The organism is Streptomyces sp. BE20 (assembly GCF_036322525.1).
Classification (GTDB): Bacteria; Actinomycetota; Actinomycetes; order Streptomycetales; family Streptomycetaceae; genus Kitasatospora.
On sequence record NZ_JAQYWW010000904.1, the window covers coordinates 1 to 230,686 of the forward strand.

Consider the following 230,686-nt stretch of genomic DNA (forward strand, 5'->3'; position numbering starts at 1 on the left):
AACAAGTCCGAGGCCGGGGATGTCAACATATCTGGCGTTGACTTTTGGCACGCTGTTGAGTTCTCAAGGAACGGACACTTCCTTCAGGCGGCTTTCACACCGGCCCTCCGGGCGCTTCGTTCTTTCGTGTTTCCAGCTTATCAGACGTTTTCCGCTCCGTTTTCCGGAGTTTCATTCATCGGATTTTGCTTTCCGCTTGCCCCCGCTCTCTCGCGGCGACTCCGGAACTGTACGGCGATCGGCACGCCACATGCAAATCGTCCCGTCCTGCGGCGGCAGGACGGGACGATCCGCGGTTCGGGCCGGCCTTCGACAGGCGCCGGACACGGGTCAGACGCGTGTCACGCGCGGCCCATCTCCTCGGCGATGGCCGTCGCGAAGGCGTCGATGTCGGCCTCCGTCGTGTCGAACGAGCACATCCAGCGGACCTCGCCGGTGTGCTCGTTCCAGAAGTAGAAGCGGTAACGCTTCTGCAGCCGCTCGCTCACCTCGCGGGGGAGGATCGCGAAAACAGCGTTCGCCCTGACCGGGCGGACGACCGTCACGCCCTCGATTCCACGGACGGCGGCCTCGAGGCGGCTGGCCATGGCGTTGGCGTGGCCGGCGTTACGGAGGTAGAGGTCACCCGCGAGCAGCGCCTCGAACTGGACCGAGACGAAGCGCATCTTCGAGGCGAGCTGCATCGAGGTCTTGCGGAGGAACTTGATGTTCCGGACCTTCTCCGGGTTGAGCACGACCACGCACTCACCGAACAGCAGGCCGTTCTTCGTCCCACCGAAGGAGAGGACGTCGACGCCCACGTCCGTGGTGAAGGCGCGCAGCGGGACGCCGAGCGAGGCCGCGGCGTTGGCCAGGCGGGAGCCGTCCACGTGGACCAGCATGCCGAGCTGGTGCGCGTGGTCGACGATCGCCCGGATCTCCTCCACGGTGTAGAGGGTGCCGAGCTCGGTGCTCTGGGTGATCGAGACCGCGAGCGGCTGCGCGCGGTGCTCGTCGCCGAAGCCCCAGGCCTGCTGGTCGATGAGCTCGGGGGTGAGCTTGCCGTCCGGCGTCGGGACGGTGAGCAGCTTGATGCCGCCCATCTTCTCCGGGGCGCCGCCCTCGTCCACGTTGATGTGGGCCGACTCGGCGGTGATCACCGCACCCCAGCGCGGGAGCAGTGCCTGCAGGGCGACGACGTTGGCGCCGGTGCCGTTGAAGACGGGGTGCGCCTCGGCCTTGTCGCCGAAGTGCCGGCGGAAGACGTCCTGGAGGTGGGCGGTGTAGTCGTCCTCGCCGTAGGCCACCTGGTGGCCGCCGTTCGCGAGGGCTATCGCGGCGAGGACCTCCGGATGCACACCGGCGTAGTTGTCGCTGGCGAAGCCGCGGACGGCGGGGTCGTGCCGCCGGACGGCGTCCGTCTGCGGGGTGGGGTCGGTCATCGGGCTGTCAGCCACAGGTGCTGTCCGTTCAGTTCTTCTGCGGGGCGGTCCCAGAGGCCCGCCAGGGTGGTGGCGAGGTCGGCGGTGTCGGTGAAGCCGGCGAACTTCGCCTCCGGCTTCTCGGCCCGCATCTCGGGACTGACCAGCGCCTTGATCACCAGGATGGCAGCCGCGGCGGTGGGCTTGCCGTCCTCGGCGGTGGTCTCCTTCGTGAAGGAGTCCGCCATGGCGAGCGTCCAGGCTTCGGTGGCGGCCTTCGCCGCGGCGTAGGCGGCGCCGCCCGCGGTGGGCTTGTGGGCGGCGGCGGCCGAGATCATGGCGTAGCGGCCACCGCTGCGGACCAGGGCGGGCTGGAACGCCAGCGAGGTGTGCTGGAGGGTCCGCACGACGGTGTCGTGCAGGAAGTCCCAGTCGTCGATCCGGGTGTCGAAGAAGGTCTTGCTGCCGCGCCAGCCGCCGACGAGGTGGAGGAGGCCGTCGACGTGGCCGTGCTCGGCCTCCAGGTGGTCGGCCCAGTCGTGGACCTCCTGCGGGTCGAGGAGGTCGATGACCTGGCCGCTGACCCTGGCTCCGCGCACGGCGACGCGCACGGTGTCGAGGGCGGCCTCCAGCCGCTGGGCGTCGATGTCGGCGCCGATGACGGTGGCGCCGTCCGCCGTGAGGCGGCGCAGCACGGCCTGGCCGGCCGGGCCGCTCGCGCCGGCGACGGCGATCACCTTGCCGCTGAGCGGTCCCTTGGGTGCGGTGGTCACGCGGCAACTCCCTGCAGGCCGGCACCGGTGATGCCGGTGGTCGAGGCGATGACGCCGCTGAGCTTCTTGGAGAGGGCCTCGTAGAACATGCTCAGCGGGAACTCGTCGGGGAGCACAGCGTCGCACAGGGCCTTGTTGAGGGCCTTGCCCTCGGTGATGTCGAACGGCAGCGCCGCGGAGCCCTTCGCCCAGGTGGAGGCGGGGTGCGGGGTGAGGTAGCGGGAGACCAGCTCGTAGGCGGCGATCCAGTGGGCCGGCTTGGGACGGTCGATGCCGTCGCGGTAGAGGGTCTCGATCTCGGCGCAGAGCGCGTTGGTGACCTGCGGGGCCCGCTCCCAGTCGATGCTGAGGCGGTTGTCGCGCCAGCGCAGCGCGTCGTGCTTGTGCAGGTACGCGAAGAGCAGCTGACCGCCGAGGCCGTCGTAGTTGCGGACGCGGTCGCCGCTGACCGGGAAGCGGAAGAGGCGGTCGAAGAGGATCGCGTACTGGACGTCGCGGGCGTGCTCGTTGCCCTCCGCCTCCAGCTTCACCGCCTCCTTGAAGGTGGTGAGGTCGCAGCGGAGCTCCTCCAGGCCGTACATCCAGAACGGGCTGCGCTGCTTGATCATGAAGGGGTCGAACGGCAGGTCGCCGTGGCTGTGGGTGCGGTCGTGGATGAGGTCCCACAGCACGAAGGTCTGCTGCGAGCGCTCCTGGTCCTGGAGCAGGCTCTCGGCGTCGGCCGGGATCTCCAGGCCGAGCAGCTCGACGGCGTTGGTGGAGACGACCCGGAATCGGGCGGCCTCACGGTCGCAGAAGATGCCGCCCCAGGTGAAACGTTCCGGCGCCTTGCGCACGGCCACGGTCTCGGGGAAGAGGACGGCGGAGTTGGTGTCGTAACCGGCAGTGAAGTCGGTGAAGGTGATCGGCACGAACATCGGGTTGTCGAAGCGGGTGCGCTCCAGCTCCGCCAGCCAGTCGGGCCAGACGACGTTCAGCAGGACCGCTTCGAGGTTGCGGTTCGGGTTGCCGTTCTGGGTGTACATCGGGAAGACGACCAGGTGCTCCAGGCCGTCCTCGCGCTGTTCGGCGGGCTGGAAGGCGAGCAGCGAGTCCAGGAAGTCCGGCTCCCGGTAGCCGGTGTCGGCCCACTTGGCCAGGTCCACGTCGACGGCGGCCAGGTAGGCGGCGTCGTGCGGGAAGAGCGGCGCAAGCTCCGCGACGGCCGTGCGGACGGTGGCGACCAGCGGGTCGACCGTCCGGCGCTCGACGACGGACAGGTCGATGGAGCCGTCCTTGGACTGCAGGGGGCGCAGGGCCTCGACAGCTTCCTTGAGCCGCAGCCAGGCCGGGTGGCCGGCGAGGGACTCGACCGGGGCGTCGGCCGCCACGGCGAGCCTTGGCGAAAGATTCTGCATCGGGGACTCACTTCGACAGGAGGGTTTTCAACGAGACCACCATAAGTACGAAAGGTTCTTCTGTTCAAGGGGGCACCCGACGGCGGATCTGCGGTAACCCGGGCCGGAGACCGTATGTCGTCCGTGTGAACAGCTGCCGGGATCTTCCGGGACAGAGCGGACGAAGCCCGGTAAGCCGACCATGCCGCGCGTGTTCCGGCGTCGCCACCGGGGGAGGTTCCCCACCCGACCGGTCCGTCCCCTTCCTCCCGGGAGCCCCGCCATGCCCCTCCCCCGAAAACCGCTCGCCGCCCTCCTGCTCGCCGGTGCCGTGCTGGCCGCCTGTGCCCCGCAGGACACCGCGTCCGACGAGAACCCCACGGCCGCGAGCACGGCGGGCGGCTGCGCGCCGGGCGCGTTGCCCACCCGGGCGGCGGGGACGCTGACCATCGGCACCGACAAGCCCGCGTACGAGCCGTGGTTCGCGGAGGACGCGCCGGCGAACGGCAAGGGCTTCGAGTCCGCGGTCGCCCACGCGGTGGCGGAGAAGCTCGGCTACCCCAAGGAGAAGGTGACGTGGGTGGTCGCTCCGTTCGGCACGGCGACCGCGCCCGGTCCGAAGAACTTCGACTTCGACATCAACCAGGTGTCGATCAGTGCCGAGCGCCGGCAGGCGGTGGACTTCTCCTCCGGCTACTACGACGTGCGCCAGGCCGTGATCGCGCTGAAGAGTTCCAAGGCCGCCTCGGCCCGGAGCCTCGCCGATCTCAGGGGCGCCAAGCTGGGCGCACAGGTCGGCACCACCAGCCTGGACGCGGTCACCGACACCATCAGGCCGACCACCCGGCCGGCCGTCTTCGACTCCAACGACCTGGCGAAGGCCGCGTTGAGGAACGGTCAGGTCGAGGCCCTGGTGGTCGACCTCCCGACGGCGTTCTACATCACCGGGGCCGAGGTGACGGACGCCCAGGTGGTCGGCCAGCTGGCGGGCTCCGCGAAGGGCGAGCAGTTCGGCCTGGTGCTGGACAAGGGCTCGAAGCTGACCGGCTGCGTCTCCGGCGCGGTGGACGCGCTGCGGGCCGACGGGACGCTGGCGAAGCTGGAGAAGCAGTGGCTCTCGGACGCCGTCTCGGCCCCCGTCCTCCAGTGAGCGACACCGTGAAGGGGCTCTCCGGGGGGTCCGCCGACCCGGGGACGCCGGCCGGCCCGGGTGGGCCGGCGGGCCCGGACGCGGCCGACGACGGCTACCGGCCGTCGGCGCGACGGCTCGCCCACGAGGCGTACCGGCGCCGGCGGGCCCACCGCTCGGCGCTGATCGCGGCCGGCTCGACGCTGGCGACGGCGGTGGCGCTGGTCCTGCTGGTGGTCGGCTCGCCCGGCTGGCCGGCCGTGCGGCGGTCCTTCCTCAGTGCCGAGTACGCCCGGCAGGCACTGCCCGAGGTGCTCAAGGGACTGCGGATCAACCTGGAACTGATGGCCGTCTGCGGGGTGCTGATCCTCTTCCTCGGCCTGCTGCTCGCGGTACTGCGGACCCTGAGCGGGCCGGTCTTCCTGCCGGTGCGGCTGCTCGCCACCGCCTACGTCGACTTCTTCCTCGGCCTGCCGATGATCATCTGCCTGCTGGTGATGATCACCGGGGTGCCGGCGCTGCGACTGACCGGTGTCACCACCGACCCGCTGTGGCTGGGCGGCGCCGCGCTGGTGCTCACGTACGCGGCGTACGTGTCCGAGGTGTTCCGGGCCGGCATCGAGTCGGTGCACCCGAGCCAGCGGGCCGCCGCCCGGTCGCTGGGCCTCTCCAACGCGCAGGCGATGCGGTACGTGGTGCTGCCGCAGGCGGTCCGCCGGGTGGTGCCGCCGCTCCTCAACAACCTGGTCAGCCTGCAGAAGGACACCGGACTGGTCTCGATCGGCGGGGTGATCGACGCGGTGTACGCGGCGAAGATCATCAACGGCCGGTCGTTCAACTCCACCCCGTACCTGGTGGCGGCACTCGTCTTCGTGGTGCTGACCATCCCGCTCACCCGGTTCACCGGCTGGCTCACCACCCGGATGAACCGCCGACGCCAGCAGGGAGGTGCGGTGTGACCGGCCGACCGGCCGACGACACGACAGGCCGCCCGCCGGGCACGTCCGCCGTACGACCGGGTGTGCCGGCGCCGTCGGGCGGGGCGGCGGCGCCGGGCGGGCCGGTGAAGCCCGTGCTGCGCCTGGAGTCGGTGCGCAAGAGCTTCAACGGCCAGGCGGTCCTGCGCGACGTGGACCTCGCCGTCCCCGAGCACTCGGTGACGGCGCTGATCGGTGCCTCCGGCTCCGGCAAGTCGACGCTCCTGCGGTGCGTCAACCTGCTGGAGCGGATCGACGACGGCGCCGTCTTCCTGGACGGCGCGGAGATCACCGACCCGCGTGCCGACGAGGACGCCGTGCGACGACGGATCGGCGTCGTGTTCCAGGCCTACAACCTCTTCCCGCACATGACCGTGCTGGAGAACGTGACGCTCGCCCCGCGCCGGGTGCACGGTCTGGCCCGGGCCGAGGCCGAGGCGCGGGCGCACGAGCTGCTCGACCGGCTGGGCCTGGCGGCGAAGGCGCGGGAGTACCCCGACCGGCTCTCCGGCGGCCAGCAGCAGCGGGTGGCCATCGTGCGGGCGCTCGCCACCGGGCCGCGGCTGCTGCTCCTCGACGAGATCACCGCGGCGCTCGACCCGGAGCTGGTCGGCGAGGTGCTCTCGGTGGTGCGCGACCTCAAGGAGCAGGGCATGACGATGCTGGTCGCGACGCACGAGATGGGGTTCGCCCGCGAGGTCGCCGACCAGGTCTGCTTCCTGGACGCCGGGGTGGTACTCGAACAGGGGCCGCCGGAGCGGGTGTTCGGGGCGCCGCAGCAGGAGCGGACCCGGCGGTTCCTGAGCCGGGTCATCGCCTCCGGGCGGCTCTCCGGGTAGCCGGACCTGTGCGGCAGTCCAGCGCCCGCCGGTGGGCCCACTCCGCCGGGCACCACCATGCGCCCCCGCACGCGCCCTGCTGCACGCGGCCCCGGGCCGTGATCGTGGACAGTACCCCCGCCCGTCACCGCCCGGGAGGCCGCCGTTGCACGGATCAGCCCTCGTCAGCTGGTTGTTGGCCGCCCTCGCCGCGGCCTCCGGCGGCTACTGCCTCACCCGCCTGCGCCGTACTCCCCCCGCGCCGCCCCCGGGAGCGGCCGAAGCCGGAACCGCACCGAGGACGCCCGGCCCGAGAAGGACCGGGGCGACCGGGGCGACCCGCGCACACCGGCTGCACGCGTACGAGTCGGATGCCTCCGAGGCCCTGATGGGCTTCGGCATGGCCGCCATGGCCGTGACCGGGACGGCCGTACCGGGCGTCGCCTGGGCCTGGCTGTTCGGCCCGCCCGCGGTCGCCCTGCTGCTGGCCGCCGCGTACCGCCCGGAGCGGCGGGCGCACCGGCTGCACCACGCGGTCGGCGCGCTGTCGATGACCTACATGGCACTCGTGATGGCCACCGCGCCCGCCGCCGGGCACGCGGGCCACCACCCGTCCGCGGCCGGATCGCCGGCACTGACCGGCGCCCTGCTGCTCTACTTCGGCGGGTACGCGCTCTGGTCGGGCAGCCGGCTGCTCAGCGGTGCCGGAGGCGGGCCCGGCGGGCTGCCGGCGGCCTCGGCGACGCTGCCCCGGGCCTGGCGGCTGTCGATGGGCATCGGCATGTTCGCCATGCTCCTGACCATGTGACACCGGCGCCCGCGCCCACCGTCGCGGCGCGGCACCGGACGACCGTCGCGGCGCCGCACCGTCCTCGCGGCGCGGCCGCCGGACAGCCGTGGCGTTGGTCACTGGGTGGCCGAAAGTCGTACCACGCCGCGCCGGCAGCGCTTAGGTTGGACGGGAAGCGCGTTGTCGCGCTCCGTGCGTCCCCGGGGAGCCCATGCCATGACGGCCCTGCTCGGCCTGCTGCTGCTCGGACTGCTGCTCGCCACCGCCGCTCCCCGGCGGCTGACCCGGGCCCGCTGGGTGGACCGCGAACCCGTACTGGCGCTGCTGGTCTGGCAGTGCCTGGTGGTGGCCGTACTGCTGTGCTGTGCGCTGAGCCTGCTGCTGGCCGCCTCGGCCGCGCTCCCCGACCTGCGGTCGCTGCTGTTCGCGGGCGCACCGCACGGCGTGGAGGCGGCGTACGGACTGCACAACGCCGAGGGCTGGGGCCGGCTCTGCGCGGCGGTGCTGGCCGCGGGCGGGTTGCAGACGCTGTTCGCGCTGACCCGTGAGGTCCGTTCGGCGAAGGCGCTGCGCGCTCACCGGCATGCCGAACTGGCCACGCTGTCACCTGAGTTGCCGGGCTCCATCGACGACGCACGGCAGCGCCGGGAGCGGCTGGTGGTGCTGGAGGACGTCCGGCCCGGGGCCTGGTCGCTGCCCGGGCACAACTCCCGGCTGGTGGTCACCACGGGGGCGCTCCGGCAGCTGACCGACCGGGAGTTGGAGGCGGTGCTGAGCCATGAGCGCGGGCACGTCCGGGCCCGGCACCACTGGCTGGCGCAGGGCGCGCAGGCGCTCGCCTCGGGCTTCCCCGGGGTCGGCGTCTTCAGCGCCTTCCGGAATCAGGTGGGCGAGTTGGTGGAGCTGGCGGCGGACGACCGGGCCGCGCGGCGGCACGGCCGGCACACCACCGCCCTGGCACTGGCCGAACTCAACCTGGGGCGCGGGGTGTTCGGCTCCTGCCCGCCCGGGATGGCCCAGTCGCCGAAACGGGTGGACCGGCTGCTGGCCGGGCGCCCCCGGCTCTCCGTGTCGCACCGCCTGCAGCTGACCCTGGCCGCGCTGGCCGCGCCGGTGGCGGTCGTACTGACGGCCGCCGCACCGGGCCTCGCGTCCCTGCTGTAGCGCCGGCCTCCGGCCCCGTCAGTCCAGGGTCGTCCCGCAGGCGCGCACCGGTTCGTCGGCGAGCGTGAGGGAGAGCACCTCGCGGTGCAGGGGACGGGCCTCCGTGTAGCGCCGACGGCCGGCCCCGGTGAGCGCGACCTGGATGCCGCGCCGGTCACTGGTGCACATCGCGCGGGTGACCAGCCCGGCCTTCTCCAGCCTGCCGATCAGCCGCGAGAGCGCGCTCTGGCTGAGGTGCACGGTGTCGGCCAGCTCCTGGATCCGCAGCCCGTGCCCGCCACTGCCGTCACACCCCTCGACGAGGCGTTCCAGCACCTCGAACTCGCTCATGCCCAGGCCGTGCTTCTCGCCGAGTTCACGGTCGAGGAGGCAGGCGGTCTGGGCCTGCCGGGCCAGCAGGTCGCGCCACTGGACGACCAGACCGGCCTCCGCCGGGGAGTCGTGGGAATCGTGGGGGTCGAGTTCAGCCACGCCGCCACGGTATCACATGCGGAAGCAACTTATGCGTTAACATCTTATTCACTTGCATTGAATGCACGTGCATGTACTCTCTTGCCCATGACCACCGCGACCGTCACGACGTCTGACGATTCATCACAGGGGGCTCCGCGCTGGAGTCCCCGCCTCTGGGGCACGCTGATCGTGCTCTGCGCCGCGCTGTTCCTGGACGCCCTGGACATCTCGATGGTGGGCATCGCGCTCCCCTCCATCGGCTCCGAACTCCACCTCTCCACCTCCACCCTCCAGTGGGTGGTCTCCGGCTACGTACTCGGCTACGGCGGGCTCCTGCTGCTCGGCGGCCGGACCGCCGACCTGCTCGGCCGCCGCCGGGTCTTCCTCGTCGCACTCGCCGTCTTCGCCGCCGCCTCCCTGCTCGGCGGCCTGGTCGACGACGGCGGCCTGCTGATCGCCGCCCGCTTCATCAAGGGCGTCGCCGCCGCCTTCACCGCGCCGGCCGGCCTGTCGATCATCACCACCACGTTCCCGGAGGGCCCGGCCCGCAACCGGGCACTGTCGATCTACACCACCTGCGGGGCCAGCGGCTTCTCGCTCGGCCTGGTCCTCAGCGGAGTGCTCACCTCGGTCGGCTGGCGCTGGACCTTCCTGATGCCCGTCCCGATCGCCCTGCTCGCCCTGGTCTTCGCCGTCCGGCTGCTCCCCCGCCCGGCCGCCGGGGAGAAGGCCACCGGCCGGTACGACGTGCTCGGCGCGATCACCGGCACCGCCACCGTGCTGCTGCTGGTCTTCACCGTGACCGAGGCGCAGGGCGCCGGCTGGCTCAGCCTGCGCACCCTGGGCTCGTTCGCCGTCGTGGCGCTGCTCGGCTCCGCCTTCCTGTTCGTCGAGAGCCGCACCGCGCACCCGCTGGTCCGGCTCGGGATCTTCCGCAACGGCTCGGTCGCCCGCGCCAACGTGATCGCGTTCGCGATGACCGGCGCGTACGGCGGCTTCCAGTTCGTGGTCACGCTCTACCTCCAGGAGCTGCTCGACTGGTCGGCTCTGGAGATGGCGCTCGGGCTGCTGCCCGCCGGCGCGATGATCGCCCTGTCGGCACCGTTCATGGGTCCCGTGGTGGACCGCTTCGGGACCGGCCGGCTGCTGCCGATCGGCCTGCTCGCCCTGGTCGGCGCGTTCGCGCTCTTCCTCCGGCTCGACGAGCACAGCTCGTACCCGGTGCTGGTGCTGCCGTCGATCATCCTGCTCGGCGTCGGCTTCGCGCTGGCCTTCCCCTCGGTGAACATCGCCGCCACCGACGGCGTCGCCGACGATGAGCAGGGACTGGCCTCCGGCCTGGTGAACACCGCGATCCAGGTCGGCACCGCGGTCGTCCTGGCCGGCGCCACGGCCATCATCACCGCCGGCAGCGGCGGCGGCACCGGCGCGCAGGCCCAGCTGGACGGCTACCGGCCCGCCCTGCTCTTCATCACCGGGATCGCGGTGGTCGGTTTCGTGATCGCCGTCGCGGGCGCCGTTCTCGACCGGCGGACGAAGGCAACTCGCTTCTCCGTACCGGACTATGATTATCCGTCAGTCGACCTGGTCGACCGGGGCGGCGAGGTTCTGACCAAGAGCTGACCAGCGGTACGAGTTCCACCAGGCCCGGGACGGAGTCCCCGGGCGGGCGCCGGCTCCACCAAACCCCCGTGTTGGTAGAGCCGGCGCCTCCGTACGAACCGAACGCCGCCGCCCGGCCCAATGCCCCGGGGGCCACGGTCCGGTCGCCGGCCGCGCCAGTATATTGGCCGACAGCCAACGAACGTACGGAGCAGAAACGATGGCACCTCGCGGGGATTCGGTCAATGAGGAGATGCGTCAGCGTTCCCGGCGACGCATCATGCGGGCCACCGTCGAACTGGTCGACCGGCACGGATACGCCGGGACCACGCTGACCGACATCGCCGAACGGGCCGGACTGGCCCGCGGACTGCTCTCGTACTACTTCGACGGCAAACGGCTGCTCATGCAGTCGGCGACCCACCGGATGATGCACCAGGAGCTCTCCACCGTGCTCGGCGAGCTCGCGCCCGACGCGACACCGGAGGCGCGGCTGGCCCGGGCGATCGACGCGGTGCTCGGCCTGGCCATGGACCACCCGCGGGTGATGCGCTCGCACCTGGCGCTGATCCTCGACCCGGACACCGGCGCCTTCGTCCAGGACCCCGAGCAGCAACGGCTCGGCTCGATCCTCCAGGATCTGCTGCGCGACTGGGGTGCGCCCGACCCCGTCGCGGAGCACGCGGTGCTGCGCAGCGCCCTGATGGGCGGCTGCATAGGCGTCCTGCTCCCGGGCGCGGAGGTGCCGCTGGCGCCGATCCGCGCCGACCTCTTCAGCCGCTACGACCTGCCCTGGCACCTCGGCCGTCCGCCGCAGCCGCTCCCGCCGGAACGCGAAAGGCCGCCGGCCCGCGGCTGAAACCGCGGGGCCGGCGGCCGTCCGGTGGAGCGGCGCGCGGCGGACGGGGACGTCCGGCGCTCAGCGCTCCTTCAGGATCGAGGCCAGCAGGTCGATGGTGCGCTCGGGCGTGAGGCTGTCCACGCAGAGCCGCTCCATCACCTGGATGTAGGCGTCGACGTCGTCGCGCTTGTCGAGGTACAGCGCACTGGTCAGCTGCTCCAGGTACACGACGTCCGCCAGGTCCTGCTCGGGGAAGCGCAGGATGGTGAACGCACCGGACTCACCGGCGTGCGCACCGAAGCGGAACGGCATGACCTGGATCACGACGTTGGCCTGCTCGGCCGCGTCGATCAGGTACTGGACCTGGCCGCGCATCACCTTCGGCCCACCGACCGGACGGCGCAGCGCCGCCTCGTCGATGACCGCCCAGAGGCGGGGGCTCTCGCCCTCGGTGAGCAGCTTCTGGCGGCGCATCCGCAGGCTGACCCTGCGCTCGACCTCCTCCTCGCTGATCACCGGCCGACTCTGGCCGAAAACCGCCCGTGCGTACTCCTCGGACTGGAGCAGGCCGGGGACGAACTGGACCTCGTAGGTGCGGATCAGTGCGGCGGCCTCCTCCAGACCGACGTAGGTCTGGAACCAACCCGGCAGGACGTCGTTGAAGCTGTGCCACCAGCCCGACTTGTTGGCCTCGCGGACCAGCCCGAGCAGCGCCTCGCGCTCCAGGCCGTCGTCCACTCCGTAGAGGCTGAGCAGGTCCGCGACATCGCGTTCCTTGAAGCTGACCCGGCCGAGTTCCATGCGGCTGATCTTGGACTCGGACGCACGGATCGCGTAGCCCGCGTCCTCGCGGGTGATGCCGCGCCCCTCCCGGAGGCGGCGCAGCTGGGAGCCGAGGAGGATCCGGCGGACCATCGAGCCGCCGCCCGGCTGAACTGTGGTCATGTGGTCCTAACCTCCACCTAGGGCAAACAGCGCACAGTCTGCCATCAGTTGAGCGCTCACGGTGCCGATACTGACGGATGTTCCTATCAGTTCTGTACTCCGCACACCAGGATGCACGTGCATCCGGCGCTTGCATATGCCATTTGAACGACTGCACGTGAATCGACTCTTGCATCTGCAGTGAGCGCAGAGGACGATGGTGCACGTGCACCTGCACATCCCTGGCAATCCCGCGGGCTCCGCGTCGACCCCACGCGCGACTCCGTGCACAGGCCCGGCAGCGCCCCCGCGCCTCCGGGCCCTTGTGCGCGCGCGCCTGGTCGAGTGGGCGGCCGTGCGGCCGAGCGAGTCGGAGGTGACCGGCATGACCCCGGCGGGTCCAGCCGTGTCCGCCCCCTTATGGGAGGAGCTCTTCATGAGCACCGGAACGGCTTTGGCAGTCGACCCCCATGTGGTCACCTGTACGCTCGCTCCTCGATATGAAGCCGTCAGAACCGCGCGCGACTTCGCCAGAACCGCCCTGCACCGCTGGGGCCTGGGCGAGCTCTTCGACGATGTCGCGCTGGTGGCCTCGGAGCTGGTGACCAACGCCCTGCGGCACGCGATCGGCGCGCGCCCCGGTGCGGCGGACGACTACGACTTTCCCATGCAGTGCGCAGCCGAGGGGAGGCTGCCGATCCGAATAAGCCTGGTGCACCGTTCCCCGCAGGTGGTCTGCGCGGTGAGCGACCCCAGCAACATCGGCCCGGTGGCGCGGGAGGCCGACTTCGTGGCGGAGTCGGGCCGCGGCCTCCACCTGGTCGACTCGTTCAGCCACTCCTGGGGCTGGCATCCGCTCGGCGGCGGCAAGGTCGTCTGGGCGCTGTTCGAGGCGGAACCGGAACAACGGTCGATCCCGGCCCCCGAGATGAGCGGACGGCACCGGCGCTCGGCCTAGCACGGCGCACGACCCGTGACAGGACCCCCGGGAGCACCACACCGCCCGGCGGGAGACCACACACCAGCGCGACACACCCCGGCAACGGCGATCGGTGACCCTCGGGCAGCGGGTACCGGCCACCCTTGCGGCGGTGCGCCCCTCCGATCCGCGTGCGGCGGCTCGGCACGGCGGCGACGGCGGGTGGCCGTGGCGGGCGGAACGGCGGCCGGCGGGCGAGGACCCGCGAACGGCGGCCGGGCCGGCGGAACGGCAGCTCGTGGCACGACGGCTCGCAGGGCGGCGGAGCCGGTAAGACAAAGGCCGTCGTGGTGTCAGCACCCACGACGGCCCCCCGATGGTGGAGCCGGCGGCCGGTCAGACCGCCAGGTGGTCGAACTCCCCGTCCTTGGCCCCCAGGAGCAGGGCCTCGATCTCGGCCCGGGTGTAGATGAGCGCCGGACCGTCCGGGAAGCGGGAGTTGCGCATCGCCACATCGCCCCCCGGGAGGGCGGCGAACTCGACGCAGTTGCCCTGAGAGTTGCTGTGCAGGCTCTTCTGCCAGACCACGCCCTTGAGGTCCGCAGCGGCCATCCCGTTGTACGTGTCGAACGTGTCGTGCATAGAAATCTCCCGAAGAGCTCCGGAGTGGGTCGTCCAGCTCGGCGCCCCGGCTCTCAGCCGAACGGCTCGGCCGGCCCCGTACCGGCCCGGTACAACGCCTCACTTGACGTGATGATAGCTCCAGTGCACGTGCATCAGCACGGGACGTTGCAGGTGCACGGGCTTTTCGACACCGAACCGGAACTCTTCACGAGCCGCGCACCTGACGGTACGTAAGTGGACATAGTCGACCGAATCGGCCGGATGTCGATGACGGCCCGTAGGCGACCACCCGCTGAATGTTGATCTTCGGGAGCCCGGAGTCGCACCGCTGTGACCCCACTGTGACCCTCCGTCAGACGATGCCCGCCCTGTGAGACATCTCACGCGCCCCTCCTGCAACGCGGAGCTCCTCCTCTCGCATCTGAGCGGATACCGGGAGAGAAACCGGGTTCGGGCCGGTTATGTCCGGTTTTCGGATGGGCCGCCCCTCCTCGTACGGCAGCCGACTGCGAGCACGGCGGGGGAATGTCCTACGATCTCCGCCATGAGCACCGCAGCCATCCCGGGCGCGCCACTGCCCGTCCGAACCCCAGGCTCCCGTGCGCGGGGGCGCCACCGCCGTCCCGAGCGCCCCGAAATCCCGACCGGTTCGCCGGTCCTGCTGCTCGCCGTGCCCGCGGCCGCCGGACCGGAATCCCGGTCCGTGGTCGAGGAGCTGCTGTCCATCGTCCGCAGCGAGCAGAACGGCGTGCAGACGGCAGCCGGCTACCTTCCGGCCCACGGCGCCGAGGTCGGCGCCGAGCGCACCGTCGCCGAACTGCTGGACGAGGCGGCCGAGGCCGGCCTGCCCACGCCGGTCATCGTGCCCCTCGTGCCCGGCCCGCACGACTTCCTGACCGACCTGTACGCCCTCGCCGCCGAGTACGGCGCCCCCGTCACCGACGTGCTGGGCCCGCATCCGCTGCTGGCCGAGGCCGTGCACGTGCGCCTCTCCGAGGCCGGTCTGGCCCGCGCCGACCGGGCCCGGCTCTTCGCCATCGCGACCGCCGCCGACGGCGTGGTGCTCACCACCGTCGGTGGGCAGGCCGCCGCCGACGCCGCCGGGATCACCGGCATGCTGCTGGCCGCCCGGCTGGCCGTGCCCGTCGTCCCCGCCGCGCTCGACCTGCCCGGCTCGGTGGCCGCGGCCGTCGCCCACCTCCGGGAGATGGGCTCGCAGAACCCGGCGCTGGCCCCGCTGGTGATCGGCCCGGAGGCGGACTCCGAGCTGCTCGCCACGGCAGCCGAGGAGTCCGGCTGCCCGTCGGCCGCCCCGCTGGGCGCGTACCCGACGGTGGGCCAGCTGATCGCCTCCACCTACCTGGCCACGCTGCCGGCCGTCGACTTCGAGGCGCAGGCCGCGGAGGCCGGGGACGGCGCCGCGGAGCCCTCCGGCGGACGGCACGCCGCCCAGTAGCGCGAGCCCGTCCGAAGGGGCCCGGAACGCATCCGTTCCGGGCCCCTTCGGCTGCTCGCACCGGCCGGAACGGTCCGGCCCCCCGCCCTCCGGCCGGACCGGTACCCCGCACCGCCGCCGCGGTCGCCGGGGCGGCCTCAGCGGCCGACCCGACTGGTGGGCGAGGCCGCGTCCTTCAGTTTCAGGGCGGGCAGCCGCACCGGCCGGGACTGCGCCGCGAAGGTGGCCACCGGCGCGGCGGCGGCGTTCCACTGCGGCTGCGCTGCGCCCTCCTCGTCCGGCTTGCGGACCTTGAGCACCTCGGTCTGCCCGGCCCGGCGCAGCAGGATGTTCTTCGGCCGCACGGCCTCCGGGTCCAGCCAGAGCTCGTTGCCGCCGAACTCGCAGTCCAGCAGCAGCACGTCGTCCGGCTGCCCGTCCGAGGTGGCCCGGAAGGCCACGCCGGCCCGCCGGTAGCCGGTGAACCGGCTCCGGCTGAAGGTGACGGCCTGTCCGGCGAGTTCGTGCCGGGCGGTGGAGACGGCGAAGTCGCTCTGCCCGGCCGCGTCGACGAGCAGTCCGTCGAACACGGTGCCCTTGTCCCGGCCGAGCGAGTGCAGCGCCACTCCCCCGCCCGCGTTGCCGTACAGCACGCTCGCGGTGTAGTCGAAGTCGTTGAGGTAGGCGCCGTGCTCGATGCCCCAGCCACCGTTGTGGTAGGCGGCGAACTCGGTGACCGCGTGGTGCTGACGGGCGTTGAGCCAGACGAAGATGCCGTCCTGCAGGTTGTTGTGGGCCAGGCAGCGCTCGAAGGTCCAGACGCCCTCGCTGTTCTCCGGCCACTCGAAGCCGGAGGCCCCGGTCGCGCCCTGGACGCCGACGGCCACGCAGTCCACCGCCTTGCCGCCGGTGCCCGCGCCGAGGTTGAAACCGGTCAGCCGGTAGGCGCGGGGGTTGGGTTCGAGCAGGGTGCGGGAGGCGACGCAGGACTCGTAGACGATGTCGTCGGAGGGGCGCTGCGGGGTGCGGGTGTCCGGCGGCCCGTCCCACCAGTACGCGTCCTCCCAGGTCTCGTGGCTGATGCAGCTGCGGAAGGTGATGCCGTGACTGGCGTGCGGCACGTACGCGTGGCTGCCGGCGTCGCGGACGACCACGCCCTCGACGACGGTCCCGCGGGTGGCGTCGCCGAGCTGGTGGAAGTGGAGCCCGTACCGGCCGAGGACGGCCGCGGTGACCGGGGCGGTGCCGTCCTGTCCTCTCCAGGTCTCCTTGGTGTCGGCGCGCGGGCCGACCCAGCGCAGCGCGGCGTGCCGGACGTCGGCGCGCCGGGAGCTGGTGAGGTGGACGTGGGCGCGGCCCTCGGCGGTGCCCTCGACCCGGACGGTGCGGGTCAGGTTGAGCACCTCGGCGCCGACGGTGACGCCCCCTCCGGCGGCGACCAGGGGGTGGGCGTGCTTCAGCGGCGACTCCAGGGTGACGGTGGCTCCGCTGACGGACCGCACGGTGACGAGGTCGTAGTGGGCGGCGAAGCCCTCCTGGTCGGGCGGGCCGGTCGGGGTGACGGCCAGTTCGTCGCCGGGGAGCCAGCCGGCGGGTGGGGCGGACAGGGCCAGCTCGGTGCCGCCGGCCTTCAACTCGCGGTCGGCGCGGACCCACGCGGTCTTGGCGGCGCCGTCGAGCCGCAGGTGGCCGGCGCCGGTGACCCAGAGGCCCACGTCGGTGTCGACGACCTTCATGCCGTCCCCCTGGAAGCGCCCCTCGTCGACGGCGGGGAAGCGCAGGGTGTGGGTGTGGGTGCCGTCGGGGGCGAGGGCGAGGGCGCCGCGGATCTCGACGTTCCCGGTGGCGGCGAGGGTGAGGGTGCGGTCGGCGGCGAAGGTGAGGGCGCCGGTCGGCTCCACCAGCAGCGTGCCGACGGCGGCGTCGGTGTCGAGCAGCACCCGGTCGGTGATCCGCACGGTGCTCCTCGGGCCGGGCACGGCACCGCCCCAGCCGGCCGGGTCGGACCAGCGGCGGCCGCTCTGGTCGACGGTGGGCGCGGGGTCCGGTTGTTCGGGCGCGGCGCCCACCGGAGCGGCCTCGGGGGACGCCCCACCGTGGCCTCCGGCTCCCGTCCGGTCCGCGCCGACGGCCGTGGACGATCCGGCGACGGCGGCGACCGGTTCGGTCGGGCCGCTCAGCGAGCGCCGCAGCACCTCCTCGCCGCTGACCGCCGCGAAGGCGGTGCCGACGGCGAGCCAGCGCAGTAAAGTACGGCGACTTAAGGGAGTTAGGGGCGGTTCGGGTGGGATGTCCGCTCTGCGATGCTTTGCCCTGCGATGCGCTCCGCGCACCCGGCCGGTCGGCCGGGCGGGGTCCGGGTCCTCGTCCATGGCCATCGGTGCGTAGCCCTCCCCACGGGCGGCTGCGGCGGCGCCGGCGTCCTACCGACGCTCTGAAGCATAGGCAGTTGCGTTGACCGCGACGGGCGTTGCATGAAATCGGTCATTTCTGATCATGAAGGACAGCCGTCCACCATGGATTTCGCAAACAGTGACGTGCCTCACACATGTTTGCGGTTTGAACGCGGCTCTGCTTAACGTGCTCCCCGTTCGTGGCCACACGGACCCAGCTCCCCTGCAACGCCGAGTCCTGCCGTCGGGTGCGCTGGAAGTACGAAGCACCACGGCAGGAGCGGGGGAACCACAGGTAGTTCGCCCAGGCCGGTCCCCGGACCGACCAGGGCTAGGGGTGAAGCCGCGTCCACAGCGCGGCCGGGCAACTCCAGCCCGAATCCGACAGCTCACCTCGCAGGCGTGGGAGAGGACCGCGTCTTCATGCTGCCCACCAACGGCACCCGTCTGTCCAGCCGCACCCGTCGCGCCATCGCCACCCTCGGCGTCGCGGGCATCGGCCTCACCATCCCCTGCCTCACCACCGGCACCGCCTCGGCCGCCTCCGTCGCCACCTGGGACAAGGTCGCCCAGTGCGAGAGCACCGGCAACTGGAGCATCAACACCGGCAACGGCTTCTACGGCGGACTCCAGTTCACCAGCTCCACCTGGGCCGAGTTCGGCGGCACCTCGTTCGCCGCGCGCGCCGACCTCGCCACCAAGGACCAGCAGATAGCGATCGCCGAGAAGGTGCTCGCCGTGCAGGGCCCCGGTGCCTGGCCGGTCTGCTCGGTCCAGGCCGGCCTGACCAAGGGCGGCACCCCGGCCGCCGTCGACACCTCCACGGCCGCCGCCAAGCCGGCCGTCCAGACCCCGGCCCCGGCCGCCAAGCCCGCCGCCCAGCCGAAGGCCACGCAGCCCGCCGCGCCCAAGGCCGCCCAGCCGCAGGCGCAGGCTCCCGCCGCCACCGACGCCGCCCGCCAGGGCGACGGCGGCCAGGACGGGCGCCAGTGGCGCCAGCAGACCGGCCAGCAGGGCGGTCAGCAGGGCGACCGGAAGCAGTCCGCCGACTACACCGTGGCCGTCGGCGACTGGCTCTCCTCCATCGCCGACAAGAACGACGTCCAGGGCGGCTGGGAGCGGCTCTACGAGCTCAACCGCGCCACCCTGACCGAGGGCCCGCACAGCATCTACCCGGGCCAGCACCTGACCTTCGGCGACCGGGCCAAGGGCAACCAGGCCGCGGAGGAGTCCGGCAAGGGCTTCGACTGGTTCAACCGGGCCAAGGACGCGGGGACCGGCACCGCCACCACCGAGCCGGCCGCCCCGGCCACCAAGCCGGCCGCCAAGCCCGCCGCCCAGGCCGAGACCCCGGCCCCGGCCCAGGCCGCCACCGGCAGCATGGCCGCCGCCGTCTCCTTCGCCCAGTCGAAGGTCGGCCAGGCCTACGTCTACGGCGGCACCGGCAACGGCGGCTGGGACTGCTCCGGTCTCACCCAGGCCGCGCTGCGCGCCGCGGGCATCACCGTCCCGCGCGTCGCCGCCGACCAGGCCGCCGCGTCCACGCACGTCTCGCTCGACGCCCTCAAGCCGGGCGACCTGCTGTTCTGGTCCAACAACGGCAAGGACTCCGGCGTCTACCACGTCGCGCTCTACATCGGTGACGGCAAGTACGTCGAGGCCGCCAACCCGAGCTCCGGCGTGCGGACCCAGACCGTGGCCAACTGGGCCCCGGACTTCGCCGGCCGGGTCTGACCCACGGCCGGATCTGACCCGCGAAAGCCCGGGGCCCCCGGGGAGGAGCCAGGTCGCTCCCTCCCCGGGGGCCCCGGTGCGTCCCGCGCCGGACCGCCCCCGGAACCCCGGGCGCCCCGCCCCGGAAGGTCATGGTCAAATCCGGTCGCACCAGGCATGCTGCTGCTCTGTCCCCGAGGAGGAGTCACCATGGCCCAGGTCACCGTCACGCTCGACGCCAACCTCGCGATCGACGCGATGATGCTGTCCGGCACGAAGAGCCCGCAGGACGCCGTCGAACTGATCCTCCGCGACTACCTGGACCGGGGGCGGCGCACCGAGACCCGGACCGGCGACGCCGCCGACGGCCACCGGGTCACCCCGGACCGCCCGGCCGTCCAGGAGGGCTGACCCGCACGACGAACGGCCGGGGTCCGGGAGCGGCCTGCTCCCGGACCCCGGCCGTTCGTCCGATCCGTCAGCGCGCGCCTGCGCCGGTCGAGCCGCGCATCACCAGCTCGGGCTGGAACATGAACTCCCCGCGCTGGGCGGCGTTTCCGCCGACCTCCTCCAGCAGGGCGTCCACCGCGGCGGTGGCCATCGCCTCCACCGGCTGGCGGATGGTGGTCAGCGGCGGCTCGGTGAACGCTATCAGCGGCGAATCGTCGAACCCGACCACCGAGACGTCCTGCGGCACCGTCAGACCCCGCTGCCGGACGGCCCGTATCGCGCCGAGAGCCATCATGTCGCTGCCGCAGACGATCGCCGTGCAGCCCTTGTCGAGCAGCGCGCCGGCCGCCGCGTGGCCGCCCTCCACACTGAACAGGGTGTGGTGGACGAGGCCCTCGGCCTCCTCCCGGGTGCGCCCGAGCACCTCGCACAGGGCGGCGGTGAACCCCTCGATCTTCCGCAGCACGGGCACGTACCGGCGCTGCCCGACGGCCAGCCCGATCCGCTCGTGGCCGAGTTCGGCCAGGTGCTGGACGGCCATCCACATCGCGGCCCGGTCGTCCGGCGAGATGAACGGCGCGTCGATCTTCTCGCTGTACCCGTTGATCAGCACGAACGGCACCCCGCGGCCGGCCAGCCGGGCGTACCGGTCGTGGTCGGCGGTGGTGTCCGCGTGCAGGCCGGAGACGAAGACGATGCCCGCCACGCCCCGGTCGACCAGCATCTCCACCAGTTCGTCCTCGGTGGAGCCGCCCGGCGTCTGGGTGCAGAGCACCGGCGTGTAGCCGTGCCGGCTCAGCACCTGCTCGATCACCTGGGCCAGCGCGGGGAAGATCGGGTTGCTCAGCTCCGGGGTGATCAGCCCGATCAGGCCCGCGCTGCGCTGGCGCAGCCGGGTGGGCCGCTCGTACCCGAGCACGTCGAGTGCCGCCAGCACGGTCTGCCTGGTGGCGGCCGAGACGTTCGCCTTGCCGTTGAGCACGCGGGAGACGGTGGCCTCGCTGACCCCCGCCTGCGCCGCGATGTCTGAGAGTCGCGCCGTAGTCACGGTCCCAGAGCCTATTGCAACCACGTCAGACCGCCCACCAGTCGGTGCTGTCCGGTGCGAGCACCGTCCCGCCGCCGTCGATCAGCGGGTCGGCGCCGGCGGAGCTCAGCAGGAGCCGGCCGGGCACCGGTATCCGGACCGGGCCGGCGGTCGTGTTCACCGTGCAGACGAACGCGCCGCGGCGGAACGCCAGGGTGCCCTCCGGGCTCTCCAGCCACTCGACCCCCGTGCCGGCGCCGAGCTCGGCCCGGGCCCGGCGGACGGCCAGTGCGGAGCGGTACAGCTCCAGGGTGGAGGTCGGGTCGCCGGTCTGCGCCTCGACGCTGAGCCCGGCCCACTCGGCGGGCTGCGGCAGCCAGCTGGGGCCGCCGGCGGTCGGGCCGAAGCCGTACGGGGCCTCGGTTCCGGACCACGGGATCGGGACGCGGCAGCCGTCGCGGTAGCCGTCCTGGCCGGCCTTGCGGAAGAACGACGGGTCCTGACGGACCTCGTCGGGCAGGTCGGTGACGTCCGGCAGGCCGAGCTCCTCGCCCTGGTAGACGTAGGCGGAGCCGGGGAGCGCGAGCATCAGCAGCGTGGCCGCGCGGGCCCGGCGCAGGCCGAGCGCGCGGTCGCCGGCGGTGCGGATCTGGGTGCCGAGGCCGGGCGGGTTGGCGAACCGGGTGGCGTGCCGGGTGACGTCGTGGTTGGAGAGCACCCAGGTGGTGGGGGCGTCGACCGGGCGCATCGAGTCGAGCGAGAGGTCGATCACCGCGCGCAGCTCGGCGGCGTCCCAGGAGGTGCCCAGGTACTGGAAGTTGAAGGCCTGGTGCAGTTCGTCGGGGCGGACGTAGTTGGCGGTGCGCTCGACGGTCGGGGTCCACGCCTCGGCGACGCCGATCCGCTGCCCCGGGTACTCGTCGAGGATCTTCCGCCAGCTGCGGTAGATCTCGTGCACGCCGTCCTGGTCGAAGAACGGCATGACGTCGTTGCCGAGCAGCCTGAGCTGGTCGGAGCCGCCGAGGTCGGGCAGGCCGGGGGCCTTCACCAGGCCGTGGGCGACGTCGATGCGGAAGCCGTCGACGCCCATGTCCAGCCAGAACCGGAGGATGGAGCGGAACTCGTCGGCGACGGCCCGGTTCTCCCAGTTGAAGTCGGGCTGCTCCGGGGCGAACAGGTGCAGGTACCAGTCGCCGGGGGTGCCGTCCGGGTTCTCGGTCCGGGTCCAGGCCGGGCCGCCGAAGATGGACTCCCAGTCGTTGGGCGGCAGTTCGCCGTTCGCGCCCTTGCCGGGGCGGAAGTGGTAGCGGTCGCGCAGCGGGGAGGCGGGACCCTCGCGCAGCGCGCGCTTGAACCACTCGTGCTGGTCGGAGGAGTGGTTGGGGACGAGGTCGACGATGATCCGCAGGCCCAGCCGGTGCGCGTCGCGGATCAGCGCGTCGGCGTCCATCAGGGTGCCGAACATCGGGTCCACCGCGCGGTAGTCGGCGACGTCGTAGCCGGCGTCGGCCTGCGGGGAGGCGTAGAACGGCGAGAGCCAGACGGCGTCCACGCCGAGGTCGCGCAGGTAGGGCAGGCGGCTGCGGATGCCGGGCAGGTCGCCCATGCCGTCTCCGTTGGAGTCGGCGAAGCTGCGCGGGTACACCTGGTAGATGACCGCGTCCCGCCACCAGCCTCTGTCCGCGCCGGCACCGGCCTCGTGAGCGGTGGCGTCGGCGGCGGGCCGGGAGGTGTCGGCCAGGTTCTGGGTCATGGACGGTATCCCTCGGGGATCAGAGGAGCGGGGATCGGAGGATCGGTCGGGCGCGGGGAGCGGCGGTCCGGGCGCGCTCAGGACTTGGAGGCGCCGGCGGTCAGACCGGTCACCAGGTGGCGCTGCACCAGGTAGAAGAGGACCGACGACGGGATCGCGATCAGCACCGCGGTGGCGGCCATCAGGTTCCACTGGGCGTCGTGCTCGCTGACGAAGGTCTGCAGGCCGACGGCCAGCGTGTACTTGTCGGAGCTGAGCATGAAGGTGGAGGCGAAGGCGACCTCGGCCCAGGCGGTCAGGAAGGAGTAGAACGCGGCCACCGCCAGGCCCGGGCGGGCGAGCGGCAGCACCAGCCGCCAGAAGGTCCCGAACGGGCTAAGCCCGTCGACCCGGCCGGCCTCGTCGATCTCCACCGGGATCGTGTCGAAGTAGCCCTTCAGCAGCCAGGCGCAGTACGGCACGGTGGTGGTGGAGTAGACCAGGATCAGGCCCAGGTAGCTGTCCAGCAGACCGAGCTGGGAGAGGATCGTGTACATCGGCACGATCAGCACCGCGATCGGGAACATCTGCGTGACCAGCAGCGACCACATCAGCGGCCGGTGGCCGGGGAAGCGCATCCGGGAGACGGCGTATCCGGTGGAGGCGGCGATCAGCACGCCCACCACGGTGGTCGCGCCGGAGACCAGGAAGGCGTTGCCGAACCAGTGGACGAAGTCGGTGTCGAACAGCACCGTGCGGTAGTTGGACAGCGTCAGCTTGTCCATGATCTCGCCGGGGTGGAGGTAGTCGGTCTTGTCCGGGCCGAGCGAGACGTAGAGGATCCACGCCACCGGGAAGAGTGCGACCAGGCTGGCCAGGATCAGCGTGCCGTGCGCGAGGGCCTTGCCGAGCGGGGAGGGTTCGCCGCGCCGGCGGACCCTGGCCGGCCGGGCGGCCGGGGCCGCGGGGCGTGCGGCGAGGGGGGTGGGGCGGTCGGTGGTGGTGCTGCTCATCGGGATGCCTGCCTTCGTGGTCGCTGGGTGGGCCGGGTCAGCCGTTCGCCTGCTCGTTGCGGGCGAGCCAGCGGCGGTAGAAGGCGGTGAAGACGATCAGGATCGAGAGCAGGATGACGCCGTAGGCGGCGGACTGCGCGTAGTCCCGGGGCTGCTGGCCGAAGCCGAGCCGGTACGCCCAGGTGACCAGCAGCTGGGCGTCGGGCGCGCCGTTGCCGAACAGCAGGAAGATGACGGCGAACTGGTTGAACGTCCAGATCACGCCGAGCAGCACCACGGTGGAGGAGACGGTGCGCAGTCCCGGCAGGGTGACGTGCCGGAACCGCTGCCAGGCGGTGGCGCCGTCCATCTCGGCCGCCTCGTACAGCTCGGCCGGGATCGACTGGAGGCCGCCGAGCAGCGAGATCATCATGAACGGCACGCCGACCCAGGTGTTGACCAGGACGGCCGCGGCCTTCTGGGCGGTCGGGTCGTCCAGCCAGCCGGGTTCGGGCAGGTGCAGGGCGGACAGCACGCCGTTGACGGCTCCGCCGTCGGCGAGCATCAGGCGCCAGGAGAACACGGTGACGAAGGTCGGCACGGCCCAGGGAAGGATGAGCAGCATCCGGTAGACGGCCCGGCCGCGCAGCTTCTGGTTGAGCAGCAGGGCGAGGCCGAGGCCGATGGTGTAGTGCAGGCCGACGCAGAGCGCCGTCCAGGCGATGGTCCAGACGAAGTGCGACCAGAAGCGGTCGTACGAGCCGGGGCCCCAGAGGATGTCGGCGTAGTTGTCGAAGCCGACGAACGTGTAGGAGGCCGGGATCTCGTTGGCGCCGATCTTGCGGGCGACGTTGAGACTGTTGGCGTCGGTGAGGGTGAGCCAGAGTCCCTCGGCGAGCGGGTAGAGCACCAGCACGCCGAGCACCAGCACGACCGGCGCGATCATCGCGTAGGCGTACCAGTGCTTGGCGTACGAGCGCTTCAGGCGCTCCATCAGGCCCGGACGCGGATCGCGCTCCCGGCTGCCCTTGCCGGTGGCGCCCTGCACGGCGACTGACATTGTTCGACACCTTCTCGGGGAGGTCCGCCGCCTCGCTTCGGCGACTGCTGCTACGGGTCCGGCCGTCCGGCCCGCGCGGGAGGGGTGGCGGCGGGCCGGACGGCTACGGGGAGGACTACTTGGCGAAGCCCGGGAGGAGCTTGGCGTAGTCGGTGGCGACGGTGTTCAGGCCGTCCTGGGTCGAGGTGCCCTGGACGATCTTGCCGAGGTTGGTGCCCAGCGAGGCGAACAGCGAGCTGTACTCGGGCAGTTCGGGACGCGGCTTGGCGCTGGAGAGGACCGCCTGGAAGCCGGCGATGCCGGGGTCGGCCTTGACCTCGGGGGTGAAGGCGTCGGTGCGGGTCGGCAGGGTGGAGTTCTTCTGCGCGACGAACGCCTGGCTCTCGGCCGAGGTCATGAAGGCCGCGAACTTCTCGGCGGCGTCCTTGTGGGCCTTGTCGGCGCCGGCGTAGACGGAGATGTTGTGGCCGCCGGTGGGGGCGCCGGCCTTGCCCGCGGAGCCGCCGGGGACGGGGGCGATGCCGAGGTTGGTCCTGTCGGCGAAGGCCGTGCCCTTGTAGATGTTGGTGATCTCCCACGGGCCCTGGATGATCGCCGCGACCTTGCCGCTGTTGAAGGCGTCCATCATGTGCGCGTAGGCGTCGGTGGTGACGTCGGCCTTGGCGGTGCCGGGCGAGGTGAACAGCGTCTTGTAGGTCTCGATGCCCTTGGCCGCCTCGGGCGAGGTGACGGTGATCTTCTTGCCCTTGGCGTCGACGGTGTCGGTGCCCTCGCCGAACAGGAACGGCATCGCGTAGTAGCCGTCGGCGGCCTTCAGCCAGAAGCCGTCGACGCCGGCCTTCTCCTTGACCGCGGCGGCGGCGGTCTTCAGCTCGTCCCAGGTGGCGGGGGCGGCGGTGATACCGGCCTTGGCGAAGAGCTCCTTGTTGTACAGCAGGCCGAGGGTGTCGGTGACCAGCGGGACGCCGTAGAGCTTGCCCTCGTACTTGGCCTGCTGGATCAGGCTGGGCTGGAAGCCGGCGACGTCCGCGGCGGCCGGGGTGCCGTCCAGCGGCTCCAGGAAGCCGGCCTTGGCGAAGGCGGCGGTCCAGCCGACCTCGGAGCGGAAGACGTCCGGAGCGCCCTTGGCCCCCATCGCGGTCTGGAGCTTGTTCTGTGCCTGGTCGAAGGGCACGTTGACGAAGTCGACCTTCACGCCCGGGTTGGCGGCCTCGAACTTCTTGACGAGCGCCTGGTAGTTCGGCGCCTCGTTGGTGGCGTTCGACGTGTCCCAGTAGGTGAGGGTGACCGGCCCGTCGGCCTTGCCGTCCGAGCTGGAGCCGCTGCTGCCACAGGCAGCCATCGAGACCGCGAGGGCCACAACGAGGGCAGAGGCCGCGATGCCACGCCGCATGAGAACTCCTTGGAGGGTGGGGGTGCCCGAGATGTAGGGAGGCAGGCGCATAATGGCTGCCTCGCGCCGACCGCACCGTTGCTGCCGTCGGGCTCGGAAGGAAGTTAACAGCGGGGCAATCACCGCGGAAAGCCCTTGCAGCAAGTTTCTGCAAGAAACGGCGATCGTTACGCCCACGTGTCCTTCACGTTGCCGCACGGTAGTTGACAGGTGTGGAATTTGTGGCGCTATGTCCGGTTCGCCCCGGCCGACCGAAGCCGCCGGGGCCACCCTCCGTACTGAAAACCGGTGAAATCCGCTTGCAGCAGCGGGGTCAGGAGACGCCCAGTCGCAGCACCGTGACCGAGTGGAACTCCTCCCCCGGGCGGAGCACGGTGCTCGGGAACTCCGGGTGGTGCGGGGAGTCCGGGAAGTGCTGGGTTTCCAGCGCGACCCCGGCGAACGGCCCGTACGGCACCCCGCTCGCGCCGGTCACCGCCCCCTGGAACGTGTTGGCCGTGTAGACCTGGAGACCCGGCTCGGTGGTCAGCACCTCCAGGGTGCGGCCGCTGACCGGGTCCTCCAGCAGGGCGGCACGGACCGGGTCGCCGTCGGCCGGACGCGGGCGGAGCACCCAGTTGTGGTCGTACCCGCCGGGACCGGTCAGCTGCGGGTGCTCGTCGTGCACGGACTTGCCGATCGGCCGGGCGGTGGTGAAGTCGAACGGCGTACCGGCCACCGGCTCGACCCTGCCGTACGGGATCTGCCGCTCGTCGGCGGGCGTGTAGCCGTCCGCGTCCAGGGTGAGCAGATGGCCGAGGACGTCCCCGGTGCCCTCCCCCGCCAGGTTGAAGTAGGCGTGGTTGGTGAGGTTGAGCACGGTCGGCGCGGTCGTGACGGCGCGGTACGCGACGGTCAGCTCCCCGGACGGGGCGAGCGTGTAGTCGACGGTGACGTCGAGCGCGCCCGGGAAGCCCTGGTCGCCGTCCGGGCTGTGCAGCCGCAGCCGCACGCCGCCGGGCAGCTCCTCGGCCGCCCACATCCGGTGCGCGAACCCGTCCGGGCCGCCGTGCAGGGTCACTCCGTTGCCGGTCGGGGCCAGCGGGAACTCCTCGCCCCCGACGGTGACCGCGCTGCGGTCGATCCGGTTGGCGTACCGGCCGACCACGGTGCCGTAGTGCCGGGCCGGGCCGAGGATCTCGGTGAGCCGGTCCGTGGAGAGCAGCAGCTGCGCCGGACGGCCCTGCCGGTCGGGCGCGACCAGGGTGTGCAGGGTGGCACCGAGGGAGAGCACGCTCGCCTCGTACGGGCCGGCCTGCAGGGTCCAGCGCTCGATGGCGGCGCCCGCACCCGCGGGCTCGAAAGGCTCGTGCCGCACGGTGGTCGCCTGCGGCCCGTTCGCCGGGGGCGTCGCCATGGCCTGCTCCTCACTTGCGGGGGCGGTGCACCGCCCCCGCGCTGGTTCCGGGTCCCGTCCGGGGGACTGCGCCTCGGCGGGCCCCCGTGGGCGAAAGCCTAACGAGGAGCACCGTGGCGGGGGCGCTCATGAAGCCTCCGCGCGCCGCCCGGCACCTGACCCGCCGACGGACGCGCCGACGCCGCACGCCCGCCGTCCGCCACGCGATCTCCCCGCCGACCGCCGCACCGCCGATGCCCGTGCCGGCGATGCCCGTGCCACCGGTGCCCGGTCCGGTCACGTCCCGCCGGGGAGGTCGCCGTCGAGCCGGAGTCCGTCCGGCCCGAGACCGTCCGCCCCGGCGGCGTCCCGCTGACCGGGCGGCAGGCCGAGCGCGGCGGCCAGGCCGTCCGGGCCGCTGCCGGCCTTCCGGTAGACCGCGGCCAGCCGGCGGTTGACCAGGCTGAGCGGGAGGTCCAGCGTCTCCGCGATCCGCTGCGGCGGCACGCCGCGGACGGCCTGCCGGGCGACGTCCCACTCGGGCTGGCTGAGCATCTCCCGGACGTCGCCCAGGCGGTTGGGCCGCAACCCGTAGTTGGCCAGCTCGCGCCGGGCCCGGTCGACCAGCCCGTCGGCCGCACAGTGCTGTGCCAGCTCGATCCCCTGGTACAGGTACTCCTGGGCGTCCTCCAGCCGTCCGACCCGGCGCAGCGCGGCCCCGAGGTCGACCAGCGCCACCGCGTGCTCGTAGCCGGCCGGCGACTGCCCGAGGTGCGCCACGGCCCGTTCCAGCAGCTCGACCGCCTGCTGGCCGTCCTCGATCTGGGCGTACAGCCGCAGCGCGGTGCCGATCGCCGAGGCGGTGCCGAACCGCTCGGCGTCCGCGACGGACCTGCGGGCGTACGCACGGGCGCGCTCCGGCTCGTCCCCGGCCAGGGCGATCGCCAGATGCCCGGCCCACGGCGCCCAGACCGTGTTGTGCCAGCCCCGCAGGTCCAGCTGGGCACCGGCCTCGGTGAGCGCGGCGGCCGCACCGGCGGGCCGGTCCACGGCGAGCAGCAGCTTGCCGTACAGCGAGGCCGCGTCCGGCAGCACCATCGCGGTGGCGTGGTACGGCGGGTGGAAACCGAAGCCGATGGCGAGGTCCCAGGCCTCCCGGGGCCGGCCGCGGGCGATCAGGGTGTCGACCAGTACACCCACCGCGTCCCAGGCCAGCGGCAGCTTGGGGCCGATCCGCTCGGAGAGCCGCAGCGCCCGGCGCAGGAAGTCCTCGGCCTCGGCGAGCAGGCCGCGCCGGAACCGGGCCAGGCCCATCAGGAAGTAGGCGAAGCCCCGGTGGGCACCGCTCCAGCCGGCCACCTCGAACTGGATGATGGCGTCCGAGAAGAGCCGCTCGGCCTGCGCGATCCGGTCGTTGTAGGTGTAGGAGAGGCCGAGTGTGGCGGGCAGCTCGAAGCCCCAGGTGTTGTCGGTCCAGCCCAGGCCCTTGGGCAGCCGGCCGTTGTCGAGGACGTCGTCGGCGTACCGCAGCGCCTCGGCGGACGGCTCGCCGCGCAGGGTGAGGTCCCAGGCGCGCATCGCGAGGACGGCCCGGTCGGCCGCGTCCCGCCCGGAGAGGCTGTCGCAGAGCGCACCCAGCCGGGCGGAGCGGGCCGGGCCGTCCTCCTCGGACTTGCGGTAGGCGTGCCACATGAACGAGGCGGCCTCCAGCCTGAGCCGTCCCGCCGGATCGGAGACGGTGCGCTCGGCCTCCTCCTGGCAGACCACGGCGGCCTGGCGCAGTTCGCCGCTGTGGGCGAGCACCTCCGAGAGCCGGAAGGTGGCGTCCACCCGCAGCGAGGCGCGCAGCGGACCCTCCTCCGGGTCGAGGGCGAGCTTCAGCTGGTTGACGGTGGCGATCGGGTCGGTGAGCAGCGCGGAGCAGCCGAGCTCGTACAGCACCTCGGCGCGGTCCAGGTCGTCCGGCGGCTCGGCCAGTGCGCGGTGGAGGCAGCGCTGGGCGGCCTCGGGTGCGCCGATCAGCAGGTGCTCGGCGGCGGCCCGGCGGAGCTTGCGGACGGTGCGGTCGTCGCCCTCGCCCGCGAAGGTCTCCACCAGGTGGCGGGAGGCGGCGAGCAGACCGAGCCCGGCGTTCTCGATCTCGGCGGCGGCCACGCCGTGCATGCCGGTCCGGGTGGCCTCCGGCATGGTGTTGTAGATCGAGCTGGCGATCAGCGGGTGGACGAACTCGAGGTTGCCGTTCGGGGTCTGGGTGAGCACCCGTTGCTTGCGCAGCGCCTTGATGGACTCGCGGGCGCCCTCGCCGCTCTGGGTGGAGATCCGGGCGGCGAGGTCCTGCCGGATGTCGGTGCCGAGCATGGCGGCGGCCCAGGCGAACCGCAGGGTGGTGGCGCCGAGCCGGTCCAGCCAGCTCTTGAGGGTCATCCCGGTGGCGTCGACGGCGAGTTCGCGCAGCTGATGGGAGTTCTCCTCGACCGGATCCAGCTCCTGGTCGCGGACCTGGTCGAGCAGGGCGACGACCTCGAACGGGTTGCCGTTGACGACGTTCCAGAACTCGTAGCAGAAGGCGTCCTCGGCCCGGTCGCCGAGTTCGGCACGGATCATGTCGGTCACGGCGACGAGCGAGAGACGGCTCAACTCGTGCTTGCGGGTCGCGAGTCCGGTGACGGCGCTGTGGTGGTCCTGGGACTCCGCCGGCCAGTCGGCGATGTCGTCCCGGTAGGCGAAGACGAGCAGGACCGGGAGCTCGCGGGCCCGGACGGCGAACTGGGAGAGCCAGGCGAGCGATTCGAGGTCGGCCCAGTGCAGGTCGTCGACGATCATCACGAGCGGGGCGCGGCGCGGGGCGAGCTGGGTGAGGACGTAGTCGAGGCCGTCACGGACGCCCTGCGGGTCGAGGCGGCGGGCGCCCTGCTTGGGCTGCTTGAGGCCCATCGCCGGGCCGACGACCTCCTCCCAGGTGCCCATCACCTGGCGGAACTCTCCGGGTTTCAGACTGCCGAGCACGGGCTGGAGCAGCTGCCGCAGGACGTGGTAGGGCTCGTTGAACTGGCGCTCGCCGCCGCGCGCGAAGAGCACGGTGGCGCCCGGGCGCAGCTTGGCGAGGCGTCGGACCTCGTGCAGCAGGGTGGTCTTGCCGATGCCGGGCCGGCCGGAGAAGGTGAGCAGTTCGCCGATCTCGGTGCCGCCGGCGGCGAACTCGCGGCAGAGCTTGTCCACGGCGGCCTCGGCCGAGCGGAGTTCGGCGTCGCGGTCACGCAACCTGACCCGGTTCGGGGCAGCCGCCGCCTCCGGTCCGCCGGACACCGCCTCCGCCCGGAATTCGTTGTCCCGCTCGGTCACCGTCGCGCCCTCCGCCTCGCCGATCCCTGCCCGTGGAGCCGAGGTTAGCGCCGCCGGAGGCGGGGTGGAATCCATTCACGCAGGCCGGGGCCGAGATCGAGGGTTCGAAGGCCTTGCCAAGGGCAATTGCCCTATATCCCTAACGTCCGATCATTGCATCAGATACTCTACGCCCCGCGTAGTGGGTTGATCATGGCACAGCCGCATTTCCCGCACGGCCGAAATTCCTCAACTCCCCCACCGTCACGCCCAGTACCGCCAGCACCCCCACCCCTCGCCGCCCCGGGAGTCCGATGTCTGACGACACCTCACTTCAGATTCCGTTCCCGCACCGTCGCAGCCCCCACGGGCCGTACGCCACCGAACTGCACCGCGCCTGGCTGACCCGTCACCCGCTGCTGCCGGACCCGACCCACCCGTCGTACGCGCACTGGGAGGTGGTCGACCTCGCCGCCCTCGGCTACCCCGACGCCGGTCCCGACGAACTCGCCCTGGCCGCAGACCTGATGGGCTTCTACTTCCTGTTCGACGATCAGTTCGACGGACCGCTCGGCCGCCGCCCCACCGAGGTCGCGCCGATCTGTGACCGGCTGATCTCCGTCCTGCACGGCGCCCGCCCCCACCCGGACTCCGCCGTCGAGACCGCCTTCGCCGACCTCTGGGAGCGCAGCGCCCAGGGCATGCCCGCGCGCTGGCAGGCGCGCGCCGCGTACAACTGGGAGTGGTACCTCGCCAGTCACCCCGCCGAGGCGGCCGGCCGGATCTCCCCACGGCCACCGGACCGCGACGGGTACCTGGTCCTGCGGCGCGGGACCGCCGCCATGGAGACCATCTTCGACATGGTCGAACGGCTCGGCCACTTCGAGGTCCCCCCGGCCGTCCTGCACCACCCGGTGCTGCGCCAGCTCCGCCAGCTCGCCGCCGACATCCCGTCGCTCACCAACGACGTGCGGTCGTACCCGCTGGAGGCCCCGCGCGGCGACGTCAACAACCTGGTGATGATCGTGCAGCGGGAACGGAACTGCTCGGCCGAGGAGGCCTGCTCCGTGGTGATGGGGGAGGCGCAGCTGATGGTGGAACGCTGCCGGGGACTCCACGACCGGCTGCCCGACGTCCACCGGGAGCTCGGCCTCGCCCGGGTCGAACGGAGCCTCGCCCAGCGGTACGCCGACGGCCTCCTCACCTGGCTGGCCGGATACCTGAGCTGGGAGCGCCGCACGGGGCGCTACCAGGCCGCCTAGCCGCCCCTGGCCGCCCCTCGCCGCCCGCCACCGGGCCGTCCCGATCCGGAGTCGACGGTCGGCGCCCCCACGGTGCGCGCCCCCGGCGCCCGACGGCGCCCGCTCTCCGCAGCCCCCTCGCTCCCCCTCCTCTCGCTACCGGCGCAGTCCTCGCGCCCGGCGCGCGGTGGCTGCGCCGGGCGCGAGGCGGGCTCCGGGGGCGCGTGCCGTTCGACCGGACGCGGGCGCACGGGGGCCGCAGGGGGCGGGGGCATGCCCCAGCACCCGTCGGCCCGGCGCGCGGGCACCCGGTTCCGGGGGCGACCGGAAACCGCCACCCTCCGTCGACCCCGGCCGTACGGACCGTAGCCGAACCGGCCGTCCCCGGCTAGGGTGCTGCCCGGCGGGTGTCCCGGTGAGGGGCGCCCGACCCGCGTGTGTGTCCGTACCCTCCGCCGGGCCGCCCCCTGCCGCAGCCCGGCGCGCCGCCCGGCCCGCGTGCCGTGACGGCGCCTGACAGCGCGAGGAGGCACCCAGAACATGCCGGTCTACCTGCCCCCGGGCCAGCCCGGATCCGTCGTCGGCTACCGCCCCCGCTACGAGCACTGGATCGGCGGCCGGTGGGCACCGCCCGTCCTGGGCCAGTACTTCGAGAACCCGAGTCCGGTCACCGGCGAGGTCTTCACCGAAGTGGCCCGCGGCACCGCCGAGGACATCGAGGCCGCGCTCGACGCGGCCCACGCCGCCGCCCCGGCCTGGGGCCGCACCCCGCCCGCCGAACGGGCCCAGGTCCTGCTCCGGGTCGCCGACCGCATCGAGCAGAACCTGGAGCGGCTCGCCGTCGCGGAGAGCTGGGAGAACGGCAAACCGGTCCGCGAGACCCTGGCCGCCGACCTGCCGCTCGCCGTCGACCACCTGCGCTACTTCGCCGGCGCACTGCGCGCCCAGGAGGGCGGCCTCTCCCAGCTGGACGAGGACACCGTGGCGTACCACTTCCACGAACCGCTGGGCGTGGTGGGCCAGATCATCCCGTGGAACTTCCCGATCCTGATGGCGGTGTGGAAGCTCGCCCCGGCCCTGGCCGCAGGCAACGCGGTGGTGCTCAAGCCCGCCGAGCAGACCCCCGCGTCCGTCCTGCTGCTGGCCGAGCTGACCGCCGACCTGCTGCCGCCCGGCGTACTCAACGTGGTCAACGGCTACGGACTGGAGGCCGGCCGGCCCCTGGCCTCCAGCGACCGGATCCGCAAGATCGCCTTCACCGGCGAGACCACGACCGGCCGGCTGATCTCCCAGTACGCCAGCGGCAACCTGATTCCGGTGTCGCTGGAACTCGGCGGCAAGAGCCCGAACCTGTTCTTCGCCGACGTCGCCGCCGAGCGGGACGCCTTCTACGACAAGACCGTCGAGGGCTTCGCGATGTTCGCCCTCAACCAGGGCGAGGTCTGCACCTGCCCGAGCCGGGCGCTGATCGAGTCCGCGGTGTACGACCGGCTGCTCGCCGACGGCCTGGAGCGGGTGCGCGCGCTGCGTCAGGGCAACCCGCTGGACACGGAGACGCAGGTCGGCGCCCAGGCGAGCGACGAGCAGCTCCGCAAGATCCTCTCCTACATCGAGATCGGCCAGGCCGAGGGGGCCAAGGTGCTGGCGGGCGGGGAGCCGGCCGACCTCGGCGGCTCCCTCGCCGGCGGCTACTACGTGACGCCCACGGTCTTCGAGGGCGTCAACGGGATGCGGATCTTCCAGGAGGAGATCTTCGGACCGGTGCTCGCCGTCACCCGGTTCGAGGACTTCGACGACGCGATCTCGCTCGCCAACGACACGCCGTACGGGCTCGGCGCCGGAGTCTGGACCCGCGACGGCGCGACCGCCTACAGGGCCGGACGCGCCATCCAGGCCGGCCGGGTGTGGACGAACTGCTACCACGCGTACCCCGCGCACGCGGCTTTCGGCGGGTACAAGAACTCGGGCATCGGCCGGGAGAACCACAAGGCCGTCCTGGAGCACTACCAGCAGACCAAGAACCTGCTGGTCAGCTACGCGCCGGACGCCCAGGGCCTCTTCTAGGGCGCCGGGCCCGGCAGATACGCGGAGTGGGAAGTCGGGCCGGCCGACTTCCCACTCCGTACGCCACTCCCCGTGGCTCAGCCGGGGACCCGAGGGCAAATCACCCGTATCGGGATCTAAGCACATGAATCCCTCCATATCCTCGACGCGCCGCCGACATGCCCGGCGAGTCCCGGCCGACGCCCTAAACAGGAGGTACCCGACCCTTCACCCCTGGGAGACCGGATGACCATCGCCACCGCCAAACTGTCCGACCCGACCGTGCGCGCCGCCGTCACCGCGATCAACGCCGGCGACCGCGCGGCCTTCGTCGCGCTGCTCGCCCCCGACGCGACCATGGCCGACGACGGCTCCGACCGCGACCTGCAGGACTGGATCGACCGCGAGATCTTCACCAGCCGCGGCCACATCGACGTCCAGTCCGAGTCCGACGGCGGCCGCGCGCTGGTCGCCAACTACAGCAACGAGACCTGGGGCGAGATGCGCACCGCCTGGCGGTTCACCGTCGACGGCGGCCGGATCAGCCGCTTCGAGACCGGTCAGGCCTGATGCCCGCTCAGGACAGGCCGAGACAGCCCCGCACCGCCCGGATCAGCGTGCGGGAGCGGATGTCCCCCGTGACGCCGGGCTGCATCCCGTTGGTCACGTAGCCGAACCCGATCCCGAGGTCCGGGTCGGCGAAGCCCAGCGAGCCGCCCCGGCCCGGGTGGCCGAACGCCGCCGGCGAGGACATCAGCGCGGTCGGGCCGTGGCGGAAGAAGCCGAGCCCGAAGGTGGAGTTGACGATCAGCACCCGGTCCGGTCCGCTGACCACCGGCCCGACCGCGCGGGCCAGCACCTCCGGGCCGAGCAGCGGCGGCAGCGTCCCGCCGCTGCCGCCGTGCCGGTCGGCCACGCCGGCCAGCGCCGCGTAGAACCGGGCCAGCGACCGGGCCGTGCCGATCCCGCCCGCGCCGGGGATCTCGGCGGCCTGCACCGCCGGATCGTTGAGGTCCACCCCGGGCCGGACCGAGGCGAACGCGCGGGCGGTCAGCGACGTCGGGTCCTGGTACGCGTCCCGGACCGCCTGCTTGGGCCGCAGCCGCAGCCCGCTCGGCCCCGTCCGGGCGGCTGCCGGCGCCGGCAGGTCGACCAGCCGGCCGACCCGCGGCGCGGCGCCGGACGGCAGCCCGATCCACAGGTCGAGGCCGAGCGGCCGGGCGATCTCCTCGGCGAAGTACTGGCCGACCGTCCGCCCGCTCACCCGCCGCACCACCTCGCCGACCAGCCAGCCGAAGGTGTACGGGTGGTAGCCGTGCGCGGTGCCGGGTTCCCAGGCGGGGGCCTGGGCGGCCACCGCGGCCACCGCCCGCTCCCAGGTGAGCACGTCCTCCAGGCGCAGCGGCACGTCCAGCGCCGGCACACCCGCCTGGTGCGAGAGCAGCCAGCGCACCGGCACCCGCTCCTTGCCGGCCACCGCGAACTCCGGCCAGTACGCGGCCACCGGCGCGTCCAGGTCGAGCTGCCCGCGCGCGGCCAGCAGCAGCGCGGTGGTGGCGGTGAGGCCCTTGGTCACCGAGCGCAGCACCTGCGCGGTGTCGGCGGTCCACGGCACGGCCGGCGCGGGCCGCCCGCCGACCTCGGGCCGGGCGTCGCCGCCCCACAGGTCGACCACCTTGCGACCGCGCACGTAGAGCGCGAAGGCCGCGCCGAGTTCGCCGTACTCGCGGAAGTTGCGCGCGAAGGCCTCCCGTACGGGCTCGAAGCCCTCGGCCGTCTCGCCCCAGATCTCCACCACCGCGTGTCGCCCTCTTCCGCACATGTGTCCGTCGATCGCCCGGAAACCCTAACCTGTCGGTCATGACCAACCCTGCCGAAGAGCTGCTGGACGTCGTCGACGAGCACGACCGGGTGATCGGGATCGCCCCGCGCGGGGAGGTGTACCGGCGGGGACTGCTCCACCGGTGCGTCTTCGTCCTCGTCCGGGACCCCGCCGGGCGGATCTTCGTCCACCGGCGCACGGCCACCAAGCTGTTCGCCCCCGGCGCGCACGACATGTTCGTCGGCGGGGTGGTGGGCTCCGGCGAGACGTACGAGGACGCAGCCGTCCGGGAGGCCGAGGAGGAACTGGGCGTCGAGGGGATCGCCCCGCGCCCGCTGTTCCGGTTCCTGTTCCGGGGTGACGGGCTGGGCTGGTGGTCCGACGTGTACGAGGCCGAGTGGGACGGCCCGGTGGCGCCGCAGGAGTCGGAGGTCGCCTGGCACACGTGGCTGACCCCCGCCGAGCTGACGGAGCGGCTGGCCCGGGACGAGTTCGTGCCGGACGGCCGGGAGGCGTACCGGCGCTACCTGGAGCGGTACGCGGGGTAGCGCCGGATAAGGTGGCGCGCATGGCATCCCGCACGCCGTCGGCCCCCTCCCCCGCGCGCTCGGAACGACCGGACGGCCCGGCGCGGCCCGAGGGCCCGGCGGTGCCGGAAGGAACGGCCCGGCCCGCGGGCGGCCCGCGCCCGGAACACGCAGCGCACCCGTCGCCCGCCGAGCGCCCTGAGCGCCCCGGGCGCGGGAGCGGCGAGCGCACGCGCCGGCGCCTCAGCGTGGACGAGCGGCGCGAGCAGCTGATCTCCGTCGCTCTGGAGCTGTTCAGCCTCCGCCCGCCGGAGGAGGTGTCGATCGACGACATCGCGGCCGCCGCCGGCGCCTCCCGGCCGCTGGTCTACCACTACTTCCCGGGCAAGCAGGCCCTGTACGAGGAGTCGCTGCGGCGGGCGGGCCGCGAGCTGGCGGCCCGCTTCGAGGAACCCGCCGAGGGCCCGCTCTCGGAGCGCCTCCACCGCGTCATGGGCCGCTACCTGGACTTCGTGCAGAGCCACGGCCCCGGCTTCGCGGCGCTGCTGCGCGGCGGCTCGGTGGCGGCCAGCACCAACACCTCGGCGGTGATCGACGAGGTCCGACGGGCCGCGCACGACCAGATCCTGGGCCACCTGGCACTGCCCGAGCCCGGTCCGGGCCTGCGGCTCACCGTCCGCGCGTGGATCGCCAACGCGGAGATCACCTCGCTGGAGTGGCTGGCCGACCGCTCGGTGCCGCTGGAGGAGCTGCAGCTGCACCTGGTGCAGGAGTTCGTCGCGGCGCTCACGCTGACCGCCGCCCGGGAGCCCGCGCTCGCCGCCGAGCTGACCGGCTTCTTCGCCGACGAGCGGCCGGACGGCCCGACCGGGCGGCTGGTCCGCGACCTGGCAGGGCTGTTCGCCGTCCCGGGCCTCGCCGAGGCGGTCACCGCCCTGGCCGTCGAGCCGCCCCCCGGTCCGGTGGCCGAGCCGGCCGTCGGGCCGGCCCCCGGACAGGCCGCCGCACCGGCACCACCCGCACGCCCCGAGCCCGCCGACGCCTGACGGGCCGGGCCGGGCCACCGACGGCAGGTTCTGCCACGTCGGCGGCCTCTGATAGGAATGGGCACGGATCTGACGGCCCGCCGGTCACCCCGGGCCCGGGTCCCCGGACCACCGAACGCACACCGAGCAGAGCGGGGGGCTCAACAGTTGACCCAGGACGGCCAGTTCAGCGCGGAGGCCAACCCCTTCGCGGCGGCGGAGCGGATCTCCGCGACGCTCGGCACGCTCACCGACGCCCTCTTCGACGCCCGGACCTCACGCCACCCGGCGTCCTCGCTGACCGCCCTGCGGGTGAGCGGCCCGGCCGCCGAGGCCCTGTTCGACCTGCCCCTCGCGCCCAACGGACCGGTGCACACCGCCGTCGACCGGCTCGGCACCGTGATCACCGCCGGAACGGCCCGCCCGGGCACCGGAGCCGAGGTCTCCGCGCTGGCGACCGGCGCACTGCTGAGCCGGTACGGCACCGCCGGCCCGGTCCGCGGCGCCTCGACCGACGCTCCTGGTGTCCTGACCGCCGCCCGGTTCGAGCTCCCCGTGACCGGCGAGCCCGCCGACCCGAAGCTCCGCCCGCCGTTCACCGCCCCCCTGGCGGCACTCGCTGCCGGGCAGCAGACCCGGCAGCCGGTCGAACTCGCCACCGGCGCCGGCTCGGAGGTCCGCCTGGTCGTCCCGCCGGGCTTCCACGCGCTGACCTCCCCGGGCGGACCTCCCGGGGTCTCCGCCCGTACGGTGCCCCTCGGCCCGGCCGGCGGCTCCCCGTCCGTCCGGGGCGTCGACCCGGCCGCCGGCGCCGCCGCCGCCGAGTTGGCCACGCACCTGGCGGAGACCGCCGAGGAGCTGTTCAGCGGCGCCGAGCCGGCCGGCCGCCGCGACTTCGCGGTGATCGCCGCCACGCTGGCCGACGCGGTCTGCGCCTCGGGCGCCGTCTACGCGGGCGTCGCCGCGCTCCGGGCGGACGGCCGGCCCGCCGACGCCACCCTGGTGGCCTCGCTCGCCCGGCACCCGCTGCCGATCACCGGGCTGGCCACCGAGCTGGCCACCGTCCGCCGGCACGCCGAGGTGTGGACGGTGCTGCTGCCGGCCGGACCGGCCGCCGTGCTGGTGGAGGGCCGCAGCGTCCCGGTGCCGGGCCCGCTGGCCGCGGACGGCGTGCGCCGCTGGGCGGTCACGTCGGTGGTGGAGGCGTTCGTCCCGCTGCCGGACGGCGTCTCGGTGCTCTGCGTCCAGCTCAGCACCGCCCAGCCGCAGGACTGGGAGCTGTACACGGACGTGTTCGCGGAGCTGCTGAAGAGCGTGCAGTTCGGCTGGGACGGCGTGCCCGGCGCGCCGGCCGCGCCCGCCCCGGCGCAGGCCGTCCCGGTTCCCGTCCCCTCGCCGCCGGCCGACCCCGCGCCCGCGCTGCACGCGGCGGCCCCGGCGGACGTGGCACCTGCCGACGCGGTGCCGGCCGACGCGGTGCCGGCCGACGCCGCCCCGCTCCCGGTCGACCTGCGGGGCACGCCCGTTCGCGTCCCGCCCGCCGATTTCAACCCCTTCGCGCAGGTCGCCGACCCGACCCCGGCCCGGCCGATCCTCGTCCCCGACGGCACCACCGGCACCGGGGGCACCGGTGACGCCGGTGACGCCGGTGACGCCGATCTGCCGCCCCGGCCCAAGGGCACCCCCGTGATGGTGCCGCCCCCGGACTTCGACCCCTTCGCCCCGCAGCCGGACGCGCAGCCCGCCCCGCCCGTCCCGGCCGGGCCGCCCCCGGCCGTCCCGGTCACCGACCCGTTCGGCACGGTGACGGCGGCCGACCGTCCGCAGGACCCGTTCGGCACCACCGTCCTGCTGCGGTCCGCCCCGGTCCCGCCGCCGCCCGCCGCCCCTCCCGCACCCGGGGGCGCCGCCGGGAACGCCGACGAGCCCGGGCCCCGGCCCAAGGGCACCCCCGTCATGGTCCCGCCCCCGGACTTCAACCCGTTCGCCCCGCAGCCGGAGGACCGCCCGGCCCCGCCACCGGCCGCCGCTCCGGAGCCCGGCCCGTTCGGCTGAGCCCCGCACCCGACCGCCGGACGGCCCACCGGCCCCACCGGCCCCTCCGACCGCCCGACCGCATCGAGGCCCGACCGCCCGGCCGTCGCTCCCGCCGGCCCGGGGCGCCGGCCGCCCCCGCGCCCCTGCCGGGAGCCGCACCCCCGCCGCTTTCGCCGCACTGCATTCGGCCGCAACATCACTCCGACGAGGCTCAGTTGACGAAGCCCCAGGTCAACTGAGGCCGTCCGGGCGGCCCGTCATGCCCACGACCGGCAACTGGTACAGACCTATTGCCAGTTGCCGATCTGCTCCCTACTCTCGGCACAGGATCCTCCGTGGCACCCCGACGGCCCGAGGTCTCCGGTTCCGCGCCGCCCCCATGGCCGGAGCTCGCTGCTCCACGCACCTGACACCTCCCCACGGGTTACGGGGCGTCCGGGCCTGCCCCGGGACCCCAGGACAGGAGCCATATCCATGCGCAGACGTCGGATCAGCCTGCCGCTGCTGGCAGCCGGGACGCTACTCGTCCCGCTGCTCGCCGCCGCTCTCCCCGCCGCCATCGCCAACGCCGACTCCGCCGTTGCCGGGTCGGCCACCGCGACCTTCACCAAGGGCAGCGACTGGGGAAGCGGCTACGACGCCAGTTACACCATCACCAACGGCTCCAGCGCCCCGATCAACGGCTGGACGCTGGAGTTCGACCTGCCCACCGGCAACACCGTGGCCGGCCTCTGGAACGCGACGTACACCACCTCGGCCTCGCACGTCACGGTCAAGAACCCCGGCTGGGCCTCGACCCTGCCGGTCGGCGGCACGTACAACGTCGGCTTCAACATCGCCTACTCCGGCGCTTACAAGGCCCTGCTGAACTGCAAGTTGAACGGGCAGCCGTGTGACGGCACCGGCGGGGACCAGACCGCGCCGACCGTCCCGGGCAACCTCCGGACGGGCACCGTCACCCAGACCACGGTCGACCTGTCCTGGGCCGCGAGCACCGACAACCTCGCCGTCACCGGCTACGACGTCTACCGCGACGGCACCAAGGTGGCCACCACCGACGGCGCCACCACGTCCGTCACCGTGCAGGGCCTGACCGCGGGCACCGCCTACCAGTTCACCGTCCAGGCCTTCGACGCGGCGGGCAACCGCTCGGCGGCGGCCGGACCGGTCAGCGCCACCACCCAGCCGCCGGTCGAGGACAGGCAGGCTCCGACCACCCCGGGCACCCCCACGGTGACCGGCTCGGACGCCAACTCGGTCTCGCTGACCTGGACCGCCAGCACCGACAACGTCGGCGTCACCGCCTACGACGTCTACACCGGCACCACCCTGGCCGCGACCGTCCCCTCGGCGTCCGCCACCGTCGGCAACCTGGCGCCGGACACCGAGTACACCTTCACGGTCAAGGCCCGCGACGCGGCCGGCAACGTCTCGCCCGCCTCCGGCCCGGTGACCGGCAAGACCAAGCCCGGGGGCAGCAACCCCGGCAACCTGAAGATCGGCTACTTCACCCAGTGGAGCATCTACGCCCGCGGGTACAGCGTGAAGAAGCTCGACACCTCCGGCTCGGCGGGGCGGCTCACCACGCTCAACTACGCCTTCGCCAACATCCACCCGACCACCAAGCAGTGCTTCATCACCAACAAGGCGGCCGGGCCGGACAACGACCCGAACGCGGGCGACGGTGCCGGTGACGCCTGGGCCGACTACGGCAAGGGCTGGGACGCGGGCAGCTCGGTGGCCGGGACCACCGACACCTGGGACCAGAAGCTGGCCGGCAACTTCAACCAGCTGAAGCAGCTCAAGGCCAAGTACCCCAACCTCAAGATCCAGATCTCGCTGGGTGGTTGGTCCTACAGCAAGTGGTTCTCCGACGCGGCCGCCACCGACGCTTCCCGCAAGGCGCTGGTCAGCTCCTGCATCGACATGTACATCAAGGGCAACCTGCCGGTGATCGACGGCCGCGGCGGCGCGGGCAGTGCGGCCGGCATCTTCGACGGCATCGACCTCGACTGGGAGTGGCCGAACTCCGACGGGCACACCGGGAACATCTTCCGGCCCGCCGACAAGGCCAACTACACCCTGGTGGCCCAGGAGTTCCGTCGCCAGCTGGACGCGCTCGGCGCCACCACCAACAAGCACTACACGCTGAGCGCCTTCCTCCCGGCCGACCCGGCGAAGATCACGGCCGGCATCGACATCCCCGGCCTGTTCGGCGCCTTCGACTTCGCCACCATCCAGGGCTACGACTACCACGGCGGCTGGGAGATGGTCACCAACCAGCAGTCCGGCATCAAGGTCGCGGCCGGCGACCCTAACCCGCCGGCCCGCCAGTTCAGCTCCGAGGTCGCGATCGGCGCGTACGTCAACGGCGGCGCCCCGAAGAGCAAGCTCACGCTGGGCATCCCGTTCTACGGTCGAGGCTGGACGGGCGTGCCGCGCGGCACCACCAACGGTCTCTTCCAGACCGCGACGGGCCCCGGCCCGGGCACCTACGAGGCCGGGTTCGAGGACTACCGGAAGCTCAAGGAGATGGCCACCAGCGGTGGTTACACCATCTACCGGGACCCGGTGGCCGGCCACTCGTACATCTACAACGGCTCGGTCTTCTACACCTACGACGACCCGACCGAGATCGCCCGGAAGACCGCCTGGATCAAGTCCCAGGGGTTGGCCGGAGCGATGATCTGGGCCTTCGACGGTGACACCGCGAGCGGCGAGCTGATGGCCGCGGTGGACAACGGTCTGAAGTAGCCGGACGACGGCCCGGGTCGACCGGGCCGGTCAGGACCCGCCTGGCCCGTCGTGCGCTCACCGCGCGCGGCGGGCCAGGTGCACGACGTCCGGCACGCCCCGGGCCACCGGGATCTCGTGCGTGGCCACGTCCAGGAAGCCCGCCGCGCGCAGCGCCTCCTCGAAGGCGGGGGACGGCTGCGCGCTCCAGACGGCCAGCACCCCGCCCGGCTCCAGCCGGTGCCGGAGCACGGCCAGTCCGTCCGCGCCGTACAGCCCGGCGTTGGAGTCGGTGACGGTCCAGTCCGGGCCGTTGTCGATGTCCAGGCAGAGCGCGTCGTAGCGGGCGCCGTCCGCCACCGCGAGGTACTCCAGCAGGTCGGTGTGGAGCACCTCGACCCGCTCGTCGCCCAGCGCACCGGCCGAGAAGGCGGCCAGCGGACCGTTCCGGTGCCAGTCGATGATCGCGCTCTCCCGTTCGACGACGGCGATCCGCCCCCACCGCCGTTCGGCGGCCGCGTAGGCCAGCGAGAAACCCACCCCGAGCCCGCCGATGAGCACGGCCGGCCGCTCCGGACCGCCGGGCCGGGCCTGGTCTCCGGTCCCGGCCTGGTCGCCGGTCCGGTCCAACTCGTCGAGCGCCGCCTGGATCAGCAGCCGCTCGGAGCGCCCGTCGGCGGTGTCCATCAGGAAGCAGCCGTTGGCGATGATCTCGTAGTGCCGCCCGCGCTGCCGCAGCACCACCTCTCCGAAGGGCCCCTCGCGCCGGTCGAGCGTGACGACGGCGTCCGAGCCGTCCCGTTCCGGCAGTGCGGTGGACATGCGCGAATCCCCTCCGGTTTTCGGGAGCTTCGGATGATCGGCCTACCCGCCCGACAATAGCCCAGCGCGGGCCGGGCCCCGGTCACCTCGTGACCAGCACCCCCGCGTACGAGACACCGGCCACCATCACCCAGGATCCGAGCCCGAGCAGGGCGATCCGCCCGCCGGTGCGGGCCATGGTCGGCAGGTGGACGGCGCTGCCGAGCCCGAACAACGCGGCTGCCAGCAGCAGCTCCTGGGCGTCGCCGGCGAGCCGGAGCACCGGCTCCGGCACCAGCCCGGTGGTGCGCAGCGCGATCATCGCGAGGAATCCTGCGACGAAGAGCGGCACGAGCGGCGGCCGCTTCCCGACCGGACCGCCCGCCGGACCGCCGGACGCACCGCCCGCCGCGACGCCGTCGGCGGCCGACCGGGTCCGCGCGCGGGCGCGCCGGGCGGTGAGCGCGACTCCGGCGACCAGCGGGGCCAGCAGCATCACCCGCATCAGTTTGACGAGCACCGCCTCGCGCAGGGCTCCCGCCCCGCCGCTCTGCGCGGTGGCGACCACCTGCCCGACGTCGTGCACGCCGGCCCCCACCCAGCGGCCGAACTCCGCCTCGTCCAGCCCGAGCGGATGCTGGAGCAGCGGCAGGACGGCGATGGCCAGGGTGCCGCAGAGGGTGACCAGGGCGACGGAGGCGGCGACGTCCTCCTCGTCGCTGCCGGCCGCCTGGCTGACCGCGCCGATCGCCGAGGCGCCGCAGATCGAGTACCCGGTGGCGACGAGCAGCGGCTGGTCGCCGGGCAGGCCGAGCCTGCGACCGAGCCAGCAGGTGCCGGCGAAGGTGGCGGCGACGACGGCGAACACCATGGCGACGGTGGCCCAGCCCAGACCGAGTACGTCGCCCAGGCCGAGCTTGAGGCCGAGCAGCACGATGCCGATCCGCATCAGCCGGCGTCCTGCGGTGGAGAGCCCGGGCCGGGCGACACCCCGGACCACCGGGCGCAGCCCGGGCAGGTGGGCGGCGGCGACGCCGAGCACGACGGCGGCGGTGAGCTTGGGTACGGCGGGGACGGCCTGGTGGACGGCGAGGGCCGCGGCCACGCCGAGCGCGGCGAGCAGCAGGCCGGGGGTGTCCCCGCCGAGCGGGGGCAGAGCGCGGGTGCGGACCCGCCGTTCCCGGACGATCAGTGCCATGCGGGGCTCACCGGGGGTCGCCGGCGGGCAGCCGGTAGACCCGCCGGATGCTGGTGCCGAGCCTGGCGACGTCGGCGCCGTAGACGTGGATGGAGATGGCGGTGGAGGTGCAGGCGTTGCGGACGAGGTGGATGTCGCCCGGCGGGGCGAAGGCCGCGACGGTGCCGGCGGGGCCGACCACGTGCTCGGTCTCGACCAGGTGGGCGGTCCGTCCGTCGGAGACCAGGCGGTAGCGGGTCTCGCTCTCCTGGCCCTGGTGGACGCCGGCCACGCACCAGGAGACGTGGTCGTGGATCGGGGTCTGCTGGCCGGGCAGCCAGACCAGAGCGACGACGGAGAAGGACCCGTCGGCCTCGGCGTGCAGGACGTGCTGGCGGTAGCGGTCCGGGTCGCCCTCGCGCTGGTCGGCGGTGAGCAGGTCGGCGTCGCCGAGGTGCGGGGCGAGTCGTTCGCCGACGAGGTAGGCGGTGAGTTCCGGAGGCAGGCCGCGGTCGACGACAGCGCGGATCTCGCCGACGAGGGCGGTCATGCGCTCGGTGAGCCGGCCGCTCCCGACCGTGGCTGAGGGTGTCATACGAGCAGGTTCGACCCGCCCGACCTATCACGTCCAACGAGGGATCGTTAGCTCTCCCCATAAGAACGCTTATGGATTGTCAGGAGCGGTCAGCACCCCACCCGGGCGGCGGCCGCGGACCGCAGGTGGTCCAGCACCAGCGCGGTCGCCGGGATCCGCCGGTGCTCGCGCAGCACGTACGCGCTGACCCGGCGGCGCAGGTGCGGCTCGACGGCCCGGCCGGTGACCTTGCGGTGGCACATGAAGGAGAGGACCAGGGCCGGCATCAGGGCTATCCCCACCCCTGCGGCGACCAGGCTCTGCACGGCGAGGTTGTCGTCGGTGGAGAAGACGATGTCGGGCGCGAACCCCTCCTCCGCGCAGACGTGCAGCAGGTTGGCCCGGCAGCGCGGACAGCCGGCGATCCACCGTTCGCCGTCCAGATCGGCCAGCCGGACGGCGTGCCGGCGCCCCAGCGGGTGGCCGACCGGCAGCAGCACGGTCAGCAGGTCCTCCATCAGGGGTATCTCGTCCAGACCTTCCGGCAGCTCGGCCGGGGCTCCCGGATAACGGAAGGCCAGGGCGATGTCGCACTCGCCGCGGAGCAGCCGCTGGACGGAGTCCGGCGGCTCGGCCTCCAGCAGTTCGACCCGGACGCCGGGGTGTTCGGCGAGCAGCCGGGCCATCGTCTCGGGGATCAGGGTGGCGTTGGCGCTGGGGAAGGCGCAGACCCGCACCCGTCCGGCACGCAGCCGGGCCAGCGCGGCGAGCTGCTGCTGGGCGGCGGCGAGGCTGCCGAGGATCTGTTCGGCGTGCCGGGCGAGCGCCTCGCCGGCCTCGGTGAGGCGCAGTCCGCGTCCGGCCCGGGTGAAGAGCGGCAGGCCGACGGTCCGTTCGAGGGCCTTCATCTGCTGGGTGATGGCGGGCTGGGTGTAGCCGAGTTCGCGGGCCGCCGCCGAGTAGGAGCCGGCCCGGACGACCTCGTGGAAGGTCCTGATATGCCGTGAGTCGAATACCGGCTCCATCGCCCCTCCGCCCGGCCGCCGTGCCACATCCCGGCAATCATAAGCAGAGTTTGGAGGAGTGGAGCCTAACCCCGGCGGCACCTATGGTTTACCGGCGAACCGCCCATCCCTCGCGCACCCCCGGCTACGGCTGGGCGGCCGGCGGCAGCCCCATCGACACCTCCGCGTCGGCCACCGGCGCCCCGCCGCGCACCCGTGGGCTGCGCCGGCTGCGCTGCTCGATCCATCGCGCGAACCAGGAGAGCAGCAGACACATCCCGATGTAGACCGGCGCGATCACCATCACCACCGGGATGAACGGCAGGTCGTAGTCCAGGTTGGTGGCGATCAGCTTGCCCGCGTGCAGGAACTCCTCGTACGTGATCAGGAAGCCCAGCGAGGTGTCCTTCAGTGCCACCACCAGCTGGCTGATGATCGCCGGCAGCATCGCCCGGTTGGCCTGCGGCACCAGCACGTAGGCCATCACCTGGGTCTTGCGCAGGCCGAGCGCGAAAGCGGCCTCCTTCTGCCCCTTGGGCACCGCCAGCACGCCGGCCCGGAACACCTCCGCGAGCACCGAACCGTTGTAGAGCACCAGACCGGCCACCAGGGCCCAGAGCGGCTCGACCTTGAGCGCGACGAAGATGAAGAAGATCATCACCAGCACCGGCATGGCCCGGAAGAACTCGACCACCAGGGTGGAGAACCAGCGCACCACCCGGTGGTCCGAGAGGCGTCCGGCCGCGAAGAGCGCACCGAACGGCAGGGCGAACAGCACTGTCCACCCGAACGCCTTGAGGGTGTTGCCGAGCCCGCGCAGCAGGAGTTCCTGGACCCCCTTGTACTCGAAGGCCGTCCACTTCTCGGCGGTGAACTGGTTCGTGTGGAACAGCATGTAGACGATCCAGCCGAGCAGTGCGGCGATCGCCAGCAGCGCGAGCGCACCGTACAACCGGTGCCGGGCGAGCGCCCTGGGCCCCGGGATGTCGTAGAGCGCCGAGGATTCCACCGTCATCGCGACACCGCCAGTCGTCGTTCCAGCAGGTTGAACACGGCACTGACGGCGAGCGTGATGACCAGGTAGCCGACCGCGATCCAGACGAAGGTCCAGACGATGCTGTAGCCCAGCTCGTTGATGGTCCGGTAGGTACCGAGGAGCTCGGTGACGCTGAACGAGCCGGCGATCGCCGTGTTCTTCGCCAGCGCGATCATCACACTGCCGATCGGGGCGATCACCGACCGGTACGCCTGCGGCAGCACGACCAGGCTCATCGTCTGGCCGAAGGTCATGCCCAGGCTGCGGGCCGCCTCGCCCTGACCGGTGGGCACCGTGTTGACGCCCGACCGCATCGCCTCGCAGACGAACGCCGAGGTGTAGCAGCCCAGCGCGAGCACCGCGAAGGTGAAGAACGGAAGCGTGATGTCGAACCGCGGCAGGCCCAGCACCACGATGAAGAAGAGCAGGGTCAAGGGGGTGTTCCGCAGCAGCGTCACCCAGGTGGTGCCGAACACCCGCAGCGGCTTCACCGGCGAGACCCGGAAGCTTGCCACCAGCACGCCGAGCACCAGCGACAGCACCGCGCTCACCAGGAACAGCGAGAGGGTGCCGAGGAAGCCCTCCCAGTAGGTCGACCAGTTGTCGGTCAGCGTCTTCACAGGCCGGCCCCTCCTCAGTACCGGTCGATCGGCGGCGGGGTGGGCGCGGGCACCCCGGAGAGGCCGAGGGTCGCGTCGTAGGCCTTGCGCCAGTCACCGTTCTCCTCGTGGTGCGCCAGCGCGTCGTTCAGCGCCCCGCGCAGCACGGTGTCGTTCCTGGGCGTGCCGATCCCGTACGGCTCCTGGGAGAACAGCGGCCCGACCACCTTGAGTTCGTCGGGCACCTTGGCCGCGTAGCCCATCAGGATGGTGTTGTCCGTGGTCACCGCGTCCACCTGGGAGGTGATCAGGTTGTCGACACAGGCCGAGTAGCTGTCGTACCCGATCAGCCGGGCCTTCGGGTAGTCCTTCTGGATCCGCTGGTACGGGGTGGAGCCGGCCGCCGAGCAGACCTTCTTGCCGTCCAGGTCCTCCGGCCCGTTGATGGTCGTGTCGTTCCGGCGCACCAGCAGCGACTGTCCGGCCAGGTAGTACGGCCCGGCGAAGCCGACCAGCTTCTTGCGGTTGTCGTTGATGGTGTAGGTGCCCACGTAGTAGTCGACCTGGCCGTTCTGCAGCGCGGTCTCGCGGTTGGCCGAGGCGATGGTCCTGAACTCGATCCGGTCCGGGGCGAACCCGAGGTCGGCGGCGACCATCTTGGCGATCTCGATGTCGAAGCCGGAGTACTGCCCGGTGGCCGGGTTCTTCTGCCCCAGGTAGGGCTGGTCCTCCTTGGCCCCGACCACCAGGTGACCCCGGCTGCGGGCCGCGTCCAGGGTGGACGAACCGGTGATGCCGGCGCCGCTCTCCACCTGGTAGCTGGGGAGCGCGCTGGGCTGCGGCCCCTTGGGGGGCGGGGTGCCCTCCTTGCCGCAGGCCGCCAGCAGCACGGCCGCGGCCACGACGGCGGCGGTCACGATCTTCTTCACGCGCGGCCTCAGTGCTTCAGGATCTTGGAGAGGAAGTCCCGGGCGCGCTCGCTCTCCGGAGCGCCGAAGAACGCCTCCGGAGAGCGGTCCTCGACGACCCGCCCGTCGGCCATGAAGACCACCCGGTTGGCGGAGGCCCGGGCGAACCCCATCTCGTGGGTCACGACGATCATGGTCATGCCCTCGTGCGCCAGCTGGCGCATCACGTCCAGCACCTCGTTGATCATCTCCGGGTCGAGCGCCGAGGTGGGCTCGTCGAAGAGCAGTGCCTTGGGGTCCATCGCCAGGGCACGCGCGATCGCGACGCGCTGCTGCTGGCCGCCGGAGAGCTGGGCCGGGTACTTGGCCGCCTGCGGAGCCAGCCCGACCCGCTCCAGCAGCGCCCTGGACCTCTCGTCCGCCTCCCCCTTCGACCGCCCGCGGACCTTGACCTGCGCCAGCGACACGTTCTGCAGCACGGTCTTGTGCGCGAACAGGTTGAAGGACTGGAACACCATCCCGACCTCGGCCCGCAGCCGGGCCAGGCCCTTGCCCTCCTCGGGCAGCGGCCGGCCGTCGATCACGATGGACCCGGACTCGACCGGCTCCAGACGGTTGATCGCCCGGCACAGAGTGGACTTGCCGGAGCCGGACGGACCGATCACCACCACGACCTCGCCCCGGCCGATGGTCAGCTCGATGTCCTGGAGGACGTGCAACTCGCCGAAGTGCTTGTTGACGCCGCGCATCTCGATCAAGGGCGTGAAGGCCGAGGGCCCCGGCCCGGACCCGGGCGGGGGCTCCGGTGCGTCGGTCACCGCCCGCTCCGGCCCTTCAGCAGCCAGCCGAGCGCGCCACCGGCGACCAGCGTGGCCAGCAGGGCGATCCAGAGCGGCGCGGTCACGGTGAACACCCAGAACTGGATCTTCACCTTGTCGAGGTTGGCGAACAGGAACCACACCGCGAGCACGACGATGACACCGATCCCGATGTACCGGGTGGGGATCCCGCCGATCTCGCTGCGCTTGGTGCCGGACGAACCGTCTGAAATCTTGGTCACACGCGAAGTCTGCGGTCGAATGGGCCGGTTTGCCCGGCTACGCGCCCGGGAGTAACCCGCACGGGGCAACCACGCCCCGCGCGGGTTTACCGCCCGTCACTCTCCGTCAGACGCCCCCGGGCCGGGTCTCCGACGGCTCGTCCCGCCAGGACCGCCAGAGCGCCGCATACGGACCACCGGCCGCCACCAGGTCCGGGTGGCTGCCGTACTCGCTGATCCGGCCGCCCTCGACCACCGCGATCACGTCCGCGTCGTGCGCCGTGTGCAGCCGGTGGGCGATGGCGATCACCGTCCGGCCCTCCAGCACCTTGGCGAGCGAGCGCTCCAGGTGCCGGGCGGCCCGCGGGTCCAGCAGTGAGGTGGCCTCGTCCAGCACCAGGGTGTGCGGATCGGCCAGCACCAGCCGGGCCAGCGCCAGCTGCTGCGCCTGCGGCGGGGTCAGCGCGGCGCCGCCCGAACCGACCTCGGTGTCCAGCCCCGCCGACAGCGCGTCCACCCAGTCACCGGCGTCCACCGCGTCCAGGGCCCCGCGCAACTCGGCGTCGTCCGCGTCCGGCGCGGCCAGCCGCAGGTTGTCCCGGAGTGTGCCGACGAAGACGTGGTGCTCCTGGTTGACCAGCGCGACCTCGGCCCGGACCCGCTCGGCCGGCATCCGCGACAGCGCCGCCCCGCCGAGCGTCACACTGCCCCGGCCGGGCGCGTAGATGCCGGCCAGCAGCCGCCCCAGGGTGGACTTCCCCGCCCCGGACGGCCCGACCAGGGCGACCCGGCTGCCCGGCGCGACGTCCAGACTGATGCCGTGCAGCACGTCGACGCCCTCGCGGTAGCCGAAGCGGACGTCCCGGGCCTCGACCCGCCGTCCGCTCGGCCGGGCCGCCTCGTCACTCTCCTGCTCGGGCACCTCGTGCACCCCGACCAACCGGGCCAGCGAGGCCTGCCCGATCTGCAGCTCGTCGTACCAGCGCAGGATCAGGTCGACCGGGGCGGTCAGCGCCTGGGCGTAGAGCACCCCGGTGGTCAGCTCGCCCACACCGATCCAGCCCCGGAGGGTGAACAGCCCGCCCAGCACCAGGGTGCCGAGCACCGCCAGGGTGTAGACGGCGTCGATGGTCGGGAACCAGGCCGTGCGCAGCCAGAGGGTGTACCGCTCCCAGGCGATCCACTCCGCCAGCTTGCGGTCGGTCAGCCGGACCCGCTGGTCACCGAGGCGCAGTGCCTCGACCGTCCGACCGGCGTCCACCGTCTCGGCCAGCACGGTGTTGACCGCCGCGTACCCGGCCGACTCGTTCCGGTACGACTGCGGGGCCCGCCGGAAGTACCAGCGGGAGGAGGCCAGCAGCAGCGGCAGGCCGATCAGCGAGGTGAGCGCGAGCAGCGGCGAGGTGGCGACCAGGGCGCCCAGCACCAGCAGCAGCGACACGATCGCCACGGCCAGCTCCGGCACCGCCTCGCGGACCGACTTGTCCAGCCGGTCGATGTCGGTGGTGCCGCGGGAGACGAGGTCCCCGGTGCCGGCCCGCTCCAGGACCCCGGTCGGCAGCGCCACCGAGCGGACCAGGAAGTCCTCGCGCAGATCGGCCAGGACCCGCTCGCCGAGGACGCTGCCGCGCAGCCGCGACCACCAGGTGAACGCCGACTGCACCGCCAGCGCCACCAGGTACCAGGCGACGGCGACCGTGACGGTGGCTCCGACGGTGCCGGTGGCCAGCGACTCGACCAGGGTGCCCAGCACCCAGGGCCCGACGAGCCCCGCCGTGGTGGCCACCGCGTGCAGACCCACCACGGCGGCGAACCCGCCCCGGTGGCGTCGGGCCAGCAGCCGCAGGTAGGACCGCACGGCGACCGGGGAGCCGACCGGAAGGGTGGTGGCGGGCCCCTGCTCCTGATGGACGGGGGGCTTCATGGGGTGCTCCTCAGCTGTTCTCGGACGTCGGCGCGGAGGCCACGGAGGCCACGAGGACCCCCGGCACCACGGAGGCCACGAGGACCACGGGCGCCACGGGCACCACGGGGGTGGCGGTGCGGCCGGGAGGACGGGCCGCGGGGGTCCGTCGGCCTCACACCGCCTCCCCCACGGTCGCGGGCTCCCCCGCCGGCGACGGCTCCTCCGCGCGGGTGACCACCGCCCGGTAGCCCGGCTCGGTCCGCATCAGGTCGCGGTGACGGCCGGCCGCCGCCACCCGTCCGTCGCGGACCAGGACCACCCGGTCCGCCCGGTCCAGCAGCAGCGGACTGGTCGCGAAGACCACGGTGGTGCGCCCTGCCCGGCTCCTGCGCAGCCCGGCCGCGATCCGGGACTCGGTGTGCGCGTCCACCGCGCTGGTCGGCTCGTCCAGGACGAGGACCGGCGGGTCGGCCAGCAGCGAGCGGGCCAGCGCCAGTCGCTGCCGCTGCCCTCCGGAGAGCGAGCGTCCGCGCTCGGTGATCTCCGCCCGCATGGCGTCGCCCCCGCAGGTGGGCGAGCCGTCGACCAGGGCGTCCAGGACGTCCTCGGCGCAGGCGGCGGCCAGTGCGTCGACGGGCTCGACCCGCCCGGAGGCGGGGATGTCGAACAGCCCCGCCAGGGTGCCGGAGAGCAGCACCGGCTCCTTGTCGTGGACCAGGACGGCGGCCCGCGCCTCGGCCAGCGGGACGGAGTCCAGCTCGGTGCCGCCGAGCCGCACCGACGGCTCCGGTCGCGCGCCCTCGGCCGTCGGGACGTGCCCGCCGAGCCGCTCGGCCAGCGCACCGGCGAAGTCCGGGTCGCCGCAGACCACGGCGGTCAGCCGGCCGGCCCGGGCGGTCAGCCCGGTGGCCGGGTCGAACAGGTCCGACTGCGCGGCACCGGACAGTCCCGCGTCGGCGGTCCCGTCGGTCCGGTCGAGCGCGAGCACCCGCGCGGCCCGCCCGGCCGAGACGCGGGCCACGCTCCAGGCGTGGGCCGCCTCGCCGAGGATCCGCAGCGGGGCGGCGAGGTAGGCCGTCGAGCCGTAGACGGCGACCAGGGTGCCGACCGAGATCCGGCCGGACGCGGCCAGATGGGCGCCGTACCAGGTGATGCCGACCACGAACAGGCCCGGCAGCAGGACCTGCTGGGCCTGCATCAGGGACCAGATCCGGGCCGAGCGGACGGCCGCGGCGCGGACCTGCTGGGACGCCGCACGGTACCGGGCGAGGAAGAGCTCCTCGCCGCCGATGCCGCGCAGCACCCGGAGCCCGGCCACCGTGTCGGCGGCCAGCTCGGTGGCCTTGCCCCCGAGCGCCCGCTGTTCCGTGTACCGGCGCTCGAAGGGGCCGAGCAGCGGCCACACCGAGGCCGCCAGCACGGGCACCCCGAGCAGCACGGCGAGTCCGAGGACCGGCTGGGTGACCAGCACCGCCGTGCTGACGGCCAGCCAGACGAGGACGGCACCGCGCAGCCTGGCGACCAGCTCGACGTACCAGCCGATCTTCTCGACGTCCCCGCTGCCGACCGCGACGATCTCGCCGGTGGCGATCCGCCGGGAGAGTCCGGCCCCGAGGTGGGAGGCCTGGCGGGCGACGAGCTGTCTGACCTGGGTCGCGGCGTGGATCCAGTTCCAGACCGCCTGGCGGTGCAGCAGGACGGTGCCCACCGAGGACACCGCGGCGAGCGCCAGGGCGACACCGCCGGCCCGCCAGAGGCCGGCGGCGTCGCCGTCGACGGCGGCCTGGATGCCCAGGCCGACCGGGACCGGCAGGGCCGCCTGGCCGCCCATCTCCAGCAGCGACCAGCAGGTGGCGAGCACCTGCCCGCGTCGCTGGCCGCGTTGGAGCCAGCGCAGGAAGGCGAGCGGGGAGGTGAGGTCGGGGCGGCCGGGGTCGGCCAGGGGGAGGGTTTCGAGCGGCATGACGCTCCGTTGCGGAGGCGGTGCGGGCGGAGGGCTCGGAGGGGCCGGTGCGGTCACGGCCCGGGGTCGGTCAGGAGGTCATGGCAGCGAGACTGCCAACCCGGATGTGACCTACGCAACAGGTTTTCCGGCGGTCCACCGCACCCCGACGGGCGCCGGTCCCGCCGCGCGGCCGGTCGGGCGGCCGGCCACGTGGCCGTCGCGCAGCCGCCGGACAGCCGATGCGCACGCCGGTACCAGGCGTCGGAAAATTCTTTGGCGGGCCGGGAACATTCCCGGCACCCCGCAGGTTGCCCCCATCGGAACCCCATGGACGACCAGGAGAGGGCACTCCTTCCCGTGAGCAACATCCCCACTGTCACCCTCAACGACGGCTCGCAGATCCCCCAGCTCGGCTTCGGGGTCTGGCAGGTGCCGGACGCGGAGGCCACCCCCGCCGTCCGCGCCGCGCTCGAGTCCGGCTACCGCTCGATCGACACCGCCGCGGTCTACGAGAACGAGACCGGCACCGGCCAGGCGGTCACCGAGGCGCTCGCCGGCGGTCTGGCCCGCGAGGACCTCTACATCACCACCAAGCTGTGGAACTCCGGCACCCGCGACTGGTCCGGCGAGCAGGGCCGGGACGCGGTGCTGCGCGAGTTCGACGCGTCGCTGGACCGGCTGGGCCTCGACTACGTCGACCTCTACCTGATCCACTGGCCCCGCCCGATGCACGGCAGCTACCTCAACGTCTGGAAGGCGCTGGAGCAGCTGCGCGCCGACGGCCGGGCGAAGTCGATCGGCGTCTCCAACTTCGGGGCCGAGCAGCTCACCCGCCTGCTCGACGAGGCCTCGGTGGTGCCGGCACTGAACCAGGTCGAGCTGCACCCGTACTTCCCGCAGGAGGAGCTGCGCGCCTTCCACGCGGAGCACGGCATCGCCACCGAGGCCTGGAGCCCGCTGGGTCAGGGCAAGGATCTGCTCGCCGAGCCGGCCCTGGCGCGGATCGCCGGCAAGCACGGGCGCACCGTCGCCCAGGTGGTGCTCCGCTGGCACCTGCAGAGCGGCATCATCGCGATCCCGAAGTCGGTCACCCCGTCGCGGATCAAGGAGAACCTCGACGTCGGCGGCTTCGAGCTGGACGCCGACGACCTCGCGGCCGTCGCGGGCATCGCCACCGGCAAGCGGATCGGTCCGGACCCGCAGGAGTTCGACTGGAACTGACCGTTCCCGGTCCGGCGCCCCGCAGGGTGCCGCCGACGGCGCAGGCCGCCTCCCCCTCTTCCGGGAAGGCGGCCTGCGCCGCGTCGACCTGCACGAACCACGAACCGTCGACGGCCTCCGATCCGTTGGCGAATCGTTTTGGCTGAAGCTCGAAGCGAAAGCTACAGCCTGGCCGCCTTGGCGATCAGCGCCAGCGCCGCCTCGTGCTCGTGCTCCTCCAGCGGAGACAGCAGCAGCAGCTGGACCTGCGCCACGCCCGCGGCCGAGCGGTGCAACAGGTCCTGCCCCGCCGGTGAGAGCGAGAGCAGGTTGCGCCGTCCGTCCGAGGGGTCGCGGCGACGCTGGACCAGGCCGCGCCGGACCAGCCGGCTGACCATCTCGGCCATCGTGGCCTTGTCCAGCGAGGCCAGTTCGCCGACCGTCCGCTGGTCGGCGCCCGGCTCCAGCTCCAGAGCGTCCAGCACCGCGTACTGCGGCGCCGTGAGCTCCGAACCGACGTGCTCCGTCCAGAGCTTGGTGTGCACCTGCTGGCTCACCCGGATGAGGTAGCCGATCGCCCGCTGGGCGTCCAGCATCGGTCGCGCGTCCGTGAGGACGGCGACCTGAGCCGGTTCCAGCCTGGCTATCTTGGCCATCACACGGACGATCTCCAGCTGCTCCTCCGGAGTCAGCGGCTCGAAGAGCGTGCGCTGCACGCGGACCACCCCGCCGGTGGCCTCCCGGACAGCCTGGGCGCCGCTCTGCGAGAGAGCGAGCAGCTTGCGCCGGCCGTCGGCCGGGTCTCGGCGCCGCAGTACGAGGCCGCGCCGGACCAACCGGGCGACCATCTCGGCCATCGTGGCCTTGTCGAGCGAAGCACGCTCTCCGACCGTTCGCTGGTCAGCGCCCGGTTCGAGGGCGAGAACCAGCAGGACCGCGAACTGCGGAGCCGTGAGATCGGCTCCGACGTGTTCGGACCACAGACGGGTGTGGACCTGCTGTGCAACGCGGATCAGGTGTCCGGGCGACTGCTGCAGTCGCGCGGACACACGGGTCGTCGGGATCTCCCCCAGCACCATGTATCCGTCCCGATGTCACACCCGGTGTGTGTGGGACACCCGGGTGGGGCAGTAACGGCGAGTGGGCGTCCCGCTATGAGGGAGGGCGCTCCAGCCGTGCAGCCGGTGGCTGCTGGCGGACACTATACAAACGGCGGGCCCTCGCTGGCAGGCAGGGGCGGATAGTAGACGCAGGTTCGGCAACATTGGCATATTTACGCGCCGCGCCGACCCGGCAGTAACCCGTTCGCAGGAGAAAGCCGACCGGTCGGTCCTTACCCTCGGTCACCTGCGCCTTCGGCCCTGGCCGCACCCCCTACTCACCGGTAGGGTGTGGCCACCTCGACGGCCCCCGTCCTCCCCGGGCGCTCCGCACGACCCCCGGAGGTCCCCGAGCGCCGCCTGGGAGATCCCTGGGAGATCCCTGGGAGATCGCGAGCGAGATCCGAGAGAGACGAGAGTGAGCATGACCGAGCAGACCACCGCACCCCGGGTCGCCGTCGTCACCGGCGCCGCGCGCGGCCTGGGGGCCGCCACCGCCCTCCGGCTGGCCGCCGACGGCTACGCCGTGGCCGTCCTCGACCTCGAGGAGGCCGCCGGCCGGGAGACCGTGGACCGGATCACCGCCGCGGGCGGTCGCGCCGTCGCCGTCGGCGCCGACGTCTCGGACGCCGGACAGGTCCAGGCCGCGGTCGACCGGATCGTCGCCGAACTCGGTCCCCCGGTCGTCCTGGTCAACAACGCGGGCGTACTCCGCGACAACCTGCTCTTCAAGATGACCGAGTCCGACTGGGACACGGTCATGAACGTGCACCTGCGCGGCGCCTTCCTGATGACCCGCGCGGTCCAGAAGCACATGGTCGATGCCGGCTTCGGCCGGATCGTCAACCTGTCCTCCTCCTCGGCCCAGGGCAACCGCGGCCAGGCCAACTACTCGGCCGCCAAGGCCGGTCTGCAGGGCTTCACCAAGACCCTCGCGATCGAACTGGGCAAGTTCGGCATCACCGCCAACGCGGTGGCCCCCGGATTCATCGCCACCGACATGACCGCGGCCACCGCCGCCCGGGTGGGCATGGACTTCGAGGACTTCAAGCGCGCCGCCGCCTCACAGATCCCGGTCCAGCGGGTCGGCGTGCCCGAGGACGTGGCGCACGCCGTCTCGTTCTTCGCCGGCGAGGCGGCCGGATTCGTCTCCGGCCAGGTCGTCTACGTCGCGGGCGGCCCGCTCGACTGAGCACCGGACCTACCCAGGGTTACCACGGAGTGGGAACCGGCTCGACCCGGTCTCCCGCTCCGTCCGTTTTCCCGGCACCAGGGAAATCCCGCGCGACGACCGGACGGGCATTCGAAACGAAATCGTCGGAAAACCGGCCCCGAACACTGCGGTTTTCGTCGCTTCACGGCTTTGTCGGAGAATTCCGAATTCCGCCGGGAATCACCCGGACGCGGTGGGTATGGTCACCGGCGTGCACGCGCCGAGTGAACTCCCGGAGTCCCCGACCACCACCCGCCGCCGGGGCCTGCGCACCACCCGCGGGCCCGCCTCCCGCCCGTCCCCGCAGCCGCCGCTCGGCCGTCGGCAGACCGTCCTGCTGAGCCTCACCGGCCTCGGCTACCTGCTCGTCGTCGCCGGGGTGCTGCTCGACACCGCCCTGGTCGACCTGGACTGGGCGGTCCGTCTGGCCCGGCCCCACGAACGCTGGCCAGGGCCGGAGCCACTGCTGGACAACTGGGTGGTGGCCGGCCAGCGCGGCCCGTCCGCCGTCGCCGTACTCGTCTGGATCGGCTGGCGCGCCCGCCGGCTCGGCCGGATCCGCCCGCTGCTGGTGACGGGCGCCGCGCTGCTGCTGCTCAACCTCACGGTCGGCACGGTCAAGATCGTCACGGGCCGGCTGGGCCCGCACTACGCCCACTACGTCGGTTCGCCCGAGCTCTTCTCCGGCGGCACCATATTCCCCTCCGGACACACCGCCAACGCCGTGGTCACCTGGGGCGTGCTCGCCTACCTCGCGGGCCGGTGGCGCCGCACCGGGGCGGTGCTCGCCGGCGCCACCGCCTGCTCGGTCGGGCTCACCACCGTCTACCTGGGGACCCACTGGGTGACGGACGTGCTGGCCGGCTGGGCGGCCGGCCTGCTCGTCCTGCTCTCGCTCCCCCTGCTGGAACCGCTGGTCCTCGCCGTCGAGCGACGCCTCGGCCGGCCGCCGGCGAGGACCGGGCCCGGCGGGGCCGGCCGGGACGTCCCGGCGAGCGTCCCGGCTACCCCTCCCAGCTGCGCACCACCACCCCGTCGCGCACCGCGAGGTTGAGCCGCCCCTCCCGGTAGTCCATGGTCATCGCCGCTCCCTGCACCATGACCCGCACCGAGGCCCATCCGTGCCTCCGGGCCAGTTCCTGGGCCCGTTCCACCCGCAGCCCCGCGTAACCTTCCGCGTCGGCGTCCGTCATCGCCCCTCCCCGGCTCGCATCCGGACGTACGCTGGAATCGTAGACCGCCGTACGAGGACCCGTACCGACGGCAGGCGTCGGTGGCCGGCACCGGCGGCCGACCCGGGAGGTGACCGCGGATGCCCACCACCGCCCCGCGCCGGTGGCGCAGCGGCACCGAGCCCGCCACCGCCCGCAGTGCCCTCCGGCTGCGCTACCTGCTCTCGTTGACCTTCACCCCGTTGTTCGCCCTGGCCACCGTGGGCTTCGCGGTCTGGGCCGCGAACGCCCCGGAGTTCGGCGCGCCGAGCCGGTCCACCCTGGCCGGGTTCGCCGTGGCCTGCGGAGTCCTCACGCTGTTCGCCGTCGTCGATCTCGTCGTCGTGATCCGGCGCCGCCGGACCGAGCTCTGACGCGGCGTCTCCCACGGAGTGGGAAGCCGGCACGCCCGGCCTCCCACTCCCCCCACACCCCGGCGCGCGGACCGGCCGGACCGCTCAGCGGTTGGAGACCGCCTGCTTCACCAGGGTCCGCCCGAAGTCCCACATCAGACCGCTCCCCCGGTGCGCGTCGTCCATCACCTCGGTGAACGCGTCCATGAAGCGGTCGACGTCCCGTTCGGTGATGATCAGCGGCGGGATCAGCTTGATCACCTCCAGGTGGTCGCCGGACACCTGGGTGAGGATCCGGTGCCGCTGCAGCAGCGGCACGACCACCATCTGGGCGAACAGCCCCTTGCGGGCCGCCTGCAGCGCCGTCCAGCCGGTCCGCAGCTTCAGCGACTTCGGTCGGCCGAACTCGATGCCGATCATCAGACCGCGCCCGCGCACCTCGGCGAGCAACTCGTACGTGTCGACGAGCGCCGTCAGCCGCTCCCGGAAGTACTCGCCCACCTTGGCGGCGTTCTCCACCACCTGCTCGTCCCGGACGACCTCCAGGGTCGCCAGCCCGGCCGCCATCGCCTGCGCGTTGGACCCGAAGCTGGCCGAGTGGACCAGCACCCGGTCCATCGAGGAGTACACCTTCTCGAAGATCCAGCTCTTGCCGAGCGTCGCGCCGACCGGCACATAGCCGCCGGAGAGCGCCTTGGCCGCGCAGACCAGGTCGGGCAGCACGCCCTCCTCGTACTGGTAGGCGAAGAAGTCGCCGGTGCGCCCGATGCCGGTCTGCACCTCGTCGCAGATCAGCAGCGCCTTGTGCTCGTGCAGCAGCTCCTGGGCCGCGCGGAGCCAGCCGGGCGGGGGCGCCTGCACGCCCTTTCCCTGGATCGGCTCGACGATCAGGGCCGCGACGTCGCCCCGCTTCAGCTCCTTGGCCAGCGCCCCCAGGTCCCCGAGCGGGACGGCGGTGTCCGGGAGCAGCGGGTCGAAGCCCTTGCGGAAGCCACCCTCGCCGTTGACCGAGAGTGAACCCGTGGTCAGCCCGTGGAAGGCGTGGTCGGCGAAGAGGACCCGTTTCCGGCCAGTGGCGTACCGGGCGAACTTGAGCGCCGTCTCCACCGCTTCGGTGCCGCTGTTGCCGAAGAAGACCCGGTCCAGTCCGGGCGTGTGGGACAACAGCCGCTCGGCCAGCAGACCGGGCAGCGGCGAGCAGTCGAAACGGACCAGGTCGGGCAGGTCGAGGTCCATCACCTGCTGGATCGCCGAGCGGACCACCGGGTGGTGCCGACCGAGCGCGAAGATGCCGAAGCCGGCGAGCATGTCGAGGTACTCGTTGCCCTCGGCGTCGTAGAAGTACTGTCCCTTGGCACGCTCGTAGAACTTGTCGAAGCCGATGGTGTGCAGCATCCGCGACAGCTGCGGATTGAGGTAGCGGCTCTGCAGCTCGTACCGCTCGCCGCCGCGCTCGGCGAGCAGGGCGGCGAGGTCGAAGCGCGCTTCGGTGCGGTCGTCGGGGTCAGCCGGCATGGTGCTGGTTCGCTCCTCGGTTCGGTAGTCCTCTGGCCCGTAGCAGGTTCTTGGCGAAGGCGGCGGTCTGGGCGGCGACCCCGGTACCGGTCAGGCCGGTCTCCTCCAGGATCTCGCCGCGGGCGGCGTGCCCGAGGAACTCCTGCGGCAGTCCGAGCACCCGGACCGGGACGTCCACGTCGGCGTCGCGCAGTGCCTGGGCGACGGCCGTGCCGACCCCTCCGGTGCGCCCGTTGTCCTCGACGGTGACGACCAGCCGGTGCCCGGCGGCGAGGGCCGGCAACGCCGGGTCGACCGGCTTGACCCAGCGCGGGTCGATCACGGTCGCGGTGAACCCCTCGGCGAGCAGCAGCCGGGCGGCGTCCAGTACGGAGGCGGCCGTGGTGCCGACTGCGACCAGCAGGATCTCCGGCTGCTCGGCGGTCCGCAGCAGGACGTCCACGCCGCCGATCCGCTCGACCGCCGGGACGGCCGGACCGACGGTCCCCTTCGGGAAGCGGACCACGGTCGGGGCGTCCGCGACCTCGACCGCCTCGCGCAGTTGGACGCGGAGTTCGTCGGCGTCGCGCGGCGCGGCGAGCCGCAGGCCGGGGACGACCTGGAGGATCGACATGTCCCACATGCCGTTGTGCGAGGCGCCGTCCGGCCCGGTCACCCCGGAGCGGTCCAGCACGAAGGTGACGCCCAGCCGGTGCAGGGCGACGTCCATCAGCACCTGGTCGAAGGCGCGGTTCAGGAAGGTCGCGTACACCGCCACCACCGGGTGGAGCCCGCCGGTGGCCAGGCCGGCGGCGCTGGTGACGGCGTGCTGCTCGGCGATGCCGACGTCGAAGGTCCGCTCCGGGTGGGCCTTGGCGAACTTGGCCAGCCCGACCGGCTGGAGCATGGCGGCGGTGATCGCCACCACGTCCGGACGCTCCGCGCCGATGGCGAGCATCTCCTCGCCGAAGACGGACGTCCAGGAGACCCCGCCGCTGGGCGAGATCGGCAGGCAGGTGTAGGGGTCGATCGGGTTGACCGCGTGGAAGCGGTCCGCCTCGTCCTGTTCGGCGGGCCGGTAGCCGCGGCCCTTGACCGTCAGGCAGTGCACGATCACGGGGCCGCCGAAGCCGCGGGCCTTGGTCAGCGCGGACTCCAGGGCCGCCAGGTCGTGGCCGTCGATCGGGCCGAGGTACTTGAGCCCGAGGTCCTCGAACATGCCCTGCGGCGCGAAGGCGTCCTTGAACCCCTTCTTGGCGCCGTGCAGCGCGTCGAAGATCGGCTGGCCCACGACCGGGGTGCGCTGCAGCGCGTCCTTGCCCCAGGAGAGGAACCGCTCGTAGCCCTGCGTGGTGCGCAGCGTGGCGAGGTGGTTGGCGAGGCCGCCGATGGTGCGCGCGTAGGAGCGCTCGTTGTCGTTGACGACGATGACCAGCGGCCGGTCCTTGGCGTCGGCGATGTTGTTGAGCGCCTCCCAGGCGAGGCCGCCGGTGAGGGCGCCGTCGCCGATGACCGCGACGGTGTTCCGGTCGTGCTCGCCGAGCAGCTGGGCGGCCTTGGCGAGGCCGTCGGCGTAGGAGAGGGCGGTCGAGGCGTGCGAGTTCTCGACCAGGTCGTGTTCGGATTCGGCCCGCGAGGGGTAACCGGAGAGTCCGCCCCTGGAGCGGAGTTTCGAGAAGTCCTGGCGACCGGTGAGCAGTTTGTGGACGTAGCTCTGGTGGCCGGTGTCCCAGACGATCCGATCGTACGGGGAGTCGAAGGCCCGGTGGAGGGCGATCGTCAGTTCGACCACCCCAAGGTTCGGGCCGAGGTGGCCGCCGGTCCTGGTGACGGCGTCGATCAGGAAGTCGCGGATCTCGTCGGCGAGCCGGGGCAGTTCGGCGGCCGGGAGTCTTCGCAGGTCCGCCGGGCAAGTGACGCTGGAGAGCAGTGACACGGGTTCACCTCACGACTCGGAGCGGTGCGGTGGTACCCCGCCTGGCGGGGTGGCCCGGCCCGGGCGCGGAGGCCCGGGCCGGGCGGGGCGGTACGGCGGTCGCGCCGCCCGCCGACGGTGTGCGCTCAGCGCCTCCGGCCGGAGCCGACGGTCTCGGTCATCGCCCGCAGCGACTCCTTGAGCGAGCCCATGGTGGCGAGGACGGCGGTCGGCTCGTAGCCGCAGTGCGCCATGCAGTTGGCGCAGCGGGCGTCCTTGCCGCGGCCGTACTTGTCCCAGTCGGTCTTCTCGATCAGTTCGCGGTAGGTCGGCACGTACCCGTCGGCCATCAGGTAGCAGGGCCGTTGCCAGCCGAACAGCGAGTAGTTCGGAATGCCCCAGGCGGTGCACTCGAAGTCGACCTTGCCCTCCAGGAAGTCCAGGAAGAGCGGGCTGTGGTTGAGGCGCCAGCGCCGCCGGTTCCCACCGGCGAAGGTCTTGCGGAACAGCTCCCGGGTCTGCTCGACGCCGAGGAAGTGCTCCTGGTCGGGCGCCTTCTCGTAGGCGAAGGCCGGGGAGATCATCATCTCGTCGACCTTGAGGTCGTCGTTGAGGTAGTCGAGCACGTCGATGATGGTCTGCGGGGTGTCGGTGTTGAAGAAGGTGCTGTTGGTGGTGACGCGGAAGCCGCGCCGCTTGGCCTCCTTGATCGCCTCCACCGCCTCGTCGAAGGTGCCCTCCTTGGCCACCGAGGCGTCGTGCCGTTCCCGCAGGCCGTCGATGTGCACGGTGAAGGTGAAGTACGGCGAGGGCGTGAACTTGTCGAGCTTCTTGCGCATCAGCAGCGCGTTGGTGCAGAGGAAGACGTACTTCCGGCGTTCGACCAGCTGCCGGACGATCTCGTCGATCTGCGGGTGCATCAGCGGCTCGCCGCCGGCGATCGAGACCATCGGGGCCCCCGACTCCAACACCGCGCCGACCGCCTGGGCGACCGGCATCCGCTGCTTCAGCACACCTGCCGGATGCTGGATCTTGCCGCACCCCTCGCAGGCCAGGTTGCAGGCGAAGAGCGGTTCCAGTTCGACGATCAGCGGGAATTTGTCGCGCCGCTTGAGCTTTTGTTGCATCAGGTAGGTGCCGACCCGCACGGTCTGGCGCAACGGCATGGCCATGGCTAGCTCGCCTCCTGAGGGAGCGTCGAGGGTGTGGGGTGGTTGAGGGTGCCGGGTGACGGTCGGTCCCGGTCCTGCCGGTTCCGGTGGTGCCAGTCGACCAGCGCGGGCACCGTCGCCCGCAGGGTCCGCCAGGCGCGGACGCCGGCCGGCAGGGTTCCCGGGCGCAGCAGCTCGCGCTCGGGGGTGTCGACCACGACCCGCAGCACGGCGGCGGGCAGGGCGGGGCGCAGCTCGCGGAGCGCGGCCAGTACCGCGACCGCCTCCATGTCGACGGCGAGTGCTCCCTGAAGGTGCAGGGCGCGCCGTTCGAGCCCGCGCACCACGTGGTCGGCGGTGTGGTGCACGCCGGTGTGGGCGGTCAGGCCCCGCTCCCTGAGGGCGCGGGTCAGTGTCGGGCCGGAGTCGACGGCGAAGTGGTTCCCCTCGGCGTCGCGCACCCCGTCCGCGACGATCACGTCCCCGGGCGTCACCCCGGGTGCGACGGCCGCTCCGAAGCCGGCCACCACGACGGCGCCGTAGCCGCCGGGCGCCGCGGTGAGCAGTCGCCGGACAGTGAGCGAGGCCCGGCGCCGGCCGACACCGGTGCGGACCAGGACCGGCGGGCCGCCGGCCGAGCCTCGCCAGTCCCCTCCGCGCAGGGCCCACACCTCGGGGCCGAGCGCGCAGAGGACCAGCAGCGGGGCGGGCTTCACCGGGACGCCCCGATCGTCGGGGTACCGGGGGCGAACCGGCCGGTGGCGGGGCTGCCGTGCAGGTAGCGGCCCAGCGCGGTGACCGGGAAGACCAGCCGGTACAGGTGGTAGTTGATGGAGAAGTCCCACGGGAAGCCGGTGCCGGTGAACTGCGGTTCGTCCCAGGTCCCCTCGGGCAACTGGGTGCGGACCAGCCAGTCGACCCCGCGTTCGACGGCCGGGTTGGCGTGGCCGTCCGGTCCCTCGCCGGCCGCGAGCAGCGCCATCAGCGCCCAGGCGGTCTGCGAGGCGGTGGAGTCGCCGCGCCCGGCCCAGCGCGCCGGGTCCTCGTAGGAGCGCATGTCCTCGCCCCAGCCGCCGTCGGTGTTCTGCCGGTCCTCCAGCCAGCGGACGGCCCGGCGGATCGCCGGGTGCTCGGCGGGCACACCGGCGGCGACCAGCGCGGGCAGCACCGAGCCGGTCCCGTAGATGTAGTTGGTGCCCCAGCGGCCGAACCAGGAGCCGTCGGCCTCCTGGTTGCGCAGCAGCCACTCGACGCCGCGCCGGGTGCGCGGGTCACGGGCCTTGCCGACCTCGGCGAGCATCTCCACCACGTGTGCGGTGACGTCCGCGGACGGCGGGTCGACCACCTCGCCGAAGTCGCAGAACGGCAGCTTGTTCGGCAGGGTGCTGGTGTTGTCGACGTCGAACGCGCCCCAGGCGCCGTTCTTGGACTGCATGCCGAGGTTCCACCGGACGCCCCGGTCGATCGAGCCGCCGACCTTGGCCGGGTCGGGGTGGGCGACCCGGCAGAGCGCGAGCACCACCTCCGCGGTGTCGTCGATGTCCGGGTAGGTGTCGTTCTCGAACTCGAAGGCCCAGCCGCCGGGGGCCAGCGAGGGCCGCTGGACCGACCAGTCGCCGCGCCTGGTGATCTCCTCGCCGATCATCCAGTCGACGGCGGAGACCAGCGCGGGGTGGTCGGGCGGCAGACCCGCGTCGGCCAGCGCGACGGTCGCCAGGCAGGTGTCCCAGACCGGTGACTGGCAGGCCTCCAGCCAGCGCCGGCCGTCCTCGGTGTGGACGGTGAACCGGTCGAAGGAGGAGAGGCCGGCCCGCATCACCGGGTGGTCCAGTTCGTAGCCCTCCAGGTGCAGGGCGATCAGCGAGTAGACGGCCGGCGGCTGGATGCCGCCCCAGCAGCCGTCGGCCTCCTGGCGCTCGACGATCCAGCGGCAGGCCTGGGCGACGGCGAGCTTGCGCAGTGGGCGCAGGGCCCGGCGATGGTAGGCGTGCAGCACCTTGTCCAGGCGTTCGAAGACGCCGTCCCAGGTGGTGGCCCGGGCGAGCGGCCTGACCGGGTACGGGTCGTCCGGGTCGGTGTGCAGCTCGGTGAGCGGGAAGGGGGCCGGACGCACCGGCCGGTGCGCGGAGACCACCGTCAGCGGGACGATGGTCTGCCGTGCCCAGCACCCGAAGGCGTAGATGTTCAGCGGGAGCCACTTCGGCAGGAAGATGATCTCCGGCGGCATCTCGGGCAGCCGCTCCCACGGCCACCAGCCGAAGAGCGCCAGCCAGATCCGGGTGAAGACCCGGGCCCCGGCGATGCCTCCGGCGGAGCGGATCCAGCGGGCGGCGGCCAGCATGTGCGGTGCGTTGGGGTCGTCGCCGGCCAGTTTGAGGGCGACGTAGGCCTCGACGGTGGTGGAGATCTCGGCGGGCCCGCCGTGGAAGGTGGACCAGGTGCCGTCCTCCCGTTGCTGGGAGCGGATCCACTCGGCGGTGGCCTTGGTCTGCTCCTCCGTCCGGATGCCGAGGAACTGCCGGAGCAGTAAGTCCTCCGCGTCCATGGTGACGTTGGTCTCCAGGTCGCCTTTCCACCACCCCTCGGAGCTCTGTAGGGAGAGCAGGTGAGTGGTGGCGCGGGCCAGGGCCTCCTCGGCGGAGGCGGGCTGTTCCTGTTGTTGTTCGGTCCGGCCGGCCTGGCGGGCCGGCGCGGACCCCTCGGGCTGCCGCCGCCCGGCGCTCAGCAGCGCCGGGGGGAGGCCCCCCACCGCGACCGGCTCGGAATCGTACTCAGGGTCGAGCCGGCCGTCCGCGGTTGCTGTCAACGTAACGTCACCTCTCTCGTACCACCACGAATTCGGCGAGTGCGACGAAGTGCTCGCGCACCCCGTCGGGCATGGGCACCTCGTCCAGGGCGGCGAGGGCAGTCGTGTGCTGGCGGCGGGCCTCCTCCCGGGTCCAGTCCCGCCCGCCGGCCTGCTCGATCAGCGCGGCACGGGCGGCCAGCTCGGCCTCGCTCTCCTCGCCGCGCCCCTTGGGGTCGGCGAGCTGCTCGGCCAGTTCGCGCGACGCGGCGCCGCCCTCGGCGAGCGCGGCGGCGACCGGCAGGGACTTCTTGCGCTGGCGCAGGTCGCCCCAGTGCGGCTTGCCGGTCACCTCGGTGGCACCCCAGATGCCGAGCACGTCGTCCACCGCCTGGAAGGCCAGGCCCAGGTGGTGGCCGTACCGCTGGAGGGCGCCCGAGACCCGGTCGTCGGCGCCGGCCAGGACGGCGCCGATCGCCGAGGCGGCGGCGAGCAGGGCGGCGGTCTTGCCGCCCTCCATCTCCAGGCACTCGGCGACGGTGACGCTGTCCCGCTGCTCGAAGGCGACGTCCATCGCCTGCCCGTCGATGAGCCGACGGGTCGCGGTGGTGAGCAGCCGGACGGCGCGCGCGGCATCGGCGGGGCTCGCGCCGCCCGCGGTCGCGGCGTCGAGCAGCACCTCCGTACCGAGCGTGGCCAGAGCGTCACCGACCAGGATCGCCTGGGCCGGACCGAAGACCGTCCAGGCGGTGGCCCGGTGGCGTCTGGTCTCGTCACCGTCCATCAGATCATCATGGAGCAGGGAGAAGTTGTGCACCAGTTCAACAGCGACACCGCCCGGCACACCGGTCTCCGCCGGAGCCCCCGTGGCCCGGGCGGAGAGCAGGGCCAGGGCGGGGCGGACAGCCTTGCCGCCGTCCCCCGCGGCCGGCGTGCCGTCCCGGTCGATCCAGCCGAAGTGGTACGCCGCGACGGTGTCCATCGGCGCCGCCAGACGGGCGACGGCGGCCCGCAGCGGCGGGGTACAGAGCGTGCGGCTGCGGTCGAGCAGCTCCGGCACCGAGACCGGTTCGGCGTGCGCCGTGCCTCCGACGGCAGTGCCGGTGCGTGACTCCACGTGCGTTCCCTCTCCCTGGTGGTGCCGGGCCGCGTGGGACGGCCGGGCGCTGGCGATGTCGATGCGGCCGGTCGGACCGGTGGGGCCGCCGGAACCTGGGGCGTGACCGCCGGGTCTGGCGGGGTCGCCGGGGTCGCCGCCGAGCGGGCCCCGGGTCACCTGGGCCACCTCCCGTCGCCGCGGTCCGCCGGAAGGCGGTGGCCGTCGGCGGCGAGCACGGCGTCGGCGGCGGCATGGCCGCTGCGCACGGCGCCCTCCATGGTCGCGGGCCAGCCGGTGGCCGTCCACGCGCCGGCCAGCAGCAGGCCGGGGACCCCGGTGCGCGGACCGGGGCGCAGCGCCGCCGTCCCGGGAGCCGGGTCGAAGGTGGCGGTGCGCTCGCGGGTGACGAAGAAGTCCAGCACCTCGGCCCCGCCCGCGGCGGGGAGCAGCCGGGCCAGCTCGGGGAGGTACCGGTCGCGCAGCTCCGCGACCGGCAGGTCGATCTCGTCCTGCACGGCGGACTGCGAGAGCGCCAGGTACTGGGCGCCGGGGTGGGCCCGGCCGAGTTCGGTGCCGGCCAGACCGGAGTGCGCGGTGCGGTCGAAGACCCACTGGACCGGCGAGCCGAGTGCGGCGAAGAACGGCTTGCGCAGCACCTTGCGGTCGTAGACCACGTGCACGTTGAGGATCGGCGCGGTGCCGAACTCCGCCAGCCGGGACTGTCCGGGGATCGCGTCGGGCGGCAGCAGGGCGGCGGCCGTGTCCTGGGCGCCGGCCAGCACCACGGTGTCGGCGGCGAGCGGCTCGCCGTCGCCCTCCAGCCGGACGGCGTGCTGCGGCGCGGCCGGCTTGAGCTCCGCCACGCGGGCGCGCAGCAGGACCTTCACCCCGGCCCGCTCCAGTTCGGCGAGCGCCCGGTCGTGGTGGATCGTGCCGAGCGGGACGGTGGCCGTGCCGATGTCGGAGGCACCCGGGTCGGACAGCAGCCCGGTCTTGAACACCATCGCGGCCAGGGCCAGCGACACCTGGTCGGCCCGCGCGTTCAGGGTGGCGACGCCGACCAGGTCCCAGAGGGCGGCCAGGGTCCGCTCGTTCTGCCCCCGGCTGCGCAGCCAGTCACCGAAGGAGACGGCGTCGAGCGCCGGGTCGGCGAGGTCCAGCCGCTGGAGCGCGAGCGCGCCGCGGACCACCCGGGCCCGGTCGAGCGGGCCCAGGTGGGGGTACCGGGCCAGGCTGCCGGCCAGGTGCAACGGGACGGGCAGGGCGGCGCGGCCGAGCCGGCCGAGCGTGCGGATCGGGGCGTCGGCGGGCCCGGAGACGCCCAGCACGGGGACGTCGAGCCGGTCCTGGAGGTGGACCAGCCGGCCGGCGCCGAGCCGGTCCAGCAGGCCCCGGTAGGCGGTGCAGCAGCGCAGGTAGACGTGCTGGCCGTTGTCGACGGTCAGCTCGCCGCGCTGGAAGGAGAAGGCCAGGCCGCCGAGCCGGGGGCGGCCCTCGGCCAGGGTGACCCGGTGGCCGGCCTCGGCCAGCCGCAGCGCCGCGGTGATGCCGGCCAGACCGCCGCCGACCACCACGGCGGCCGGGCGCGCGGCATCGGCTCGCCCGGTCATCGGCCCTCCCCCTCGTGTCCGACGCGCGGCCCGTTCGTGGCCGGTGCGCCCGTGATCAGTACGGTCGTGCCCAACACAGCGGTCAACACGGCTCTACCCATAAGTGATTCCCCGCTGACACAGCGTGACAGAACTGTGGCAAGAATCAAGAACGCCCCCCGGCGAGCCCGGAAAGCGCGACGTACGCCTTCTCCCAGCCCGGCAGCGAGACCCGGCCGCGCAGGACGGACTCCGGGTCCGCCGCGATCCGGCCGAGCAGCCGGTGGTAGATGCCCGCCATCGCGGCCGTGCACGCCCGGCTGCGGCGGTCGAGCATCGGCAGCAGCCGCAGGCCCTCCTCGAAGGCGGCCTGGGCCCTGGCGGCCTCGAACGCGATCAGGCCGGTGAAGTCGGCACCGACCGGCGGCCTGGACAGGGCGAAGCCCTCCTGGCAGCCGAACCGGACCAGGTCCTCGGCGGGCAGGTAGGTCCGGCCGTTCAGGGCGTCCTCGCGCAGGTCGCGGAGGATGTTGGTGAGCTGGAGCGCCAGGCCGAGGGTGTCCGCGTAGCGGGCCCCGCGCTCGGGGTCGTCGCAGCCGTAGACGCCGAGCGAGAGCCGGCCGATCGCCCCGGCCACGCACCGGCAGTAGACCTTGAGCTCCTCGTACGTCTGGTACTCGGCGCCCTTGAGGTCCATCTCGACCCCGTCGATCAGCTCGTCGAAGCCGCCGAGCGGGATCGGGAAGCGCCGCGCGGTGTCCGCCAGGGCCACCTTGATCGGGTCGGTGTCGTCCTCCGCCACCGAGCCGGCCCGGACCTCGTCCAGCAGCTCGCGGGTGCGCAGCAGGGCCTCGGCCTTGCGGTCGGCCGGGAGGTCGCCGTCGCCGATGTCGTCCACCCGGCGCGCCAGCGCGTAGAGGGCCGACATGGCCAGCCGTTTCGGCTCCGGCAGGAGCCGGATCCCGTAGCTGAAGTTGCGGGCCTGCAGCCCGGTCACTGCCTCGCAGTACCGGTACGCCGCCATGACCGGCGCCGACGCCAGTGGTGATGCCGCCACGCGGGCGTTCACCTTCCCTTCGCGAAGATGGCCGCCGCCTTCACTGCGAGGCGGCGCTTGTCAGGCTTCGCCTGCTGGGCGAGTACGTCGTACCCGGCGGCCTCGACGGCCGCCAGGGCCGCGTAGCCGCCGGCGGTGAATCCCGCCAGGAGCAGTCGAAGCCTCCCCCGAACCGTACCCACCAGGGGCGCGCCCCGGTCGAGCAGGGTCCGGGCCCGCTCCGCCTCGAAGGCGATCAGCTCGCGGACCGGGCCGCCGGCGGTCGGCGCAGCGAGGTCGGCCTCGGTCACGCCGAACCGGGCGAGGTCCTCGGCCGGCAGGTAGATCCGCCCGCGGGCGAGGTCCTCGGCGACGTCCTGGATGTGCTCGACGATCTGGAGGCCGCTGCAGACGGCGTCGGAGAGCGCGATCCGTTCGGGGGTGGCGACGTCGGCGAGGGCGAGCACCATGCGGCCCACCGGGTCGGCGGAGAGTGTGCAGTACTCGATCAGGTCCTCGTAGCGGGCGTACCGGGCGGTGGTCTGGTCGACCCGGTTGGCCTCGATCAGCCGGCGGAACGGCTCCGGGGTCAGCCCGTGCCGGTCCAGCAGCGGGACGAGGGAGCGCATCAGGGGGTGCCGCGGGGCCTCGGCGGTCCGGGGGTGCAGGGCGCTCTCGAACGCCCGGTCGAGGTCGTGTTCCAGCCCGTCCAGGAGGGCCAGCCGGAACGCGGTCTCGGCCGGCCCGGGCTGCGCCGAACGGGTCACGGCGGCGGGCGGTCCGGCCACCCCGAGCAGTGCGGCGGTGCCGGCCGGGTCGGCGAGGTCGCCGTCGCCGGCGTCGTCCACCAGCCGGGCGAATCCGTAGACGGCCATCAGGTCGTCGCGCCACGCGGCGGGCAGGAAGAACGGGGCGACCGGGAAGTTCTCCGCGCCCGCCTTGTCCAGGGTCGCCCCCACGGGGCTCTCCGCCGGGGCGCCACCGGGGCGGGACTCACTACTGGGCTGGGCCGAAGCCGACACTGCTGTCACTCCCCCGTTCTACACCGCTCCGCTGATCGGCCCGAGTCGGACACGCGTCCGACCACGGGAGTCACGTCCGGCACACCACCCCCGCGCCTACAGCCTGACACCGTCGGCCGCGCCGGAGAAGAGCGCCTCGCCCGGCGCACGGGGCGCTCACCCGGGCGGCGGCGGGCCACCCGGGGCACGACGGGCGGATCCGGGGCGCACGAACGGCAGGAGGGCCGGCCCCCGGATCACCTCCGGCGGCCGGCCCTCCCTCACGGTCGGGTGTGCGGTGCTACGGGCGCTCGCCGCGCTCGTAGCAGCCGACGACCAGCTCGGTCGGCCCGTCCATGACCAGCTCGCCGTGCTCGATCCAGATGGTCCGCTCGCAGGTCTCGCGGATCGAGGCGTTGTCGTGGCTGACCAGGAAGACCGTGCCCGCGGCGTCGCGCAGCTCCTTGATCCGCTTCTTGCTGCGCGCCTGGAAGGCCTGGTCACCGGTGGCCAGCGCCTCGTCGATCAGCAGCACGTCGTGGGTCTTGGCCGCGGCGATCGCGAACCGGAGCCGGGCGCCCATGCCGGAGGAGTAGGTGCGCATCGGCAGCGAGATGAAGTCGCCCTTCTCGTTGATGCCCGAGAAATCGACGATCTCCTGGTAGCGGCTCTTCACGTCGGCCGGCGACATCCCCATCGCCAGGCAGCCGAGGACGACGTTGCGCTCACCGGTGAGCTCGTTCATCAGGGCCGCGTTCACACCGAGCAGCGAGGGCTGGCCGTTGGTGTAGATGCCGCCGTGCTCGGTCGGCAGCAGGCCCGCGATGGCCGCCAGCATGGTGGACTTGCCGGAGCCGTTGGAGCCGATCAGGCCGATCGCCTCGCCCTTGTACGCGGTGAAGCTGATGCCGCGCACGGCGTGCACCTCGCGCACGCCGGCGGAGCGCTTGCGGCTGATGATCCGGCTCAGCGCGGACGTCGCGCTGCCCTTGCCGGAACCGGCGCCGTGCACCCGGTAGACGATGTGGACGTCGTCGACGACGACGGTGGGCTCGCGGGCCACGTCGGCGTCGAAGATCGGACGGGTCTTGGGCAGGTCGTTCTTGCCCAGCGCGCCCTTGCCCGGCGCGCTCTTGCGCAGGTCGGTGTCAGCCACGGCCGTACTCCTCCTCGGCCTTCCAGAAGAAGACATATCCGATGACCAGCATGCCGACACCCCAGGCGATGCCGTACTTCCACTGGTGCGGCGGGAACTCCAGGAACACCGCTTCGTGCTTGTTGTAGATGACCGGCGCCAGCGCGTGGCGGACCAGGTCGATGTAGACGGAGGCGGGGTTGATCTCCATCACCGTCTGCCAGAACGGCGGCCATTCCTTGATCTTGTCCTGGATGCTGTACATGACGCCGGACAGGAACAGCCAGGCGCGCATCGCGAACGGGATCAGCTGGGAGATGTCGCTGGTCCTGGCGCCGATCCGGGCGAAGATCAGGGCGACACCGGTGTTGAACATCGACTGCAGCAGCAGGGCGGGGATCACCAGCACCCAGGTGCGGCCGGGCGAGACGCCGCTCGCCAGCACCACGACGAACAGCACGACCATCGAGATCATCAGCTGCTGGAGCTGGATCAGGGTGAACGAGATGGGCATCGAGGCGCGCGGGAAGTGCAGCGCCCGGATCAGCCCGAGGTTGTCCGCGATCGCCCGGGTGCCGGACTGCACCGCGTTCTGCGTGAACTGGAAGATGAACACGCCGATGCAGAGCCACGGCACGTAGTACGGGTTGTCGTCCTTGTTGGCCAGGATCTCGCCGAACACCAGGTAGAACACCGCGCAGTTGAGCAGCGGCGTCACGACCTGCCAGACCTGCCCGAGCTTGGCGTCGGTGTACTGGGCCACCAGACGCGCGGTGGCGAAGGCCCAGATGAAGTGGCGCCGGGCCCAGAGCTGCTTGGAGTACGCGAACAGGCCGGGCCGTCTGCCGCTGACCGTCAGGCCGTACTTGTCCGCCAGCTGCTTGGGGGTCAGGCCCGTGTCCGCCCCCCTAGGGGCTGAGAGGCTGACGGGTTCACTCACTGTCGACACATTCGTCCTTCGCGCGGGATCGGGTCGGGGCGAGCCGGTCGGCGGGGGGTCCGCCGGCCTTCCGCCGAGGGGGATCCACTCGGATCTCGGGGGGAGTCCGGCCGGTGCGTGACACCGGCCGCGGCGATCGGCCTGCCGTACGGCTGTACGACCGTCCGATCCGTCTACCGTACGGTCATCGGACAGATCAGATGACCGGGGGTCGGCCCAGCCTGGTCAGTCGCCAAACGGTACGCCATCGCATGGGCCGCCGCGTACCGCAGGGTTCGCGCCAGCCCGCCCGGAACCCGCCGAGCCAGGCCTTCAGCGCCTCGGGGGAGGGGCGGCGGGCCACGGTCAGCAGGAACCAGGTTCCCAGATAGAGAGGCACCAACAGGCCCGGAAGGTTCCGTCTCGCGAGCCAAACCCTGTTCCGGGCCACGTTGTGGAAGTAGGAGGCGTGCCGCGCGGGCGAGGTGGTGGGGTGGTGCAGCACCACGTCGGCCCGGTAGTCGATGGCCCAGCCGGCGTCCACCGCACGCCAGGCGAGGTCGGTCTCCTCGTGGGCGTAGAAGAACTCGGCGGGCAGCTGGCCCGCCTTGTCGAAGACCGCGCAGCGCACCGCGCTGGCACCGCCCAGGAAGGTGGTCACCCGGGACGAGCGCAGCGGGTCGCTGGCGCGCAGCCGGGGCACGTGCCGGCGCTGGGTGACGCCGGTGTCCGGGTCGGCGATCCGGAAGCTCACGATGCCGAGCTCCGGGTCACCGGTGAAGGCCTCGCGCAGCAGGCGGGCCGAGTCGGTGCCGGGCAGCCGGCCGTCGTCGTCCAGGAACAGCACCGCGTCGACGTCCCGGCCGTTGCGGCCGAAGAGCTCGATGCCGACGTTGCGGCCGCCCGGGATGCCGAGGTTCTCCGGCAGCTCGACGGAGCGCACGCCCGCGGGGAGCGGGGGCAGCGGGGCGCCGTTGGCGACCACGGCCAGCTCGACGGCCGGGCCCTGCTGGGCGCGGACCGACTCGATCAGGGCGTTCAGTTCGGCCGGGCGGTTGCCCATGGTGATGATGACCGCGCCGAGCCGGAAGGCGTCCGCGGCGCCCGCGCCGGGGCCCTCCGGGGCGCCCTGGACGTCGCGGGTGTTCGGGGTGTCCCGGTCCACGTTCACGGCGCTCACCGGAGCCTGTTCGACAGGACGATGCTGAGCAGGTGCAGCACGGTCTGCAGCATGGCGATCGAGGCCAGCACGACGACCGCGAGCCGGGTGAAGAAGAGCCCGCCGTGGACGGCGTCCGCGACACCCGCGGCGAGGATGAACAGCGAGGCCTCGACCGCGCCCACCAGCCGGTGGAACTTCAGGAGGGAGGCGGCCCGGCGGGCCTTGGCGACACCGGACGAGCGCGGCACCGCGGCGCTGTCCTCGACCGCCGTCAGGCCGCTGCGGGCCCGGGCCACGTCGACCAGGTCGGTCTCCGACTTGATCAGGATCGCGCCGAGCGCCGCCAGCGTGCCGAGGAACGCCCACTCCCAGTGCGAGGCCGGGCCCTCCCGGTGCAGCAGGTCGGTGCCGCGCAGGCCGAGGCCCGTCAGCAGGGCGGCCTCGGACATGTAGTGGCCGACCCGGTCCAGGTAGACGCCGGTGAGCGAGGTCTGCCGGCGCCAGCGGGCCACCTCGCCGTCCACGCAGTCCAGCAGCAGGTAGACCTGGATGAGCACGGCGGCCAGCACCGCGCCGGCGAGCCCCGGGAGGACCAGCGCGGCACCGGCGAGGACGCCCGTGAGCATCATCAGGTAGGTCAGCCCGTTGGGCGTGATCGCCGTCACGGTGGAGAGCACGCGGGTGATCCGCAGCGAGATGCTCCGCATGTAGAGCCGGCCGGCCCAGTGCTCCGCGCTGCGGCGCTGGAGCATGCCCTCCGGGTGGATCACCGCGCGCAGCTCCTCGATCGAGGGGCGGCGGGTCAGGTCCACCGGCGGCGGCGTGGACCCGGCGGCGGAGCGGTCAGCTGTTGACGGCTTGGACATAGTCGGCGTACGCGTCCCTGATTGCGGAAGGGGAGAGGTCGAGGTGCTCAAGGATGGTGAAGCGGCCCGGGCGGGTGTTCGGAGCGTAGTGCACCGCTTCGGTGAACTCCGCCTCGGTGAAGCCGATCTGAGCGGCGGTCACCGGCAGCCCGTGGTGCGCCAGGCGCTCCACGATCAGACCGGTCAGCTCGCGCTCGCCCCGCAGGAAGCTGGCGAAGGCGGCGCCGAGGCCGACCTGCTCGCCGTGCTGGGCGGACCGCTTGGGATACAGCACGTCCAGGGCATGCGAGATCTCGTGGCAGGCGCCCGACGAGGGCCGGGTACTGCCGGCGATGTTCATCGCGATGCCGGACAGTACCAGTGCCTCGGCCAGCGCGGTGAGGAGGTCCTGATCCTGGAGGCTTCCTGGGTGCCGCAGCAGGTTCTCACCGGCCGAGCGGGCCATCGCGACGGCCAGTCCGTCGACCGGCTCACCGGTCTCGACGTGCGACAGCTCCCAGTCGGCGCAGGCCGAGATGTTGGAGACGACGTCGCCGATGCCGGCCGCGACGAACCGTGGCGGGGCGTCCCGGATCACGTCCAGGTCGATCACGATGCCGATCGGGCTGGGCACCCCGTAGGAGCCCCGCCCTGCGTCGTTGTCGAGGGTGGAGACGGGCGAGCAGATGCCGTCGTGGGCCAGGTTGGTGGGGACCGAGACCAGCGGCAGGCCGACCCGGGCCGCGGCGTACTTGGCGGCGTCGATGATCTTGCCGCCGCCCAGGGCCACCATGGTGTCGTAGTGACCGCCGCGCATCGCGTCCGCCAGCCGCACCGCACTGTCGATGCTGCCGTCGTCGACGTGGTACCAGTCGGCGCCGGGCAGCGCCGGCTCCAGCCGGGTGCGCAGCACCGTGCCCGAGCCGTTGCTGATCGCCACCGCGATCCGGCCCGAGGCGGAGAGGCGCTGGTCGGCGAGGATGCCGCCGAGCGCACCGAGCGCGCCCGGGCGGATCTCGACGAAGACCGGCGACGGCACCAGCCGGGTCAGTACTGGCACGCGATCTCCCGCGCCTTGGCCAGGTCGTCGTGGTTGTCGACCTCGACCCAGGACACCTCGCCGATCGGCTGGACGTCGATCCGCAGGCCGCGGTCGACCATCTCCTGGTAGCCGTCCTCGTAGTAGAGCTGCGGGTCGCGCTCGTAGGTGGCGCGCAGCGCGTCGGTGAGGTCGGCGGCGGCGGCCGGGTTGATGACGGTGACGCCGATGTACTCACCGGTGGCCTCGGCCGGGTCCATCAGCTTGGTGATCCGGCGCACGCCGGTGGCCGGGTCGACGACGACCTTCATCTCCTCGTCGGCGAGCTTCTTCACCGTGTCGAGGGCGAGCAGGATGCCCGGGGCGCGGCCCTCGGCGGTCAGCCGCTCGTTGCCCTCCAGCATGGTGCGCTGCACCGAGACCGGGTGGACGGTGTCGCCGTTGGCGAGCAGCAGGCCCTCGGCGAAGAGGTCGCGGGCGCACCAGAGCGAGTAGGCGTTGTTCCACTCCTCGGCCTTGTCGTTCTCGACCAGGGTGAGCCTGACGCCGTACTTCCGCTCCAGGGCCGCCTTGCGGTCGAGGACCGCCTCCTTGCGGTAGCCGACGACGATCGCGGCGTCGCGCAGGCCGATCTCGGCGAAGTTCCCGAGGGTGAGGTCCAGGACGGTCCGCTCCCCGTCGACCGGCACCAGTGCCTTCGGCAGGGTGTCGGTGTACGGGCGCAGCCGGCGGCCGGCGCCGGCTGCCAGAACGAGGCCGATCATGCGGTTCTCCTGATCCGTCGTGCTGTGCGCTACCGCGCCGGTTACCGGTCCGCGGGACGGCGGGGCCGGCCCCTTCGGGTGGCGCGCCCGGGGCCGCCGAGGTGCGGCCGCCGTGTCCTATGTGATGGTAGGCGACCGCGACGACCAGCCCGAACGCGGCCGGGGGGCTGTGCGGCACGGTGCGCGGGTGCCGCGCGGGGCGCGGTGAAGAAGGGGTGACGCCCAGGTGCGCGTTCCCGTACGGCCGGGCCACCTGATCGAACGAGAGTCGAACAGGTTCCGAACGACTCTGCTATTCCCATGCCCTCAGGCGGCCCGGAACGGGTCGGGGGCGGTCCTGATCCGGCCGGTTGTGCGTGGGACCCCCTTGGGAGTGCCACCCGTACGGCAGACTTGACCGCGACGCCACCGGTGCCGTGGTTGCTCCCATTGCTCCCGAAGCTTCCGAAAGAGGCCTCATGCCCCAGAGTCTGCCGACCGATCCGACGCGCTTCGCCTCGGACACCACGGAGATCGGGACCGGTCTCGACACCGGCCTCGACACCGGTCTCGATGTGGAGACCGACGTGGCGACCGGCGCGGAGGCCGTCGGTGCCCCCGCCGAGATCCTGCTGGAGCTGGTCGACGACGAAGGCGTGACCATCGGCACCGCCGAGAAGCTCTGGGCCCACCAGCAGCCGGGACGGCTGCACCGCGCGTTCTCGGTGTTCCTCTTCGACCGCCAGGGCCGGCTGCTGCTCCAGCGCCGGGCCCTCGGCAAGTACCACTCCCCCGGCGTCTGGTCGAACACCTGCTGCGGCCACCCGTACCCCGACGAGCCGCCGTTCGTGGCCGCTGCCCGGCGGACCGCGGAGGAGCTGGGAGTCGCCCCGGCACTGCTCTGCGAGGCGGGCACGGTCCGCTACGACCTGCCGGACGAGGCGTCCGGGCTGATCGAGCGCGAGTGGAACCACCTGTTCGTCGGCCTGGTCACCGAGCCGGTCCGGCCGAACCCCGACGAGGTGGACGACTACGCCTTCGTCACGGCCGCGGAGCTGCGCGAGCTGGAGGCGGACCGGCCGTTCTCGGTGTGGTTCCGGACCGTCTTCGAGGCCGCGCTGCCGGGGATCCGGGAGATCGCCGGGAACGACTGGTAGGACGGACGCCCGGCCCGCCTCAGCGCTCCGGGTCCCTCCGGGGGAGCGGCAGCGAGGCCCAGATCACCTTGCCGCCCTCCCCCGCCTGCTCGACGTCGCACACCCCGCCGGCCTGCAGCGTGATGCTCTTCACCAGCAGCAGGCCGCGCCCGCCGGTCCGGCCGGTGTCGGTCTCCAGCGCCTTCGGCCGGTACGGGTCGCCGTCCTCGACGGAGACCCGCACCCAGCCGTCCTGGACGGCCAGTTCGGTGGTGACCTCCGGTGACAGTTCTGCGGCGTGCGTCACCGCGTTGCCGACCAGCTCGGAGACGATCAGCAGGACGTCGTCCACCAGCTCCTGGTAGCGGATCTCCGCCATGCCCTGGGCCAGCAGCCGGTCCCGCACCGCGTGCCGGGTCCGCGGCACCGAGGCCTGCTCGGCCGGCACGGTGAACCGCCACACTCCCTCGGCGGGCCCGTCCTGGGCCCGGGCCTTCGCCGCCGCCCCGGCCCGCGCCACCGTGGCCGCTCCCGCCTGCGCCACGGCGGCGAGGACCGCTCCGGCCTCCAGGATCGCGGTGGCGAGCACCGCGCCGGTGTCCCGGACCGCCCCGTCCGCGCAGGCCGGCCCGCTCCCGGCATCGGCCGCCCCGGTCTCCACCTCCGGCCCGACCCCTGTCTCTTCCTCGCTGGTCTGCTCCACGTCCAGCCGCCCTTCGTCCGCGACCCCGGGAATCAGGCGTTCCGCTCATGGCGCCCTCGATCCACAGAGGCTAGGAGAGCCGCCCCCGGGACCGGGGCACCGTCGACAACTTGCCCGTGTCGGATCGCTCCAGCCCGCTTCCGACCGTTCGCCACCCCTGAACCGACCGTTTACCGCCCTCGAACCACCGCTTCGCGCACATCCGCGACCCGTCCCCGTCACCCCGCCCATCCCCACCGGGGAAACGCAGGTGAGAAGCACTCCGAGAGCCTGGTAATGTTCTCTCTGTCGCCGAGGGGGCGCCGAGAAAGCCCCCGAAGCACACACCCTGTCCGGGTGGCGGAATGGCAGACGCGCTAGCTTGAGGTGCTAGTGCCCTTTATCGGGCGTGGGGGTTCAAGTCCCCCCTCGGACACCGCGAATTCCCCCGGAGAACTCGAAAGAGTTCTCCGGGGGAATTTCTTTTTCCCGGGTGCGTTTACGGCCCGGACTTCCGGCCCACGTTTCCGGCCCGGATTTCCGGCTGCCCGTCCCGCCGGGACCCCCGCCGGAAGCCCGGTGCGACCCCCGCCGAATGTCCGACGACCGGACACGGGACGGCAACGATCGGACGATTTGCGGTAAATCTGAGGCCGATCTGAGGTTTGGTCCGATTTCGCCCCATAAGCTGCTGTCCGTTTGTGCGTATACCCGATGAGCAGATGAGACAGAGGACCGATACGTTGAGTGAGCGCGAGTCGACGACGGCATCCCATCAGAACTACCGCCGCTCGCTCGGCACCATCAGCCTCACAGCCGTCGGGCTGGGGTCGATCATCGGCTCGGGCTGGCTGTTCGGCGCCGAACGGGCCGCCCGGCTGGCCGGGCCGGCGTCGATCGTCGCGTGGGTGATCGGAGCCGCCGTCGCGCTGACCATCGCCCTCACCTACAGCGAGCTCGGGTCGATGTTCCCCAAGGCCGGCGGAATGGTGCGGTACGGGCAGTACTCGCACGGCTCGCTGGCCGGCTACCTGGCCGCCTGGGCGAACTGGATCGCCATCGTCTCGGTCATACCCGGCGAGGCGACCGCCTCGGTGCAGTACATGAGCTCCTGGGACTTCGGCTGGGCGAAGGACCTGTACGACGGGAAGGAGCTCTCCCTCAGCGGTGTGGCGCTCGCGAGCGTCCTGCTGGTCGGCTACTTCGCCCTGAACTGGTTCGCCATCACGCTGTTCGCCAAGACCAACACGGCGATCACCGTCTTCAAGGTCGTCGTCCCGACACTCACCGCCGGTGCGCTCCTGCTCGCCCACTTCGACACCGCGCACTTCACCGACCACGGCGGCTTCGCGCCGAACGGCTGGAGCGCCGTGTTCACGGCGGTGGCCGTCTCCGGCATCGTCTGGGCGTTCAACGGCTTCCAGTCCCCGCTCAACCTCGCCGGCGAGGCCCGCAACCCCGGCAAGTCGCTGCCCAAGGCCGTGATCGGCTCGATCCTGATCGCCCTGGTCATCTACGTCGCCCTGCAGATCGCCTTCCTCGGCGCCATCCCGTCGGCGGACCTGGCGAACGGCTGGAGCAACCTCGGCTACACCTCGCCGCTGGCCGACCTGGCCATCGCCTGGGGCCTCAACTGGCTCGCACTGCTGCTGTACGCGGACGCCTTCGTCTCCCCCAGCGGCACGGGCATGATCTACGCCGCCACCACCTCGCGGATGATCCACGGCGTCCAGGAGAACGGCCACCTGCCGTCCCTGTTCGGGCGGGTGGATCGCAGGACCGGCATCCCCCGCCCGGCGCTGGTGCTCAACCTCGTGGTCGCCTTCGCCTTCCTCGCGGTCTTCCGCGGCTGGGGCTCGCTCGCCGAGATCGTCTCGGTGGCCACCGTGATCTCCTACGTCACCGGCCCGGTCGCGGTGATGGCGCTGCGCCGCCTGGCCCCCGAGCTGCCCCGCCCCGTCCGGCTGCGCGCCATGCCCGTGATCGCCCCGGTCGCCATGGTCTTCGGCTCGCTGGTGCTCTACTGGGCCCGCTGGCCCCTGACCGGCAAGGTCATCCTGCTGATGGCCGCCGGCCTGCCGATCTGGGCCTGGTACGAGCTGCGCAAGCCGTTCTCCGAGCTGAAGCCGCACCTCAAGGCCGGCGCCTGGATGATCGCCTACCTGTTCGTGATGGCCGGCGTCTCGTGGGCCGGCTCCACCGAGTTCGGCGGCGAGGGCTACCTCCCCGGGGGCTGGGACCTCCTGGTCGTCGCCGCGATCGGCCTGACCTTCTACGCCTGGGGCGTCCGCAGCGCCTGGGCCAACCCCTCCCTCGACGCCGTGAAGCGCGAACTCGCCGCCGAGGCGGAGGCCGGCGGGACCGGGGGAACCGAAGCCGAACCGCCGCACCGAACGGCCCAGCCCTCCCGGGCCTGAGGCACCGGGCGCTGCGGGCCCCCGTGTGCCGCGCGAAAGCGCCGGCCGGGATTCTTTCCGGCCGGCGCTTTCGCGCTCTGCTGTGCGGGGCGCCGGGTTCGTCGGGGTGGTCCTGCGCCGGGGTGCGGCGGTCAGCCGCGGCGGGCGCGGCGGATGGCGGAGGTGACGACCGGCGGGAGGAGGTCGCCCGCGACGCGCTTGGCCACGTTGGCCGGGCGGCGGCGTTCGGCGGCGAGGGCCCGGCGTTCGGTCAGGTCCAGCACGGCCGCCCGGCGCTCCAGTTCCGCCTCGTGGAGGGCCTCGTGCGCGGCCCGTTCGGCCTCGCGGCGTTCGGCCTCGACGGTGAGTCGGGCGTGGTGACGCGAGACCGGGGACGGGGCGGCGCCCTCCGCGCTGCCGCCTATCCGCACCAGCCGGTGCCCGGCGAGCGCCTCGCTGGTGATGGCGCAGTGCGGGAGGGTGCCGCGCCGGGCGAGCAGGTCGAGCCGGGCGGGCTCCGGGTCGCCCCAGGTGCCGTAGAACTTGCTGTCGGTGAGCACGATCGGCTTGAGGCCGTGGTTGAACAGGGCCTCCCAGGTGGCGGCCGCGACGCCGGGGGTGTGCGCCGAGCGGTAGTCGTCGACGGCCACCACCCCTTGCGGGGCCAGCGCCGTACGGGCCACGTCGAGGTCGGAGGCCGCGTGCTCGTAGAGGTGCGAGGCGTCGATGTGGACGAAGCGGAAGGTGCCGGCCGGGAGGCGGCCGCCGGCCAGCACGGAGGTGGACGCCTGGACGATCTCCGGCAGCCTGTCGTGGAAGGACAGGTAGTTGGTCTCGAACGCGGTCCGGGTGAGCGACCGCCGGTAGGACATGTCCATCTCGGCGGCGTTCTCGACGTCCGGGGCGTCCGAATCGAAGAGGTCACAGACCGTGAACGTCTCGCCGGGTTGCAGGTGGGAGCCGATCACGATCGCGCTGCGCCCCAGGTAGGCGCCCATTTCCAGCAGGTCGCCGGTGAGACCTGCGGCTTCCTGCCGGCCGAGGAACCACTCGAAGAGATGACGGTCATGGTCCCAGAACCAGCCGGGGACGTCGTCGAGCACGGCGGGCTCGGTGAGCGGGTGCTGCTCGGTGCCGAGTGCGGTGTCGGTCACGAGGTGGCTCCTTACACGGTACGACCGACCGTCGGCCGCGCTCCCCGTCTCCGGGCGCGCTGCTGCCGGTCGGTGACGGGTCTCCGCCGGTTCACCGCCCGGGACGGACGGCGGACCGGGCGCGCGAACGCGGCTCAACCTGCCGCAAACGGTAGCCCCGGTACCCGAGCTCGCTGCAATCTACCGGTCACCGAACGGAGTTGGAGAGAGCCCGGAGCAAAGTATTTCGCCGCCCGGCGATTCTGTGGAAGGACCTGATCGGAGATGTTCGGGGGGCGGAGGAGCGTTCATCCATACTGCCGTCCAGGTGTCCGATTTGTCATCATCACGGAGATGATCTCCGCCCACGGCGCCAGGGGCGGGGTGCGGCGGCGGGGTGCGGGGGTCGCCCCCGCACCCCGGCGCGGGCGACTACGCCAGGTCGACGCCCGGGTAGAGCGGGAAGCCGGCGAGGAGGTCGGCGGCGCGCTTGGCGATGCCGTCGGCGACGGCGGGGTCCAGGACGTACTGGGCCTTGGAGGGGGCGCCCGCGGCGGTGGTGGCCGGGGTGGTCGACCGCAGCACGGTGTCGATCAGGGCGGCGATCTCGTCCATCTCGGCGACACCCAGGCCGCGCGTGGTGAGCGCGGGCGTGCCGATCCGGACGCCGGAGGTGTACCAGGCGCCGTTCGGGTCCTGCGGCACGGAGTTGCGGTTGGTGACGATGCCGGAGTCGAGGAGCGCCGCCTCGGCCTGGCGACCCGTCAGGCCGTGGCCGGAGACGTCGGCGAGGACGAGGTGGTTGTCGGTGCCACCGGTGACCAGCGTGCCGCCGCGCCGCAGCAGGCCCTCGGCGAGCGCCTGGGCGTTGTCGACGACCTGGCGGGCGTAGGTCCGGAACTCCGGGCGGCGGGCCTCGGCGAACGCGACCGCCTTGGCCGCCATGACGTGCGAGAGCGGGCCGCCGAGGACCAGCGGGCAGCCGCGGTCGACGTGCTCGGCCAGCTCGGCGGTGCAGAGCACCATGCCGCCGCGCGGGCCCCGCAGCGACTTGTGAGTGGTGGTGGTGACGATCTGGGCGTGCGGGACCGGGTCGTGGTCGCCGGTGAGCACCTTGCCCGCGACCAGGCCGGCGAAGTGCGCCATGTCGACCATCAGGGTCGCGCCGACCTCGTCCGCGATCTCGCGCATCACGCGGAAGTTGACCAGCCGCGGGTAGGCGGAGTAGCCCGCCACCAGGATCAGCGGGCGGAACTCACGGGCGGTGGCGCGCAGCGCGTCGTAGTCGATCAGGCCGGTGACCGGGTCGGTGCCGTAGCTGCGCTGGTCGAACATCTTGCCGGAGATGTTGGGACGGAAGCCGTGGGTGAGGTGACCGCCGGTGTCCAGGGACATGCCGAGCATCCGCTGGTTGCCGAGCTCCTGGCGCAGCAGGGCCCAGTCCTGCTCGGTGAGGTCGTTGACGTTGCGGACCTGGGCACGCCGGAGGGCGGGGCTCTCCACCCGCTGGGAGAGGACGGCCCAGAACGCGGTCAGGTTGGCGTCGATGCCCGAGTGCGGCTGGACGTAGGCGTGCTCGGCGCCGAACAGGGCGCGGGCGTGCTCGGCGGCGATGCTCTCGACGGTGTCGACGTTGCGGCAGCCCGCGTAGAAACGCCGGCCGACCGTGCCCTCGGCGTACTTGTCGCTGAGCCAGTTGCCCATCGCGAGCAGGACGGCCGGGGAGGCGTAGTTCTCGCTGGCGATGAGCTTGAGCGAGGCACGCTGGTCGTCGATCTCCTGGCCGATGGCGGCGGCGATCCGCGGTTCGACCTCGCGGACGACGTCGAGGGCCGATCGGAACGCCGTGTTGGCGGAGGGGGTGGCGGCCGTGTGGGGCTGCTGGGCCATGACGGTCTCCTGGGAGGAGGTTCGGGGGGCCCAGGCGCTCGGCGACTTGACGTGATTCGGCACGGGGCCGCTTCCCGATGGTCGATTCCATCCGTGCGCGCCAGTCGCGGCCCGCCGGAATCGTATCAACGCCGCCGCTCCTGTGTCGGAGATCTCAAAATGCGGGACGACAGCGGACATGACATGACTTTTGTCCGCTTATGTCCGTTCTACTGCTACGGCAGTATTGCGGCGGAATGAAGCCGCCGCCATTCCCGCAACAAAGCCGACGGCAGGCCCGGGGAATGATTTGCGGAACTCCCTCGGTATCCGATCTGATGGCGCTCGGCGGCCCACCGGGAAACCCCCGGACCGGCCGCCCGGAAATGCACGTCAGCGCACCCTCACCCACGGGGCGGCGGAGAATTCGGGGAGTACGCCTCTCATGGCAGTGGTCGAACCAGTCGCAGGACCCGCCGCGGAGCCGGCCCCCCGGACGCCGCCCACGGCGCCCACCCGGTCGGGCTCCCAGGATCCCGGCCCGGCGCCGGACCGGGCGCCCGCCCCCGCGAGCCTGCTGCGGCGCGTCTGCCGCGACCGCACGGGAGCCGTCTCCCTCGCCGTCGTCCTCCTCTTCCTCCTGCTCGCCGTCGCGGCCCCGCTGATCGCCGCGCTGTACGGCAAGAACCCGACCGAGCACTACGGCCAGAACACTCCCGGCCTGCTCAGCGACGGTGGCCTGCCGGTCGCGCCCAACGGCGGCATCTCCGGGGAGTTCTGGTTCGGCCTGGAGCCCGGGCTCGGCCGCGACGTGCTCACCCAGCTGCTCTACGGCATCCGAACCTCGCTGCTGATCGCCTTCGTCGCGGCCGCCGTCACCACCACCCTCGGGGTGCTGGCCGGGGTCGCGGTGGGCTACCTCGGCGGGATCACCGACCGGCTGTTCGGCTTCCTCTCCAACGTCCTGCTGGCATTCCCGACGCTGCTCCTGCTGCTCGCGATCAGCCCGGTGATCCAGTCCCGGCTGGTCGATCCCGGCACCGCGGAACCCGACTGGATGCAGTTCCTCGTCCTCATCCTGGTGTTCTCCGCGTTCGGCTGGATTCCGCTGGCGCTTTCCCTTCGCGCCACCGTCAGATCGCTCCGGGAAAGGGATTTTGTGCAGTCCGCACGGGCGATGGGAGCGAGCGGATTCCATATCGTCTTCCGTGAACTCCTGCCGAATGTCCGGGCGCAGCTGCTGGTGCACGCCACCATGGCGGTGCCGACGTTCGTCGCCTCCGAGGCGGTGCTGTCGTTCCTCGGTGTCGGGATCAACGAGCCGATCCCGGACTGGGGCCGGATGATCTCCCGCGGCTCCGAGGTCTTCCAGGCCGATCCGACGTACATGTTCTTCCCCGGCATCGCGCTGCTGCTGTTCGTCCTCGCCTTCAACCTGCTCGGCGACGCCGTCCGGGACGCGCTGGACCCGCGCAGCGCCCGCTGAGGCGGCCGGTCCCCGACCGCTCGCCGCCGGCCGTCCGCCCGGCCCTCCCCGACCTTCCTCCCTTTTTTCGCCGTTCACCTATCCGCCCCGGGCCCTCGGGGCAAGGAGAGATTCGCCATGCGCTGGATCAGACCGTCCCTCGCCGTCGTCGCGACCGCCCTGCTGGCGACCTCCTGCTCGGCCGGCGCGGGCTCCACCTCCACCGGCACCGCCGCCTCGCCGAAGGACACCTCGCCGCTGACCGCCGCGCTCGGCACCGAGAAGGAGAGCGCCGGACCGGCCCCCGCCGTGCCCGGTGCCCGCGCGGGCGGCACGGTGAACGTCTACAACGCGACCGACTTCCGCCACCTCGACCCGCAGAAGGTGTACGCGGGCGCCGCCTACAACACCTCGCTGCTCTGGGGCCGCCAGCTCACCCAGTACCAGGTGGTGGACGGCAAGGCGAAGCTGGTCGGCGACCTCGCCACCGACACCGGCACCCCCGCCGACGGCGGCCGCACCTGGACGTACAGGCTGAAGGAGGGAGTGGCCTGGGAGGACGGCCAGCCGATCACCTCCCAGCAGGTCAAGTACGGCATCCAGCGCAGCTTCGGCAAGGGCTACGAGGTCGGCCCGCCGTACTGGCCGCAGTGGCTCACCGGCGAGGCGAGCTACGACGACGCCCGCAAGAAGTACGGCGGCCCGCAGGACGGCGACCTCGCCGCGATCGAGACGCCGGACGACCGCACCATCGTCTTCCACTTCCCGCAGCCGCAGGCCGACGTGCCCTACATGGCCGCCCAGTCCTCCTCGTCCCCGGTGCGCAAGGACAAGGACACCGGCACGGACTACGACCGGCTGCCCTACTCCAGCGGCCCGTACCGGATCGTCGAGCACGTCCAGAACACCCGCCTGGTCCTGGAGCGCAACCCGCACTGGAAGCCGGAGAGCGACCCGATCCGCAACCAGTACCCGGAGAAGTTCGTCTTCACGTTCGGCAAGGAAGCGCTCAACATCAACCAGGAGATCCTCTCCGGGCGCGACGGCGGAGCGGACGCGACCACGGTCGCCACCCAGCTCTCCCCCGAGCTGTACCAGACCGTGGACACCGACCCGAAGGCCAAGGAACTGGTCGTCTCGGGCCGGCAGGGCGCCTTCGTCACCCAACTCGTGATCAACAACGAGCGGGTGGCCGACGTCGAGGTCCGCAGGGCCCTCCACCTCGCCTACCCGCGCCAGCAGGCCCGCCAGGTGCAGGGCGGCACCCGGGCCGGCGAACTCGCCACCACGCTCAGCTCCCCCGCGCTCGTCGACTGGCAGAAGTACGACCTGGACCCGGCCAAGCCGGAGGGCGACCCGGACGCCGCCAAGGCCACCCTCGCCAAGGCCAAGCAGGCCCCCGCCTCGCTCACCTACGCGTACGCCAACACGCCCAACGGGCAGCGGGTCGCCCAGGTCCTGGTCGACGGCTTCGCCAAGGCCGGCATCACCGTCGTGCCCAAGCCGATCGACCCCAAGGCGCTGCTGGACGAGACGCACCGCGCCGACTCCCCCTACGACCTGTGGGAGGAGACCAGCTCGGTCGACTGGCCGACGCCCTCCACGCTGATCCCGTTCTCCTTCGACGGCCGCGCCAACAGCGACCTCAACTCCGCCCGCTACCGCAACGCCGAGGTCGACAAGGAGATCGACCGGATCAACCAGATCGGCGAGCCGCGCCAGAAGGCCAAGGAGCTGTACGCGCTGGAGCAGACCGTGATGAAGGAGCTGCCGGTCCTGCCGTTCGCCTACCCGAACATGAACCAGCTGCGCGGCGCCAACGTCGGCGGGACGTTCATCCACCCGATCTACGGCTCGGTCAGCCTGGCCTGGGTCTACCTGAAGTCCTGACGCCCCGAAGTCCCCGGCGGCCCCGCCCGCCGCGCCGTGCACCGCACGCGCGGGCGGGGCCGCCCACCCCGACGCCCTCTGATTCGGACCGGCCACCATGCTCTCCTTCGCCCTGCGGCGGATCCTCCAGGCGATCGCCGTCCTGGCCGCGGTCTCCGCCGCCGCCTTCGTCCTCTTCTACGCCGCCCCCGCCGACCCGGCCCGCGCCGCCTGCGGTCCGCGCTGCGACACCGGCCAGGTCGCGGCGGTCCGTTCGAGCATGGGCCTGGACCAGCCGCTCCTCGCCCAGTACACCGACTACCTGGCCGGGGTCGTCGCCGGCCGGGACATCAAGGACGTCGACGGTTCGGTCATCCACTGCGACGCGCCCTGCCTCGGCTACTCCTACCGGCTGCACCAGCCGGTCACCGAGGCTCTGGTCGACCACCTGCCCGTCACCGTCTCGCTGGCCGTCGGCGCCTTCGCGTTCCTGCTGCTGTTCGGGCTCGGCACCGGCTTCGTCGCCGCCCTGCGCCACGGCACCCGGACGGACAAGCTCCTCTCCGGCTTCACCCTGGTCGGCGCCAGCGTGCAGATCTACTTCCTCGGGTACGTCGCACAGTGGGGGCTGGTCTACACCAGCGGACTGCTGCCGCTGCCCTCCTACACCCCGCCGGCCACCGACCCGGCGGCCTGGGCCGGCGGGATGCTGCTCCCCTGGCTCGTCCTCGGCTTCGTCAACTCGGCCGTGTTCGCCCGGCTCTCGCGCTCCCAGCTGCTGGAGACGATGAACGAGGAGTACGTCCGGACGGCGCGCGGCAAGGGCCTCGGCCGGCTCCGCGCCCACCTCAAGTACACCTCGCGCGGCGCCGCCGGACCGCTGGTGCAGCTGCTCGGCCTGGAGGCGGGCGCGCTGCTCGGCGGTGCGGTGATCACCGAGACGGTGTTCGGGCTGAACGGCATCGGCCGGTTCGCCATCGAGGCCGTCGAGGGGCAGGACCTGCCGGCCGTGGTCGGCGCGGTGCTGCTGGCCGCCTGCTTCGTCGTGCTCTTCGTCGCGCTGGCCGACCTCGTGGTGGCCTGGCTCGACCCGCGCATCCGCCTCAGCTGACCCCTCCCCGCCGTTCCTGGAGCCTGTCCTGATGACCGAGCCCGCCACCACCCCGGACCCCGCCGCCGCGGCCGCGTCCGCGTCGGCATCCGCCCCCGCCGAGGAGCCCGTGCTCCGCGTCCGCGACCTGTCCGTCTCCTTCGCCGACCCGCGCGGCGGCGCCCCCGTGGCCGCCGTACGCGGCCTCTCCTTCGACCTCGCCCGGGGCGAAGTGCTCGGTCTGGTGGGCGAGTCGGGCTCCGGCAAGTCTGTGACCGGACTCGCCGTGCTCGGCCTGCACGACCCGCGCACCACCACCGTCACCGGCTCGATCCGGCTGGGCGGGCAGGAGCTGGTGGGCGCCGAGGAGTCCGTGCTGCGCGAGGTGCGCGGCAGCCGGGTGGCGCTCGTCTTCCAGGACGCGCTCACCTCGCTCAGCCCGTTCCACGGGGTCGGCGCGCAGCTCGCCGAGATGTACCGGCTGCACCACCCCGGTGCCGGGCGCGCCGAGTCCGGGCGGCGGGCGGCCGAGATGCTGGACCGGGTCGGCATCCCGGGCACCCGGGTCCGCGACTACCCGCACCAGTTCTCGGGCGGCATGCGACAGCGCGTGATGATCGCGATGGCGCTGATGAACGACCCCGACGTGCTGATCGCCGACGAGCCGACCACCGCCCTCGACGCCCGCGTTCAGCGCCAGGTCCTCGACCTGCTCGGGGAGTTGCAGCGCGAACACGGCACGGCGGTGCTGCTGGTCAGCCACGACCTGGGTGTGGTCGCGGGCACGACGGACCGGACCCTGGTGCTGCGCGGGGGCGAGCAGGTGGAGACCGCGCCGACCGCGTCGCTGCTCGCCTCCCCCCGGCAGCCCTACACCCGGGCCCTGGTGGGCGCCGCGCTCACGCTGGACACGGTGCCGGGCACGCCGCTGCCGACGGTCGACGACCCGTCGCCCTCGTTCTCCTTCGCCGGGCGCGACGGCTCCGGCGCCGGTGGCGGTGCCGGAGCCGGTGCTCGCCAGGACGCTCCCGGCGGTTCACCCGGCGGGGCCGCGCGGGACGGTCGATGGCTGGTCGAGGTCGAGGACCTCGCCGTGCACTTCCCCGGCCGCCGCCGCTTCCCCGGCCGCCGGGCCGAACCCGTCCGGGCGGTCGAGGGGGTCAGCCTGCGGATAGCCCCCGGCGAGACCCTCGGCCTGGTCGGCGAGTCCGGCTCCGGCAAGTCCACCACCTCCCGCGTCCTGGCCGGCCTCCAGCCCGTCACCGGCGGGACCGTGCGGTACGACGGCGTGGACGCCACCGCCCCGGACCGGGCACTCCGGCGGCGCCTCAGCAAGGAGATCCAGCTGGTCTTCCAGGATCCGTACGCCTCGCTCAACCCGCGCCGTACGATCGCCCAGACCCTGGACACCCCGCTGAGCCTGCACACCGCGCTGACCCCGGCGGAACGCCGCGACCGGTCCGCCGAACTTCTCGAACAGGTCGGCCTGCCGTCCTCGCACCTGGACCGCTACCCGCACGAGTTCTCCGGCGGCCAGCGCCAGCGGATCGGCATCGCCCGCGCGCTCGCCCCCGAACCCCGGCTGATCATCGCCGACGAACCGGTCTCCGCACTGGACGTCTCGGTCCAGGCCCAGGTGCTCAACCTGCTGATGGAGCTGCGCGAACGGCTCGACGTCGCCTTCCTGTTCGTCTCCCACGACCTCGCGGTGGTCCGGCACTTCTGCGACCGGGTGGCCGTGATGCACCGGGGCCGGCTGGTCGAGTCCACCGACCGGGACCAGCTGTTCGCCGCCCCGCACACCGAGTACACCCGGGAGCTGCTGGCAGCCGCGCACTGAGGCCCGGCCGGCGCCCCTTCCCGCCGTGTCGGTTCCGGCACCCCGGTACCGCTCCGTCTACGATCGATCACCGGCAGTGACCCGCGCGTCCCCAAGAAGGGGTTCCGATGAGCCTAGTCCGCCAATCCGCCACCCTCCTCTACCTGTTGGGCCGCCTCCATCCGGAGGCGATCGACGGCATCGCCCCGCACCTGCCCGTCCTGGGCCCCACCCGGCACGTGCACCTCGCCAACAGCGGCGGCAGGCCCGTGACCCTCGACCCGCAACCGATCCCGCCGGGCGCCGCCGAGCTGCGGCTCGCCGTCTCCGGCACCGTCAACGCGGTGGCCAACGCCGCCATCACCGCCCGCCTCTCCGGTGGCAACGTGCGGAACATCCTCACCGAGGTCGGCGACGACTGGTGCGGCACCCCGCACGGCAGGATCCCGTGGCCGAAGCACTGGCCGCTGCCCTGGCCGCCCGGGGAGCCCTACCCGATCGACCCCGTGTACGCCACCCCGGCCGTCCAGGCCCAGGCCGCGCTGGCCTTCCAGGCCTACGCCGGGGGCGTCGCCGACGAGGAACTCGGCTCCGCCTTCGGCGACCTGGCGGAACGACTGGCGGACGCGGCGCTCCGGAGCGCGAGCTGAGGACGCTCTCCCGCCCGGGACGGTCGGCGGCGAGGAGCGTGCGGCACACTCGTGTCGCGCCGCTCGCCGCCGACGGCCGCCACCGGGCCGGCAGGGGCGGCGGGTCCGGCAGGGGCGGCCGGGACGGGGGGCGGGAGGCGGTTGCCGGCTTCGGCTGCGCGACGGCGCGGCGGCGGGTTAGCGTGCAGACTTCGGAGCGATCACCAACCGAGGGGGCACCGTGTCGGAGGAACTGCTGGTCGCCAAGATCAACCACGGCTTCGACCATCTGGACGCCGACGGGGACGGCCTGCTGACCGAGCGCGACCACGTCCTGATGGGGCATGCGGTGGCCCGCTCGCTCGGCCACGCCGAGGGGTCGGCGACGGAGGAACGGATCGTCGGCGCCTACCTGGCCATCTGGCGCGACCTGCACCTCGCCCACCTACCGGAGGGCACCACCGCGGTCACCCGGGAGCAGTTCACCGCCTCGACCCTCTCGGTCGCCGACGACCCGGCCGCCGCACGGGCCGTCTTCGGGACGCTGGCCGAGGCGTTCCTGGCCGTCGCCGACGTGGACGGCAGCGGGACCGTCGACGCCGGCGAGTTCTTCGTCTTCCAGCGGGGCCACTTCTCCGCGCTCTCCCGCGACGACGCGGACGAGGCGTTCCGCCGGCTCGACCTGGACGGTGACGGGCGGCTCTCCGCCGCCGAATTCGTCTCCGGCATCGTCGAGTTCTGGACCAGTCGCGACCCCGACGCGCCCGGCAACTGGTGGGCCGGCAAGCCGTCCGCACTGTTCTGACCGACCCGGGCGGGTCGGCCGGGGGCGCGGGCGTCCCGGCGTAGGCTGGCCGGCATGCTCCTGTGGATCAACGGCCCGTTCGGCGGCGGCAAGACCCAGGTGTCGCACGAACTGCGGCGACGGCTGCCCGGCAGCGTGGTCTGCGACCCCGAGGAGGTCGGCTTCGGGCTGCACCGGATGACCCCCCGGCCACTGCGGGGAGACTTCCAGGACCTGCCCGCCTGGCGCCAGGGCGTGTACGAGGTGCTCGACCGCACGCTCGGCCACCACCGGGGCACGGTGATCGCGCCGATGACGGTCACCGAGCCCGCGTACCTCGCCGAGACCGTGGGCCGGCTGCGCGAACGAGGCCACGACGTCCGGCACTTCGCCCTCCTGGCCGAACGGGAGGAGGTGCTGCGACGGCTGCGCGAACGCGGGGCCGGGCACGCCGTCCGGCTGGTCGCCGGGAAGGACGCGCCACTGCGCCGGGAGAGCTTCGCGGTGTCGAGGCTCGACCACTGCCTGGACCGCCTCAGCCGCGACGAGTTCGGCGAACACGTCCGGACCGACCGCCTCACCGTACCCCAGGTGGCCGAACACCTCGCCGCGGCAACCGGGTTGACACTCACGCCGAACACCGACGGCCCGCTGCGCGGGCGCCTTCGACGGGCCCTGGTCGGGGTCCGGCACATCCGGTTCGTCTGAGCGGACGGCGGCCCGGCAGCGGCGACCGGTCGACCGGCGGCACGAGCCCCACGGACGACACCGGCGGCACGGACGGAGCGGACAAGGGAAGAGAAGGAAAGACGGGGGAAGACGTGCGTCGCTACATCCTCACCGGTACACCGGGCGCCGGAAAGACCACCCTGCTGGCAGAGTTGGCCCGCCGCGGCTACTCCGTCACGGCGGAGGCCGCCACCGACGTGATCGCCCGCCGGCAGGCCGCCGGGGATCCGGAGCCGTGGACGCGGGCCGGTTTCGTCGACGAGGTCGTCACCCTGCAGCGCGAGCGGGCGGCGACGGCGACGGCGCCCGGGGAGGTCCGGTTCCACGACCGGTCCCCGGTCTGCACCGAGGCCTTGCGCACCTTCCTCGGCCGCCCCGCGTCCCCCGCGCTCACCGCCGAGCTGCGGCGCATCGGCGACGAACACGTCTACCGGAGCGAGGTGTTCTTCGTCCGCAACCTCGGCTTCGTCGAGCCGACGGACGCCCGGCGGATCTCCTTCGAGGACGCGCTGACCTTCGAGCGGCTGCACGAGCGGGCCTACCGGGCGCACGGCTACCGGCTGATCGACGTCCCGGCAGCCGGGGTGGCCGAGCGGGCGGACCTGATCGAGGCGGTCCTCGCGCGCACCGCGCCGCACCGGTGAGGGCGAGCCACGGGACGGCGGACGCGGTCCGGTCACGGATCGGAGATCAGCTCCTCCCGCCCCCCTTGCAACCACTACGATCGGAGTACTATAACTGTCGTGGTCAGGGCGCGAGGCCCTCACCGAAACCCAAGGACGTGCATGCGTAAGCTCACCTACTACGTCGGCGCCACCCTCGACGGCTTCATCGCCGCGCCGGACGGCGACTTCGAGGTCCTCATGCGGTACGTCTCCGGCGACTTCCTCTCCTTCATGGTCGGCGAGTTCCCCGAGACCCTGCCCACGCCGGGCCGCACCGCACTGGGCGCGGCGGACGCTCCCAACAGGCGCTTCGACACCGTGCTCATGGGTCGCGGCACGTACGAACCGGGGCTGCCCCTCGGGCTCGCCAACCCCTACGCCCACCTGCGACAGCTGGTCTTCTCCCGCTCCCTGACGCAGAGCCCCGACCCCGCGGTCGAGGTCACGGCCGCCGACCCGCTGACCCGGGTCCGCGCACTCAAGCAGGAGGACGGCCTCGGCATCTGGCTGTGCGGGGGCGCCGATTTGGCCGGACAACTCCTCCCCGAGATCGACGAGTTGATCGTCAAGCAGTACCCGGTCGTGACCGGCTCGGGCATTCCGATGTTCCGCGCGGGCTTCGCGCCGCACACCTTCCGACTCGAAGCGTCCCGCACCTTCGACAACGGGGTCGCCGTCCTCACTTACGCGAAGTCCGACTGACGCTCACCACCAGGCAGACACCCACGACCACGATCGCCCCACCCAGCAGGGTGGGGCCGGTCAGTGGCTCGGCCAGCACCAGCCAGCCGAGCAGCACCGCCACCACCGGGTTCACGTAGGCGTAGGTGGCGACCAGGGTCAGCGGCGCCGAGCGCAACAGCCACGCGTACGCGGTGTAGGCGACCAGCGAGCCGAACACGACCAGGAACCCGAGTGCCAGCCAGGACCGCCCGGAGACCTCGCCGAGGTCGAGCCCGTGCTGCTCACCGCGCACCAGTCCTATCAGCAGGTTGCCGAGCCCGCCGGCGAGCATCTGGTAGGCACTCGCGGCGAAGACGTTGCCGGGCATCCGGATCCGCTTCGCGGCGAACGACCCGAACGCCCAGGTGACCGTGCCGCAGACCACCGCGATCACGCCGCCGATCGCGATGTCGCCGCCGATCGCGGGCGCCGAGAGCACCCCCAGCCCGACCAGTCCGAACAGGACGCCGGCCAGTTCCACCGGCTTGGGCCGGTGGCCGTCCGCCGCCGTCAACAGGACCATCCACAGCGGCACCACGGCCACCACCAGCGCGGCCAGACCGGACGGGATCGAGTTCTCGCCGAGCACCACCAGGCCGTTCCCGCCGGTCAGCAGCAGCCCGCCGACCAGCGCGGAGGACCCCAGCTGCCGCAGGTCCACCCGGAGCCCCTCGCGCCCGTGGCGGAGCGCGACGAACCCGGCGAGCAGCAGGCCGGCGGTCAGGAACCGTGCCGCGGCGGAGAGGAAGGACGGCATCGTCTCCAGCGCGATCCGGATCGCCAGGTACGTCGACCCCCACACCACGTACACGATCCCGAGGGCCACCCACACCTGCCCTCCCAACCGCGCCGCCGCGGGACCGGCACCGGCGGGGCCCGCGTCGGCGGGGCCCGCGCCGGCGGGACGGGCATCGGCGGGTTCGGCGGCGGGTGCGGCGGCGGAGGCCGCGCCCGGTTTGCCTGCGACGGGTGCTGTCATGGGTGTCCCCCTAAGACGGTACTGGCGTTCACCCGCCATGACACCGCATCAGCCGACCTGGACGCCAGTGGGTATCACCGGACGATCGGCCACCGGGCACCGAAAGCAGCCCCATCCGGACAAACCCGGCACCGGACGGCAGCCGGCGGCGGGGTGACGGCAGAGCAGCGGACGAGGCAGCGGACGAGGCAGCGGACGGAGGCCGACGGGTGGCGCGCGGACTCCGGACCACGAACGACGACCGGGGGGTGGCGCCCGGCGGACGACGAGTGCTGGAATCTGTCACCCGCCGATGCCGTCCGTCGGCCGCCCGGTCCCGCAGGAGAGCCCCATGCCCACCGCCCCGCCCGCCCCCGACCTCCCCTTCTTCGTCTACGGCACGCTCCGCCCCGGCGGGCGCAACCACGCCGTGTACCTGGCGGGCCGGTGCGCCGAGGTCCGCGGCGCGGTCCTGGAAGGAGCGGCCCTGCACGAGGGACCGGGGTTCCCCTACGCGGTACCGGACGCCGCGCCCGGGCGGCGGATCGTCGGCGAACTCGTCACGGTCCGCCGGGGCGCGTACCCGGAGGCGCTCACCGCCCTGGACCGTCTGGAGGGCTGCCGGACGGACGGCACCGGGGAGTACGTCCGGGAGCGGCTGGCCGTCCGGACCGCCGACGGCGGCACGGCGGAGGCGTGGGTGTACCTGGCCGGCCCGGACGTCGCCGCCCGGCTGCGCGCGCACCCCGCGCTGATCGCGTCCGGGGACTGGCTGCGGGCACACTGAGGGCGCGGGCCCCGTCCTCGGCCCGCGCCCTCCCTCGCCGTCACGCGCTCAGGTCGTCACGCGCTCAGGTCGTCTCACCCTCGCACCTCGGGCGTCAGTCCTTGCCCACGCCCGAGGCGACCCGGTCGCCGAGCGCCTTGTCGACGTTGCGCCAGTACTGCACCGCCCGGTCCAGCACCGGATCGCTCACCCCGCCCTTGAGGTGCCCGACGATGTTGGAGACCAGCCGGTCGCGCTCCGCGTCGTCCAGCACCTTGCGGACCATCGTGCCCGCCTGACCCCAGTCGTCGTCCTCGGCGTGCAGCGAGTAGGCCTCGCGCACCATGTCGCCGGAGGTCTGCCAGCCGGCGGACGGATCGTCGTACACCTTCGGGTCCGCGGCCGGCCCGCCCTTGGAGTTGGGCGCGTACGGCGCCGCGGTACGGGCCGGGTCGAACCGCATCGGGCCGTCCTTGGCGTACGAGTGCACCGGGACGTGCGGCCGGTTCGGCGGCAGCTGCGCGTAGTTGGGACCGATCCGGTACCGGTGGGTGTCGGGGTAGGAGAAGATCCGGCCGAGCAGCATCTTGTCCGGCGAGACGCTGATCCCGGGCACCAGGTTGGCCGGTTCGAAGGCGGACTGCTCGATGTGGACGAAGTAGTCCTCGGGGTTGCGGTTCAGGGTCATCGTGCCGACCTTGATCAGGGGGTAGTCGCCGTGCGGCCAGACCTTGGTGAGGTCGAAGGGGTTGAACCGGTAACCGGGCGCCTCGTCGAACGGCATCACCTGCACGTACAGCGTCCAGGACGGCGGGTTGCCCCCGTCGATCGCCTGCCAGAGGTCCTCGCGGTGCAGGTCCGGGTCGGAGCCGGCCAGCCGGTCGGCATCGGCCTGGGTGAGGAACTCGACGCCCTGGTCGGTCTTGAAGTGGTACTTCACCCAGAACCGCTCGCCACCGGAGTTGATCCACATGTAGGTGTGCGAGCCGTACCCGTTCATGTGCCGGTACGACTTCGGAAGGCCGCGGTCCCCCATCAGCCAGGTGACCATGTGGGCGGACTCCGGCGAGAGCGTCCAGAAGTCCCACTGCATGTCGTGGTCGCGCAGGCCGTTGTCCGTGCGCCGCTTCTGCGAGCGGATGAAGTCCTGGAACTTGATCGTGTCGCGGACGAAGAAGACCGGTGTGTTGTTGCCGACCAGGTCGTAGTTGCCGTCCTCGGTGTAGAACTTCAGCGCGAAGCCGCGCGGGTCGCGCCAGGTGTCCGGGCTGCCCTGCTCACCGGCGACGGTCGAGAACCGGGCCAGCATCTCCGTCCGCTTGCCCGGCTGGAACAACGTCGCCTTCGTGTAGCGGCTGACGTCCTCCGTCGTCTCGAAGACGCCGTACGCCCCGGACCCCTTCGCGTGCACCACCCGCTCCGGCACCCGTTCGCGGTTGAACTGGGCCATCTTCTCGATCAGGTAGTGGTCGTGGAGCAGGATCGGGCCGTCCCTCCCCACCGTGAGCGAGTTGTCGTCGCTCGGCACCGGGATCCCGGCGTTGTTGGTGGTGTACGGGACCGCTGACTCGGACATGGTGCCCTCCGTTGCGTGCTGAGGTCCCCCCGGTCGACGCTAACCCCGCCCGGCAGGGCATGCACCCTGGCCACCCCCCGGACGGACAGCGCCAGGTAGGCTGCCCCGGGGCCGAAACCGCAAACCCGGCCGGCGGGCCCCGAGCCACCCCCGCAGATCCACAAGGAGCCCCCCGGTGCCCCAGCAGCCACCCCCGCTCACCGTCGTCGGGATCGGGGCGGACGGCTGGCCCGGCCTCGCCGGCACCGCGCGGGCCTCGCTGCGGACGGCCGAGGTGGTGATCGGCGGCCCCCGGCAGCTCGACCTCCTCCCCGCGGACGAGGTCTCCGCCGAACGGGTGCCGTGGCCGACCCCGCTGCGCCCGGCCGTCCCGGGGCTGCTCGCCCGGTACGCGGACCGCCGCGTCGCCGTCCTGGCCAGCGGCGACCCGATGTTCTACGGCATCGGCCGCACCCTCGCGGAGATCGCCGGCCCCGACCGGCTGCGCGTCCTGCCGCACCCCTCCTCCGTGACGTACGCCTGTGCCCGGCTCGGTTGGCCGCTGGAGTCCACCGAGGTCGTCAGCCTGGTCGGCCGCCCCCTGGACGCCCTGCGCCTCGCCCTCAACCCCGGGCGCCGCCTGCTCGTCCTCAGCGCCGACGCCGACGGGCCCGGTGCCGTCGCCGCGCTGCTCACCGCGAGCGGCTTCGGCGCCGCCCGGCTGCGGGTGCTGGAACAGCTCGGCGGCCCCGCCGAACGGCAGCTCGACGGCCCCGCCGACGGCTGGCCGCACCCGCCCGGCGACCGGCTCAACCTGATCGCGGTCGACCTCGGCGGCACCGGCCCCCGCACCCCGGTCGTCCCCGGCCTGCCCGACGGCTCGTACGAGAACGACGGCCAGCTGACCAAACGCCACGTCCGTGCCGCCACCCTGGCCACCCTCGCGCCCGTCCCCGGCGAACTGCTCTGGGACGTCGGCGGCGGCTCCGGGTCGATCGCGATCGAGTGGCTGCGCGCGCACCGCGACAACCGGGCCGTCACCGTCGAACGCGACCCCGTCCGGGCCGAGCGGATCGCCCGCAACGCCGCCGCGCTCGGTGTCCCCCGGCTGCGCGTCGTCACCGGCGCCGCACCCGCCGCGCTCGCCGGGCTCCCCGCCCCCGACGCGGTGTTCGTCGGCGGCGGGCTCACCGCGCCCGGCCTGCTGGACGCCTGCTGGACCGCGCTGGCGCCGGGCGGGCGGCTGGTCGCCAACACCGTGACCCTGGAGTCGGAGTCACTGCTCACCGAGTGGTACCGGCGGCACGGCGGCGAGCTGCTGCGGCTCGCCGTCGCCCACGCCGTCCCGGTCGGCGGCTTCACCGGCTGGCGCCAGGCCATGCCGGTCACCCAGTGGTCCGCCGCCAAGCCTGCCGCCCAGCCCCTCACCCCCCGGGAGAACGCCTCGTGACCGTCCACTTCATCGGGGCCGGCCCCGGCGCCGCCGACCTGATCACCCTGCGCGGCCAGCGGATCCTGGCCCGCGCCGAGGTCTGCCTCTACGCGGGCAGTCTGGTGCCTCGCGAGCTGCTGGACGAGTGCCCGCCGGGCGCCCGCCTGGTCGACACCGCCAACCTCAACCTCGACCAGATCGTCGAGGAGCTGGTCCGCGCCCACCGGGCCGGACAGGACGTGGCCCGCCTGCACTCCGGCGACCCGTCCGTGTTCAGCGCCGTCGCCGAGCAGATGCGCCGGCTCGACGCGGCCGGCGTCCCGTACGAGGTCGTACCCGGCGTGCCGGCCTTCGCCGCCGCCGCCGCCGCCCTCAAGCGCGAGCTGACGGTGCCGACCGTCGGCCAGACCGTCATCCTCACCCGGATCGCCAAGCGCGCCACCCCCATGCCGGAGGGCGAGGACCTCGCCACCCTCGGCCGCAGCGGCGCCCTGCTCGTCCTGCACCTGGCCGCCGGGTACGTCGACGACGTGGTGGAGCAGCTGCTGCCGCACTACGGCGCCGACTGCCCGGCCGCCGTCGTCGCGATGGCCAGCCGGCCGGACGAGCTGGTGCTGCGCGGCACCGTCGGCTCGATCGCCGGACAGCTGAAGGAGACGGGCGTGGTCCGCACCGCGGTGATCATCGTCGGCCGGACCCTCGCCGCCGAGCAGTTCCGCGACAGCCACCTCTACTCGGCGGACCGCGAGCGCCCGCACGAGCCCTGCGGGTCGTAGTGGCGCCCCACCTGCTCGTCCTCGGCGGGACGACCGAGGCGCGGACGCTCGCCGCCGCCCTGGTCGGCTCGCCGCTCAGGGTCACCAGCTCCCTCGCCGGGCGGGTCGCGGACCCGCGGCTACCCGTCGGCGAGGTCCGGATCGGCGGCTTCGGCGGCCCGGACGGCCTCGCCGCGTGGCTGCGCGCCGAACGGGTGGACGCCGTGGTCGACGCCACCCACCCGTTCGCCGCCGTCATGTCCCGCAACGCCGCCGAGGCCACCGCCGCGACCGGCGTGCCGCTGCTCGCACTGCGCCGCCCCGGCTGGACGCCGGTGGAGGGCGACCGCTGGCACCCGGCCGCCTCCCTCGCCGCCGCGGCGGAGCTGCTTCCCCCGCTCGGCCGGCGGATCCTGCTCACCACCGGACGGCAGGGCATCGGCGCGTTCGCCCACCTCGGCGGTCTGCACTTCACGGCCCGGTCGGTCGATCCGCCCGAGCCGCCGATGCCCGCTTCGCTCCACGTCCTGCTGGACCGCGGCCCGTTCACGCTGGAGGGCGAACGCGCGCTGCTCCGCGAGCACCGCGTCGACGTCGTGGTCACCAAGGACAGCGGCGGCGCGGCCACCGCCCCCAAGCTCACGGCCGCCCGTGAACTGGCCCTGCCCGTGGTGGTCGTGGAGCGTCCGCCGCTCCCGGCCGGCGTCCCGGTCGTGGAGACCGTCGGAGCCGCGCAGGAGTGGATCGCCGGGCTCGACCCGAGGGCCTAGGCCCGCGTCCGCCCCTCGAAAACCCGGTGCCGTGGGCCGACCGCCCTGCGAGCATGATCCGATGGACGCCTACGATCGCGCCGACGCCGCGCGGACCGAACCCCTCCGCACCGCCGACGAGCGTGCCACCCTGGTCACCTTCTTGGACCACCAGCGGGCCACGTTCGTGATGAAGTGCGCCGGACTGACCACCGAACAGCTCCGCGCCCGCCCCCTCGCGCCCTCCGACCTCTCGCTGCTCGGCCTGGCCCGCCACCTCGCCGAGGTCGAGCGCGGCTGGTTCCGCAACGTCCTCGCCGACGAGGCCGTGCCCGGCTACTGGAAGCGCCCCGACGGGAGCTTCAGCGAGTTCGACGTCGAGGACGCCGATCCGGAGGAGGCCTTCGCCGTCTGGCGCGGCGAGTGCGAGCACGCCCGGCAACTCGTCTCCGCCACCGAGTCGTTGGACTTCGTCGGGCACTACCGGGGGAGCGCCGGGGCCGACGGCGACGACGCCTACTCGCTCCGCTGGATCCTCACCCACATGATCGAGGAGTACGCCCGCCACAACGGCCACGCCGACCTCCTCCGCGAACACCTCGACGGCCGCACCGGCGAGTGAACACGCCGGTGCCCGGCCCGGGATCCTCCGATCCCGGGCCGGGCACCGAACCGACGTGCCGACGGACCCGCTCCGTCAGATGTCGCGGAAGGTCTCGATCTGCGCGCCGATGGAGTTGAGGCGCTCGGCGAGGTCCTCGTAGCCGCGGTTGATGACGTAGACGTTGCGCAGCACCGAGGTGCCCTTGGCGGCGAGCATCGCCAGCAGGATGACGACCGCGGGGCGCAGGGCCGGCGGGCAGACCATCTCGGCGGCGCGCCAGCGGGTCGGGCCCTGGACGAGGACGCGGTGCGGGTCGAGCAGCTTGATGTCCGCACCGAGACGGGTGAGTTCGGTGAGGTAGATGGCGCGGTTGTCGTAGACCCAGTCGTGGATCATCGTGGTGCCGTGGGCGGCCGCGGCGATCGCGGCGAAGAACGGCACGTTGTCGATGTTGATGCCGGGGAACGGCATCGGGTGGATGGTGTCGACCGGCGCGGTCAGCTTGGACGGGCGGACGGTGAGGTCGACCAGCCGGGTACGGCCGTTGTGGGCGGGGTACTCGGCGGTGCGATCGTAGTCGAGGCCCATGCCCTCCAGCACCGCGAGCTCGATCTCCAGGAACTCGATCGGCACCCGGCGGATGGTCAGCTCGGAGCCGGTCACGACGGCGGCGGCCAGCAGGCTCATCGCCTCCACCGGGTCCTCGGCGGGGGTGTAGTCGACGTCGCAGGTGATCTCGGGGACCCCGTGGACGGTGAGGGTGGTGGTGCCGACGCCGTCGATCCTGACGCCCAGCTTCTCCAGGAAGAAACAGAGGTCCTGGACCATGTAGTTGGGCGAGGCGTTGCGGATGACGCTGACGCCGTCGTGGCGGGCGGCGGCGAGCAGGGCGTTCTCGGTGACCGTGTCCCCGCGCTCGGTCAGCACGATCGGCCGGTCCAGCGGAGTGCCGGGCTGGACGGAGGCGTGGTAGGCGCCGCCGGTGGTGGCGACCTCCAGGCCGAAGCGGCGCAGCGCGGTCAGGTGGGGCTGGACGGTGCGGGTGCCGAGGTCGCAGCCGCCGGCGTAGGGGATGGCGAACCGGTCGGCGCGGTGCATCAGCGGGCCGAGGAACATCAGCACGCTGCGGGTGCGGCGGGCGGCCTCGACGTCCATGCCGTCGAGGTCGAGCTCGGCGGGCGGGGTGAGTTCGAGGTCGCGGCCGTCGTTGGTCCAGCGGCTCTTGACGCCGATGCTGTTGAGCACTTCGAGGATGCGGTAGACCTCCTCGATGCGGGCGACGCTGCGCAGGGTGGTGCGGCCGGTGGTGAGCAGCGAGGCGCAGAGGATGGCCACGCAGGCGTTCTTGCTGCTGCGGACGTCGATCGCGCCGGAGAGCCGGGTGCCGCCGGCGACCCGCAGGTGCATCGGGCCTGCGTAGCCGAGGGAGACGATCTCGCTGTCGAGCGCTTCGCCGATGCGGGCGATCATCTCAAGGCTGACGTTCTGCTTGCCCTGTTCGATGCGGTTGACCGCGCTCTGGCTGGTGCCGAGGGCCTCGCCGAGCTGAGCCTGGGACCAACCGCGGTGCTGACGCGCGGTGCGGATGAGGGTGCCGATACGGGTGAGATAGTCGCCTGTCACCTGCCAGACCATATCTCATGACTGAGATAGCGCCAGGATCGGCCTCCCATGTGACGCGACATTTGTCCGTTTCCCTCCCCGTATGGGCGTCAGATCTTCACATCACAGCGAAGTTCTTATGACACGACCGAGACAGAAGGAGCCGTCAGCAGACCCGACGGCATCGCCGACGGCGGCGCGACCCGGCTCGACCCCGGACCCGCACCGTGGAACCGGACCGCCGCTCCCGCACCGACGCGATCAGCGCGGAATTCGGGAACGCGCGCCGGTCGGTGGCCGCCGCGGGCCGGAAGTGGCCGCCGTCGTCCCGACAGAGCTCCTGCGCGAGTACCGGCAGTGGGAGGAGCGCGAGCTGACGCGCCTCGTCGAGGAGCACCGGGACGAGGGTGATCTCCACCGTCGACGGTGGCCTGCTACTCGTCCTCGCGGTCAGGGTCGGCCACCGTTCCGAGATCTACCGCGACCACCGGGCACCCCGCCGGAGCGGGGTGCCCGGTGGTCGGACCCCGAGGGGCCGCGGCCGGGAGGTCAGGCCTCGGGGTAGCGGCGGGGGGTCCAGGTGACGTCGGGGTGGGGGGACCGGGTGACGTGCCGGGTCTGGGAGGAACCGACGAGGAGGACGGTGCGCATGTCGACCTCGGCCGGGTCCAGGTCGGCGAGGCGTACGGTGCGGACGCGCTCGGTGGGGCCGCCGACGTCGCGGGCCATGACCACCGGGGTCTCCGGGGCCCGGTACTCCAGCAGGAGGTCGCGGGCACGGCCGACCTGGGTGGTGCGGGACTGCGAGCCGGGGTTGTAGAGCGCGAGGACGAGATCGGCCTCGGCGGCGGCCCGCAGACGACGGGCGACGACGTCCCAGGGCTTGAGGCGGTCGGAGAGGGAGACCACCGCGTAGTCGTGGCCGAGCGGGGCGCCCGCCCGGGAGGCGGCGGCGTGCGCGGCGGTCATGCCGGGGACGATCCGGACCGGCACCTCGCGGTAGGCCTCCTCGCAGGCGACCTCCAGGACGGCGGTGGCCATCGCGAAGACGCCCGGGTCGCCGGAGGAGACGACCGCGACCCGGTGGCCGCGGCGGGCCAGGTCGAGGGCGAACTCGGCGCGCTCGGACTCCACCTTGTTGTCGGAGCCGTGCCGCGCCTGACCGGGGCGCACCGGCACCCGGTCCAGGTAGGTGGTGTAGCCGACCAGATCGGTGGCGGCCGACAGGGCGCCGCGCGCCTCGGGGGTGAGCCAGAGCGGGCCGGCCGGGCCGGTGCCGATCACGGTCACACTGCCCGGGCCCTCCAGGGCCGGCGCCGGGGGCTCCAGCGGCGCGACCCTGCTGGGCAGCACGGCGACCGCGAAGTAGGGGACGGTCTCGGCGTCGACCGAGGCCAGCGGGGCGGTCCGCTCGCCCTCCATGAAGGCGCGCTCGACGTACTGGGCGTCGCCGAGGCGGCCGGCCCGCTCCAGGGCGCGGCGCACGGCCGGGAAGGTGCGGCCGAGCTTCATGACGACGGCGGAGTCGGCGGCGGCGATCCGCGCGGTCAGCTCCTCCTCGGGCAGCGTGCCCGGGATGACGGTGAGCGTCTCGTCGGCCTCGGTGAGCGGCATGCCCAGCCGGGCGGCCGCGGCGCTGACCGACGTCACGCCGGGCACCACCTCGGTCGGGTAGCGGTCCGCGAGGCGCTTGTGCATGTGCTGGTAGGAGCCGTAGAAGAACGGGTCCCCCTCGGCCAGCACCACGACGTCACGGCCGGCGTCCAGGTGGGCGGCCAGCCGGTCGGCGGCCTCCGTGTAGAAGTCGTCCAGCGCACCCCGGTAGCCGCCGGGGTGGTCGGTGGTCTCCACCGTGAGCGGGTAGACCAGCTTCTCCTCGATCTGACCTGTCGTCAGGTACCGCTCGGCGATGGACCGGGCGATCGAACGGCCGTGCCGCGCGCTGTGGTAGGCCACGACGTCGGCCTTGCCGATGAGTTCGGCGGCGCGGACGGTCACCAGCGACGGGTCACCGGGGCCCAGGCCGACCCCGTAGAGCCGGCCGGTCGTCACACTGTCGTCCTGATGGTTCGTCACTCTTCTTCGCTCGCAATCGCGTTGATCGCAGCGGCGGCCATCGCGCTGCCGCCGCGCCGGCCGCGCACCACCAGGTGCTCCAGGCCGGCGGGGTGCACGGCCAGGGCCTCCTTGGACTCGGCCGCGCCGATGAATCCGACCGGCACACCGATCACCGCCGCCGGGCGCGGGGCGCCGGCCTCGATCATCTCCAGCAGGCGGAAGAGCGAGGTCGGCGCGTTGCCGACGGCGACCACCGCACCCTCCAGCCGGGGCAGCCACAGCTCCATCGCGGCGGCGCTGCGGGTGTTGCCCATCGCCCGTGCCAGCTCGGGCACGGACGGGTCGGTGAGGGTGCAGACCACCTCGTTGTCGGCGGGCAGCCGCTTGCGGGTGACACCGCTGGCGACCATGTTGACGTCGCAGAGGATCGGCGCGCCGGCGCGCAGGGCGGCACGGGCGGAGGCGACCACGCCGGGCGAGTACACCAGGTCCTCGACCAGGTCGACCATGCCGCAGGCGTGGATCATCCGCACGGCGACCTGGGAGACGTCCGCGGGGAGCGCGGCGAGGTCGGCCTCGGCCCGGATGGTGGCAAAGGACTGGCGGTAGATGGACGCGCCGTCCTTCTCGTACTCGATCACTTGGTGGTCCTCCTGGCCGCGGCGACCGCCACGGCCGTCTCCTCGTTCGTCAGATCGTTCACCGGGTTGTTCACCGGGTCGTTCGTGGGACTGCTCGCAGGGCTGCCCGCGGGACCGCCGGGCGGTTCCGGAGCGGGGCCGGACACCCTCACCCGGTAGCCCCGCCCGGTCGCCAGCACGTCCACCCAGCGTCCCGCCGGGTGGCCGCAACGCCGCTCGCAGCCGGACCAGTGCACCGGTAGGACGCCGGTACCGGCCGGGGCGGCCGGCGCCACGGGGCCCGCCGCCACGGGGCCCGGCACCACGACGACCGGAGCCGCCGTCGCGTCCAGCGCCCGCGCCGCGTCCGTCCGGACGTCCGCGAGCGACTTGGCGCAGCCCGGCAGCCCGGTGCAGGCCGTGGCCCGGTCCCAGGCCGAGCCCGGCTCGGTACGGTACCCGGCCGCCGTCAGGGCGGGCAGCCGGTCGGCCGGGGCACCCGGCAGGACGGCACCGCGCCACGGGGTGAGCCGGAGCTCCCCCTCGGCGGCGGCGGCCAGGACGCGCCACTGCGCGGCGGTGGCCCGGCCGAACCGGAGCCCGACGGAGAGCCCGCCGGGCAGCGCGCCGAGCGGCACCGGCAGTCCGGGCAGGTCGGGCAGCGGGACGTCGCCGGGCGGCAGCAGGCCGGGGACCTCGCGCAGGTGCCAGGCCCCTGCCCCGGAGACGCGCAGGGCCTCCAGGAAGGAACGGGCGGCGTCCAGCGCCGCCTCCACCGCCCGGGCGGCGGGGACGGCGCGCGCGGTGGCGGCCCTGCCGAGGCGCAGCAGGGCGGTCCCGTCCCGGCCTGCGATCAATGTCACATCGGCGTCCAGTGCGGCGACGTCGCCGCGGCCGTCGTCCAGCGCGAACAGGAACTTGCCGGAGAGGCCGGTCGCCCACGGGCTCGCGCAGAGGCCGGCGTCCAGCGCGCGGGCCCAGGCGTGCACGTCGGCGCCGGTGCGACCGCCGTCCGACGGGCCGGGCGAGGCCACGATGTTGCGCACCCGCTCGTGGGTGTCCGAGGGCAACAGGCCGGCGGCGCGCAGCCGTTCGCCGAGTTCGCCGCCGCAGTCCGGAGCCAGTCCGCGCAGCTGGACGTTGCCGCGCGAGGTGGTCTCCAGCGCGCCGTCGCCGAGCGCCTCCGCGGCGTCGGCCAGCGCCGCGGCCTGACGGACCGTCAGAAGTCCGCCCGGCAGGCGGACCCTGGCCAGGGCGCCGTCGTCGGCGGTGTGCAGACGAAGCGCCCCCGGACAGACGTCCGCACGCCCCCGGTCGGGCACGGCGGCGCCCGGCGTGACGGCGTCGGATGTCGGTGGCATGGCGGCGAGCATACCGATGATCCGATCGGATGCCGCCGTACCGAAGGTCACAGCACCGAGCCGGACCCGGTGCCGGAAGAGCGCCTTGCCGAAGGGCACTCCCCCAGGTCAGCCACACCCCGTACGATGCTGGCGGGCGGTCCCCGCAGGCCGCCCACACGCCAGCGACGGCGCAGGGGAGGAAACCGGTGCGAGCCCGGTGCGGTCCCGCCACTGTGACCGCGGTCCACCGGAACGCCGGGAGACCGCGGGAGCCAGGAACTCCTGCCGTCCTCCACCGGCCCGGGGCGCGGACCCCGAGGAAGGCTCGAAAAGCCATGCGCCGCCGCATGCCCGCTCCCGCGGTCCGGTCCACCGTGACTCGGCCGCTCCCCCTCCCTGCCCCAGGCAGGCCGGAGGGATCCGTCGGGCTCCCGGACCCGCCGTTGACGCACGCCCTCCCTGCCCGCCGCCGGGCCGGAGGGGCCCCCGCTCCGGTGTTCCGCCGTCCTTCGCCAGTCGCTCGTCACTCGTCACATTCCACGCCGGCGTGCCCTTCGGCTCGGGGCGCCTCCGAGGCCGGGAGGGCCTTCGCATGATCCTGCTGCTGTCGACGTCCGACACCGACCTGCTCAGCGCCCGCTCCGCCGAGGGACCGGTGCGCTACCGGCTCGGCAACCCGGCCCGGCTCACGCCCGAGGACCTGCCCGCCCTGGTCGACGGCACCGACCTGGTCGTGGTCCGCCTGCTCGGCGGACGCCGTGCCTGGCAGGAGGGTCTGGACGCGCTGCTGGCCGGCCCCCGCCCCGTCGTCGTCCTGACCGGCGAACAGGCGCCCGACGCCCAGCTGATGGAGCTGTCCACCGTGCCGGCCGGCATCGCCGCCGAGGCCCACGCCTACCTGGCGCACGGCGGCGCGGCCAACCTCGCCGAGCTGGCCGCCTTCCTCTCCGACACCGTGCTGCTCACCGGCCACGGCTTCGCGCCGCCCGCCTCCGCCCCCGCCTGGGGACCGCTGGAGCGCACCGCCCGCACCGACGGCGGCCCGGTCATCGCCGTGCTCTACTACCGCGCCCACCACATGAGCGGGAACACCGCCTTCGTCGAGACCCTCTGCCGGGCGATCGAGGACCGGGGCGCGCAGGCCCGGGCGTACTACTGCGCCTCGCTGCGCGGCGCCGAGGACGACCTGCTGGCCGCCCTCGGCGAGGCCGACGCCCTCGTCACCACCGTGCTGGCCGCCGGCGGCACCCGCCCGGCCGACGCGCAGGCCGGCGGCGACGAGGAGGCCTGGGACGCCGGCGCGCTCGCCGCGCTGGACCGGCCGATCCTCCAGGCGCTCTGCCTGACCTGGTCGCGCGCCCAGTGGGAGGCCAGCGACGACGGCCTCTCGCCGCTGGACACCGCCACCCAGATCGCCGTGCCCGAGTTCGACGGCCGCCTGATCACCGTCCCGTTCTCCTTCAAGGAGCTGGACGAGGACGGCCTCACCGTCTACGCCGCCGACCCCGAGCGCGCCGCCCGGGTCGCCGGCATCGCCGTCTCCCACGCCCGCCTGCGGCACATCCCGGCCGCCGAGCGCCGGCTCGCGCTCGTCCTCTCCGCCTACCCGACCAAGCACGCCCGGGTCGGCAACGCGGTCGGCCTGGACACCCCGGCCAGCGCGGTGCGGCTGCTGACCGCGCTGCGTGAGGAGGGCATGGACCTGGGCACCGGCCTGCCCGGGCTCGACGAGTCGGCCGAGGGCCAGCACGAGGGCGACGCCCTCATCCACGCGCTGATCGCCGCCGGCGGTTACGACCAGGACTGGCTCACCGAGGACCAGCTGGCCCGCAACCCCGTCCGTATCCCGGCCGCCGACTACCGCCGCTGGTACGCGGGCCTGCCCGAGGCGCTGCGCACCCGGGTCGAGGAGCACTGGGGCCCGGCCCCCGGCGAGCTGTACGTCGACCGCTCGCAGAACCCGGACGGCGACATCGTGCTCGCCGCCGTCCGCTCCGGCAACCTGCTCGTCCTCATCCAGCCCCCGCGCGGGTTCGGCGAGAACCCGGTCGCGATCTACCACGACCCGGACCTCCCGCCGTCCCACCACTACCTGGCCGCCTACCGCTGGATCGCGGCCGAGCAGGCCGACGGCGGCTTCGGCGCCCACGCGGTGGTCCACCTCGGCAAGCACGGCAACCTGGAGTGGCTGCCCGGCAAGACCGCCGCGCTCTCCGCCGAGTGCGGCCCCGACGCCGCCCTCGGCGACCTGCCGCTGGTCTACCCCTTCCTGGTCAACGACCCGGGCGAGGGCACCCAGGCCAAGCGCCGCGCCCACGCCACCCTGGTCGACCACCTCGTCCCGCCCATGGCCCGCGCCGACTCCTACGGCGACATCGCGCGCCTGGAGCAGCTGCTCGACGAGCACGCCAACATCGCCGCGATGGACCCGGCCAAGCTGCCCGCGATCCGCGCCCAGATCTGGACGCTGATCCAGGCCGCCAAGCTCGACCACGACCTCGGCCTGGACGAGCGCCCCGAGGACGACGGCTTCGACGACTTCCTGCTGCACGTCGACGGCTGGCTCTGCGAGATCAAGGACGCCCAGATCCGGGACGGCCTGCACGTCCTGGGCCAGGCCCCGGCCGGCACCGACCGGGTCAACATCGTGCTCGCCATCCTGCGCGCCCGGCAGATCTGGGGCGGCGTCAACGCCCTGCCCGGCCTGCGCGAGGCGCTCGGCCTGGACGAGTCCGCGCTCACCCTCGGTGCCACCGACGCGGCCGAGGCCGCGGCGCGCGAGCTGGTCGAGGCGATGGAGGCCGAGGACTGGGCCCCGGAGGCGGTCGAGAAGGTCACCGCCGAGCTGCCGGAGCAGGTCCGTACGGCGGTCCGCGAGGTGCTGGACTTCGCGGCCGCCCAGGTGGTGCCGCGGCTGGCCGCCACCACCGGCGAGCTGGACGCCGTGCTGCACGCGCTGCGCGGCGGCTTCGTCCCGGCCGGGCCGTCCGGCTCGCCGCTGCGCGGGCTGGTCAACGTGCTGCCGACCGGCCGCAACTTCTACTCCGTCGACCCGAAGGCCGTGCCCAGCAAGCTCGCCTGGGAGACCGGGCAGGCCCTGGCCGCCTCGCTGGTCGAGCGCTACCGGGCCGACAACGACGGCGCCTGCCCGCCGTCGGTCGGGCTCTCGCTCTGGGGCACCAGCGCGATGCGCACCGCCGGCGACGACATCGCCGAGGCCTTCGCGCTCCTCGGCGTCCGCCCCGTCTGGGACGACGCCTCGCGCCGGGTCACCGGCCTGGAGCCGATCTCCCTGGAGGAGCTGGGCCGCCCGCGCATCGACGTCACGCTGCGCATCTCCGGCTTCTTCCGGGACGCCTTCCCGCACGTGGTCGCCCTGCTGGACGACGCCGTCCGGCTCGCCGCCGCCCAGGAGGAGGCGGAGGCCGACAACTACGTCCGCGCGCACGTCCAGGCCGACCTCGCCGTCCACGGCGACGAGCGCAAGGCCACCGTCCGCGTCTTCGGCTCCCGTCCGGGGACGTACGGCGCGGGCCTGCTCCAGCTGATCGACAGCCGCGACTGGCGCACCGACGCCGACCTCGCCGAGGTGTACACGGTCTGGGGCGGCTACGCCTACGGGCGCGGGCTGGACGGGCGGCCGGCCCGCGAGGAGATGGAGACCGCGTACAAGCGGATCACCGTCGCCGCCAAGAACACCGACACCCGCGAGCACGACATCGCCGACTCGGACGACTACTTCCAGTACCACGGCGGCATGGTGGCCACCGTGCGCGCCCTCACCGGCAAGGCGCCGACCGCGTACATCGGCGACTCGACCCGGCCGGAGACGGTCCGCACCCGCACCCTCACCGAGGAGGCGGCCCGGGTGTTCCGCGCCCGGGTGGTCAACCCGCGCTGGATCGAGGCGATGCGCCGCCACGGCTACAAGGGCGCCTTCGAGATGGCGGCCACCGTCGACTACCTGTTCGGGTACGACGCCACGACCGGTGTGGTCGCGGACTGGATGTACGAGAAGCTCACCCAGGAGTACGTGCTGGACCCGGTCAACCGGGAGTTCCTGGCGGACGCCAACCCGTGGGCGCTGCACGGCATCAGCGAGCGCCTGCTGGAGGCGGCGAGCCGCGGGCTCTGGGAGAAGCCGGACCCGGAGCTGATCGAGCAGCTGCAGGCGGCGTTCCTGGAGACCGAGGGTGACCTGGAGGGCGAGGAGGGCTGATCCGCCCCGGGCGGTTCCCGCCCGTCGCCCCACCGTCCGGTGGTGTCCCCCGTGCGCCGCCCGCGATCCCTCGCGGGCGGCGCACGGCGTTCGCACGCCCCTTCCGGGATCGTGCGGGTCCGTACGGACCCGCACGGCCGTCCCGCGACACGCCGGACCCGTTCGGGTGATCACAGGGCTGGTGACCGGGCCGCGCCGAGCGGACAATACGGGGCATGTCGCGACGCTCCCTGCTCACCGGTCCCGCCGGTCCCGCCGGTCCCGCGGCCGTCGCCGCTCCCGGTCGCCCGGACCGGGCCGCCCGGTACCGGCCACGGCTGGCCGCGCTGGCCGCCGGGGCGGTGCCGGTGTTCGCCTTCCCGGCGCCCGGGCTGGCCACGCTGGCGTGGGTCGCGCTCGTCCCCGGGCTGCTGCTGATGCAGCGGGCACCCGGGATGCGCGAGGCGGCGGTGCGGGGGTGGTGGTTCGGCGCCGGCTTCATCCTCACCGGCATGTACTGGCTGGTGCCGTCCGTCGGGCCCGCGCTGCCGCTTCTCGCCGTGCTGTTCGGCGCGCTCCAGGCCGGGGTCGGCGCGGCGGTGTGGGGGCTGCTGCACCCGCCGCCGACCACCCGGCGGGCGCTGCTCGCACCGGTGGTCGTCGCCGCGGTCTGGCTGACCACCGAGTACGCGCGGTCCTGGCACGCCCTCGGCGGGCCGTGGGCCCTGATCGGCGCCACCCAGTGGCAGCACCCGACCGTCCTCGCGCTGGCCTCGATCGGCGGGATCTGGCTGGTCAGCGCGGCCGTGGTCGCGGTCAACACCGCCGTCCTGGTGGTGCTGACCGCCGCCGAGCGGCGGCCCCGGACGGTGGCCGCCCTCGTGGTGGCCGGTCTGCTCGCCGCCGGGCCGCTGCTCTTCGCCCTGCAACCCGCGCCCGAACCGGCCGGGGCGGGCGGGACCGGGGCGGGCGGGGCCGGTGGCGCGATCACCCTCGCCCTGGTCCAGCCCGGCATCGTCGACGAACCGCAGGCCCGCTTCGAGGCGGGTGTCCGCGCCACCGAGACCCTCGGCGGACGGCTCGTCGACCTGGTCGTCTGGGGCGAGTCCAGCACCACCGCCGACCTCGACCGTGACCCGGCGGCGCTCGACCGGCTGCGCGGGCTGGCCGCCACGACCGGCGCCCGGGTGCTGGCCGGCGAGGACGCGCGCAAGGCCGACGGACGGATCTCCAAGGACGCGGTGCTGATCTCGCCGGACGGGATCGTCGACCGGTACCGCAAGATCCGGCTGGTGCCGTTCGGCGAGTACGTACCGCTGCGGCCGGTGCTCGGCTGGGTGGCCGGGGTCAGCCGGGCGGCCGGCGAGAACCGGGCCCCCGGCAGCGCCTTCCACCTCCTGCCGGCCGTCGACCGCGCGGGCGGCGCGCTGCCGGTCGGCGCGCTGATCTGCTTCGAGTCGGCGTTCCCCGACCTCTCCCGGACGGCCGCACGGGCGGGTGCACGGGTGCTCGTCTACCAGTCCTCGACCTCGACGTTCCAACGCACCTGGGCGCCCGAGCAGCACGTGTCGCTGGCCGCGATCCGGGCCGCCGAGACCGGCCGGCCGGCCGTCCAGACCTCGCTCACGGGGGTGTCGGCCGCCTTCGACGCGCAGGGGCGCGAGCTCGCCCGGCTCGGCACGGACGGGACGGGCACGCTGGTCGTCCGGCTGCCGCTGACCGCGCCGTCCGCGCTCACCTGGTACGACCGGGTCGGGGACGTGGTGCCGCCGGCGGCCCTGCTGGTGACGGCGGGCGCCGCGGTCGGCGCCCTGCGCGGACGCGGTACGGGCCGGTCCGCGCAGGGCCGGCCGGCCTCGGCGGCGGACGGTCAGCCCTCGGAGCCCGCCAGGTAGATGCCGAACGCCGCGCCCTGCGGATCGCGCAGGACGGCAATCCGCGGGCCGTCCGGCACCGTGGCCGGGGCCATCAGCACGTCCGCGCCGAGGTTGCCGGCCCGGAACGCCGACACGTCCACGTCCGCGACCGCGAAGTACGGCAGCCAGTGCGGCGGCACCTGCGGCGGGAAGTTCTCACCCATCACCAGCATGCCGCCGAAGTCGTCGCCGGCCAGACCCCACTGGGTGTACCGCTCGGACGGGCCGACCGTCCAGCCGAACACCGCCGGGTAGAACGCCGCGGCGCCCTCCCGGTCCCGGGTGAGCAGCTCCACCCAGCCGAGCGCGCCGGGGGCGTTGAGCACCTCGGCGCCGACCAGGCGTCCCGCCTGCCAGAGCCCGAACACCGCGCCGGACGGGTCGGCGGCGATCGCGAACCGGCCGAAGTCGAGTGCGTCCATCGGTTGGACGACGACGCTGCCGCCCGCCCCGGTGATCCGGGCGGCGGCGTCGTCGGCGTCGGCCACCAGGAACGAGACGGTCCACGCGGTGGGCTGCCCCTCGCCGTACAGCGGGGAGACGGAGGCGGCGATCGCGCGGTCCAGCCTCATGAAGGTGTACCCGCCGGCCTCGGGCCGCTCGTCCGTCTCGTGCCGCCAGCCGAACAGCTCGCCGTAGAACCGTTGGGCCGCCACGGGGTCGGTGCTGCCGTGCTCCACCCAGCAGGGGCCGCCGACCGCTACCTCGTCGATCTTCATCCGCGTTCCTCAGGGGTGTTCGGCGGTCCGGGCGGACCGGGATGGATCGGTGGCCGGGGACGCCGCTCAGGCGACTTCGAGGACGAGCTTCCCGCGCGCGTGGCCCGACTCGACCAGGGCGAGCGCCTCGGCGGCGCGGGCCAGCGGGTAGCGGGCGCTGATCTGCGGGTCCAGCTCGCCTGCGGCCACCAGCCCGGCCAGCGCGGCGAGCGTCTCCGGCGTGGTGGAGCGGGTGACGAACCGGCCGCCGAGTTCGGCCGCGGCGGCCGGGTCGGAGGTGGCGACCAACCGGGAACGGTCCGCCAGCGTGGTCGCGGCGGCCCGCACGTCGTCGCCGCCGACCAGGTCGAGGATCCCGTCGACCCCGTCCGGGGCCACCGCCCGGATCCGCTCGGCGACCCCGGCGCCGTACCGGACCTGCACCGCCCCCAGGGACTCCACGTAGCCGCGGTTGGCGTCGCTCGCCGTGCCGATGACGCGGATGCCCCGGCTGCGGGCGATCTGGGCGGCCGCGCTGCCCACACCGCCGGAGACACCGAGGATCAGCAGCGTCTGCCCGGCGCCCACCCCGACGTCCCGGACCGCGTCGTCGGCCGTCGCCGCCGCCACCGGCAGGGTGGCGGCCTGGTCGAAGCCGACCTCCGCCGGCTTCGGCGCGCTCATCCGCGCGAGCAGCAGCGTCTGGGCCGCGAACGCCCCGGCCGCCGCGATCCCGAACACCTCGTCGCCAGGCGTGAAGCCGGTCACCCCGGGCCCGACCCGCTCCACCACGCCCGCCGCCTCCTGGCCCATGACGGCCGGCAGCTCCCGGTCCCGGCCGAGCAGACCCCGGCGGACCTTCCAGTCCACGGGGTTCACCCCGGCCGCCCGCACCGCGATCCCGAGCTGTCCCGGTCCCGGCTCCAGCACGGGCCGGTCCAGGAACTCCTGCTTCTCCGGCCCGCCGTAGTCGACGAACCCGAACGCCTCGGCCATCCTCGATCCACTCCTCGCTCGCCGGCCCCCGGCCGCCTCGGTACTTCCCCGCCCAGCATGCGGGCGGGGCGTCGGGCGGGCCGGTGGTGCTGGGCCGAACGGGCGGAGGGCCGGGCCGGCGGACGGGCGCGGACGGACGGCGCCCGCTGCCCGCTGCCCGCCGGGCACCGTCAGCCGTCGTCCGTCACCGCCCCGCGCGGGCCACCGGGACCCAGATCTCCGCCTCGGCCTGCCCCGCCTCCACGGGGAAACGGGTGCGAAGGATGTCCGGGCCGGGCCGCGACTCGTACGGGTTGGACGGGAACCACTGGGTGTAGACGTCCCGCCACATCTCCTGCAACGCCTGCGGGAACGTCCCGGTGTTGGAGAAGACGGCCCAGGTGCCGGCCGGGACCTCGCGCACGTCCAGGTCCTCCGGCACCTCGACCTCCGCACCGGCCACCACCGCGTGGTAGTAGTCGAGTTCGACGCCCTCCTCCCGGCTGTCCGAGAAGAACTCGGTGACCGAGACGACGCCGTCCGGCTCCTGGTCCGAGAGGGCCGCGATCCGGTCGACGGTCTCCCGGCCGAGCCCCCTGATGAACGAGGCGATGGCCGGGTTGACCCCCACGTGGACCAGCGGGACCCGGGCCCGCCTGCCGACCACCCGGAACGCCGGCTTCTCCACGATGCGGTACTGCATGCTGCTGCTCCCTTCGATGACGAGCCGGAAGGACATCCGGGGCTGCGAGACGAGCACCGCACCGCCGCGCCGCGCCTCCCCCGGGCCGACCCCGTGCATCGCACGGAACGCCCGGGCGAACGCCTCGCCGGAGGTGTAGCCGTACCGGACCGCGACATCGAGCAACGTCCGCTCGCCGGAGAGCACTTCGGCCCCGGCGAGGGTGAGCCGTCGGCGCCGGAGGTACTCCGACAGCGGCATCCCGGCCAGCGCCGAGAACAGCCGCCGGAAGTGGTACTCCGAGGTCGTCGCGATCCGCGCCAGCTCCGCCACCTCGACCGTCCCGTCGAGGTGTTCCTCGATGTACTCCATGGCCTGGTTCAGCCGTTCCAGCATCCGCGCCCCGTCCTTCCCCTACTGCGTTCCACCGTAGGCAGCGCCCGCGGGCCGCACCCGACATCCTGTGCCCGCTCCGGTCGGGTCGGCCGCCGCGTCACCGCGGCCCGGGAACGGCGACACGGCGACACGACGACGAACACCTCCCCGACCGGCCGCGGGGACCGGTCGGGGAGGTGCGGATACGGCTACGGCGACGCGTCAGATCAGGCCCTGCGCCAGCATCGCGTCCGCCACCAGCTCGAAGCCGGCGATGTTGGCGCCCAGCACGTAGTCGCCGGGTCGGCCGTACGTCTCGGCCGTGGTGTGGCAGGAGTCGTGGATGTGCCGCATGATCCCGGCCAGCTGCTCCTCCGTCCGCGCGAAGGACCAGGAGTCGCGCGAGGCGTTCTGCTGCATCTCCAGCGCGCTGGTGGCGACCCCGCCCGCGTTGGCCGCCTTGCCCGGGCCGAAGGCCACCCCGGCGTCCTGGAACACCCGGACCGCCTCGGGCGTGGTCGGCATGTTGGCCCCCTCGGCGACCGCCCGCACCCCGTTGCGGACCAGCGCCAGCGCGTCCGCACCGGTCAGCTCGTTCTGCGTCGCGCACGGCAGTGCCACGTCCACCGGCACGCTCCACACACCGGTGCCCTCGGCGTACCGGACGTGGCTGCCGCGCAGCTCCGCGTACTCGGTGAGCCGACCTCGGCGGACCTCCTTGACCTCCTTGAGCAGCGCGAGGTCGATGCCCTTCTCGTCCACCACGTAGCCGGCGGAGTCCGAGACCGTGACCACCGTGGCCCCGAGCTGCTGGGCCTTCTCGACCGCGTACACGGCGACGTTCCCGGAGCCGGAGACCGCCACCCGCAGGCCGTCCAGGTCCTCGCCCCGGGCCCGCAGCATCTCGGCGGTGAACAGCACGCACCCGTAGCCGGTCGCCTCCGTGCGCGCCTGCGAACCGCCCCAGCCGATGCCCTTGCCGGTCAGCACGCCCGACTCGTAGCGGTTGGTGATCCGCTTGTACTGCCCGAACAGGTAGCCGATCTCCCGGCCGCCGACGCCGATGTCCCCGGCCGGGACGTCGGTGTGCTCGCCCAGGTGCCGGTACAGCTCGGTCATGAAGGACTGACAGAACCGCATGATCTCCGCGTCGGACCGCCCCTTGGGGTCGAAGTCCGAACCGCCCTTGCCGCCGCCGATGCCCAGCCCGGTGAGCGCGTTCTTGAAGATCTGCTCGAAGCCGAGGAACTTGACGATCCCGAGGTTGACCGACGGGTGGAACCGCAGCCCGCCCTTGTACGGCCCGAGCGCGCTGTTGAACTCCACCCGGAACCCGCGGTTGACGTGGATCCGCCCCTGGTCGTCCGTCCACGGCACCCGGAACATCAGCTGCCGCTCCGGCTCCACGATCCGCTCGACGATCCGGGCGTCGACCAGCTCGGGCCTCCGCTCCAGCACCGGTCCGAGGGTCTCGACCACCTCCCGCACCGCCTGGTGGAACTCCGGCTCTCCCGGGTTCCGCCGCAGTACCTCGGCGTAGAGCGACTCGATGACAGGGTTCCCGGCGTCATGCGACGCCACGGACACAGGGGTAGCCGGCATCTCTCAGGACCTTCCGTGGTCGACAGACAGGGCGCTCCCGCTCCGGGGAAGCGCCGGCGGTCCCCCTCGCCATTGAGGGCGTCACGGTGCGACATGCACCGGTGCGGCAAGCTCGGACCGCTCACACGGGGGTCAGTCTCCCACCGTCGGCCGCATTTGTCCGCCGCCTTCCGCATTCCGGGCAACCCGGTCGACCGGTCGCAGACGCACCGGAACCACACGAAGCACCGACCCGTCCGCCCCCACCGCCGTGACCGGGCCTTCGACCGGCGCCCGGGATTCTCCCGAAAGGAATTCACCCGGGCCCGGGCCGGGAGCACCGTCACCGCCCGCCGAAGATATCCCGAAGCGGTTCTCCTCGGGCACGAACGAAATCTCGTCACATTCCGCACGCACGCACGGCGGGAAATGGCCGCGCACAAACGATTCCGTCCGAGACCGGAGTGGAACTCACGACCCGCGGGAACCCGTCCGCCGCAGACCGGTGCCGCCACCGTGCGGTCCCGCGTCCGGATCCCGCTGACGTTCCCGGACGGGTACCGGGCCGACGCGGAGGTGTCCACCTTCCACGGGCCGGCGGACGGCGCGGAGCACCTCGCCCTGGCCCTCGGCGAGGTGCCGGCGGGCGGCACACCGCTCGTGCGGCTGCACTCGGAGTGCCTCACCGGGGACGTGTTCGGCTCGGACCTCTGCGACTGCGGCCCGCAGTTGCGCGAGTCGGTGGAGCGGATCACGACGGCCGGCGGGTACCTGCTCTACCTGCGGCAGGAGGGCCGGGGCATCGGGCTGTACAACAAGCTCGACGCGTACGCCCTGCGGAGCGCGTAATCAGCCCGGCACCTCTCCAGGTGCGGGTGCGCGCCGCTGACTGGAGAGTGATCGCATGGCGCGCGAGGCCAAGAGCCTTCCCACGGTGAACCTGCTGCTGCGGAAATCGCAGGTGGTCCGCGGGGTGGCCAAGCACGACATCCTGTCTCTCAAGGCGCAGGAGACGAAGGGCCGGGAATGGGCCCGCCGCAACCGTCTCGCGGTCGGCCGGATCTTCCGGGAGAACCTGTCCGCGTACAAGCCCGGCGTCGCCCGGCCCACCCGATCACCCTCAACGCCCGCCGCAAGGCCCTGGACCTGACGGTCGCCGAGGTCGCCGACCGCGTCGGCGTCCACCTCGCCACCGTCGACGCCTGGGAGGCCGAGGACAAGACCCCTACCCCCGCGCGCTACCTCACGTGGTGCAACGCCCTCGGGCTGACCTACCGCGACGTGGTCAACCACGAAGCATGGGAGGCCAACCCGGACGCCGAGTTCCTGTTCCTCTCCACCCTGCTGCGCCTGCGTCGCGCGGGGGACCAGTACTTCATGAGCGGTGAGGCGCGCTTCTTTCTTCTCCGGGGCGTCATAGCAGCTCAGCACCGATGCGCATGGGCATGGACCAACCCTCATGTGCACAGCGTCACGCCCATCCACCCACAGTAGCGAAAGGAGTCTTCCCGTGAACGAGATCATCACCGACCTGCGCGCCGGATTCGCCGCCCTGGAGATCGAGTTAGACCCCCAAGAGGACGCCGCGCTCCGCCTCGCCGAACACCACCTACGCGACGCCGCGCACTGCGACGACCAGGTCCGCGCGAACGGTCGCCCGATCGCCGGAGGCACCCGCCACGGCGTCATGGTCGCCCACCCCCTGATCGCCGAGGCCCGCCAGCTCCGCGCCGAAGCGGGCCGCCTGATCGCCCGCGTCCGCCTCCCCGCCGAAGAGCCCCCGGCGGGCCGCTCCAACGCCGCCCGCAGCCTCGCCGCCCACCGCTGGGGCAACCGCATCTGACCGCCCGAGTGTTCGATGATCCGGCCAACACCTTGAGGACTGGGACATTCGCCTGACGGGAGCACGCCGGGCCGGCACCCTTGGAACTACGTAGAACCTGATCGACATCGGAGGCAGTCATGGCTCTAGAGTTCCTGGGGATCCACCCGAACACTCCGGACGACGGCTCCCCGACCATCTGGCGGGAGACGGAGACCGGGGATCTGCTCATCCAGTCGTACAAGGCCAGCGAGGACGACATCAGGGCCGCGCAGGAGGTCGGCTCGGTCCCCGGTCACACCACGGACATCCCGGACCACGAGTTCATGATCCGGCTGCCCGCCAACATGATCCAGTTCATCCCCCGGCCCGAGGACGAGGACAACAGCGGTGGCAACAGCGGTTCGTGAGCAGTTGGCGAAGGCCCAGCGCTCTGCGGTTCATCTGGAGATGCGGGACAGCTACATGCTCGACGACCCGGAGTTCATCGCCTGGCAGGACGGCAAGCGTCTTGACCCCGCCGACCGCGCATCCTGGTGGCGGTCCTGGCTGGACGTCGTTGCTGAGGCGACCGGCCGAGGAGTCGTGATGCGGCGGCTGCGCGTGGTCTCCGAGCCGGTCACCGACTACATCCGATACGAGTACGACGTGACGTTCCCGAATGTCGCGGCGGGCGAGGATGTGCGGTGGCTGCCACGCTCCCGCGCTGGTGACCTTCTGCTGCCCGGCCTGGACGGCTGGGTGATGGACGACGAGGTGGTGATCCTGCACCACTTCACGGGCAACGGACAGTGGGCCGAGGGCAAGATGGAGGTCCGGACCGATCCGGAGCTGGCTAAGCGGTACCTGACGGCCTACGAAGCAGCTTGGGAACGGGCGACTCCCCATGCGGAGTACCGTCCCGCCTGATCGGTAGCTGTTCATGGCTGTCTCCGCATCTTCAAGCGTCCAGCGCGCCCGCCAGAATCTCGCTGACAGGCTCGGCGAGATTCAGCGGGACGCTGGGCTAACAGGGCGAGAGTTGGCGTCGGCGTGCGGGTGGTACCCGTCCAAGGTCTCCCGACTGCTGAACGCCCACACGCCGCCATCAGAGGATGACATCCGGGAGTGGTGCCGGGCCTGTGGCGCGGATGAGCGTGCAGCGGACTTGGTGGCGTCTCTGCGGGCCGTTGAAGGCATGTTCATCGAGTGGCGGCGCTTGGAGCGCGCGGGTCTCAAGGCCGCACAGGAAGCCCGGCTGCCCCTGTACGAGCGCACCCATCGGTTCCGGTCCTACTCATCGTGGCTGGTGCCCGGACTGATTCAAACTCCGGGATACACAACGGCGGTGCTCCAGGCGATCCGGCAGCGCCGAGGGCTGGTCGACGATGTACAGGCAGCTGTTGCGGCCCGTATGGAGCGCCAGCAGGTGCTGTACGCGGGTGATCGCCGATTCGCTTTCCTGGTTGAGGAGTCGGTTCTGCGCTGCGGCATCGGCGGCAGTGGCGTGATGCGCGACCAGTTGCACCACCTGACCACGGTCGGCTCACTTCCCAACGCCAGTCTGGGAGTTGTGCCAATGCGGCCGGACCGGATGCGCTGGCCGGCCGAGGGTTTCTGGATCTTCGACAACGCCCAGGTCAATGTTGAACTGGTCTCCGGGTATCTCACGATCACCCAACCCAGTGAGATCAAGCTGTACGCCGAGACCTTCGGCGAACTGGCCGAGCTGGCGGTCTATGGTGCCGCCGCCCGGGAGTTGATCACATCAGCCGCTGCGCTACTTGGGTGATCCCCGTCAGTTCGCGTGGAATCCCGTAGAACTTCGTGGCCGTGATCTGGCTGCACTTCCTACCGTTCTGACTACGAATCAGGGCTGGAGACGGGAGCCACGGCGAATGTCGCAGACGACGGATCTACAGGAACCGACGGAAGCCGACCGCGTCACCGCGGATTCCGTCCCGGATAGGGTCGCCATCCTGCGGGAGTGGCCGCCCTGCACCTGCGGCAGGGACGTGTGTCCGGACAGGGGCGCGGCGTGAGCCTTCGTGAGGTCGCGGCCCGTCCGCACGACGTACCGCCGGACGCCGACGAGTGTCCGGGGTGCGCGTTCTTCGACCGGGCCGAGGCGCAGTACCCGCAGGCCGAGCACCCGACGATCGGGCGAATGCTCGCGCGCAACCGGGCCCGGCACGTCGAGGACGGGGAGTGCGTGGCGTCGGGGGTGGCCGGTGAGTGACCAGGACGAGGTTCAGGCGGCCCTGGACAGCACCGCCGAGGAGTTGGGGCCGGTGGATCCGTTCGCCTGGCTGAAGGCCCACCGGTGGCCTGCGGGAAAGGCGTCCGGGCCCCGGCCGGTCCTCACGCCGGAGGAGTTCGGCGAGGCGCCCCTATCGGAGGGGGACAGGGTTCGCCGCGCCCGGTTGCTGGCGCGGGTGCGCGAGGCCAACCACCCCCGGCTGCGCTGATGGACCCCTACGCGGCTCCGGTGTTCGGCATCGGCGGCCTGTGGGCGGGCCGGCGGCGGGCGTGGGGCGGCCTGCCGCCGCCGGTTCCCTGGTGGGTGCAGCACCGGCCCTTGTGGGCCACCCAGATTCCTGCTCCGGCCGTCATCCCTGGCAGGCGGCCGGCCGGAGCGGGTTCCGCAACACCGAAGGACCCCGGCACCTGCCGGTGACCGGAAACCCCGCAGTGTGAGGAGTCATCAGTATGGGCCACGACCCGGAGAAGCAGCCCGAGAGGCCGCCCGGCCCCACGCCGCCGGACGCCGCGGCCATCATGACCAAGTGGCTCCGGACCTGGGGGGCCACCAAAGGCCCCGCCACCAGCGACCCCCGGGTGGACCGCGAGGAGGCCGTCCGGCTCTACAACGAAGGCACGTCCGCCCAGGCGCTGGCCCAGCACTACGGCGTCACCCCTGACCGGGTCAAACGCCGCCTCCGAGCCTGGGACGTCCCCCTGCGCACCCGGAAGCAGGCCGCCCAGCACACCGCGCGCACCCGCCGGGAAACCCAGGCACGAGCCCTCGACGCCTACCGCCTGTTCCCGTGACACGCACCTATTGCTGAAGTAGCAGCTGCGGCGCACCCCGAATCCCGGATGTCCACGAGGCCGCCCCGAACCCCAAAGTGGATCACTGCCTAAGATCACCGCATGATGCCGACACCGCAGCGTGGCCTGATCGGGCTCGAAGTCCAAATAGTCGGGGAGGGTCCAGAGAACCGGGTGGTCTACGTGCCGACTGAAGAGCTGGCTGAAGCCGAGTTGACCATGGCGCGACTGCGCTCCTACTCGAACGAAGCCCGGCGTGAAGCTTTGAGCAAGGCTCGGGCCACGGCCGGTGAGACGGGTACCTAGGCGGTTACCTCAACCCATTTACGCAGGTCGGGCACAAGGTGGAGAGGTGTACCGCTACCCCAGGATGCCGGCCTGGACACGTACGACGCCAACACCGCGCTCGGTCTGCCCGAGGACGGCCGCGACTACACCGCGGCCGCCCGGATGCTCGGCGCGCTGGGCGTCACCGGGATCGACCTGCTGAGCAACAACCCGGACAAGGCCGCCCAGCTGACCCGCCTGGGCGTCACGGTCCACGACCGGGTGCCCACCGGCGTCCACCTGTCCCCCTCCGACGTCCGCTACCTGCGGGCCAAGGTGGAGCGGACGGGACACTCGATCGAGCTCTCCCGCCTGGTGGGCTGAGGACCACGACGGGGCCGGGCAGCCGGGCGGGGTCGGGCCTCGCACAGTCGGCCGGGCCGGGCCGGGCAGGGCCGGGCAGGACGGGACGTCCGCAGCTCGACGCCCGGAGCTGCGCCGGACGCCGCCTCAGGCGGGCGGGACCGGGCGGCCCTGCGGCTCCTCGACGATGCGGCGGGCGATCTCGGCGGGGCGGACCGGGCGGCCGAAGTGCCAGCCCTGCGCCCAGTCGCAGCCGATCCGGCGCAGCCGCTCGGCGTCCCGCCGGGTCTCCACGCCCTCGGCGGTGACAGTCAGCCCGAGGGCGTGCGCCATCGAGACCAGACCGCTGACGATCCGCCAGCCGGTCGACTCGTCCTTGGCCGGGTCGTGCAGGTCCCCGACGAAGGAGCCGGCGATCTTCAGGCCGGAGACGGGCAGGTCGCGCAGGTAGGCGAGGTTCGACCAGCCGGTGCCGAAGTCGTCGACGGCGAGCGAGACGCCGAGGCCGACCAGCCCGTGCAGGGTGCGCAGCGCCTCGTCCTCCGGGCCGACCACGGTGGACTCGGTGATCTCCAGCTGGAGCCGGGCCGGGTCGAGGCCGGTGGTGTCGAGGATCCGGCCGAGGTCGGTGACCAGGGCCGCGCTGCGGGCCTGGCGGACCGCCAGGTTGACGTTGAGCTGCGGGGCGGCGTCGCCGAACCGCTTGATCCATTCGGCCGCCTGGCCGCAGGCCTGCTCCAGCACCCAGCGGCCGAGCGGCATGATCAGCCCGGTCTCCTCGGCGGTGGTGACGAACTCGTCCGGGCCGAGCACGCCGAGCTGCGGGTGGCGCCAGCGGACCAGTGCCTCGACGGCGGCCAGCCGGCCGTCGGCGAGCGCGTACAGCGGCTGGTAGTCGATGAAGAACTCGCCCCGGTCGAGGGCCGCGGGCATCCGCACCGAGACCGCGTACCGGGAGACGGCGCGGGCGTTCTCCTTGGGGTCGAAGAGGGTCCAGCGGCCCCGGCCGGCCTCCTTGGCGCGGTAGAGGGTCAGGTCGGCGGCGCGGACGGCGGCGCCGGGGGTGGTGGTGGAGACCCTCCGTTCCAGCACGCCGACGCTGGCACCGACGGCGAGCTTGTGGTCGCCGATCAGCACCGGCCCGGCGAGCGCCTTGAGCACGGTCTTGGCGGCGGCCACCGCCTCCTGCTCGCCCCGGCTGTTCTCCAGCAGGACGACGAACTCGTCCCCGCCGAGCCGGGCGACCAGGTGGCCGAGCGGGCTGAGGGCGGCCTTCAGCCGGGCCGCGACGGCGGCGAGCAGCTGGTCGCCGGTGTCGTGGCCGAGGCTGTCGTTGACCACCTTGAAGCCGTCGAGGTCGACGTAGCAGAGGCCGAACCGGGCGCCCGGGTCCGGGTCCTCGAAGAGCTTCTCCAGCCGTTCGAAGAAGGCGGCGCGGTTGGGCAGGCCGGTCAGCGGGTCGTGGGTGGCCTGGTGGCGCAGCCGCTCCTGGAGCCGGTAGCGGTCGGTGACGTCCTCCAGCATCGCCACCTGGTACTGCGGGACGCCGTCGTCGTCCCGGATCAGCGAGACGGTCAGGTGGGTCCAGACCACCTCGCCGTCCTGCCGGTAGTACGGCTTGTCGAACTGGAAGTACTCGCGCTTGCCGCTGATCAGGTCCTCGTACGCCTCCCAGACGCCCGGGGCGTCCTCGGGGTGGACGAGGTCGCCGACGCGGCGGCCGGTCATGTCCTCCGGGCCCGCGCCGAACAGCTCCTGGAGCGCCTTGTTGACGGCCAGGATGTTGCCGTCGGTGTCGCCGATGCCGATGCCGATCGCGGCGCTCTCGAACAGCGCCCGGAACCGGGCCTCGGAGGCCCGCAGGGCCCGTTCGGCCTCCTTGCGGGCCACGTCGGCGGCGGTGCGGATGGCCTCCTGCTCGCGCAGCGTGCGCTCGCGCAGGGCGGCGGCCCAGCCGGCCGCGAACGCACCGCTGAGGGCGGGTCCGCGGCCGTCGGGGGTCGGCTGCTGCTGGAGCAGTTCCACCGCCCGGGCCAGCACCACCGGGTCAATGAAGTGCGCCTCGACCAGGTGGGCCCCGGCCTCGGCGGCCAGCTGGGGCTCGAACGGCTCCTCCAGCTGGGCACGGTGGAGCAGCGCGGCGGTCCGGGAGACGAGCCGGCCGACCAGGCCGGGATGGACCGCCGTGCCGTGGTCACCGGAGAGCAGGCGCGCCCAGTCCGCGTGGAACCGTTCGGCGCTGCTGCTCGGCTCCGGTGCTCCGATCACGGGCGGAACCCCACGCCTGCCACTCCGGTCATCCGCTCGGGGTTGCGGCCGACGGCCTCCGGCTGCTCGGGGCGCCACTGCGGCAGGTAGACCACGCCCGGCTCGACCAGGTCGAAGCCGGTGAACATGGTGGTGATCTGTTCGTGGGTGCGCATGGTGAGCGGAGTGGGCGTCATCTTGTACAGCCGCTGGTGGTCCTCGGCCTGGTCGGGCCGGCCTTCCAGGGAGGCGTGCGAGAGGACGAGGGCGCTGCCCGGCGGGAGGGCGTCGCGGATCACCTCGATCAGCTTCCAGGGGTTGTCCTGGTCCTCGACGAAGTGCATGACCGCGACCAGCAGGACGGCCACCGGTTCCCCCGCCGCCAGCAGGTCGGTCACCTCGGGGCGGGACATCAGGTCGTCGATGTCGCGGACGTCGGCCTGGACGGCCGAGCAGCCCTCGTCGCCCTCCAGGAGCAGGCGGCTGTGCGCGACGGCGACCGGGTCGCGGTCCACGTACACCACCTGGGCCTCGGGGCGGATCGCGCGGGCGATCTCGTGGACCGCGCCGAAGGTGGGGATGCCGGAGCCGATGTCCAGGAAGCGGGTGATGCCGCGTTCGGCGGTGAACTGCACGGCGCGGCGCAGGAAGGCGCGGTTGGAGCGCATGATCTGCGGCAGCTCGGGCCAGAGGGCGATCGCCTTGCGGGCCATCTCCCGGTCGACCTCGAAGTTGTGCGAGCCTCCGAGGTAGTAGTCGTAGACCCGCGCGGCGTTCGGTTTGTCCAGGTCCGTGCCTTCCGGTACCCAGTTCGGTCGCCGCATCCTCGGAACTCCTTCGCTTCGTCTTCCGGTGAACCGGCCGCCTGGAGGGGCGGCTGTGACTGATGAGACTACAAGCACAAAAGATCCTCCTCCGCACGCCGAATGCGTGCAAGCGGAGTGCCGTGGTCCTCCCGGTCGAGTTCGCGCCGGACCCGCCGGACCCGGCGAACCTGCCGAACCCGGGCCGGGCCGGGACCCGCCCGGACTAGAGTGCGCCCGTGGATCTCAACCACTACCGGTTCCGCGGGACGTGGCGCCTGGCCGCACCGCCGGGCGCCGTGTACGCGGCCCTGGAGGACGTACCGGGCTACCCCCGCTGGTGGCCCGACATCCGTGACGTCCGGCAGACCGGCCCGGACAGCGGGGAGGTGCTGGTCCGCGCCCTGCTCCCGTACCGGCTGGTGATCCGGCTCACGACGACCCGACGGGACCACGGGGCCGGCGTGCTGGAGGCCGCCATGGACGCCGACCTGATCGGCTGGTCGCGCTGGACGGTCACGGCGGACGGCGCCGGCGGCTCCGAGGTCCTCTTCGAGGAGGACGCCCGCCCGGCCAATGCCCTGCTGCGCCGCCTCGCCGTCCCCGCCCACCTGCTGTTCCGGGCCAACCACGCCGTGATGATGCACCGCGGCCGGCGCGGCCTGGCCGCCCACCTCGGGGCCGGTCCGGCGGACGGGGCCTGACGGCGAGGCACGGCGGCCGAGGTCGGCGGACGGCCACGCACGGCGGCCGAACGGCGGCCGAACGGCTGCGGAACGGCTGCTTCGGGGAGCCGCCGAAGGCCCGGCACTGGGCCTGATTCACCCTCTTGTACCCCTTCTGACCTGCGGTGAATCCTCTGCAGCAGATGTTTGTGGGGCGACTCCGCATGGTCCGTAGCAGACTGGGCAGAGTAGACCGGGCCGCAATCGTGATCCCGAGGATGGTGAGTCCGGTGATACCCGTTCGACCGACCAGCCCGCCCGACCGGCAGAGCGGCGGGCCGTCCGCCGCCGGCCCCCCCGGAGGCGCACTCCGCCCCGGTGGGAGCCCCACCACGGTGACCCCGCTCACCGAGTCCGAGGCGCGCGGCCACATGGCCGGCGTCTGCTTCAAGATCGGGCCGCCCCGCCTGGTCGGCGTCGAGCTGGAGTGGTTCGTCCACGACGACCGATGTCCGACCCACCCCGTCCTTCCGGAACGACTGCACGCCGCACTGAACGCACTGCCGCTCGGCGGCCCCGACGGGACCTCACTCCCCTCCGGTTCCCGTCTCACCCTCGAACCCGGCGGCCAGGTAGAGCTCAGCTCCCCGCCCGCCGACAGCCTCACCGGCTGCGTCGCCGACACCCGGCGTGACCTCGCCGCCCTGCGGGCCGCCTTCGCGGCGCAGGGCCTGCGGCTCACCGGTACCGGCACCGACCCCCTGGCCCGACCCCGCCAGATGGTGCTGGACCACCCGCGCTACGTGGCGATGGAACGGTTCTTCAATTCGGCCGGCCCCTGGGGCCGCATCATGATGACCGGCACCGCCTCCCTCCAGGTCTGTCTGGACTCCGGCGCGGAGAGCGGCCCGCACTCGCTCGACCGACGATGGCGCCTCGCCCACCGGCTCGGCCCCGTCCTGGTCGCCGCCTTCGCCAACTCTCCGCTGCTGGACGGCCGGCCCACCGGCCACCGGTCCACCCGCCAGACCGTCTGGTCCCGGATGGACCCCAGCCGCACGCTCGCCCCGTCACCGGACCACGGCGACCCGCGCGAGACCTGGACCCGCTACGTGCTGGACGCCGAGGTCCTCTGCGTCCGCCGTCACGACGGCCTCCCGTGGACCGCGCCGGCCGGGCTGACCTTCCGCGACTGGCTGCGCGGCCGCGGCGAGCGCCCGCCCACCCTGGCCGACCTCGACTACCACCGCACCACGCTCTTCCCGCCGGTCCGCCCGCACGGCTACCTGGAGCTGCGGATGATCGACGCCCAGCCCGGCGACGGCTGGATCGTCCCCGCCGCCCTGGCCACCGCCCTGCTGGACGACCCGGTGGCCGCCGACGCCGCGCTCGCCGCGCTGGAGCCGCTGGAGTGCCCGGACGGACCGCGCCCGCCGCGCAGCGACGTCTGGCGCCGGGCCGCCACCCTGGCCGTGGCCGACCCCGAGCTGCGCCGCGCCACCCTGACCTGCTTCGCCGCCGCCGACGCCGCGCTGGGCCGGATGCCCGGGGCCGAACGGCTGCGCGCCGTCGTCGCCGAGTTCGCCGAGCGCTACCCCGCGCGCGGCCGCTGCCCGGCCGACGACCAGCTGGACGCCCTGCGCTCCGGCAGCCTACGCACTCCCCCGGAGGAGGCCGCACCATGACCGACGACGCCCGCACCGCCGCTGACGCGCACGCGGCACGGACCGTGCGCGACGCCCGCCCGGCCGGCACGCCCGCACCGGGACAGCCGACCGCTCCCTCCCCGACCCCCCTGCCGCCGGGCGCGCCGCCGACGAACGCGCTGCTGTTGGACGCGCTGCCGTTGGAGACCCTGCGCGAGACGATCGCTTCCGAGTTGCTGGCCGCCCGCGCCCGCACCGCCGCACTGACCGACTGCGTCGGGGAGCACGACCTCACCGCCCAGCACTCCCCCCTGATGTCCCCGCTGGTCTGGGACCTCGCGCACATCGGGAACCAGGAGGAGCTCTGGCTGCTGCGCAACATCGGCGGCCGCGACCCGATGCACCCCGAGATCGACCCGCTCTACGACGCGTTCGAGCACCCGCGGGCCGAGCGGCCCAGGCTGCCGCTGCTCCCGCCCGGGGAGGCCCGCGCGTACGCGCACGACGTCCGCGGCCGGGTGCTCGACCTGCTCGCCGCCAGCCCGCTGGAGGGCGCACCCCTGCTGGACGCCGGTTTCGCCTTCGGCATGATCGCCCAGCACGAACAGCAGCACGACGAGACGATGCTGATCACCCATCAGCTCCGCCGGGGCGAGCCGGCCCTGGCCGCTCCCCCGCCGCCGCCCGCCCCGGCGGACGCGGCCGGGCTGCCCGCCGACGTGCTGGTCCCGGCCGGGCCGTTCACCATGGGCACCGACACCGAACCGTGGGCACTGGACAACGAACGCCCCGCCCACCGGGTCGACCTGCCCGCCTTCCGGCTGGACACCACGCCGGTCACCAACGGCGCCTACCTGCGGTTCCTGGCCGACGGCGGCTACGACGAACCGCGCTGGTGGACGCCCGAGGGCTGGGAGCACCGGCAGCAGGCCGGACTCACCGCCCCGCTGTTCTGGCGCCGGGACGGCGACCAGTGGCTGCGCCGTCGCTTCGGCGTGCTGGAGGCCGTACCGCACGACGAGCCGGTGCTGCACGTCAGCTGGTACGAGGCGGACGCCTACGCACGGTGGGCCGGGCGGCGACTGCCGACCGAGGCCGAGTGGGAGAAGGCCGCGCGGCACGACCCGGCCACCGGCCGCTCGCGCCGCCACCCCTGGGGCGACGCGTCACCGGCCCCGCAGCACGCCAACCTGGGCCAGCGGCACCTGCGCCCGGCCCCGGCCGGCAGCTACCCCGCCGGGCAGTCCCCGTACGGGGTGCGGCAGCTGATGGGTGACGTCTGGGAGTGGACGTCCAGCGACTTCCGGCCGTACCCGGGCTTCCGCGCCTGGCCGTACCGGGAGTACTCGGAGGTCTTCTTCGGGCCGGAGCACAAGGTGCTGCGCGGCGGCTGCTTCGCCGTGGCTCCGGTCGCCTGCCGGGGCACCTTCCGCAACTGGGACTACCCGATCCGGCGCCAGATCTTCGCCGGGTTCCGCACCGCCGCCGACGTGGATTCCGGCTGATGTGCCGACACCTCGCCTACCTGGGAGAACCGGTGGCACCCCGGGAGCTGCTGGTGGCACCGCCGTTCGGGCTCTACCGGCAGTCCTGGGCACCGCGCGTCCAGCAGTACGGCACGGTCAACGCGGACGGCTTCGGCCTCGGCTGGTACGCGGAGGGCGACGAGGTCCCGGCCCGCTACCGGCGGGCCGGGCCGGTCTGGGCGGACGCCTCCTTCGCCGATCTCGCCCGGGTCCTGCGCACCCGGGCGCTGCTGGCGGCCGTCCGCTCGGCCACCGAGGGCTGCGCGGCGGGCGAGGAGGCCGCCGCGCCGTTCGCCGCCGGACCCTGGCTGTTCAGCCACAACGGCGCCGTGGCCGGCTGGCCGGAGCGACTGGGCGCGGTGGCATCGCTGCTGCCGCCCGCCGAACTGCTGGGGCTGGTGGCGCGGACCGACTCGGCACTGCTCTGGGCACTGACCCTGCACCGGTTGCGCGCGGGCGCGGGCCTGGGCGAGGCGCTGGCGGGCACCGTCGCGGACGTGACCGCCCACACGGAAGGGCGGCTCAACCTGCTGCTCACCGACGGACGGGCCGTCGCCGCGACGGCCTGGGGCGACACCCTGCACCACCGGACGGTGCCCGGCCTCGGCGTGCTGGTGGCCTCCGAGCCCTCCGACGACCACCCGGACTGGACGGCCGTCCCGGACCGGTCGCTGCTGCTGGCCGGCCCGGCCGGGGTCACCGTCACCCCACTCGCCCGGCCCTCCTGAGTCCTTACCTCCCGAAGCCGTCTCTCCTGAAGATCTCCTCCTTTCTTCACTTCCTGAACAGAGGATCCATCCGCCATGAGCACCTTCGATCTCACCCGACTGCTGCCCGCCGACCACTTCAGCACCGCCCTGCGGCACGACGTGCAGCACGGCCTGACCTCCGAGCCCAAGTCGCTGCCGCCCAAGTGGTTCTACGACGCCCGGGGCAGCGAGCTGTTCGAGGAGATCACCCGGCTGCCCGAGTACTACCCGACCCGTGCCGAGCGGGCCATCCTGACCGCCCGGGCCGGCGAGATCGCCGCCGTCACCCGGGCCCGCACCCTGGTCGAGCTGGGTTCGGGCTCCTCCGAGAAGACCCGGCTGCTGCTGGACGCCCTGCGCGACCTGGGCACGCTGGACGCGTACGTACCGGTGGACGTCAGCGAGAGCGCGCTGGGCGCGGCCGGCGCGGCGCTCGCCACCGAGTACCCGGGGCTGGCGGTGCACGGCGTGCTGGCCGACTTCACCGCCCGGCTCGGCCTGCCGCCGGACGGCGGACCCCGCCTGGTCGCGTTCCTCGGCGGCACCCTCGGCAACCTGCTGCCCGCGGAGCGCGCCGCCTTCCTGCGCGGGCTGCGCGCCGCCCTCGACCCGGGTGACTTCCTGCTGCTCGGCACCGACCTGGTCAAGGACCCGGCGGTCCTGGTCGCCGCCTACGACGACGCGGCCGGGGTGACGGCGGAGTTCAACCGGAACGTGCTGAACGTGCTCAACCGGGAGCTGGCCGCCGACTTCGACCCGGAGGCCTTCGAGCACGTGGCGCTCTGGGACCCGGAGCGGGAGTGGATCGAGATGCGGCTGCGGTCACTGCGGGACCAGACCGTGAAGATCCCGGAGCTGGACCTGCCGGTCCACTTCGACGAGGGCGAGGAGCTGCGCACCGAGGTGTCGGCCAAGTTCCGCCGGGAGCGGGTGGCCGAGGAGCTGGCGGCGGCGGGCATGCGGCTCACCGAGTGGTGGACCGACGACGAGGGCCGGTTCGGGCTCTCGCTGGCCCGGCCCGCCTGATCGGTGGAGCCCTGCCGGCCCCTCCGATTTGATCGTTCACCTTACTAATCCAGGCCAGGGAGCTGCGGGCATCCCACGTACAACACTTGAACATTGAGGGGTTACGATCTCGGCTACCAAGCTCAGCGTTGAGTACAGGAGTCAAGATCGTGAGCGTCACCCAGCAGCCCGCGGGGCCCTCGGAGGCCGAGACCGGGCCGTCGTCCGGCCGGCTCGGCTTCGTCGTCTTCATCACCGCCGCCGCGGCCCTCGGCGGCTTCCTGTTCGGCTACGACAGCTCCGTGATCAACGGGGCCGTCTCCGGGATCCAGGAGAAGTTCGGCGTCGGTGACGGCGTGACCGGGCTGATCGTCTCCTCCGCGCTGCTGGGCTCGGCGGTCGGCGCCGCGCTGGCCGGGCGGTTCGCCGACCGGTACGGCCGGATCACCGTGATGAAGGCGGGGGCGCTGCTCTTCGCGGTCAGCGCCGTCGGCTCGATGCTGCCGTTCTCCGCCTGGGACCTCGCCTTCTGGCGGGTCCTGGGCGGAGCGGCCATCGGCATCGCCTCGGTGATCGCCCCGACCTACATCGCCGAGGTCGCGCCGACGAAGTACCGCGGCCGGCTGGCCTCGTTCCAGCAGGCGGCGATCGTCCTCGGCATCGCCGTCTCCCAGCTGGTCAACTGGGTGCTGGCGGACGCGGCCGGCGGTGAGACCCGCGGCCACCTGCTCGGCCTGGAGGCCTGGCAGTGGATGCTCGGGATCTGCGTCGTACCCGCCGCGGTCTACTTCGTGCTCGCCTCCACCATCCCCGAGTCCCCGCGCTTCCTGATCTCGGCCGGCCGCCTGGACGAGGCCCGCACCGTGCTCGCCGAGGTCGAGGGCAAGGACTCCGACACCGACGCCCGGATCGCCGAGATCCGGGGACTGATCGACACGGACCACCGTCCGCGCTTCCGCGACCTGCTCGGCGGACGGTTCGGTCTGCTCCCGATCGTCTGGGTCGGCGTCGGGCTCTCGGTCTTCCAGCAGCTCGTCGGCATCAACGTGATCTTCTACTACTCGTCGATCCTCTGGCAGTCGGTGGGCATCGACCAGACCAACTCGCTGCTGATCAGCTTCATCGGATCGGTCATCAACATCCTCGGCACCGCCGTCGCGATCCTGCTGGTCGACCGGATCGGCCGCAAGCCGCTCGCGCTGATCGGCTCGGCCGGCATGGCCGTCGCACTGGGCGCCTGCGCCTGGGCGTTCTCCTCCGCCACCGGCACCGGCGACGACGTCACGCTGCCCGACCTCCAGGGCACCGTCGCGCTGGTCGCCGCCAACGCCTTCGTGCTGTTCTTCGCGCTCTCCTGGGGCGTGGTGGTCTGGGTCATGCTCGGCGAGATGTTCCCCAACCGGATCCGCGCCGCCGCGCTCTCGGTGGCCGCCTCGGCGCAGTGGCTCGCCAACTGGGCCGTCACCGTCTCGTTCCCGGCGCTCTCGCGCTGGAACCTCTCCGCGACGTACCTCGCCTACGCGGTCTTCGCGGCGCTGTCGATCGCCTTCGTGGCGACGTTCATGAAGGAGACCAAGGGCGTGCGACTGGAGGACATGGGCTGAGCCCCGCCGAACCTCCCCGGCCCCCGCACCCTAGCGCCAAGAGCCCGGGTGCGGGGGCCGAATCGTTCACTCTCTGCGGCGCACCGGACACCTCCGGTATCCCTGGACGGCAGGAGGGATGTCCTTGATCTTCGACCGGCTTCGCACCCGCAGCGCCCGCAGACCCACCGCCGCGAACGGCGGGACCTGCCCGTACTCGCACGCCCACGTCCACGGCCACCTGGTGCCCGAGGAGGCGGCGGCTCCCGGCGGGGCGCCCCCGTCGGCCGACACCGACGGCCCGGAAGGGCCTGGAGGCCCCGAGGGCCCCGACGCCGCCTGGTCCGCGGACCCGGCGGACCAGGCGGACCCGGCGGACCCCGCAGACCCGGCCGACCCCGCGGACCACTTCACCGACCCCCGGCAGGCCGCCGACTTCGTCCGACAGTTCCACCGCGAGCAGCCCGCCGCCGGGGACCCGGAGCCGCGCGTCCGCGCCGTCCTCGACGAGATCGACCGGACCGGCACCTACGAGCACACGCCCGCCGAGCTGGCCCACGGCGCCCGGCTCGCCTGGCGCAACGCCGCCCGCTGCATCGGCCGGCTGTACTGGCGCAGCCTCGTGGTCCGCGACCTGCGGCACCTGAGCTCCGCCGACGACATCGCCGCCGAGTCCTTCGAGCACCTGCGCACCGCCACCAACGGCGGGCGGATCCGCCCGGTGGTCTCGGTGTTCGCCCCCGACCGGCCCGGCCGTCCGGCGGCCCGCATCCTCAACCAGCAGCTCGTCCGGTACGCCGGCCACCCGGCGGCGGACGGCGGGTGGACGGGCGACCCGGCCGGGGCCCGGCTCGCCGCCCGGGCCCGGGACCTCGGGTGGAAGTGCGGCGAGGATCGGTTCGAGGTGCTGCCGCTGCTGGTGCAGGAGCGGCCCGGCGAGCGGCCCGAGTGGTACGAACTGCCGGACGACACCACGCTCGAGGTCGACCTCGTCCACCCCGACCACGCGTGGTTCGCCGAGCTGGGCCTGCGCTGGTACGCCGTCCCGGCGATCAGTGACATGACGCTGGAGATCGGTGGTGTCCGCTACCCCACCGCCCCGTTCAACGGCTGGTACATGGGCACCGAGATCGGCGCCCGCAACCTGGCCGACGCCGACCGCTACGACATGCTCGCCACTGTCGCCGGGCGGCTCGGGCTGGACACCTCCCACGACCGCACCCTGTGGCGGGACCGCGCGCTGGTGGAGCTCAACGTGGCGGTGCTGCACTCGTTCCAGGAGGCCGGGGTGACCATCGCCGACCACCACACCGAGTCGGAGCGGTTCCTCCGGCACATCGCGCAGGAGCGGCGGCTCGGCCGGCCCACCCCGGCCGACTGGAGCTGGATCGTGCCACCGGTCTCGGGCGGGCTGACCCCCGTCTACCACCGGTACTACGACCCGGTGGACTCCTCGTTGCGGCCCGCGTTCGTGACCCGCGCGTCCTGGTGAGCACGGTCGGGTGCGGCGGAACCACCCGGACCGTCGGAACCGGCCCGGCCGTCGGAGGCGTCCGGGCGACCGGCCGCACCCGGTCCGCCCGCGGCGGCCGCGGCGCCCGGACCGCGCTCGTAGCGCAGGGCGAGCCCGTCGAGCAGCGCCTCCAGGCCGGTCTCGAAGGCGCCCTCGTCGATCGCCGTCCGGTGCTCGGCCAGCCGGTGGGCCTCGCCGAGGTGCGGGTAGTCGGCGGCGTCGTACAGCCCGGCGTCCTCGGGGAACCCGGCCGCGAACGAGGCCAGCGCCGAGCCGGTGACGAAGTACCGCATCAGCGCGCCGATCCGGGTCGCCTGCCCGCGCGGCCAGCCCGCCTCCACCAGGCACCCGAAGACGGCGTCGGCCAGTCGCAGCGCGTTCGGCCGGCGCCCGGGGCCCTGGGCGAGCACGGGGACGATGTGGGGGTGGGCGGCCAGCGCGGCGCGGTAGGAGCGGGCCCAGTCGCGCAGCGCCTCCGGCCAGGGCGCACCCGCGCCGAACATCGACAGGTCGACCTCGCCGATGACCCCGTCCACCACCGCGTCCAGCAACTCGTCCTTGGTGGCGAAGTGGTTGTAGAGGGACGGCCCGCTCACGGACAGCTCGGTGGCCAGGCGGCGGGTCGAGAGGGCGGCCAGCCCCTCCTCGTCGACCAGCCGCAGAGCGGCGGCGACGATGCGCTCGCGGCTGAGCAGCGGGGTTCGGGGGCGGGCCATCGGCGCGGTTCCTCCGGTCGGGTGGGTGTGGGGACCGATTCTGGCAGGTGCCCCTTCCCAGCGCGCCCGGTCGGGGCTACAGTCCCCTCGTAAAACTTGCAGCGCTAGTTTATCGGGGTCGCCATGAACCTGGAGCTCACCGAGGAGCAGGCCGCCGTCCGCGACCTCGCGGCCTCCTTCACCGACCGCGAGATCGCGCCGCACGCCGCCGCGTGGGACCGCGCCGAGTCCGTCGACCGCGCGATCATCGCCAGACTCGGCGCGCTCGGCTTCCTCGGCCTGACCCTCCCGGAGGAGTACGGGGGCAGCGGCGGCGACCACCTCGCCTACTGCCTGGTCCTGGAGGAACTGGGCCGCGGCGACTCCGCCGTACGCGGCATCGTCTCGGTCTCGCTCGGCCTGGTCGGCAAGTCGATCAACTCCTTCGGAACCGAGGAACAGAAGCGGCACTGGCTGCCCCGGCTCACCGCCGGCGAGGCGCTCGGCTGCTTCGCCCTCACCGAACCCGGCACCGGCTCGGACGCCGCCAACCTCACCACCCGTGCTGTCCGCGACGGTGACGACTGGCTGATCAGCGGCGCCAAGATGTTCATCACCAACGGAACCTGGGCCGACGTCGCCCTCGTCTTCGCCCGTACCGGCGGCGACGACCCCGACCGGCGGGGACACCGGGGCATCACCGCCTTCCTCGTCCCCACCGACCTGCCCGGCTTCACCCGCACCGAGATCCACGGCAAGCTCGGCCTGCGCGGCCAGACCACCGCGGAACTGGCCTTCGACGCCGTCCGGGTGCCCGACAGCGCCCGGCTCGGCGAGACCGGCAAGGGCTTCACCGTCGCCATGGCCGCGCTCGCCAAGGGACGCATGTCGGTCGCCGCCGGCTGCGTCGGCATCGCCCGGGCCTGCCTGGACGCCGCCGTCCGGTACGCGGGCGAACGCGAGCAGTTCGGTGCGCCGATCGCCTCCCACCAGCTGGTGCAGCAGCTGCTCGCCGGCATCGCCGTGGACGTCGAGGCCGCCAGGCTGCTCACCTGGAAGGTCGCCGACCACATCGACCGCGGCCTGCCGTTCGCCACCGAGTCCTCCGTCGCCAAGCTCTTCGCCAGTGAGGCCGCCGTCCGGGCCGCCAACAACGCTCTCCAGGTCTTCGGGGGCTACGGGTTCATCGACGAGTACCCCGTCGGCAAGTACCTGCGCGACGCCCGGGTGATGACCCTCTACGAGGGCACCAGTCAGATCCACCAACTGCTCATCGGCCGCGCGCTCACCGGCGTCAACGCCTTCTGACCGTCCCTCCGGCCCGATCCCTCCGACCACACCTCCGACCGCACCTCCCGGCCTGACGACCACTCCGGCCGGCTGCCCCCTCCCTCCCGACAAGGAGCCCGACGTCGTGCGTCCTGTCTACTTCGCCGCCGCCCGCCGCACACCCATCGGCCGGCTGCGCGGAGCGCTCGCCACGGTCCGCCCCGACGACCTCTCGGCGACCGTGCTGCGCGCCCTGCTCGCCGACCTGCCCGCCCTCGACCCGGCCCGGATCGACGACGTCTACTGGGGCGCCGCCAACCAGGCCGGCGAGGACAACCGGAACGCCGCCCGGATGGCCGTGCTGCTCGCCGGCCTGCCGGACAGCGTCCCCGGCGCCACCGTCAACCGGCTCTGCGCCTCCGGCCTGGAGGCGGTCACCATGGCCGCCCGGGCGATCGGCTCCGGCGAGGCGGACGTCGTGCTGGCCGGCGGCTGCGAGTCGATGACCCGGGCACCGTTCGTCCTCCCCCGCCCCGACGAGGCACTGCCGCACCGGATCGAGACCTACGACACCCGGCTCGGCTGGCGGCTCACCAACCCGCGGATGCCCGAGCTGCACGGTGTGCTGTCGATGGGCGAGACCGCCGAGGAGGTCGCCACCCGCTACGGCATCAGCCGTGAGCGCCAGGACGCCTTCGCGCTCCGCAGCCACCGACGGGCCGCCGCCGCCCGTAAGGACGGGCACTTCGACGCCGAGCTGATCCCGGTCGAGCGGCCGGACGGGGTGATCGTCGATGCGGACGAGTCGATCCGCGAGGACACCGGTCCGGAGAAGCTCGCCCGGCTCAAGCCCGCCTTCCGTCCCGAGGGCACGGTGACGGCGGGCAACGCCTCGCCGATGAACGACGGCGCGGCCGGGCTCGTCCTGGTCAGCGAGGAGGCGCTGCACGAGTTCGGCCTCCGGCCGCTCGGCCGGTACGTGGCCGGCGCCTCGGCCGGCGTGCACCCGGACGTCATGGGCATCGGCCCCGTGCCCGCCACCCGCAAGGCACTCGCCCGGGCCGGCTGGTCGCTCGGCGAGATCGAGGAGGCCGAGCTGAACGAGGCCTTCGCGGCCCAGGTCCTGGCCTCGGTCGACCAGTTGGGCCTCGACCCGGAGCTGGTCAACCCGACCGGCGGCGCCATCGCGCTCGGCCATCCGCTCGGCGGCTCCGGCGCCCGCATCCTCACCACCCTGCTGCACCGGATGCGCCGCACCGGCGGGCGCCGCGGGCTCGCGGCCATGTGCGTGGGCGTCGGCCAGGGGACGGCGGTCCTCGTCGAGTCGGCCTGACGGCCTGCGGCGCGGACTCGGACGACCCCTGGCGCCTGACGGCAGACGAATGACGCCTGACAACTGACAACTGGCGCCTGACGACTGACGACGGGAAGCTGTCGGCACCCCGTCCGCCGGCTTCCCGACCCCTTCCCGAAGAGCTACCGAAGGAACCGCTGTGACTCGTTTTGCAGGCAAGGTCGCCGTCGTCACCGGCGCGGCGCAGGGCATCGGAGCGGCCACCGCCCGGCTGCTGGCCGCGGAGGGCGCGGCGGTCGCCGTGGTCGACCTCGACGCCGGGCGGGCGGCCGGCACGGTCGAGGAGATCACCGCCAAGGGCGGCACCGCCCGGGCGTACGGCTGCGACGTGGCCGACTACGACGCCGTCGAGGCGGTCTTCGCGCAGGTGGCGCAGGATCTCGGCGGCCTGCACATCCTGGTGAACAACGCCGGGATCACCCGGGACAACCTCTTCTTCAAGATGCCCAGGGCCGACTGGGACGCGGTGCTGACGGTCAACCTCACCAGTGCCTACAACTGCAGCCACGTCGCCCAGAAGTACATGGTGGCGCAGAAGTACGGCAAGATCGTCTCGCTCAGTTCGCGCTCCGCCCTCGGCAACCGCGGCCAGGCCAACTACGCCGCCGCCAAGGCCGGGATCCAGGGCCTGACCGCGACCCTGGCGATCGAGCTGGGCCCGTTCAACATCAACGTCAACGCCGTCGCCCCCGGCTACATCGCGACCCCGATGACCGCCGCCACCGCCGAGCGGGTCGGCGCCACCGCGGAGGACCACCGGACGGAGGTGGCCGCCCGGACGCCGCTCCGGCGGGTCGGGCAGCCCGAGGAGGTCGCCTCGGTGGTCGCGTTCCTGGCGAGCGAGGACGCCTCCTACGTCAGCGGGCAGACCCTGTACGTCAACGGCGGAGCGCGCTGACGGGCGCGCCCGGGCTCCGGCCCTACGGCGGACGGCCGTCCCGGGTGGGCGCCCCCCTCACCCGGGACGGCCACGGCGTTCCCGGCCGCCGCCCCCTGCGGCGTGACCGGGCGCTCAGGCGTGACCGGGCGCCCAGGCGTGACCGGCGACGGCCTCTGCCAGCGGGGAGAAGAGCAGGGCCCAGTTGCCGGGCAGGTCCCTCAGCGCGGACGTGAGGACGCCGCGCACGACCGCCCACTCGTCGGGCCGGCCGCCCGCGCCGTCCTCCAGGACGGCCCGCAGACATACGTCCAGCGCCTCGGCGACGTCGTCCTCGTCGAACCCCAGCCGTGCGCAGGCCCGCTGAACCTCCGGCGACAGGGTGGACGCGTCGTCCCACTCGCCCGTCGCGCCCAGCAGACAGAGCAGGTGACTCCCCGGGTCGGGCAGGCCGGCGCGCAGACCCGCCGTGGTGAACTCCCGGTCCGTGTCCTCCGGCACCAGCGCCGACGTCTCGACCGCGTGGGCGACGAGCTCCGCCCAGAAGGCCTCGTCGTGCCGGCCGTCGGTCTGCCGCATGTGCTCGGCCGCGAAGGCCGCCATCGTGCCCGGGTCGTCGACCAGCGGCGAGACGACCAGGTCGCTCCGGTGGTCGAAGCCGAAGTAGTAGCGGTGGCCGTCCAGCGTGAGCGACTCGACGCCGGCCACGTGGCCGACCCGGTCGGGCAGCGGGTCCACGTGCTCGGCACGTTCCTGTTCCATGGGCAGGACCGTAGCGGTGGCCTCGGACAACACCGGCGGACGGTCCCGCCCGGTGGCCTGCCGGCGTTCCGCGACGCCCGGACGGGGCGTCGCGGAGCGACGGCGGCACCCGTCAGACGCGGTCGGGCTGAGCGGCGGCGAGGTGGGCCAGGTGGCGCTCGGCGGCACGGAGCTTCCGGCCGTCGGGGCCGGGGAGGTAGGCCCGCAGTTCGATGATCTCGGGGGCGATCCGAAGGGCCTCGGCGCGGTCCGGGATCGCCCGCCAGCAGGCTTCCGCGTTGGTCGCGGCCTGCTGGGTCTCGGGATGGTCCGGCCCCTGGGCACGGAGCAGGGTGAGGGCCACCTCGCGGTAGATGTCCGCCGCCTCGACGGTCCGCCCGGCGAGGCGGCAGATGTGGGCGCGGACCTGGCGGACCTGCAGCACCGGCGCGGAGACGGAGCCGTGTTCGCCGATCGCCTCCAGTTCGAGGGCGAAGGCCAGGTCGGTGGCGGCCGCGTGGTCCCCCGCCTCGGCACTGCGGACGATGCGGCCGATCACCTCTCGGTAGTCGGCGCGGGACTGGAAGGGGTCGGGCGCCGGCACGCCCTCCGTTTCGGTCTCGGCCTCGGCCCGGGGCTCGGCCTGAGGCTCGTCGGCGGCGTCCCCGGGCCTGGCGCCGACCGGAGCCGCGTCGGACGGAAGCGCGTCGGTCACCGGCACCTCGTCCGCCGCCGGGGCCTCCTCCGCCACCACGGTGTCGACGGTCGGCGGTTGCCAGGCGTAGGGCTTCAGCAGGTCGACCGGACGGGGCGCGGGCGGCGGGGTGGGCGGCACCTCGGCCTTGAGCAGGCCCACCCGGCCGTCGGGCTCCGCCGCGGCGACGGCGGGAGCGGGAAGGGGCGTGGCGCCTGACGGTTCGAGGGCCGCCGCCGGCTTGTCCAGGGTGACGGCGCGCCGGGGCCGCGGCACGGCGTCCTGCGGCACGGCGTCCTGCACCGGGGCGTCCTGCGGTACGGCGTCCTGCACCGGGGTGTCCTGCGGCAGGTCGTCCCGGGGCACCTCCTCCGGGGCGGCCGGGCGGGGCAGCACGGCGGCCGGGCTCGACCCCTCGTACAGGACGGGGTCCGCGGCGAAACCGTCGCCGCGGCGCGCGGTGTTGCGGAAGAACGGCCGGTCGGGCGCGTGGGTGGCCACGATGACGACGTCCGGGCGGAGCACCGAGTAGACCTGCTGACGCAGCTGCTCGGGGGCGAGGACGGCCTCGGCACCGGGGCGACCGCCGTGCAGCGCCTCGATCAGCGCACGGGTGAAGGTGCCGATCTGCTCGGGGTCGGGGCTGACCACCGCCCAGAGCGGCATGCCCTCGGCGAGCGGCGAGACGGCGCCCTGGAGGAAGGGCCACGCACTCTGATCGGCGCTCAGGTCCGCGATGACCAGGGTCTGCCAGTCGGTCGGACGGTGGCGCAACTCGGCCGCGACCGCCTGCCAGGGGAGGCCGTCCTGCCGCACGCTGCCGGGCTTGGAGTCCCGCAGGGTGAGGTGGAGTTGGCCGTTGCGCCGGTCGGCGAGCAGGTGGCCGCCCAGGTGGACGAGGAGCGGTCCGGGGTGGCGGGCCGCGGCCCGCAGATGGGCGAGGACGGTGTGGGGGTCACTGGCGGCGGGGAGGTGGACGGCGTCGACGGCATCGGCGGCGAGCAGCACCTGGGGGCTGACTGCGGCGAGCATCGCGGAGAGGACCGGGGCCTGCGCGGTTCCGCCGCGCCCCCAGGTACGGCGGCCGGAGCTGCCGTAGCCGCCCTCGACGACCAGGATCCGCCCGCGCGGCGCGGCGCCCAGGCTGCCGGGGCCGGGCAGCACTCCGGCGCCGGGCACACCCTGCGCCGGAACGCCGTGCGCGGGGGTGGTTCCGGGCCCGGCGAACGGCGGCGGGGCCGCCGAGGGCGGCGGCGGGGCCGTGCCGGCGCCCGCTGCGCCGTCGGCTCCCGCCGCACCGCCCATGGCGGGCAGGCCGGTGACGGTCCATCCGGTGGACGGCACCGGCGGCTCGGGCGCCGTCACGGGGACGGCCGCAGGTGCGGCCGTCGGCGGCTCGTAGAGCGCGGCCGGGCCGGGTGCGGGTGCGTCGACCGGTGGCTCGTACAGCGCGGCGGGACCGGGCGGATGATCGTCGTACGCGTTGCGCGGGAGCCATGGCGGCAGGTCGTCCTGGGGGCCCGCGTCCGGCGCCGGGTCCGGACCTCCGGGGACCGCCGTCGTCTCCGCCATCTCCAGGTCACCCGCCCTGCCCCGCCGCTCAGCGGCGTCGCTGCCTTGCCCCGCGTGGCGACTTCCACCACACCCGATTGCGCCACCCTACGAGATCCCGGCACACCCGAGCCAGGCCGGGTCGGCGATCGACGCCGGTCGGACACAGCTCGGGCACACGTCCGGCCCGCCCTCGGCCGACCGACCGCGGCGTAGCGAGGTCCCGGCGGTCCGGGCCCCCGCTCCGTCCAGGGTCCGGAGCTCCGTGCGCACCGGCTCCTGCGGACACGTCGGAATCCGGGCGACGCGGGCACGTTGGTGCAGTCGCACGGTGACCGGCTCACGGTCGCAGCCTTCAGCCGGAAGCCACTACGGCTCGGCGCCGTCCGATCCTGCAGCGGGTGGACCAGGAGCCGGCGGGCCGGATCCGTCGGCCGTCGGAGCGGACGACGGCGAGCCCGGTGCCCTCGCATCCGATCCGGTCCCCGGCCGCCAGGAACAGCGACCGGTCCAGCTCGAAGGCATAGCCGTCATCGGCCTCGACCGGGAGCGGTGCCGCGGTTCCCCTGCGTTCGACGACGCCCTTCACCGGGCTCCGTACCGTCATGCCCTGGACGGTACGGAGCACCCGTACCGTCCAGGGGCGGAAGGCCGGTCCGCCGGCCGTGCCCACGGGGTCGTGGGCTGCCCGGACACCGGCTCAGGAGCCGGCGAGGAGGTCGCGCAGCAGGGCCACCGTGTCGGCGTCCAGGTCCCGGCCGGTGCGGCGGCTGAGCGCGTCCAGGCGGTTGACGGCACGCAGCAGCTGGTCGCGGGCACCGGCCGAGGCGTAGGCGTAGAAGAGGTCGCGGTGCAGGAGTTCGACGTCCGGGGCGACGGCGAGGCCGCGGAAGACGGCGGCCTCGGCGCTGCGGTGGTCGCCGTACTGGAGGCGGCGGGCGGCGAGTTCGTGGGCGGTGTCGACGATCGCGGCGATCATGTCCTGCCGTTCGGACTCGGCCCAGCCGAACGCGGCGGGCGGTGCCTCCGCGAACGGGGCGCCCCGGACCAGGGCGAGGGCGTGGGCGAGGGCGGCGTCGGCGGTGGCACTGGTGCTGCGCATGCCGCGCCGGTAGAGGCCGCGGAACTCGTCCCAGTCGCAGGTGACGGCGGGGGCGAAGGCGTAGCCGTCGGAGGAGTCGGTGACCAGGAAGGACCGGCCGTCCGAGGAGGAGCCGAACCAGGAGGCCAGGTCGGCGAGCTTCTCGGGCAGCGGACTCCGGGCGTCGGCCGCGGTGGGGTGCGGGTCGAGGTGGGCCGCGCCGGGGTGCAGGTCGTGGTCGAGGGCGTGGTGGTCGGCGCCGGGGCGCAGGGCCAGGTAGACGGCGAGTTCGGTGAGCCGCAGGACGGTGGCGGGTTCGGCCGGGCCGCCGGTGCCGGCCACGTCGACCGGGCCGAGCAGACGGATCCGGGGCGCGGTCCGGGTGGCGTGGGCCTCCGGGGATCGCAGGATGGCGAGCAGGTCGTCGCTGTCGCTGCGGCCGGGGGTGGTGCGGGCCACCGGGGCGACGGCCGTCGGTCCGGATTCCGTGACGGGGGCCACCGACGGCACGGGCGACCCGGGGGACGGCTCCGGGCGGGCGGGGAGCCGCGGATCGGCACCGGTGGGCGCGGGCGCCGGGTCGTGCGTCGGCAGCGGCTCGGGGGCGGGCACCGGCTTCCCGGCCGGGGCGGGTGCCGGCGTGACCGGCGTGACCGGCTGGACGGGCGCGACCGCACCGGTGGGCGTCCCGGTCCCATCGGACACCCGGAGGTTCTGGGTGGTGTCCTCTCCGCCGGACGTCGTGCCGGTGTCCGGGCCGACGGGGAAGCCGGCGGCCGGGCCCGCCGGGGCGGCGGGTGTGGCGGCCTGTCGCCCGAGGCCGTTGACGAGGTGACGCGGACCGGGGACGACGGCCACCGCCGCGGAAGGCGGGACGGCCACGGCCGGGGCGGCCGGCAGAGCGGGCACGGCGGGGACGGTGGACCCGGCGGAGGCGCCGTTGGCCGACCCACCGGCCGACCCACCGGTCGACCCGTTGGCCGCGGCGGGCGCCGCCGGGTCGGTACCCGCGAACGGGCTGGCGCCCGTGCCGATCACGCGGGCGAGCAGGCGCGGGCCGGCCGCCTCCGGGGCGTCACCGCCCGTGCCGTCGCCGAGGTCGGGCTCGTCCGGCGATCCCATCAGGAATCCGCCGGAGGGACCGCCCGACGCCCCCACGCCGACCAGGACCGGTACGGGCGGGAGTTCGGCCGGTTCGAGGTCGTCGAGGCCGGGGCCGTCCAGGGTCCAGGCGGGAGCGGGGTGCTGGGTCTGGTCGTCGGCGGCCCGGAGCAGCTCGGCGACCTGCTCGTACTGGCCGGTGGTCAGGCGCTGCAGTTCCAGGGTGAGGTGCAGGCCGGGGATGGTGGCCTGTCCGATGGCCGGCAGGGTCCAGCGGGCGACCGGGCCGGTGCCGCGCTCGGGCGCCCGGGTGACCACGGCGACGCACGTCCGCGGGCGGCCGTCGAGGAGCCGGCCGAGCTCGGCCGGGACGTCCCCGCCCGGCTGGTGGCCGCAGAGCACGATCTCGGGGGTCCACGACTCGTCGGCCTGGCCGCGGCTGCGGGCCTCCCGGGGGCTGGTGGCCTCGGCGGCGACCAGGGTGGCCCGGGCCTTGGCGGTGCGCGGGCCGAGGGCGGCGAGCGCGGCCTCCAGGGTGGGGTGACGGTGGATCCGCTCGGCGGCCGGGCCGCTGATCGGAATCTCCTCCGCGAGGTCGACGAGGTGCAGGTGGAGGCGGTCGGCGAGCGGGCTGTGGGCGAGTTCGAGGGCGAGGGTGCGCAGGACGTCGCGGGCGTCGTCCGGGTGGCCGGAGAGGTGGAGCAGCCGGACGGTCTCCAGGTCGGCGAGGATCACCGAGCCGTCGGGCGAGGAGCCCAGGGTGACCAGGGCCGGGTAGGGGGCGGCGGTCTTGCGGGCCTGGGCGCGTGACAGCAGTCCGTCCGAGTCGGCCGCGCACCACCAAATGTCAGGGGCGTGGGCGGCGCGGAACGGGGCGATCGGGGCGGCCGCGCCGGAGAGGTGCAGCTCGATCGTCCGGCCGGGGGTGATCCGGGCGGCGACGACGGCGGGCAGCCGCTTGCCGCCGCGGACGGTGTTGCGGGCCATGCTGCGCAGGGCGCGGTCGAGCAGGTCGAGACCGGCCTCGTCCTGGCGGGCCTTCAGTTCGGCCTCGAAGGCGGCGGCGGGGGCGGTGGGCAGGGCGATGCGGTGCCGAGGCCGCCGCCCCCGGAGCTGGGTGCCGCGCTTGCGGGCGACGGCGCCGACCATGACGGCCGCCAGCAGCACGCCGACGGTGGAGGCGGCGAGGGCGACGGTGTAGTCGTCGCTCGGGGCGTCCTCGGCGTGCGCGGCGGGCGTCTGGGCCGGGGTCTGCCCGGGCGCCGGGGCCTGTGCGGGAGCGGGGGTCTGGGCGGGCGCCTGGGTGGCGGGTGCCGGTGCCGGTGCCGGCACCTGGGTGCTCGGTGCGGGCGGTGGAGGGACCGGGGCCGGGGCCGGTTCCGCCGCCGGCGCGGGCGCCGGGGCGGGCGCCGGGGCGGGTTCGGGTGCCGGGGCCGGGGCGGGCGTCGCCGCGCCGGGCAGGCTGAGCACCATCCCGGGCACCACCACGTCCGGGTCGGTGAGTCGCTCCCCGTCCGGCGCCTGGACGCCCTTGTTCGCGTCGAACAGCTTCGGCCAGGCCTCGGCGTCGCCCAGCTCGCGCTCGGCGATGACCGACAGGCTGTCCCCGGGCTTCACCGTGACGGTGCCGGTGCCCTGGGCGCCGCTCGCGGGCGTACCCGCCTGCGTCGTGCCGGTCGCGGGCGCCGGAGCCGGCGCCGGGGTCCCGGCCTCGTCCGGCTTGGCGTCGCCCGGCATCACCAGTGCCCAGCCGGGGTGGATCGGCCGGTCCGCGTCGAAGCGGTTGCCCGAATCGTCCATCACCCGGCCGTCGTTGAGCTTGGCGATCTCCGTCCAGCGCTCGCCCGAACCGAGCTGGCGCTCCGCGATGGACCAGAGGCTGTCGGCCGGCCTGCTGTCCCGCACCGTGTAGGTGGACTGCTGGTCGGCGGCGGGGGCGAGGGAGGGTGCGGCCTGCGCGGCGGGCAGCGCGGCCCGCTGCGCCGCGGCGCCCGCCTGGACGGCCGCGGTCGCCACCTGGGGGCGCTCGGGGGTGGCGGCGAACGCCGAACCGGCCACCGGCACCAGCGCGATCACCGCACCGACCAGGCCGGCGGCGGCGCGCTGGCTCCAGCCGAACGCCGGGATCCGCCGGGCCACCCGGCCGCGGAGCTGGGCCGGGATCTCCAGCAGGACGGAGAGCGCGAAACAGGCCCAGCCGACCCAGCCGACCACGACCAGTAGCCAGAGGAACAGCTGCCCGTCGTCGGGGCTGGTCAGCAGCGCGCCGAGGCCGTCCGGTGCGAGCGGGCCCATGTCGGCGACCGCGCGGGTGCCGTAGAGCAGCAGCGCCGGGACGCCGAGCAGCAGTCCCAGCAGGGTGATCAGGGCCGCGATCGCGGCGAGCACGGCGCCGCCCCGGCCCCGGCGGCCGCCGCTGCCGCCGCGGTGCGACGGCCGCGACGACGGCCGCCGGCCGGACGCGGGAGTGGCGGGCACACCCCGGGCCGGACGCCCGGCACGGGTCTGGTCCTTGGCGCGTGGCGCGGCCATCAGTCGGTCTCCGCTTCCTTGACTCCGTGGACGAGGGCTGCGCTTCCCTTGCCCGTGATCTTCCTGTTGGCGAGTTGGGTCAGCAGGACGGGCCGGTACTCGGTCTCCACCGTGATGGTGACGGCCGCCCCGTCGGGCGAGAACTCCACGAACTTCGCGGCCAGACCGTACAGCGCGAGGTAGCTGTTGGCGGCCTCCTCGGCGTACTCCCGCTTCACCCGGTACCCCTCGCCCCGCAACAGCGCGGCCTCGTCGAGCTGTTGGCCTGCCACCCGGGCGGCTTCCTGCGCGTAGGCGTCGGTGTTCTCCGCGACGCGCAGCTTGCCGCCGGCGTCGATGATGAGGGCGATGACCACGGCGACGAACGCCGAGCAGATCGCGACGAAGATCGAGAGCGTGCCCCGGTCCGAACGGGCACGGAATCGAGGTGCCCCGCGTCCGCGCGCCATGGCGCCCCCTCCCGACATGCCCGTCCACCCTCCCCCGGGCGCTCTCCGCTTGCGTTTCCCCCGCCCGGGGCGTCCCCAATCCCCGTCCGGGTACCTCGTCGTCACGACCTCGCCACCGCCCACCCCACGGCCCGACACATCCCTGTCCGGGGAGGGCTCCGGCCCGCCCCGTTCGCTCCGGCGCACGCCCGTTCACCCGCCCCGGTAGCGGTCCACGACCGAGACGAAGCTGCCGGTGAGCGTCTTCGACACCGGCCCGTTCAGATTCGGCCCGCCGAGCAGGTCGGACAGTCCGACCTCGCACCGGACCGACACCGTGACCGTCGCCATGGTGGTCCCGTGACTGACCAGTTCCCCGTGCGCCACGGTGACCCTGCTGCTCGCGCAGTGCACGCCCTGCTGCTCCATCGCCTCCACGGCGGACTTCTTCGCCGCCGCATCCATCGCGTCGACGCCACGCGCCAGCGAGGCGGTCCGGGCGGCCGAGCGGGCCGCGGCCTCCACCGTGCCGGCGGCGGTCTGCACCCGGCCGGCCGCGACGGTGACCAGGATCAGTCCCACCACGGCGGGCGCGACGATCGCGGCCTCGACCGCGAAACCGCCGCCGTCCCGGCCGAACGGCGACCGGGCGGACCGGGCTGCGGCGAACCCGCGCGCCCGTCCGACCGCCCACCCGGACGGCCGGTCCGCCGACTTCCCGGTCCGCCACCGGAGCCGCCCGCTCACGGTCCCACCACCTGCGGCGGGACGAACCGCTCGCGCGGCGCCTCGGCGCGCTGGGTCACGGTCGGCCGCGTGACGAAGGGGATGACCACGGGCGCCGTCACCTCCACCGTGACCCGGATCAGCACCGGCGTGCTGCCGTCGGTGCTGATCGCGTGGTCCTCGCTGCCCTGACGGCCGAGGAACGCCTCGGCCTGCTTCCGCGCCGCCTCGTTCTTCAGCTCGTCGCTCCGGTTGCCCTGGACGCGGCCCGCGTCGACGCCCTCGCGGGCAGCGGTGAGGGCGAGTTGGCGGTAGTACCACCACAGGCCCGTCTGCGCGACGGACAGGATCAGGATCAGCACGACCGGGAAGACGATGGCCAGGCCCAGGCTCAACGACCCTCGGTCGGAACGGCGGAGACGACGACCTCTCATCACGGGGTGGCGCCGCTCCCGGGCAGGTTCGGGTCCTCGTTGACCTTGTCGACGACCTTCTTGTTCAGGCTGTAGAGCGCGGTCGCGACGAGGCCCGCGACGAACACCAGCGCGATGACGGCGAGCGCCAGTTCGATGCTGATGGCGCCCCGGTCACCACGCGCACGGGCCGCCTTCGCGCGGCCCATCCGGAAGTGGAACAGCAGCAGGGCGAACCGGACCGGCAGAAGGGTCGGCCCCGCCAATCGGGCCACCAGGTACGTGAGGTGGGTGTTCATCAGTTTCTCCCAGGGTGCGTCGTGGTGACGGAGGTTGCTGACCTCCGCGAGGGGTACCTCAGTTGAGCATCTTGTGCAACGCGGGATAGATGATCAGCACGGTCATCAGCAGGGTCAGCGCGGCCCCCGGAGCGACCATCCGCTCGCTGTCGGAGTTGGCCCGGGCGAGGTCCTCGGCGAGCAGTTCGCCCCGCAGGCCCTTGGCCCGGGCCCGCAGTGTGTCGTAGACGGCCGCGCCGTCGGTGCCGGAGATCCGCATGATGTCGGCCACGTCCTGCAGCGGCGTCAGCCCCAACTCGACCGCCAGCGCGTCCAGTCCGGCCCAGGGCGGCAGCCGGTCGGTGGCCGCGCGGTCCAGTGCGTCCCTGATCCGCCGGAACACCGCGCCCCGGCCGACCGCGGCGGCCCGCCGCAGCGCCTCCGCCGGACCGAGGTCGGCGGCCCGTTCCATCGCCACCAGCTCCAGGTAGGCGGCGACGCCGTGGAGGTACTCGACGCGGGCCTCCTTCGCCTCGCCGCGCACGATGGCGTCCGGGAGGAACCAGAACAGCCCGGCCAGCAGCGGGCCGACCAGCAGCGGGAGCACGAACGGCAGGCTCATGTCGAGCAGCATCGCCGCCACCACCAGGTAGGGCGGCAGGACGAGGCCGATCAGGGCGAACATCAGCTTGTGCGCCATGAACCGGGCCGGGGTACGGCCGATCAGCGCCAGGTCGCGTTCGGGGATGCGCACCCCGCGCAGGCTGATCGAGCGCTCGCCGATCCGGTCGAACCAGCGCGGCCGTTCCTCCGGGTCGGGGGTCCGGTCGGCGGGGGTGCGGTGCAGCCGGTCCAGCGCCTGGCCCAGGTCGGGCGGGGCAGGGCGGAGTTCGGCGATCAGCAGGGCGATGCCGCCGGCCGCCGCGGCGCCGGCCAGCACGGACCACGGGGAGATCATCGTGCCTCCCCGAACAGCCGGGCGCCGACGTCGGCACCGCCGGTCGCAGCACCGCCGGTCGCGGCGCCACCCGGGCCACCGGGCCCTTCGGCGGCCCGGCCGCCCGCACCGCCCTCGGGTGCGTCAGCACGCCGCGCGGCCCGGCCGGTCCGGCTGCGCCGGTCCAGCTCCAGCAGGCGCGGGACCGGTGGATGCGAGGCCAGCGCCCGCATCCAGGCGATCACCGCCACGAACAGCGCGGCCACCACGGCGAGGACGCTCTGGCCGAGCACCGTGCTGTACGGGCGGGTGTACTCGGTGTTGAACGAACCGATGGTGACGACCAGCACGATGATGCCGACCAGCCAGCGGATGGTGGTGCGGTGCTTGGCCCGGTCGGCCTCGATGGTGCGGCGCTGGCGGACCTCCTCGCGCACCGATTCGGCCATGTCGGAGAGCGCCCGGGCCAGCCCGGGCCCGCTGTCCCCGGAGCGCAGCAGCAACGCGGCGAGCACCTTGTCGGCGGTGGCGTCGGCCATGCTGTCGGCGAAGGCGCGCAGCGCCTCCTCGGGCCGCCAGCGGGCCTGCAGCCGGGCGGCCAGCTCACCGACCTCCCCCTCGATCGCGGCGGGCGCGGTGCGGCGGCTGGTGACGATGGCCTGGTTGAGGCCGACACCGAGCAGCAGCACGTCGGCGATCCGCTGGGTCCACTCGGAGAGCGCCTCCAGCCGCTCGATCCGGTCGGTGTCCGAACGGGTGGTGTCGAACAGCCAGGGCAGGCCGAAGACCGCCAGCGGGACCAGCAGCGCGGTCAGCGGGATGCCGGTGAACAGCCAGCCGAGCGGCGCGCCGGCCAGCGCGAGCGGCAGCTGGATCCGGCGCAGCCGGACGATCCGCCCCGAGGCGGTGCCGGGCGCGCCGTACCAGAAGACGTGCAGCCGGCCGCCGAGCGGGTTGGAGGTCTCGCGGTCCCCGTCCGGTTCGGCCGCCGGGTCGCTGCCGCGGGCCCAGGCCACCAGGGCGACCAGGCCGCCCATGACGAGCAGGCCGCAGAGCACGAAGAGCGGCATCATCGGGCGCCACCGCCGATCCGGAGCTGGAGCGGTGCGGCCCAACTGCCGTACCGGGAGCCGAGCAGCGACGCGTCGAAGCCTGCCCGGCGCAGGTCGTCCAGACACTGCGGCGGGGTGTGCGGGACGGCGCGCGGCTCGCCGAGCTCGGGGCGCGGGCCGAACACGGTGTTCAGCGCGGGCCGGCCGCTCTCGCCGAGACCGGTCACCTCCAGGACGTGCGAGACGAACCGGTGCCGGCGTCCGCCGACCGGCGTCTCGTCGACCATCGCCACGTGCACGATGAGGTCGACCGCGTTGGCGGTGAGCCGGTAGGCGAGCGCGTCGGTCATGTGCGAGCCGTACTCCAGGCAGAGTTCGGCGATGCGGTCGACCACCATGTGCGGGCCGCGGGCGTGCAGGGTGCACATCGAGCCGCCCTCGCCGTTGGTCATCACCCGCAGCATCGGGACGACCTCGCCGGAGCGGACCTCGCCGACGATGATCCGGGAGAGGGTCATCCGCAGCGCGGCCGGGATCAGGTCGCCGATGGTCAGCTCGCCGGCCGAACGGCCCTCGACGCGTTCGCCGTTGCCCTCCCGGGCCTCCATCGGCACGACCTGGCGCAGGTGGCCGAGGGTGTGCAGCCAGAGTTCGAACTCCGACTCCAGGGTGCCGATCCGCTCGTCGGGCGGGATCTCCGCGGCCATCGCGCGCAGCAGGCTGGTCTTGCCGACGCCCTGGGTCCCGGTGATCATCACGTTCTTCCGGGCCCGGATGGCGGAGGCCAGGAAGGAGGCCAGGGTGGTGTCCAGGGTGCCGAGCCGGACCATCTCGGGCAGCGTCGCGGAGGCCACCCGGTGCCGACGGATCGCCACGTAGGGGCGCGGGGTGACCTCGGTGAGCGCCTGGAGGCGCATGCCGCCCTCCAGGCGCAGCGCGAGGGTCGGGCTGGCGGTGGAGAGGGAGCGTTCGCCGCCGCCGTGCTGGCGGGCCAGGTCCTGGAGCAGTTCCACGAGTTCGGCGTCGCTGTCGGCCACCGGCGGGACCTGGCGCAGCGGCTGGTGGACCCGGGAGATCCAGACGTCGTCGCAGCCGTTGATCAGGATGTTCTCGATCTCCGGGTCGTCGAGGTAGGGCTGGAGCCGGCCGGCCCGGAAGAGCAGGTCGAAGACGGCCTCGGCGAGCGCACGGTCCTGGTCGCGGGTGGGCGGGATGCCGTGGGTCTGCGCGTAGGCGTCGGACCAGCGGGCGACGGCCTCCTCGATCAGCGCGCGACCGCGCTGGCGGCGGGTCGCGCGGTCGGGTTCGGTTCCCGAGCCCGCGGTCAGCCGGAGAATCTGCTGGTGCAGCTCGGCGGCCACCTGGCGCTTGAGCTCGCGCGCCACCTGCGGGTCGACGGCCGGGCGGGTGCCGGCGCCGCGCCGGTCGAGCGAGGGCAGCTGGGAGGGGACGGCGGTGGCCGTCGCGGCGCCGCCCTGCTGGGCTCCCGGCGGCACGGGCGCGGCACCCGCCGGGGCGGCCGGGCCGGGCCCGACCGGGCCTGCGGTCACCGGACCCGGCGTGACCGGGTTGGGCATGACGGGGCCGGGGAGGGGTGTCGACCAGGGCAGCGCGGCAGGGTCGGTGGCCGGCTGCTGGTGCAGGGGGCTACCGCGCACGGAGCACCTCCGTCTGGGCGAGGGGGTCGCTGGATGCGGTGCCGTACGGCTGGTGCGCGGGCCCGGTCGGCTGCTCCGGCGTGCCGGGGGCGGGCGGGGCAGCGTGCTGCGGGGGTGCGGTCCGGGCGCCGTACTGCGCGGCGCCGGGCGACGGCGGCCCGTACGTCGGGGCGCCGGACTGCTGGGGCTGGAACTGCTGGGCCTCGTACGGCTGCGTCGCGTGCCGCTGCGTTGCGCCGTTCCGGGTCCCGTCGTCCGGGGTCCCGTACGGCTGCGTCGCCTGCGGCTGCGTTCCGAACGGCTGCGTTCCGTGCGGCTGGCCGGCGTCGGGCCGGCCGGGGTTCTGGGGGTACTGCGGGGCGGAGTGCCGGCCGCCGTACTGCTGGGTCTGGTGCGCCTGCTCCCCGGGTGTGCCGCCGTGCCCCGGGAAGGACGCGGGAGCGGCCGGCTGCGGTGCCAGCCCCGCGAGCGGGGCTACCGGCCCGGTGGTGATCACCGGCGGCACGGGCCCGTACGGCTGGGCGGGCTGCGGTGCCTGCGGCGGCGGGTACGCGTAGCCGGGCCCGTCGGCCGGCTCCGGGGCGGGCCCCGTTCCCGGGGCGAGCTGTGCGGGTGGGGCCGGCTGGGAGGTGGGCGCCAGCCGCTGCCGCCGCCGGCGCACCGTCAGCTGGAGCTCGTCCGCCGCCGAACGCGCCGTCCGCATCAGCTCCGAGCGGACGAACCGCCGGTCGGTGACGTCGCCGCCGTCCGAGAGCACCCGGGCGGTGCGCTGCGCGTGCGGCAGCACCCCGAGCACCGGCAGCCCGAACTCGCGGGACACCTCCGCCCCCGAGTACGGCCCCTCCGCGACCAGCAGCAGGCCCAGCGCGTCCGCCCCGGTGCCGGCCGTGCCGAGGTCCTCGGCGAGCGCGGCCAGTCGGGGCCGCGACGCGCTCAGCCCGCGCAGGGTGGTGCGCACGGTGGCCGCCACCACGTCGGCCCGGCGGGCCAGCACCGCGCTGGTGCCGGTCGCGCCGGAGCGGCCGAGGTCGAGGAGGACGTCGTAGCCCTGCGGTTCCAGCCCGTGCAGCACCTCCATCAGCGGCTCCCACGTGTAGGCGAGCCCGGGTGCCTGGGTGGGGTCGGTGAGACCCGGCAGCAGGAGGCGCTCGGCGTTGCCCTCCGGCGAGAGGTCGATCAGCTGTTCCCACAGCGCCTGGGCGAGCAGCCCGCGCCGGTCGGCGACGGCGAGGTTGCGCAGCCCGTACACCGCCTCGACCCGGCCCTCCAGGGCGCCGGCCAGCACCGCGCCGCCGTCCGGATCGCACTCGACGAGCAGGACGCGGCGGCCGGGCTGCAGCGGCCAGGCCAGCAGCAGCGCCAGCGCCGTCGTGGTGGCGCCGGGTGCCCCCGGGCCGCCGACCACCGCGATGACCGCCATCTCAGGCCCCACCCGCCCCGGACGGCGCACCGCTCGCGGCCCCCGAGGACGCCGCGCCCGTCGGTGCGGGCGTCCCGACCCGGGCCGCGGACGGCGTGGCTCCCGAGGGCGCGGCTCCCGACGGCGCCGAACCCGACGGTGTCGCTCCGGTCCCCGGAGTCGCGGAACCCGCCGCGGAGGGCGCCGCCCCCGGGGCGGGGCGCGGTGCCACCACGATCTGGATGCGTCCGCTCGCGACCCACGCCGCCAGGCGGTTGGCCTCCGCCTCGGCGGCCACCACGTCGAAGACCTGGCTGCCGTCGCCCTCCACCCGGCCGACCGTGTACACGGTGGCGGAGAGCGACTCGATCCGGTTGCCGTCCGCGGTGTTCACCACGAGGACCGGCATGCCGGGCTGGAGCCTGGTGGCCGGCAGCTGGGTGCGCTTGACCGAGACACCGACCAGGAGCTGTCCCGGGCCGAGGACGAGTGTCTGGGCCAGGTCCCGTTTGGTGAGCAGCCCGCCGCGGTGGAGGTCGGTGGTGGCCCGCATGCCGACCGCCTTGTCCCGGTCGGCGGCGGCCAGCGGGGTGAGCGCCGGATCGCCGGCGATCCGCACCACCACGAGGTCGGCGGCGGTCAGCGTCTGCCCCCACTGCACGTCACGGGCGAGCGCCAGCACCGCGACCCGCTGGCCGGTGCTGTTGTAGAGGACGGCGCCACCCAGCCCGCCGGCGGCTATCAGGGCCACCGCCATCGCCAGTACGGCGGGCCGACGGCGCCGCGCCCCGAGCGTCCGCCCGGGGGCGTGCGGCGCGCCGCGTCCCTGCTCCGGCACGGCCACGGAGGCGGACCCGGCGGTCGCGGTCGCCGTGGCGGACGTGCCGGACCCCGGCGTGGCAAAGGTACGGTTCTCCACCGGGCTTCGGCCTTTCTCGCGTCGTTCGTCGGGTTGCTGTGCGGTGTGCCGGTCCGGCCGGTCGAGGTCCGGCCGGCCGGCCGAGGTCCGGGTAGTTGAGAACCGGCTTTTGCGGACCGGCTAGTTGAGGACCTGCACCTCGGCCACCCGGAACTGGACGGCCTCGGTCAGCGGCAGCTCGATCGGGTCGACCTGCTGGGTCCCCCCGGTCACCGTGACCACACCGACCCAGTGGGCCGTGACGGTCCCGTGGAACAGGCCGTCCGTCGTGCGGCCCGAACCGGACTTGAAGACGTGGCCGCAGGTGGGCGAGGCGTTGGCGCCGTACGTGGGGTCGTACGGGGTGCCGGCCGCGGCCTTCCCCTCGCACCGCTCCTTCGTCCCGTCCCCGAACTTCCACTCCACCCAGTCCAGGCGCGGGGTGACCGTCACGGTGAGGGTGTTGCCGGAGACCGATACCGGGGCCGGGGGCTGCGAGCCCTCCAGCCAGAGCCAGACCGGCGCGCCCACCACGGAGTCGCCCTTGGGGGCGGTGACGGGCTTCGGCTTGGGGAAGGCGATCCGGTCCCTGGCCTGACGGGCCAGCTGGGCCGGGTTGTCCGGCGGCGGCCCGGCGGGCGCCTGGGCGGCGAACTCCGCCGGGGCGCCGGTCTGCGAGCCCGCGCTGTCGAGGCAGGTCACGTTGTAGACCGAGCCCTCCGAGGGATCGTGCCCCTGCCAGCGCGGATCGCCCGCGGGAGGCGGTGGGCTGATCAACCGGAAGTAACAGCCCCGCGAGGCGCTGAACCAGCCCAGCTCGGGATCGCTGCACGCGAGGGGCATCCCGTTCCAGGAACACACCTGAGGGCCGCTCGAACTCCCCCCGGTGCCCCCTGTCCCCCCGCCGCCCCCGGGGGTCGGCTTGGTGCCCGGGTCCTCGGTTCCCGAGCAGATCACGTTCACCTCGCAGCGGGTGGCACCCCCGGTGGGGGTCGGCTCCGCCGCCGCGACGGTTCCGGGGGATAACAGCAATGCGGTGAACAAGGGCGTACCGAGCACCAATCGCCGTACCGGTTTCAGCATGTTCGTTGCACCTCCCGCTTGAACTCGTGGATCAGCCAACGCGTTTCGAACTGCCGTAGGAAAACGGTCGCCGGGTACCGGGTGAGCCGGTTCGGCGGGTCCTTCACCGCGCGCGTGGTGGCGTCGGCCTGGTGCCAGCCCGACACGTCGAGGCAGTCCTCGATCACGGCAGTGTGCGGATCGGCGGCCAGATCGAGGTTCTTCACCACCGGCGAATTCCGCGGTCCGCCGGTCATCACCAGTTTGGCGTCGTGAAGTTGTTTGAGATTGACCAGGGCGTCGGTGAGTGCCTTCCCGGAGGAGAAGGTCTCCAGTCGCGATCCGTCCGAATCCGTCCGCCCGTAGGCCTCCACCTGGGCTTGCCACCAGTCCTGATAGGCGCTCATGGCGTCCCGGGCGGCCGCTCCTTCGGGTCCGTCCGTCGGCGCGTTACCGACGTTCGGCGAACCACCCGAAGGGGTTACCGGAGTCACCGCCGCGACCGTGGGCGCACTGGTCCCCAGACGCTCCACGGAACCACCGTCACCGCTGCTCCCGCAGGCGCTCAGCAGCAACGCCAGTACCAGTCCGCCGACCCCAACCGCCCCAGGGCGCAACACACTTCCGCGCTGCCGCATCGCCCCACCTCGTCGCAGCCGACCACGCGTGTGGCCCGTGGCCGCCAAAGAATTCCGCCGTCCCACCGATGTTGCCCCCGAGGGCATCGATTCTTCGCCAAACCGGTCCTTCACGGCAACACCCAGGGCCCCCTGACCTTACGCGGAAGGCGGATCCGTCGGGGCACTTTCCCGCCACAGAAGGGCCAACAGTTCTTCGGAAAGCGACAATCCGGCCAATGCACCCCGAACCGCGGCCCGATTGCGCATCAACAGGCGCCCTCCCTCCGGCGGTACGAGCAGGCGCACACCCGGCGCGTCACCGTGGTTCGCCGGCGTACCGGCGGCACCACCGGGCCCGCCCCCCGCGGAGTTGCCCGGCCCTCCGCCCGCCGCGCCAACACCTCCACCGCCACCGCCGTCGAGGAGTGCGCCGACGGCCGGTTGCAGGTCGAGCGGGCCGACGGCGGCCGGTGCGCCCGGCACACCCTGCTGGAGCACCGTGGTGAGCGCCTGGCTGAACGAGCCCGCGCCGCCCGGCAGGACGGCGTCCCGACCACGTCTGCCGGGGGTGTAGCGGCCCGGGGCGTAGCGGCCGATCCGGCCCCACAGCGGGACCCGCGAGTAGGTGAGCAGTTCACCGAGACCGTCCTCGCCGGCGCTCCGCTCCAGCGCGGTCCAGGTGTCCTTGTCGACCACCGCGTCGACCAGCAGCAGCGCCTCCTCCTGGTCGCCGTGCACCATCGCGCTCACCACCCAGTCCCAGGCCAGCCCGCGCCGGTAGGCGTTGTCCGTGGTGGAACCGCCGGTCACCAGGGCGAGCCGTCGGCCGCGCGGGTCGGCCGCCAACTGGCCCACCAGGCAGACCAGCAGCCACCGGCCCGGGCGGGCGGCGGCCTCCCGGACGGCGGTCAGCATCGTGTTGGCGTCCGCCCCGGGCTCCACCACCGTGACCCGGCTCCCGGCCGCGCCGGCGTCGAAGCACATGCCGGGCAGGACACCGGCCAGCAGCCGGGCGCCCTCCGCCGCCTGCGCCGAGCCGCCGAAGCCCCGGTCCGGCCCGCCGTCCGCCCCGATCACCACCAGGTCGACCCCGCTTGCCATCCGCACCGCCCCCTCCTGCCCGTCCCCGGCCGTCCCGGGACCGCCCGCCGCGCCACCGTCCGTCGATGCCCGGCCACGCACTGCTCGCCGATGTCCGTGGCACCCGCGCGCGCTGCGGCACGCCCCGCGCGCCCCGGTGCCACCCGCCGGGCAGGCTACCGTCCCGCGCGCCCACCGACGGGGCTCCCGACCCTGCCGCTCAGGGACCATGGGCCCTATCGGCCCGCTCTCGGCAGCGGGACGATCGGACCCATGGACCGTGACGACCAGCTGGAGGCCCTGACCGAGGCCGCGTGCCTGCGGCTGCTCAGCACCGTGCCCGTCGGACGTGTGGTGTACACCGAGCACGCACTGCCGGCCGTGCTGCCGGTCTCCTTCGACGTCACCCCGGACGGGCGCCTGTTGCTGGCGGTGCGCCGGGGCAGTGCTACCGCGCGCTGTCTGGACGGCACGGTCGTCGCCTTCCAGGCCGACCGGCTGGACCCGGTCACCCGGACCGGCTGGAGCGTCCTGGTGCACGGCAGGGCCGATCTGGTGCGCGAGCCGGAGCAGGTCCGACGGGCGCTCCGCTCGGGGCTGCGGCCGTGGGTCGGCGATTCGGACCCGCTCTTCGTGTCACTGGTGCCCGAGCTGGTCAGCGGTCGCCGGCTGCTACGGTCCGGCCGCTCGGTGCAACGTTCCTGACGCGGTGGTCCCCGCCCCGGAGCGGGGGCCACGCCCCCGTCACTCCTGACGGCCCCGCCACCCCGACCGCCCGACCCCGTGTGACGGTACGACGGTGTGACCGGTACGACCGCGGGCACCGGCACCGGCGCGATCGCTGACAGGTGACCGGCGAGTAGGCATACTCTGCGGAGTTCGCATCCCGCCCTCGCCGCCGCCCCTCAGGAGCGCACCGTGACGACCTTCGCCTCCCTCGCCGAACTGACCGCCGCCGTCGGCACCGAGCTGGGCACCAGCCAGTGGCACACGGTCGATCAGGCACGGATCGACCTGTTCGCCGAGGCCACCGGCGACCACCAGTGGATCCACGTCGACCCGGAGCGGGCCGAGGAGAGCCGGTTCGGCTCGACCATCGCGCACGGCTACCTCACCATGTCGATGATCCCGGTGCTGGCCAAGGAGTGCTACGGCGTCGAGGGCGTCCGGATGGCGCTCAACTACGGTTCGGAGAAGGTCCGCTTCCCGGCGCCGGTGCCGGTCGGCACGGCGATCCGGGCGACGGCCGAGCTGGTCTCCGCCACCGAGGTGGCGGGGGGCGTGCAGGCGGTGGTCCGGTTCACCATCACCAGCGCGGACAGCGGCAAGCCGCACTGCGTCGCGGAGACGATCACGCGTTTCTACGCCTGATCCCCGGGGAATCCGCCGGTCACCGGGCAGTACACCCGCCTCACCGATCCCACCCACCTCGTCGATCTCATCGACCTCACCGACTCCCGCCGGGCGGGGCCGGACCGGCGGACGCCAGGGCGCGCGCCCTGGCGGGTACGCCGAACGGCGCGTGCCGGGTCGCTCGCCGGGTCCGAACGGCCGACGACGAGTAATCTCCGACGAGATGGTTGTCGTACCGCACCACGGTGCCGTCGCCGGCGGTGCGCGCCCCGGCATGCCCGGTATCCATAGCCGTCCTTGGAGGTGCCGTGCCCCGCCCAGCCGCCCCCTGGTACACCCGTGTCCCCGGCCTCACCTCGATGCTCACCGCTCCCCCGGGCCGCCTCAGCGGGCTGCCCCGCACGGCCTGGCACCGGGTCCGGACGGACGCCTTCGGGGCCGATCCGCGCGGCGACCGGCTGTCCCGGATCCACCGTTCGCCGCAGTTCTCGGACGGTGCCTTCCGCAATCCGGTGCCCACCCGCCGGCTGGTGTACGAACGCAGCCCGCTGGAGATCACCCGCGCCCAGCTGGCCGCCGACCGGACCCGCCGGGTCCCGGCCGCCGCCGTGCCGCTGCACCGGCTGCTCCCGGTCGACCTGGCCGCCCCGCCCGCCTCCGGCCTGCGGCTCACCTGGCTCGGCCACGCGACCGTGCTGGCCGAGCTGGACGGCCGTCGGGTCCTCTTCGACCCGGTCTGGGGCGAGCGCTGTTCGCCGTTCGCCTGGACCGGGCCCAAGCGGCTCCACCCGGTGCCGCTGCCGCTCGGCGAGCTCGGCCCGGTCGACGTCGTGGTCATCTCCCACGACCACTACGACCACCTCGACATGGGGACCGTCCGGGCGCTGATCGGCACCGGCGCGACCTTCGCCGTCCCCCTCGGGGTCGGCGCCCACCTGGAGCACTGGGGCGTGCCCGCCGGGCGGATCGTCGAACTGGACTGGTGGGAGTCGGCCGAGGTGGCCGGTCTCACCCTGACCGCCACGCCCGCCCGGCACTACTGCAGCCGCGGCCCGCGCACCAGCGCGCTCTTCCTGTGGGCGTCCTGGGTGGTGGCCGGCGGCGGCCGGCGGATCTTCCACAGCGGGGACACCGGCTACTTCCCCGGCTTCGCGGAGATCGGCCGCCGGCTCGGCCCGTTCGACGCGACGATGATGCAGGTCGGCGCGTACAGCGACTTCTGGCCCGAGGTGCACATGACGCCCGAGGAGGGTGTCCGGGCCCACCTCGACCTCGGCGGCGACGTGCTGCTGCCGATCCACTGGTGCACCTTCAACCTCGCCCCGCACCCCTGGGAGGAGCCCGCCGAGCGGGTGGTCGCCGCCGCGCGGGCGCTGGGCGCGCGGCTGGCGGTGCCGCGCCCCGGCAAGCCCTTCGAACCGGCCGACCCGCCCACCCTGCGGCTCTGGTGGCGGGCCGTGGCCGCGCTTCCGCAGGACGGCGCGCCGCTGGTGGTACCCGACGACGCGGCCCGCGCGGCGGCCGACCCGAAGACGGTCGGCGGGACGGCGGGCAGCGGGAAGGCGACGGGGCGGGGCGGCCGGCCGAAGGCGGCGGAGGACGACGGCGTGCCGGTCTGAGCCCGCCGGCGGCAGGACCACGGGCGGGGCCGGCGCGGACGGGGGCGCCGGCCCCCGGCGGGACCGGGACCGCGGGGCGCCGACCGACCGCGGGTACGGTCCCGCCGGGCGCTCAGGAGGCGGAGGCCGCGCGCGCCTCGGCCCGACGGCGGAGCAGCCGCCAGGCGCCCTGCTGCACCAGCAGCGTGAGCACCCCCGCCACCACGATTCCGGCCATGTTCAGCAGCAACTGGAGGCTGGAGCCCGAGAACTGCCGGAAGTCGCCGTACCCGAGCGCGACCGCCGCGTTGGCGGCGGCCGGCACGGTGGTCACCGAGATCGCCACGCCGACCAGCATCCCGGCCTTGGCCGAGGTCAACGAGAGCAGCCCGGCGATGCCCGCGAGGAAGGCCACCACGAACGAGGTCGCGTCCGGCTGCCAGATGAACGAGGTGTTGGGTCGCGCCCCGTCGAACCTCTCCTGGCTGAACAACCCCGCCGCGTCCATCAGCAGCGAGAACACGACGGTCAGCGCCATCGCCACCGCGAACCCCGCCACCAGCGCGTTCAGCGAGCGCAGGGCCGGCCGCGACCGGCGCTGAACCAGCGCGACGCAGAGCCCGGCCAGCGGGCCGAACTCCGGCCCGACCGCCATGGCGCCGACGATGAGGATCGCGCTGTCCAGCACCGCGCCACAGGCCGCCAGCATCGTCGCCACGGTCAGGAAGGCCAGGTAGACGCCGGTGAGCGTGGACTCCTCGTGGGTGATCTCGGAGACGGCCTCCCAGACCAGCGCGTCCGCCCCCTCGCCGGGAGCGAGCCGTTCCGCCTCGTCGGCCGCCGCCGAGAGGGTCAGTTCGATCTCCTCGACGTCGATCGCGCCGCGCGCCGGAAGCCCCGTCGCCCGCAGCGCGCCCAGCACCTCGTCCGCCGACTCGCGCGCCACGTCGCAGAGCACCACGTCCCCCGGCGGCCGGACGGCCGCGTCGGGGAGCAGCACCACGTGGGTCACACCCACGCAGTCGTCCAGGCACCTCAGCACGGTGTCGCGCAGGTCGACGGGAACGATCAGGCGCAGGTGCAGCACGGATGCTCCGGACGGGATGCGGCGGCGGGGAGACCCGATCACCATAGACGGCCGCCCGTCCGACGGCCCGCCGAGGCTGCCGGTCCGTCGCACGGCACGCCCACTGACCGGGCCGCCCCCGAACGGACCGACCGCCGCGGGCCGGGGCGTCGCATCGCCACGGCGGATGCGGGCCGCCCCCGAACGGACCGACCGTCAGACGGGCCGACCGTCAGACGGGCCGACCGTCAAGCGGGCCGCTTGGCGAGTTCGACGAGGTCGACGGTGGCGCGCGGGTCGGCGACCTCGATGACCAGCCGGCTGTACCGCTCGTCGGCGAGCTCGATCACCACCGCCTTCTCCGGGTTCTTGACGTCCCAGAACACCCACTCGCCGCCCGAGCGGAAGGTTCCGGCGGTGATCAGCCCCGGGAAGTGCGTTCCGCCGACCCGGATCCCCTTGGGCTCGCGGAAGATCCCGGGGTCGACGGTGGCGCCCCGGACGTTGCCGATCGGGATCTCTATCCGGCTCCTGATCGCCCAGAGGCGGTCGAGGCCCTCGATCTCGACGACGAGGGTGTGGTCGGTGACGCTGACATGGGCCATGGACGTGTTCCTCTGCTGGTGATCGACGATGCTCTGGTTGTTCCGGGTGAGGACCTGCTCAACCCGTCGGTTCGGCCCCGCCGGCCGCGCCTGTCCCGCCGAACCGGCCGGCGAAGGCCAGGAGCGACGCGGCCGACGGCCCGCCCACGCCCGCACGGGCACGCAGCCGCAGGCCGAGGACGGTCGCGGCGAGCATCTCCGCGCCCCCGGGCCCGGCGCTCTCGCCCGCAGCGGGCCCGGCCGCCCGGGCGAGAGCGGTGTCGAGCGCGGCCAGGCCCTCGGCGACCAGTGCGCCGACCTCCGGATCGCTCCCGGCCCGTTCGACGGCGGCCGACAGCAGCAGTCCGCCGGCCGGGCCGCCGTCGAATCCGGCTGCCGCCTGCACCAGCAGCTCGGCCAGGCCGTCGGCGGTCCCGAGCGCCGCCGCGAGCGGCAGCACCTCCTGGTCGAGGTGGCGGCGCAGCGCGGCCAGGTAGAGGCCGCGTTTGCTCCCGAACACCTTGTAGAGGCTGCCCCGGTGCACTCCGAGACCGGTGACCAGATCGTCCACCGAAGTCCCTTCGTATCCCCGGAGGGCGAACAGCTCCGCCGCCGTCTCCACAGCTCGGTCCTCGTCGAAGGCGCGTGGTCTTCCCATGGCGATGACTCTAGGAGTTAAAGAACGCCCGGTCAAGAACGAACGTTCTCGAACCCTCCTCCTCCCCTCGCTCCGTCAGCCGGCCAGCACCTCCCGCAGGGCCCGGGCGTGCTTCACCAGTCGGCTCGACCCCGGCCTGCCCGCCACCTCCGCCAGCCCCGGCACCTCGCCGCGGGCACCGCAGCGGCGCGCGGCGTCCGCCGCCACCGCCAGCACGTCGGCCGCGCCGCGCACCCCCTCACCGCCGAGGAGCGCGGGCAGGACGGTGGCCAGCACCGACCAGACGGTGCCGTAGGCGCCGGTGTCCGCGACGGTGACCAGGGAGTGGGCGAGCCGGTTGGGCTTCACCGTGCCGAGGGTGACCAGCTCGCCCAGCTCGCGACCGAGCAGCGAGCCGTCCAGGTCGCCCCGGGCGGCGAGGACCAGCAGCGCGTCCACCGCCGCCGTCCGGTCGTCGGGGAACCGGGCCCCGAGGCCGTAGGCCACGGCGAGGTGCAGCGAGAGCCCGGCCGGACCGCCGCCCTCGGCGAGCACCACGAGCATCCGCCCCGCACCGCGCCGCTCGCGGTCCGCGGAGTCGGCGAACCAGTCGAGCCAGCGGGCCGCCTGCTCCTCGCGATGGTGCGGGAGCATCGCGGCCCAGTGCGGGCTGGGCTCCCACTGCCACTCGTTCTGCTTGCGGGCCCGGTCGACGGTGGGCTCGGTGCCGTCCAGCAGCGCCCAGAACTCCGCCTCCAGGCGCTCGCCGGCCGGGCCGACGGGTCCGCCCCCGCTGCCGGTCTGGGCGACCGCCACCCGCTTCACCGTCTCCCACCAGCGGTCCCAGTAGCGTTGCCCGGTCCGGGCCTCCGGGCCGGGCGCGAAGACCACCCGCGCCGAGGGCTGCGCCGGCAGGCCGCCCTCACGCAGCCACCGGGCCGCCCAGCGGCCGGCGGGCGAGGTCAGCCGGTCGGCAGCCGCCCGGACGGCCGCGTCGGTCGTCGGGGCCACCCGCAGCAGGGCGGCGCTCAGGTCGGCCTTCCCGACCGCGACGCCGGCCGCCTCGTGGACGGCCAGGCGCTCCACCAGCACCTCGGCCGCGACCGCACCGGTCGCATCGGTCGGGGTGGCGAGCAGCAGCGGCGGAAGGTCGGTGGTGACCCGCTCGGCCGCCTCGGCGAGCCGGGCGGCGATCGCCTCGCCGTACACCGTGTTGTGCGGACCGCGCAGCGGGTGGCGGCCCTTGTCCTTGAAGACGGAGCCGCGCCAGTGGGGGTCGACCAGACCGGCCACGGCCGCCGCGACGTACAGCACCTCGCCGGGACCGCAGTCGCTCCACCGGCTGCCCTCGCGCCACGGGTTCACCCGTAGCACCGGCTCCAGCGCCGCAGTCAGCGCCGCCCGGTCCAGGTGGGCGTGCCGGACCAGGCCGTCCAGCACCCGTTCGAAGACGGCGACGTCCGGCCGGCCCGAGGCCAGCAGCACGGCCAGCTCCTCGGCGACCTCGGCCGGGGTGGCGAGCGGGTCCCCGAGCGGGGCGGGCACCGGGACCGGTGGGAGCAGTTCGCTCCACGCGGTGTCGTCGTCCTCGCCGCTGCCCACCGGCGCGCCGAACAGCTCACCGGCGCGGGCGTGGTGGGCGGGGTTGAGGGCCTCGGCGGCGAGCCGCAGCTCGGGCAGGACGGCCTCGCCGGCCGCCTTGAGCCGGCGGGCCACCACGTTGAGCGCGCGCTCCTGGATCACCGTGTCGGGGTGGCCGAAGGCCTCGGCGGCGGCCAGCACCACCGGGCCGGAGCGTTCGGGCGAGCGCCGGGCGGCCTGCTCCAGCCAGGCCAGCTGGGCGCGGACCAGCTTCTTCTCGCTGCGGAACAGCACCACCGACGAGGCCTCGACGAGCACCTCCGGTCCGACCAGTCCGGCCTCGTCCAGCCCGGTGAGCACCTGCTGGGCGTGGCCGGCCACCGTCGAGAGTCCGTCCAGCACCGCGACCAGGTCCCGGACCCGGGAGGCGTACTCCTCCGTCGTGGGCGCGAGGGCGACCAGGACGGCGAGGAAGGCCTTCTGGTCGGCCGGCCGGCCACCGCGGACCAGTCGGGCCAGGCAGAGGTCGACCAGCTCTGCGCGGTCGAAGTGCGGGCCGCCCGCCAGCCCCGCGACCGCCTCCGGCCAGGAGTCCCCCGGCCGGGTGCTGTACCGGGAGTCGAACGGCCAGGCGACGTCGTCGAGCTCGAACACCCGCGGCAGCAGCACCGGTGTGAAGGTGTCCGCCCGCAGCCGCTCCAGCAGCGTGTCGGTGGTGCCCCGCGGGCCGGTCTCGGCGCCCGCGGCCGAGCGCACCCATTCGGCGACGAAGTCGTCGGAGGCCGGCACCCGGCAGCCCGTCCGCCGGACAACCCGCTCGATCAGCGGGAAGAGGTCCCAGCTCCAGCCGGATCCGCGCTTGGCGGCGAGCCTGCCGACCACCTCGATCTGCCACTCCTCCGGCTGGGCCTCGACCACCGCGCCGAGCGCCGGGTGGCGGGCCCAGGACCGGCCGGTGAAGTCGCGTCCGCCGATCCAGGTGGCGGCGCCCGCCGCACCGACGTGGCAGCCGGCTCCGGCGACCAGCAGCGCGCCCATCCGCTGGTTGGCCGCCTTGGACCAGTCGCTGCGGGCCTCCTTGCGCATCTCCTTGAGCACCGGGACGCAGGACCGCCGCTCGGCCGGGCCGAGCGCGGCGACCAGCCCCGGCACCTGCGGGACCCGCCCCTCGCGGACCGCCGTCAGCAGCGCGTCGACCGCGGCCGACGCGCCGCCCGTGACGCCTGCGGCGCCCGTCCCGTCCGTCGCCCGCGCCGCGCTCATCGTGTCCGCCCCGCTCATCGCGTCCCCTCCCGAAGGATCCCGTCGTGACCGGCCCCGCCGAGGGCCGTCCCGCTCTCCACGGCCCCGTTCCCCGCGGCTCCGCCCTCCACCGCGCCGTTCTCCGGCGCGCCGCCCCGGAGGGCCGCCTCCCGGACCATCCCGACCGCCAGGACGTGCTTGCACGGCCCGCGCCCGCCGCGGTACTTGGCCCACCAGAGGCAGGTGCAGCCGAGCGCGCCCGCCGCGTCCGTCCGCACCCGCTGGACGTGGTCGTCCACCGTCACGGTGGCGAGCGCGCCGCTCTCCTGGCGGACCGCCCCCGCCGCCACCAGGGCGCGCGCGGCCCGCAGCCGCGGGTTCCGGTCCTCGGCCCGCCCCGCGTCGTACGGCAGCTGGCGGTGGAAGTAGGCGGCCTCGGCGGCGTCGTAGCCGATCTGCCCGCCGGTGCCGAGCCGGGTGAGCGCCGCCCGCACCCGGGCCGGGGTGAGCCCGGACTGCTCGGCCAGGTCGGCGACCTCGATCCGCGGCTCCCAGGCGAGCAGCGCCGCGACCAGGTCGGCGTCCGGCTCGGCCGTGTCGGTGGCCAGCGCGCCGAGCACCCCGCCCTCGCCGGAGAAGCCCCGGGAGGCGTCGGGTGAGAGGGTGAGCGTCAGGCGCATCCCGGGCAGCACCACCTCCCAGGCGGAGGCCGCCGGGCCGTCACCCGCGACCGGGCCGTACACCCGCAGCGCCAGCGCGTGCCGCAGCACCCGCTGGAGCGCGGCCAGCCGCTCGGGGCCGGGCAGGCAGACCGCACCGGGCACCGGCCGGGTGGTCGGGCGCAGCGTCCGGCCGGCCGCGACCACCCAGAGGGCGGTCCGGGCACCGGCCCGGCCGCCGCCGCGCGGCAGCGACCGCAGGAAGCGGACCGCCTCGGCCGCGGGCAGCTCGGCCCGCAGGTCGAACCCGGCCGCGGTGACCTGCGTCTCGGCGAAGCCGCGCAGCCAGCGCTCCGGCAGCGGGACCTTCTTCTCGACGACCGGCCCGTCGAAGGTGGTGACCTCCAGGGCGTCCGGTCCGACGGCGAGGTGCAGCGGCTCGGCCCGACCGATCCGGGAGAGTGCCTCGCGCAGCGGGTTGTTGACGTCGACGTTGGTGGTGCCGTGACCGATCTCGTCGCCGTCCAGGCCGGCGGCGAGCACGTCGAGGCGGGCGTAGACGCCGCAGCAGCCGGAGAAGGACTCGAACCGGAGCCGGTCGCCGTTGGCGGTGACCACCGGGTCGAGCGAGGCGCGCAGCTGCGGCTGGTAGTAGCGGGCGGCGGCGACGTCGGCGACCGCGAGCAGCGCGGCGGCGGCCGGTGCGGGCTCGGCCAGGAAGCCCGCGAAGAAGCGGGGGTGGGTGGCCGCCCCGAGCGGGGTGGCGCCGCCGGAGGTCTCCAGGGCGAGGCGCCGGCCGGCCGCGCCGTCGAGGACGGCGGACGGGCGCAGATAGGCGTACGCGTGTGCGGATTGCGACATGCCGAACACGTTAGGTCAGGGCACTGACAGTCGAGCTCCGGCGCCCTCCTCCACCCGTCGCGGGCGGTCCCGACTGGAACAGGTTCTACCCGCGAGGTTCCCCCGAAAGGGTTACCCAGGTCACAACGGTCGGCGGGCGGCTTCTGTCACTATGGGCCCGTGACCGAGCTGACCGAACAGGAGAGACGGGCGACCGACACCGTCGGCCCGTTCGCCGAGCTGCTGCTGATCGAGCGGCTCGACGAGAACACGTTCCGCGGCCACTGCCACGCCGGAGCGCCGATGCGCGCGTTCGGCGGCCAGGTCGCCGCACAGGCGCTGGTGGCGGCCGGGCGGACGGTCGGGACCGACCGCGCGGTGCACTCGCTGCACGGCTACTTCCTGGTGGCCGGGGACCCGGCCCACCCGATCGACTACCGGGTCGACCAGGTGCGCCAGGGCTCCTCGTACGCCACCCGCCGGGTGACGGCGATGCAGAAGGGCGAGGCGGTCTTCACCCTCTCCGCGTCCTTCAAACGCCCCGAGCGGGCCACCGACCGGCACCGGGAGATCCCGTCCATGCCGGGCCCCGAGGAGTTGCCGGACGTCTTCTCCTCCTGGGACGAGGAGGCCCGCGCGGCGCTCGCCCGCAGCGGCTTCGGCGCCCTGGAGCTGCGGTTCGTCCCGCCGGACGCCCCGGGCGTGCCGCCCGCCGTCCCGGGCATGCCGCAGCAGTTCGTCTGGCTGCGCGCCGGTTCCCCGCTGCCCGCCGACGACCCGCTGCTGCACGTCTGCGCGCTCACCTACCTCTCGGACCTCACGCTGGCCTCGACGGCCGGGCTGCACCTCCAGCCCAACTTCTTCCAGCGCACCGAGCCGCCCCGGCTGCTGATGGCCTCGCTGGACCACGCGATGTGGTTCCACCGGCCGTTCCGGGCCGACGAGTGGCTGCTGTTCGCCCAGCGGAGCCCGTCCTCCTCGGACGGCCGGGGGCTGTCCCTGGGCGAGTTCTACGACCGGGAGGGACGGCTGGTCGCGTCCGCCGTGCAGGAGGCGCTGATCCGCGAACGCCTGGTCGCACCGCGCTGACCACGGCCCGGAGCCGACGGCGGGGCGGTCACCGGGGCCGGGCCGGCCCGCGGGCCGGCCCCGGTGACCGGGGGGAGAACGGCGGGCGGCCTGTCGGCGTCATATTCCTGAGCGGCCACGGCCCGTATCATGGTGCGGGTGACCAAGGTTGACCTGTCACCACGGCCGGTGGAGGCGATGTCTCCGCGTCAACTCGAACGCCGCGAGAGTCTGATCGCGGCAGCGCTCGCCCTGGTGAACGAGATCGGCGTCGAGCGGCTGCAGATGAAGCAGGTCTGCGAGCGGTCCGGAGCCGCCCTGGGGACGGCGTACCGCTACTTCTCCTCCAAGGACCACCTGCTGGCGGCCGCCATCGCCGAGTGGCATCGCCTGCTGCTGGCCGACCTGGTGGCGGAGCTCCGCGGACCGCGCGCCGGCCTGGGCGCCACCGACCGGGTGGTGCGGTTCGTCCGCGGCGGGATGCGGGCCTACCAGCGCCAGCCCGAACTGGCCCGGCTCCGGGTGGCCGTCGCCGCCTCCACCGACCCCTTCGCCAGCGAGGCCCTGCAGGGCATGGCCCGGGCCGACAGTGCCGCGCTCCAGGCGGTGATGGCCGAGGTCCCGGCCGCCACGAGCGACCTGGTGCGGCACATCGTCGGCCACGCCTGGCAGGGCGAGCTGACGGCCTGGGTGACCGGCCGCACCACGCTCGGCGACGCCCGGCGGCGGCTGGAGGACGTGGTGCGGCTGGTGCTGGCCCCGTACGAGACGCCCTACCCGGCCCCGTACGAGGTCCCGTCCAGCGCCTGAGCCCGGTGGGGCGGCTCCGGCGGACCCCGGGCGGAGTCAGGCCGCCGTCACCGGGTGGACCACCACCGCGTCGAAGAGGTAGCCCTCGCGGTTGAACACCGCCACCTCGGGCTGGGTGTTGCCGCGGCGGTCGGTCGCCCGGGCCCGCAGCTCGTACGGGCCGGGGCGCTCCGGACGCCAGTCGACGCTCCAGCGCGTCCAGTTGTCGGCGCGGGGCTCGTCGAGCAGTTCGGCCCGGTGCCACCGCAGGCCGCCGTCGGTGGACACCTCGACCGTACGGACCGCCGCCGCACCCGACCAGGACCGGCCGTACAGCCGGTGCCGGCGACCGGCGGCCAGCACCGCCCCGCGGGCCAGCTCGAAGGCGCTCTTGACGACCTGGGTGGTGAGCGGGGCGCTGCCGCCGGCCGGGTGGTCGGGGCCGAAGAGGCGGTAGAAGTCGGTGTTCCAGGGCGAGTAGAGCGGGTGGTCGGCCACCTCGACCGTGCCGACCCACTTGATCGACGCGATCCCGATCCAGCCCGGGACCACCAGCCGGACGGGCGCGCCGTGGTCGGGCGTCAGCGGCTCGCCGTTCATCTCGTAGGCGAGCAGTACGTCGTCCAGCGCCTTCGCCACCGGCAGCGGGCGGCGGACCCGGCCGAGGCTGACGCCGCCGGACACGAACTCCGCGTCGAGGCCGCTGGGCAGCACGTCCACCGCACGACGGCTGATCCCGGCCCGGCGGAGCACGTCCGCCAGCCGGACCCCGCGCCAGCGGGCCGAGCCGATGCCGCCGAGCGTCCACTGGGTGCCGGTCACCGTCTGGTGCTGCTGGCCGGTGTAGAAGCTGCGGCCGTTGCCGGCGCACTCGACCAGGGCGCTGATCGAGTGCGCGGGGAGGTCGTGCAGGTCGTCGAGGGAGAACTCGACCGGCCGGTCGGCGGTGGGTGCGCCGCGCAGGCCGCTGCCGAAGAGCCGCAGCCGCCAGCTGCCGGCGTCGATCAGCGGCGTGCTGGTGTGGTTGCGGACGAAGAACCGCTCCACCGGGATGTGACGGCCGACCGGGCCGCCGTCCGCGCTCCCGCGCAGCGCGTCGAACCGCATCTCGGCGTTGGTGCCGCGCGGGACGAACCACTCGGCGGGCAGCGGCTTGAGGATCCCGGGCACCGGGCCGGCGGTGGGAGCGGCGGCGGCGAGGCCGGCGGACGACCGCGCGACGGGCTCGGCGCCGCCCGCGGACGGCGGAGCCGCGAGCGCGTCCGCCGGGGCGAGCAGCCCGCCGGCGGTCGGGGCGGCGAGCACCCCCGCTGCGGCGAGCATCCGCAGCAGGGTGCGGCGGTCGACGCCGTCCGCGCGGGCCTCGCCGGCCAGCCACTGGCGGCGGCGGAGCCGGTCGTACGCGGCTTCCGAGGGGGTTTCGGCGGGCATGGGCACACTTCCGTTCGGATCGTGGTGACGGTCGGACCATGGACCTGCGGGCGGCGCGCCGGTCCGCCGTCGGAACGCGGACCTGCGGGCGGGGGGCTGCGGTCAGCGCGAGGGGCGGCCGGGGCCGCGGTCGGCACGGCGCCGCGGCGGCCGTCGGGCGGCCGGGGGGTGACCCCGAGGAGCCCGGGTTCACCCCGGGCGGCCGGACGGGCTCAGCGACAGCGGCAGCGACAGCAGCTTCGACAGCAGCTGTGACAGCGACAGTGACGGCGACAGGAAGGAGCGGCGCACCCGGGTGCGCCGACCGGTCCACCGGCGGCCCCGCGCACGGCGCAGGCGGCACGGGTGGGGGCATGGGCGGCGGCACGAGTGACGGCGCGGACGGCGAACCGTCCGGTGGTCCTCACTGCACGGGGCGTCCCGGTCACGATGCGGATCATAGGGCCGACCCCGACGCCGCGTCAGGCGATCCGGGCGAACCGGCCCCGGCGGACGGGACCACGGCTTGACCTTCACACCGATGTCAACTCCTACCGTGCGGGGCGGGACGGCCGACCGGCCGTCCCGCCCTCCCGCACAGGAGCACCGCCATGACCGCGCCGAAGACCGCTCCCGCCCCGCTCGCCCGGATCGTCCGGGGCTCCGGCCCCGGCCTGCTGCTCGCCCACGGCGCGGGCGGCAGCGCCCGCGACAACTGGGGTCCGCTGCTCGACGACCTCGCCGCCCACCGCACCGTCGTCGCCCCCGACTACCCGGGCTCCGGCGACAGCCCCGACGAGCCGGGCGAGCCCTCGCTCGACGAACTGGCGGACCGCCTGGTGGCGGTCGCCGACGAGGAGGGCCTGACCGGGTTCGACCTGGCCGGCTACTCGCTCGGCGCCGCCGTCGCCGTACGGGCCGCGACCCGCCACCCCGGGCGGGTCCGCTCCCTGCTGCTGCTCGCGGGGGTGGCCGGCGGATCCCAGCGGTTCCGGCTGCTGGCCGACCAGGCCGTCGCCCTCGCCGGGCAGCCGGCCCTGCTGGCCGACCAGGCCCTGACCGTGGTGTTCGGCCGTACCTGGGTCGACGCCCTGCCCGCCGACCGGCTCGCCGACCTGCGGGCCGCCCTCGCCGCCACACCGGTTTCGGCGGGCTTCCGCCGGCAGTTCGAGCTGGCCGCCCGCGCCGACGTCCGCGCCGAACTGGCCGGCATCGCCGTGCCCACGCTGGTGATCTCCACGACCGAGGACACCCTGGTGGCGCCGGAGCAGCACCGCGCCCTGGCCGAGGGCATCCCCGGCGCCCGCCTGGCCGAGCTGACGGCCGGCCATCTGCCGATGGTGGAACAGCTGCCCGGGCTGCGGCAGCTGGTGCTCGGCTTCCTCACCGGCCACCCGGCCGCCGGATGACCGTACGGTCGAGCAGCCCTACCGCCGGCCGGTGGCCGGCCGGCGTCACCCCCGACGCCCCGGCCCCCGCCCACCTGCCGGATCCGTGAACGGCCGGACGCTCCGGGGGAACACCCCGACGGGGCCCGGCGTTCGCCCGGACATGCGCATCGGAGAGCTCGCCCGTCTGACCGGGGTGTCCACCCGCCTGCTGCGGTACTACGAGGAGCAGGGCCTGCTCTCGCCGGCGCGTTCGGCCGCCGGCTACCGCGAGTACGCCGAGGGGGACGCGATCCGGGTGCGACAGGTCCGCAGCCTGCTGGCGGCGGGCCTGTCCACCCGGGTGATCGCGAGCATCCTCCCGTGCGCCCACGGACCGATACCCGCCCTGGAAGCCTGCCCCGACCTGCTCGGCACCCTCCGCGGCGAGCTGGCCGAGCTCGACGCCCGCATCGGCGAGCTGACCCGCAGCCGGGGCGCCCTCGCCGGTTACCTGGACGCCGCCCTGCCCCCGGCCCGCGCGTACGCCGCCGCCTGACGGCCCGCCGCCGCACCGGACACCCGTCGGGCCGCCGCACCGGACACCGGCCGGTCCAGCCGTCCGACGCCGCCTCACCCCGCCCTCCCCGGCGTGCCCTCCCCCGCCTCCCGGCCGGAACTGGACATAGTGCGACATGTATCCCTTTGACGATCATGTCACCGCCCAGGGCGAACGCCGGAAGAGGTACCCCCATGACGAGTCAGCCGCCCGAGCCGCCGGACGAACCCGCCGCCACCCTCCCCGTCGACCGGGCGGTGTTCGGGATCAGCGCCGTCCTCGTCCTGGCGGTGGTCGCCTGGGGCATCTTCGCCGAGGACTCCCTCGGCCGGACCTCCAGCAGCGCCCTCGGCTGGGTCCTGCACAACTTCGGCTGGCTCTTCGTCGTCGCCGCCGACGTCTTCCTCGTCCTCACCGTCCTGCTCGCCCTCAGCCGCTTCGGGCGGATCCGTCTCGGCCGCGACGACGACGAGCCCGAGTTCTCCACGCTCTCCTGGGTCGCCATGATGTTCAGCGCCGGCATGGGCATCGGCCTGATGTTCTACGGCGTCGGCGAGCCGCTCCAGCTGTACGCCACCCCGCAGCCGGGTTCCGGCCTGGAACCGCAGTCCGCGGCCGCCGCCCAGCAGGCACTGGAGTTCTCGCTCTTCCACTGGACCCTGCACCCGTGGGCGATCTACGCGGTCGGCGGCCTCGCACTCGCCTACACCACCTTCCGCAAGGGCCGGGGCAACCGGATCTCCTCCGCCTTCGTCCCGCTGATCGGGCAACGCGGCGCGGACGGCTGGACCGGCCGGGCCATCGACATGCTCGCCGTGTTCGCCACCGTCTTCGGCTCGGCCACCAGCCTCGGCCTCGGCGCCCTCCAGGTGGCCGACGGCCTCGGCTACGTCTCCTCCGTCGAGAACACCGAGCGCACCCAGCTGATCATCATCGGCTCGCTGAGCGCCGCCTTCGTCGTCTCCGCCTTCTCGGGCGTGCACAAGGGCGTCAAGTGGCTCTCCACCGCCAACGTCGTGCTGGCCTCGCTGATCATGCTCTTCGTCTTCGTGATCGGCCCGTCCGTCTTCGTCCTGGACGCGATCCCGTCCACCGTCGGCGGCTACCTGTCCGACCTGGTCGCCATGTCCACCCAGACCGGCGCCTTCACCGACGAGAGCTGGCTCGGCTCCTGGACCATCTTCTACTGGGCGTGGTGGCTCTCCTGGGCGCCGTTCGTCGGCACCTTCATCGCCCGCATCTCCCGGGGCCGCACCATCCGCCAGTTCCTGATCGGCGTGCTGCTGGTGCCCAGCGGGGCCACCGTGATCTGGTTCTGCGTGATGGGCGGCACCGCCATCCGACTGGACAGCACCGGCGCCGCCGACCTCGTCGAGACCATCCCGCAGGGCGCGGAGGCGTCCCTGTTCGAGATGCTGCGCTCACTGCCGCTCGGCTCGGTGACCAGCGTGATCGCGGTGCTGCTGGTGATGCTCTTCTTCATCACCAGCGCCGACTCCGCCTCCCTCGTCCTCGGCTCACTCTCCAGCCGCGGCTCGCTGCACCCCCGCACGTGGCTGGTGGTGGTCTGGGGCGTCCTGATGGGCGGAGTCGCCGCCGCCCTCCTGCTCGCCGGCGGGCTGACCGCGCTGCAGAACGCCACCATCCTGGTCGCCCTGCCGTTCGTCGTGGTGATGCTGCTGCTCTGCGTCGCGCTGGTGAAGGAGCTGCGCACCGACCCCGCCGCCGGTCCCTCCCGCTTCCACCCGGCCCACGGCCTGCGGGACGCCGTACGGGTCGCCGTCGGCGACGCCCTCGCCGATGCCGGACGGCGCGACCGGCGCCCCCCGCCCGAGTGAACCGGTGACGCCGGACCCGCCCGAGGAGGTCGGGCGGGTGGGGTGTGACCTGGGATGTTGCGTCTTCCGCCCAACCCGACGCCCGCCCCCCATCCGGACTTCACCCGCACGTAGCGACCGTTAACGCCGCCCTGGAAACCTCCCTGTCATGAACGCCAACCCTCCGGCGACCCTCCAGGACCCGCGCTTCCCCCTGCCCAAGCGCCACCGCCGACTCCTGGCCTGCGCCGCCGTCCTCGCCTCCGTCACCCTCGGCACCCTCGGTGTGGGCGCCACCGTGGAGACCGTCCAGCCCGGCACCGTGGCCACGGCCACCACCCGGAGATGATGTGGTCGGAGCCACACGCCGCGACGGCACGGTCGGCGGTACGGCCACCACCAAGAAGTACGCCGTGACGCTGCCCGGAACACTCGCCGAGCAGATTCGCGCGAGGGTCGGCCCCCGTGAGTTCAGTCGTTACGGATCTCCGACGGGCGGCTCGAGGTGGCCCGGCTCCGAGCCTCAGGCGTGCTGTTCCGCCTTCGGGGCGGCCGGGGCCGGGACGGTGATCTCCGGGTCCCGGCGCGAGTGCCGGCCGGTGCCGGGCTCCGGCAGGAGGTGGGCGGGGGCGTAGCGGGCGGCGGGCGCGCGCAGGAGCCAGCCCGGGGGGCGGGTACCGCGGGGTGCGCGGACGAGCAGTCCCATCCGGTGGAGCAGGTCGAGGGAGTCACGGCGCAGCGCCGTCCGGTCGGCCAGGTAGTCACGGCGCCACCCCGCCGGAAGCCCGTACTCGTCGGCGATGTCGCCGAGGACGCCGTCTATCAGCGCGTCGGGGACGGGCACGTCGGCGTCCGTGGACTCACCGGGGAGCGGCCGCACCTCCTCCACCAGGCGTTCGACCAGCAGCAGCGCGGCCTGGGCCAGGGTTCCGGCGCCGGGCAGGGCGAGGTCGGTGAGCTCCTCGGCGGGGTCGAGCAGGGCGACGCCCTCGGCGCGGTGCTCCGCCTCCAGGCCGAGGAAGTCGGCGAGGGCGGCAGGGCCCGAGATCCGGTGGTCACGCAGCCAGTCCCGCCGCTCCTCCGACAGGTCCGCGATCAGGACGACCGGGGTCTCGGCGAGCCGGCGGCGTACGGCGGTGCCGGGCTCGGCCTCGGCGGCGTGGCGGATCAGGTCGGCCGCGTCGGCGGCGCGCGCGGGCGGGGCGGCCGGAACGGCCCGCGCGAGCTCCCGGTCGACCGTCAGGACGGTCTCGTCACCGGCCGGATCCGCCGGATCGACGGGGACGTCGAGCAGCACCTGCCAGTCGGCCAGGACGGCGAGCGCCATGCAGAGGTCGGCGCGGGCGGCGTCCGGCGCGGGCGCGGCCTCCGGGCCGACCGTGCGCATCGCGGCCCGCAGCCGGCCGAGCGGCAGTTGCTCGGGCGCGTCGACCAGCAGGGCCAGCGCGAGCGCCAGGCGGGCGTACCCGCCGGGGGTGAACGGGGCACCGGTGGCGGGGTGTTCGAGCCGGCGGGCGGCTCCGGGGCCGAGGCCGGCCTTGTGCAGGCGGGCGTGCCAGGGGCCGACGAGCAGACGGTAGCCGAGCAGGGTGTCGAAACGCTCGGTGAGCCAGTCACGATGACGGCGGATCAGCGGGAAGCCGTCGGCGTGCGGCCCGGAGGCCGTGACCAGGGGGTGGGCGAGCAGCAGCCGGGCCGCGATCCGCCGCTCGGCCGCGGTGGCGGCGGCGGAACGGTCCTGAGCACCGACGGTGGCGATCCGGGAGCGTTCGGGCTTGCGGTGCTTGCCCGGCCTGCCCGGCTTGGCGCCCGAGAGGACGACGGGCAGCGCGCCGGCGTCCCGGCGGGCCCGGCGCAGGCCGCGGACCGGGCGGGCCTCGCGGGTGCGCTGCTGCGCGGGGGTGTGGGCGGTGGGGCCGTGCCACCAGCTGACGACGTCGGACGCCGGTTCGGCGGGGGCGGACCCGGGCAGACCCGGTCCGACGGGGCCCGGTCCGACGGGGCCCGGCTCGGCCGGCGCGCCGAAGTGCCGGGCCGGATAGAGCCCGAAGGAGGCCGCCCAGAGGTCGTCGGCGGTACCGGCGTCGGCCTGCGCGAACCACTCGGCGAGCCGGAGCAGTCCCGGATCCGGCGAGAGCCCCGGAGTCGGCACGGAAGACGGTGCGGGAGTAGTCGGTGCGGGAGTCGGCGCGGAGGGCGGAGCCGGAGTCGGTGCGGGGCCGGCAACCTCGGCCACGTCCACGTCCACCTCCACCTCCTGCGGGTCGTCAGTCCCCGGCGCACGTACGGCAACGCGCGCGGGCACGGGCGCGGACGCGGACACCGCCCGGGACCCGGCCGGAGGGGCCGACAGGGGCACGGCCGCGGACACGGCTTCGCGTACGGCGACGACGGCGTCGAGGGTGCTCCGCCCCGCTCCGCCCGTACGCCCGTCCGACGCGCCACCGGCCGCCCGCGCGGCGCCGGTCACGTCCTCCTGCTGCTCCATGTCGTGGACCAGACTAGACGGTGGGCGCGGCCCCCGCTGGCAGCTGCCGGGTCCCGTGGGCACCGAACCGCGCCCCACCGCGCGTCGCCCGGCGATCGTCGCCCCACCGCCGCCCGGCCGGAACCTACGCGTCGGTAACCTGTCCTTCCCGGACCCCGCTCCGGTCGCCCGGGGTGCCCAGCACGGGCCACCCGCTCCCCATCCCCCGGAGGACACCGCCGCATGAGCATCCGTACGACCACCCGCGCCGTTCTCGGCGGCCGCCTGCGTTCGGCCACCGGGCTGCTCACCGGCTACGCCACGACCTCGGCGGCCCACCTGGGGGCGATCCTGGCCGACACTCAGGTGCTCCGGCACGCCACCAAGCCGACGCTGATGCCGCTGCTGGCCGCCCACAGCGCGGTCGCCGCCGCCGCGGCCGGCCGGGAGGCGCCCAGGCTGCTGACGCCTGCGCTGCTGCTGAGCGCGGGCGGGGACGTCCTGCTCCAGCTCGGCAACGACACCGCGTTCCTGGCCGGCATGGGCTCGTTCGCCGCGGCGCACGTCTGCTACGTCACGATGTTCGTCGGGCAGGGCGCGCTCACCGAGCGGCGACGGGCGCTGCTGGTGGCGGCGGCGTACGCGGCGGCCTGGGCGACGATGGTGAGCCGGCTCTGGCCGGACCTCGGGGACCTGCGGGTGCCGGTGGCCGGGTACAGCCTGCTGCTCGCCTCGACGGCCGTCACCTCGGCCGGGCTGGGCCTGCGGACCGGGCTGGGCGGGGCGCTGTTCCTGCTCTCCGACACACTGATCGCCACCAAGCTGGCCAAGTGGCGGGAGCTGCCGGGCCACCAGTTCTGGATCATGGCGACGTACGTCCTGGCGCAGTACCTGCTGGCCAGTGGTGCGCTCCGGGCCGCCGCCGAGGCGCAGGACGCCCGGGGGCCGGAGGACGCGGACAGCGCGGAGGACGCCGGACACGCCGGTCGACCGCAGACGGCCTGACCCCCTCCCCGTCGGCCTGACGACCTGACGGACACGGAGGTGCCGCCGGACGGACCGTCCGGCGGCACCTCTGCGCGAACCCCTCCTGGGCCGGCACGTCTTCAGGCGGACCCGGTACCGGCCCGCCGCCGCAGCAGCCAGAAGCCACCGACGCCGCCGGCGATCAGCAGCGCGCCACCCGCGAGTTCCAGCGGGTCGGCCGCCACCGAGCCGCCGAGGCCGGTCTTCACCGCGCCGTGCGGGGCGACCTGCTGGCTGCCCGCGCCGGACTGACCGAGCGACCCGGCCCACTCGCCGGCCGCCTCGCTCCACCCGCCCAGACCCGAGGGCGTGGATCCGGCGCCGGAGGACGAGACCGTCACGGTGGTCACGGTGACGGTGGTGGCGAAGGCCCCGCCGTCCGGACAGGTGCCGTCGACCTTGCTGTCGCCGCTGTGCTTGCCCGCCAGCCGGGCGGAGCCGGTGTGCTTGCCGTCCGAACCGAGCGTGAGGGTGGCCGGCCCGCCCTCGAAGGCTTGGGAGTTGGCGGTGATGGTCTTGGCTTCGGGCTTGTCGGACTTCTCGCAGGAGACCGTGACCGTCACGGTCTGGCCCGGTGCGGCCTGGGTCGGGCTGACCGTGGCGGCGCCGTCCTTGGCCAGCGCGGTGGGAGCCGTCAGGCCGGTCAGCACCGCTGCGCCGATCAGGGCGGCGGCGGCCGTACGCGTGGGGCGCATGCCGGAACCTCCGGGATTCTCGGGCGCAGCCGCGGACTCGGATGTCCACGTGATCGAACAACTACACCCAGTTACTCACCGACGGTAGGCACCTCTCCCCCGCCCGGCCACCGCTCGGAGCCGTTCGAGCGACCGGCCGTCACCCACCGTGACTCAGAGGTCGAGGTCCACGACGACCGGGGCGTGGTCCGACGTGCCCTTGCCCTTGCGGGCCTCGCGGTCGACGTAGCTGTCGGTGACGGCGTCGACGAAGGGCTTGTTGGCGTAGGTGAGGTCGATCCGCATGCCGCGGTTCTTCGGGAAGGCCAGCTGCCGGTAGTCCCAGTAGGTGTAGGGGTGGTCGTACTTGAGCGGGCGGGGCACCACGTCGTGCAGGCCGGCCTCGCCGAGGGCGGCCAGCGCGGCCCGCTCGGCGGGGGTGACGTGGGTCAGGCCCTCGAAGGCGGCGACGTCGAAGACGTCCTCGTCGGCCGGGGCGATGTTGAAGTCGCCGAGGACGGCGAACGGGCGGCTGCCGGCCGCGTCCTCCAGCGAGGCCTGGCGCAGCGCCTCCAGCCACTCCAGCTTGTACCGGTAGTGGGCGTGGTCGACCTCGCGGCCGTTGGGCACGTAGACCGACCAGACCCGGACCGGCCCGCAGGTGGCGGCGACGGCGCGCGGCTCGACGTCGGGCAGCAGCGCGTCGTCGGCGAGGTAGCCGGGCTGGCCGGGGAGGTCCCGGACGACGTCCTCCAGGCCGATCCGGGAGACGATCGCCACGCCGTTCCACCGGCCGGTGCCGTGCGCGGCCGTCTCGTAGCCCAGCTCGCGGACCGGCTCGTACGGGAACGCGTCGGCGGCGCACTTGAGCTCCTGGAGGCAGAGCACGTCGGGCTTGGCGCTCTCCAGCCATTCGAGGAGCTTGGGCAGCCGCGCGGTGACGGAGTTGATGTTCCAGGTGGCGATGCGGACGGTCACGGCGGGCGGCCTTCCCGATGGCGGTACGGACGAGGGGTGGACGCCCTGGCGGGCGTCCACCCCGAATCTACCGAACGGCACCGACAATCCGGCCCGGCCGCAGGGCCCGGGCCCTGGTCGGGCTCCGGTCGGGCCCGGGTCGGGGGGGCAGGTCAGGGAGCGGGGCGGACCACCGCCGCCGAACCCCCGCCGCGCCGCACCGGTTCGGCGGCCGCGACCCAGCGGCCGTCCGGCAGCCGCTCGACGCCGGTCGCGGCGCCGATCTCCGGCGTGCTCGCGAAGACGTGGCCGAGCGCCTCCAGCCGGGCCCGCTCGGGCAGGGCCAGGAAGGCCGGCTCGGCCTGGGTGGCGGCCGTGTTGCGCTGGCTGGCGCGCGGTGCGGCGATCGCCTGCTCCAGGCTCAGCCCCCGGTCGAGGCGACCGAGCAGCACCTGGAGGGTGGTGGTGATGATGGTCGCACCGCCGGGGGATCCGACCGCCAGCACGGGCTCGCCGTCGCGCAGCACGATGGTCGGCGAGAGCGAGGAACGCGGGCGCTTGCCGGGGCCCGGCAGGTTGGGGTCGGGAACGCCGGGGACGAGCGGCGTGAAGTTGAAGTCGGTCAGCTCGTTGTTGAGCAGGAAGCCGCGGCCGGGGACGGTGATGCCGCTGCCGCCGGTCTGCTCCAGGGTCAGGGTGTAGGAGACGACGTTGCCCCAGCGGTCGGCCACGGTGAGGTGGCTGGTGCTCAGGCCCTCGTACGGCTCGGCGGTGGGCGCCACGCCCTCGCTCGCGCAGTCGGCGGGGTGACGCGGGTCGCCGGGCGGGAGCGGGCTGGTGAGGGCGCGGTCGGGGCTGATCAGGCAGGCGCGCGAGGCGGCGTAGCGCGCGGAGAGCAGCTCCCGCACCGGGACGTCGTTGAACGCCGGGTCCCCGACCCAGCGGTTGCGGTCGGCGAAGGCGATCCGCGTGGAGTCCAGGAAGTGGTGGTAGTACTGCGTGGCGTCGTAGCCGCCGACCTCGCCGTCCTCCAGGATGCCGAGGGACTCGCCGACGGTGGTGCCGCCGGAGCTGGACGGGGCGATCGAGTAGAGGTCGTAGTCCCGGTAGGCGACGTGGGTGGGCTGCTGCCGGCGGACCTGGTAGCCGGCCAGGTCCACGGCGTCCACCTTGCCGGGCCTGGCGACGCGGCCGGAGGCGGGGTCGACCGGCGGGTGCTGGACGGTGCGGACGATGTCGGCCGCGAGGTCTCCCCGGTAGAGCGCCTTGACGCCCTCCCGGCCGAGCTGCGCGTACGTGGCGGCGAGGTCGGGGTTGCGGAACGTCGAGCCGACGACCGGGAGGCCGCCGCCGGGCAGGAAGAGCTTGGCGGTGTCCGGGAAGTCCTTGAACCGGGCCTGGTTGAGCGCGGTCTGGTCCTGGAACGTCTGGTCGACGGTGAAGCCCTGCTCGGCGATCCGCCGGGCGGGCGCGAGCGCCTCGGCGAAGGGGCGCTTGCCCCAGAGCCGGACGGCGGTCTCCCAGGTGGCCGGGGAGCCGGGGACGCCGACGGAGAGGCCGCTGGTGACGGCGTCGGCGAACGGCAGCGGCTTGCCGTCCTCCAGGAACAGGGACGCGTCGGCGGTCCGGGAGGCGGTCTCCCGGCCGTCGATGGTGTGCACCCGGCCGGTGTCGTGGTCGTAGTAGACGAAGTACCCGCCGCCGCCGATCCCGGCCGAGTACGGCTCGGTGACGCCGAGCGCCGCGGCGACGGCCACGGCGGCGTCCACCGCGTTCCCGCCCTTGCGCAGGACTTCGATCCCGGCGGCCGTGGCGTCGGCGTCCACACTGGCCACCGCCCCGCCCCGGCCCACGGCCTCGGGCACCTTGGCCGGTGTCGCCGACGGCGGCCCGGCCGCCCCGGCAGGGCCGGCGACCGAGCACACCAGGGCGGTGGCAAGCAGCAACGGCGGGGCGATTCGAGCCAGCGCTCTCATCCGAAATCCTCCTGAATAGGCGTCAACTCCGTTGTTTCACAGGAGCCATGACCCCGACAACAGGGCCACGGCGCTACCAACGGGTAGTTGACGCGCGGCGGCCGGCCCGGAGGAGACGGACGGGCACGCTTCGGCTCCGGTCCGCCGGAACGAACGGGCAGCCGCCCGTGCGGCCGGTAGCCGGCGCGCGTACCCGTCGAATCCCGGCACGAAGGGCGCAGCCCCTCCGTGCACCCGGCCCCGCCACCGCCGCTCCCCGGCGCCGCCCGTCCTGCCCCGCGCCCCTGGCGGCATCGGCGCGGGGCGCACGTCGGCCGGAGGGACCACCACGACGGGCGGAGGCTCCACCACCCCGGGCAGCTCCTCGACCGGCTGACGCGTCCCTGCGGGGCGCTCCCTGAGCAGGAAGTCGGCCGGGCCGACTTCCTGTGCTCCGGCTCTCCGCCCGGCCGCCTTGCAGGGCCTACGGGAGGGTGCGTTCGACCCGGCGCCGCTTGATGGTGCGGAAGCGTCGGGCGACCTGGCGGGCGAGGTCGGCGGCGCCGACCAGGCCCGCCTCGTTGCCGAGCGCGGCGTGCACGATGGTCGCCTCCGGGCGGAAGCCGCGGCCGGTCAGGGCGCGGCGGAAGGTGTCCCGCGCGGGGCCGAGGAGGAGGTCACCGGCCTCGGAGACGCCGCCGCCGATGACGAAGCGGCCCGGGTCGAGGGCGGCGGCCAGGTTGGCGATGCCGACCCCGAGCCAGGTGCCGACCTCGTAGAGCAGTTCGGTGGCGGTCGGGTCGCCGGCCCGGGCGGCCTCGGTCACCAGCGGGCCGGTGATGCCCTCGATCACGCCGCCGGCCCGCGCCAGCAGCGGCTGGACCACCGGGGACTCCTCGACCACCAGCTCGCGGGCGTCGCGGACCAGCGCGTTGCCCGAGGAGTACTGCTCCCAGCAGCCCCGGTTGCCGCACGGGCACCGGTGACCGCCGGGCACCACCTGCATGTGCCCGAACTCGCCCGCCAGCCCGTACCTGCCCCGGTCGACGAAGCCGTCGCGGACGACGGCGCCGCCGATGCCGGTCCCCAGGGTGAGCATCACCATGTGGTCCTCGCCCCGGCCGGCGCCGAACCGCCACTCGGCCCAGGCGGCGGCGTTGGCGTCGTTCTCGACGATCACCGGGAACCGCAGCCGTTCGCTGAGCGCCTGCTGGAGCGGCTCGTTGCGCCAGTTCAGGTGCGGGGCGAAGAGCACCGTGGCCCGGTCGGCGTCCACCCAGCCGGCCGCACCGATGCCGACCGCGTGGACGTCGTGCCGGTCGGCGAGCCGGAGCACCAGCTCGACGATGACGTCCTCGACCACCCGGGGGCTCTTGGACTTGTCCGGGGTGTCCGTGCGCAGCTTCTCCAGCACCTTGCCCTCGCCGTCGACCACGCCGGCGACGACCTTGGTGCCGCCGATGTCGACACCGATGGTCGGCAGCCTCAGCAGGCCGGCGGGCAGGGAGCGGCGGCGGCGTTCGGCGCGCGGGCCGAGGCCGAGCAGGGTGGGCAGGACCGGAGGCCGGGTGGTGCCTTGGGGGCTGGTCACGGCTGCGGGCGCTCCTCGGCTGAGTCGGTGGACGCGGGATCGGCGGACGCGGGATCGGCGGGCGCGGGGCGGGGGGACCGCGGGTCGCCGGACGCGGGATCGGCGGCCGGGCCGGGGGCGGTGGGCCGGGCCAGCTCGTGGGAGAGCTCGGCGAGGTCGGAGCCGCCGGCCATCTCGGTGGTGAGCTGTTCGAGGCCGATCTCCGCCCTGGCGTGGCTGCCGGCCATCCGACCGCGCCTGAGCAGGGTGAAGTGGTCACCGACCAGGTACGCGTGGTGCGGGTTGTGGGTGATCAGCACCACGCCGAGACCGGCGTCCCGGGCTGCGGTGACGTACTTGAGCACCACTCCGGACTGCTTGACGCCGAGCGCGGCGGTCGGCTCGTCCAGGATGAGCACCCTGGCGCCGAAGTGCACGGCGCGGGCGATCGCCACGCACTGGCGCTGGCCGCCGGAGAGGGTGCCGATCGGCCGGTCGACGTCGGGCAGGTCGATGCCCATGTCGGCGAGCGCGCTCCGGGTGGTGGCGCGCATGCCGTCGGCGTCCAGCCGCAGCCCGCCCCAGCGCTTGTAGCCCTGCTCGGAGCCGAGGAAGAAGTTCCGCCAGACGGGCATCAGGGGCACCACGGCGAGGTCCTGGTAGACGGTGGCGATGCCGCGGTCGAGGGCCTGGCGCGGCGAGTCGAAGCGGACCTCCTCGCCGCCCACCGTGAGGGTGCCCGCGTCATGCCGGTGCAGCCCGGCGATGATCTTGATCAGCGTGGACTTCCCGGCGCCGTTGTCACCGAGCACGCAGCTGATCTCGCCGGACCGCAGGGTCAGCGAGACGTCCTCCAGCGCACGGACCGTGCCGTACGTCTTGCCGACGCCTTCGAGGGCGAGCAGCTCGGTGCCCGGGGCGGGCGCCGTCGTCGTGTCAGGCACGGTCATCGCGGCCCCCGTTCGGCACGGCGCTTCACCCAGGAGTTGAGCAGGGCCGCGAGCAGCAGCATCCCGCCGAGGAAGAACTTGAACCAGTCCGGGTTCCACTGGGCGTAGATGATGCCCTTACTGGCCATGCCGAAGATCAGCGCGCCGAGCGCGGAGCCGGCCACCGAGCCGTAGCCGCCGGTGATCAGGCAGCCCCCGATGACGGCCGCGACGATGTAGATCAGCTCGTTGCCGACGCCCTCGCCGGACTGCACGGTGTCGAAGGAGAACAGCAGGTGCTGGCCGAGCACCCAGGCGCCGAAGCCGACGAACAGGTAGAGCACGGTCTTCGTGCGGGCGACCGGGACGCCGACCGCGCGGGCCGCGTCCGCGTCGCCGCCGACCGCGAACACCCAGTTGCCGAAGCGGGTGCGCAGCAGTACCCAGCTGCCGACGAGCAGCAGGCCGAGCCACCACCAGACGGTGGCCTTGATCGTCAGGCCGCCCACCGTCACCTCGGAGGCGAACAGCCAGCGGCAGGAGGCGAAGCCCTCCATGTCGGAGATCGGCTTGGTGGAGACGGTGCCGGAGACCAGCTTGGTGACGCCGAGGTTGGCGCCGGTGAGCATCAGGAAGGTACCGAGCGTGACGATGAAGCTCGGCAGCTTGGTGCGGGCCAGCATCCAGCCGTTGAACAGGCCGACGGAGAGCGTCACTCCCAGGGACACCAGCACGCCCACCCAGGTCACCGCGGTGAGCTGGTAGGAGACCATCGAGGAGGTGAGCGCGGCGGTGGTGACCAGCACGCCGGCGGACAGGTCGAACTCGCCGCCGATCATCAGCAGCGAGACCGGCACGGCCATGATCCCGATGGTGGAGGCCGCGTACAGCACGGTGCCCAGCGAGGAGACCCGCAGGAACGGTTCGGCGACCGCGGCGAAGACCAGGAAGACCGCGGCGGCGGCGATCAGCGCGCCCAGTTCGGGCCGGGCGGCCAGCCTGCGCAGCGCCGCCGGGCGGTCCTGGGCCAGGACGTCCGAGGTGCTCAACGCGTCCCCCTCGCCACGTACTCGGCGAGCGCGTCGGCGTTCTCCCGGGTGAGGATCTGCGGGCCGGTGGCGACCGGCTTGCCCCCGCCGAGCATGTCGAGGTTGGAGCGGTAGAGCCAGAGCAGGTCGACGCCCTCGTAGCCCTGGAGGTAGGGCTGCTGGTCGACGGCGAACCCGACGGAGCCGGACTTGAGGCCGGACACCACCTGGGTGCCCAGGTCGAAGGTGTCGAGCTCGACCTGGCGGCGGGCGTCCTGGACGGCCTGCAGGCCGGTGGCGGCCATCGGGCCGGAGAGGGTGAGCACGGTGTCGATGCCCTGGTCGGACTGGAGCTTGGCGGAGATCGCCGCGCGGGCGTCCGGCATGTTGACGCCGTCCACGTAGAGCACCTGGAACGGGCCGCCGGACTTGGCCTGGGCACCGGAGCAGCGCTGTTCCTGCCCCACGTTGCCCTGCTCGTGGATCACGCAGAGGACGCTCTTGCGGCCGCGGGCGGCCAGCTCGGCGCCGGCGGCCTGGCCGGCGGTGGACTCGTCCTGGCCGATGTGGGTGAGCGCGCCGAACCGGGCGGAGTACTCCTGGCCCGAGTTGATGGTGATCACCGGGATGCCGGCGGCCTTGGCCTTGCCGAGCACGTCGGCCATCGCCTCGCCCTTGGCGAGGGTGACCAGCAGGCCGTCGACCCTCTGGTCGATGGCGGCCTGGACGAGCTGGACCTGGTTCTGGGTCTGCGCGTCGTTCGAGTACAGGAAGGTGATGTTGTCCTTGGCGGCGGCCTGCTCGGCGCCCTTGCGCACGGTGTCCCAGAAGGCGTCGCCGGCGCCCGCGTGGGTCACCATGGCCACCTTCCAGCGGGGGGTGGTGACGGCGCCGCCGGCGGCCGAGGCCTGGGCGCGGGCCTGCTCGGCGCGTCTGCCTCCGGTGCTGCTGCAGCCGGCGACGGCGACCAGGAGGGCCAGGACGGCGCAGGCGGGCAGGAGCCGGCGGAGGGGACCAGTGCGGGTTGTGCTCATCCCCCTAGTCTCGCTGCCCGGCGGACGCGGCTTCGCACCGCCTCGCCCGGCGACCGGATCCGTACGGGCGGTATCGTGCCCTGCGGGGGATTCCTGGGAGTCCGCTGGACGCGACGTCCGGGCAGAGGCTGCCAGGGTGGCAGACTAGGGCGGGCCCGAAAAGGGAGCAGCGCGTAAACGTGATGTTCCTCTCAGGTTTCGCACAGATTCGGACGGCAACCGATCCCCGTTTCAGGCCGTCTGATGCCATTGAGGTGGCGTTCCGGGCGAGTGGGGCCCGGGCGGCTTCCAACCCGGATACGAGAACTTCATGCAACTGACAGGTACGCCATTCTTCATCTGCACGGTCATTCTCGTGCCGATCTCCATCGCGGTGGCGATGCTGCTCTGGGGCAAGGTCCGAGGGCCGCAGCCGGTGCGTGTCCTGTCCAGGCTCGCGATGCTCGTGTTCTGCCAGGTCACGGCCGTGATCATGGTCTTCGTCATGGTCAACAACGCCAACCTGATCTACGGCAGCTGGGACGACCTGCTCGGCACCGGCAAGCACGTCCGGGCGGTGCCCGCCGTCCCGCCGGCCGACCCGGGCGCGGCGAACGGCACCGGGCCGGCCCCGACCCCCGGGGCCACCGGCGCACCGGCGGGCGGCGGGGACGCCAAGCCGCCGGCCACCAGGGTCCAGCAGTCCTTCCGCGGCGTCGACGACCCGAAGGTGCCGGGCGACGTCCAGAAGACCGACCTCAAGGGCCAGCTCTCCGGCGTCGACGGCGAGGTGCTGGTCTGGCTGCCGCCGCAGTACAACGACCCGGCGTTCAAGGACAAGAAGTTCCCGGTGGTCGAGCTGATCCCCGGCTACCCGGGCTCCTCCTCCACCTGGTACGGCACGCTGAAGGTCTCCGAGCAGCTCAAGCCGCTGATGCAGCAGGGCAAGGTGGCGCCGTTCATCCTGGTCTCGCCGCGCACGCTGCTGCTGGGCAACCGCACCGACGCGGGGTGCACCGACATCCCGGGCAAGGTCAACGCGGACACCTGGCTGACCCGTGACGTCCCGCAGATGATCCTGGACAACTTCCGGGCCGACCCGTCCGCCGACCGCTGGGCGATCGCCGGGTACTCGGCCGGCGCGCACTGCGCCTCCAAGCTCTCGCTGGCCCACCCCAACCGCTACCGGGCGGGGATCAGCCTCTCCGGCTACAACGACCCGGCGACCGAGAAGGACTCGCTGGTCGGCAAGGACCCGGCGCTGCGCGAGGCCAACAACCCGGTCACCATCGTCAAGCACGCCGCCCAGCCGCCGAAGGTGGCGCTCTACGTCTCCGGCAACAAGGGCGACGGCTTCGAGGACGGCCAGGCCATCGCGGCGGCGGCGAAGGCGCCGACCACCGTCCAGGCGGTCGAGACCACCGGCCCGCACTCCAGCGACGTCTGGAAGGACATGGTGCCGGGCGTCTTCGAGTGGCTGACCGGCGTCATCCCGGTCCAGTAGCCCCCCGACGGGTCACGGTCCGCCCGGCGGACACGACGGACACCCGGACACGACTGACACGACGAACACGCGGTCATGGCGAGGCCCCCGGAGCACGGTGCTCCGGGGGCCTCGTCCGCCCGGGCGGCGGCCGGCCCGGTCAGGCCAGTTCGAGGGCCAGGTAGAAGTCCACCCGGTCCTCCAGCCGGGACAGGTCGCGGCCCGTCAACTCCTCGATCCGGCCGATCCGGTAGCGAAGCGTGTTGACGTGGACGTGGAGCTGCGCGGCGCACCGCGTCCACGAGCCGTCCGACCGGAGGAACGCCTCCAGGGTGCGGACCAGGTCGGCCTGGTGCTCGATGTCGTAGGCGATCACCGTGTCCAGCAGCCGGCTGCGGAACGCCCGGCGGACCTCGTCCGGGACGGCGGCCAGCAGCAGCACGTGCGAGGCGAGTTCCTCCGGCCCGGCCACGCAGACCCGGCCGACCCGGGCGGCGGCGATCCGGCGGGCGTGCCGGGCCTCCTCCAGCGCGCCGCGCAGGCCGCCCGCCTCGGAGGCCGGGGCGGAGACGCCGAGGGTGATCCGGCCCTCCGAGCCGAGCCCGGCGTCCAGCGGGGCGAGCAGTTCGCGCAGGGTCTCGGCGGGCACCGCGCTCTCCAGGGCGGGCATCACCACCACCGCGCCGGTGCCGGCCCCGGCGACCAGCGCGCGGTCGGTGGTGCCGTTGAGAGCTTCCTCCAGGATCGCGCGCACCGCGCCCTCCGGCAGGCCGGTGCCCTCGGCGCTGAGCACCAGCCAGGAGCCGTCCGGCGCCTGCGGCCCGGGCTCGGGGCCCTCGTAGCGGGCGGCCATCGCCGAGGACGCGTACAGCGTGCGGCTGATCTCCGCCGGGTCGGCGTCCCGCTGGAGCAGGGTCAGCACCTCGTCGGCGAGGCGGCGGCGCAGCCGGCGCCCCTCGTCCCGGCGGTGCCGCTCGGCGGCGACCAGCCGGGCCAGGTTCTCGGCGAGCTGCTGGCGCTTGCCGGTCCATTCGGTGACGTCACCGGCCACCACCAGCACCCAGTCGGCGAGCGGCGCCTGCGTCTCGGGGGCGACGGGCGCCGGCAGCAACGAGTACGGGCCGACGGCCAGCCGGGCCCGGTGCGGCGGGCGGCGGCGCTGGCGCTGCGCGGCCAGATGGGCGCGGACCAACTGGTCGCGGTCCGCCGCGGGGAGCCGGTCCGCGGGGCCGGCGATCACCGCGCCGGTCGGGGTGAGCACCCAGCAGTCGAGGTCGAGGTCACCGCCGAGCAGGTCGAGGACGGCGTCCAGGCCGCCGCCGCCCGCGGCGGAGACCAGCAGCCGGTGCCGGTCGACCAGGGCCGACAGGTCGGCGGCCCGGTCCGCGGAGACCTGGCGGCCGACGAACTCGGTGACGGTGCCGAAGGCGATGTCGTCGGGTACGGCCAGCAGCGGCATCCGGTGCCGCCGACAGGCCTCCACCAGGTCCTCGGGCACCGGCCCGACCTCGGCCTCGCCCGCCGCCAGGGCGACCGCCCCGCCCGCCACGATCGTCCGTACGAACCGCTCGGAGTCGGCCGGTCCGGTACGCCAGAGCATGCCGGTGAGGACCAGCTCGCCGCCGTGCAGGTACCGGCCCGGGTCGTGCAGGTCGGTCGTCATCACACCGCTGACCTGCCGGTCCAGCTCGTCCTCGGCCGCGAGCAGGCGCAGGCGCGGGGCGCCGGGGGCGAGCAGATCACGGACACGCATCCGCGGGCTCCTAACGGGCTGGGGGTGGGGAACGGGACCGGGCGTCCGGTCCGGGGTGACAGTGTGCCCGAACACGCGTGCTCGGTGTTACGTCCCAACGGGTGCCCGGATCACGGGGTCGCGGCTCGGAAATCACGGCCGGATCACGGTCGTGGGTGGCACTCGGCGCACGGCTGGGCTGCGACGTCGTTCTCCTTAGAGGAACGTACAGGATGCCGGGCGGGACCACAGCCGGGGCTTCATGCCATCGGTGACTGCCAGTGGGCCCCGTCACAGCGGTTCACTGGCCACACGCCGCCGGACACACTCCGGTGACCGGGGCCCGACGCGGAGGGAACGACGCGGCGAGCACGGCCCGAACACACGGTCCGGGCACTGTGCCCACCCGTCCGGCCGGAAACGACTTGAGGAGACACCCGCATGGAGTTCCTTCGGCCCGCCACCTGGGACGAGGCGCTCGCGGCGAAGGCCGAGTACCCGGCCGCGCTGCCCATCTCGGGCGGCACGGACGTCATGGTCGAGATGAACTTCGACGTGCACCGGCCACCCGCGATTCTCGACCTGAACCGCGTCACCGAGCTCACCGAGTGGACCGACGACGGCGAGGTCGTCCGGCTCGGCGCAGCCGTCCCCTACAGCCGCATCATCGGCGAGCTGTCCGGCCCGCTGCCGGGTCTCGCACGCGCCGCCCACACCGTCGGCTCGCCGCAGATCCGCAACCGGGGCGGCGTGGGCGGGAACCTCGGGGCGGCCTCGCCGGCCGGCGACTCCCACCCGGCGCTGCTGGCCGCCGGCCGCGACGTGTTCGTCGAGGCGGCCTCGGTGCGCGGCACCCGGCTGATCCCGATCGACGACTTCTACGTGGGGGTGAAGCGCAACTGCCTGGAGGCCGACGAGCTGATCCGCGCCGTGCGGATCCCGGTCGCGGACGGCCCCCAGCAGTTCTCGAAGATCGGCACCCGCAACGCGATGGTGATCGCGGTCTGCGCGTTCGGCTTCGCCCTGCACCCGAGGACCGGCACCGTCGGGACCGGGATCGGCTCGGCCGCCCCCACGCCGCGCCGCGCCGTCGAGGCCGAGGAGTACCTGCGGGACGTGCTCGCCGAACGCGGCCTCTGGGAGACCGGCGAGCTGCTGGGCGCCGAGGTCGTCCAGCGGTTCGGCGAGCTGGTCAAGGGCGCCGCCTCCCCGATCGACGACGTCCGGGGCACCGCCGACTACCGGCGGCACGCGCTCGCCGTGATGGCGCGGCGCACCCTCACCTGGACCTGGAACGACTACCGCAAGCAGATCAGGAGCGCGGCATGAGGGTCACTTTCACCGCCAACGGCCGGCCGGTCGAGGCCGACGACGTCTGGGAGGGCGAGAGCCTGCTCTACGTGCTGCGCGAGCGGGTCGGCCTGCCCGGTTCGAAGAACGCCTGCGAGCAGGGCGAGTGCGGTTCCTGCACGGTCTACCTGGACGGGGTGCCGGTCTGTTCCTGTCTGGTCGCGGCCGGCCAGGTGCAGGACCGCGAGGTGCGCACCGTCGAGGGGCTCGGTGGCGAGGACGGCGAGCTGGGCCTGGTCCAGCAGGCGTTCGTCGACGCCGGCGCCGTCCAGTGCGGCTTCTGCACCCCCGGCCTGCTGGTGCAGACGGACGCGCTGCTGGAGGAGGACGCGCAGCCGTCCGACTCCGACATCCGGGAGGCGCTGTCGGGCAATCTGTGCCGCTGCACCGGCTACGAGAAGATCATGGACGCGGTGCGGCTGGCGTCCGCCCGCAAGTGCGCGGGCAAGGCGGTCGCGGAATGACCACGCGTTCGAGCGCGCGGAACGCCGCGCGCAGCATCCAGGGGCAGAAGAACCTCCAGGACATCCGGCAGTCCAGCAAGCACGGCATCGGCGGCTCGCCGCTGCGTCCCGACGGCACGCTGAAGGTGCGCGGCGAGTTCGCGTACTCCTCGGACCTCTGGCACGAGGACATGCTCTGGGGCACGGCGCTGCGCTCGCCGCACCCCCGGGCCACCATCCTGAGCGTGGACGTCTCCGAGGCGCTCACCGTGCCCGGCGTCTACGCGGTCCTCACCCACGAGGACATCCCCGGCACCAAGTACTACGGACTGGAGATCGCCGACCAGCCGGCGCTGGCGATCGACAAGATCCGCTACCACGGCGAGGCGATCGCGCTGGTCGCGGCCGACCACCCGGAGACCGCCCGGCGCGCGATGAGGAAGATCAAGGTCGAGTACGAGGTGCTCACCCCGATCGTCACCGAGGAGCAGTGCCTCGACCCGGAGACGCACGGCTACGTGCACGAGCCGCACGAGTACAAGTCGCACGCCCACGGCAACATCTGCCACGAGCAGCGGCTGGTCTCCGGCCGCGGCGTGACCGACGAGGTGCGGGCGCTCGCCGACGTCGTCGTCACCGGCACGTACGAGGTCGGCATGCAGGACCAGGCCTTCCTCGGCCCGGAGTCCGGGCTGGCCGTGCCCGCCGAGGACGGCGGCATCGACCTCTACGTCGCCACCCAGTGGCTGCACGTGGACCGCCAGCAGATCGCGCCGGTGCTCGGCCTGCCGGAGGAGAAGGTCCGGCTCACCCTGGCGGGCGTCGGCGGTGCCTTCGGCGGTCGCGAGGACCTCTCGATGCAGATCCACGCCTGCCTGCTGGCCCAGCGCACCGACAAGCCGGTCAAGATCGTCTACGCCCGGGACGAGTCCTTCTTCGGCCACGTCCACCGCCACCCGGCGAGGATGTTCTACGAGCACGGCGCCACCCGCGACGGCAAGCTGGTCTACGCCGACGCCCGGATCGTGCTCGACGGCGGCGCGTACGCCTCCGCCTCGCCCGCCGTGGTCGGCAACGCGGCCTCGCTCGGACACGGTCCGTACGTGATCCCGAACGTGCGGATGCACGCCGTCGCGCTGTACAGCAACAACCCGTCCTGCGGGGCGATGCGCGGCTTCGGCGCCGTCCAGGCCGCGTTCGGCTACGAGACCCAGATGGACCGGCTCGCCGCCGAACTCGGCATGGACCCGGTCGAACTCCGGCAGCTCAACGCGGTGCAGCAGGGCGACCTGATGCCCACCGGCCAGGAGATCGACGCGCCCGCGCCGGTCGCCGAGCTGCTCCGGCGGGTCAAGGACATGCCGCTGCCCCCGCCGCTCGATCTCGACGACCTGGACGTCCGGCAGCTGCCCGGCGCGCTCTCCAACACCTCGCACGGCGAGGGCATCGTGCGCGGCGTCGGCTACTCCGTCGGCATCAAGAACGTCGGCTTCTCCGAGGGCTTCGACGACTACTCGACCGCCCGGGTGCGGCTGGAGGTGATCGGCGGCGAGCCGGTCGCCCTGGTCCACACCGCGATGGCCGAGGTCGGCCAGGGCGGCGTCACCGTGCACGCGCAGATCGCCCGCACCGAGCTCGGCGTCGAGCAGGTCACCATCCAGCCGGCCAACACCGAGGTCGGCTCGGCCGGTTCGACCTCGGCCTCGCGGCAGACCTACATGACCGGCGGCGCCGTCAAACTCGCCGCAGAGGCGGTCCGGCACGCGCTGATCGAGAAGGGCCGGGGCCGCTACGGCTGGTCCCAGAACGACATCACGCTGGTCGGCGGCACGGTGGTCTCGGCGTCGGCCGGCCCGCTGGTCTCCATGGTCGACCTGCTCGGCGACGAGGCGATCGACCTCACCCGGGAGCACCACCACCGGCCGACCGTGCCGTTCGACAAGGAGACCGGGCAGGGCTTCGGCCACGTCCAGTACACCTTCTGCGCGAACCGCGCGGTGGTCGACGTGGACATCGAGCTGGGCCTGGTCAAGGTGGTCGAGCTGACCGCCGTCCAGGACGTCGGCAAGGCCCTCAACCCGCTCTCCGTGGTCGGCCAGATCCAGGGCGGCTGCACCCAGGCGCTCGGACTGGCCGTGATGGAGGAGATCATCGTGAAGGACGGGAAGGTGCGCAACGCCTCCTTCACCGACTACCTGATCCCGACCATCCTCGACACCCCGCCGATCCCGGTCGAGATCCTCGAACTCCCCGACCCCAACGCGCCGTACGGGCTGCGCGGGGTGGGCGAGGCGCCGACCGTCTCGGCGACGCCGTCCATCGTGGCCGCCATCCGCAACGCCACCGGCCTGGCGCTCCACCGGATCCCGGTCCGGCCCGAGCACCTGACCACCGAACGGCCCGGGACGCTGTAGCCACCGGACCCGAGGACCTCCCCGGGGCGGCGACCGTCTTCCCCGCCGCCCCGGGGCCGCACCACCGGCACGTCACCGCACCACCGCACTCTTGCGCACTCGCACCCTCGCGTCACCGCACCCTCGCGTCACCGCAGCACGGACCGCCGCCTCCCACGCCGGGGCTCGGCGGCGGCCCGGACCACCCGCGCACCAGTGAGTCGAAACGTCCCCCTGTGCCACAGCTTCGTTGACTGGCTGTCAGGTCGGCTCGCCCACCCCAACCCCCTTTGACACTTGGGAGTGGACATGACCAGGATCCCCACGGAGCCCGGCACCACTGAAGACAGACCCACCGAGTCCACCGAGGACGGCGCCCCCACGCCGGCCGCGGCCGCCCCGCCCAGGAACGCCCTGGACGCCTACTTCAAGATCTCCGCCCGGGGATCGACCCTCGCCAACGAACTCCGCGGTGGCGTCACCACGTTCATGGCGATGGCCTACATCATCCTGCTCAACCCGCTCATCCTGGGCGGCGCCGACGTCACCGGCGTCAAGCTGGACCACGCCGCGCTCACCACCGCCACCGCGCTCGCCGCCGCCGTCACCACGATCCTGATGGGCGTGGTCGGCAACGTCCCGCTCGCGCTCGCCGCCGGCCTCTCCGTCTCCGGCGCCGTCTCCGCGCTGGTCGTCCCGCACACGACCTGGCCGCAGGCGATGGGCCTGTGCGTCATCTACGGCCTGCTGATCGTGCTGCTGGTGGTCTCCGGCCTGCGCGAGAAGATCATGAACGGTATACCCCTGCCGCTCAAGCACGCCATCACCATCGGCATCGGCCTCTTCGTCACCGTCATCGGCCTCTTCAAGGCCGGGTTCATGCACACCGGCGGCCCCACCCCGCTCTCGCTCGGCCCGGCCGGCGAACTCGCCGGCTGGCCGGTCCTGGTCTTCTGCGTCACCCTGCTCGCCATCTTCGTCCTGATGGCCCGCAACGTGCGCGGCGCGATCCTCATCGGCATCGCCGGGGGCACCGTCCTCGCGGTGATCGTCCACAGGGCGGCCGGCGTGCCCGCCGCGGCCTGGCGCAACTCCGTGCCCGTCTGGCCCGGATCCCCCGTCTCCGCACCCGACTTCGGCCTCTTCGGCGACGTCGACCTGTTCGGCGCCTTCGGCGGCTCGGGCATGGGCGCGATCAGTGCCTCGGTCGCCGTCTTCACCCTCGTCCTCGCCGGGTTCTTCGACGCGATGGCCACCATCATCGGCGTCGGCACCGAGGCCGGCCTCGCCGACAAGCGGGGCCGGATGCCCGGGCTCTCCAAGGCGCTGTTCATCGACGGCGCCGGCGGCGCGGTCGGCGGTCTGGCCGGCGCCTCCGGCCAGACCGTCTTCGTCGAGTCCGCCACCGGGGTCGGCGACGGGGCCCGCACCGGCCTCGCCTCCACCGTCACCGGCGGGCTCTTCGCCCTGATGCTGTTCTTCTCGCCGCTGGCCGGCATCGTCCCGGTCGAGGTCGCCTCCGCCGCCCTCGTCGTCATCGGCTCGATGATGATGAGCCAGGCCCGGCACATCGACTGGTCCGACCGCGACGTGGCCATCCCCGCCTTCCTCACCTGCGTCCTGATGCCGTTCACCTACAGCATCACCGCCGGGGTCGCGGCCGGCGTCATCTCCTACACGGTGATCAAGGCCGGCCGGGGCAAGTGGCGCGAGCCAGGCGCGCTGATGTGGATCCTGACCGCCCTCTTCGTCGTCTACTTCGCGCTCACCCCGGTCAAGTCCTGGCTGGGTGTGCACTGACCGACCCGTCCGAAGCGGTACCGCCGCCGTACGGGATCGTTCTCCCGTACGGCGGCCCGGTCCGTCGGCCGACCCTTCCGTCCGCGACCCTTCCGTCCGCGCCCGCCGGTCCCTCTCCGGCTACCCTCGAAAGCGACAAGGAGCTCCCGCCATGCAGGACATCGCCGAGCAGCTGCAGGCCTGGCACGCGTCCGGCCGCGCCTTCGCCGTGGCCACGGTGGTCGGGGTCTCCGGCAGCGCGCCGCGCGACCCCGGTGCCGCGCTCGCCGTCGACGCGTCCGGCGAGGCGATCGGGAGCGTGTCCGGCGGCTGCGTCGAGGGCGCCGTCTACGAGCTCTGCCGGGCCGCCCTGGAGTCCGGCCGGCCCGCCCTGGAACGGTTCGGTTACAGCGACGAGGACGCCTTCGCCGTCGGCCTGACCTGCGGCGGCGTCATCGACGTCTTCGTCCAGCCGGTCGTCCCCGGCGCCGACCCGGCCCTCGACACCGGCCTCGCCGCCGTCGCCGCCGGCACCCCGGTCGCCCTCGCCCGTGCCGTCGCCGGCCCCGCCGCCCTGCTCGGCGCCACCCTCACCGTCACCGCCGACACCCACCACGGCGCCCTCTCCCCCGCCCCCTCCACGGTGGCCGCCCTGGAACGGGCCCTGGTCACCGAGGCCCGGGCCATGCTCGACGCCGGCCGCACCGGACAGCTGGTGCTCGGCCTCGACGGGCGCCCCTGCGACGAGCAGGACCGGGGCACCGTGACCTTCTTCGTCGAGTCCTACGTGCCCCCGCCGCGGATGCTGGTCTTCGGCGCGATCGACTTCGCGGCGGCGGTCGTCCGGATCGGCAAGTTCCTCGGCTACCACGTCACCGTCTGCGACGCCCGCCCCGTCTTCGCCACCCGGCAGCGCTTCCCCGACGCCGACCGGGTCGTCGTCGACTGGCCGCACCGCTACCTCGACACCCAGCTCGACCGGCTCGACGGCCGCACCGTGCTCTGCGTGCTCACCCACGACGCCAAGTTCGACATCCCGCTGCTGGAGCGGGCGTTGCGGCTGCCGGTCGGCTACGTCGGCGCGATGGGCTCCCGCCGCACCCACCGCGACCGGGAGGCCCGGCTGCGCGCGAGCGGCCTGTCCGACGCCGAGATCGGCCGGCTGCGCTCCCCCATCGGCCTGGACCTCGGCGCCCGCACCCCCGAGGAGACCGCCGTGTCGGTCGCCGCCGAGATCGTCGCCCACCGCAGGGGCGGCAGCTGCCTGCCGCTCAGCGCCGGGGACGGGCCGATCCACCACGACCTGGCGCCCGCGGAGGCCCCGGCGGACGCGGCGGAGCCGGGGAGCGTGCGGAAGCCGCACGCGGCCTGACCCGACGGGCCGCATCGGGTCGGGAACAGCTCAGGCCCGGTCAGGTCACCACGCTGTAGGCCTCGCAGATCAGCGGGGGCGCCGACGGGATCCCGATCTCGCGGAGGATCGGCAGCAGCACCGTCCCGAACTGCTCGAACGCCTCCCGGGACTCCCAGACGTCGGTGACGTGCCAGCCGCGACCGTCCGGATTCGGCCCCGACACGTGCAGCACCAGCCCGCGCACCGGCCAGTCGGCGGGACTGTTCAGCCCCGCGCCGCCGGTCAGCCGGTCCACCGCCTCCTCGTACTGCGCCTGGGAGAGTTCGGGGAAGTCGAAGGTCACGATGATCGCCATGAGGTGCTCCTGTCCGCGCCGGGGTGGCGATCCCAGTGCAGCCCGCGACCCACCGGGCGGCCATCCGGCGCCGCCGCCCGGGTGACGTTGCGTGGCCGCCGGGGCAGCGGGAGCCTGGAGAGGAGGACTCACCGCGAGCCTGCGGAAGGAGCACCGCCATGCGTGCCCTGCTGGAGATCGAGCTCGACACCGCGACGGCCAACCAGGTCGTCAGGGACGGCGCCGTCGCCGAGAAGTTCGACCGGATCATGGCCGGTCTGAAGCCCGAGGCCGTCTACGCCTTCGCCCGCAACGGCCGGCGCTGCCAGATCGCCGTCATCGACATACCCGACGAGGCCGCGCTGCCGTCCGTCTGCGAGCCGTTCTGGCTGGAGTTCAACGCCTCCGTCGACGTGCACCTCTGCATGGACACCGACCAACTGCGCGAGGGCCTGCGCCGTCTCGGCAGCTGAACCGGCGACGCTAGGGCGTGTCCGAGACCGCCAGCCGCACGCCGAAGCCCAGCACCACCAGCCCGGTCACCCGGTCCATCGCCCGGCGCGCGGCCGGTCTGCGCAGCCAGCCGCGCAGCACCTGGGCGAAGCCCACCAGGACCGCCGACCAGAGCAGCCCCTCCGCGACGTGCACGCAGGTCAGCGCCACGCCCGCGGCGAAGTGCGGCGCCCCCGCCGGGATGAACTGCGGCAGCACCGCCACGTAGAAGACGCCGACCTTGGGGTTGAGCAGGTTGGTCAGCGTGCCGCGCCGCCAGCCGTGCGCCAGCCCGCCGCCGGACGGCTGCGCCTCCTCCGGCTCGGCGTCGCCGCCCTTGCTCCGGAGCATCCCGATCCCCAGCCACACCAGGTACGCGGCGCCCGCCCACCGCAGGATCTCGTACGCCAGCTGGGAGGCGGTGAGCAGCGCCGTGACGCCCGCCGAGGTCAGGGTGCCCCAGAGCAGCGTCCCGGTCTGGATCCCCAGCACCACGCCCCACGCCTGCCGCCGGTGCCCCAGCGCGGACGTGCGCAGGACCAGCGCGGTGTCGAGCCCGGGCGTGAGGGTCAGCAGCCCCACGACGAAGGCGAAGGACCAGAGGGCGGTGCTCATCTCCATGGTCCGTGATCGTACGGGCCGCCACGCCCGCACGCGGACACCCTGCGCGGCGGCCCCGGCGGCGGGCGGACGAGCGTCCGCTCCCCGCCGGGCCCGACGTCAGTCGGCCGTCCCGGGTGGAACGACCCAGCGGGTGGGCTGGCCGGTCACGGCCGCGATCATGTCGTAGTCGCCGTCGTAGTGCAGTACCGCCACGCCGTGCCGTTCCGCCGTGGCGGCGATGACGAGGTCCGCGACGGACAGGGCTCGCCAATTGCCCGCCGCCGTCAGCGCGGCCTGCACCTCGATGGCCCGGTCCCAGACCTCGTCGGGTGTCGCAAGCCAGGCGAAACCGCTGAGGCCCTCACGAATGCGCAGGGCATCCGCCTTGGAACGGGCGCTGTGCATGATCTCCAGCTCGACAGCACCGCAGACGGCGAGCAGCCCGGCGTTGTGGAGCGGTTCGACCACCGCTCGAACCGCCGGCTTCGGGTACCGCGCGAAGGCCGACTTGTCGATCAGAAAGCGCTCACTCACCGTGGTCCGCCGAACCGGTGAGGTCAGGCAGCCCCCCTTCGGCAAGCCAGTTGAGGAAGGACTCACGCTTCCGACGATTGACCGCGTCCTCCAGGGCGGCATTGACCGTCGCCACCTTGGTGGTCGTCCCGAAGATCTCTGCGGCCTCGGCCAGCAGCTCGTCCTTGACGTCTATCACGGTGCGGGTCACAGCGGACCTCCGGGGATCGAAGAGCCTGTGGTGATATCGAAATTCATCGTATCCGATATCGCGGCGGCGGGGGATCAGGTCACGTTGAGGCGGGCGGCCAGGCGGAGCAGGCCCGGGGAGAGCCGGGAGAGGAAGCGGGCGGCCTTCGCCTCGGGCGTCACGGGGACGACGGCCTTCCCGGTCCGTACGGCGTGCAGGACGGCGGTGGCGACCTTCTCGGGCGGGAAGCCGCGGCGGGCGTAGAGCCTGGCGGCACGGGCCTGCTTGGCGGCCTGCTGGTCGGCGGTGGTCGCGGAGAAGGTGGAGGTGCGGGTGATGTTGGTGTTGACGATGCCGGGGCAGATCGTGGAGACGCCGATGCCGTGGCCGGCCAGCTCCGCGCGCAGGCAGTCGGAGAGCATGAAGACGGCGGCCTTGCTGGTGGCGTAGGCGGTGAGCGCCTTGGACGGCAGGTAGGCGGCGGCCGACGCCAGGTTGACGATGTGACCGCCCTCGCCGCGGTCGGCCATCAGGCTGCCGAACGCCCGGCAGCCGTGGATGACGCCCCAGAGGTTGACGTCGAGGACGCGCTGCCACTCCTTCTCCGTCGTCTGGAGGAACGTCCCGGAGTGACCGATGCCCGCGTTGTTGACGATCACGTCCGGCACCCCGTGCTCGGCGGCGACCTGCTGGGCGAAGGCGTCGACCGCGGCGCCGTCGCCGACGTCGACCCGGTAGGCGTGGGCGGGCGGCCCGATCAAGGCGGCGAGTTCGGCGGTGCGGCGGGCCGCGTCCAGGTCGAGGTCGCAGACCACCACCCGGGCACCGTCCTCGGCGAAGGCGAGCGCGGTGGCCCGGCCGATGCCGCTGCCACCGCCGGTGACGACGACGAGCCGGCCGTCCCCGGCGGCAGCGGCGGCAGCGGCGGCGCGGTCCTCGGGGGCGTCCCGGCCGGCCTCGGTGCGGGCGACGTGTTCACGGACCATCCGGGCCACGGCGGTTCCCTTCTCCAGCAGTGCGGACCAGTGGGTGGCGTGCAGGGTCCGGCGGGTCAGCCCGGGCACCCAGCGCTCCAGGCCCTCGGAGAGGTAGGTGCCCACGTAGTGGTCCTGGGTGAGGGTGATCAGCTGGACCGGCACCTCGGTGGACCGTTCGCGCGGGTTGCGCAGCGTGGGCCGCATGTTGGCCCGGTACAGCTCGATGCCGCGCACCGCGTCCCGGCGCAGCGTGGGCTGCGGGTGGCCGGGGCGCGGGCTGACGCCTTCCAGGTCGCGCAGCACCCGGGGCCAGGCGCGGGCGAGGCCGAGCCGCCAGACGCCGGGGGCGAGGAAGGGCAGGTGGAAGGCGGTGATGTACCAGGAGTGGGCGCCCTGGGCGAGCAGTTGCCTCAGGTGGCGCGGGGTGGGGCGGCGGAAGCGGTCGCGGAGCCAGAACCCCATGTGGTCCAGGCAGGGCCCGGACATGGTGGTGTAGGAGGCGAGCCGTCGTTCGGCACCGGGGGTGGTGACGGCCTCCCAGGACTGCAGCGAGCCCCAGTCGTGGGCGACGACGTGCACCGGGCGGTCCGGGCTGACCGCGTCGGCGACGGCGAACAGGTCGTCGGCCAGCTGGTCCAGGCGGTAGCCCTCGCGGCCCGCCGGGACGCCGGAGGCGCCTGCGCCCCGGACGTCGTAGCGGACGACGTGGTGGTCGCGGGCGAGGTCGGCGGCGACGTCGTCCCAGACCGCGTGGGTGTCCGGGTAGCCGTGGACCAGCAGGACGGTGGGGGCGCCCGGGTCGCCGTCCTCGAAGACGGCGAGCGGCAGGCCCCCGGAGTGGACGGTCCGGCGGCGGGAGGCGGCACGGTGCGGCACCCGGGGGGCGGGGTGCCCGGGGCGTCCGGTGTCGCGGCTGGTCGTCATCGGGTCGCCTCCTGAGCGGTCGCGGCGGTCGCGGTCGCGGTGGTCGGGGTGGTCGCGGCGGCGCCTGCCGCGGTCCAGCGGCGGACGTGCGGGAGGTCGTCGTCGAGCCAGTACGCGTCGTCCTCGGTGACCACCAGCAGCTCCTCGAACTTGATGCCGACCTCCCGGAAGCCGATGTGCGGCTCCACCGCCCAGAGGCCCGGGGTGGGCGCGTGCCAGGAGGAGCGGCCGTCCGCCCAGAGCGGGGAGCGGCCGTGCAGGCGCTCGCTGATCAGCTCGCGGCCGAGCGTCTGGAGTGTACGCACCCCGAAGCCGAACACGTTCACCCCCGCCGGGCCGCGGGCGGTCGTCCGGGTGACCTGATGGCCGATCACCCGGCCCGGGTAGACGCGGTGGCGGTTGTCGTAGCCGTGCGCCTCGATCTGCGCGTCGACCGCCGCGTACACGTCGGCGAGCGGCCTGCGGGCGCGGACCTCGGTGAGGATCAGCTCGCGGTAGACCCGGAGGTCGGCGGCGAGGCGGTCCCACACGCGGTTCTCGCCGACCTTGCCGCCGTAGCCGATGTCGGCGGTGTAGCCGTCGACGACGGGCGCACAGTCCAGCACGTACGGCATGCCCTCCGTCAGGCGGCGGTTGCCGGCGAAGAACTGCAGCGGCGTGTGGAAGTGCCGGAACGCCGTCCGGTCGCCGAACCAGGCGAACGGCACGTGGAAGAAGTCCTGCACACCGGCCGCGACCAGCCGGCGGCGCAGCTGGGCGGTCGCCTGCCGCTCGGTGACACCGGGTTCGATCCAGGCGGCGACCTCCTCGGCGCAGTGGTAGGCGAGCTGCTGGGTCTCCCGGAAGCGGGCGAGGTCGTGCTCGGTGTAGGGGAAGGCGGGGGTGGGCGGCACGGCGGGGGCTCCTTCTGGGGGATCGGCGGCCTACGGCCGGTCGGACGGGTCCTGCGCCCGGGGCCGGCCGGGCGCACCGAGGTCGAGCACCAGGGTCTCGCCCGCGGCGGCCCGGGAGACGCAGGGCAGCAGGGCGCCGGCGGCCCGCTGTTCGGCGGTGAGGCGGCGGTCGCGGTGGTCGGGGGTGCCGGCCAGCAGCCGGACCTCGCAGGTGCCGCAGAAGCCCTGGTGGCAGGAGTACGCCAGGTCGGGGCGGGCCTCCCGGAGCACGTCCAGGGCCGAGCGGTCGGCCGGGACGTCGAGGGCCGGTCCGTCGGTGCCGAGGCGGACGGTGAACGGCTCGCCGTCGGTGATCGGCGCGGCGCCGAACCGTTCGAAGTGCAGGGAGGCGGCGGGCGATCCGTCGAGGGCCCGCTGGACGGCGGCGAGCATCGGGGCCGGGCCGCAGCAGTAGACGGCCGCACCGCGCGGGGCGCGGGCGAGCAGCTCGGCCCCGGTGGGCGGGCCGCCGTGCTCGTCGTCGGTGCGCAGGTGGACCCGGTGCGGGTCGAGGGCCCGCAGCTCCTCGGAGAACGGGAGGGTACCGGCGCTGCGGCCTACGTGGACGAGGTGCCAGTCCAGGCCGTGCCGCCGGGCCTCGCGGGCCATCGGGAGCAGCGGGGTGATGCCGATGCCGCCGGCCACCAGGAGGACCGCCGGTTCGGCGCAGAAGGCGAAGCCGTTGCGGGGACGGCGGGCGGTGAGCCGGGTGCCGGGGTGGAGGGTGTCGTGGACCTCGGCGGAGCCGCCGCCGCCCGCGGGCAGGTGCCGGACGGCGATCCGGTAGGCGGCGGGGTCGGCCGGGTCGCCGCAGAGCGAGTAGTGGCGCTCGCGGCCGGACGGCAGCACGAGCCGCAGGTGGGCGCCGGGCTGCCAGGGCGGGAGGGGACCGCCGGAGGGGTCCGCGAGGGTGAGTTCGACGACGTCGGTGGCGGCCGGGCGCCGGGCGGTGACGACCAGTTGGAGCGCCGGGGTGGGGCGGCCGGGCGGGCGGCGGGGGTTGCGCCGGAGCAGCGGGCTGCCGAGGGCGGGGCTGTAGCGGTCGCCGAAGGCGGTGAGGAAGCGGAAGAAGGTGTCGGCGCGGGGGCGGCCGTAGAGGTCGGGGGGTGGGGTGCGCAGATCCATCCGGCGGGGTCCTTGGGTCCTGGGCGGCGGCGGGTGGGCCGGGGGCGGGTGGGGCGGGCGGCGGGCCCCGGGGGCGGGGACCGCCGTCCCCGTCAGCGGCCGGCGGCGGCGCGGGCGGCCGGGGAGGTGGCGAGGTAGCCGAGGGCCTGGCTGGAGGACCCCTCCTGGGTGGGGTGGTAGCCGGGCCGGAGGTAGCGCAGGCCGGAGCGGATCGAGGTGAGCGGGTCGGGCAGCAGTCCGCGCCTGGCGATCCGGCCGGCCTCGCGCCAGGTGGGCCTGATCCGGCCGTCGAGGGTCGGGTCGGCGGCGAGCAGGAAGCGGGCGCCGCGCACCCAGAGGTGGACGAGGAGCGGCCCGGAGATCGCCATGCCGCGGATCCGCCGCAGGTAGCCGGGGTCGAGGTGGACCATCAGGTCGTAGGCGACGCTGCGGTGCTCGACCTCCTCGGCGCCGTGCCAGCGCAGCAGGTCGAGCATGGTCGGGTCGGCCTCGGCCCGGTCCAGGCCCGGAGAGTTGAGCGCCCAGTTGCCGAGGAAGGCGGTGAAGTGCTCGATGGCGGCGACGAACGCGACCCGCTCGATGATGTTCTCGCGCTGCCGGGCGGGCGTCAGCCCGGGCTTGTCGCCGAGGACCCGCTGGAACAGCCAGGAGATCTGACGCACGTACGGGCGGGGGTCGAGGCCCTGCCCGAGCAGGTGGTCGAGGACCTCCTGGTGGGCCTCGGCGTGGATGGCCTCCTGGCCGATGAAGCCGAGCACCTCGTCCCGCAGCTGCTCGTCCCGGATCATCGGCAGGGCGTCCTTGAACACCTTGACGAACCAGCGCTCGCCCTCCGGGAGGAGGAGGTGCAGGACGTTGATGACGTGGGTGGCCATCGGCTCGTCGGGAATCCAGTGCAGCGGCAGTCCGGACCAGTCGAAGCGGACGTCGCGGGGCTCCAGGACGAGGCTCTCGTGCACCCGGACGGCCGGCGCGGCGAGGGCGGGAACGGGGGTGGGGCTGGGCATGGCGGGGCCCTCCTGACCTGCGGGTGGCGGCTCGTGGCGGCTCGACTCGGCAAAACGTACTCGCGGGTAGTGCGCGCCACAAGAGGTTCGACACCTCTTATCGACATCGAGTCTAATAAGTGATGTGCACCACGGCGGGCCCGGCGAAACACCCGGGGCCGACGGCCCGGCACCCCGGGAAACACGAGGACCCCGCCGCGGCGCGACGGGGTCCTGCGATCCTCCGCGGTGCTTCAGACGGCCATGGCCAGCATCAGCGGCGCGGCCCGGACGGCGAGCAACTCGGCGGCGGCCTTCAGCCGGTGCACGTTGTCCACCGGCATCGAGGTGGCCAGGCAGCCGACCGTGCTACCGGCCGTGACCGGGACCGCGGCGCAGACCGTGCCGAGCGCGTACTCCTGGATGTCCAGCACCGGAACGGTGGCCGGCTGACGCTCCAGACGGTGCATCAGCTGGTCGGCGTCGGTGACCGTCCGGGAGGTCAGCCGGGCCACCGGGTGCCGGGCGAGGTGGTCCCGGCGGGCGTCGTGGTCGAGCTGGCTGAGCAGGCACTTGCCGATCGCGCTGGCGTGCGCGGTGGCCCGGAAGTCCACCCACTCCTGCACCGCCGGCGCGTGGTCGCCCGCCGACACCGCCTCCACCGACAGCTCGCCGTCGTGGTAGCGGCTGAAGTACACCGCCGCGCCCAACTCGTCCCGGAGCTCCTCCAGTTTGCGGTCCAGCCGGACCCGCACCAGCTGCTCCCGGTTCTGCTGCCCGAGCAACGCGAAGGTGCCGCCGAGCACCCAACCGCCGTCCTGGCACATGAGGTAGCCCTCGATCTCCAGGATCTCGGCGAGCCGACGGACCGTCGGCAGCCCGAGGGACGTCTCCCTGGCCAGCGTGACCAGCGTGGCCCCTCCGGGGTGCCGGTCGACCGCCTCCAGCAGTCTGAGGGCGTGCTGCAGGGAGGTGAACGGACCGGGCAGGCCCTGGGCCGGCGCGGCGTGGCGACCGGGGGCTGGTGTCGACATGTCGTCCCCTTCCGATGTCCCCCCGCAGGTGTGACCGGCGGGTGGTGTCCAGCCTATCCACCGCTGTACACCGCCATCCGCCCCTCTGCGGATTTTCGTGCAGGTGCGGTGAAGCACTTGACGGGCATATGCCCCGCCGATGCCCCCGCGTACCCCCGCCCGCCGGGTGGCGCAGCGGCGGACGTTCCTGACCGTCGATCGGCGGCAGGGCGCCTGCGGCGGGCGGTGGCGGGTGTCCGGCCGGCGGACGGGCACCGGGCCGCTCCCCCACTGCCTGGGGGAACGGCCCGGTCGGGGGGCGGCGCCGGGGTGCGGGCCCCGGCGGCCGGGGAGGGTGGTCCGGTGGATCAGCCCTCGTCGCCGGCCCGGAGCCTGGTGACGGCGGCCTCCAGGCGGGCGCCGTACTCCTGGTCGGCGGCGTGGAAGTGGGCGAGGTTCCGCTCCACGACGTCGTCGCGGGAGACCTGGGCCAGGAAGCCGGCCAGGTTGTCGATCAGGCGGGCCCGCTCGGCCTCCGGCATCAGCCGGTAGAGCTCACCGGCCTGGAAGAAGTCGTCGTCCTTGGCGTGGGCCGGGGTGGTGTGGGTGCCGGTCCAGCCGCTCAGCCCGGTCGGCGCGGCGAGCGCGGCGCCGGTCTGGGCCGGCCCGTCGTAGGAGTTGGGCTCGTAGTTGCGGGCACGGCCGGCCGGGTTGAGCGCGCCGAGGCCGTCCCGGCCGTAGTTGGCGGCCTCGGTGGCGCGCGGGGCGTTGACCGGCAGCTGGCTGTGGTTCACCCCGAGGCGGTAACGCTGGGCGTCGGCGTACGCGAACAGGCGGCCCTGGAGCATCTTGTCCGGGGACGGCCCGATGCCGGGCACGAAGTTGTTCGGCGAGAAAGCGGCCTGCTCGACCTCGGCGAAGACGTTCTCGGGATTGCGGTTGAGCACCAGGCGGCCGACCTTGACCAACGGGTAGTCGGCGTGCGGCCAGACCTTGGTCAGGTCGAAGGGGTTGAACCGGTAGTCGGCGGCCTCGGCGACCGGCATCAGCTGGACGTAGAGGGTCCAGGACGGGAACACCCCGCGCTCGATGGCCTGGTGGAGGTCGCGCTGGTGGCTGTCGGCGTCGCCGCCGACCGCCTCGGCGGCCTGGGCGGCGTCCAGCGAGCGGATCCCCTGGTTGGTCTTGAAGTGGTACTTCACCCAGGAGGCGTCACCCTGCTCGTTGACCCACTGGTAGGTGTGCGAGCCGTACCCGTTCATGTGGCGGTAGGACGCGGGGATGCCGCGGTCGCCGAAGAGCCAGGTGATCTGGTGGGTCGACGCGGGCGAGTGGGCCCAGAAGTCCCAGACGTTGTCGGCCTCCTGGACACCGGTGTACGGGTCGCGCTTCTGGGAGTGGATGAAGTCGGGGAACTTCAGCGGGTCCTTGATGAAGAAGACCGGGGTGTTGTTGCCGACGAGGTCGTAGTTGCCCTCCTCGGTGTAGAACTTGAGCGCGAAGCCGCGCGGGTCGCGGACCGCGTCGTTCGAGCCCAGGTTGCCCGCGACCGTGGAGAAGCGGAGGAACACCTCGGTGCGCCTGCCGACCTCGCCGAGGAAGGCGGCCCGGGTGTACGGCGAGACCTCGTCCGTGACCTCGAAGTAGCCGTACGCGCCGGAACCGCGGGCGTGCACGACGCGCTCCGGGATGCGCTCACGGTTGAACCGGGCGAGCTTCTCCAGCAGGTGCTGGTCCTGGACCAGCAGCGGACCGTAGGCGCCGGCCGAGGCCGAGTTCTGGTTGTCGGCGACCGGGGCGCCGGACTCCGTGGTCAGGATCTTGGACATGACGGGTCCTTCGGATGTCGATAAGGGTGTGACGCTTGGGGGAATGCGGCGCCGCCCCGGGCCGCGGCCGGAGAGCTCCGCGGGTGGCGCGGAGCCACCGCGGCCGCGGCTCCCGGCCGGCGGCGCCGCCGGCCGGGACACGGGCTCCGGCACCGGTCGGGACGCCGGCCCGGGCGCCGGTTCAGATGCCGAGCAGGCGCCGGGCGGCCGAGCGGCGGCGGGAGGAGTGCTCGCCGTCGGGGCCGTCGGCCGGGCTGAGCGCGGCGACGGCGGTGCGGGCGGCGTCGGCGTCCACCAGCGGGCGGGCCGCGGCCAGTTCGGCGGCCTCCCCGGCGGTGAGACCGGCCTCGACGAGGGCCGCGGCGGCCTCGGCGACCGGGACGGCGTCGAACCAGCGCAGCGCGAGACCGGCCCGGCCCGCCTCGGTCGGGCGGCCGGTGAGGCGGAGGCGGGCGAGGCCGCCGTCGGGGTACACGTTGATCCGCACATGGGTCACCGGGCGGGCCGGGTTCAGCCGGAAGCGGTGCCGGGTGTCGGGCTGGAGGCGGGTGCGCGGCAGGAGCGCGAACCAGCCGCCCTGGTCGGCGGCGGGGTCACCGCCGGCGGAGGCGTCGTAGCCGACCAGATCGGCCCAGCCGGGGGCGTTGGCGACGAAGTGGGTGGTGTCCACCTCGGCGGCCAGGACCTCGCCGCCCCCGGCCAGGGCGATCCGCACCCAGTCGTTGGCCTTGTCACGCCGACGCCGGGTCTCCCAGCCCTCACCCATGACGGAGGCGCGGCCGGGAGCGTTCAGGTTGTGCGGGGAGGAGAAGTAGCGGTCGGAGGCGGCCTCGGCGACACCGCCGTGCTCCTGGGCGGCCAGGTCGAAGGTGAGGCCGTCCAGCTCGCGCGGGTCGGGAAGCACCTCGCCGTGGACGCGGAGCCGGGCGACACCGCCGTCCGGGAAGATGTTGAGCCGTACGTGGGTGAACCGGGTGGCGCTGCTCACCTCGAACGCGTGGGCGGTGTCGCCCCGCAGCGGGGTGCGCGGCAGGATCTCCACCCACGCGGCGGCCTCGACCTCGGCGGGCGAGGGGTGGCCGGGTATCGAGGCGGCCTCGACGGAGGTGCTCTCCGGGTAGTTCCCGGTGAAGTGCGCGGTGTCGACGACCAGGCCGCGGATCACTCCGGCGGCGCCGAGCCGGACGACCGCCCAGTCGTGGTCCTCGTCGGTGGGGTGCGGTTGTTCGGCACCCGTGCCCCGGCGCCGCCGGGACTCCCAGCCGTCCATGATCTGGCCCTTGTGGCCGAAGGTGTGCGGGCGGAACACGGCGGCCTCGGCGACCAGCAGGTTCTCGGCGTCGGCGAAGGTGTCCTCGTTGGTGGCGACGACACCGGCGCCGAGCCGGCGGGAGGCCAGGTCGACCAGCTCGGTGAACGGGGCGTTCGGGGTGGGGACGGTGGTCACTGCGACTCCTCGGGGCCGGGGGTCGGACGGGTGGACCGGGCGGGCCCGGGACCGGTGGACACGGGACCGGTGGGCCCGGAGCCGGTGGGCCGCGGGCGGGTGAGCTGGACGCCGAACGGCTCGCCGGCGACGTCGACGACCCGGCCGCGCAGCCAGGTGGTGCGGACGGCGCCGGTGAGCGTCCGGCCCGCGTACGGGGTGACGGGGTTGCGGTGGTGCAGGTCGGCGGCGTGCACAGCGAAGCGGCCGTCGGGGTCGAAGGCCACCAGGTCGGCGTCGTGGCCGACGGCGACGGCGCCCTTCGTCCCGGTGAGACCGGCCAGCCCGGCCGGGCCGGCGGACATCCAGCGGACCACGTCGGAGAGGGTGTGACCGCGCCGCCGGGCCTCGGTCCAGACCGCGGGCAGGCCCAGCTGGAGCGAGGCGATGCCGCCCCAGGCGGCTGCGAAGTCCCCGCTGCCGCCGCGTTCGGGCAGCAGCTTGAGGTCGGGGGTGGACGGCGAGTGGTCGGAGACGACCGCGGCGAACTCCCCTGCGGCCAGGGCCTCCCAGAGGGCGTCGCGATTGGCCTCGTCACGGATCGGCGGACAGCACTTGAACGCGGTGCCGCCGTCCGGGACCTGCTCGGCGGTGAGGGTCAGGTAGTGCGGGCAGGTCTCCGCGGTGACCTCGACACCGTCCGCGCGGGCCCGGCGGAGCAGCGGCAGCACGGCGGCCGAGGAGACGTGCAGGACGTGCACCCGGGCGCCGGTGCGCCGGGCGGTGTCGAGCAGCCGGGCCACCGCGGCGGTCTCCGCACCGGCAGGCCGGGAGGCGAGGAAGTCCCGGTAGTGGACGCCGGGTTGCTGCGGTGCGGCGGAGAGGACGGCCGGGTCCTCGGCGTGGATGATGGCGAGCGCGCCGATTCGGGCCTGTTCGGCGAGGGCGGCCTCCAGATCGGCCTGTTCGAGGTGCGGGAACTCGTCGACGCCGCTCGGCGCCAGGAAGGACTTGAAGCCGAACACGCCCGCACGGTGCAGGGGTTCGAGGTCGGCGAGGTTTCCGGGCACGGCCCCGCCCCAGAAGCCGAGGTCGACCCAGGCCTGACCCTCCGTGGTCTTCCGTTTGACCTCCAGCCCGGCCGGGGTGGTGGTGGGCGGCACCGAGTTGAGCGGCATGTCGATGACGGTGGTGACACCGCCGGCGGCGGCCGCCCGGGTGGCGGTGGCGAAGCCCTCCCACTCGGTGCGGCCGGGTTCGTTGACGTGCACGTGGGTGTCGACCAGGCCGGGGAGCAGCGCGGTGTCACCGAGGTCGGTGAGCGCGTGGCCACCGGCGGGGAGGGAGCCGTGCGCGGCGATCCGTGCGATCCTCCCGTCCCGGACCAGCACGTCCGCGGGGCGCTCACCGTCCGGCAGGACCACCCGGCGGGAACGGATCACCGCGGTCTCGCTGATGGGCATGGAGGACCTCCGAAACCTGGTCGAGGGGTGGGGGTGCGCCGAAGGATGGCCCGGAGCCTAGGGCCGCCTTCAACAAATCGTCAATGGAGGAAACTACGAGGGCCCGCGCCGGTCACCGGTGGAGGAACTCCGCCGCCAGTCGCTCCCCCGCGACCTCGGCGAGCTCTCCCGCCCTGGTCAGGCCGTCACCGGGCTGCTCGCCCAACTCGCTGAGCGCGTACGCGGCGGCGAAGCCGGCCGCCCGCCACTCGCGTTCGGACAGTTCCACCCGTCCCGCCACGGCGGCCACCCGGACCCCCGCCCGGGCGGCGGCCGCCGCGACGCCGGCGGGGGCCTTGCCGTGGAGCGTCTGCGCGTCCAGGCAGCCCTCGCCGGTGACGACGAGGCGTGCCCCGCGCACGGCCGCGTCGAAACCCAGCAGGTCGAGCAGGAGCTCGATGCCGGGTCGCATGGTGGCGCGCAGCAGGGCGAGCGCCGCGAAGCCGACCCCGCCCGCGGCCCCCGCGCCGGGGGCGTCGCGCACCTCGCGGCCGACCGTCGCGCCGACCACGTCGGCGAACCGGGTCAGAGCTTCCTCCAGGACCAGCAGGTCCTCCCCGCTCGCGCCCTTCTGCGGGCCGTAGACGGCCGTCGCGCCGCGCGGACCGAGCAGCGGGTTGTCGACGTCGCAGGCGACCACGATCTCGACGCCCGCCAGGGTGCCGGCGAGCCGTCCGGGGTCGACCCGCTCCAGGCGCCGCAACGCCGCTCCACCGGGCGGGAGTTCGACGCCGTCGCCGTCGAGCAGCGAGACGCCGAGCGCCTGGACCATCCCGGCCCCGCCGTCGGTGCAGGCGCTTCCGCCGAGGCCGAGCACGATCCGCTTCGCCCCGAGCCCGACGGCCCGGCCGATCAGCTGGCCGACCCCGTAGGAGCCGGCCGCGAGCGGGGCGGTCCGGCCGCCGGGGAGCCGGGCCAGCCCGGAGGCCTGGGCCAGCTCGACCACGGCGGTGTCGCCCCGGACGGCGAGCGCGGCGTCCACCGGCAGGCCGGTCGGGCCGGCCACCTTGGCGGGAACGCGGGCGAAGCCGGCCGCGAGCGCGGCGGCCAGGGTCCCCTCGCCGCCGTCGGCGACGGGCAGTTCGCGGACCTCGGTACCGGGGGCGGCACGGCGGATGCCGGCGGCGATCCGGGCGGCGGCCTCGGCGGCCTCCAGGGTGCCCTTGAACTTGTCGGGAGCTACGACCACATGGCCCTGGTGGGAGGTGGGGGGCATGGCGTGGGCCTCACTTCTGGTCTGGCGATGGTCCGTCAAGCATGGGCCCCGGCACACCCGGGGCGGCTCCCTCCCCGCCGTTCCCCTCGTCCCGCTTCCGGAGGACGAGGGACTCCCCTCGACGGGGGAGGGAGCCGGGCAACGCGCCGCTCGGCACGACCGAAGTGCCCCTGGAGGGTGGGCGCGTCACCGTCCGGTCGACCGGCGGGCGGGCGGATGAGCCCCGCACCGCCCGCCGGTCGGGCTGGTCGCCGCCCCGGCCGCACGGGTACGCACGCGGCCGGGGCGGCAGGTGGCAACCTCCCGGTGGCGCGGGCACGACCGGACAGGTACACGCCACCGGGAGGAGTCGAGGGGCCGGGAGGGCTACTTCACCTCGCGGCCGGAGAGCCGCTCGACGCCGCGCAGCAGCGCCGAGTGGTCGAGGGAGCCGTCGCCGTTGGCACGGGCGGAGGCGACCAGCTGGGCGACGACCGCGCCGACCGGGAGGGCGGCGCCGACGGCCCGGGCGGCCTCGGTGACGATCCCCATGTCCTTGTGGTGCAGGTCGATGCGGAAGCCGGGGGCGAACTCGCGGTTCAGCATGTTGGTCTTCTTGCGGTTCAGCACGGTCGAACCCGCCAGGCCGCCGCCGAGCACGTCCAGCGCGGCCCCGAGGTCGACGCCGGCGTTCTCCAGGAAGACCACGGCCTCGGCCACGGCCTGGATGTTGACGGCGACGATCAGCTGGTTGGCGGCCTTGACCGTCTGGCCGGCGCCGGCCGGGCCGACGTGGACCACCGTGGTGCCGAGCACGTCGAACAGCGGCTTGGCCTCGGCGAAGTCCTCGGCGGCGCCGCCGACCATGATCGAGAGAACGGCCTCGACCGCGCCCGCCTCGCCACCGGAGACCGGGGCGTCCAGCGCACGGACGCCCTTCTCCCGGGCGGCGGCCTCGACCCTGATCGAGGTCCGCGGGGTGATGCTCGACATGTCGATGACGAGCGTGCCGGGCCGGACGTTCTCCAGGACGCCGCCCTCGCCGAGGACGGCCTGCTCGACCTGCGGGTCGGCCGGGACCATGGTGATCACGACCTCGGCGTCCCGCACCGCGTCCGCGATGCTGGTGGCGCCGTGGCCCCCGGCCGCGACCAGGGCGTCGATCTGCGGCCGGGTGAGGTTGTAGCCGGTGACGTGGTGGCCGGCCCCGACCAGGTTGGCGGCCATCGGGCTTCCCATGATGCCGAGGCCGATGAAGGCGATCTTGCGGCTCATCGCGTCGTTCCTTCTGTACGTGGAGCGGGGAGGGTGGGGTGGGTGGCCGGCGCGGCCGGGCACGGCCTAGGCGGCGCGGTGCTCGCGCGGGAGCCACCCGAAGCTGTCGGCGCTGACGCCGGTGGACGGGCGGTACTCGAGGCCGATCGGGCCGGTGTAGCCGGCGGCGGCGAGCCGGGCGAAGAGGTCCTCGAAGTCCAGCCCGCCGGTGCCCGGCTCGTTGCGGCCGGGGGTGTCCGCGATCTGCACGTGGCCGATCCGGTCGGCGTACGCGTCGATGACGGCCGCCGGGTCCTCGCCGTTGCGGGCCAGGTGGTAGAGGTCGCAGAGGAACCTCGCGTTGCCCAGGCCGGTGGCGGCGTTGACCCTGTCGACCACCTCGACCGCGGCGGCGGCGGAGACCAGCGGGTAGTCCGGGGACTCCGGCCGGTTCAGCGCCTCGATCAGCAGCACCGCGCCGATCCCGTGCGCGGCCCGGGCGGCGAGGACGAGGTTCTCCAGCGCGAGGGCGTCCTGCCCGGCCGGGTCCTCGCCGGCGACCCGGTTGCCGTAGAGGGCGTTGAGCGCCGGGGTGCCGAGCGAGGCGGCGAGGGCGGCGGCGACGGGGACGTTGGCCCGGAACCGCTCCTTCTCGGACGGCACCGAGACGGTACCGCGCGCCCCCTTCACGAGGTCGTCGAGGAAGTTGAGGCCGGTGAGCCGTACGCCGGCGTCGGTGAACGCCTTGCGGAGCGCGTCCAGCTCGGCCTCGGTGGGGCTGTGGTCCTCGCCGAACGGCCACCACAGCTCGGCGGCGGTGAATCCGGCGGCGGCCGCCGCGGCCGGGCGCTCCAGCAGCGGGAGCTCGCCGAACAGGATCGACAGGTTGACCGTGAAGCTGTGCCGGGAAGCGGCGGTCACGTCCATCACCTCGTGTCTCTCTTCCGTCATCCACAGCTTCCACGATGCGGAAGAGGGATTCTGTCTGGTGGAAGCATGTCCGGCTCCTCGGAGAACTGTCAAGGCATCTACAACATTTTGTTGAAGCCTCCGCGACCCCGACCGCGCAGTCGCCACCGAGCGGCCCGAACCGGCCACTGACCGCCCCACCCCTCGCTCGCTAGAGTGAGCGGGTGCGATTGATGGTGGAGTTCACGACAGAACCGTTCGAGCTGGACACGTTCCCGGAGCACGCCGCGGCGGCCCGGAAGGCGGTCGACGAAGCGGGCCTGGCCGTCGCGGTCGGCCCCTTCGGCACCGGCGCCGAAGGCGAGGCCGACCAGGTCCTGGCCGCCGTGACCCGACTGCTCCGGGAGAGCCTGGACGTCGGCGCGACCCGGATATCGGTCCAGGTCAGCGTGCTCGGCGACGAAGGCGCCGACGCGCCCGAGGAGGGTGATAGGCCGTGACCGAGCACGTCGAACACCCGCTCGCCGCGGCGTTGAAGCCGCTGCTGGACGCGGTCGGCGCGACGCCCCTCCCGGTGGGCGAGGCGAAGCCCGAGGACGTCGTCCTGGAGTGGGAGGGCGCACCGGCACTGGCCGTCCGGCTGCCCCACCTGAGCAACGCGCTGGACCGCCTGCTGGCCGAGACGGCCCGCCAGTTCGACGGCCGGCCGCTGGCCGAGCTGGACCGCTGGGAGAAGCAGCGCGTCGTCGCCCTGCTGGAGGAGCGCGGCGCGTTCACCGTCCGGCACGGCGTCGAGACGGTCGCCACGGCACTCGGCGTGAGCCGCTTCACCGTGTACAACTACCTCAACCGCCAGGACGGTTCGAAGTCCGGCTGAGCCCGCGGGCCCGGGTGCGCCCCGCCGGCAGGGTCAGTGCGACCCCGCCCCCGGCGGGGCGCACTTGTCGCATCACACACGAGAGACCCCGCGACCAGGGCCGTCGCGAAACGTAACCACCAACCGTTCAACAAAGTGTTGACGACCCGATCCCGCCGATCTAGCTTGTGCGGGTGGCACCACTCCCCAGGAGGTCCACCCGTGACCAACCACCCCCACGCCCTTGAAGCCCTGACGGCGGCCGACGCCGCCGAGCTGAGGGAGATCCTGCTGGACGTCTGCTCCAGCCCCGGCTGGGCCGACGCCGTCGTCGCGGCCCGACCGTGGACCGACCGCCGGGCACTGCTCGACGCCAACGCCGAGGCCATGGCCGGGCTCTCCGCCGCCGACCTGCACGACGCGATGGCCGGCCACGCCCGGATCGGCACGCCCAGGCCGGGCGACGCCGCCTCCGAGCGCGAGCAGGCCGGCGTCCTCGGGGCCGAGGACGCCCTGCTCGACGAACTGCGCCGGGCCAACGCCGCCTACGAGGCCAAGTTCGGCCACGTGTTCCTGATCTGCGCGACCGGCCGCACCGCGGCCACCATGCTCGCCGCCCTGCGCGAGCGCCACCCCAACGACCCGGCCACCGAGGCCGGGATCGTCCGGGAGGAACTGCGGAAGATCAACGACATTCGCATCAACCACCTGCTCGACGATAACTGACGCATCATCAGGTATCACTGACGCAGGATCACCACTGCCATCAGTAAGGTCACCCACCCATGACCGGCATCTCCACCCACGTGCTCGACACCAGCCTCGGCCGCCCGGCCGAGGGCGTCCCGGTCGAGCTCGCCCAGCACACCGAGGGTGGCTGGCAGGTGCTCGGCACCTCCGCCACGGACTCCGACGGCCGGGTCGAAGACCTGCCGGCCGTGGAGGCGGGCTCGGTCGTCCGGCTGCTCTTCGACACCGCCGCGTACTACGCGCCGGCGTCGGCCGAGCCGCCGTTCTTCCCCGAGGTCTCGATCGTCTTCACGGTCGCACCCGCGCAGCACCACTACCACGTGCCGTTGCTGCTCAACCCCTTCGGATACTCGGTCTACCGCGGAAGCTAGACCGCTCGATTGATATGGGAGCCACGCCATGGCCCACGTGCTCGGCCAGAACCAGTACGGCAAGGCGGAGAACCGCATCGTCCGGGTCTACCGCGACTCCACCCGCCACGAGATCAAGGACCTGAACGTCTCGGTCGCCCTCTCGGGCGACTTCGAGGACGTCCACCTGACCGGGTCGAACGCCCACTGCCTCCCCACCGACACCGCCAAGAACACCGTGTACGCCTTCGCCAAGGAGTACGGGATCGAGTCGGCCGAGGCCTTCGGCATCACCCTGGCCCGCCACTTCGTCGACAGCACCGAACCGGTGCACAGTGCCCGGATCCGGATCGAGGAGTACGCCTGGGACCGGATCCGCACCCCGGACAGCAGCGCGCGCTTCATCGGCTCCGAGGAGGTCGGCCACTCCTTCGTCCGCTCCGGCCAGGAGACCCGCACGACCGAGATCGTCTACGACGGCGGGTCGGTCCAGGTCGTCTCCGGCCTGAAGGACCTGGTCGTGCTGAACTCCACCAACTCGGAGTTCTGGGGCTACATCAAGGACCGGTACACCACGCTCCGGGAGGCCTACGACCGCATCCTGGCCACCCAGGTCACCGCCCGGTGGAAGTACGGCTACACCGGCCGGGACGACGAGGCCCAGCCCAACTGGAACCGCTCCTACACCCACGTGCGGCGCCACCTGCTGGAGGCGTTCGCCGAGACCTACTCCTACTCGCTGCAGCAGACCCTGCACGCGATGGGCACCCGCGTCCTCAACAACCGCGCCGAGGTGGACGAGGTACGCCTCGAACTGCCCAACAAGCACCACTTCCTGGTCGACCTGGAACCCTTCGGCCTGAAGAACGAGAACGAGGTCTACTACGCCGCCGACCGGATGTACGGCCTCATCGAGGGCACCGTGCACCGTGAGGGCGTCGTCCCGGTGATCCCGGTCGCCTGACCTCCGCCACCCGCTCCACCCGTTTTCTCCACCCCCACCCACCGGAGACCGTGCCCCCCTCGCGGCGGCCGGCCCGGGGAGCCGGAGAGACCGGCCGAGGGACCCTTGCACCGCCGTCCCGACCTCGGCCACCACGTGATCGACCGCTCTCCAGCGCCACGGGCGCGCCGGGAGCCACGGGCACAAGAGGGGCTCGACATGGCACCCAGCACCACCGGCACCACCGACGGCGGTTCCACCCCTGAAAGATCCCCCGGTCCGGACGCGGCCTCCGGGGCCTCCGGGCCCGGAGCCCCGGGCAGTCCGGGCGCCCCGGGCAGTTCGGCGAGGACGGCGGAGGTCCACCCCGTGGACCAGCTGCTGCCACCCGTCAGGCTCGTCACCACCGGACTCCAGCACGTCGCCGCGATGTACGCGGGAGTCGTCGCTCCCCCGCTCATCGTCGGCGCCGGCGTGGGCCTCTCCCCCGCCGAACTCGCCCTGCTCATATCGGCCAGCCTGTTCACCGCCGGGCTGGCCACCCTGCTCCAGACCCTCGGCGTCCGGCGGATCGGCGCACGGCTGCCGTTCGTGAACGGCGTGTCGTTCGCCGGCGTCGCCCCCATGATCGCCATCGCCAAGGAGCACGGACCCGAGGACGCCCTCCCGGTGATCTTCGGCGCGGTGATCGTCGCGGGGGTCCTGTGCCTCCTCGCGGCGCCGTACTTCTGCAAGCTGATCAGGTTCTTCCCACCGGTCGTCCAGGGCACCGTGATCACCCTCATCGGGGTGTCCCTGCTCCCGGTGGCCGTCAACTGGGCGCGCGGCGGTTCGCCGGACGCCCCCGGATACGGTTCCGTGCGGGCCGTCGGACTCGCCGCGCTCACCCTTGCCTCGGTGGTCCTCGGCAACCGGCTGCTGCGCGGCTTCTGGCAGCAGCTCTCCCTGCTCCTCGGGCTGGCGGCCGGCACCCTGCTCGCGTTCCCGCTGGGCCTCGCCGACTTCGGCGCGGTCCAGGACGCACGGATCTTCGCGCTGCCCTCCCCCTTCCACTTCGGCGCACCGGCGTTCGACGCGGCCGCGATCGCCTCGCTCTGCATCGTCATGGTGGTCTCGATGACCGAGTCCACCGCCGACATGCTCGCGCTCGGCCGGATCGTCGACCGCGAGGCCGACGAGAAGGTGCTCGCCGCCGGCCTGCGGGCCGACGGGCTGGCCACCGCGCTCAGCCCGGTCTTCAACGGTTTCGCCGCCAGCGCCTTCGCCCAGAACATCGGGCTGGTGGCCCTGACCCGGATCCGCAGCCGCTTCGTGGTCGCGACCGGCGGCGGCATCCTGATCCTGCTCGGGCTCTTCCCGGTGCTCGGCTCGGTCGTCTCGGTCGTCCCGCAGCCCGTCCTGGGCGGCGCCGGGATCGTGCTGTTCGGCACGGTCGCCGCCAGCGGCATCCGCACCCTCGCGGAGGCCGGCCTGGACTCCGGCGCCAACACGGTCCTGGTCTCGGTCTCGCTCGGCGTCGGCATCGTCCCGATCGCCGCACCGACCTTCTACGACGCGTTCCCGGAGGCCGTCCGCACCCTGCTGCACTCCGGGATATCGGCCGGCTGCGTGGCGGCCGTCCTGCTCAACCTGCTCTTCCACCACCTCGGCGCCGCCCGCCGGTCCACCCCCGACGCCGCACCCGACGCGCCGGCGCCGACGGCGACACCGTCCTGACCCACCGGGCGGGCATGCGCCCCGTGCCCGCCCGGCCCTCCCCCTTGGAGTCACACCATGGCAGTCCAGCCCCCGCCCGCCGATCAGCGGATCGTCATCGAGAACGCCGCGATCGCCACCGTCGACGCCCGCGACACCGAGTACACCCGCGGCCACGTGGTCATCCTCGGCAACCGCATCGAGTCGGTCGGCGAGGGCCCCGCCCCGCAGTGGCTGGACAACGTGGTGCGCCGGATCAACGCCGAGGGCCACCTCGTCACCCCCGGCCTGGTCAACACCCATCACCACTTCTACCAGTGGATCACCCGCGGCCTGGCCCAGGACGACATCCTCTTCGACTGGCTCGTCGCCCTCTACCCCACCTGGGCCCGGGTCGACGACCGGCTCGTCCACGCCGCCGCCCAGGGCTCCGCCGCCGCGCTGCTCAAGTCCGGCTGCACCACCGCCGCCGACCACCACTACGTCTTCCCGAAGGACGGCGGCGACATCCTCGGCGCCGAGATCGAGGCCGTCCGCGAGCTGGGCCTGCGGTTCACCGCGCTGCGCGGCTCGATGGACCGCAGCAAGAAGGACGGCGGGCTGCCCCCGGACCATGCCGTCGAGGAGCTCGACACCATCCTGACCGCCTCCGAGGAGGCCGTCGACCGGTACCACGACGCCTCCTCCGACTCCATGCTGCAGATCGCCCTCGCGCCCTGCTCCCCGTTCTCGGTCTCCACCGAACTGCTGCGCGAGTCCGCAGTCCTGGCCCGCCGCAAGGGTGTCCGCCTGCACACCCACGGCTCCGAGACCGCCGAGGAGGAGGCGTTCTGCAAGCAGCTGTTCGGGATGGGCCCGACCGACTACTTCGAGTCGGTCGGCTGGCTCGGCGAGGACGTCTGGATGGCGCACTGCGTCCACATGAACGACTCCGACATCGCCAAGTTCGCCGAGACCGGCACCGGCGTCGCCCACTGCCCGTCCTCCAACGCCCGGTTGGCCGCCGGCATCGCCCGCGTCCCCGACATGCTGAGGGCCGGCGTACCGGTCGGCCTCGGCGTCGACGGCACGGCCTCCAACGAGTCCGGCGAGCTGGGCACCGAACTGCGCAACGCACTGCTGATCAACCGCCTGCACGGCTCCCCCCGCGCGCTCACCGCCCGCCAGGCGCTGCGGCTGGGCACCAGGGGCGGCGCCCGGGTCCTCGGCCGCCAGAACGAGATCGGCTCGGTCGAGGCCGGGAAGCTCGCCGACCTCGCCCTCTGGAAGCTCGACGGCCTCATGCACTCCTCGATCGCCGACCCTGTCGCCGCCCTCACCCTCGGCGCCCTGCCGCCGCTGTCCGTGCTCTTCGTCAACGGCAACGCGGTCGTCGAGAAGGGGCAGTTGACGACGGTGAACGAGGACCGCATCGCCCGGGCCTGCGCCCGCGCCGCCCGGGAGCTCGCCGCCCGGCCCGTCTGACCCCGCCGCCGGGGCGCACCGTCCGCCCCGTACTCCGTCCGCTCCGCACGAGCACACCACACCACACCACACCTCCGAACTCCGGGCCGCCCAGGGACGGTGCGTCACCCGGACTCCGCCGGTCGCCCCCTCGGGGGCTCCCGGCGGACCGCCGCCCCGGACCCACGGCGAGGGTCCGGGGCGGCGGCGTGCCCGCACCGGGCCGGGGCCGGGCGGGGGCGGACGAATGCCGACGGGCCGGCGACCGCGTCCACCGCACCGTACGGGACGGCCGAAAAGGAGCCGCCCTCTGCTCCAACACGGCAGAGGGCGGCAGACGTTGCGCCGGGTAGCCTGGGGTTTCAGCCCAGCAGGGGAAGCGCGGGGAGGGTCAGGAACTCCTCGAACTCCTCGGCCAGGGCGACCTGTTCGAAGAGCTGGGCGGCCTCGCGCCAGCGTCCGGCGGCGTAGACCTCGGCGCCGAGTTCGGCTCGGAGCCCGGCCAGTTCCTCGGCCACCAGGAGGCGCACGAGGTCGGCGGTTGCCTTCTCCCCGGTGTCGGCGAGGACGACGTCGTTGTGGATCCACTGCCAGATCTGCGAGCGGGAGATCTCGGCGGTGGCGGCGTCCTCCATCATGTGGAAGATGGCGACCGCGCCCACGCCGCGCAGCCAGGCCTCGATGTAGCGGACCCCGACCTGGACCGCGTTGTGCAGACCCGCACGGGTGCAGCTGCCGCCGGCGCCCGCGACGTCCAGCAGGTCGGCGGCGGTGACCGGTTCGGCCGGCCCGGGGTTCTCCTTCTGGTGCGGGCGGTCGCCGAGGACGGCGTCGAAGCAGGAGCGGGCGACCGGGACGAGGTCCGGGTGGGCGACCCAGGAGCCGTCGAAGCCGTTGCCCGCCTCGCGCTCCTTGTCGGCGGTGACCTTCACCAGGGCGGCCTCGTTGACCGCGGGGTCCCTGCGGCTGGGGATGAACGCGGCCATGCCGCCGATCGCGTGGGCACCGCGCCGGTGGCAGGTCCGGACGAGCAGCCGGGTGTAGGCGGCCATGAACGGCGAGGCCATGGTGACGCTGTTGCGGTCCGGCAGGATGAAGTGCTCGCCGGCGTCACGGAAGTTCTTGACGATGGAGAACAGGTAGTCCCAGCGGCCCGCGTTGAGCCCGGCGGCGTGCTCGCGCAGCTCGTAGAGGATCTCGTCCATCTCGAACGCGGCGGTGACGGTCTCGATCAGGACGGTGGCCCGGACGGTGCCGTGCGGGATGCCGAGTTCGGCCTGCGCGTGGGTGAAGACGTCGTTCCAGAGCCGCGCCTCCAGGTGGCTCTCGGTCTTCGGGAGGTAGAAGTACGGACCGGAGTTCGGGTCCCCGCCGCCACGGGCGAGCAGCCGGGCGGCGTTGTGGAAGAAGTAGAGGCCGAAGTCGAGGAAGGCGCCGGCCACCGGTGCGCCGTCGACCAGGAGGTGGGTCTCGTCCAGGTGCCAGCCGCGCGGGCGGACCACGACGGTGGCCAGCTCGGCGGCGGGCCTGAGCGTGTAGGCCCTGCCGGCCGGGGAGGTGAAGTCGATCCGGCCCTCGAAGGCGTCGATCAGGTTGAGCTGACCGCCGACGACGTTCTCCCAGGTCGGGGAGGTGGCGTCCTCGAAGTCGGCGAGCCAGACCCGGGCGCCCGAGTTGAGCGCGTTGATCACCATCTTGCGGTCGGTGGGGCCGGTGATCTCCACCCGCCGGTCCTGGAGCGCCCGGGGCGCCTCGGCGACCTTCCAGTCGCCGGCGCGGACGGCGGCCGTCTCCGGGAGGAAGTCCAGGGTGCCGGTGCGGGCGATCTCGGCACGGCGCGTGCGGCGGCGGGCGAGCAGCTCGCGACGGCGGTCCTCGAACGCGCGGTGCAGGCCGACGACGAAGGCGACCGCCTCCGGAGTGAGCACCTCCTCGGCCCGGTGGACGCGCGGACCGGCGACAGTGACGACCGGAGCGGCGGGAGAGGCGCCGGGTCCCTGATCTGTAGCCATGAGCAGGACACTCCTAAGACAGTTGATCCTTGAGACGGTTGATCGACAGGTGATCCGAACCCCGGCAAGCGGAGGACTTGATTCTGTAAGGTGGAGACTAGTTTCCGCGATACAGAATTTCAACGGTTTGTTGAGGAGATCGCCGAGACCGTACCCCTCCCCCGACAGCGAAGGAAACGCCGGTGGCCCCGACCTCCGACAGCACGTCCGACAGAGCCTCCGACCGGGCCCCGGCCCCGGAGCGCGCCACCGGCGGCGTGCAGTCCGTCGAGCGCGCCTTCCACCTGCTGGAGGCACTGGCCGACTCCGGCGGCGTGGCGACGCTCAGCGAACTCTCCGCCTCCTCCGGTCTGCCCATGCCCACCATCCACCGCCTGGTTCGTACCCTCGTACAGCAGGGCTATGTCCGCCAGGACACGGCACGCCGCTACACCCTCGGCCCGCGGCTCATCCGGCTCGGCGAGACCGCCGGACGGCTGCTCGGCAGCTGGGCCCGTCCCTACCTGGCCGAGCTGATGGAGGCCACCGGCGAGACGGCCAACCTGGCCGTGCTGGAGGGCGGCGAGGTGGTGTACGTCGGGCAGGTGCAGTCGCGGCGCTCGATGCGGATGTTCACCGAGGTCGGCCGCCGGGTGCAGCCGCACTGCACCGGGGTCGGCAAGGCGCTGCTGGCACAGCTGCCCGAGGAGGAGGCGCGCGCCGTCCTGGGCCCCAACCCGCTGGCCGCCCACACCCCGCACACCGTGACCGACCCGCAGGAGCTGATCCGCCAGCTCGCCGAGGCGCGCGAGCGCGGTTACGTGGTGGACGACCAGGAGCAGGAGATCGGGGTGCGCTGCATCGCGCTCGCCGTCCCCGGCGCGCCCACGCCGACGGCGCTCTCGGTCTCCGGACCGGAGGCCAGGATCCGGGCGCTGGAGGAGCAGGCCGGATCCGCCTCGCTGGTGCCGGTGATGCACGAGATCGCAGCCAGGCTGGGACAGGTCCTGGCCCCCTGACACCGCCCCGCCGGAGGCCCGGCCAAGGCGCTGTCGGAGGCAGTGTCGGCGGCCGACCGTACGGGACGTCGGAGCCGCCGCCCTCCCCTGCCCGTGTTCGCCCGCCCGGGCGACCCGAGGGCGGGTTGGCCCGGCCGCGGCGGACGGGTCGGTCACTGTGGATCGGGACGTGCCCGCGACGGCGCGGGGCGCACGAACGCAGAGGCAGGGTGAGCGGCGATGTCGCGCAGAGGGTCCGTACGGGGTTTCCTCGGAAGGTCGCTGACGGTGGGGTCCGCGCTGGTGGCGCTGGCCGCCGGACCGGCGTGGGCGTGTCCCGACGCCGACGCGACGGCGGGCACCGACCCGGGCAAGGAGAACGCGGCGACGGCACCCGCGGCGCCTGCCGTCTCCGACTCGGACCTGGCGGTGGTCCGGCTGGACCCGGACGCCGCCGCGCCCGGCGGCACCACCACGGTGCACGCCTTCATCAGCAACACCGGCCCGGAGCGGACGGCCTCCGCGTTCACCGTCGTCGTCACCCTGCCGGAGGGGGTGACGGCCGAGGGGCCGTTCTTCCCGGAGAACTGCTACGAGTTCCAGAACGGCCACCGGGTGCGCTGCACCTTCCCGGCCGGGCTGGGGGTGTACCGCAGCGCGACCGCCCTGATCCCGGTCAGGCTCGCCACGACCGTCCCCCTCGGCAACCTGGAGGGCGGCTACGTGGCGGTGCGCGGCGACGACGACCACAACGAGGCCAACAACCGGCAGCCGTTCGCGATCGAGGTCGTGCAGACCGCCTGAGACCGCCCGCTCCTCCGGGAGCGGACGGTCTCGGGGCCGGTCCTAGCGGTAGACCCGGACGTAGTCCGCGGCGAAGGTGATCGGCGCGGTGCCCTGGGGCGCGGGGTGGTACTGCCCCGCGCTCAGGGACAGGTTGAGGATCAGGTACGCGGACCAGGTGGTGCCGACGCCCTTGCCGTCCGAGAAGACCTTGACCCCGTTGACGTACCAGTCGACGGAGGTGGCGCCGTAGTGGGTGCCGATGGTCACCCAGCCGTCCTTGGCTATCGCCTTGGCGTCCGTGTAGTACAGGTGACCCGGCTTGACGTGGTTGGTCAGCTCCAGCAGGTTCGGGTTGTCGGGGTGGTACTCGAAGGTGTCGATCTCCCCGTTGCCGTTCTTCCAGGTCCACAGCGCCGGCCAGGCGCCGGTGCCGGCCGGGAGCTTGACCCGGGTCTCGGCGTAGTCGCCGGTCTTCACCTGGAAGCCCTCGCCGGAGTACTCGGTGGTGAGCAGCCCGGTGTCCCAGGACTGCTTGCCGTTCTCCAGCTTGTTGGCGCCCGGCCTGGCGGTGAACGTGGCGGCGCCGCCGCCGACGGTGACGTTGTTCTTGTTCAGCCAGTCGAGCTTGTTGTCGTCGGGGTTGTGGTTGCCGTAGCGGTAGGCGCTGCTGCGGTCGCCGGTCCAGCGGGAGCCGTAGGCGATCGGGCCGCTGAACTCGTCCGACCAGGTGAGCTTCTTGCCCGCGACAGGGGCACCGGTGGCGGGGGGCGTCGTCGGGCTCGTGGTGGGGGGCGTGGTGGGGGGCGTCGTCGGCGACGGGGTGGGGGTCGGGCTCGGCGTGGCGGTGGCGGAGACCACCAGCTGCCGGGAGGGCAGGTTGTGCCAGGCACCACCGAGGTCCTGCCAGAAACCGAACTGGGTGTAGGTACCGGCCGCCAGGGTGCGCGCACCGGTGGTGATCGACAGGCCGCTCGGGCAGATCTGCGCGTTGCTGACGTTGCCGGGGAAGTCGAGGTTGCGGCCGGCCGCGTCGCGGATGCCGACGCCGACGGTCTTGGCGGTGAAGCAGGCCGAGGAGTGGACGGCCAGCGAGGCGGTCGAGGCCTTGCCGGCGACCATGGTCGCCGGGGTGAGGGCGTCCTGGGTGACGGTGGGCGCGGTGGCGGCCTGGGCTCCGGTGAGGGCCGGGACGCCGAGCAGGCCGGCGCCGGTGACGGCGAGCACTCCGGTGGCGGCGAGGGCGGCGGTGCGGCGCCGGTGAGTGGGGCGGGCGTGGCGTGGCGCGTGGCGCCGGGCAGGCCGGTGGGGGGCAGGGGGCATGGCTGGGTCCTCTACGACGCCTGCGAGGTGAGCTGTCGGGTTCGGGCTGAGGTTGCCCGGCCGCCTGGGGAGCGGCTTCACCCCTAGCCACAGTCCGGGCGCGGAGGCGCACGGACCGGGCACTGACCTTGGGTCCCCCGCTCCCGTCCGCTGCGGTGCTCGGGTGCCGACCGGCGGGTGGACAGGACTCGGCGTCCCGACGGTGGGAGTCCGCGACAGCGGACGCCCCTGCAGGCTAGGCAGGCCGCCGGGGACCGGACAACCTCGCACGGACGGTTGTCGCGCAGGTCACAGACCCGGCGTCCGCGGATGATCAACGCGCCTGCGGAGTTGATCAGTTGGGGGGAAGCTACGGATCAGGCCCCGGCCGGGACCCTCCGGTCCGGGGCGGCACCGGCGCCGCGCTCCCGAGGAGCACCGCGGCCCGGTCGAGGAGGGCCGCCCGGAAGGACCGCCCGGGAGGGCCGGTTCCCCGGCCGGTGGCGGGGTGGAGCCGGAGGCGACCGACAGGAGGGCGCGGCAGGAGGACGTCCGGTGCGGGGCCCGGCCCGTCGGCCCCGGCCCCGTGCCCGAGTACGCCGCGAAAGACGGGGCGGTCGGATAGGTTGGGGATCCAACCGCGCCGGAACCGTCCGGACCGCACCGGGAACCGCATGAGAGACGAGGACCAGCCCCACCATGACCGCCCCCCTGCCCGGCTTCGCCGGCCGCACCTTCCTGTTCCAGGTCGACAACGGCGCAGCCTTCCGCAACGCCTACTCGGCCGACGGCAAGCGGCTGCGCTGGGAGGGCCTCGGTGAGTCGGCCGGCCAGTGGGAGGACGTCGCCCTGCACGTCGCCGAGGTCGGTCCGCAGCTGTACTTCGTCAGCTGGACCGAACAGAGCGGCATCACCGTCAGTCACGTCATGGACCTGGGCCGGATGACGGTCCGCGCGTTCTGGACGTACGAGGGCGAGGGCGGCCGGGTCGGCGAGCTGCACACCGGCACGCTGCAGTCCGTGGCCTGACGGCCGTCTGTCGGCCCCCGGGCCACCGGGGACGTGCCGGCCGTCCTGGCCGTCCTGGCCGCCTGCCGATCGGGCCCGGTGGTCAGACCGTCCGGCCGGGAACCACCAGGTGCTGCGAGATCCACTCCAGCGAGGACGGGAGCAGCCTGCTCCAGGTCTCGAAGTTGTGGCCGCCCGTCTCCAGCATGCTGTAGGAGACCTTCATCGGGCTGCGCGTCGCGGCCACGAACGCCTCGGTCTCGCGACGGTAGTCGCCGTCGCCCTCCTTGGTGCCGGCCAGCAGCACGGCCACCTCGGGCTGCGGCAGGTTCTTGAGGCGCCACATCAGGTCGGCCTCGTTGCGGCGCTGCTCGCTGCCCTTGAAGAGGTCACCGGTGGTCGGGTCCTCGGCGGCCCGGTAGTAGCCGGAGAGCGAGACGGCGGTCGGGTAGACCTCCGGGTGGCGCATGGCGAGCTTGAGCGCGCAGTAGCCGCCCGTCGAGTTCCCCATGAACGCCCACGCCCGCGGATCGCCGGAGACCCGGTAGGTCGCCTGGATCGCCGAGGGCACGTCCTTGGTGAAGTACGTCTCGGACTGCGGGCCGCCCGGGACGTCCTCGCACTCGGTGTCCTGCGGCAGGGCCGGCGAGGGACGCACCAGCACCAGGACGGTCGGCTGCATCCGGCCCTCCTGGAGCAGCTTGAGCGCCGCGCCCGGGTAGTTCAGCCGGGTCACGAGGTTCTTGGCGATGCCGGGGAAGCCGGTGCTGACGACCAGTGCCGGGAACTGCTTCTGCTCGTACTCCGGCTGGAAGTACTGCGGCGGCAGGTAGACGTAGCCCTCGGTGGAGAGCCGGGTGGTGGCACCGTCGATGCGGATCTCACGGATCTCGCCGGACTGCTCGGGGTCACGGCCCAGTGCCCCGCCGCCCTTGACCTCGGCGTGCCCGATGGTCTCGACGCGCAGCCGGCCGGAGGCGTCCGCCTTGTTGTGGATGACCACCGGACCAGTGTCGCCGGTGCCCAGCAGGTCGTCCCAACTGCTGTAGAAGGCGAAGTAGTTGTTGGCGACCAGGCCGAGCGCGGCGAGCACGGTGAGCTGCGTCGCACACAGTGCGCCGATCCGGCCGAGCACCGCCTGCCAGGTCCGCTTCGACAGTCTCGGCCACAGCCAGACCGTCCCGGCCATCGCCGCGACGGCGATCAGGACGGTCAGTGCCAGCACCTTGTGGCTCGTCAGGCCCATGTCTTGTTTGCTCCCACGCCTCGTACTCCCCCGCCCCCGGGGGAAGGACACCCGGGAGGGCCGCCCCGGTTCCCCGTCCACAACGGGGGCCGTCGCCGGGGCGCGACCACCCACCCTAGCGGTCCGAAGCGGTGCCCCGGACCCGCCGACCAGCGGTCATCGCCTCGACCTCCGGGAGGAGACGCCCGCCGCGCGTACGGGCCGGCCCCGCGCGGGAGGGCACGGCGAAGCCCGCTCCGGACCACGGGAAGGGCGAGGGCGCGGTGGGGCGAGGGCCTCCCGCACGGCGCCGGGACCACGCTCGGACGGCGCCGGGAGGTCCGGGCCGGTTGCTCCGCCTGGGCCCGCGTCAGCTGACGCGGGCCCAGAGACCGAGGCCCGCAGTGAGCTCGCGCATGCAGCGGGCCCCGAGCTCCCGGGGCGATCCGGGGCCGGTGGCCGCGGCCCCGGAGACGGCCCACTGCTCCAGGGCGACCCGGATGGCGGTGGTGGCCGCCGCGGCGGCGAGCCGGATCTCCAGCACGTCGGTGCCCTGCGGACAGCGGGCGGCGATCGCCAGGTGCAACCGCTGCTCGGAGTCGGCGTGCACCCGCTGCCACACCGAGGCGAGGCGGGGGTCGCGGAGCAGGTCGCGGGTCCACTGCATGGCCTCGACGGCGTCGTCGTCGGGCGGCGTCAGCGACTCGGCCGCCGAACGTTCCAGGGCCTCGCGCACCGGCAGGCCGGCCGAACCCTCGACGAAGAGCCGCACCCAGCGCTCACCGCCCGCCGCGAGCAGCGGGGCGACGGCGTCCTCCTTCTCCGAGAAGTAGCGGTAGAAGGTGCGCAGCGAGATGCCCGAGGCCTGGGCGATCTCCTCCGCGGTGGTCGCCTCGGCCCCGCGGGCGGCGAAGAGCGCCGCGGCGGCGCGGGCGATCTCCAGCCGGGTGCTCTCGCGGCGGCGCTGGTTGAGGGTGGGGCGTCCGGTCACGGGGTCAGGCTACGCGGACGGCGGGCCCGGTGACACGTTGCGTCGCCCTGGCACGGGGAGACGGCGGGGCGTGGCCGGTCGATGTGACGCGAGGAGCACAGGTGACGCGTCACGCCTTTTTGGCACGACGTGCCACATGGGCGTACGGTGCCAGTGAGGTCGCGAGACCACGAACGGAACGGAGTACCACCATGGAGCGCTTCAACGGACGGAACGTCCTGGTCACCGGCGGCGGCTCGGGCATCGGACAGGCCACCGTGCACCGGATCCTGGCCGAGGGCGGGCGGGTCGTCGCCGCCGACGTCAACGGGACCGGCCTCGGGGCCACCCTGGAGCGGGCGACCGCCGACGGCACCGCCGACCGCCTCACCACCGTGGTCCTGGACGTGTCGGACGAGGCCGCCGTCCGGACGGGCGTCGCCGAGGCGGTGGCAGGACTCGGCGGGCTCGACGTCCTGGTGAACGCCGCCGGCATCCTGCGCTCCTCGCACACCCACGAGACCAGCCTGGAGTTCTGGAACAAGCTGGTCGCGGTCAACCTGACCGGCACCTTCCTGATGACCCGCGAGGCCCTGCCCGCCCTGCTCGCGGGCGGCCGGGGCGTGGTGGTGAACTTCAGCTCCACCTCCGCGACCTTCGCCCACCCCTACATGGCCGCCTACGCGGCGACCAAGGGCGGCATCCAGTCCTTCACGCACGCGATCGCCGCCGAATACGCCAAGCAGGGCCTGCGTGCGGTCTGCGTCGCACCCGGCAGCATCGACAGCGGCATGACCCACGACCCGGGGCTGCCCGCGGACGCCGACCTCGGCCTGCTGGCCAAGCTCTCCCCCGCCCTCGGCCAGGGCTTCGCCGGACCGGAGACGGTCGCGGGCGTGATCGCCATGCTCGCCTCGGAGGACGGCGCGTTCGTCACCGGGACCGAGATCCGGATCGACGGCGGCACCCACATGTGAGACGTGGCGCCGCCCTGGGGCCCGCCCGCACCGACCGCCCGCGTCGGCCGGGCGGGCCCTCCGGTCGCGCAGGCCGCTCCGGTCGCTCAGGCCGGCCGGCCCGGCCCGAGCCACTCGGCGGCGAAGGCCCGCGCCGGGTTGGCGGTGAGAAGCCGGTGCGGAAGATCGGGGCCGAACGCCCGGGAGAGCCGCGGCGCCAGGGCCGTGAGCAGGTGCGCGGGACCAGGGGCGTGGCGGGCCGAGCGGGTGGTGGTGTCACCACCGAGGAGCAGCCGGTCGCCGTGGCCCGCCTCCACCACCGCGGCGACGGTGTCGAAGAGGTGGTGGTCGGTCGCGTGGTGGGCCCGGGAGGGACCGTCCAGGGCGAGGTACGCGCCGGACGCGGCGAGCTCCCGGTGCAGCCGCAGGTCGGGGTGACGGTTGAGGTGGCCGAGGATCACCCGCTGCGGCCGGACGCCGTGGCGACCGCAGAGCAGATCGAGGACCTCGGGTGCGGCGGTGCCGAGTTCGTGGTGGACGGCGATCGGCGCGCCGGTGGCGTGGTGCGCCTCGGCGGCTGCCGCCATGACCCGGCGGGTGTGCGGGCCGAGCCCGTGGTACTCCCCCGCCACCTTGATCAACCCGGCCCGGACCCCCTCGGGGGCACCCCGCAGTCCGACGGTGAGCTCGGCGACGAACAGGCCCGCGAGCCCGTCGTAGCGCCGTTCCAGTTCCGCCGGGTCGTAGTGGACGGCCTGGTGGAGGCCGGTCGCGGCGACCAGGTGGACGCCGGTCGCCCGGGAGAGGGCGGCGAGCTCCTCGGCCCGCCGCCCCATGCCGAACGGGGTCCACTGGACCAGCGCCCGCCCGCCGGCCGCGGTGAAGTCGCGCAGGACCGCTTCGGCGGCGGTGGGGTCGTCGAGCTCCTCGCCGGGAAGCAGCGGGCTACGCAGGAAGAGGTGGTCGTGCGCGTCGCAGACACCGAGGTCGACGGGGTCGAGGTCGCCGAGGACGGTGCGGACCGAAGGGCGCGTGGTGCTCACGGCGCCCCGGCCCCCGCGGCGGCGGCGTCGTCCGCCCCCGTTTCCTCGTCCGCCTCATCGTCCGCCTCGGCGAAGGTCGTGGCCGCGACGCGCAGCCCGGCCAGGGCCTTGGGGACACCGACGTAGGGCGCGAGGTGGACCAGGACCTCGGTGATCTCCTCCCTGGTCAGACCGATCCGCAGGCTGTTGCGGACGTGGTCGGCCAGCTGCGGTTCCACTCCGCCGAGGGCGGTGAGGGCGGCCAGGTTGGCGACCTGGCGGTCCCGCAGGGCGAGCCCCGGGCGCTGGTAGGTGCCGCCGAACAGGGTGGTCACGATCCAGTCGGGGAAGCCGGGCGCGAGTGCGTCGAGCGGGCCGAGGGTGCCGGTCCGGGTCCGCGGGTCGGCCAGCCGGTCCAGCAGGGCGTAGCCGGCGGCGCGGTCGAACGGGGCGGGAACGAGGCCGGCGGCCGGGACGGGGCCGGCGGCCGGGACGGGGCCGGCGGCCGGGACGGGGCCGGCGGCGGTGGGATCGGTGAGGACGGGATCGGCGAGGTCCATCGGGAAGGGCGGTCCTTTCACCAGTGGCGGCCGGCGGGCAGCCGGTCGAGTTCGGGGCTGGACAGGTGGTGCACGCGGTAGCGGGTGCCGGGTGCGTCCTCGGGGGCGGCGCGGAGCCAGAGGGCGATGTGCAGCAGTTCCCACCGCCCCGGGTCCACGGCGACGGCCGCCGTGTGCAGGTCGGGGTGGTCGGGCAGTTCGGCGAGCGCCCGTTCGACGGCCTCGGCGGGGTCGGCGTCCTCGGGGAGCCGGTCGAGGCGGCGGGTGGCGGCGACCGGGGTGCCCGGCGCGCCGCCGCGGCGCAGGCCCGCGCCCAGCCAGTGCCGGACGGCGGGCCGACCGAAGTCGGCGCTCAGCCCCCGGAATCCCGGGCCCCAGAGGAAGCCGTTCATGCCTTCGGCCGTGCGCCAGAGGTAGAACGGCGCGTACTGGTTGACGGGCGACCCGTCGAGGCCGCGCTCGCGGACCAGGTAGGCCTTGAGGCCGAGACCGGGGTGGCCGTCGAGGAGGTGCCCCCTGGTGGCGATCCGCCGGTGGACGACCGCCATGTCGTAGTCGGCGGGGAGGGTGATCTCGTACTGCATGGCGTGCACGGGCGAACTCCCCGGGGGTCGGCGGAACGCGGGCGGGTGCGACGCGGGCGGGTGCGACGCGGGCGGGACGGCGGTCCTGCGGCCCCGTTCAGCCGGCCCGGTGCGCGGCGAGCAGGGCGGTGACACCGCGCACGGCCTGCTCGAACGGTTCGGCGCTCTCGGCGGCGCGGGCGAGGACGTAGCCGCCCTGGACGACGGCGACCACGGCGGCGGCGAGGTCGGCCGGGTCGGCGGCGGAGCGGAGCTCGCCGGTCGCCTGCCCCTCGGCGACGACCTCCGCGATCCGGCCGCGCAGCCAGGTGAAGGTCTCCTCGACGGGGGCGCGCAGCCGCGGGTCGGCGACCACCTCCGGGTCCTGGGCCATCCGGCCGATCCGGCAGCCGCGCAGGACGTCGCGCTCACGGTTCAGGTAGGCGGCGATCCGGTCGCACGCGGTGCCGGGAGCCGCCAGGTCGGCCTCGGCGACGGCGCGCATCTGCTCGGCGCTGCGGCGCAGGGCGGCGGCCGCGAGGTCGGGTTTGCCGTCGAAGTGGTGGTACATGCTGCCCTGGCCGACGCCGGCGCGCTGCTGGATGGCCTTCGGGCTGGTGCCGACGTAGCCGCGCTCCCAGAGGAGCTCCTGGGTGCTCTCGACGAGACGGTCCTGGGTTGCCATGACGATCACGGTACCCACCGGCGGGCGCAATGTACATACCAGTAGGTACAGAACCCTCGGGAGTCCCGAAGGCCCGGAGACGTCCACGGGCCGTGGGCCGCCCCCCGGCGGTCCACGGCCCTGCGAGATCGTCGTCCCCGGCGGGGCCGGGCGGCATTCACCGCAGGACGGTGGCGCGCATCACTCCGCACGCCGCCGGGCGTCACGGAGCGTCACGCCTGCGGCCGGACGGACGGCAGCTCGCGCCGGATCACGGGGGCGACCTCGCTCGCGAACAGCTCCAGCTGCTCGTGCTGGACGTCCTCGGTGAGCGCGTCCACCCCGATCCCGACCACCTCGTTGCCGAAGGCCTCGTGGTAGCGGTGGATCTTCTCGATCACCTGCTGCGGGCTGCCGACCAGCGCCGAACCGCGCTCCAGCGCGTCCTCCAGCGACTCGAACGGCGACTTGTTGTGCCGGCCCGCCGCCGAGTCGAACAGGGCGTCCCAGTACGGGCGGAACCCCTCCACCGCGTCCTGCGACCGCTCGGCGATGAACAGCCCGCCGAACCCCGTCCCCACCCGGGCGTCCTCGGGGGCGCGGCCGTAGTGCTCCCAGCGCTCGCGGTAGTGGTCGACCAGCGCCTTGTACTTCGGCAGCGGGTGGAACGCGTTCGCGGAGAACAGCGGGTCGCCGTAGCGGGCCGCGAGCTCGGTGGACAGCGTGCTGGTGGCGCTGCCGTGCCAGACCGGGATCGGGGTCTGGTACGGGCGCGGCCAGGTCGTGACCTCCTTCAGCGCCGGCCGGGTGGTGCCCTCCCAGCTGACCTTCTCCTCCCGCCAGAGCCTGCGCAGCAGGCCGTAGTTCTCGGCCAGCGCGTCCCACTGGCGGTCCTCCGGCAGGCCGAACAGGTCGAAGTGGCGCGGGTCGTTGCCCTTGCCGATGATCAGTTCGAGCCGCCCCCCGGAGAGCTGGTCGACCAGCGCGTAGTCCTCCGCGACCCGCACCGGGTCGAGGACGGAGAGCACCGTGACGGTGGTGAACAGCCTGATGGTCAAGGTGCGGGCGGCGATGGCGCTCAGCAGGACGGGCGGCGCCGGGGAGAGGAACGGCTCACCGTGCCGCTCCCCCACCCCGTAGCCGTCGAAGCCGAGCCGCTCGGCGGTGACGGCCTGGTCGATGACGTTGTGCAGCTTCTCGGACGGGGTGCGCTGCACGCCGGTGACGGGGTCGGGCCCGTTGGACACGAGGGACGAGACGGTGAACCGCACGACGGTCTCCTTGTTGACGTTCGATGGGGTGCCCGTCGGGACCGCCCGGGAGGGCCGCCGGACTCCGGACTCCGAGGTCCGGGCTCCGGCCCTCCGAGGTCCGTGGTCCGGAGGGCCGGGGATCCGGCGACGCCCAGGAGGTCCGCGGAGCCCGGGTCACCGGCGGCGTCGGCACCGGTGGGTTCACCGGGGCCGGAGCCGGGACCAGGCCCGCGGCCGGGACGGGGGGCGGGGTCGGACGGCGGCCGGGGTGCGGCTCGACGGGGCCGGACGGCCGGCGCGGCAGCCCGGCGCAGCGCACCACGGACGGTCGCTCACGCCGGGGCAGCACCGGGAAGGGGATCACGCCGGAAGCCGGAGCTCCGGCCGGCTCAGCGCGAGGTGCTGCGGGAACGACAACAGCGAAGGAGGGTGGTACGAACGGACATCCGGCTCCCCCTTCGTCTCGCACACACACGATCCACCGCGAGCATAGGCACCGGTCAGGAGCGAGGCAAGGGTCGCCGGGCGAGCGGCGCCACGGGCTCGGCAAGTCCCTCGGCCGAACGCCCCCGGCCTGGCAGGATGTCCGGCATGAGCTACCTCGCCGCGGATGACCGCTATGCCTCGATGACCTACCGCCGGGCCGGCCGCAGCGGCGTGCTGCTGCCGGCCGTCTCCCTGGGCCTGTGGCACAACTTCGGTGACGCCCAGCCACTGGACGTCCAGCGGGCGGTGCTGCGCCGCGCCTTCGACCGGGGCATCACCCACTTCGACCTGGCGAACAACTACGGCCCGCCGTACGGCAGTGCCGAGCGCAA

General features: G+C 73.7%; 201 protein-coding genes, 1 tRNA gene, 3 pseudogenes and 4 riboswitches (1 of these 209 cut by a window edge). Of the genes and pseudogenes, 90 read left to right on the forward strand and 115 right to left on the reverse strand.

Going from position 1 to position 230,686, the window contains the following annotated elements:
• Positions 1–341 precede the first annotated feature (341 nt).
• The 3 genes from PUR61_RS19435 to PUR61_RS19445 are packed head-to-tail and all read right to left on the reverse strand — an operon-like array spanning position 342 to position 3,570.
• Positions 342–1,421 (reverse strand): threonine aldolase family protein, encoded by a 1,080-nt coding sequence (locus tag PUR61_RS19435; RefSeq protein ID WP_329880635.1) that lies wholly within the window; start codon positions 1,419–1,421, stop codon positions 342–344.
• Positions 1,418–2,173: an SDR family NAD(P)-dependent oxidoreductase gene (locus tag PUR61_RS19440; RefSeq protein ID WP_329880246.1), complete on the reverse strand. Its 756-nt coding sequence runs from the start codon at positions 2,171–2,173 to the stop codon at positions 1,418–1,420. The genes PUR61_RS19435 and PUR61_RS19440 overlap by 4 nt, the downstream gene beginning before the upstream one ends.
• Complete coding sequence (locus PUR61_RS19445; protein ID WP_329880248.1) at positions 2,170–3,570, reverse strand: DUF6421 family protein; 1,401 nt, start codon at positions 3,568–3,570, stop codon at positions 2,170–2,172. Before PUR61_RS19445 ends, PUR61_RS19440 begins: the two co-directional genes overlap by 4 nt.
• A 262-nt stretch (positions 3,571–3,832) precedes the next feature.
• Here PUR61_RS19445 and PUR61_RS19450 point away from each other — a divergent pair, with 262 nt between their 5' ends.
• From PUR61_RS19450 to PUR61_RS19470, 5 genes are all read left to right on the forward strand, one after another.
• The gene (locus PUR61_RS19450; RefSeq protein ID WP_329880250.1) at positions 3,833–4,699 is read left to right on the forward strand and encodes an ABC transporter substrate-binding protein; all 867 of its coding nucleotides are present in this window, start codon (positions 3,833–3,835) and stop codon (positions 4,697–4,699) included.
• Positions 4,696–5,637, forward strand: a complete 942-nt coding sequence (locus PUR61_RS19455) for an amino acid ABC transporter permease (RefSeq protein WP_329880251.1) — start codon at positions 4,696–4,698, stop codon at positions 5,635–5,637. The genes PUR61_RS19450 and PUR61_RS19455 overlap by 4 nt, the downstream gene beginning before the upstream one ends.
• A 62-nt stretch (positions 5,638–5,699) precedes the next feature.
• The gene (locus tag PUR61_RS19460; RefSeq protein WP_443035206.1) at positions 5,700–6,494 is read left to right on the forward strand and encodes an amino acid ABC transporter ATP-binding protein; all 795 of its coding nucleotides are present in this window, start codon (positions 5,700–5,702) and stop codon (positions 6,492–6,494) included.
• Positions 6,495–6,639: 145 nt separating this feature from the next.
• Positions 6,640–7,281 carry a DUF5134 domain-containing protein gene (locus PUR61_RS19465; RefSeq protein WP_329880253.1) on the forward strand — a complete coding sequence of 214 codons (642 nt, stop codon included), beginning with the start codon at positions 6,640–6,642 and terminating at the stop codon, positions 7,279–7,281.
• Between the two features lie 198 nt (positions 7,282–7,479).
• Positions 7,480–8,427 carry a M56 family metallopeptidase gene (locus PUR61_RS19470; protein ID WP_329880255.1) on the forward strand — a complete coding sequence of 316 codons (948 nt, stop codon included), beginning with the start codon at positions 7,480–7,482 and terminating at the stop codon, positions 8,425–8,427.
• Positions 8,428–8,445: 18 nt separating this feature from the next.
• Here the strand turns inward: PUR61_RS19470 and PUR61_RS19475 are convergent, their stop codons facing one another.
• Entirely contained in the window at positions 8,446–8,898 is a 453-nt protein-coding gene (locus PUR61_RS19475; RefSeq protein WP_329880257.1) for a MarR family winged helix-turn-helix transcriptional regulator, read from the reverse strand.
• An 87-nt stretch (positions 8,899–8,985) separates the two neighbouring features.
• Between PUR61_RS19475 and PUR61_RS19480 the strand changes: the two genes are divergently transcribed.
• Together PUR61_RS19480 and PUR61_RS19485 are read left to right on the forward strand one after the other, a co-directional pair.
• Entirely contained in the window at positions 8,986–10,503 is a 1,518-nt protein-coding gene (locus tag PUR61_RS19480; RefSeq protein ID WP_329880259.1) for an MFS transporter, read from the forward strand.
• 232 nt (positions 10,504–10,735) lie between these two features.
• Entirely contained in the window at positions 10,736–11,341 is a 606-nt protein-coding gene (locus PUR61_RS19485) for a TetR/AcrR family transcriptional regulator (RefSeq protein WP_329880260.1), read from the forward strand.
• Between the two features lie 60 nt (positions 11,342–11,401).
• Here PUR61_RS19485 and PUR61_RS19490 read toward each other — a convergent pair whose 3' ends face one another.
• Positions 11,402–12,268 (reverse strand): helix-turn-helix domain-containing protein, encoded by an 867-nt coding sequence (locus PUR61_RS19490; RefSeq protein ID WP_329880262.1) that lies wholly within the window; start codon positions 12,266–12,268, stop codon positions 11,402–11,404.
• Between the two features lie 415 nt (positions 12,269–12,683).
• Here PUR61_RS19490 and PUR61_RS19495 point away from each other — a divergent pair, with 415 nt between their 5' ends.
• Positions 12,684–13,205 carry an ATP-binding protein gene (locus PUR61_RS19495; RefSeq protein WP_329880263.1) on the forward strand — a complete coding sequence of 174 codons (522 nt, stop codon included), beginning with the start codon at positions 12,684–12,686 and terminating at the stop codon, positions 13,203–13,205.
• 357 nt (positions 13,206–13,562) lie between these two features.
• On the opposite strand, the gene PUR61_RS19500 is transcribed toward PUR61_RS19495, so the two are convergent.
• Positions 13,563–13,808: a DUF397 domain-containing protein gene (locus PUR61_RS19500; protein ID WP_329880265.1), complete on the reverse strand. Its 246-nt coding sequence runs from the start codon at positions 13,806–13,808 to the stop codon at positions 13,563–13,565.
• 526 nt (positions 13,809–14,334) lie between these two features.
• Here PUR61_RS19500 and PUR61_RS19505 point away from each other — a divergent pair.
• Positions 14,335–15,246, forward strand: a complete 912-nt coding sequence (locus tag PUR61_RS19505) for a sirohydrochlorin chelatase (RefSeq protein WP_329880267.1) — start codon at positions 14,335–14,337, stop codon at positions 15,244–15,246.
• A 137-nt stretch (positions 15,247–15,383) separates the two neighbouring features.
• Here PUR61_RS19505 and PUR61_RS19510 read toward each other — a convergent pair whose 3' ends face one another.
• Positions 15,384–17,603, reverse strand: coding sequence for a hypothetical protein (locus PUR61_RS19510; protein ID WP_329880269.1), 2,220 nt, complete (start codon positions 17,601–17,603; stop codon positions 15,384–15,386).
• 244 nt (positions 17,604–17,847) lie between these two features.
• A riboswitch (cyclic di-AMP (ydaO/yuaA leader) is annotated at positions 17,848–18,029 on the forward strand.
• Here PUR61_RS19510 and PUR61_RS19515 point away from each other — a divergent pair.
• Together PUR61_RS19515 and PUR61_RS19520 are read left to right on the forward strand one after the other, a co-directional pair.
• Complete coding sequence (locus tag PUR61_RS19515) at positions 18,021–19,352, forward strand: transglycosylase family protein (protein WP_329880271.1); 1,332 nt, start codon at positions 18,021–18,023, stop codon at positions 19,350–19,352. (Overlaps the previous riboswitch by 9 nt.)
• Positions 19,353–19,541: 189 nt before the next feature.
• A complete protein-coding gene (locus PUR61_RS19520; RefSeq protein ID WP_329880272.1) occupies positions 19,542–19,742 on the forward strand; it encodes a hypothetical protein in 201 nt (66 codons plus the stop codon).
• A 67-nt stretch (positions 19,743–19,809) separates the two neighbouring features.
• Here the strand turns inward: PUR61_RS19520 and PUR61_RS19525 are convergent, their stop codons facing one another.
• The 7 genes from PUR61_RS19525 to PUR61_RS19555 form a co-directional block, all read right to left on the reverse strand.
• Positions 19,810–20,829: a LacI family DNA-binding transcriptional regulator gene (locus PUR61_RS19525; RefSeq protein ID WP_329880273.1), complete on the reverse strand. Its 1,020-nt coding sequence runs from the start codon at positions 20,827–20,829 to the stop codon at positions 19,810–19,812.
• A gap of 25 nt (positions 20,830–20,854) precedes the next feature.
• On the reverse strand, positions 20,855–22,561 hold the full coding sequence (locus PUR61_RS19530; protein WP_329880274.1) for a glycoside hydrolase family 13 protein: 1,707 nt from the start codon (positions 22,559–22,561) through the stop codon (positions 20,855–20,857).
• 77 nt (positions 22,562–22,638) lie between these two features.
• Positions 22,639–23,553, reverse strand: a complete 915-nt coding sequence (locus PUR61_RS19535) for a sugar ABC transporter permease (protein ID WP_329880275.1) — start codon at positions 23,551–23,553, stop codon at positions 22,639–22,641.
• Positions 23,554–23,590: 37 nt separating this feature from the next.
• Entirely contained in the window at positions 23,591–24,592 is a 1,002-nt protein-coding gene (locus PUR61_RS19540) for a carbohydrate ABC transporter permease (protein ID WP_329880276.1), read from the reverse strand.
• A gap of 115 nt (positions 24,593–24,707) precedes the next feature.
• Entirely contained in the window at positions 24,708–25,985 is a 1,278-nt protein-coding gene (locus PUR61_RS19545) for an extracellular solute-binding protein (RefSeq protein ID WP_329880278.1), read from the reverse strand.
• 313 nt (positions 25,986–26,298) lie between these two features.
• Complete coding sequence (locus PUR61_RS19550; protein ID WP_329880279.1) at positions 26,299–27,381, reverse strand: aldose epimerase family protein; 1,083 nt, start codon at positions 27,379–27,381, stop codon at positions 26,299–26,301.
• 276 nt (positions 27,382–27,657) lie between these two features.
• The gene (locus tag PUR61_RS19555; RefSeq protein ID WP_329880281.1) at positions 27,658–30,702 is read right to left on the reverse strand and encodes an ATP-binding protein; all 3,045 of its coding nucleotides are present in this window, start codon (positions 30,700–30,702) and stop codon (positions 27,658–27,660) included.
• A gap of 293 nt (positions 30,703–30,995) precedes the next feature.
• Here PUR61_RS19555 and PUR61_RS19560 point away from each other — a divergent pair, with 293 nt between their 5' ends.
• The 3 genes from PUR61_RS19560 to PUR61_RS19570 all read left to right on the forward strand — a co-directional run bounded on the left by PUR61_RS19560 (position 30,996) and on the right by PUR61_RS19570 (position 34,535).
• Positions 30,996–31,943 carry a terpene synthase family protein gene (locus PUR61_RS19560; RefSeq protein WP_329880282.1) on the forward strand — a complete coding sequence of 316 codons (948 nt, stop codon included), beginning with the start codon at positions 30,996–30,998 and terminating at the stop codon, positions 31,941–31,943.
• 519 nt (positions 31,944–32,462) lie between these two features.
• Complete coding sequence (exaC, locus tag PUR61_RS19565) at positions 32,463–33,986, forward strand: acetaldehyde dehydrogenase ExaC (RefSeq protein WP_329880283.1); 1,524 nt, start codon at positions 32,463–32,465, stop codon at positions 33,984–33,986.
• Positions 33,987–34,211: 225 nt separating this feature from the next.
• Entirely contained in the window at positions 34,212–34,535 is a 324-nt protein-coding gene (locus PUR61_RS19570; protein WP_329880284.1) for a nuclear transport factor 2 family protein, read from the forward strand.
• Between the two features lie 7 nt (positions 34,536–34,542).
• On the opposite strand, the gene PUR61_RS19575 is transcribed toward PUR61_RS19570, so the two are convergent.
• Entirely contained in the window at positions 34,543–35,763 is a 1,221-nt protein-coding gene (locus tag PUR61_RS19575) for a serine hydrolase domain-containing protein (protein WP_329880285.1), read from the reverse strand.
• Between the two features lie 62 nt (positions 35,764–35,825).
• Between PUR61_RS19575 and PUR61_RS19580 the strand changes: the two genes are divergently transcribed.
• The 4 genes from PUR61_RS19580 to PUR61_RS19595 all read left to right on the forward strand — a co-directional run bounded on the left by PUR61_RS19580 (position 35,826) and on the right by PUR61_RS19595 (position 42,130).
• Positions 35,826–36,335: an NUDIX hydrolase gene (locus PUR61_RS19580; protein WP_329880286.1), complete on the forward strand. Its 510-nt coding sequence runs from the start codon at positions 35,826–35,828 to the stop codon at positions 36,333–36,335.
• Between the two features lie 227 nt (positions 36,336–36,562).
• Positions 36,563–37,360 carry a TetR/AcrR family transcriptional regulator gene (locus PUR61_RS19585; protein WP_329880287.1) on the forward strand — a complete coding sequence of 266 codons (798 nt, stop codon included), beginning with the start codon at positions 36,563–36,565 and terminating at the stop codon, positions 37,358–37,360.
• Positions 37,361–37,507: 147 nt separating this feature from the next.
• Complete coding sequence (locus PUR61_RS19590) at positions 37,508–39,394, forward strand: hypothetical protein (protein WP_329880288.1); 1,887 nt, start codon at positions 37,508–37,510, stop codon at positions 39,392–39,394.
• Between the two features lie 456 nt (positions 39,395–39,850).
• Entirely contained in the window at positions 39,851–42,130 is a 2,280-nt protein-coding gene (locus PUR61_RS19595; RefSeq protein ID WP_329880290.1) for a glycoside hydrolase family 18 chitinase, read from the forward strand.
• Between the two features lie 57 nt (positions 42,131–42,187).
• Here the strand turns inward: PUR61_RS19595 and PUR61_RS19600 are convergent, their stop codons facing one another.
• The 11 genes from PUR61_RS19600 to PUR61_RS19650 form a co-directional block, all read right to left on the reverse strand.
• A complete protein-coding gene (locus PUR61_RS19600) occupies positions 42,188–42,931 on the reverse strand; it encodes a spermidine synthase (protein ID WP_329880292.1) in 744 nt (247 codons plus the stop codon).
• An 82-nt stretch (positions 42,932–43,013) separates the two neighbouring features.
• Complete coding sequence (locus PUR61_RS19605; protein ID WP_329880293.1) at positions 43,014–44,108, reverse strand: YeiH family protein; 1,095 nt, start codon at positions 44,106–44,108, stop codon at positions 43,014–43,016.
• A gap of 7 nt (positions 44,109–44,115) precedes the next feature.
• Positions 44,116–44,682 carry a cysteine dioxygenase family protein gene (locus tag PUR61_RS19610; protein ID WP_329880295.1) on the reverse strand — a complete coding sequence of 189 codons (567 nt, stop codon included), beginning with the start codon at positions 44,680–44,682 and terminating at the stop codon, positions 44,116–44,118.
• An 89-nt stretch (positions 44,683–44,771) separates the two neighbouring features.
• Entirely contained in the window at positions 44,772–45,686 is a 915-nt protein-coding gene (locus PUR61_RS19615) for a LysR family transcriptional regulator (protein WP_329880296.1), read from the reverse strand.
• Between the two features lie 124 nt (positions 45,687–45,810).
• Positions 45,811–46,680 carry an amino acid ABC transporter permease gene (locus tag PUR61_RS19620; RefSeq protein WP_329880297.1) on the reverse strand — a complete coding sequence of 290 codons (870 nt, stop codon included), beginning with the start codon at positions 46,678–46,680 and terminating at the stop codon, positions 45,811–45,813.
• Positions 46,677–47,321, reverse strand: coding sequence for an amino acid ABC transporter permease (locus PUR61_RS19625; protein ID WP_329880299.1), 645 nt, complete (start codon positions 47,319–47,321; stop codon positions 46,677–46,679). Before PUR61_RS19625 ends, PUR61_RS19620 begins: the two co-directional genes overlap by 4 nt.
• A gap of 14 nt (positions 47,322–47,335) precedes the next feature.
• Positions 47,336–48,229, reverse strand: coding sequence for a glutamate ABC transporter substrate-binding protein (locus tag PUR61_RS19630; RefSeq protein WP_329880301.1), 894 nt, complete (start codon positions 48,227–48,229; stop codon positions 47,336–47,338).
• Between the two features lie 8 nt (positions 48,230–48,237).
• Positions 48,238–48,957: an amino acid ABC transporter ATP-binding protein gene (locus tag PUR61_RS19635; protein WP_329880637.1), complete on the reverse strand. Its 720-nt coding sequence runs from the start codon at positions 48,955–48,957 to the stop codon at positions 48,238–48,240.
• A gap of 65 nt (positions 48,958–49,022) precedes the next feature.
• On the reverse strand, positions 49,023–49,268 hold the full coding sequence (locus tag PUR61_RS19640; RefSeq protein ID WP_329880303.1) for a LapA family protein: 246 nt from the start codon (positions 49,266–49,268) through the stop codon (positions 49,023–49,025).
• Positions 49,269–49,374: 106 nt separating this feature from the next.
• Complete coding sequence (locus PUR61_RS19645; protein ID WP_329880304.1) at positions 49,375–51,171, reverse strand: ABC transporter ATP-binding protein; 1,797 nt, start codon at positions 51,169–51,171, stop codon at positions 49,375–49,377.
• Between the two features lie 154 nt (positions 51,172–51,325).
• A complete protein-coding gene (locus tag PUR61_RS19650; protein WP_329880305.1) occupies positions 51,326–53,116 on the reverse strand; it encodes an ABC transporter ATP-binding protein in 1,791 nt (596 codons plus the stop codon).
• Between the two features lie 339 nt (positions 53,117–53,455).
• On the opposite strand from PUR61_RS19650, the gene PUR61_RS19655 reads away from it, so the two are divergent.
• The gene (locus PUR61_RS19655; protein ID WP_329880638.1) at positions 53,456–54,319 is read left to right on the forward strand and encodes an aldo/keto reductase; all 864 of its coding nucleotides are present in this window, start codon (positions 53,456–53,458) and stop codon (positions 54,317–54,319) included.
• A 161-nt stretch (positions 54,320–54,480) separates the two neighbouring features.
• Here the strand turns inward: PUR61_RS19655 and PUR61_RS19660 are convergent, their stop codons facing one another.
• Entirely contained in the window at positions 54,481–55,347 is an 867-nt protein-coding gene (locus PUR61_RS19660; RefSeq protein ID WP_329880307.1) for a MarR family winged helix-turn-helix transcriptional regulator, read from the reverse strand.
• Between the two features lie 475 nt (positions 55,348–55,822).
• Here PUR61_RS19660 and fabG (PUR61_RS19665) point away from each other — a divergent pair, with 475 nt between their 5' ends.
• On the forward strand, positions 55,823–56,590 hold the full coding sequence (gene fabG / locus PUR61_RS19665; protein ID WP_329880309.1) for a 3-oxoacyl-ACP reductase FabG: 768 nt from the start codon (positions 55,823–55,825) through the stop codon (positions 56,588–56,590).
• Between the two features lie 232 nt (positions 56,591–56,822).
• Positions 56,823–57,665: a phosphatase PAP2 family protein gene (locus tag PUR61_RS19670; protein ID WP_329880310.1), complete on the forward strand. Its 843-nt coding sequence runs from the start codon at positions 56,823–56,825 to the stop codon at positions 57,663–57,665.
• Here PUR61_RS19670 and PUR61_RS19675 read toward each other — a convergent pair.
• The gene (locus PUR61_RS19675) at positions 57,616–57,804 is read right to left on the reverse strand and encodes an I78 family peptidase inhibitor (RefSeq protein ID WP_329880311.1); all 189 of its coding nucleotides are present in this window, start codon (positions 57,802–57,804) and stop codon (positions 57,616–57,618) included. The two genes, PUR61_RS19670 and PUR61_RS19675, sit on opposite strands and share 50 nt — an antisense overlap.
• 119 nt (positions 57,805–57,923) lie before the next feature.
• On the opposite strand from PUR61_RS19675, the gene PUR61_RS19680 reads away from it, so the two are divergent.
• On the forward strand, positions 57,924–58,196 hold the full coding sequence (locus tag PUR61_RS19680) for a DUF6343 family protein (RefSeq protein ID WP_329880312.1): 273 nt from the start codon (positions 57,924–57,926) through the stop codon (positions 58,194–58,196).
• An 84-nt stretch (positions 58,197–58,280) separates the two neighbouring features.
• Here the strand turns inward: PUR61_RS19680 and PUR61_RS19685 are convergent, their stop codons facing one another.
• The 15 genes from PUR61_RS19685 to PUR61_RS19755 form a co-directional block, all read right to left on the reverse strand.
• Positions 58,281–59,690, reverse strand: coding sequence for an aspartate aminotransferase family protein (locus PUR61_RS19685; RefSeq protein WP_329880313.1), 1,410 nt, complete (start codon positions 59,688–59,690; stop codon positions 58,281–58,283).
• Positions 59,680–61,605 (reverse strand): 1-deoxy-D-xylulose-5-phosphate synthase, encoded by a 1,926-nt coding sequence (gene dxs, locus PUR61_RS19690; protein ID WP_329880315.1) that lies wholly within the window; start codon positions 61,603–61,605, stop codon positions 59,680–59,682. Before dxs ends, PUR61_RS19685 begins: the two co-directional genes overlap by 11 nt.
• A gap of 125 nt (positions 61,606–61,730) precedes the next feature.
• On the reverse strand, positions 61,731–62,756 hold the full coding sequence (gene hpnH, locus PUR61_RS19695; protein ID WP_329880316.1) for an adenosyl-hopene transferase HpnH: 1,026 nt from the start codon (positions 62,754–62,756) through the stop codon (positions 61,731–61,733).
• A 2-nt stretch (positions 62,757–62,758) separates the two neighbouring features.
• Positions 62,759–63,451: a 5'-methylthioadenosine/S-adenosylhomocysteine nucleosidase family protein gene (locus tag PUR61_RS19700; RefSeq protein WP_329880318.1), complete on the reverse strand. Its 693-nt coding sequence runs from the start codon at positions 63,449–63,451 to the stop codon at positions 62,759–62,761.
• Entirely contained in the window at positions 63,448–65,541 is a 2,094-nt protein-coding gene (gene shc / locus PUR61_RS19705) for a squalene--hopene cyclase (protein WP_329880320.1), read from the reverse strand. Before shc ends, PUR61_RS19700 begins: the two co-directional genes overlap by 4 nt.
• A 7-nt stretch (positions 65,542–65,548) precedes the next feature.
• The gene (locus tag PUR61_RS19710; RefSeq protein ID WP_443035200.1) at positions 65,549–66,637 is read right to left on the reverse strand and encodes a polyprenyl synthetase family protein; all 1,089 of its coding nucleotides are present in this window, start codon (positions 66,635–66,637) and stop codon (positions 65,549–65,551) included.
• A 155-nt stretch (positions 66,638–66,792) separates the two neighbouring features.
• Positions 66,793–68,229, reverse strand: a complete 1,437-nt coding sequence (hpnE, locus tag PUR61_RS19715; RefSeq protein WP_329880321.1) for a hydroxysqualene dehydroxylase HpnE — start codon at positions 68,227–68,229, stop codon at positions 66,793–66,795.
• 145 nt (positions 68,230–68,374) lie between these two features.
• The gene (gene hpnD / locus PUR61_RS19720; RefSeq protein WP_329880641.1) at positions 68,375–69,232 is read right to left on the reverse strand and encodes a presqualene diphosphate synthase HpnD; all 858 of its coding nucleotides are present in this window, start codon (positions 69,230–69,232) and stop codon (positions 68,375–68,377) included.
• Between the two features lie 41 nt (positions 69,233–69,273).
• Positions 69,274–70,203 (reverse strand): squalene synthase HpnC, encoded by a 930-nt coding sequence (gene hpnC, locus PUR61_RS19725; RefSeq protein ID WP_329880323.1) that lies wholly within the window; start codon positions 70,201–70,203, stop codon positions 69,274–69,276.
• 343 nt (positions 70,204–70,546) lie between these two features.
• The gene (locus tag PUR61_RS19730; RefSeq protein ID WP_329880642.1) at positions 70,547–71,323 is read right to left on the reverse strand and encodes an ABC transporter ATP-binding protein; all 777 of its coding nucleotides are present in this window, start codon (positions 71,321–71,323) and stop codon (positions 70,547–70,549) included.
• A 70-nt stretch (positions 71,324–71,393) separates the two neighbouring features.
• Positions 71,394–72,320 (reverse strand): ABC transporter permease, encoded by a 927-nt coding sequence (locus tag PUR61_RS19735; protein ID WP_380362178.1) that lies wholly within the window; start codon positions 72,318–72,320, stop codon positions 71,394–71,396.
• Positions 72,321–72,516: 196 nt separating this feature from the next.
• A complete protein-coding gene (locus PUR61_RS19740; RefSeq protein ID WP_329880644.1) occupies positions 72,517–73,362 on the reverse strand; it encodes a glycosyltransferase family 2 protein in 846 nt (281 codons plus the stop codon).
• A 113-nt stretch (positions 73,363–73,475) separates the two neighbouring features.
• Positions 73,476–74,213 carry a CDP-alcohol phosphatidyltransferase family protein gene (locus PUR61_RS19745; RefSeq protein ID WP_329880646.1) on the reverse strand — a complete coding sequence of 246 codons (738 nt, stop codon included), beginning with the start codon at positions 74,211–74,213 and terminating at the stop codon, positions 73,476–73,478.
• A gap of 91 nt (positions 74,214–74,304) precedes the next feature.
• Complete coding sequence (locus PUR61_RS19750; protein ID WP_329880327.1) at positions 74,305–75,366, reverse strand: iron-containing alcohol dehydrogenase family protein; 1,062 nt, start codon at positions 75,364–75,366, stop codon at positions 74,305–74,307.
• Positions 75,354–76,109 (reverse strand): phosphocholine cytidylyltransferase family protein, encoded by a 756-nt coding sequence (locus tag PUR61_RS19755; RefSeq protein ID WP_329880328.1) that lies wholly within the window; start codon positions 76,107–76,109, stop codon positions 75,354–75,356. Before PUR61_RS19755 ends, PUR61_RS19750 begins: the two co-directional genes overlap by 13 nt.
• 458 nt (positions 76,110–76,567) lie before the next feature.
• On the opposite strand from PUR61_RS19755, the gene idi reads away from it, so the two are divergent.
• The gene (gene idi, locus PUR61_RS19760; RefSeq protein WP_329880329.1) at positions 76,568–77,245 is read left to right on the forward strand and encodes an isopentenyl-diphosphate Delta-isomerase; all 678 of its coding nucleotides are present in this window, start codon (positions 76,568–76,570) and stop codon (positions 77,243–77,245) included.
• 19 nt (positions 77,246–77,264) lie between these two features.
• On the opposite strand, the gene PUR61_RS19765 is transcribed toward idi, so the two are convergent.
• Positions 77,265–77,744 carry an ATP-binding protein gene (locus PUR61_RS19765; RefSeq protein WP_329880648.1) on the reverse strand — a complete coding sequence of 160 codons (480 nt, stop codon included), beginning with the start codon at positions 77,742–77,744 and terminating at the stop codon, positions 77,265–77,267.
• Positions 77,745–78,257: 513 nt separating this feature from the next.
• On the opposite strand from PUR61_RS19765, the gene PUR61_RS19770 reads away from it, so the two are divergent.
• Both PUR61_RS19770 and PUR61_RS19775 read left to right on the forward strand, forming a co-directional pair.
• A tRNA-Leu gene (locus PUR61_RS19770) sits at positions 78,258–78,342 on the forward strand.
• A gap of 286 nt (positions 78,343–78,628) precedes the next feature.
• Positions 78,629–80,323: an APC family permease gene (locus PUR61_RS19775; RefSeq protein ID WP_443035201.1), complete on the forward strand. Its 1,695-nt coding sequence runs from the start codon at positions 78,629–78,631 to the stop codon at positions 80,321–80,323.
• 131 nt (positions 80,324–80,454) lie between these two features.
• Here PUR61_RS19775 and PUR61_RS19780 read toward each other — a convergent pair whose 3' ends face one another.
• On the reverse strand, positions 80,455–81,456 hold the full coding sequence (locus PUR61_RS19780; RefSeq protein ID WP_329880331.1) for a class I SAM-dependent methyltransferase: 1,002 nt from the start codon (positions 81,454–81,456) through the stop codon (positions 80,455–80,457).
• 411 nt (positions 81,457–81,867) lie between these two features.
• Complete coding sequence (locus PUR61_RS19785; RefSeq protein WP_329880332.1) at positions 81,868–83,325, reverse strand: glycine hydroxymethyltransferase; 1,458 nt, start codon at positions 83,323–83,325, stop codon at positions 81,868–81,870.
• Between the two features lie 21 nt (positions 83,326–83,346).
• Positions 83,347–83,443, reverse strand: a riboswitch (ZMP/ZTP riboswitch).
• A gap of 306 nt (positions 83,444–83,749) precedes the next feature.
• On the opposite strand from PUR61_RS19785, the gene PUR61_RS19790 reads away from it, so the two are divergent.
• The 9 genes from PUR61_RS19790 (at position 83,750) to PUR61_RS19830 (ending at position 93,056) form a co-directional block, all read left to right on the forward strand.
• On the forward strand, positions 83,750–84,790 hold the full coding sequence (locus PUR61_RS19790; protein WP_329880335.1) for an ABC transporter permease: 1,041 nt from the start codon (positions 83,750–83,752) through the stop codon (positions 84,788–84,790).
• Between the two features lie 117 nt (positions 84,791–84,907).
• Positions 84,908–86,659, forward strand: coding sequence for an ABC transporter substrate-binding protein (locus PUR61_RS19795; RefSeq protein ID WP_329880337.1), 1,752 nt, complete (start codon positions 84,908–84,910; stop codon positions 86,657–86,659).
• A 97-nt stretch (positions 86,660–86,756) separates the two neighbouring features.
• Positions 86,757–87,749, forward strand: a complete 993-nt coding sequence (locus PUR61_RS19800) for an ABC transporter permease (protein ID WP_329880339.1) — start codon at positions 86,757–86,759, stop codon at positions 87,747–87,749.
• Positions 87,750–87,780: 31 nt separating this feature from the next.
• Positions 87,781–89,568 carry an ABC transporter ATP-binding protein gene (locus PUR61_RS19805; RefSeq protein WP_329880341.1) on the forward strand — a complete coding sequence of 596 codons (1,788 nt, stop codon included), beginning with the start codon at positions 87,781–87,783 and terminating at the stop codon, positions 89,566–89,568.
• A 107-nt stretch (positions 89,569–89,675) separates the two neighbouring features.
• Positions 89,676–90,197 carry a hypothetical protein gene (locus PUR61_RS19810; RefSeq protein ID WP_329880343.1) on the forward strand — a complete coding sequence of 174 codons (522 nt, stop codon included), beginning with the start codon at positions 89,676–89,678 and terminating at the stop codon, positions 90,195–90,197.
• A gap of 220 nt (positions 90,198–90,417) precedes the next feature.
• A complete protein-coding gene (locus PUR61_RS19815; protein ID WP_329880345.1) occupies positions 90,418–90,981 on the forward strand; it encodes an EF-hand domain-containing protein in 564 nt (187 codons plus the stop codon).
• A gap of 54 nt (positions 90,982–91,035) precedes the next feature.
• Positions 91,036–91,668 carry an AAA family ATPase gene (locus tag PUR61_RS19820; protein ID WP_329880347.1) on the forward strand — a complete coding sequence of 211 codons (633 nt, stop codon included), beginning with the start codon at positions 91,036–91,038 and terminating at the stop codon, positions 91,666–91,668.
• A 113-nt stretch (positions 91,669–91,781) separates the two neighbouring features.
• The gene (locus PUR61_RS19825; RefSeq protein ID WP_329880348.1) at positions 91,782–92,333 is read left to right on the forward strand and encodes an AAA family ATPase; all 552 of its coding nucleotides are present in this window, start codon (positions 91,782–91,784) and stop codon (positions 92,331–92,333) included.
• Positions 92,334–92,474: 141 nt separating this feature from the next.
• Positions 92,475–93,056: a dihydrofolate reductase family protein gene (locus tag PUR61_RS19830; RefSeq protein WP_329880350.1), complete on the forward strand. Its 582-nt coding sequence runs from the start codon at positions 92,475–92,477 to the stop codon at positions 93,054–93,056.
• Here PUR61_RS19830 and PUR61_RS19835 read toward each other — a convergent pair.
• Positions 93,034–94,056: an EamA family transporter gene (locus PUR61_RS19835; RefSeq protein ID WP_329880352.1), complete on the reverse strand. Its 1,023-nt coding sequence runs from the start codon at positions 94,054–94,056 to the stop codon at positions 93,034–93,036. The two genes, PUR61_RS19830 and PUR61_RS19835, sit on opposite strands and share 23 nt — an antisense overlap.
• Before the next feature lie 331 nt (positions 94,057–94,387).
• Here PUR61_RS19835 and PUR61_RS19840 point away from each other — a divergent pair, with 331 nt between their 5' ends.
• Positions 94,388–94,822 carry a gamma-glutamylcyclotransferase family protein gene (locus PUR61_RS19840; protein ID WP_329880353.1) on the forward strand — a complete coding sequence of 145 codons (435 nt, stop codon included), beginning with the start codon at positions 94,388–94,390 and terminating at the stop codon, positions 94,820–94,822.
• Between the two features lie 94 nt (positions 94,823–94,916).
• Here the strand turns inward: PUR61_RS19840 and PUR61_RS19845 are convergent, their stop codons facing one another.
• Positions 94,917–96,377: a catalase gene (locus PUR61_RS19845; RefSeq protein ID WP_329880354.1), complete on the reverse strand. Its 1,461-nt coding sequence runs from the start codon at positions 96,375–96,377 to the stop codon at positions 94,917–94,919.
• Positions 96,378–96,552: 175 nt separating this feature from the next.
• Here PUR61_RS19845 and cbiE point away from each other — a divergent pair, with 175 nt between their 5' ends.
• The 4 genes from cbiE (at position 96,553) to PUR61_RS19865 (ending at position 99,914) form a co-directional block, all read left to right on the forward strand.
• A complete protein-coding gene (gene cbiE / locus PUR61_RS19850) occupies positions 96,553–97,806 on the forward strand; it encodes a precorrin-6y C5,15-methyltransferase (decarboxylating) subunit CbiE (RefSeq protein WP_329880356.1) in 1,254 nt (417 codons plus the stop codon).
• Positions 97,803–98,564, forward strand: a complete 762-nt coding sequence (cobM, locus tag PUR61_RS19855) for a precorrin-4 C(11)-methyltransferase (RefSeq protein ID WP_329880357.1) — start codon at positions 97,803–97,805, stop codon at positions 98,562–98,564. The genes cbiE and cobM overlap by 4 nt, the downstream gene beginning before the upstream one ends.
• Positions 98,564–99,313, forward strand: a complete 750-nt coding sequence (locus PUR61_RS19860) for a cobalt-precorrin-6A reductase (protein WP_329880358.1) — start codon at positions 98,564–98,566, stop codon at positions 99,311–99,313. Before cobM ends, PUR61_RS19860 begins: the two co-directional genes overlap by 1 nt.
• Before the next feature lie 61 nt (positions 99,314–99,374).
• Positions 99,375–99,914, forward strand: a complete 540-nt coding sequence (locus PUR61_RS19865; protein ID WP_329880359.1) for a DinB family protein — start codon at positions 99,375–99,377, stop codon at positions 99,912–99,914.
• Positions 99,915–99,989: 75 nt separating this feature from the next.
• Here the strand turns inward: PUR61_RS19865 and PUR61_RS19870 are convergent, their stop codons facing one another.
• From PUR61_RS19870 to PUR61_RS19890, 5 genes are all read right to left on the reverse strand, one after another.
• Complete coding sequence (locus PUR61_RS19870; RefSeq protein ID WP_329880360.1) at positions 99,990–101,519, reverse strand: UDP-N-acetylglucosamine 1-carboxyvinyltransferase; 1,530 nt, start codon at positions 101,517–101,519, stop codon at positions 99,990–99,992.
• A 145-nt stretch (positions 101,520–101,664) separates the two neighbouring features.
• Positions 101,665–101,916, reverse strand: coding sequence for a hypothetical protein (locus tag PUR61_RS19875; protein WP_329880361.1), 252 nt, complete (start codon positions 101,914–101,916; stop codon positions 101,665–101,667).
• A gap of 131 nt (positions 101,917–102,047) precedes the next feature.
• Complete coding sequence (locus PUR61_RS19880) at positions 102,048–103,574, reverse strand: precorrin-2 C(20)-methyltransferase (protein ID WP_329880362.1); 1,527 nt, start codon at positions 103,572–103,574, stop codon at positions 102,048–102,050.
• The gene (locus tag PUR61_RS19885) at positions 103,571–104,197 is read right to left on the reverse strand and encodes a precorrin-8X methylmutase (RefSeq protein ID WP_329880364.1); all 627 of its coding nucleotides are present in this window, start codon (positions 104,195–104,197) and stop codon (positions 103,571–103,573) included. Before PUR61_RS19885 ends, PUR61_RS19880 begins: the two co-directional genes overlap by 4 nt.
• Complete coding sequence (locus PUR61_RS19890; RefSeq protein WP_443035207.1) at positions 104,194–105,549, reverse strand: hypothetical protein; 1,356 nt, start codon at positions 105,547–105,549, stop codon at positions 104,194–104,196. Before PUR61_RS19890 ends, PUR61_RS19885 begins: the two co-directional genes overlap by 4 nt.
• 168 nt (positions 105,550–105,717) lie before the next feature.
• Positions 105,718–105,783: riboswitch (cobalamin riboswitch) on the forward strand.
• A 328-nt stretch (positions 105,784–106,111) separates the two neighbouring features.
• On the opposite strand from PUR61_RS19890, the gene cobN reads away from it, so the two are divergent.
• The gene (gene cobN, locus PUR61_RS19895; RefSeq protein WP_329880366.1) at positions 106,112–109,738 is read left to right on the forward strand and encodes a cobaltochelatase subunit CobN; all 3,627 of its coding nucleotides are present in this window, start codon (positions 106,112–106,114) and stop codon (positions 109,736–109,738) included.
• A gap of 215 nt (positions 109,739–109,953) precedes the next feature.
• Positions 109,954–111,612 carry an apolipoprotein N-acyltransferase gene (gene lnt / locus PUR61_RS19900; protein WP_329880368.1) on the forward strand — a complete coding sequence of 553 codons (1,659 nt, stop codon included), beginning with the start codon at positions 109,954–109,956 and terminating at the stop codon, positions 111,610–111,612.
• On the opposite strand, the gene PUR61_RS19905 is transcribed toward lnt, so the two are convergent.
• The 4 genes from PUR61_RS19905 to gdhA form a co-directional block, all read right to left on the reverse strand.
• The gene (locus tag PUR61_RS19905) at positions 111,588–112,352 is read right to left on the reverse strand and encodes a VOC family protein (protein ID WP_329880370.1); all 765 of its coding nucleotides are present in this window, start codon (positions 112,350–112,352) and stop codon (positions 111,588–111,590) included. The genes lnt and PUR61_RS19905 overlap by 25 nt on opposite strands.
• 66 nt (positions 112,353–112,418) lie before the next feature.
• Positions 112,419–113,327, reverse strand: coding sequence for an NADP-dependent oxidoreductase (locus PUR61_RS19910; RefSeq protein WP_329880372.1), 909 nt, complete (start codon positions 113,325–113,327; stop codon positions 112,419–112,421).
• 184 nt (positions 113,328–113,511) lie between these two features.
• Entirely contained in the window at positions 113,512–114,384 is an 873-nt protein-coding gene (locus PUR61_RS19915; RefSeq protein WP_329880374.1) for an AraC family transcriptional regulator, read from the reverse strand.
• A 201-nt stretch (positions 114,385–114,585) separates the two neighbouring features.
• Complete coding sequence (gene gdhA, locus PUR61_RS19920) at positions 114,586–115,965, reverse strand: NADP-specific glutamate dehydrogenase (RefSeq protein ID WP_329880376.1); 1,380 nt, start codon at positions 115,963–115,965, stop codon at positions 114,586–114,588.
• Positions 115,966–116,373: 408 nt separating this feature from the next.
• Here gdhA and PUR61_RS19925 point away from each other — a divergent pair.
• The 10 genes and pseudogenes from PUR61_RS19925 to PUR61_RS19970 all read left to right on the forward strand — a co-directional run.
• Positions 116,374–116,784: pseudogene (locus PUR61_RS19925) on the forward strand (hypothetical protein); the annotation flags it as partial.
• A gap of 186 nt (positions 116,785–116,970) precedes the next feature.
• Positions 116,971–117,438 carry a helix-turn-helix transcriptional regulator gene (locus PUR61_RS19930; protein ID WP_329880377.1) on the forward strand — a complete coding sequence of 156 codons (468 nt, stop codon included), beginning with the start codon at positions 116,971–116,973 and terminating at the stop codon, positions 117,436–117,438.
• Between the two features lie 16 nt (positions 117,439–117,454).
• Positions 117,455–117,787, forward strand: coding sequence for a hypothetical protein (locus PUR61_RS19935; protein WP_329880379.1), 333 nt, complete (start codon positions 117,455–117,457; stop codon positions 117,785–117,787).
• Positions 117,788–117,906: 119 nt separating this feature from the next.
• Positions 117,907–118,176 (forward strand): hypothetical protein, encoded by a 270-nt coding sequence (locus PUR61_RS19940; RefSeq protein ID WP_329880381.1) that lies wholly within the window; start codon positions 117,907–117,909, stop codon positions 118,174–118,176.
• Complete coding sequence (locus PUR61_RS19945; protein WP_443034480.1) at positions 118,157–118,675, forward strand: DUF6879 family protein; 519 nt, start codon at positions 118,157–118,159, stop codon at positions 118,673–118,675. The genes PUR61_RS19940 and PUR61_RS19945 overlap by 20 nt, the downstream gene beginning before the upstream one ends.
• Positions 118,676–118,688: 13 nt before the next feature.
• Positions 118,689–119,537: a helix-turn-helix domain-containing protein gene (locus PUR61_RS19950; RefSeq protein WP_329880383.1), complete on the forward strand. Its 849-nt coding sequence runs from the start codon at positions 118,689–118,691 to the stop codon at positions 119,535–119,537.
• Between the two features lie 246 nt (positions 119,538–119,783).
• Complete coding sequence (locus tag PUR61_RS19955; RefSeq protein WP_329880385.1) at positions 119,784–119,984, forward strand: hypothetical protein; 201 nt, start codon at positions 119,784–119,786, stop codon at positions 119,982–119,984.
• Positions 119,977–120,213: a hypothetical protein gene (locus PUR61_RS19960; protein ID WP_329880386.1), complete on the forward strand. Its 237-nt coding sequence runs from the start codon at positions 119,977–119,979 to the stop codon at positions 120,211–120,213. Before PUR61_RS19955 ends, PUR61_RS19960 begins: the two co-directional genes overlap by 8 nt.
• A gap of 241 nt (positions 120,214–120,454) precedes the next feature.
• Positions 120,455–120,796, forward strand: coding sequence for a hypothetical protein (locus tag PUR61_RS19965; RefSeq protein ID WP_329880387.1), 342 nt, complete (start codon positions 120,455–120,457; stop codon positions 120,794–120,796).
• Positions 120,797–121,162: 366 nt separating this feature from the next.
• Positions 121,163–121,447, forward strand: a pseudogene (locus PUR61_RS19970) (GTP cyclohydrolase); the annotation flags it as partial.
• A gap of 126 nt (positions 121,448–121,573) precedes the next feature.
• Here PUR61_RS19970 and PUR61_RS19975 read toward each other — a convergent pair.
• Together PUR61_RS19975 and PUR61_RS19980 are read right to left on the reverse strand one after the other, a co-directional pair.
• On the reverse strand, positions 121,574–123,694 hold the full coding sequence (locus PUR61_RS19975) for a putative bifunctional diguanylate cyclase/phosphodiesterase (protein WP_329880388.1): 2,121 nt from the start codon (positions 123,692–123,694) through the stop codon (positions 121,574–121,576).
• Complete coding sequence (locus tag PUR61_RS19980) at positions 123,691–124,497, reverse strand: SAM-dependent methyltransferase (RefSeq protein WP_329880389.1); 807 nt, start codon at positions 124,495–124,497, stop codon at positions 123,691–123,693. Before PUR61_RS19980 ends, PUR61_RS19975 begins: the two co-directional genes overlap by 4 nt.
• A 218-nt stretch (positions 124,498–124,715) precedes the next feature.
• Between PUR61_RS19980 and PUR61_RS19985 the strand changes: the two genes are divergently transcribed.
• The 7 genes from PUR61_RS19985 (at position 124,716) to PUR61_RS20015 (ending at position 133,142) form a co-directional block, all read left to right on the forward strand.
• Positions 124,716–125,180 carry an SRPBCC family protein gene (locus PUR61_RS19985; protein WP_329880391.1) on the forward strand — a complete coding sequence of 155 codons (465 nt, stop codon included), beginning with the start codon at positions 124,716–124,718 and terminating at the stop codon, positions 125,178–125,180.
• A 356-nt stretch (positions 125,181–125,536) separates the two neighbouring features.
• Complete coding sequence (egtA, locus tag PUR61_RS19990; RefSeq protein ID WP_329880392.1) at positions 125,537–126,826, forward strand: ergothioneine biosynthesis glutamate--cysteine ligase EgtA; 1,290 nt, start codon at positions 125,537–125,539, stop codon at positions 126,824–126,826.
• Complete coding sequence (gene egtB, locus PUR61_RS19995) at positions 126,823–128,292, forward strand: ergothioneine biosynthesis protein EgtB (protein ID WP_329880394.1); 1,470 nt, start codon at positions 126,823–126,825, stop codon at positions 128,290–128,292. Before egtA ends, egtB begins: the two co-directional genes overlap by 4 nt.
• Entirely contained in the window at positions 128,292–129,041 is a 750-nt protein-coding gene (egtC, locus tag PUR61_RS20000; protein WP_329880396.1) for an ergothioneine biosynthesis protein EgtC, read from the forward strand. Before egtB ends, egtC begins: the two co-directional genes overlap by 1 nt.
• A 75-nt stretch (positions 129,042–129,116) precedes the next feature.
• A complete protein-coding gene (gene egtD / locus PUR61_RS20005; RefSeq protein WP_329880398.1) occupies positions 129,117–130,088 on the forward strand; it encodes an L-histidine N(alpha)-methyltransferase in 972 nt (323 codons plus the stop codon).
• A 149-nt stretch (positions 130,089–130,237) separates the two neighbouring features.
• Positions 130,238–131,671: a sugar porter family MFS transporter gene (locus PUR61_RS20010; RefSeq protein ID WP_329880400.1), complete on the forward strand. Its 1,434-nt coding sequence runs from the start codon at positions 130,238–130,240 to the stop codon at positions 131,669–131,671.
• A 118-nt stretch (positions 131,672–131,789) separates the two neighbouring features.
• A complete protein-coding gene (locus tag PUR61_RS20015; RefSeq protein WP_329880402.1) occupies positions 131,790–133,142 on the forward strand; it encodes a nitric oxide synthase oxygenase in 1,353 nt (450 codons plus the stop codon).
• Positions 133,143–133,246: 104 nt separating this feature from the next.
• Here the strand turns inward: PUR61_RS20015 and PUR61_RS20020 are convergent.
• Positions 133,247–133,879: pseudogene (locus tag PUR61_RS20020) on the reverse strand (TetR/AcrR family transcriptional regulator); the annotation flags it as partial.
• Between the two features lie 123 nt (positions 133,880–134,002).
• On the opposite strand from PUR61_RS20020, the gene PUR61_RS20025 reads away from it, so the two are divergent.
• The 3 genes from PUR61_RS20025 (at position 134,003) to fabG (PUR61_RS20035) (ending at position 137,379) form a co-directional block, all read left to right on the forward strand.
• A complete protein-coding gene (locus tag PUR61_RS20025) occupies positions 134,003–135,166 on the forward strand; it encodes an acyl-CoA dehydrogenase family protein (RefSeq protein ID WP_329880403.1) in 1,164 nt (387 codons plus the stop codon).
• Positions 135,167–135,272: 106 nt separating this feature from the next.
• A complete protein-coding gene (locus tag PUR61_RS20030; protein WP_329880405.1) occupies positions 135,273–136,460 on the forward strand; it encodes a thiolase family protein in 1,188 nt (395 codons plus the stop codon).
• 160 nt (positions 136,461–136,620) lie between these two features.
• The gene (fabG, locus tag PUR61_RS20035; RefSeq protein WP_329880407.1) at positions 136,621–137,379 is read left to right on the forward strand and encodes a 3-oxoacyl-ACP reductase FabG; all 759 of its coding nucleotides are present in this window, start codon (positions 136,621–136,623) and stop codon (positions 137,377–137,379) included.
• A gap of 114 nt (positions 137,380–137,493) precedes the next feature.
• Here fabG (PUR61_RS20035) and PUR61_RS20040 read toward each other — a convergent pair whose 3' ends face one another.
• The 16 genes from PUR61_RS20040 to PUR61_RS20115 all read right to left on the reverse strand — a co-directional run bounded on the left by PUR61_RS20040 (position 137,494) and on the right by PUR61_RS20115 (position 155,636).
• A complete protein-coding gene (locus PUR61_RS20040) occupies positions 137,494–138,120 on the reverse strand; it encodes a hypothetical protein (RefSeq protein ID WP_329880409.1) in 627 nt (208 codons plus the stop codon).
• Between the two features lie 112 nt (positions 138,121–138,232).
• A complete protein-coding gene (locus tag PUR61_RS20045; RefSeq protein ID WP_329880411.1) occupies positions 138,233–140,365 on the reverse strand; it encodes a hypothetical protein in 2,133 nt (710 codons plus the stop codon).
• A gap of 334 nt (positions 140,366–140,699) precedes the next feature.
• Entirely contained in the window at positions 140,700–140,951 is a 252-nt protein-coding gene (locus PUR61_RS20050; RefSeq protein ID WP_329880413.1) for a hypothetical protein, read from the reverse strand.
• Positions 140,952–141,044: 93 nt separating this feature from the next.
• On the reverse strand, positions 141,045–145,058 hold the full coding sequence (locus tag PUR61_RS20055) for a LysM peptidoglycan-binding domain-containing protein (protein WP_329880414.1): 4,014 nt from the start codon (positions 145,056–145,058) through the stop codon (positions 141,045–141,047).
• Entirely contained in the window at positions 145,058–145,507 is a 450-nt protein-coding gene (locus PUR61_RS20060) for a hypothetical protein (protein ID WP_329880416.1), read from the reverse strand. The genes PUR61_RS20055 and PUR61_RS20060 overlap by 1 nt, the downstream gene beginning before the upstream one ends.
• A gap of 192 nt (positions 145,508–145,699) precedes the next feature.
• Positions 145,700–146,233 (reverse strand): TadE/TadG family type IV pilus assembly protein, encoded by a 534-nt coding sequence (locus PUR61_RS20065; protein ID WP_329880417.1) that lies wholly within the window; start codon positions 146,231–146,233, stop codon positions 145,700–145,702.
• Positions 146,230–146,607: a TadE family protein gene (locus PUR61_RS20070; RefSeq protein ID WP_329880418.1), complete on the reverse strand. Its 378-nt coding sequence runs from the start codon at positions 146,605–146,607 to the stop codon at positions 146,230–146,232. Before PUR61_RS20070 ends, PUR61_RS20065 begins: the two co-directional genes overlap by 4 nt.
• A 38-nt stretch (positions 146,608–146,645) precedes the next feature.
• Entirely contained in the window at positions 146,646–146,924 is a 279-nt protein-coding gene (locus tag PUR61_RS20075) for a hypothetical protein (protein WP_329880419.1), read from the reverse strand.
• 58 nt (positions 146,925–146,982) lie between these two features.
• Entirely contained in the window at positions 146,983–147,861 is an 879-nt protein-coding gene (locus PUR61_RS20080) for a type II secretion system F family protein (RefSeq protein WP_329880421.1), read from the reverse strand.
• Positions 147,858–148,913, reverse strand: a complete 1,056-nt coding sequence (locus PUR61_RS20085; protein WP_329880422.1) for a type II secretion system F family protein — start codon at positions 148,911–148,913, stop codon at positions 147,858–147,860. The genes PUR61_RS20080 and PUR61_RS20085 overlap by 4 nt, the downstream gene beginning before the upstream one ends.
• Complete coding sequence (locus PUR61_RS20090; RefSeq protein WP_443034481.1) at positions 148,910–150,469, reverse strand: CpaF family protein; 1,560 nt, start codon at positions 150,467–150,469, stop codon at positions 148,910–148,912. The genes PUR61_RS20085 and PUR61_RS20090 overlap by 4 nt, the downstream gene beginning before the upstream one ends.
• Positions 150,470–150,539: 70 nt before the next feature.
• Entirely contained in the window at positions 150,540–151,970 is a 1,431-nt protein-coding gene (locus tag PUR61_RS20095; protein WP_329880424.1) for a hypothetical protein, read from the reverse strand.
• Position 151,971: 1 nt separating this feature from the next.
• A complete protein-coding gene (locus PUR61_RS20100; protein ID WP_329880425.1) occupies positions 151,972–152,868 on the reverse strand; it encodes an SAF domain-containing protein in 897 nt (298 codons plus the stop codon).
• 120 nt (positions 152,869–152,988) lie between these two features.
• Positions 152,989–153,690: a hypothetical protein gene (locus PUR61_RS20105; protein ID WP_329880426.1), complete on the reverse strand. Its 702-nt coding sequence runs from the start codon at positions 153,688–153,690 to the stop codon at positions 152,989–152,991.
• A 233-nt stretch (positions 153,691–153,923) separates the two neighbouring features.
• On the reverse strand, positions 153,924–154,442 hold the full coding sequence (locus tag PUR61_RS20110; RefSeq protein ID WP_329880427.1) for a hypothetical protein: 519 nt from the start codon (positions 154,440–154,442) through the stop codon (positions 153,924–153,926).
• Between the two features lie 243 nt (positions 154,443–154,685).
• Positions 154,686–155,636: a hypothetical protein gene (locus PUR61_RS20115; RefSeq protein ID WP_329880428.1), complete on the reverse strand. Its 951-nt coding sequence runs from the start codon at positions 155,634–155,636 to the stop codon at positions 154,686–154,688.
• A gap of 246 nt (positions 155,637–155,882) precedes the next feature.
• On the opposite strand from PUR61_RS20115, the gene PUR61_RS20120 reads away from it, so the two are divergent.
• The 3 genes from PUR61_RS20120 to PUR61_RS20130 all read left to right on the forward strand — a co-directional run bounded on the left by PUR61_RS20120 (position 155,883) and on the right by PUR61_RS20130 (position 158,581).
• Positions 155,883–156,314 (forward strand): pyridoxamine 5'-phosphate oxidase family protein, encoded by a 432-nt coding sequence (locus PUR61_RS20120; protein ID WP_329880430.1) that lies wholly within the window; start codon positions 155,883–155,885, stop codon positions 156,312–156,314.
• A 213-nt stretch (positions 156,315–156,527) separates the two neighbouring features.
• Entirely contained in the window at positions 156,528–156,980 is a 453-nt protein-coding gene (locus PUR61_RS20125; RefSeq protein WP_329880431.1) for a MaoC family dehydratase, read from the forward strand.
• Positions 156,981–157,321: 341 nt separating this feature from the next.
• Positions 157,322–158,581 (forward strand): MBL fold metallo-hydrolase, encoded by a 1,260-nt coding sequence (locus PUR61_RS20130; RefSeq protein ID WP_329880652.1) that lies wholly within the window; start codon positions 157,322–157,324, stop codon positions 158,579–158,581.
• A 112-nt stretch (positions 158,582–158,693) separates the two neighbouring features.
• On the opposite strand, the gene PUR61_RS20135 is transcribed toward PUR61_RS20130, so the two are convergent.
• The 5 genes from PUR61_RS20135 to PUR61_RS20155 form a co-directional block, all read right to left on the reverse strand.
• A complete protein-coding gene (locus PUR61_RS20135) occupies positions 158,694–159,647 on the reverse strand; it encodes a DUF389 domain-containing protein (protein ID WP_329880433.1) in 954 nt (317 codons plus the stop codon).
• A 227-nt stretch (positions 159,648–159,874) separates the two neighbouring features.
• Positions 159,875–160,231 (reverse strand): hypothetical protein, encoded by a 357-nt coding sequence (locus PUR61_RS20140; protein WP_329880434.1) that lies wholly within the window; start codon positions 160,229–160,231, stop codon positions 159,875–159,877.
• 58 nt (positions 160,232–160,289) lie between these two features.
• On the reverse strand, positions 160,290–160,868 hold the full coding sequence (locus tag PUR61_RS20145; RefSeq protein WP_329880436.1) for a TetR/AcrR family transcriptional regulator: 579 nt from the start codon (positions 160,866–160,868) through the stop codon (positions 160,290–160,292).
• A 75-nt stretch (positions 160,869–160,943) separates the two neighbouring features.
• Entirely contained in the window at positions 160,944–163,709 is a 2,766-nt protein-coding gene (locus PUR61_RS20150) for a DUF7824 domain-containing protein (RefSeq protein ID WP_329880438.1), read from the reverse strand.
• Positions 163,706–165,190, reverse strand: coding sequence for an SWIM zinc finger family protein (locus PUR61_RS20155; protein WP_329880440.1), 1,485 nt, complete (start codon positions 165,188–165,190; stop codon positions 163,706–163,708). Before PUR61_RS20155 ends, PUR61_RS20150 begins: the two co-directional genes overlap by 4 nt.
• A 159-nt stretch (positions 165,191–165,349) precedes the next feature.
• Between PUR61_RS20155 and PUR61_RS20160 the strand changes: the two genes are divergently transcribed.
• Together PUR61_RS20160 and PUR61_RS20165 are read left to right on the forward strand one after the other, a co-directional pair.
• Positions 165,350–166,258, forward strand: coding sequence for an acyl-CoA thioesterase (locus PUR61_RS20160; RefSeq protein ID WP_329880441.1), 909 nt, complete (start codon positions 165,350–165,352; stop codon positions 166,256–166,258).
• A gap of 138 nt (positions 166,259–166,396) precedes the next feature.
• Entirely contained in the window at positions 166,397–167,047 is a 651-nt protein-coding gene (locus PUR61_RS20165) for a TetR/AcrR family transcriptional regulator (protein ID WP_329880442.1), read from the forward strand.
• A gap of 36 nt (positions 167,048–167,083) precedes the next feature.
• Here the strand turns inward: PUR61_RS20165 and PUR61_RS20170 are convergent, their stop codons facing one another.
• Complete coding sequence (locus PUR61_RS20170; protein ID WP_329880443.1) at positions 167,084–168,457, reverse strand: sulfite oxidase; 1,374 nt, start codon at positions 168,455–168,457, stop codon at positions 167,084–167,086.
• Between the two features lie 590 nt (positions 168,458–169,047).
• On the opposite strand from PUR61_RS20170, the gene PUR61_RS20175 reads away from it, so the two are divergent.
• From PUR61_RS20175 to PUR61_RS20190, 4 genes are all read left to right on the forward strand, one after another.
• Complete coding sequence (locus PUR61_RS20175; protein WP_329880445.1) at positions 169,048–169,845, forward strand: alpha/beta fold hydrolase; 798 nt, start codon at positions 169,048–169,050, stop codon at positions 169,843–169,845.
• A gap of 142 nt (positions 169,846–169,987) precedes the next feature.
• The gene (locus tag PUR61_RS20180) at positions 169,988–170,362 is read left to right on the forward strand and encodes a MerR family transcriptional regulator (RefSeq protein ID WP_329880447.1); all 375 of its coding nucleotides are present in this window, start codon (positions 169,988–169,990) and stop codon (positions 170,360–170,362) included.
• A 194-nt stretch (positions 170,363–170,556) separates the two neighbouring features.
• Positions 170,557–172,200, forward strand: a complete 1,644-nt coding sequence (locus PUR61_RS20185) for a BCCT family transporter (protein WP_329880449.1) — start codon at positions 170,557–170,559, stop codon at positions 172,198–172,200.
• Positions 172,201–172,348: 148 nt separating this feature from the next.
• A complete protein-coding gene (locus tag PUR61_RS20190; RefSeq protein ID WP_329880451.1) occupies positions 172,349–172,528 on the forward strand; it encodes a hypothetical protein in 180 nt (59 codons plus the stop codon).
• Between the two features lie 174 nt (positions 172,529–172,702).
• Here the strand turns inward: PUR61_RS20190 and PUR61_RS20195 are convergent, their stop codons facing one another.
• On the reverse strand, positions 172,703–174,667 hold the full coding sequence (locus PUR61_RS20195) for a DUF2398 family protein (protein WP_329880452.1): 1,965 nt from the start codon (positions 174,665–174,667) through the stop codon (positions 172,703–172,705).
• Positions 174,668–174,889: 222 nt separating this feature from the next.
• On the opposite strand from PUR61_RS20195, the gene PUR61_RS20200 reads away from it, so the two are divergent.
• On the forward strand, positions 174,890–175,651 hold the full coding sequence (locus PUR61_RS20200) for a lysoplasmalogenase (RefSeq protein ID WP_329880454.1): 762 nt from the start codon (positions 174,890–174,892) through the stop codon (positions 175,649–175,651).
• Between the two features lie 101 nt (positions 175,652–175,752).
• Here PUR61_RS20200 and PUR61_RS20205 read toward each other — a convergent pair whose 3' ends face one another.
• The 7 genes from PUR61_RS20205 to PUR61_RS20235 all read right to left on the reverse strand — a co-directional run bounded on the left by PUR61_RS20205 (position 175,753) and on the right by PUR61_RS20235 (position 183,819).
• Complete coding sequence (locus PUR61_RS20205) at positions 175,753–176,367, reverse strand: hypothetical protein (RefSeq protein WP_329880455.1); 615 nt, start codon at positions 176,365–176,367, stop codon at positions 175,753–175,755.
• Positions 176,368–176,520: 153 nt separating this feature from the next.
• Entirely contained in the window at positions 176,521–177,324 is an 804-nt protein-coding gene (locus PUR61_RS20210) for an exodeoxyribonuclease III (protein WP_329880456.1), read from the reverse strand.
• A gap of 152 nt (positions 177,325–177,476) precedes the next feature.
• On the reverse strand, positions 177,477–179,279 hold the full coding sequence (gene ggt / locus PUR61_RS20215) for a gamma-glutamyltransferase (RefSeq protein ID WP_329880457.1): 1,803 nt from the start codon (positions 179,277–179,279) through the stop codon (positions 177,477–177,479).
• A gap of 463 nt (positions 179,280–179,742) precedes the next feature.
• Positions 179,743–180,849, reverse strand: coding sequence for an ROK family glucokinase (locus tag PUR61_RS20220; RefSeq protein ID WP_380519551.1), 1,107 nt, complete (start codon positions 180,847–180,849; stop codon positions 179,743–179,745).
• Entirely contained in the window at positions 180,846–181,778 is a 933-nt protein-coding gene (locus PUR61_RS20225; protein ID WP_329880459.1) for an ATP-binding cassette domain-containing protein, read from the reverse strand. The genes PUR61_RS20220 and PUR61_RS20225 overlap by 4 nt, the downstream gene beginning before the upstream one ends.
• Positions 181,775–182,806, reverse strand: a complete 1,032-nt coding sequence (locus PUR61_RS20230; protein WP_329880461.1) for an ABC transporter permease — start codon at positions 182,804–182,806, stop codon at positions 181,775–181,777. Before PUR61_RS20230 ends, PUR61_RS20225 begins: the two co-directional genes overlap by 4 nt.
• Positions 182,803–183,819: a substrate-binding domain-containing protein gene (locus PUR61_RS20235; protein ID WP_329880463.1), complete on the reverse strand. Its 1,017-nt coding sequence runs from the start codon at positions 183,817–183,819 to the stop codon at positions 182,803–182,805. Before PUR61_RS20235 ends, PUR61_RS20230 begins: the two co-directional genes overlap by 4 nt.
• Positions 183,820–184,174: 355 nt before the next feature.
• Between PUR61_RS20235 and PUR61_RS20240 the strand changes: the two genes are divergently transcribed.
• Entirely contained in the window at positions 184,175–185,302 is a 1,128-nt protein-coding gene (locus PUR61_RS20240; RefSeq protein WP_329880464.1) for an alpha/beta hydrolase, read from the forward strand.
• A 139-nt stretch (positions 185,303–185,441) separates the two neighbouring features.
• Here the strand turns inward: PUR61_RS20240 and PUR61_RS20245 are convergent, their stop codons facing one another.
• Positions 185,442–187,034 (reverse strand): PucR family transcriptional regulator, encoded by a 1,593-nt coding sequence (locus PUR61_RS20245; RefSeq protein ID WP_329880465.1) that lies wholly within the window; start codon positions 187,032–187,034, stop codon positions 185,442–185,444.
• 420 nt (positions 187,035–187,454) lie between these two features.
• Here PUR61_RS20245 and PUR61_RS20250 point away from each other — a divergent pair, with 420 nt between their 5' ends.
• From PUR61_RS20250 to PUR61_RS20270, 5 genes are all read left to right on the forward strand, one after another.
• The gene (locus PUR61_RS20250) at positions 187,455–188,342 is read left to right on the forward strand and encodes an FAD binding domain-containing protein (protein ID WP_329880467.1); all 888 of its coding nucleotides are present in this window, start codon (positions 187,455–187,457) and stop codon (positions 188,340–188,342) included.
• Entirely contained in the window at positions 188,339–188,827 is a 489-nt protein-coding gene (locus PUR61_RS20255) for a (2Fe-2S)-binding protein (RefSeq protein WP_329880469.1), read from the forward strand. The genes PUR61_RS20250 and PUR61_RS20255 overlap by 4 nt, the downstream gene beginning before the upstream one ends.
• Positions 188,824–191,220: a xanthine dehydrogenase subunit D gene (pucD, locus tag PUR61_RS20260; protein WP_329880471.1), complete on the forward strand. Its 2,397-nt coding sequence runs from the start codon at positions 188,824–188,826 to the stop codon at positions 191,218–191,220. Before PUR61_RS20255 ends, pucD begins: the two co-directional genes overlap by 4 nt.
• Before the next feature lie 288 nt (positions 191,221–191,508).
• On the forward strand, positions 191,509–192,999 hold the full coding sequence (locus PUR61_RS20265; RefSeq protein WP_329880472.1) for an NCS2 family permease: 1,491 nt from the start codon (positions 191,509–191,511) through the stop codon (positions 192,997–192,999).
• A 151-nt stretch (positions 193,000–193,150) separates the two neighbouring features.
• Positions 193,151–194,350 carry an XdhC family protein gene (locus PUR61_RS20270; RefSeq protein WP_329880473.1) on the forward strand — a complete coding sequence of 400 codons (1,200 nt, stop codon included), beginning with the start codon at positions 193,151–193,153 and terminating at the stop codon, positions 194,348–194,350.
• A gap of 40 nt (positions 194,351–194,390) precedes the next feature.
• On the opposite strand, the gene PUR61_RS20275 is transcribed toward PUR61_RS20270, so the two are convergent.
• Positions 194,391–194,687: a hypothetical protein gene (locus tag PUR61_RS20275; RefSeq protein WP_329880474.1), complete on the reverse strand. Its 297-nt coding sequence runs from the start codon at positions 194,685–194,687 to the stop codon at positions 194,391–194,393.
• Positions 194,688–194,845: 158 nt separating this feature from the next.
• Between PUR61_RS20275 and PUR61_RS20280 the strand changes: the two genes are divergently transcribed.
• Complete coding sequence (locus PUR61_RS20280) at positions 194,846–195,139, forward strand: hypothetical protein (RefSeq protein ID WP_329880476.1); 294 nt, start codon at positions 194,846–194,848, stop codon at positions 195,137–195,139.
• Between the two features lie 10 nt (positions 195,140–195,149).
• On the opposite strand, the gene PUR61_RS20285 is transcribed toward PUR61_RS20280, so the two are convergent.
• The 14 genes from PUR61_RS20285 to PUR61_RS20350 form a co-directional block, all read right to left on the reverse strand.
• Positions 195,150–195,779, reverse strand: a complete 630-nt coding sequence (locus PUR61_RS20285; protein WP_329880477.1) for a LysE family translocator — start codon at positions 195,777–195,779, stop codon at positions 195,150–195,152.
• Between the two features lie 99 nt (positions 195,780–195,878).
• The gene (locus tag PUR61_RS20290) at positions 195,879–196,295 is read right to left on the reverse strand and encodes a PIN domain nuclease (RefSeq protein WP_329880479.1); all 417 of its coding nucleotides are present in this window, start codon (positions 196,293–196,295) and stop codon (positions 195,879–195,881) included.
• Complete coding sequence (locus PUR61_RS20295) at positions 196,288–196,485, reverse strand: type II toxin-antitoxin system VapB family antitoxin (protein ID WP_329880480.1); 198 nt, start codon at positions 196,483–196,485, stop codon at positions 196,288–196,290. The genes PUR61_RS20290 and PUR61_RS20295 overlap by 8 nt, the downstream gene beginning before the upstream one ends.
• A gap of 74 nt (positions 196,486–196,559) precedes the next feature.
• Positions 196,560–198,365, reverse strand: a complete 1,806-nt coding sequence (locus PUR61_RS20300; RefSeq protein ID WP_329880481.1) for an SDR family oxidoreductase — start codon at positions 198,363–198,365, stop codon at positions 196,560–196,562.
• Positions 198,362–199,258: a M24 family metallopeptidase gene (locus PUR61_RS20305; RefSeq protein ID WP_329880482.1), complete on the reverse strand. Its 897-nt coding sequence runs from the start codon at positions 199,256–199,258 to the stop codon at positions 198,362–198,364. The genes PUR61_RS20300 and PUR61_RS20305 overlap by 4 nt, the downstream gene beginning before the upstream one ends.
• A gap of 30 nt (positions 199,259–199,288) precedes the next feature.
• Positions 199,289–200,422, reverse strand: coding sequence for a PDR/VanB family oxidoreductase (locus PUR61_RS20310; protein WP_329880484.1), 1,134 nt, complete (start codon positions 200,420–200,422; stop codon positions 199,289–199,291).
• A 92-nt stretch (positions 200,423–200,514) separates the two neighbouring features.
• On the reverse strand, positions 200,515–201,429 hold the full coding sequence (locus PUR61_RS20315; RefSeq protein WP_329880486.1) for a metal-dependent hydrolase: 915 nt from the start codon (positions 201,427–201,429) through the stop codon (positions 200,515–200,517).
• A gap of 233 nt (positions 201,430–201,662) precedes the next feature.
• Positions 201,663–202,442, reverse strand: coding sequence for an IclR family transcriptional regulator (locus PUR61_RS20320; protein ID WP_329880488.1), 780 nt, complete (start codon positions 202,440–202,442; stop codon positions 201,663–201,665).
• A 347-nt stretch (positions 202,443–202,789) separates the two neighbouring features.
• Positions 202,790–204,250 carry a catalase gene (locus PUR61_RS20325; RefSeq protein WP_329880490.1) on the reverse strand — a complete coding sequence of 487 codons (1,461 nt, stop codon included), beginning with the start codon at positions 204,248–204,250 and terminating at the stop codon, positions 202,790–202,792.
• 181 nt (positions 204,251–204,431) lie between these two features.
• Positions 204,432–205,697 (reverse strand): allantoicase, encoded by a 1,266-nt coding sequence (alc, locus tag PUR61_RS20330; protein ID WP_329880492.1) that lies wholly within the window; start codon positions 205,695–205,697, stop codon positions 204,432–204,434.
• Positions 205,694–207,139: an allantoinase AllB gene (gene allB / locus PUR61_RS20335; RefSeq protein WP_329880494.1), complete on the reverse strand. Its 1,446-nt coding sequence runs from the start codon at positions 207,137–207,139 to the stop codon at positions 205,694–205,696. Before allB ends, alc begins: the two co-directional genes overlap by 4 nt.
• Positions 207,140–207,251: 112 nt before the next feature.
• Positions 207,252–208,394, reverse strand: a complete 1,143-nt coding sequence (locus PUR61_RS20340) for a glycerate kinase (protein WP_329880495.1) — start codon at positions 208,392–208,394, stop codon at positions 207,252–207,254.
• 366 nt (positions 208,395–208,760) lie between these two features.
• Positions 208,761–209,711, reverse strand: a complete 951-nt coding sequence (locus PUR61_RS20345) for a 2-hydroxy-3-oxopropionate reductase (RefSeq protein ID WP_329880496.1) — start codon at positions 209,709–209,711, stop codon at positions 208,761–208,763.
• 3 nt (positions 209,712–209,714) lie between these two features.
• Positions 209,715–210,578 (reverse strand): TIM barrel protein, encoded by an 864-nt coding sequence (locus PUR61_RS20350; protein WP_329880498.1) that lies wholly within the window; start codon positions 210,576–210,578, stop codon positions 209,715–209,717.
• Between the two features lie 191 nt (positions 210,579–210,769).
• Here PUR61_RS20350 and PUR61_RS20355 point away from each other — a divergent pair, with 191 nt between their 5' ends.
• From PUR61_RS20355 to PUR61_RS20385, 7 genes are all read left to right on the forward strand, one after another.
• On the forward strand, positions 210,770–211,036 hold the full coding sequence (locus PUR61_RS20355) for a thiamine-binding protein (protein ID WP_329880654.1): 267 nt from the start codon (positions 210,770–210,772) through the stop codon (positions 211,034–211,036).
• Positions 211,033–211,413 (forward strand): helix-turn-helix domain-containing protein, encoded by a 381-nt coding sequence (locus tag PUR61_RS20360; RefSeq protein WP_329880499.1) that lies wholly within the window; start codon positions 211,033–211,035, stop codon positions 211,411–211,413. The genes PUR61_RS20355 and PUR61_RS20360 overlap by 4 nt, the downstream gene beginning before the upstream one ends.
• A 201-nt stretch (positions 211,414–211,614) precedes the next feature.
• Complete coding sequence (gene uraD / locus PUR61_RS20365; protein WP_329880500.1) at positions 211,615–212,118, forward strand: 2-oxo-4-hydroxy-4-carboxy-5-ureidoimidazoline decarboxylase; 504 nt, start codon at positions 211,615–211,617, stop codon at positions 212,116–212,118.
• Positions 212,119–212,177: 59 nt separating this feature from the next.
• Complete coding sequence (gene uraH / locus PUR61_RS20370) at positions 212,178–212,513, forward strand: hydroxyisourate hydrolase (protein ID WP_329880501.1); 336 nt, start codon at positions 212,178–212,180, stop codon at positions 212,511–212,513.
• 28 nt (positions 212,514–212,541) lie between these two features.
• Positions 212,542–213,456 (forward strand): factor-independent urate hydroxylase, encoded by a 915-nt coding sequence (pucL, locus tag PUR61_RS20375; protein WP_329880502.1) that lies wholly within the window; start codon positions 212,542–212,544, stop codon positions 213,454–213,456.
• A 198-nt stretch (positions 213,457–213,654) separates the two neighbouring features.
• Positions 213,655–215,151, forward strand: a complete 1,497-nt coding sequence (locus PUR61_RS20380; protein WP_329880503.1) for a nucleobase:cation symporter-2 family protein — start codon at positions 213,655–213,657, stop codon at positions 215,149–215,151.
• A gap of 57 nt (positions 215,152–215,208) precedes the next feature.
• The gene (locus PUR61_RS20385) at positions 215,209–216,594 is read left to right on the forward strand and encodes an 8-oxoguanine deaminase (RefSeq protein ID WP_329880504.1); all 1,386 of its coding nucleotides are present in this window, start codon (positions 215,209–215,211) and stop codon (positions 216,592–216,594) included.
• Between the two features lie 341 nt (positions 216,595–216,935).
• On the opposite strand, the gene aceB is transcribed toward PUR61_RS20385, so the two are convergent.
• Positions 216,936–218,585 carry a malate synthase A gene (gene aceB, locus PUR61_RS20390; protein WP_329880505.1) on the reverse strand — a complete coding sequence of 550 codons (1,650 nt, stop codon included), beginning with the start codon at positions 218,583–218,585 and terminating at the stop codon, positions 216,936–216,938.
• 182 nt (positions 218,586–218,767) lie between these two features.
• Here aceB and PUR61_RS20395 point away from each other — a divergent pair, with 182 nt between their 5' ends.
• Both PUR61_RS20395 and PUR61_RS20400 read left to right on the forward strand, forming a co-directional pair.
• Positions 218,768–219,583 (forward strand): IclR family transcriptional regulator, encoded by an 816-nt coding sequence (locus PUR61_RS20395; protein ID WP_329880506.1) that lies wholly within the window; start codon positions 218,768–218,770, stop codon positions 219,581–219,583.
• A 267-nt stretch (positions 219,584–219,850) separates the two neighbouring features.
• Entirely contained in the window at positions 219,851–220,366 is a 516-nt protein-coding gene (locus PUR61_RS20400) for a hypothetical protein (RefSeq protein ID WP_329880507.1), read from the forward strand.
• Between the two features lie 42 nt (positions 220,367–220,408).
• Here PUR61_RS20400 and PUR61_RS20405 read toward each other — a convergent pair whose 3' ends face one another.
• Positions 220,409–221,668, reverse strand: a complete 1,260-nt coding sequence (locus PUR61_RS20405; protein WP_329880509.1) for a hypothetical protein — start codon at positions 221,666–221,668, stop codon at positions 220,409–220,411.
• A 9-nt stretch (positions 221,669–221,677) separates the two neighbouring features.
• Positions 221,678–221,826, reverse strand: a riboswitch (cyclic di-AMP (ydaO/yuaA leader).
• A 520-nt stretch (positions 221,827–222,346) separates the two neighbouring features.
• On the opposite strand from PUR61_RS20405, the gene PUR61_RS20410 reads away from it, so the two are divergent.
• Positions 222,347–222,676 (forward strand): MoaF-related domain-containing protein, encoded by a 330-nt coding sequence (locus PUR61_RS20410; RefSeq protein WP_329880511.1) that lies wholly within the window; start codon positions 222,347–222,349, stop codon positions 222,674–222,676.
• A gap of 82 nt (positions 222,677–222,758) precedes the next feature.
• Here PUR61_RS20410 and PUR61_RS20415 read toward each other — a convergent pair whose 3' ends face one another.
• Both PUR61_RS20415 and PUR61_RS20420 read right to left on the reverse strand, forming a co-directional pair.
• On the reverse strand, positions 222,759–223,901 hold the full coding sequence (locus PUR61_RS20415; protein WP_329880513.1) for an alpha/beta hydrolase: 1,143 nt from the start codon (positions 223,899–223,901) through the stop codon (positions 222,759–222,761).
• A 349-nt stretch (positions 223,902–224,250) separates the two neighbouring features.
• A complete protein-coding gene (locus tag PUR61_RS20420; RefSeq protein WP_329880515.1) occupies positions 224,251–224,871 on the reverse strand; it encodes a TetR family transcriptional regulator in 621 nt (206 codons plus the stop codon).
• A 191-nt stretch (positions 224,872–225,062) separates the two neighbouring features.
• Here PUR61_RS20420 and PUR61_RS20425 point away from each other — a divergent pair, with 191 nt between their 5' ends.
• Complete coding sequence (locus PUR61_RS20425; RefSeq protein WP_329880516.1) at positions 225,063–225,827, forward strand: SDR family NAD(P)-dependent oxidoreductase; 765 nt, start codon at positions 225,063–225,065, stop codon at positions 225,825–225,827.
• A gap of 86 nt (positions 225,828–225,913) precedes the next feature.
• On the opposite strand, the gene PUR61_RS20430 is transcribed toward PUR61_RS20425, so the two are convergent.
• The 5 genes from PUR61_RS20430 to PUR61_RS20450 all read right to left on the reverse strand — a co-directional run bounded on the left by PUR61_RS20430 (position 225,914) and on the right by PUR61_RS20450 (position 229,886).
• Positions 225,914–226,849, reverse strand: coding sequence for a phosphotriesterase family protein (locus PUR61_RS20430; RefSeq protein WP_329880517.1), 936 nt, complete (start codon positions 226,847–226,849; stop codon positions 225,914–225,916).
• A complete protein-coding gene (locus tag PUR61_RS20435) occupies positions 226,846–227,388 on the reverse strand; it encodes a carboxymuconolactone decarboxylase family protein (protein WP_329880518.1) in 543 nt (180 codons plus the stop codon). Before PUR61_RS20435 ends, PUR61_RS20430 begins: the two co-directional genes overlap by 4 nt.
• 17 nt (positions 227,389–227,405) lie before the next feature.
• Positions 227,406–227,981 carry a DUF4865 family protein gene (locus tag PUR61_RS20440; protein WP_329880519.1) on the reverse strand — a complete coding sequence of 192 codons (576 nt, stop codon included), beginning with the start codon at positions 227,979–227,981 and terminating at the stop codon, positions 227,406–227,408.
• A gap of 88 nt (positions 227,982–228,069) precedes the next feature.
• Positions 228,070–228,636, reverse strand: coding sequence for a TetR/AcrR family transcriptional regulator (locus PUR61_RS20445; RefSeq protein WP_329880520.1), 567 nt, complete (start codon positions 228,634–228,636; stop codon positions 228,070–228,072).
• A gap of 212 nt (positions 228,637–228,848) precedes the next feature.
• Complete coding sequence (locus tag PUR61_RS20450) at positions 228,849–229,886, reverse strand: LLM class flavin-dependent oxidoreductase (protein WP_329880521.1); 1,038 nt, start codon at positions 229,884–229,886, stop codon at positions 228,849–228,851.
• Positions 229,887–230,459: 573 nt separating this feature from the next.
• Between PUR61_RS20450 and PUR61_RS20455 the strand changes: the two genes are divergently transcribed.
• A protein-coding gene (locus tag PUR61_RS20455) for an aldo/keto reductase (protein ID WP_329880523.1) crosses the window boundary here: on the forward strand, positions 230,460–230,686 show its 5' end (the start). 763 nt of this gene lie beyond the right edge of the window; 227 of the gene's 990 nt are visible here — the first part of the coding sequence; its start codon is at positions 230,460–230,462; its stop codon lies off the right edge, out of view.

Coding starts and splice junctions, on each gene's coding strand:
- PUR61_RS19840 (WP_329880353.1), top strand. CDS start 94,388: ATGCCCACCGCCCCGCCCGCCCCCGACCTCCCCTTCTTCGTCTACGGC.
- PUR61_RS19540 (WP_329880276.1), bottom strand. CDS start 24,592: ATGTCAGTCGCCGTGCAGGGCGCCACCGGCAAGGGCAGCCGGGAGCGC.
- pucD (WP_329880471.1), top strand. CDS start 188,824: ATGACCACGCGTTCGAGCGCGCGGAACGCCGCGCGCAGCATCCAGGGG.
- PUR61_RS19505 (WP_329880267.1), top strand. CDS start 14,335: ATGAGCACCGCAGCCATCCCGGGCGCGCCACTGCCCGTCCGAACCCCA.
- PUR61_RS20310 (WP_329880484.1), bottom strand. CDS start 200,422: ATGGATCTGCGCACCCCACCCCCCGACCTCTACGGCCGCCCCCGCGCC.
- PUR61_RS19605 (WP_329880293.1), bottom strand. CDS start 44,108: ATGGCACTGATCGTCCGGGAACGGCGGGTCCGCACCCGCGCTCTGCCC.
- PUR61_RS19650 (WP_329880305.1), bottom strand. CDS start 53,116: ATGCCGCTCGAAACCCTCCCCCTGGCCGACCCCGGCCGCCCCGACCTC.
- PUR61_RS20060 (WP_329880416.1), bottom strand. CDS start 145,507: ATGGCGCGCGGACGCGGGGCACCTCGATTCCGTGCCCGTTCGGACCGG.
- PUR61_RS20075 (WP_329880419.1), bottom strand. CDS start 146,924: ATGAACACCCACCTCACGTACCTGGTGGCCCGATTGGCGGGGCCGACC.
- PUR61_RS19680 (WP_329880312.1), top strand. CDS start 57,924: ATGCCCACCACCGCCCCGCGCCGGTGGCGCAGCGGCACCGAGCCCGCC.
- PUR61_RS20355 (WP_329880654.1), top strand. CDS start 210,770: ATGGTGGAGTTCACGACAGAACCGTTCGAGCTGGACACGTTCCCGGAG.
- PUR61_RS20325 (WP_329880490.1), bottom strand. CDS start 204,250: ATGTCCAAGATCCTGACCACGGAGTCCGGCGCCCCGGTCGCCGACAAC.
- PUR61_RS19560 (WP_329880282.1), top strand. CDS start 30,996: ATGTCTGACGACACCTCACTTCAGATTCCGTTCCCGCACCGTCGCAGC.
- PUR61_RS20185 (WP_329880449.1), top strand. CDS start 170,557: ATGACGAGTCAGCCGCCCGAGCCGCCGGACGAACCCGCCGCCACCCTC.
- PUR61_RS20320 (WP_329880488.1), bottom strand. CDS start 202,442: ATGTCGACACCAGCCCCCGGTCGCCACGCCGCGCCGGCCCAGGGCCTG.
- PUR61_RS20195 (WP_329880452.1), bottom strand. CDS start 174,667: ATGGAGCAGCAGGAGGACGTGACCGGCGCCGCGCGGGCGGCCGGTGGC.
- PUR61_RS20250 (WP_329880467.1), top strand. CDS start 187,455: ATGGAGTTCCTTCGGCCCGCCACCTGGGACGAGGCGCTCGCGGCGAAG.
- PUR61_RS19435 (WP_329880635.1), bottom strand. CDS start 1,421: ATGACCGACCCCACCCCGCAGACGGACGCCGTCCGGCGGCACGACCCC.
- PUR61_RS19930 (WP_329880377.1), top strand. CDS start 116,971: ATGGGCCCGCCGCAACCGTCTCGCGGTCGGCCGGATCTTCCGGGAGAA.
- PUR61_RS20090 (WP_443034481.1), bottom strand. CDS start 150,469: ATGCCCAACCCGGTCACGCCGGGTCCGGTGACCGCAGGCCCGGTCGGG.
- PUR61_RS19610 (WP_329880295.1), bottom strand. CDS start 44,682: ATGACACCCTCAGCCACGGTCGGGAGCGGCCGGCTCACCGAGCGCATG.
- hpnD (WP_329880641.1), bottom strand. CDS start 69,232: ATGGCGGCGTACCGGTACTGCGAGGCAGTGACCGGGCTGCAGGCCCGC.
- PUR61_RS19580 (WP_329880286.1), top strand. CDS start 35,826: ATGACCAACCCTGCCGAAGAGCTGCTGGACGTCGTCGACGAGCACGAC.
- PUR61_RS20280 (WP_329880476.1), top strand. CDS start 194,846: ATGCGTGCCCTGCTGGAGATCGAGCTCGACACCGCGACGGCCAACCAG.
- PUR61_RS20350 (WP_329880498.1), bottom strand. CDS start 210,578: ATGACGGAAGAGAGACACGAGGTGATGGACGTGACCGCCGCTTCCCGG.
- PUR61_RS20140 (WP_329880434.1), bottom strand. CDS start 160,231: ATGGCCCATGTCAGCGTCACCGACCACACCCTCGTCGTCGAGATCGAG.
- PUR61_RS19785 (WP_329880332.1), bottom strand. CDS start 83,325: ATGGCCCAGCAGCCCCACACGGCCGCCACCCCCTCCGCCAACACGGCG.
- PUR61_RS20340 (WP_329880495.1), bottom strand. CDS start 208,394: ATGCCCCCCACCTCCCACCAGGGCCATGTGGTCGTAGCTCCCGACAAG.
- PUR61_RS19490 (WP_329880262.1), bottom strand. CDS start 12,268: ATGACCACAGTTCAGCCGGGCGGCGGCTCGATGGTCCGCCGGATCCTC.
- PUR61_RS20095 (WP_329880424.1), bottom strand. CDS start 151,970: ATGGCGGTCATCGCGGTGGTCGGCGGCCCGGGGGCACCCGGCGCCACC.
- hpnE (WP_329880321.1), bottom strand. CDS start 68,229: ATGACCGGGCGAGCCGATGCCGCGCGCCCGGCCGCCGTGGTGGTCGGC.
- uraH (WP_329880501.1), top strand. CDS start 212,178: ATGACCGGCATCTCCACCCACGTGCTCGACACCAGCCTCGGCCGCCCG.
- egtB (WP_329880394.1), top strand. CDS start 126,823: ATGACCGACGACGCCCGCACCGCCGCTGACGCGCACGCGGCACGGACC.
- PUR61_RS19745 (WP_329880646.1), bottom strand. CDS start 74,213: ATGCTCCAGCGCCGCAGCGCGGAGCACTGGGCCGGCCGGCTCTACATG.
- PUR61_RS20410 (WP_329880511.1), top strand. CDS start 222,347: ATGACCGCCCCCCTGCCCGGCTTCGCCGGCCGCACCTTCCTGTTCCAG.
- PUR61_RS20225 (WP_329880459.1), bottom strand. CDS start 181,778: ATGACCGTGCCTGACACGACGACGGCGCCCGCCCCGGGCACCGAGCTG.
- PUR61_RS20025 (WP_329880403.1), top strand. CDS start 134,003: ATGAACCTGGAGCTCACCGAGGAGCAGGCCGCCGTCCGCGACCTCGCG.
- PUR61_RS19645 (WP_329880304.1), bottom strand. CDS start 51,171: ATGAAGCCCCCCGTCCATCAGGAGCAGGGGCCCGCCACCACCCTTCCG.
- PUR61_RS20175 (WP_329880445.1), top strand. CDS start 169,048: ATGACCGCGCCGAAGACCGCTCCCGCCCCGCTCGCCCGGATCGTCCGG.
- PUR61_RS19470 (WP_329880255.1), top strand. CDS start 7,480: ATGACGGCCCTGCTCGGCCTGCTGCTGCTCGGACTGCTGCTCGCCACC.
- gdhA (WP_329880376.1), bottom strand. CDS start 115,965: ATGCCGGCTACCCCTGTGTCCGTGGCGTCGCATGACGCCGGGAACCCT.
- PUR61_RS19940 (WP_329880381.1), top strand. CDS start 117,907: ATGGCTCTAGAGTTCCTGGGGATCCACCCGAACACTCCGGACGACGGC.
- PUR61_RS19495 (WP_329880263.1), top strand. CDS start 12,684: ATGAGCACCGGAACGGCTTTGGCAGTCGACCCCCATGTGGTCACCTGT.
- PUR61_RS20445 (WP_329880520.1), bottom strand. CDS start 228,636: ATGGCAACCCAGGACCGTCTCGTCGAGAGCACCCAGGAGCTCCTCTGG.
- PUR61_RS20050 (WP_329880413.1), bottom strand. CDS start 140,951: ATGACGGTACGGAGCCCGGTGAAGGGCGTCGTCGAACGCAGGGGAACC.
- PUR61_RS20040 (WP_329880409.1), bottom strand. CDS start 138,120: ATGGAACAGGAACGTGCCGAGCACGTGGACCCGCTGCCCGACCGGGTC.
- PUR61_RS19485 (WP_329880260.1), top strand. CDS start 10,736: ATGCGTCAGCGTTCCCGGCGACGCATCATGCGGGCCACCGTCGAACTG.
- fabG (WP_329880309.1), top strand. CDS start 55,823: ATGACCGAGCAGACCACCGCACCCCGGGTCGCCGTCGTCACCGGCGCC.
- PUR61_RS20265 (WP_329880472.1), top strand. CDS start 191,509: ATGACCAGGATCCCCACGGAGCCCGGCACCACTGAAGACAGACCCACC.
- PUR61_RS20255 (WP_329880469.1), top strand. CDS start 188,339: ATGAGGGTCACTTTCACCGCCAACGGCCGGCCGGTCGAGGCCGACGAC.
- PUR61_RS19450 (WP_329880250.1), top strand. CDS start 3,833: ATGCCCCTCCCCCGAAAACCGCTCGCCGCCCTCCTGCTCGCCGGTGCC.
- PUR61_RS20190 (WP_329880451.1), top strand. CDS start 172,349: ATGAACGCCAACCCTCCGGCGACCCTCCAGGACCCGCGCTTCCCCCTG.
- PUR61_RS20275 (WP_329880474.1), bottom strand. CDS start 194,687: ATGGCGATCATCGTGACCTTCGACTTCCCCGAACTCTCCCAGGCGCAG.
- PUR61_RS19820 (WP_329880347.1), top strand. CDS start 91,036: ATGCTCCTGTGGATCAACGGCCCGTTCGGCGGCGGCAAGACCCAGGTG.
- PUR61_RS19570 (WP_329880284.1), top strand. CDS start 34,212: ATGACCATCGCCACCGCCAAACTGTCCGACCCGACCGTGCGCGCCGCC.
- PUR61_RS20105 (WP_329880426.1), bottom strand. CDS start 153,690: ATGCCCCTCGCGTGCAGCGATCCCGAGCTGGGCTGGTTCAGCGCCTCG.
- PUR61_RS19905 (WP_329880370.1), bottom strand. CDS start 112,352: ATGAAGATCGACGAGGTAGCGGTCGGCGGCCCCTGCTGGGTGGAGCAC.
- PUR61_RS19740 (WP_329880644.1), bottom strand. CDS start 73,362: ATGGGCAACCGCCCGGCCGAACTGAACGCCCTGATCGAGTCGGTCCGC.
- PUR61_RS19790 (WP_329880335.1), top strand. CDS start 83,750: ATGGCAGTGGTCGAACCAGTCGCAGGACCCGCCGCGGAGCCGGCCCCC.
- PUR61_RS19965 (WP_329880387.1), top strand. CDS start 120,455: ATGGGCCACGACCCGGAGAAGCAGCCCGAGAGGCCGCCCGGCCCCACG.
- PUR61_RS19510 (WP_329880269.1), bottom strand. CDS start 17,603: ATGGCCATGGACGAGGACCCGGACCCCGCCCGGCCGACCGGCCGGGTG.
- PUR61_RS19800 (WP_329880339.1), top strand. CDS start 86,757: ATGCTCTCCTTCGCCCTGCGGCGGATCCTCCAGGCGATCGCCGTCCTG.
- PUR61_RS20380 (WP_329880503.1), top strand. CDS start 213,655: ATGGCACCCAGCACCACCGGCACCACCGACGGCGGTTCCACCCCTGAA.
- PUR61_RS19545 (WP_329880278.1), bottom strand. CDS start 25,985: ATGCGGCGTGGCATCGCGGCCTCTGCCCTCGTTGTGGCCCTCGCGGTC.
- egtC (WP_329880396.1), top strand. CDS start 128,292: ATGTGCCGACACCTCGCCTACCTGGGAGAACCGGTGGCACCCCGGGAG.
- PUR61_RS19915 (WP_329880374.1), bottom strand. CDS start 114,384: ATGCTGGAACGGCTGAACCAGGCCATGGAGTACATCGAGGAACACCTC.
- PUR61_RS19845 (WP_329880354.1), bottom strand. CDS start 96,377: ATGTCCGAGTCAGCGGTCCCGTACACCACCAACAACGCCGGGATCCCG.
- PUR61_RS19805 (WP_329880341.1), top strand. CDS start 87,781: ATGACCGAGCCCGCCACCACCCCGGACCCCGCCGCCGCGGCCGCGTCC.
- PUR61_RS20085 (WP_329880422.1), bottom strand. CDS start 148,913: ATGATGCCGCTCTTCGTGCTCTGCGGCCTGCTCGTCATGGGCGGCCTG.
- PUR61_RS20120 (WP_329880430.1), top strand. CDS start 155,883: ATGGACCGTGACGACCAGCTGGAGGCCCTGACCGAGGCCGCGTGCCTG.
- PUR61_RS19620 (WP_329880297.1), bottom strand. CDS start 46,680: ATGACGGTGGAATCCTCGGCGCTCTACGACATCCCGGGGCCCAGGGCG.
- ggt (WP_329880457.1), bottom strand. CDS start 179,279: ATGAGAGCGCTGGCTCGAATCGCCCCGCCGTTGCTGCTTGCCACCGCC.
- PUR61_RS19500 (WP_329880265.1), bottom strand. CDS start 13,808: ATGCACGACACGTTCGACACGTACAACGGGATGGCCGCTGCGGACCTC.
- PUR61_RS20170 (WP_329880443.1), bottom strand. CDS start 168,457: ATGCCCGCCGAAACCCCCTCGGAAGCCGCGTACGACCGGCTCCGCCGC.
- PUR61_RS19950 (WP_329880383.1), top strand. CDS start 118,689: ATGGCTGTCTCCGCATCTTCAAGCGTCCAGCGCGCCCGCCAGAATCTC.
- PUR61_RS19775 (WP_443035201.1), top strand. CDS start 78,629: ATGAGACAGAGGACCGATACGTTGAGTGAGCGCGAGTCGACGACGGCA.
- PUR61_RS20245 (WP_329880465.1), bottom strand. CDS start 187,034: ATGCGTGTCCGTGATCTGCTCGCCCCCGGCGCCCCGCGCCTGCGCCTG.
- PUR61_RS20200 (WP_329880454.1), top strand. CDS start 174,890: ATGAGCATCCGTACGACCACCCGCGCCGTTCTCGGCGGCCGCCTGCGT.
- PUR61_RS19535 (WP_329880275.1), bottom strand. CDS start 23,553: ATGAGCAGCACCACCACCGACCGCCCCACCCCCCTCGCCGCACGCCCC.
- PUR61_RS20425 (WP_329880516.1), top strand. CDS start 225,063: ATGGAGCGCTTCAACGGACGGAACGTCCTGGTCACCGGCGGCGGCTCG.
- PUR61_RS20015 (WP_329880402.1), top strand. CDS start 131,790: ATGTCCTTGATCTTCGACCGGCTTCGCACCCGCAGCGCCCGCAGACCC.
- PUR61_RS20300 (WP_329880481.1), bottom strand. CDS start 198,365: ATGACGACCAGCCGCGACACCGGACGCCCCGGGCACCCCGCCCCCCGG.
- PUR61_RS19980 (WP_329880389.1), bottom strand. CDS start 124,497: ATGCGGCGACCGAACTGGGTACCGGAAGGCACGGACCTGGACAAACCG.
- egtD (WP_329880398.1), top strand. CDS start 129,117: ATGAGCACCTTCGATCTCACCCGACTGCTGCCCGCCGACCACTTCAGC.
- idi (WP_329880329.1), top strand. CDS start 76,568: ATGCCCCAGAGTCTGCCGACCGATCCGACGCGCTTCGCCTCGGACACC.
- PUR61_RS19685 (WP_329880313.1), bottom strand. CDS start 59,690: ATGCCGGCTGACCCCGACGACCGCACCGAAGCGCGCTTCGACCTCGCC.
- PUR61_RS19530 (WP_329880274.1), bottom strand. CDS start 22,561: ATGACCCAGAACCTGGCCGACACCTCCCGGCCCGCCGCCGACGCCACC.
- PUR61_RS19600 (WP_329880292.1), bottom strand. CDS start 42,931: ATGTCCACCGCACTGCCGGAACGGGACGGCTCGGACGCCGTCGTCACG.
- exaC (WP_329880283.1), top strand. CDS start 32,463: ATGCCGGTCTACCTGCCCCCGGGCCAGCCCGGATCCGTCGTCGGCTAC.
- PUR61_RS19795 (WP_329880337.1), top strand. CDS start 84,908: ATGCGCTGGATCAGACCGTCCCTCGCCGTCGTCGCGACCGCCCTGCTG.
- PUR61_RS19445 (WP_329880248.1), bottom strand. CDS start 3,570: ATGCAGAATCTTTCGCCAAGGCTCGCCGTGGCGGCCGACGCCCCGGTC.
- PUR61_RS20055 (WP_329880414.1), bottom strand. CDS start 145,058: ATGGCCGCGCCACGCGCCAAGGACCAGACCCGTGCCGGGCGTCCGGCC.
- PUR61_RS19615 (WP_329880296.1), bottom strand. CDS start 45,686: ATGGAGCCGGTATTCGACTCACGGCATATCAGGACCTTCCACGAGGTC.
- PUR61_RS20315 (WP_329880486.1), bottom strand. CDS start 201,429: ATGCCCAGCCCCACCCCCGTTCCCGCCCTCGCCGCGCCGGCCGTCCGG.
- PUR61_RS19480 (WP_329880259.1), top strand. CDS start 8,986: ATGACCACCGCGACCGTCACGACGTCTGACGATTCATCACAGGGGGCT.
- PUR61_RS20045 (WP_329880411.1), bottom strand. CDS start 140,365: ATGGCGGAGACGACGGCGGTCCCCGGAGGTCCGGACCCGGCGCCGGAC.
- PUR61_RS20130 (WP_329880652.1), top strand. CDS start 157,322: ATGCTCACCGCTCCCCCGGGCCGCCTCAGCGGGCTGCCCCGCACGGCC.
- PUR61_RS20435 (WP_329880518.1), bottom strand. CDS start 227,388: ATGGACCTCGCCGATCCCGTCCTCACCGATCCCACCGCCGCCGGCCCC.
- PUR61_RS20150 (WP_329880438.1), bottom strand. CDS start 163,709: ATGAGCGGGGCGGACACGATGAGCGCGGCGCGGGCGACGGACGGGACG.
- hpnH (WP_329880316.1), bottom strand. CDS start 62,756: ATGGCCATGCCGTTGCGCCAGACCGTGCGGGTCGGCACCTACCTGATG.
- PUR61_RS19865 (WP_329880359.1), top strand. CDS start 99,375: ATGGACGCCTACGATCGCGCCGACGCCGCGCGGACCGAACCCCTCCGC.
- PUR61_RS19595 (WP_329880290.1), top strand. CDS start 39,851: ATGCGCAGACGTCGGATCAGCCTGCCGCTGCTGGCAGCCGGGACGCTA.
- PUR61_RS19810 (WP_329880343.1), top strand. CDS start 89,676: ATGAGCCTAGTCCGCCAATCCGCCACCCTCCTCTACCTGTTGGGCCGC.
- PUR61_RS19890 (WP_443035207.1), bottom strand. CDS start 105,549: ATGCTCGCCGCCATGCCACCGACATCCGACGCCGTCACGCCGGGCGCC.
- PUR61_RS20385 (WP_329880504.1), top strand. CDS start 215,209: ATGGCAGTCCAGCCCCCGCCCGCCGATCAGCGGATCGTCATCGAGAAC.
- PUR61_RS20270 (WP_329880473.1), top strand. CDS start 193,151: ATGCAGGACATCGCCGAGCAGCTGCAGGCCTGGCACGCGTCCGGCCGC.
- PUR61_RS20405 (WP_329880509.1), bottom strand. CDS start 221,668: ATGCCCCCTGCCCCCCACCGGCCTGCCCGGCGCCACGCGCCACGCCAC.
- PUR61_RS20205 (WP_329880455.1), bottom strand. CDS start 176,367: ATGCGCCCCACGCGTACGGCCGCCGCCGCCCTGATCGGCGCAGCGGTG.
- PUR61_RS19910 (WP_329880372.1), bottom strand. CDS start 113,327: ATGGCCGAGGCGTTCGGGTTCGTCGACTACGGCGGGCCGGAGAAGCAG.
- PUR61_RS19520 (WP_329880272.1), top strand. CDS start 19,542: ATGGCCCAGGTCACCGTCACGCTCGACGCCAACCTCGCGATCGACGCG.
- PUR61_RS19635 (WP_329880637.1), bottom strand. CDS start 48,957: ATGCGCGGCGTCAACAAGCACTTCGGCGAGTTGCACGTCCTCCAGGAC.
- PUR61_RS20180 (WP_329880447.1), top strand. CDS start 169,988: ATGCGCATCGGAGAGCTCGCCCGTCTGACCGGGGTGTCCACCCGCCTG.
- pucL (WP_329880502.1), top strand. CDS start 212,542: ATGGCCCACGTGCTCGGCCAGAACCAGTACGGCAAGGCGGAGAACCGC.
- lnt (WP_329880368.1), top strand. CDS start 109,954: ATGTCGCGACGCTCCCTGCTCACCGGTCCCGCCGGTCCCGCCGGTCCC.
- PUR61_RS19755 (WP_329880328.1), bottom strand. CDS start 76,109: ATGATCGGCCTCGTTCTGGCAGCCGGCGCCGGCCGCCGGCTGCGCCCG.
- PUR61_RS20285 (WP_329880477.1), bottom strand. CDS start 195,779: ATGGAGATGAGCACCGCCCTCTGGTCCTTCGCCTTCGTCGTGGGGCTG.
- PUR61_RS19835 (WP_329880352.1), bottom strand. CDS start 94,056: ATGACAGCACCCGTCGCAGGCAAACCGGGCGCGGCCTCCGCCGCCGCA.
- PUR61_RS20415 (WP_329880513.1), bottom strand. CDS start 223,901: ATGGGCCTGACGAGCCACAAGGTGCTGGCACTGACCGTCCTGATCGCC.
- aceB (WP_329880505.1), bottom strand. CDS start 218,585: ATGGCTACAGATCAGGGACCCGGCGCCTCTCCCGCCGCTCCGGTCGTC.
- PUR61_RS19830 (WP_329880350.1), top strand. CDS start 92,475: ATGCGTAAGCTCACCTACTACGTCGGCGCCACCCTCGACGGCTTCATC.
- PUR61_RS20145 (WP_329880436.1), bottom strand. CDS start 160,868: ATGGGAAGACCACGCGCCTTCGACGAGGACCGAGCTGTGGAGACGGCG.
- PUR61_RS19550 (WP_329880279.1), bottom strand. CDS start 27,381: ATGGCGACGCCCCCGGCGAACGGGCCGCAGGCGACCACCGTGCGGCAC.
- PUR61_RS20235 (WP_329880463.1), bottom strand. CDS start 183,819: ATGAGCACAACCCGCACTGGTCCCCTCCGCCGGCTCCTGCCCGCCTGC.
- cobN (WP_329880366.1), top strand. CDS start 106,112: ATGATCCTGCTGCTGTCGACGTCCGACACCGACCTGCTCAGCGCCCGC.
- PUR61_RS19675 (WP_329880311.1), bottom strand. CDS start 57,804: ATGACGGACGCCGACGCGGAAGGTTACGCGGGGCTGCGGGTGGAACGG.
- PUR61_RS20080 (WP_329880421.1), bottom strand. CDS start 147,861: ATGATCTCCCCGTGGTCCGTGCTGGCCGGCGCCGCGGCGGCCGGCGGC.
- allB (WP_329880494.1), bottom strand. CDS start 207,139: ATGCCCATCAGCGAGACCGCGGTGATCCGTTCCCGCCGGGTGGTCCTG.
- PUR61_RS20155 (WP_329880440.1), bottom strand. CDS start 165,190: ATGTCGCAATCCGCACACGCGTACGCCTATCTGCGCCCGTCCGCCGTC.